156 protein-coding genes, 3 tRNA genes and 7 pseudogenes are annotated in these 167586 nt (G+C 33.9%); 97 read left to right on the top strand and 69 right to left on the bottom strand.

Going from position 1 to position 167586, the window contains the following annotated elements:
• The 3 genes from ACP7AT_RS12765 to ACP7AT_RS12755 form a co-directional block, all read left to right on the top strand.
• The coding region (locus ACP7AT_RS12765) for a thiolase family protein (protein WP_426064707.1) at nucleotides 1–712 on the top strand (712 nt) is incomplete at its 5' end.
• 141 nt (nucleotides 713–853) lie between these two features.
• Nucleotides 854–1018, top strand: a complete 165-nt coding sequence (locus ACP7AT_RS12760) for a four helix bundle protein (RefSeq protein ID WP_426064715.1) — start codon at nucleotides 854–856, stop codon at nucleotides 1016–1018.
• Nucleotides 1019–1140: 122 nt separating this feature from the next.
• The gene (locus ACP7AT_RS12755) at nucleotides 1141–2931 is read left to right on the top strand and encodes an acyl-CoA dehydrogenase family protein (RefSeq protein ID WP_426064706.1); all 1791 of its coding nucleotides are present in this window, start codon (nucleotides 1141–1143) and stop codon (nucleotides 2929–2931) included.
• An 80-nt stretch (nucleotides 2932–3011) separates the two neighbouring features.
• Here the strand turns inward: ACP7AT_RS12755 and ACP7AT_RS12750 are convergent, their stop codons facing one another.
• Together ACP7AT_RS12750 and ACP7AT_RS12745 are read right to left on the bottom strand one after the other, a co-directional pair.
• The gene (locus tag ACP7AT_RS12750) at nucleotides 3012–3440 is read right to left on the bottom strand and encodes an META domain-containing protein (RefSeq protein ID WP_426064705.1); all 429 of its coding nucleotides are present in this window, start codon (nucleotides 3438–3440) and stop codon (nucleotides 3012–3014) included.
• Nucleotides 3441–3494: 54 nt separating this feature from the next.
• Nucleotides 3495–4442: a YihY/virulence factor BrkB family protein gene (locus tag ACP7AT_RS12745; RefSeq protein ID WP_426064704.1), complete on the bottom strand. Its 948-nt coding sequence runs from the start codon at nucleotides 4440–4442 to the stop codon at nucleotides 3495–3497.
• A 461-nt stretch (nucleotides 4443–4903) separates the two neighbouring features.
• Between ACP7AT_RS12745 and ACP7AT_RS12740 the strand changes: the two genes are divergently transcribed.
• Both ACP7AT_RS12740 and ACP7AT_RS12735 read left to right on the top strand, forming a co-directional pair.
• Nucleotides 4904–5518 (top strand): superoxide dismutase, encoded by a 615-nt coding sequence (locus ACP7AT_RS12740; RefSeq protein ID WP_426064713.1) that lies wholly within the window; start codon nucleotides 4904–4906, stop codon nucleotides 5516–5518.
• Nucleotides 5519–5798: 280 nt separating this feature from the next.
• A complete protein-coding gene (locus tag ACP7AT_RS12735; protein WP_426064703.1) occupies nucleotides 5799–6998 on the top strand; it encodes an LETM1-related biofilm-associated protein in 1200 nt (399 codons plus the stop codon).
• A gap of 412 nt (nucleotides 6999–7410) precedes the next feature.
• Here ACP7AT_RS12735 and rho read toward each other — a convergent pair whose 3' ends face one another.
• Nucleotides 7411–9177: a transcription termination factor Rho gene (gene rho / locus ACP7AT_RS12730; RefSeq protein ID WP_426064702.1), complete on the bottom strand. Its 1767-nt coding sequence runs from the start codon at nucleotides 9175–9177 to the stop codon at nucleotides 7411–7413.
• Between the two features lie 182 nt (nucleotides 9178–9359).
• Between rho and ACP7AT_RS12725 the strand changes: the two genes are divergently transcribed.
• From ACP7AT_RS12725 to ACP7AT_RS12715, 3 genes are all read left to right on the top strand, one after another.
• Entirely contained in the window at nucleotides 9360–9773 is a 414-nt protein-coding gene (locus tag ACP7AT_RS12725) for a DUF4293 family protein (protein ID WP_426064701.1), read from the top strand.
• Between the two features lie 252 nt (nucleotides 9774–10025).
• Complete coding sequence (locus ACP7AT_RS12720; RefSeq protein ID WP_426064700.1) at nucleotides 10026–10688, top strand: response regulator; 663 nt, start codon at nucleotides 10026–10028, stop codon at nucleotides 10686–10688.
• A gap of 78 nt (nucleotides 10689–10766) precedes the next feature.
• On the top strand, nucleotides 10767–12494 hold the full coding sequence (locus tag ACP7AT_RS12715) for a tetratricopeptide repeat-containing sensor histidine kinase (protein WP_426064699.1): 1728 nt from the start codon (nucleotides 10767–10769) through the stop codon (nucleotides 12492–12494).
• Here ACP7AT_RS12715 and ACP7AT_RS12710 read toward each other — a convergent pair.
• The gene (locus ACP7AT_RS12710) at nucleotides 12469–12966 is read right to left on the bottom strand and encodes a metallophosphoesterase family protein (protein ID WP_426064697.1); all 498 of its coding nucleotides are present in this window, start codon (nucleotides 12964–12966) and stop codon (nucleotides 12469–12471) included. The genes ACP7AT_RS12715 and ACP7AT_RS12710 overlap by 26 nt on opposite strands.
• A 300-nt stretch (nucleotides 12967–13266) precedes the next feature.
• Between ACP7AT_RS12710 and truA the strand changes: the two genes are divergently transcribed.
• The 12 genes from truA to ACP7AT_RS12650 all read left to right on the top strand — a co-directional run bounded on the left by truA (nucleotide 13267) and on the right by ACP7AT_RS12650 (nucleotide 25551).
• The gene (truA, locus tag ACP7AT_RS12705; protein WP_426064696.1) at nucleotides 13267–14037 is read left to right on the top strand and encodes a tRNA pseudouridine(38-40) synthase TruA; all 771 of its coding nucleotides are present in this window, start codon (nucleotides 13267–13269) and stop codon (nucleotides 14035–14037) included.
• Nucleotides 14038–14122: 85 nt separating this feature from the next.
• Entirely contained in the window at nucleotides 14123–15877 is a 1755-nt protein-coding gene (locus ACP7AT_RS12700) for an ABC transporter ATP-binding protein (RefSeq protein WP_426064712.1), read from the top strand.
• A 410-nt stretch (nucleotides 15878–16287) separates the two neighbouring features.
• On the top strand, nucleotides 16288–17676 hold the full coding sequence (lpdA, locus tag ACP7AT_RS12695; protein ID WP_426064695.1) for a dihydrolipoyl dehydrogenase: 1389 nt from the start codon (nucleotides 16288–16290) through the stop codon (nucleotides 17674–17676).
• A 269-nt stretch (nucleotides 17677–17945) separates the two neighbouring features.
• Nucleotides 17946–18731, top strand: coding sequence for a hypothetical protein (locus ACP7AT_RS12690; RefSeq protein ID WP_426064694.1), 786 nt, complete (start codon nucleotides 17946–17948; stop codon nucleotides 18729–18731).
• Nucleotides 18732–19011: 280 nt separating this feature from the next.
• Entirely contained in the window at nucleotides 19012–19848 is an 837-nt protein-coding gene (locus tag ACP7AT_RS12685; RefSeq protein ID WP_426064693.1) for a serine O-acetyltransferase, read from the top strand.
• A 5-nt stretch (nucleotides 19849–19853) separates the two neighbouring features.
• Nucleotides 19854–20768, top strand: a complete 915-nt coding sequence (gene cysK, locus ACP7AT_RS12680; protein ID WP_426064692.1) for a cysteine synthase A — start codon at nucleotides 19854–19856, stop codon at nucleotides 20766–20768.
• A gap of 419 nt (nucleotides 20769–21187) precedes the next feature.
• A complete protein-coding gene (locus tag ACP7AT_RS12675) occupies nucleotides 21188–21448 on the top strand; it encodes a hypothetical protein (protein WP_426064691.1) in 261 nt (86 codons plus the stop codon).
• Nucleotides 21449–21590: 142 nt separating this feature from the next.
• The gene (locus ACP7AT_RS12670) at nucleotides 21591–21998 is read left to right on the top strand and encodes a hypothetical protein (protein WP_426064690.1); all 408 of its coding nucleotides are present in this window, start codon (nucleotides 21591–21593) and stop codon (nucleotides 21996–21998) included.
• Between the two features lie 104 nt (nucleotides 21999–22102).
• Entirely contained in the window at nucleotides 22103–23026 is a 924-nt protein-coding gene (locus ACP7AT_RS12665) for a hypothetical protein (protein ID WP_426064688.1), read from the top strand.
• Nucleotides 23027–23326: 300 nt separating this feature from the next.
• On the top strand, nucleotides 23327–23911 hold the full coding sequence (locus ACP7AT_RS12660; protein WP_426064687.1) for a fasciclin domain-containing protein: 585 nt from the start codon (nucleotides 23327–23329) through the stop codon (nucleotides 23909–23911).
• Between the two features lie 347 nt (nucleotides 23912–24258).
• Complete coding sequence (locus ACP7AT_RS12655; protein WP_426064686.1) at nucleotides 24259–24933, top strand: hypothetical protein; 675 nt, start codon at nucleotides 24259–24261, stop codon at nucleotides 24931–24933.
• 171 nt (nucleotides 24934–25104) lie between these two features.
• Entirely contained in the window at nucleotides 25105–25551 is a 447-nt protein-coding gene (locus ACP7AT_RS12650; RefSeq protein ID WP_426064685.1) for an endo-arabinase, read from the top strand.
• A 233-nt stretch (nucleotides 25552–25784) separates the two neighbouring features.
• Here the strand turns inward: ACP7AT_RS12650 and ACP7AT_RS12645 are convergent, their stop codons facing one another.
• From ACP7AT_RS12645 to ACP7AT_RS12620, 6 genes are all read right to left on the bottom strand, one after another.
• Nucleotides 25785–26150 (bottom strand): response regulator transcription factor, encoded by a 366-nt coding sequence (locus ACP7AT_RS12645; protein WP_426064684.1) that lies wholly within the window; start codon nucleotides 26148–26150, stop codon nucleotides 25785–25787.
• 145 nt (nucleotides 26151–26295) lie between these two features.
• On the bottom strand, nucleotides 26296–28647 hold the full coding sequence (locus ACP7AT_RS12640) for a response regulator (protein WP_426064683.1): 2352 nt from the start codon (nucleotides 28645–28647) through the stop codon (nucleotides 26296–26298).
• Between the two features lie 9 nt (nucleotides 28648–28656).
• Nucleotides 28657–29079 (bottom strand): response regulator, encoded by a 423-nt coding sequence (locus tag ACP7AT_RS12635; RefSeq protein ID WP_426064682.1) that lies wholly within the window; start codon nucleotides 29077–29079, stop codon nucleotides 28657–28659.
• Between the two features lie 21 nt (nucleotides 29080–29100).
• Entirely contained in the window at nucleotides 29101–29511 is a 411-nt protein-coding gene (locus tag ACP7AT_RS12630; RefSeq protein WP_426064681.1) for a response regulator, read from the bottom strand.
• 4 nt (nucleotides 29512–29515) lie between these two features.
• The gene (locus ACP7AT_RS12625; RefSeq protein ID WP_426064680.1) at nucleotides 29516–30244 is read right to left on the bottom strand and encodes a sensor histidine kinase; all 729 of its coding nucleotides are present in this window, start codon (nucleotides 30242–30244) and stop codon (nucleotides 29516–29518) included.
• 6 nt (nucleotides 30245–30250) lie between these two features.
• Complete coding sequence (locus ACP7AT_RS12620) at nucleotides 30251–32569, bottom strand: PAS domain-containing protein (RefSeq protein WP_426064679.1); 2319 nt, start codon at nucleotides 32567–32569, stop codon at nucleotides 30251–30253.
• Nucleotides 32570–33211: 642 nt separating this feature from the next.
• Between ACP7AT_RS12620 and ppsA the strand changes: the two genes are divergently transcribed.
• The 3 genes from ppsA to ACP7AT_RS12605 are packed head-to-tail and all read left to right on the top strand — an operon-like array spanning nucleotide 33212 to nucleotide 36158.
• The gene (gene ppsA / locus ACP7AT_RS12615) at nucleotides 33212–35632 is read left to right on the top strand and encodes a phosphoenolpyruvate synthase (RefSeq protein ID WP_426064678.1); all 2421 of its coding nucleotides are present in this window, start codon (nucleotides 33212–33214) and stop codon (nucleotides 35630–35632) included.
• Nucleotides 35633–35644: 12 nt separating this feature from the next.
• Nucleotides 35645–35770 carry a hypothetical protein gene (locus tag ACP7AT_RS12610; RefSeq protein ID WP_426064677.1) on the top strand — a complete coding sequence of 42 codons (126 nt, stop codon included), beginning with the start codon at nucleotides 35645–35647 and terminating at the stop codon, nucleotides 35768–35770.
• A 4-nt stretch (nucleotides 35771–35774) separates the two neighbouring features.
• Nucleotides 35775–36158: an SDR family oxidoreductase gene (locus ACP7AT_RS12605; protein WP_426064676.1), complete on the top strand. Its 384-nt coding sequence runs from the start codon at nucleotides 35775–35777 to the stop codon at nucleotides 36156–36158.
• Nucleotides 36159–36262: 104 nt separating this feature from the next.
• Here the strand turns inward: ACP7AT_RS12605 and ACP7AT_RS12600 are convergent, their stop codons facing one another.
• Entirely contained in the window at nucleotides 36263–36415 is a 153-nt protein-coding gene (locus tag ACP7AT_RS12600; protein ID WP_426064675.1) for a hypothetical protein, read from the bottom strand.
• 198 nt (nucleotides 36416–36613) lie between these two features.
• On the opposite strand from ACP7AT_RS12600, the gene ACP7AT_RS12595 reads away from it, so the two are divergent.
• From ACP7AT_RS12595 to ACP7AT_RS12495, 21 genes are all read left to right on the top strand, one after another.
• Complete coding sequence (locus ACP7AT_RS12595; RefSeq protein WP_426064674.1) at nucleotides 36614–36889, top strand: zinc ribbon domain-containing protein; 276 nt, start codon at nucleotides 36614–36616, stop codon at nucleotides 36887–36889.
• Nucleotides 36890–37219: 330 nt separating this feature from the next.
• The gene (locus ACP7AT_RS12590) at nucleotides 37220–37480 is read left to right on the top strand and encodes a hypothetical protein (RefSeq protein ID WP_426064672.1); all 261 of its coding nucleotides are present in this window, start codon (nucleotides 37220–37222) and stop codon (nucleotides 37478–37480) included.
• A gap of 75 nt (nucleotides 37481–37555) precedes the next feature.
• Complete coding sequence (locus ACP7AT_RS12585) at nucleotides 37556–37948, top strand: NAD(P)-dependent oxidoreductase (RefSeq protein WP_426064711.1); 393 nt, start codon at nucleotides 37556–37558, stop codon at nucleotides 37946–37948.
• Between the two features lie 129 nt (nucleotides 37949–38077).
• Nucleotides 38078–38464 (top strand): site-2 protease family protein, encoded by a 387-nt coding sequence (locus tag ACP7AT_RS12580; RefSeq protein WP_426064671.1) that lies wholly within the window; start codon nucleotides 38078–38080, stop codon nucleotides 38462–38464.
• On the top strand, nucleotides 38410–39180 hold the full coding sequence (locus tag ACP7AT_RS12575; protein ID WP_426064670.1) for a CBS domain-containing protein: 771 nt from the start codon (nucleotides 38410–38412) through the stop codon (nucleotides 39178–39180). The genes ACP7AT_RS12580 and ACP7AT_RS12575 overlap by 55 nt, the downstream gene beginning before the upstream one ends.
• Nucleotides 39167–40321, top strand: coding sequence for a phospholipase D-like domain-containing protein (locus ACP7AT_RS12570; protein WP_426064668.1), 1155 nt, complete (start codon nucleotides 39167–39169; stop codon nucleotides 40319–40321). The genes ACP7AT_RS12575 and ACP7AT_RS12570 overlap by 14 nt, the downstream gene beginning before the upstream one ends.
• 494 nt (nucleotides 40322–40815) lie before the next feature.
• Nucleotides 40816–41877, top strand: coding sequence for a reverse transcriptase domain-containing protein (locus tag ACP7AT_RS12565; protein WP_426064667.1), 1062 nt, complete (start codon nucleotides 40816–40818; stop codon nucleotides 41875–41877).
• A gap of 212 nt (nucleotides 41878–42089) precedes the next feature.
• A complete protein-coding gene (locus ACP7AT_RS12560; protein WP_426064666.1) occupies nucleotides 42090–42662 on the top strand; it encodes a YceI family protein in 573 nt (190 codons plus the stop codon).
• Nucleotides 42663–42737: 75 nt separating this feature from the next.
• Nucleotides 42738–43640, top strand: coding sequence for a DnaJ C-terminal domain-containing protein (locus ACP7AT_RS12555; protein ID WP_426064665.1), 903 nt, complete (start codon nucleotides 42738–42740; stop codon nucleotides 43638–43640).
• Between the two features lie 2 nt (nucleotides 43641–43642).
• Nucleotides 43643–43930, top strand: coding sequence for a chaperone modulator CbpM (locus ACP7AT_RS12550; RefSeq protein WP_426064664.1), 288 nt, complete (start codon nucleotides 43643–43645; stop codon nucleotides 43928–43930).
• A gap of 185 nt (nucleotides 43931–44115) precedes the next feature.
• On the top strand, nucleotides 44116–44949 hold the full coding sequence (locus ACP7AT_RS12545) for a universal stress protein (RefSeq protein ID WP_426064663.1): 834 nt from the start codon (nucleotides 44116–44118) through the stop codon (nucleotides 44947–44949).
• Nucleotides 44950–45600: 651 nt separating this feature from the next.
• Nucleotides 45601–45897, top strand: coding sequence for a hypothetical protein (locus tag ACP7AT_RS12540; protein ID WP_426064662.1), 297 nt, complete (start codon nucleotides 45601–45603; stop codon nucleotides 45895–45897).
• Between the two features lie 232 nt (nucleotides 45898–46129).
• On the top strand, nucleotides 46130–46339 hold the full coding sequence (locus ACP7AT_RS12535) for a cation-transporting P-type ATPase (RefSeq protein ID WP_426064661.1): 210 nt from the start codon (nucleotides 46130–46132) through the stop codon (nucleotides 46337–46339).
• A 65-nt stretch (nucleotides 46340–46404) separates the two neighbouring features.
• Nucleotides 46405–46638, top strand: a complete 234-nt coding sequence (locus tag ACP7AT_RS12530; RefSeq protein WP_426064660.1) for a hypothetical protein — start codon at nucleotides 46405–46407, stop codon at nucleotides 46636–46638.
• Nucleotides 46639–46819: 181 nt separating this feature from the next.
• Nucleotides 46820–47059, top strand: a complete 240-nt coding sequence (locus ACP7AT_RS12525; protein ID WP_426064659.1) for a hypothetical protein — start codon at nucleotides 46820–46822, stop codon at nucleotides 47057–47059.
• Between the two features lie 4 nt (nucleotides 47060–47063).
• Nucleotides 47064–47372 (top strand): cation transporting ATPase C-terminal domain-containing protein, encoded by a 309-nt coding sequence (locus ACP7AT_RS12520; protein ID WP_426064658.1) that lies wholly within the window; start codon nucleotides 47064–47066, stop codon nucleotides 47370–47372.
• Between the two features lie 464 nt (nucleotides 47373–47836).
• Nucleotides 47837–48619 (top strand): MlaE family ABC transporter permease, encoded by a 783-nt coding sequence (locus ACP7AT_RS12515; RefSeq protein WP_426064657.1) that lies wholly within the window; start codon nucleotides 47837–47839, stop codon nucleotides 48617–48619.
• Between the two features lie 5 nt (nucleotides 48620–48624).
• Nucleotides 48625–49377, top strand: coding sequence for an ABC transporter ATP-binding protein (locus tag ACP7AT_RS12510; protein ID WP_426064656.1), 753 nt, complete (start codon nucleotides 48625–48627; stop codon nucleotides 49375–49377).
• A gap of 7 nt (nucleotides 49378–49384) precedes the next feature.
• The gene (locus tag ACP7AT_RS12505) at nucleotides 49385–50377 is read left to right on the top strand and encodes an MlaD family protein (protein ID WP_426064655.1); all 993 of its coding nucleotides are present in this window, start codon (nucleotides 49385–49387) and stop codon (nucleotides 50375–50377) included.
• 48 nt (nucleotides 50378–50425) lie between these two features.
• On the top strand, nucleotides 50426–51463 hold the full coding sequence (locus tag ACP7AT_RS12500; RefSeq protein WP_426064653.1) for a pesticidal protein Cry7Aa: 1038 nt from the start codon (nucleotides 50426–50428) through the stop codon (nucleotides 51461–51463).
• An 11-nt stretch (nucleotides 51464–51474) separates the two neighbouring features.
• Complete coding sequence (locus ACP7AT_RS12495) at nucleotides 51475–53691, top strand: glycosyltransferase (protein WP_426064652.1); 2217 nt, start codon at nucleotides 51475–51477, stop codon at nucleotides 53689–53691.
• Between the two features lie 85 nt (nucleotides 53692–53776).
• Here ACP7AT_RS12495 and ACP7AT_RS12490 read toward each other — a convergent pair whose 3' ends face one another.
• Together ACP7AT_RS12490 and ACP7AT_RS12485 are read right to left on the bottom strand one after the other, a co-directional pair.
• Nucleotides 53777–54901 carry a cysteine desulfurase family protein gene (locus tag ACP7AT_RS12490; protein WP_426064651.1) on the bottom strand — a complete coding sequence of 375 codons (1125 nt, stop codon included), beginning with the start codon at nucleotides 54899–54901 and terminating at the stop codon, nucleotides 53777–53779.
• A 17-nt stretch (nucleotides 54902–54918) separates the two neighbouring features.
• Nucleotides 54919–55839 carry an EamA family transporter gene (locus ACP7AT_RS12485; protein ID WP_426064650.1) on the bottom strand — a complete coding sequence of 307 codons (921 nt, stop codon included), beginning with the start codon at nucleotides 55837–55839 and terminating at the stop codon, nucleotides 54919–54921.
• A 204-nt stretch (nucleotides 55840–56043) separates the two neighbouring features.
• Between ACP7AT_RS12485 and ACP7AT_RS12480 the strand changes: the two genes are divergently transcribed.
• On the top strand, nucleotides 56044–56988 hold the full coding sequence (locus ACP7AT_RS12480; RefSeq protein ID WP_426064649.1) for a hypothetical protein: 945 nt from the start codon (nucleotides 56044–56046) through the stop codon (nucleotides 56986–56988).
• 139 nt (nucleotides 56989–57127) lie between these two features.
• Here ACP7AT_RS12480 and ACP7AT_RS12475 read toward each other — a convergent pair whose 3' ends face one another.
• Nucleotides 57128–57679, bottom strand: coding sequence for a Smr/MutS family protein (locus tag ACP7AT_RS12475; RefSeq protein ID WP_426064648.1), 552 nt, complete (start codon nucleotides 57677–57679; stop codon nucleotides 57128–57130).
• On the bottom strand, nucleotides 57672–57854 hold the full coding sequence (locus tag ACP7AT_RS12470; RefSeq protein ID WP_426064647.1) for a hypothetical protein: 183 nt from the start codon (nucleotides 57852–57854) through the stop codon (nucleotides 57672–57674). The genes ACP7AT_RS12475 and ACP7AT_RS12470 overlap by 8 nt, the downstream gene beginning before the upstream one ends.
• 101 nt (nucleotides 57855–57955) lie before the next feature.
• Here ACP7AT_RS12470 and ACP7AT_RS12465 point away from each other — a divergent pair, with 101 nt between their 5' ends.
• Complete coding sequence (locus ACP7AT_RS12465) at nucleotides 57956–58234, top strand: DUF2752 domain-containing protein (RefSeq protein WP_426064646.1); 279 nt, start codon at nucleotides 57956–57958, stop codon at nucleotides 58232–58234.
• A gap of 83 nt (nucleotides 58235–58317) precedes the next feature.
• Here the strand turns inward: ACP7AT_RS12465 and ACP7AT_RS12460 are convergent.
• Nucleotides 58318–58617, bottom strand: a pseudogene (locus ACP7AT_RS12460) (DUF1003 domain-containing protein); the annotation flags it as partial.
• A 488-nt stretch (nucleotides 58618–59105) separates the two neighbouring features.
• On the opposite strand from ACP7AT_RS12460, the gene cysM reads away from it, so the two are divergent.
• Both cysM and ACP7AT_RS12450 read left to right on the top strand, forming a co-directional pair.
• Nucleotides 59106–59993 carry a cysteine synthase CysM gene (gene cysM, locus ACP7AT_RS12455; RefSeq protein WP_426064644.1) on the top strand — a complete coding sequence of 296 codons (888 nt, stop codon included), beginning with the start codon at nucleotides 59106–59108 and terminating at the stop codon, nucleotides 59991–59993.
• A gap of 123 nt (nucleotides 59994–60116) precedes the next feature.
• Complete coding sequence (locus ACP7AT_RS12450) at nucleotides 60117–60809, top strand: SGNH/GDSL hydrolase family protein (protein ID WP_426064642.1); 693 nt, start codon at nucleotides 60117–60119, stop codon at nucleotides 60807–60809.
• Between the two features lie 84 nt (nucleotides 60810–60893).
• Here the strand turns inward: ACP7AT_RS12450 and ACP7AT_RS12445 are convergent, their stop codons facing one another.
• Nucleotides 60894–61304: an OsmC family peroxiredoxin gene (locus tag ACP7AT_RS12445; protein WP_426064641.1), complete on the bottom strand. Its 411-nt coding sequence runs from the start codon at nucleotides 61302–61304 to the stop codon at nucleotides 60894–60896.
• Nucleotides 61305–61436: 132 nt separating this feature from the next.
• On the opposite strand from ACP7AT_RS12445, the gene ACP7AT_RS12440 reads away from it, so the two are divergent.
• Nucleotides 61437–65924, top strand: a complete 4488-nt coding sequence (locus tag ACP7AT_RS12440) for a T9SS type B sorting domain-containing protein (protein WP_426064639.1) — start codon at nucleotides 61437–61439, stop codon at nucleotides 65922–65924.
• 191 nt (nucleotides 65925–66115) lie between these two features.
• Here ACP7AT_RS12440 and typA read toward each other — a convergent pair whose 3' ends face one another.
• Complete coding sequence (typA, locus tag ACP7AT_RS12435) at nucleotides 66116–67912, bottom strand: translational GTPase TypA (protein WP_426064638.1); 1797 nt, start codon at nucleotides 67910–67912, stop codon at nucleotides 66116–66118.
• A 172-nt stretch (nucleotides 67913–68084) separates the two neighbouring features.
• On the opposite strand from typA, the gene ACP7AT_RS12430 reads away from it, so the two are divergent.
• Both ACP7AT_RS12430 and ACP7AT_RS12425 read left to right on the top strand, forming a co-directional pair.
• A complete protein-coding gene (locus ACP7AT_RS12430) occupies nucleotides 68085–69800 on the top strand; it encodes a PAS domain-containing sensor histidine kinase (RefSeq protein WP_426064636.1) in 1716 nt (571 codons plus the stop codon).
• Nucleotides 69800–70210 (top strand): response regulator, encoded by a 411-nt coding sequence (locus ACP7AT_RS12425; RefSeq protein WP_426064635.1) that lies wholly within the window; start codon nucleotides 69800–69802, stop codon nucleotides 70208–70210. The genes ACP7AT_RS12430 and ACP7AT_RS12425 overlap by 1 nt, the downstream gene beginning before the upstream one ends.
• A gap of 69 nt (nucleotides 70211–70279) precedes the next feature.
• Here ACP7AT_RS12425 and rpsT read toward each other — a convergent pair whose 3' ends face one another.
• The 5 genes from rpsT to proS form a co-directional block, all read right to left on the bottom strand.
• Nucleotides 70280–70531: a 30S ribosomal protein S20 gene (gene rpsT / locus ACP7AT_RS12420; protein ID WP_091205143.1), complete on the bottom strand. Its 252-nt coding sequence runs from the start codon at nucleotides 70529–70531 to the stop codon at nucleotides 70280–70282.
• Nucleotides 70532–70565: 34 nt separating this feature from the next.
• Nucleotides 70566–70637, bottom strand: a tRNA-Glu gene (locus ACP7AT_RS12415).
• 41 nt (nucleotides 70638–70678) lie between these two features.
• Nucleotides 70679–70750: transfer RNA gene (locus tag ACP7AT_RS12410), tRNA-Glu, on the bottom strand.
• Between the two features lie 47 nt (nucleotides 70751–70797).
• A tRNA-Glu gene (locus tag ACP7AT_RS12405) sits at nucleotides 70798–70869 on the bottom strand.
• A gap of 78 nt (nucleotides 70870–70947) precedes the next feature.
• Nucleotides 70948–72426: a proline--tRNA ligase gene (gene proS, locus ACP7AT_RS12400; protein WP_426064633.1), complete on the bottom strand. Its 1479-nt coding sequence runs from the start codon at nucleotides 72424–72426 to the stop codon at nucleotides 70948–70950.
• 100 nt (nucleotides 72427–72526) lie between these two features.
• On the opposite strand from proS, the gene ACP7AT_RS12395 reads away from it, so the two are divergent.
• The 5 genes from ACP7AT_RS12395 (at nucleotide 72527) to ACP7AT_RS12375 (ending at nucleotide 78150) form a co-directional block, all read left to right on the top strand.
• Nucleotides 72527–73543, top strand: a complete 1017-nt coding sequence (locus ACP7AT_RS12395) for a hypothetical protein (RefSeq protein WP_426064631.1) — start codon at nucleotides 72527–72529, stop codon at nucleotides 73541–73543.
• A 47-nt stretch (nucleotides 73544–73590) separates the two neighbouring features.
• Nucleotides 73591–75171, top strand: a complete 1581-nt coding sequence (locus ACP7AT_RS12390; protein ID WP_426064630.1) for an OmpP1/FadL family transporter — start codon at nucleotides 73591–73593, stop codon at nucleotides 75169–75171.
• Nucleotides 75172–75386: 215 nt separating this feature from the next.
• The gene (gene rimO / locus ACP7AT_RS12385; protein WP_426064628.1) at nucleotides 75387–76700 is read left to right on the top strand and encodes a 30S ribosomal protein S12 methylthiotransferase RimO; all 1314 of its coding nucleotides are present in this window, start codon (nucleotides 75387–75389) and stop codon (nucleotides 76698–76700) included.
• Nucleotides 76701–76737: 37 nt separating this feature from the next.
• Nucleotides 76738–77214, top strand: coding sequence for a hypothetical protein (locus ACP7AT_RS12380; RefSeq protein ID WP_426064627.1), 477 nt, complete (start codon nucleotides 76738–76740; stop codon nucleotides 77212–77214).
• A 33-nt stretch (nucleotides 77215–77247) separates the two neighbouring features.
• Complete coding sequence (locus ACP7AT_RS12375; protein ID WP_426064625.1) at nucleotides 77248–78150, top strand: N-acetylmuramoyl-L-alanine amidase; 903 nt, start codon at nucleotides 77248–77250, stop codon at nucleotides 78148–78150.
• Nucleotides 78151–78379: 229 nt separating this feature from the next.
• Here the strand turns inward: ACP7AT_RS12375 and ACP7AT_RS12370 are convergent, their stop codons facing one another.
• Complete coding sequence (locus tag ACP7AT_RS12370; RefSeq protein ID WP_426064710.1) at nucleotides 78380–78439, bottom strand: hypothetical protein; 60 nt, start codon at nucleotides 78437–78439, stop codon at nucleotides 78380–78382.
• A 386-nt stretch (nucleotides 78440–78825) separates the two neighbouring features.
• Nucleotides 78826–78948, bottom strand: a complete 123-nt coding sequence (locus tag ACP7AT_RS12365) for a hypothetical protein (RefSeq protein WP_426064624.1) — start codon at nucleotides 78946–78948, stop codon at nucleotides 78826–78828.
• On the opposite strand from ACP7AT_RS12365, the gene ACP7AT_RS12360 reads away from it, so the two are divergent.
• From ACP7AT_RS12360 to ACP7AT_RS12345, 4 genes are all read left to right on the top strand, one after another.
• Nucleotides 78919–79110 carry a hypothetical protein gene (locus tag ACP7AT_RS12360; RefSeq protein WP_426064716.1) on the top strand — a complete coding sequence of 64 codons (192 nt, stop codon included), beginning with the start codon at nucleotides 78919–78921 and terminating at the stop codon, nucleotides 79108–79110. The two genes, ACP7AT_RS12365 and ACP7AT_RS12360, sit on opposite strands and share 30 nt — an antisense overlap.
• A 192-nt stretch (nucleotides 79111–79302) precedes the next feature.
• Nucleotides 79303–80694: an alpha/beta hydrolase family protein gene (locus ACP7AT_RS12355; RefSeq protein WP_426064623.1), complete on the top strand. Its 1392-nt coding sequence runs from the start codon at nucleotides 79303–79305 to the stop codon at nucleotides 80692–80694.
• A 30-nt stretch (nucleotides 80695–80724) separates the two neighbouring features.
• Nucleotides 80725–81231: an RNA polymerase sigma factor gene (locus tag ACP7AT_RS12350; protein WP_426064622.1), complete on the top strand. Its 507-nt coding sequence runs from the start codon at nucleotides 80725–80727 to the stop codon at nucleotides 81229–81231.
• Nucleotides 81218–81802, top strand: a complete 585-nt coding sequence (locus tag ACP7AT_RS12345; RefSeq protein WP_426064621.1) for a hypothetical protein — start codon at nucleotides 81218–81220, stop codon at nucleotides 81800–81802. The genes ACP7AT_RS12350 and ACP7AT_RS12345 overlap by 14 nt, the downstream gene beginning before the upstream one ends.
• Before the next feature lie 490 nt (nucleotides 81803–82292).
• On the opposite strand, the pseudogene ACP7AT_RS12340 reads toward ACP7AT_RS12345, so the two are convergent.
• Nucleotides 82293–82814: pseudogene (locus ACP7AT_RS12340) on the bottom strand (IS1595 family transposase); the annotation flags it as partial.
• A gap of 483 nt (nucleotides 82815–83297) precedes the next feature.
• Here ACP7AT_RS12340 and ACP7AT_RS12335 point away from each other — a divergent pair.
• Nucleotides 83298–84401: a hypothetical protein gene (locus ACP7AT_RS12335; protein WP_426064620.1), complete on the top strand. Its 1104-nt coding sequence runs from the start codon at nucleotides 83298–83300 to the stop codon at nucleotides 84399–84401.
• Nucleotides 84402–85300: 899 nt separating this feature from the next.
• Nucleotides 85301–88129 (top strand): M16 family metallopeptidase, encoded by a 2829-nt coding sequence (locus ACP7AT_RS12330; RefSeq protein WP_426064619.1) that lies wholly within the window; start codon nucleotides 85301–85303, stop codon nucleotides 88127–88129.
• A 189-nt stretch (nucleotides 88130–88318) separates the two neighbouring features.
• Here ACP7AT_RS12330 and ACP7AT_RS12325 read toward each other — a convergent pair whose 3' ends face one another.
• The 10 genes from ACP7AT_RS12325 to ACP7AT_RS12280 all read right to left on the bottom strand — a co-directional run bounded on the left by ACP7AT_RS12325 (nucleotide 88319) and on the right by ACP7AT_RS12280 (nucleotide 98550).
• Nucleotides 88319–88678: a hypothetical protein gene (locus ACP7AT_RS12325; protein ID WP_426064618.1), complete on the bottom strand. Its 360-nt coding sequence runs from the start codon at nucleotides 88676–88678 to the stop codon at nucleotides 88319–88321.
• Nucleotides 88679–88740: 62 nt separating this feature from the next.
• A complete protein-coding gene (locus tag ACP7AT_RS12320; RefSeq protein ID WP_426064617.1) occupies nucleotides 88741–89919 on the bottom strand; it encodes an AIR synthase related protein in 1179 nt (392 codons plus the stop codon).
• Nucleotides 89920–90154: 235 nt separating this feature from the next.
• Nucleotides 90155–91681, bottom strand: coding sequence for a carboxypeptidase regulatory-like domain-containing protein (locus ACP7AT_RS12315; RefSeq protein WP_426064616.1), 1527 nt, complete (start codon nucleotides 91679–91681; stop codon nucleotides 90155–90157).
• A 42-nt stretch (nucleotides 91682–91723) separates the two neighbouring features.
• Nucleotides 91724–93082 (bottom strand): CsgG/HfaB family protein, encoded by a 1359-nt coding sequence (locus ACP7AT_RS12310; protein ID WP_426064615.1) that lies wholly within the window; start codon nucleotides 93080–93082, stop codon nucleotides 91724–91726.
• A 1-nt stretch (nucleotide 93083) separates the two neighbouring features.
• Nucleotides 93084–93485, bottom strand: a complete 402-nt coding sequence (locus tag ACP7AT_RS12305; RefSeq protein ID WP_426064614.1) for a curli assembly protein CsgF — start codon at nucleotides 93483–93485, stop codon at nucleotides 93084–93086.
• A gap of 16 nt (nucleotides 93486–93501) precedes the next feature.
• Nucleotides 93502–93792 carry a CsgE family curli-type amyloid fiber assembly protein gene (locus ACP7AT_RS12300; protein WP_426064709.1) on the bottom strand — a complete coding sequence of 97 codons (291 nt, stop codon included), beginning with the start codon at nucleotides 93790–93792 and terminating at the stop codon, nucleotides 93502–93504.
• Nucleotides 93793–93827: 35 nt separating this feature from the next.
• Entirely contained in the window at nucleotides 93828–94232 is a 405-nt protein-coding gene (locus ACP7AT_RS12295) for a hypothetical protein (protein ID WP_426064613.1), read from the bottom strand.
• Nucleotides 94233–94236: 4 nt separating this feature from the next.
• On the bottom strand, nucleotides 94237–94761 hold the full coding sequence (locus ACP7AT_RS12290; protein WP_426064612.1) for a hypothetical protein: 525 nt from the start codon (nucleotides 94759–94761) through the stop codon (nucleotides 94237–94239).
• Nucleotides 94762–94828: 67 nt separating this feature from the next.
• Nucleotides 94829–95689, bottom strand: a complete 861-nt coding sequence (locus tag ACP7AT_RS12285; protein WP_426064610.1) for a hypothetical protein — start codon at nucleotides 95687–95689, stop codon at nucleotides 94829–94831.
• Between the two features lie 671 nt (nucleotides 95690–96360).
• Complete coding sequence (locus tag ACP7AT_RS12280; protein ID WP_426064609.1) at nucleotides 96361–98550, bottom strand: glutamine synthetase III; 2190 nt, start codon at nucleotides 98548–98550, stop codon at nucleotides 96361–96363.
• Nucleotides 98551–98839: 289 nt separating this feature from the next.
• On the opposite strand from ACP7AT_RS12280, the gene ACP7AT_RS12275 reads away from it, so the two are divergent.
• Nucleotides 98840–99787 carry a TerC family protein gene (locus ACP7AT_RS12275; RefSeq protein ID WP_426064608.1) on the top strand — a complete coding sequence of 316 codons (948 nt, stop codon included), beginning with the start codon at nucleotides 98840–98842 and terminating at the stop codon, nucleotides 99785–99787.
• An 80-nt stretch (nucleotides 99788–99867) separates the two neighbouring features.
• Here ACP7AT_RS12275 and ACP7AT_RS12270 read toward each other — a convergent pair whose 3' ends face one another.
• Nucleotides 99868–100368: a hypothetical protein gene (locus tag ACP7AT_RS12270; protein ID WP_426064606.1), complete on the bottom strand. Its 501-nt coding sequence runs from the start codon at nucleotides 100366–100368 to the stop codon at nucleotides 99868–99870.
• An 87-nt stretch (nucleotides 100369–100455) separates the two neighbouring features.
• On the opposite strand from ACP7AT_RS12270, the gene ACP7AT_RS12265 reads away from it, so the two are divergent.
• Nucleotides 100456–101028: a DUF1543 domain-containing protein gene (locus tag ACP7AT_RS12265; RefSeq protein WP_426064604.1), complete on the top strand. Its 573-nt coding sequence runs from the start codon at nucleotides 100456–100458 to the stop codon at nucleotides 101026–101028.
• Nucleotides 101029–101126: 98 nt separating this feature from the next.
• Here ACP7AT_RS12265 and ACP7AT_RS12260 read toward each other — a convergent pair whose 3' ends face one another.
• Complete coding sequence (locus ACP7AT_RS12260) at nucleotides 101127–101993, bottom strand: alpha/beta hydrolase (protein WP_426064602.1); 867 nt, start codon at nucleotides 101991–101993, stop codon at nucleotides 101127–101129.
• Between the two features lie 408 nt (nucleotides 101994–102401).
• Nucleotides 102402–105854 carry a methylmalonyl-CoA mutase family protein gene (locus tag ACP7AT_RS12255; RefSeq protein WP_426064601.1) on the bottom strand — a complete coding sequence of 1151 codons (3453 nt, stop codon included), beginning with the start codon at nucleotides 105852–105854 and terminating at the stop codon, nucleotides 102402–102404.
• A 285-nt stretch (nucleotides 105855–106139) separates the two neighbouring features.
• Here ACP7AT_RS12255 and ACP7AT_RS12250 point away from each other — a divergent pair, with 285 nt between their 5' ends.
• Nucleotides 106140–106847 (top strand): DUF4197 domain-containing protein, encoded by a 708-nt coding sequence (locus tag ACP7AT_RS12250; protein WP_426064600.1) that lies wholly within the window; start codon nucleotides 106140–106142, stop codon nucleotides 106845–106847.
• A gap of 120 nt (nucleotides 106848–106967) precedes the next feature.
• Nucleotides 106968–107822, top strand: coding sequence for a formyltetrahydrofolate deformylase (gene purU / locus ACP7AT_RS12245; RefSeq protein WP_426064599.1), 855 nt, complete (start codon nucleotides 106968–106970; stop codon nucleotides 107820–107822).
• A 363-nt stretch (nucleotides 107823–108185) separates the two neighbouring features.
• On the opposite strand, the pseudogene ACP7AT_RS12240 reads toward purU, so the two are convergent.
• The 5 genes and pseudogenes from ACP7AT_RS12240 to ACP7AT_RS12220 all read right to left on the bottom strand — a co-directional run bounded on the left by ACP7AT_RS12240 (nucleotide 108186) and on the right by ACP7AT_RS12220 (nucleotide 110023).
• Nucleotides 108186–108548, bottom strand: a pseudogene (locus tag ACP7AT_RS12240) (catalase).
• Between the two features lie 82 nt (nucleotides 108549–108630).
• Nucleotides 108631–108825, bottom strand: a complete 195-nt coding sequence (locus ACP7AT_RS12235; RefSeq protein WP_426064598.1) for a catalase — start codon at nucleotides 108823–108825, stop codon at nucleotides 108631–108633.
• A 167-nt stretch (nucleotides 108826–108992) separates the two neighbouring features.
• Nucleotides 108993–109067, bottom strand: a pseudogene (locus ACP7AT_RS12230) (hypothetical protein); the annotation flags it as partial.
• Nucleotides 109068–109305: 238 nt separating this feature from the next.
• A complete protein-coding gene (locus tag ACP7AT_RS12225; protein ID WP_426064596.1) occupies nucleotides 109306–109602 on the bottom strand; it encodes a DUF721 domain-containing protein in 297 nt (98 codons plus the stop codon).
• Nucleotides 109583–110023, bottom strand: a complete 441-nt coding sequence (locus tag ACP7AT_RS12220) for a lipocalin family protein (protein WP_426064595.1) — start codon at nucleotides 110021–110023, stop codon at nucleotides 109583–109585. The genes ACP7AT_RS12225 and ACP7AT_RS12220 overlap by 20 nt, the downstream gene beginning before the upstream one ends.
• Before the next feature lie 241 nt (nucleotides 110024–110264).
• On the opposite strand from ACP7AT_RS12220, the gene ACP7AT_RS12215 reads away from it, so the two are divergent.
• Nucleotides 110265–111341, top strand: coding sequence for a serine hydrolase domain-containing protein (locus ACP7AT_RS12215; RefSeq protein ID WP_426064594.1), 1077 nt, complete (start codon nucleotides 110265–110267; stop codon nucleotides 111339–111341).
• Between the two features lie 187 nt (nucleotides 111342–111528).
• On the opposite strand, the gene ftsY is transcribed toward ACP7AT_RS12215, so the two are convergent.
• The 11 genes from ftsY to ACP7AT_RS12160 form a co-directional block, all read right to left on the bottom strand.
• Complete coding sequence (ftsY, locus tag ACP7AT_RS12210) at nucleotides 111529–112509, bottom strand: signal recognition particle-docking protein FtsY (RefSeq protein WP_426064592.1); 981 nt, start codon at nucleotides 112507–112509, stop codon at nucleotides 111529–111531.
• Between the two features lie 127 nt (nucleotides 112510–112636).
• On the bottom strand, nucleotides 112637–112789 hold the full coding sequence (locus tag ACP7AT_RS12205; protein WP_091205215.1) for a DUF4295 domain-containing protein: 153 nt from the start codon (nucleotides 112787–112789) through the stop codon (nucleotides 112637–112639).
• Nucleotides 112790–112865: 76 nt separating this feature from the next.
• Complete coding sequence (gene rpmG, locus ACP7AT_RS12200; protein WP_017495179.1) at nucleotides 112866–113048, bottom strand: 50S ribosomal protein L33; 183 nt, start codon at nucleotides 113046–113048, stop codon at nucleotides 112866–112868.
• A 27-nt stretch (nucleotides 113049–113075) separates the two neighbouring features.
• Complete coding sequence (gene rpmB / locus ACP7AT_RS12195; RefSeq protein WP_024980263.1) at nucleotides 113076–113312, bottom strand: 50S ribosomal protein L28; 237 nt, start codon at nucleotides 113310–113312, stop codon at nucleotides 113076–113078.
• Between the two features lie 72 nt (nucleotides 113313–113384).
• Entirely contained in the window at nucleotides 113385–114638 is a 1254-nt protein-coding gene (locus tag ACP7AT_RS12190; RefSeq protein ID WP_426064590.1) for a CinA family nicotinamide mononucleotide deamidase-related protein, read from the bottom strand.
• Nucleotides 114639–114685: 47 nt separating this feature from the next.
• Nucleotides 114686–115381 (bottom strand): hypothetical protein, encoded by a 696-nt coding sequence (locus ACP7AT_RS12185; protein WP_426064589.1) that lies wholly within the window; start codon nucleotides 115379–115381, stop codon nucleotides 114686–114688.
• Between the two features lie 175 nt (nucleotides 115382–115556).
• Nucleotides 115557–115901, bottom strand: a complete 345-nt coding sequence (locus tag ACP7AT_RS12180) for an Hpt domain-containing protein (protein WP_426064588.1) — start codon at nucleotides 115899–115901, stop codon at nucleotides 115557–115559.
• Nucleotides 115901–116512: a fumarylacetoacetate hydrolase family protein gene (locus tag ACP7AT_RS12175; RefSeq protein ID WP_426064587.1), complete on the bottom strand. Its 612-nt coding sequence runs from the start codon at nucleotides 116510–116512 to the stop codon at nucleotides 115901–115903. Before ACP7AT_RS12175 ends, ACP7AT_RS12180 begins: the two co-directional genes overlap by 1 nt.
• A 44-nt stretch (nucleotides 116513–116556) precedes the next feature.
• The gene (locus tag ACP7AT_RS12170; RefSeq protein ID WP_426064585.1) at nucleotides 116557–117333 is read right to left on the bottom strand and encodes an exonuclease domain-containing protein; all 777 of its coding nucleotides are present in this window, start codon (nucleotides 117331–117333) and stop codon (nucleotides 116557–116559) included.
• Nucleotides 117334–117478: 145 nt separating this feature from the next.
• Nucleotides 117479–118777 (bottom strand): dihydrolipoamide acetyltransferase family protein, encoded by a 1299-nt coding sequence (locus ACP7AT_RS12165; RefSeq protein WP_426064583.1) that lies wholly within the window; start codon nucleotides 118775–118777, stop codon nucleotides 117479–117481.
• An 84-nt stretch (nucleotides 118778–118861) separates the two neighbouring features.
• The gene (locus ACP7AT_RS12160; RefSeq protein WP_426064581.1) at nucleotides 118862–120061 is read right to left on the bottom strand and encodes a glycosyltransferase family 2 protein; all 1200 of its coding nucleotides are present in this window, start codon (nucleotides 120059–120061) and stop codon (nucleotides 118862–118864) included.
• 248 nt (nucleotides 120062–120309) lie between these two features.
• Between ACP7AT_RS12160 and ACP7AT_RS12155 the strand changes: the two genes are divergently transcribed.
• The 6 genes from ACP7AT_RS12155 to ACP7AT_RS12130 all read left to right on the top strand — a co-directional run bounded on the left by ACP7AT_RS12155 (nucleotide 120310) and on the right by ACP7AT_RS12130 (nucleotide 126281).
• Entirely contained in the window at nucleotides 120310–121278 is a 969-nt protein-coding gene (locus ACP7AT_RS12155; protein WP_426064579.1) for a T9SS C-terminal target domain-containing protein, read from the top strand.
• An 80-nt stretch (nucleotides 121279–121358) separates the two neighbouring features.
• Entirely contained in the window at nucleotides 121359–123221 is a 1863-nt protein-coding gene (locus tag ACP7AT_RS12150; RefSeq protein WP_426064578.1) for an ABC-F family ATP-binding cassette domain-containing protein, read from the top strand.
• Between the two features lie 183 nt (nucleotides 123222–123404).
• Nucleotides 123405–124976, top strand: coding sequence for a carboxypeptidase-like regulatory domain-containing protein (locus ACP7AT_RS12145; RefSeq protein WP_426064577.1), 1572 nt, complete (start codon nucleotides 123405–123407; stop codon nucleotides 124974–124976).
• Between the two features lie 80 nt (nucleotides 124977–125056).
• The gene (locus ACP7AT_RS12140; protein WP_426064576.1) at nucleotides 125057–125509 is read left to right on the top strand and encodes a Gmad2 immunoglobulin-like domain-containing protein; all 453 of its coding nucleotides are present in this window, start codon (nucleotides 125057–125059) and stop codon (nucleotides 125507–125509) included.
• Nucleotides 125510–125674: 165 nt separating this feature from the next.
• On the top strand, nucleotides 125675–125977 hold the full coding sequence (locus ACP7AT_RS12135) for a nucleotidyltransferase family protein (protein WP_426064575.1): 303 nt from the start codon (nucleotides 125675–125677) through the stop codon (nucleotides 125975–125977).
• Nucleotides 125967–126281, top strand: coding sequence for a DUF86 domain-containing protein (locus ACP7AT_RS12130; RefSeq protein ID WP_426064574.1), 315 nt, complete (start codon nucleotides 125967–125969; stop codon nucleotides 126279–126281). The genes ACP7AT_RS12135 and ACP7AT_RS12130 overlap by 11 nt, the downstream gene beginning before the upstream one ends.
• A gap of 107 nt (nucleotides 126282–126388) precedes the next feature.
• Here the strand turns inward: ACP7AT_RS12130 and ACP7AT_RS12125 are convergent, their stop codons facing one another.
• Complete coding sequence (locus ACP7AT_RS12125) at nucleotides 126389–127936, bottom strand: SDR family NAD(P)-dependent oxidoreductase (RefSeq protein WP_426064573.1); 1548 nt, start codon at nucleotides 127934–127936, stop codon at nucleotides 126389–126391.
• Between the two features lie 174 nt (nucleotides 127937–128110).
• Between ACP7AT_RS12125 and ACP7AT_RS12120 the strand changes: the two genes are divergently transcribed.
• Nucleotides 128111–128935 carry an O-methyltransferase gene (locus ACP7AT_RS12120; protein WP_426064572.1) on the top strand — a complete coding sequence of 275 codons (825 nt, stop codon included), beginning with the start codon at nucleotides 128111–128113 and terminating at the stop codon, nucleotides 128933–128935.
• Between the two features lie 58 nt (nucleotides 128936–128993).
• Here the strand turns inward: ACP7AT_RS12120 and ACP7AT_RS12115 are convergent, their stop codons facing one another.
• Nucleotides 128994–129674, bottom strand: a complete 681-nt coding sequence (locus ACP7AT_RS12115) for a hypothetical protein (protein WP_426064571.1) — start codon at nucleotides 129672–129674, stop codon at nucleotides 128994–128996.
• A gap of 371 nt (nucleotides 129675–130045) precedes the next feature.
• Between ACP7AT_RS12115 and ACP7AT_RS12110 the strand changes: the two genes are divergently transcribed.
• From ACP7AT_RS12110 to ACP7AT_RS12075, 8 genes are all read left to right on the top strand, one after another.
• Nucleotides 130046–130732 carry an ABC transporter ATP-binding protein gene (locus ACP7AT_RS12110; RefSeq protein ID WP_426064570.1) on the top strand — a complete coding sequence of 229 codons (687 nt, stop codon included), beginning with the start codon at nucleotides 130046–130048 and terminating at the stop codon, nucleotides 130730–130732.
• Between the two features lie 154 nt (nucleotides 130733–130886).
• A complete protein-coding gene (locus tag ACP7AT_RS12105; protein ID WP_426064569.1) occupies nucleotides 130887–131744 on the top strand; it encodes an ATP-grasp domain-containing protein in 858 nt (285 codons plus the stop codon).
• A 37-nt stretch (nucleotides 131745–131781) separates the two neighbouring features.
• Nucleotides 131782–132351: a cob(I)yrinic acid a,c-diamide adenosyltransferase gene (locus ACP7AT_RS12100; protein ID WP_426064568.1), complete on the top strand. Its 570-nt coding sequence runs from the start codon at nucleotides 131782–131784 to the stop codon at nucleotides 132349–132351.
• A 175-nt stretch (nucleotides 132352–132526) separates the two neighbouring features.
• Complete coding sequence (locus ACP7AT_RS12095) at nucleotides 132527–132748, top strand: DUF2795 domain-containing protein (RefSeq protein WP_007138072.1); 222 nt, start codon at nucleotides 132527–132529, stop codon at nucleotides 132746–132748.
• An 85-nt stretch (nucleotides 132749–132833) separates the two neighbouring features.
• Nucleotides 132834–136175 (top strand): preprotein translocase subunit SecA, encoded by a 3342-nt coding sequence (gene secA, locus ACP7AT_RS12090; protein ID WP_426064567.1) that lies wholly within the window; start codon nucleotides 132834–132836, stop codon nucleotides 136173–136175.
• 483 nt (nucleotides 136176–136658) lie between these two features.
• Entirely contained in the window at nucleotides 136659–138536 is a 1878-nt protein-coding gene (locus ACP7AT_RS12085; protein WP_426064566.1) for an ATP-binding protein, read from the top strand.
• 214 nt (nucleotides 138537–138750) lie between these two features.
• A complete protein-coding gene (locus ACP7AT_RS12080) occupies nucleotides 138751–139386 on the top strand; it encodes a hypothetical protein (protein ID WP_426064565.1) in 636 nt (211 codons plus the stop codon).
• Between the two features lie 173 nt (nucleotides 139387–139559).
• A complete protein-coding gene (locus ACP7AT_RS12075) occupies nucleotides 139560–140264 on the top strand; it encodes a DUF2225 domain-containing protein (protein WP_426064564.1) in 705 nt (234 codons plus the stop codon).
• Nucleotides 140265–140628: 364 nt separating this feature from the next.
• Here the strand turns inward: ACP7AT_RS12075 and ACP7AT_RS12070 are convergent, their stop codons facing one another.
• On the bottom strand, nucleotides 140629–141450 hold the full coding sequence (locus ACP7AT_RS12070; protein WP_426064563.1) for a haloacid dehalogenase type II: 822 nt from the start codon (nucleotides 141448–141450) through the stop codon (nucleotides 140629–140631).
• Nucleotides 141451–142000: 550 nt separating this feature from the next.
• Here ACP7AT_RS12070 and ACP7AT_RS12065 point away from each other — a divergent pair.
• From ACP7AT_RS12065 to ACP7AT_RS12045, 5 genes are all read left to right on the top strand, one after another.
• On the top strand, nucleotides 142001–142201 hold the full coding sequence (locus tag ACP7AT_RS12065) for a DUF4177 domain-containing protein (RefSeq protein WP_066077981.1): 201 nt from the start codon (nucleotides 142001–142003) through the stop codon (nucleotides 142199–142201).
• A 762-nt stretch (nucleotides 142202–142963) separates the two neighbouring features.
• Nucleotides 142964–143764, top strand: a complete 801-nt coding sequence (locus tag ACP7AT_RS12060; RefSeq protein ID WP_426064562.1) for a DUF3667 domain-containing protein — start codon at nucleotides 142964–142966, stop codon at nucleotides 143762–143764.
• Between the two features lie 212 nt (nucleotides 143765–143976).
• Nucleotides 143977–144387 (top strand): hypothetical protein, encoded by a 411-nt coding sequence (locus ACP7AT_RS12055; RefSeq protein WP_426064561.1) that lies wholly within the window; start codon nucleotides 143977–143979, stop codon nucleotides 144385–144387.
• A gap of 144 nt (nucleotides 144388–144531) precedes the next feature.
• On the top strand, nucleotides 144532–145023 hold the full coding sequence (locus tag ACP7AT_RS12050) for a hypothetical protein (protein ID WP_426064560.1): 492 nt from the start codon (nucleotides 144532–144534) through the stop codon (nucleotides 145021–145023).
• Nucleotides 145024–145026: 3 nt separating this feature from the next.
• Nucleotides 145027–145755 carry a hypothetical protein gene (locus ACP7AT_RS12045; RefSeq protein WP_426064559.1) on the top strand — a complete coding sequence of 243 codons (729 nt, stop codon included), beginning with the start codon at nucleotides 145027–145029 and terminating at the stop codon, nucleotides 145753–145755.
• A gap of 255 nt (nucleotides 145756–146010) precedes the next feature.
• Here ACP7AT_RS12045 and ACP7AT_RS12040 read toward each other — a convergent pair whose 3' ends face one another.
• Nucleotides 146011–146688 carry a TrmH family RNA methyltransferase gene (locus ACP7AT_RS12040; protein ID WP_426064558.1) on the bottom strand — a complete coding sequence of 226 codons (678 nt, stop codon included), beginning with the start codon at nucleotides 146686–146688 and terminating at the stop codon, nucleotides 146011–146013.
• 217 nt (nucleotides 146689–146905) lie between these two features.
• Between ACP7AT_RS12040 and ACP7AT_RS12035 the strand changes: the two are divergent.
• The 4 genes and pseudogenes from ACP7AT_RS12035 to ACP7AT_RS12020 all read left to right on the top strand — a co-directional run bounded on the left by ACP7AT_RS12035 (nucleotide 146906) and on the right by ACP7AT_RS12020 (nucleotide 151912).
• Nucleotides 146906–147601, top strand: a pseudogene (locus tag ACP7AT_RS12035) (SIR2 family NAD-dependent protein deacylase).
• Between the two features lie 115 nt (nucleotides 147602–147716).
• Nucleotides 147717–149063 (top strand): adenylosuccinate lyase, encoded by a 1347-nt coding sequence (purB, locus tag ACP7AT_RS12030; protein ID WP_426064557.1) that lies wholly within the window; start codon nucleotides 147717–147719, stop codon nucleotides 149061–149063.
• A 352-nt stretch (nucleotides 149064–149415) separates the two neighbouring features.
• On the top strand, nucleotides 149416–150021 hold the full coding sequence (locus tag ACP7AT_RS12025; protein WP_426064556.1) for an NAD(P)H-dependent oxidoreductase: 606 nt from the start codon (nucleotides 149416–149418) through the stop codon (nucleotides 150019–150021).
• A gap of 1 nt (nucleotide 150022) precedes the next feature.
• Nucleotides 150023–151912 carry a monovalent cation:proton antiporter-2 (CPA2) family protein gene (locus ACP7AT_RS12020; RefSeq protein WP_426064555.1) on the top strand — a complete coding sequence of 630 codons (1890 nt, stop codon included), beginning with the start codon at nucleotides 150023–150025 and terminating at the stop codon, nucleotides 151910–151912.
• An 85-nt stretch (nucleotides 151913–151997) separates the two neighbouring features.
• Here ACP7AT_RS12020 and guaB read toward each other — a convergent pair whose 3' ends face one another.
• Nucleotides 151998–153470, bottom strand: coding sequence for an IMP dehydrogenase (guaB, locus tag ACP7AT_RS12015; protein WP_426064554.1), 1473 nt, complete (start codon nucleotides 153468–153470; stop codon nucleotides 151998–152000).
• Between the two features lie 164 nt (nucleotides 153471–153634).
• Between guaB and ACP7AT_RS12010 the strand changes: the two genes are divergently transcribed.
• Complete coding sequence (locus ACP7AT_RS12010; protein ID WP_426064553.1) at nucleotides 153635–156160, top strand: cation-translocating P-type ATPase; 2526 nt, start codon at nucleotides 153635–153637, stop codon at nucleotides 156158–156160.
• An 8-nt stretch (nucleotides 156161–156168) separates the two neighbouring features.
• Here the strand turns inward: ACP7AT_RS12010 and ACP7AT_RS12005 are convergent, their stop codons facing one another.
• From ACP7AT_RS12005 to ACP7AT_RS11990, 4 genes are all read right to left on the bottom strand, one after another.
• Complete coding sequence (locus tag ACP7AT_RS12005) at nucleotides 156169–157563, bottom strand: DUF5723 family protein (RefSeq protein ID WP_426064552.1); 1395 nt, start codon at nucleotides 157561–157563, stop codon at nucleotides 156169–156171.
• Entirely contained in the window at nucleotides 157560–158111 is a 552-nt protein-coding gene (locus ACP7AT_RS12000) for a hypothetical protein (protein ID WP_426064551.1), read from the bottom strand. Before ACP7AT_RS12000 ends, ACP7AT_RS12005 begins: the two co-directional genes overlap by 4 nt.
• Nucleotides 158112–158218: 107 nt before the next feature.
• Nucleotides 158219–159082: a hydroxymethylglutaryl-CoA lyase gene (locus ACP7AT_RS11995; RefSeq protein ID WP_426064550.1), complete on the bottom strand. Its 864-nt coding sequence runs from the start codon at nucleotides 159080–159082 to the stop codon at nucleotides 158219–158221.
• A gap of 97 nt (nucleotides 159083–159179) precedes the next feature.
• Nucleotides 159180–160199, bottom strand: coding sequence for a quinone-dependent dihydroorotate dehydrogenase (locus ACP7AT_RS11990; RefSeq protein ID WP_426064549.1), 1020 nt, complete (start codon nucleotides 160197–160199; stop codon nucleotides 159180–159182).
• 261 nt (nucleotides 160200–160460) lie between these two features.
• On the opposite strand from ACP7AT_RS11990, the gene ACP7AT_RS11985 reads away from it, so the two are divergent.
• From ACP7AT_RS11985 to ACP7AT_RS11970, 4 genes are all read left to right on the top strand, one after another.
• Complete coding sequence (locus tag ACP7AT_RS11985) at nucleotides 160461–160658, top strand: hypothetical protein (RefSeq protein ID WP_426064548.1); 198 nt, start codon at nucleotides 160461–160463, stop codon at nucleotides 160656–160658.
• A gap of 510 nt (nucleotides 160659–161168) precedes the next feature.
• Nucleotides 161169–162422 carry a peptidase T gene (gene pepT / locus ACP7AT_RS11980; RefSeq protein ID WP_426064547.1) on the top strand — a complete coding sequence of 418 codons (1254 nt, stop codon included), beginning with the start codon at nucleotides 161169–161171 and terminating at the stop codon, nucleotides 162420–162422.
• A gap of 265 nt (nucleotides 162423–162687) precedes the next feature.
• Nucleotides 162688–162894, top strand: coding sequence for a hypothetical protein (locus ACP7AT_RS11975; RefSeq protein ID WP_426064546.1), 207 nt, complete (start codon nucleotides 162688–162690; stop codon nucleotides 162892–162894).
• Nucleotides 162895–163338: 444 nt separating this feature from the next.
• A complete protein-coding gene (locus ACP7AT_RS11970) occupies nucleotides 163339–163785 on the top strand; it encodes a hypothetical protein (RefSeq protein ID WP_426064545.1) in 447 nt (148 codons plus the stop codon).
• Nucleotides 163786–163796: 11 nt separating this feature from the next.
• On the opposite strand, the gene ACP7AT_RS11965 is transcribed toward ACP7AT_RS11970, so the two are convergent.
• From ACP7AT_RS11965 to ACP7AT_RS11955, 3 genes and pseudogenes are all read right to left on the bottom strand, one after another.
• Nucleotides 163797–163997 carry an IS3 family transposase gene (locus ACP7AT_RS11965; protein WP_426064708.1) on the bottom strand — a complete coding sequence of 67 codons (201 nt, stop codon included), beginning with the start codon at nucleotides 163995–163997 and terminating at the stop codon, nucleotides 163797–163799.
• An 844-nt stretch (nucleotides 163998–164841) separates the two neighbouring features.
• Nucleotides 164842–165168 (bottom strand): alpha/beta fold hydrolase, encoded by a 327-nt coding sequence (locus ACP7AT_RS11960; RefSeq protein WP_426064544.1) that lies wholly within the window; start codon nucleotides 165166–165168, stop codon nucleotides 164842–164844.
• Nucleotides 165165–165701: pseudogene (locus tag ACP7AT_RS11955) on the bottom strand (alpha/beta fold hydrolase). The gene ACP7AT_RS11960 and the pseudogene ACP7AT_RS11955 overlap by 4 nt, the downstream one beginning before the upstream one ends.
• 165 nt (nucleotides 165702–165866) lie before the next feature.
• On the opposite strand from ACP7AT_RS11955, the gene ACP7AT_RS11950 reads away from it, so the two are divergent.
• Nucleotides 165867–166205, top strand: a complete 339-nt coding sequence (locus tag ACP7AT_RS11950) for a tRNA-binding protein (protein WP_426064543.1) — start codon at nucleotides 165867–165869, stop codon at nucleotides 166203–166205.
• A gap of 1 nt (nucleotide 166206) precedes the next feature.
• Here ACP7AT_RS11950 and ACP7AT_RS11945 read toward each other — a convergent pair whose 3' ends face one another.
• Entirely contained in the window at nucleotides 166207–167127 is a 921-nt protein-coding gene (locus ACP7AT_RS11945) for a hypothetical protein (RefSeq protein WP_426064542.1), read from the bottom strand.
• Between the two features lie 349 nt (nucleotides 167128–167476).
• Nucleotides 167477–167586: pseudogene (locus ACP7AT_RS11940) on the bottom strand (IS30 family transposase); the annotation flags it as partial.

Here is a 167586-nt window from a genome sequence, read left to right as displayed (position 1 = left end):
CAAACAATATAATGTATCTCGTGCCGACCAAGATGAGTTTGCTTATAACTCGCACATGAAAGCCCTGAAAGCGCAAGCCGACGGTAAATTTGACAAACAAATTGTTCCTATTACGGTAGAACAAACATTTATCAACGAGAACGGTAAAAAAGAAACAAAATCCTATATAGTAAATAAAGACGAAGGTCCCAGAGCAGGGACTTCTGTAGAAGCTTTGGCAGGTTTAAAACCAGTTTTTGAAGCTAATGGAAGTGTAACTGCTGGAAACTCTTCTCAAATGAGTGATGGAGCAGCATTTGTTCTAATCATGAGCGAAGAAATGGTGAAAGAATTGAACCTTACTCCTATCGCCCGTTTGGTAAACTTCGCTTCGGCTGGAGTGGAACCAAGAATCATGGGAATTGGACCTGTAAAAGCAATTCCAAAAGCATTGAAACAAGCCGGATTAACATTGAATGATATTGATTTAATCGAATTGAATGAAGCTTTTGCATCACAAGCATTGGCCGTAACGAGAGAACTAAACCTAAACCCGGATATTATCAATGTCAATGGTGGCGCGATCGCATTAGGACATCCACTAGGTTGTACAGGAGCAAAATTGTCTGTTCAATTATTTGATGAGATGCAACGCAGAGGCAGCAAATACGGAATTGTGAGTATGTGCGTTGGAACTGGACAAGGAAGTGCGGGGATTTATGAGCTGCTGTAATTTTATTTTAAATGATGAATTTTAAATTTTAAAGTAAAAAAAGAAAATATAATTGCTAGCAAAACATTTGATTTTGCATTGTCTATTGTAAATCTTTTCACTCAGCTTAAAAAAGAAAATGAATTCATTATTTAAAAACAAATATTAAGATCTGTAACAAGTATTGGAGCTAATGTGGAAGAAGCTACAGCAGCCCAGTCAAGAAAAGATTTTATTCATAAAATAGCAATAGTTGCTAAAGAAGCGAGAGAAACTGAATATTGGTTGCGTTACTTAGACAAATTTACCATGACAACAATTTCGTAATCAAATTATTTAATTGAAATTAAACACATATTAAATATAATCACAAAAATTATTAAAACTTCTCAGGAAGACACTATAAAATAATTTAAAATTTAAAATTCAAAATTTAAAATAACAAAGTCATGAGCGACAAAACAAGAGGAGGTCAATTCCTAGTTAAAGAAACAAAGTGCGAAGATATCTTCACTCCAGAGGATTTTTCAGAAGAGCAATTAATGATGCGTGACTCTGTAACAGAGTTTGTAGACAAAGAATTGTGGGCGCACAAAGATCGTTTTGAGAAAAAGGATTATGCGTACACACAAGAAACCATGAAAAAAGCAGGGGATTTAGGACTTTTAGGAGTTGCTGTTCCTGAAGCGTATGGTGGATTAGGAATGGGTTTTGTGTCGACGATGTTGGTTTGTGATTATATTTCGGGAGCAACGGGTTCATTCTCAACTGCTTTTGGAGCACATACAGGAATTGGGACTATGCCAATCACTTTATACGGAACAGAAGAACAAAAACAAAAATACGTTCCTAAATTAGCTTCTGGTGAATGGTTTGGAGCGTATTGCTTGACAGAACCAGGCGCAGGATCTGATGCTAATTCCGGAAAAACAAAAGCCGTTTTATCTGAAGATGGAACACATTACAAAATTACAGGACAAAAAATGTGGATTTCGAACGCTGGATTTTGTTCTTTATTTATTGTTTTTGCCCGTATTGGTGATGATAAAAATATTACTGGTTTTATCCTTGAAAATACTCCTGATAACGGAATTTCAATGGGTGAAGAAGAGCATAAATTAGGAATTCGTGCTTCTTCTACGCGTCAGGTTTTCTTTAATGAAACAAAAGTTCCTGTTGAAAACATGTTGTCAGAAAGAGGAAACGGTTTCAAAATTGCAATGAATGCTTTGAATGTGGGTCGTATCAAATTGGCAGCAGCTTGTTTGGACGCACAAAGAAGAGTGATTACAAGTTCGGTACAGTATGCTAATGAAAGAATTCAGTTTAATACAGCTATTTCTCAGTTTGGTGCGATTCGTTCAAAATTAGCAGAAATGGCTACCAGTTGTTATGCTGGAGAAAGTGCTTCTTATCGTGCTGCCAAAGATATTGAAGATCGAATCGCAGCGCGTGAAGCTGAAGGTGTTTCACATCAAGAAGCGGAATTGAAAGGTGTTGAAGAATATGCAATTGAATGCTCAATCCTTAAAGTGGCTGTTTCTGAAGATATTCAAAACTGTGCTGATGAAGGAATCCAAATCTTTGGTGGAATGGGATTCTCTGAGGACACTCCGATGGAAAGCGCTTGGAGAGATGCACGTATTGCACGTATTTACGAAGGAACTAACGAAATCAACAGAATGCTTTCTGTAGGGATGCTAATCAAAAAAGCCATGAAAGGTCATGTTGATTTACTTGGACCCGCATCAAAAGTACAAGAAGAATTAATGGGAATTCCATCTTTCGATACTCCTGATTATTCTGAATTATTTGCAGAAGAAAAAGAAATGATTGGGAAATTGAAGAAAGCATTCTTAATGGTTGCAGGCGGAGCGGTTCAAAAATACGGTCCGGATTTAGATGCACACCAACAGTTATTGATGGCAGCTTCAGATATTTTAATCGAAATCTACATGGCTGAAAGTACTATTCTTAGAACGGAGAAATTAGCCAAAAAAGAGGGAGAAGCCAAAGTACAAGAGCAAATTGCAATGGCAAAATTATACTTATATAAAGCGGTGGATATCGTTACTCAAAAAGGAAAAGAAAGTGTTATTTCCTTTGCTGAAGGCGATGAACAACGTATGATGTTAATGGGATTACGTCGTTTTACTAAATACGCGAATATGCCAAATGTTGTAGGATTAAGAGAAACAATAACCACAAAATTAGTAGAAGAAAATAAATATTGTTTCTAATAAAATTAGTTTTTAGTTTTTTTTTAACCGCCTCGTTCCTGAAAACAAGGCGGTTTTTTATTTCCTTAAAATACTACTATTTATTTTTTTTTAAAACGCATCGTTATTACATCTCCCCCAATAAAATTTAAAGTTTTACCATCTTCTGAAATAAAGTAAGAATCTATCTTTTCCAGTGTATTCATGTAAATATTCTCGCCTTCGCCTGGACAAAACATTTTAGTAACTGTCATAGGCCCTTTGAAACTAATTTTATTTTTATCAACATTCAATGTTCCAGAATAACTGTTGCAGCTGTTTTTTCCAAAAACCCTATTTTCTTTCAAATCGAAAGTAATAGTTGGCTTATCATTTGGATACAATTTAGAAAAGTCTCTCCGTGGTCCTGATATGTAATATAATTCCCAAGCACCCTGCAATACAGCTTTTTCAGTACTAGCAGTTTTTACGGAATTACAAGCAACAAGCATAGAACAAAAAATGATAAGTAACAAAATTATTTTTTTCATTAGTTTTACTTGATATTTATATAGAACTCGTTGTACATACTAGAAATATATTTATTATTTTTCTCCGTCAGGAATGACGTCAGTCTTTTTCTTCTTAATTTCTGTAACCTCTACTTTTATTCCAACAGCATAAGCATTTGGAATAATTTTTTTGCCATGGGCATTCGCATACACTTTGGTGAATTCGGCTCCAAAATATAAGATTATAGCTGAATAGTAAACCCAAATCAAAATAATGATTACTGAGCCCGCTGCACCATAAACAGTGGCAACGGTTGAGCTTCCTAAATAAAAACCAATGGCAAATTTACCTATCATAAAGAAAAAAGAAGTAAAACTGGAGCCTATTAGGGCATCTTTCCAAGCAATATGGCCATCAGGCAAGGTTTTGAAAATAATAGCAAACAAAATAGTCGTTGTTACAAATAATATTAAAATATTAAAAACATAAAATATGTAAACCGTTGTATCTGGAAAATAAATCAGCAATCGCGTATTGACTATATCCATTACGGTATTAACCATTAAACTCACCATTAATAAAAACCCAACTGAAGCAATCATAGAAAACGACATTAGTCTGTTTTGGACAAATTTCACAATTCCTTTGTTCGGTTTTGCTTTTAATCCCCAAATAGAATTAATCGAGCTTTGTATTTCGGCAAATACACCAGAAGCTCCTACCAATAGCATAATTCCTCCAATTATTGTTGCAAATGTAACGCTATCAGACAATTCAATATTTTTGATGGTTTCCTGAATTTGGATAGCGGCTTCGTTTCCAACCATTCCATTAATTTGTCCAAAAAATCTTCCGGTAACGGCTTCTCTTCCAAAGAAAAAACTAAAAATCGACAAGATAATAATTAATAACGGAGGTAATGAAAAGATGGTATAATAGGATAGTGACGCACTTAACTTAAACCCGTTATCATCATCAAATTCATTGTAAGTTCGCTTTAGTAAACCCCAACTTAAAACTGCTATTTCTTTGTGTTTCATTTTTGTAACTATTTTATTATTTTTTTTAATCAAAAAACTACATCTAATCCTTCTTTTTATTGATTAAAAGTATTGTCGACACATGGTATTATCTTCTATGCGATTGCTTTCAAAATTACAAAGATATTATTTACCAAATAGAAATAGATTTTATAAAATTCCTATACCATTTGTCTCTCTTTACAAGATTGCAAACAAAAAACTAAGCAAATTTTAAGTCTTTATTAACCCATATCTATCATTTAATGTTTAAATTTATGTTCTATTTTAATAACCTTTGTAGGATAAATTTTAAACCGATGGAAAATAATAATACACGAAGAAATTTTTTAAAACAAACAGCAATACTTTCAACAGGAACAATTATAGGTTCTAGCCTATTTAATTCAGTATTAGCAGCTGAAAACACGTGGAAAACTGATAATCAAGTCATAGAATCAGAAACTGACAGCTTTCAAGCAATATACAGCCTTCCAAAATTACCGTATGCTTATGATGCTTTAGAGCCACATATTGATAAAGCCACAATGGAAATTCATCATGGTAAACATCATCAAGCCTATGTCACGAATTTGAATAAAGCCATAGAAACCTTGGACAAAAACTTGGTGGAACATTCTAAATCATTGGAAAGTATCTTTGAAAAAATGTCAAAATTTCCTGAAGCGATTCGTAATAATGGTGGCGGGCATTACAATCACAGTTTATTTTGGAGTTTAATGACGCCAAATGGTGGTGGTGCTCCAAAAGGGAAATTAGGAGATGCGATAGTGACTGATTTTGGTTCTTTTGATGAATTCAAAAAGCAATTTAGTGATGCTTCAATGAAACGATTTGGTTCCGGTTGGGCTTGGTTAGTGGTTCAAGATGGAAAATTAGTTATAGGTTCAACAGCAAACCAAGACAATCCTTTGATGCGATTGCGAGGAAAAGGACTGAAAGGGAAACCGGTTTTAGCGTTAGATGTATGGGAACATGCTTATTATCTTAAAAATCAAAATCGAAGAGCGGATTATATTGCTTCTTTTTGGAATGTAGTCAATTGGGAAGCCGCTGAAACTTTATTCAATTCTTAAATACTTATCAAAGCCCTGTTTATTCATAATTCAGGGCTTTGTCCTTTATTGCACCTTTTAGATGTCAAGATATCATTTTTACAATAAGAAATTTTCATTACTTACTCTAAAATATAGTAACCGACTGCAAGTGTTTTTAATCAAAAATGATAACAATTTAATTTATCCAGTATAAAACCAGAAAAACAATGCTAATTAATTGTAGTATCTGTGTTAAACAAGAATACTCCAGTTAAAACTACCATAAAAAAACATAGCTTTGTAACTTCAAATTAAAGCAATGATTAACCCTTCGGCACCAGGTTGGATAGACAAATTTTTTAGTGAACAAAAATTTTCAAAAGAAACAGTTTCTAAAACTGCCGATACATTTTATCAAAAGGTAAGAAATACTGGTTTTATCTACGGTCATATCATAGCATTTGATACTGTAGCGACCATAGAAACGAAAGGTTGGTTCAAAGAAGAGATTTCAAAAGTCGCACTTTTAAATACTTTATACCAAGTTTTTTGTTTGACTAACGAAGATATCAATCCTGAGAATTTCATCAAACAAGCAAATACTTTTTACAATCAAATGAATCCTCAGGGATTTAATTTATTTAAAAAAATTCTTCCAAAATATTCCCCTGCTTTAAATTTAGAAAAAATAATTGATGAACGTGTTCAAACCAATGACAGCATCATAAGCAAAAGTTTCTCCCATCTGGTGACTAACGCATTATTATTCATTGACGTGCTTGCTTTTCGCCAATATTTGGTACATGGAATAATTCCGGAAAAATATCTGAAAAAAATTGAAGAAACGGTTGTCAATATTGTGACACTTGCGTTAAAAATCAAGTTAGAAAAATCACAATACGATGATTTGTTAATTAAACTTTTTGAAGCCTCGATACGCTACAGCAAATTCTCCAAAGTTTCTGTTCAGAGTCTAGAAACGTTACAATTGGCTTACTTTACAAATGAATTAGAACAATATTATTTGATAGATATTGCTGGAATGGCTTTGTGGAGCGATGGAAAAATAGAAAACGACGAGAAATATTTTTTGCATTCGTTAGCTGAGATTTTATCTGTCCCAGATTCTTTTGTTGGCGAAAGTATTTTCACTACCAACGAATTCATTTCTAAACATAAAAAAGAAATACCGTATTTTAATTATTCAAATCCTGTAAAACATTTTTACGACCAAACCACTCAAAGCGTTGTTACACTAATAAGCCGAAATAAAAAACGACTAATCAAGGAAATTGAGCAAAGCAAGGAATTAATGGTGTTACTAGCCTACTCTACCAGACGAGATTTGGACGAAAAAGAAAAGAAAAAAGTCAAAAAACAACTATTGGAAATTTGCAAAACCATCCCTTCTTTGACTATATTTTTACTTCCCGGCGGTAGTTTATTATTGCCTATTTTAATCAAATTCATCCCTACGCTACTTCCATCCGCTTTTAATGAAAATCTGGATAATGAATGAAAAAAGTAGATAACAAAAAGGAAAGAATAAATACATCATTTCATAATAAACTTATAACGAGACGTTCAAAAGCGTACTAGTAAAAGAATTTAAACTGGTCTTTTACAAAACTGAATTTTATTGACGTCGTAATATTCATGGAAATAGTTGTTTGGATCATTGGCTAAAAAGACGCGAACTTGACTTACATGATAAACTAAAAATCTGATGATTTAGGAAAGATTCTTACTATCAAAGCATTCAAAAATTAGGACAAGAGATCAAAATGTACTACTTCATTATTAAGCAACTTAGAACAAAGCACATCAATAAAATTAAACTCAAAATAGTAAAAAAAATAAATCGGAACAGAATTAATTCTGTTCCGATTTATTTTTTATCCCGTTAAATCTTTGGCAACTTTACTCTTTTATTAATCATTCATCGAGATTAAAAACTCTTCATTATTCTTCGTCTTTTTAAAACGATCATTAATGAAATCCATAGCTTCCACCGGATTCATATCCGAAAGGTATTTTCTCATAATCCACATTCTTTGCAATGTTTTTTGATCCAATAACATATCGTCACGTCGTGTACTTGAAGAAGTCAAATCGATTGCTGGGAAAATACGTTTGTTGGCAATTTTTCTATCCAATTGTAATTCCATGTTACCGGTTCCTTTAAATTCTTCGAAAATAACTTCGTCCATTTTTGAACCCGTTTCAGTTAATGCAGTAGCAATAATACTTAATGAACCACCATTTTCAACATTACGGGCAGCTCCAAAGAAACGTTTTGGTTTTTGCAATGCATTGGCATCCACACCACCACTCAATACTTTACCTGAAGCAGGCTGAACTGTATTATATGCTCTGGCCAAACGTGTGATAGAATCTAAAAGAATTACTACATCGTGACCACATTCTACCAATCGTTTTGCTTTTTCCAGAACGATATTTGCAATTTTTACATGCTCTTGCGGTTCTCTGTCAAAAGTGGACGCGATTACTTCTCCACGCACACTTCGTTGCATGTCCGTAACCTCTTCCGGGCGCTCGTCTATCAATAAAACAATCAAATATACTTCAGGGTGATTTGCCGCAATCGCATTGGCAATTTCCTTAAGCAACATCGTTTTACCGGTTTTGGGTTGTGCCACAATCATTCCACGTTGTCCTTTTCCTATTGGTGAAAACAAATCGATTATTCGTGTTGAAATCGTGCTTTGTTTTTCTGCCAACTTGAATTTTTCTGATGGAAAAACGGGCGTTAAATGTTCGAATGAAACTCTGTCACGAACTACTTGAGGATCATGTCCGTTTATTTTTAAAACGCGTACTAATGGGAAAAATTTCTCTCCTTCTTTTGGTGGACGAACCACCCCTTTTACAGTATCTCCGGTTTTAAGACCAAACAATCTGATTTGAGAAGTTGATAAATAAATATCATCTGGCGAAGCCAAATAATTGTAATCTGAAGAACGCAGGAAACCATATCCATCAGGCATCATTTCCAAAACGCCTTCACTTTCTATAATGCCGTCAAATTCAAAATCGGAAGCAGCAAAATTACTTTTCTTATTTTTAAAATTCGGATTTTGATTCCCATTCCCATTTCCGTTTGGATTTGCGATGGTATTTTGTTTGTGTAATTGATTTGGGTTTATCTTCTTTGCAGGAGCAGAAGCAGCTTCTTCTTTATCTTCAATTGCTGTTTCTGATACTAACTCATTCACTGTGTTTGCGTCTTTTACCTCTTCTTTATCCTTTTTTAAAGCAATTTTTTTCTCGTAAGCTGATTTATTGAACTTAATTACCTTACCTACTTTTTTCTCATTTCCTTCAGATTCTTGTTTTGCATCCTGTTCTTCTGTTAAAACAACTTCGGTCGGAAGATTATTTTCATCATTGGCACTCGTTTCTGCAATTTCTTCCGTTTCAAAAAGAGAATTCTTTACCGTTTTTTGAATGGCTGTTTTTTTAACAGGAACGATTCTAACTCTTTTAGGTTTGTCGTCTTCAAGATCGCCTTCCATTTTAGTATCTGGTAAAGCGTCAACATCAGCAACTTGAGAATCCAAAATCTGACTGATTAAAGTATCTTTTTTTACGCCGTTAAATTTTATGGTTTTAGCTGCTTTAGCTATTTCTTGAAGCTCAGAAAGCTTCATTTCTTTTAATGCAGAAATATCAAACATGAATGTTCTATGAGTTTAATTAATTTTTGGAAATAATGTAAAAGATAGGTAGTAAACTTTAAATTGAATCAACCGCAGTATGAAGTGCTTACGGAATTATGATGCAATAATACGAATAAAATTTAATCAGACAATAGTATTTTTAAAAAAGAAAATATATTTTTGTAAAACATATTTAACAAATGATACAGCGAATTCAGACTATTTATTTACTACTTGCTTTTGTAGTTACAGGCATCTTACTATTTTTTATTCCGTTATGGACAATGAGTGATAGTAAGGAGTATTATTTCATGCAAAGCCAAGTATATACGATACTATTAGGATTGAGTACTACTCTGTCTTTGTTAAGTATTGTTTCGTATAAAAAAAGACAAAATCAGTTTGTCATAGGCAGATTGAATATCATATTAAATTTGATTTTATTAGGATTGTTTGTATATCGTTCACTAAATCTATCTGGAGAAACACCTGCTGTTTCGGAGAAAGGTATTGGGATGTTTCTACCTGTAGTTGCTGTCGTGTTATTAGTCTTGGCTAATAAGGCCATCAAAAAGGATGAAGATCTTGTAAAATCTGTGGACAGATTGAGGTAAACCTATAAACTTTAGTTTATTAGTGCGAAGGAAACCCGAATGTAACAGTTCGGGTTTTTTTGTACCGCTATTTTTTATACTTTTTAAATATTTTCTTGACATTTAAAGAAGAATTCGTACATCATCCAACGAAATTGGTTTTAGATACGATATTGCTTATTCATAGAAATAAATAATAATATTAACAACAAAGGTCTAAAAAATAAAGAATCTGTTGTTTTTTTTTATAAATTTGGCAATAACAACTACGATATGTTAAACAAAATACGAATTCATCTTGCTGATGACCATCAAATTCTTATTGATGGAATCAAAACTTTACTACATACCAATCCTAGATTTGAAGTAGTTGGGTTTTCAGTCAACGGAAATAGTGTATATGAAGAAGTAATCCAAAACAAATCAGACATCCTTATTTTAGACATTAATATGCCCGAAAAAGATGGAATTGAAGTCATAAAAGAATTTGCTTTAAAAGGTTTTCCCTGTAAGATTATTATTTTATCCAGTCACGACGATTTAAGACTAATCAAAGAAGTAATGAAACTAGGCAGTAGCGGTTACTTGACAAAAAAATGTGCCGGAGAAAATATTGTTGAAGCGATTCAGTCTGTTTATAATGGGGAGGAATATTTTTGTAAAGCTGTTCGAGAGAAAATATTCAACACTGCTACTAAAGATAATCCAAAATTAAACAAATCTTATCTACCAGGAAACTTATCATTGACCGAAAGAGAGTTGGAAATCATCACTTTGATATCACTTGAATTCAGTGGTAAAGAAATTAGCGACCAATTATTTATAAGCGTAAATACGGTGGAAACTCATCGAAAAAATATTATGAAAAAATTGGATGCCAAAAACTCAATAAGTTTGGTAAAATATGCAATCAAACACCAATTGATTAAATCCTAAGTTGGCAATCCAAAATAACATTCACTTCTACACGATTCCCTCAACAAAGTAACATATCCAAAAAAAATCAAAGTATCTATGTCATACCGACAAATAATTATAGTATTGTTTTTATTACTTAATTTTTCAAGAAATACCCTTTTTGCACAAAAAAATATACCTACAAAAAAAGAAGTTACTTTGGTTTCCAATGAAGCCATACTGCTGATGAAAGAAGGCAATTACGAAAAGTCATTCGTACTTTCAAGACTGGCATTAGGCAAAGCAATCCAACTCAAAGATAACAATTTAATTGCGGGTGCTTACAACACTATTGCTGCAAATTTTGATCAGTTATCTGAATATGACAAAGCTTTTTTCTATTACCATAAAAGCTTAACGTATGCCAACAAAACCGATAACGATGTTTTAAAAAACTGGATCAACAATAATTTAGGTAACATTTATTGTTTTGATAAGAAGCAATATGAAAAAGGAATTTATTACTATAAAAAATCGTTACAATACAGCACCAGAATAAAAGACTCAGCCCAAATAGTGTTTACGAAACTCAATTTGACATGGGCTTATTTTGACATTGGCCGTTATAATGAAGGACTACCTTATCTAAAGTATATCAACAAACACCATAAAAAACATGGCGACATCTCTACTGTTGTTGCACTAAACATGCTTAACGGGATGTATTATAATTATAAAAATGACACTGAAAAAGCACAATTTTTTTTCAAAAATGCGATAGAATTAGGAAATAAAGGAAATGAAAAATCAGACTTATCTTATTCACATCATGAGTATTCTAAGTTTTTATTAAAAAATGGTGATTATAAAAACGCCTACGAAAATCTGTCTCTTTTCAATGATATTACCGAAGAATTAAACAATCAAGAACGACTAAATAAAGCCAATGTTGCCGGAATAAATCTTGAAATTGACGAATATAAAAGAGAAATTGATAAAATAGAAAGCGAGTTTAAAACCAAGGAATATGTTTTATTACAAAAGCAATCCAGAAATAAAAAAATTGTAATTTTAGTAATTCTAATTTTACTATTCGTATTCATCGTTTTTTACATTTCATCAGAAAACGCTAAACTAAAGCAAAAAAACAAACTAAAAGACCTACGAAGTAAAGCTCAGGAAAACATGATCAATGCGTCCATAAACGGGCAGGAATTAGAACGAAAAAAAATAGCTTCTTTTCTGCACGATAACATTAGCGCATTGCTTTCCTCGGCAGGATTACATCTTCATGCTCATACGTCTCAAAATCAATCTTCATCGGAAGAAATTATAAAAACCAAAGCCATTCTCGAGGAAGCGCACAATCAAGTTCGGGATTTATCGCACGAATTGATGCCTTCACTTTTGGCAAGATTTGGCTTATTTGATGCATTGGACGATTTATGCGAAAAAAATTCCAATTCGATTCTTCTTTTTAATTACTCCAGTTCTGTAGACAGAAAAACGCGTTATGATGAAGATTTCGAAATGAAAATTTATTTCATCATCATGGAACTTCTTAATAACACCTTAAAACACAGCCATGCGCATCAGGCAAAATTAAACATTCATGAAAACAACGATTTTCTGGATATCGATATTATGGATGACGGAAAGGGATTTGAATCCAGTAAATTTGATGTTCTGGAAGGTTTTGGCCTCAACCAAATCAGAGCGCGAATTAATAATCTCAAAGGGACTATTACTATAGATTCCAAATTAGATTCTGGCACAGGCATAAAAATAATGGTACCTATTACGTATCAGAAAAAAATAATCAGACCCGTTTTTCAATCTCAATAATTTCCATCTCCTTGATTTTGTCTCCTTCAATCACAAAACGTAACATCGTGCGTATTTGATGAAAACCACTTTTTCCGGCAGCTCCGGGATTCATGTGCAATAGATTATGCTTTTTATCAAATATGACTTTTAGAATATGCGAATGTCCACAAATAAACAATTTTGGAGGATTCGATTCCATTTCTGCTTTTATATTTGGATTGTACTTCCCAGGATAACCGCCAATATGCGTCATCCAAACATCGACTTCTTCACACATAAATCGGTTGTGCAACGGAAATTCCAGTCTGGCTGTGGCATCGTCAATATTACCATACACACAACGCAATGGTTTTAGCTTTTTAATCGCATCCGTTACAGCCAAATTGCCTATATCGCCGGCATGCCAAACCTCGTCAGCCTGTGCGACATATTTCAAAATCGTATCATCAATGTGACTGTGCGTATCAGAAAGCAGGAGTATTTTTTTCAAAGTAATTTTTTTAAGAGCAATTTGCTTCGCCAGTTCGCTTCGCTCGTGTCCCGCTATCCGTTTCAATCTTTATTATTTTTAAAGAAAAAATAATAAAGGATTTCCACTGCAAATGTTTACATTCACTGAACTCCTATGAAAATAAAAGTTTAGTGAAGTAATCTGGGCTAGGATTTTGTCGTAAAAATAAACATTCGAATTCTAAATAAAAAATCAAATCGAAACTTAACAAACTTTGCGACGTAGCGACTTCGTGGCAAAAAAATTAATAAGTATCTTTGTAGCTTCAAAAAAATTCACTTGAGATATTTCATCAAATTAGCATACAACGGAACCCATTATCACGGCTGGCAATGCCAACCGAATGCTGCTTCTGTTCAGGAGACGCTAAACAAAGCGTTTTCGGTGTTATTAAACACACCTGTTAATCTTATGGGAGCCGGACGAACGGACACCGGTGTTCATGCTAAAGAGATGTATGCTCATTTTGATTTTGAAAACCTCTTTGACATTCCGAGTTTAGTACACAAACTCAACTCTTACTTGCCAAAAGACATTGTTATTTATGAAATTATTCCGGTTCATAATGAGGCGCATAGTCGTTTTGACGCGACTAAAAGAACCTACGAATACCATATCAATACGTTTAAAGATGTTTTTTCGCAGGAACAAAGTTGGTATTTCTATCAAAAATTAGATATTGATTTGATGAATGAAGCGGCGCAATTACTATTAAATCATATTGATTTTCAATGTTTTTCAAAAGTAAATACGGATGTGAATACGTTTGACTGCACTGTTTTTGAGGCCTATTGGACTCGGGGCACAGCCGAACAGGGCATAGAAAAACAAAAAAACGGTACCTTAATTTTTACCATTTCGGCCAACCGTTTTTTACGGAATATGGTGCGTGCCATAGTGGGAACATTAGTAAACATAGGATTACACAAAATTACGTTGGCTGATTTTACTGCCATTATAGAAAGTAAAAACCGAGATAAAGCGGGTTTTTCGGTTCCGGCACACGGTTTATATTTAACCAAAATAGAATACGATTACATTACGCAATAGCCCTGATAGCAGTGAAAATCCTTTTATGTTTTTTCTTTAAAAACATAAAAGATTGCAACGAATAGCAGGAACAGCTCCTAAAGATATGAAAGCAAAAGCATTTGATACCCGATTATTCACACGAATATTAAAATTTACCAAACCCTATCAATGGCGTTTTAATGGTGTGATTATTTTTGCCATTTCGCTATCGGTATTTGCGGCATTGCGTCCGTATTTATTGAAACAAACCGTTGATGGTTACATTTCGACCCAAGACCAACAAGGATTATTGATGTATGTAATCCTGATGGGAATCGTACTTTTACTAGAGGTGTTTTCTCAATTTTACTTTGTGTATTGGGCGAACTGGCTAGGCCAGGACATTGTAAAAGACATTCGAACAAAATTATTTCGCCATATTTTGAGTTTCCGAATGAAATATTTTGATCACGTTCCTGTGGGCCAACTCGTGACGCGTTCGGTTTCGGATATTGAATCGATTGCCCGAATTTTTAGTCAAGGATTATTTATGATTATCAGTGACTTGATGAAAATGGTTGTGGTACTGGCTTTTATGTTCTACATGAACTGGAAACTGACTTGGATTGTGATTGTGGCGATGCCAATTCTGGTTTTCTTCACGCGAATATTCCAAAAGAAAATGCAAGTCGCTTTCGAGGAAGTGCGTACCCAAATTGCCAATATGAATTCCTTCGTGCAGGAACGCGTAACGGGAATGAAGATTGTCCAACTTTTTAATCGTGAAAAAATTGAGTACGGCAAATTCAAAAGCATCAATGACAAACACAAAAAAGCTTGGATAAAAACCATTCTTTACAACTCCATCTTCTTCCCCATTGCGGATATTATTTCGTCTTTAACACTTGGTTTTATTGTATTGTATGGCGGAATCAAAATATTAAATGGAGATAACTTTACCACTTTTGGCGATTTATTTTCGTACACAATGTTCATCGGAATGTTATTCAATCCGTTGCGTCAAATAGCGGATAAATTCAACGAGATGCAACTGGGAATGATTGCGGCGAATCGTGTTTTTGACATTTTGGATACTGAAGACCAAATTCAGGATACTGGAGTTATTGAAGCGCCTATCTTTAAGGGAGACATTGAATTTAAAAAAGTTCATTTCGGGTATATTCCAGATGAAGAAGTGATTAAAGGAATTAATTTACAGGTCAATGCCGGACAAACGATTGCTATTGTAGGATCTACAGGTGCCGGAAAATCAACGATAATTAACTTACTGAATCGTTTTTACGAAATCAACAGCGGTTCCATTTATATTGACAATCATAATATTGAAAATTACTCATTGAGTTCCCTGCGAAAACAAATTGCGGTTGTATTGCAGGATGTTTTCCTTTTTGCCGATACTATTTTCAATAATATCACCTTAAACAATCCTGAGATTAGTCGTGAACAAGTTTTGGCCGCAGCCAAAAAAATTGGCGTACATGACTTCATTATGAGCTTACCGGATAATTATGATTTTGATGTGAAGGAACGCGGCGTTATGTTATCGTCAGGACAACGCCAATTGATTGCTTTTTTGAGAGCGTACGTGAGCAATCCAAGTATTTTAATTTTGGACGAAGCCACGTCATCGATAGACACGTATTCTGAAGAATTGATTCAGCGTGCTACTGAAACAATTACAAAAGGCAGAACCTCTATTGTGATTGCGCATCGCTTGGCAACGATTGTCAATGCTGATAAAATTGTGGTCATGGATAAAGGACTGATTGTAGAACAAGGAACGCATCAGGAATTAATCAACCGCGAAAGTGGGTATTACAAGAATTTGTATGATTCACAGTTTTCGGTAGCAAATTAGTTTTTGCTGCAAAGAAAATAGAAGGAACAGAGAAACAAAGGTACCGATAAGCAAAGCTTTCAAGTTTAAAATCAGTGTTAATCCGAGTCATCCGCATCCCCTTTTTCAACAATGAAACTAAGAAAGTTAACAGTGAAATCTGTTGAATCTATGTCCATAAATTTCACTTTACTTTTTTACAAAGATGCAGCAGTTAAATAAACAAATCTGGATTTACACTTTTGCAATTTGTTTAAAACAAAAGTATTTTTCTGAAAATTTGTTTGTTTCTTACTTTATTACTTTGAAACTTTCTCAAAACAGAATAAATCCTTAAATTCGCCCAATCAATTAAATAAGAAAAACACACAAATTGAAATGAGTTTTTACGAATTCATTTCACCAATAAAAAACAAATAAAAAACTTTGAAATGAAATACGATATTATAGTTTTAGGAAGTGGTCCAGGTGGTTATGTTACGGCTATTAGAGCATCACAATTAGGCTTTAAAGTAGCCATAATAGAAAAAGAAAACTTAGGCGGAGTATGCTTGAACTGGGGTTGCATCCCTACAAAAGCATTACTAAAATCAGCTCAGATTTTTGATTATCTAAAACACGCTTCTGATTATGGATTGACTGTTTCATCATTTGACAAAGATTTCCCTGCTGTTGTGCAACGCAGTCGTACTGTAGCTGACGGTATGAGCAAAGGGGTTCAATTCTTGATGAAAAAAAATAAGATTGACGTGATTGATGGTTTTGGAAAACTTAAACCAGGAAAAAAAGTTGATGTTACTGACAAAGAAAATAAAGTTACGGAATACAGTGCGGATCATATCATTGTGGCCACTGGAGCACGTTCTCGTGAGTTACCAAACTTGCCTCAAGATGGTGTAAAAGTAATTGGTTACAGACAAGCAATGACATTAGCAACACAACCAAAATCAATGATTATTGTTGGTTCCGGCGCTATTGGAGTTGAATTTGCACATTTCTACAACTCTATGGGAACTGAAGTTACCATCGTAGAATTTATGCCAAATGTAGTTCCTGTTGAAGACGAAGACATTTCGAAACAAATGGAGCGTTCTTTGAAAAAAGCAGGTATTAAAATCATGACGAACTCATCAGTAGAAAGAATTGATACTACCGGAGCTGGTGTTAAAGCATTTGTAAAAACAGCAAAAGGAGAAGAAGTTGTGGAAGCGGAGATTTTACTTTCGGCTGTTGGAATTAAAACCAACATTGAAAATATCGGATTAGAAGAAGTGGGGATTGCTACTGACAAAGATAAAATTTTGGTAAATGCTTATAACCAAACGAACATACCAGGTTATTACGCCATTGGTGATGTTACGCCAGGACAAGCGTTAGCGCACGTAGCTTCGGCTGAAGGAATCAATTGTGTGGAAAAAATTGCAGGACTTCATGTAGAGCCTATCGATTACGGAAACGTACCGGGTTGTACTTATGCAACTCCAGAAATTGCTTCTGTAGGTTTGACTGAAAAACAAGCTAAAGAAAAAGGTTACGAACTGAAAATTGGAAAATTCCCATTCTCAGCTTCAGGAAAAGCGAAAGCTTCCGGAACTCCGGATGGTTTTGTAAAAGTAATTTTTGATGCCAAATATGGCGAATGGTTAGGATGTCACATGATTGGAGCAGGAGTTACTGATATGATTGCTGAGGCGGTTGTTGCGCGTAAACTTGAAACTACAGGACACGAAATCCTAAAATCAATTCACCCACACCCAACAATGAGCGAAGCGGTTATGGAAGCGGTTGCTGATGCGTATGGCGAAGTAATCCATTTGTAAATAAATAAAACAACGCAGAGACGCACTGCAATGCACCGCTACATGATGTTTTGAAAAATGAATATAAAATCCGATTTGTGCAAGCAAATCGGATTTTTTTATAGGATTGATACATTGTAAAAATGCAACGCCAAACACAAGAATTATGAAAGTTTTAAACAGAATTACGTAACTAAAATTGCAACGCTTATTCCGTAATTTGGATACGTTAAAATAGTTAATTAATCGAAATCCATTTTCTTTTTTATAATTATTTAAATAGATGTCTAATGAAAAATATATATCTGAATACCGGTACAATAAATGAAGTTTTTTATGACTTGCAAACTTCTTGTGATGGCGTTTTAAATTCAAACAACAACGAATTTAAATTAGTATTAGATACAGATTTGATTAAGGGAAATATTGATGCGATAACCTTTATAAATGGTATTACTTCTATCATGGTTAACTTAACATTTTCTGATGATGTCACGCTAAGTATGGAATCATTAAGCTCATCTTCCATTGTATTTGCCTATTGCACGGAGGGAACTTTCAAACACAGCTTTGGTATATCGGGCCACCAATCAACGCTTAGAAAACATCATTCAGCTGTTGTAACCAGCAAGAGAAGTATAAATACTCTATTACATTTTAAAAAAAATACAGCTGTTCAATTTTCGATTATAAAAGTGGAAACCGCTGGCTTAGCAAATACCACCAATGATTCTTTAATTTTGAATTTGAAGAAAACCTTTTTAGACAAACAACAAAATTATAGTTATCAAGGCATTCAAAATTTGAGAATTGCAGAAAAGTTCCATCAGCTTAATGCTGTAACAGAGCAAGGAATGGTGGGGCATATCATGAAAAAAGACATTGTTCTATCCATAGTGGCGATGGAGATTGATGACAATACCGACACCATAATTAAAATGTCGCACGTCATCAAACGCTCGACTTTGCATCAAATCAATGAATTAAAAAAGATATCCGATTTCATTAAACATCACACTTTTGATGCCGTGTACAATAAAGTTATTAGTTCAAAAAACAGAATTTTTATCAAGTAACTTTTAGCGAAATCTCATTAGAGAACTACCACTGTCTTAAAACTTTTTATTATTTCAAAAAGCCACATAATTTATTTTTGATGTTAAAAACATAAAACCGATTGGCAAAAGTCAATCGGTTTTTTTTACGGTAGCATTCTTAACACAAAGCATCCATTTTGTGGGAATTTAACATATTAACATTTATTTAAACAGCAAGGTTATGAACCTATTCAATTCTGCTATATATTTGTATTTCGAGTCTTTTTTCTCGTTTAATTCTGATTTTATTCTATTATAAATGAGTACTGAAACCAACCGTTTTTCGAATACACTGCATGAAAACCAAAATAAAAATTGGGTAAGAGCCATCGATTCATCTAAAATTATCAATTGGATTGATGATTTATTCAAAATATTATTTCCGGAGAAAGCCTTGGAAACCATCCAAATCGAAATGCTTTTAGACCAAAACAAAGCTAATTTTATTGCTATTTTATCTGAAATTGTAAAAGATAAAACGGCCAATGAAATTCTTGATGATGCCGAAGCTTTTTACACCGGACTCCCGGAATTGTATCATTCGATGCAAAAAGACGCACAAGCTATTCTGGATACGGATCCCGCTGCCGATTGTATTCAGGAAATAATCAATTCTTATCCCGGATTTTTTGCCATAGAGGTCTATCGCATTGCTAATGCAATTGCTTCCCGAACTTCTTGCCTGCTTCCGCGAATTCTTACCGAATATGCGCACAGCAAAACGGGAATCGATATTCATCCCAGTGCTACTATAGACGTTCCTTTTATGATTGATCATGGAACCGGAATCGTCATTGGCGAGACCACAATAATAGGGAAATATGTCAGCATTTATCAAGGAGTAACTTTAGGAGCGTTGCAAGTCGAGAAAAGCATGCAAGAAAAAAAACGCCATCCAACCGTAGAAGATCATGTAATTATTTATGCTAATGCCACTATTTTGGGTGGAAGTACCATTATAGGAAACCATAGTATCGTGGGAGGAAACACGTTTATTACCAAGAGTGTAAATCCGTATTCGTTTGTCATGCAATCCAATAAAAATACTATTTTGAATCAACAGGAAATAAAAGATATTAATTTTTTCTCCATATAAATATTATGAAATACAACAATATACTCGAAACAATAGGCAACACGCCACACGTAAAAATCAATCGTTTGTTCGGCGCTAACCACAACGTCTGGATCAAATTAGAGCGTGCAAATCCCGGAGCCAGCATCAAGGACAGAATCGCTCTTGCTATGATTGAAGATGCAGAAGCTAAAGGATTATTAAAAACGGGAGGAACCATAATTGAAGCCACTTCCGGAAATACAGGAATTGGACTTGCGATGGTTGCAGCCGTAAAAGGCTATAAATTAGTGTTAGTCATGCCAGAATCGATGTCTATAGAAAGACGCCGACTCATGAGTCTTTATGGTTCCGAATTTGTATTGACGCCTCGTGAAAAAGGAATGAAAGGAGCACTGGAAAAAGCAAAGGAATTAGTATCCGAAATACCTAATTCTTGGTCACCGCTTCAATTTGATAATCCTGCCAATATTGAAATTCATAAAACAACCACCGCTCAGGAAATTATAAAAGCATTCCCTGACGGACTGGATTACTTGATAACTGGTGTAGGAACCGGAGGTCACATCACGGGTTGTGCCGAAATACTAAAACAACATTTTCCCAACCTGAAAGTATATGCCGTAGAACCGGAAGCTTCACCTGTTATCAGCGGAGGCGCAGCTGCTCCACACCCTATTCAAGGAATTGGAGCAGGATTTATCCCCACAAATTTACATACCGATTTACTGAACGGAACCATACAAGTAAGCAAAGATGAAGCATTTGCCTATACCCAAAGAGCGGCAAAAGAAGAAGGAATGTTCGTAGGAATTTCATCGGGAGCATCATTGGCGGCAGTAGCCAAAAAGCTTCTCGAAATTCCCGAAAACGCAACAGTGCTAACTTTTTGTTACGACACCGGCGAACATTATTTAAGCATCGAAGGCTTATTTGTATAAACAAAAATATACTTTAAATACGAACCGATTTGTGAAAACAAGTCGGTTTTTTTATGACGTTTATTTTTTTGTGGCGTGTCCTTGTTGCAGTGCTATTGTATAAATTACTTTATTTGTCTGGCAACAGGGTCAGGCTGTATGTTGCAATCTTTTATTGCGCTACGCTTTATAAAAGGATTTTCACTGCCATCCTTCACGCAATACCGACTAATCAAAAGCTCACACACTTATAAGAACCATCCCACAAATACCAAAGCTCTTTCAATAATTTGTAAATAATTATTTATATATTTGGGAAACATAAAACGAAACAAAACTTTACCATTCACTTTTTAATAGATTGACTGCAGTTTTTTTTGGAGTAAATCGGCATTACTTGTAAATAATAAGAAAACCAAATAACAAAAAAAAATTTAACAATGAAGAGTGAATGGATTGCAAAATACGAAGAAACCGTCATTAAGATAACTAATAATTGGTTCAGTGGGGAAAACCTTTATGTAAATAATGAACTGCAAGATGAACAACTAAATTTTATTACCCCCAGTAATTTATCAGGTAATCTAATAAACAAAGAGGGACAAAAGTTAGATATTAAAACAAATATTTCAGGTTTTTTTACAGTAAGCTGCAGATTATTTATTGACAATAAAAAAGTAGAATTAAAACAAACTAAATAGATCATGAACAACTGAATCAAAAGTTGATTGAAATAAACATCTAAGTAAAGTGTTCTTCTGGAGAATAATTCTGCTCTTGAGAGCACTAATAATTCACGATCGTTAGCGCAACTCATATTGTAAAACTTAAAACTAACTAAACATGAAAAAATTCAAATTCTTCCTCCCTATTTTTTTGATGGTTTTTGTTTCTTGCTCAACAGATAACTCAACAACAAATATTAATGAAAAAATTATCGGTTTCTGGAATTTAACAAATATCACGCAGAAGAAAAATAATGAACTAAAAGTTTTACAAAATGGAAATTCTACATTTGAGTTTAAATCAAATAGTGTCAATATTAATGGAAATACCTATTTAAACAAAACTGGTAACTATTCATATATAATTAGTATTGAAAATTATTTTAACCCTGATTTATTAGAACCAAAAAACAATGTTTTAAAAATCGGAAATAATAAGTTCGTTGTAGAGATAGATTATGACGGTCAAAATATGATTTTAACTAATTATTCAGACGGACGAATTATCTATTATTTATCCAAATAAAAATTTGACAATAGCCAGAGTTTCGTTAAATACTGTAAACGAACAATGCAACCTTTATTTAACGAACAATAATCGCATTGCAAAAATTACCACACTAATAAAATATGAAAAACTCACTAGTATTATTTACAATCTTCTTTTTAAGTTGCTCACCAAATAAGGAAGAAGAAATTCTGATTTTGGAGCAAAAACCTGCCAATAAAGTAGAATTAAAAATTAATGGAGAGAAAATTACTGATGAAATAATCGATGTTAGTTCTTTTTATATCTGCGATGAAAAAATAAATGTAAGTGTAAAGTCAAAAAAAGGTACTGTTACCTCTGAATTATTCACCATTGAAATATTACGAAATGGAGAATTATCTTATGCGAAATTTGTTAACAAAAAATCTTTTTCTAATGAGGAATTTTCAACGCCTGATTATATACCATCTTCAACTATTCTTATTGAAGAATTTGAATTCGTTGCGAATAAGAAGCTGAAAATTAAATTTGGTGGCACTTTATTAAAAAGAATTTACAATTTAAAAAGCAATTCCGAATCCATAGAAATAAATGGTATTATTGAAATTAATGAATTTGGAACGAGCACTTGTAATACTTTTAATGATTACATAAAATTAAATGATCAAATCAAATTTTCTGATATAACTAGAACTGAACAAGAATCTTCGGCAAATTTATCAGTTAGGTATGAATCAAATTCTTTAAATGGATACAACATTCAATTCAAAAACTTCACAAAATTCCTGACCAAGATGCCACTTGGCACTTATTATTTCGACGATTTAAGTAACACCGAAAAACTAGAATTTAGAAAATACATTGGAACTCCAAAATGTTTTGGCACGCACACTATCATAGCTGAAGACTGGAAATTATATTCAACAAATGGAAGTTTTACAATTGTTGAAAAAACAATGATTGATGGCCGTTTAGTCGTAAAACTTAAGTTAAATTTCACAGCAACTTACAACGGAATTGAAGAATATAATTTCACAAATGCAGCATTTGAAACAACATTGTAAAAAAATATCTGCAAAAATAAAAGTGTAACAACTTAATTAGCAACGATAAATAAATTCTTGTTGAACGGAACAGATTTTAAGTACTTTAATAATATGGCACTTTTGCGATGTTTTTCAACTTAGATTTTTCATGTTTTTTTTCACATCTGAACTTTTTTCATCCATTCTATATTGTTAAAATTACTGCAAGCATTACTTCAAAAGAACCGGTACTTTTTTTATTTGTTAAATTTATTAAAAAAATAATAAAAATGTGTATATTTGAGTATCTTAATTTAATTTAAACTTAAAACATTGATTATGAAATTAGTAACAACAATTAGTGCATTTGTATTAATAGGAGTAATCGCTACTTCTTGTGGAAAGAAAAAACAAGCTGATACAACAGAAATGGCTGATACAACAGTCGTGGCAGTAGACACAATGGCCGTTGCTGAAACACCAAACATTGTAGGTGTAGCTTCAGGAAATACTGAGTTCTCAACGCTTGTTACAGCAGTAAAAGCAGCGGGATTAGTAGAAACATTAAGTGGGGATGGTCCTTTTACCGTTTTTGCACCAAATAATGCAGCATTTAATAAGCTTCCTGCAGGAACTTTAGATAGTTTATTGAAACCAGAAAGTCTTGATAAACTGAAAGCAATTTTAACGTATCATGTTGTTTCTGGAAAATTTGATGCTGCAACAGTAACTGATGCAATCAACAAAAATAACGGAAAATATACCGTTACAACTGTTCAAGGTGGCACAATAGTTTTAAGCTTGAAAGACGGAAAAGTGATGTTGACAGATGCTAAAGGCGGAACTGCAACAGTCGTCCTTGCTGATGTAGCTGCATCTAACGGTATCATTCATGCAATTGATACTGTAGTTATGCCTAAATAAGGTTCTCAACTTATTCTTTTACAAACCGTTGCAACAATGCAGCGGTTTTTTTATGCGATTTCACAAACAAATAATAGTCCTTTTTTTGTTACAAACTAATGCTTTGACTAACTTAGAAACGGAAACATATTTAACTATAATTTCAAACATCAATCATTTGTTGCGAATGTGCGTTTTAAAACAAAAGTTACTGTACCCGAATGCCAGAAAAAGTCAAGCACAAATTATACTGTTTTTTTAAAAATAAAATAAGAATTCGTGGCTGCAATAATAAATTGGTAATCCGCTAGATTCTTATAATTTAAAAAATTATTTCGAAAATTAAAGAATTAAGCTAAATACATATTATGAAATACTTTACTATTTTACTTCTTCTTTCCGAGATCCTAATCGGTTGCAAAAACAGAGACAATAATTCATCACTGAGTCCAGTAACCAATGATACGCAAACCACAGTTACCATTGTTAAAGAAAGCAAGGAAAAGATTCCAGATAATGCAGCAACTGTTGAAACTAAAAGCACTCACGGATTGATTCTGACCTCTAATGCGTTGCAAGTTGTAAATAAAAATACTGGTTCAACCTCTGAAATTCCTTTTGGCAAACCATTGGACCAAATGATTGAAGTCGTAAATAACGTTCTCAAATCCAAACCAAAATCTATGGGAGTAAATAGTGAATGCGGAGCCGGACCTTTAAATATGGCAACATGGAATAATGGCTTAACAATAGTATTTGTGAAAAAAGAATCTAAATCAAAAACAGCAGAAACCGAATGGTACTTTGCGGGTTGGTTCCTGAGCGGTAATTCAGCGAATATTCCAAAGATTGCTACAATGGCAGGAATTAGCATTGGATCAACTAGGGCTGAAATGGAAAGTGCGTATGTGATCAAGGTTTCCAAAACCAGTTTAGGACACGAATTTTCGACTTCATCGGGATTATTTGGTATTTTTGATGGGCCAGATAAACAAGCAAAGATTACAAATTTATGGAGTGGTGTTAGTTGTAATTTTAGATAAGTTAAATACGGTTCAACAGATGAATTTAGAAACTTAAAATTATAAATAATAGTAGTCTAAAATAAAATTTATTTACAATAAAATAAAATTTACATTAACAGTGACTATTTTTTTTACGTAAAGTCCTTTTAAAAAATAATATAATCTATAACCATTAACCACATTAATACTATGGAACGAAAATTATCCTTTTTTCTGCTTTTGATGATACCATTTTTAGCATACAGCCAAAAAACTGACGAATCGGCCAAAATTATCAGCCTTTTAGAAAAAGAATCTGCAACATGGCGCGCCGGAGACGGGAAAGGACATGCCGAATGCTGGCACATTCAACCGTACAGCCGCATCTTGATTTCAACGGCAACCGGAACAACAATCGATGTCCCTCCCGCCTTAATGAAAAATACTGACACAAAAAACATGGGCAACGGCGGCTCTTCCGTAAATACAAATTACAAAATGAGCATCAACAAAAATAATGCATGGGTAAGCCATAACGAGGTATCAACGGCTAAAGACGGTACAAAAAGCTACTCTTATGAAATTAGAATATTAGAGAAAATTAAAGGAAAGTGGAAATTAGTAGGACAGTCCATTCATGTTTACAAATCAGAATAATTTATTTTTAACTAATTGAGTAAAGTTACTCATCATTAAGAATTTCAGAAAAAAACATAAAAACAAACGCATTTTGACGTCGCTCAGTGCAAACTCCGCAAACGGAAAAAGGATTAAAAAAGCCTAATTTTTGAGTTTACGAAGCTTCGATTTACGATAATAAAACGAAATGTCTCAATAGAAATATACAAAACTGTGTCATTATGTAGAAAAAAAAAAAACTACTCCAAGTCTCATTTTTGTAGCAAAAGTCGTTTTACTCTCACCGACAATTCATTCGGACTGAAAGGCTTTGTTATAAAATCATCTGCTCCCAATTTAAAAGCCTGCAGAACTGTTTTTTCCAATCCCACAGCCGAAAGTATAATGATTGGGATATTTAGTTTGAGTTCTATTTTTACTTTATTTACGATATCCAATCCCGATATGAATGGCATCATAATGTCGGAAATGATTAAATCAGGATTTTCTGCAACTATTTTGTCTAAAGCAACTTGTCCGTTTGGACATAAAATCACATGATATCCTTCTTTTACCAATCTGAATTCCATGGTTTTCAACATCATTTCATCATCCTCGGCAATTAATATTTTCTTCATACAAAATTTTTCTACGTTTATAGTTTAAACGATTTTAGTTATTATTTAATTCTCCATTATTAGCAAATATTTCTAATTAAGCTTTTGGTACTACCTAATAAAAATACACTTTTTACAATAATAATATAAAGTTCACTTAAGAAATTTAATATTCCTCCACCAACTCTAGTTCTTTGATGGCTAATTGACAAATTTCATTTAAATGAATAACTTCCTCTTTTCTTTTTAGTCCCAAAGGATTTATTTCAAGTTCTTTTTCAATACTATTTACACTTTCAGAAGCCTTGATTATACCCAATAAACTGATGGAAGATTTTAGTTTATGAATTTCTTCTTTTAAAGTTTTGATATCATCATTTTTGTTCGATTCAAGGATTAAAGCCATAGTTTGAGGCGTTTTTTCTAAAAAAATGGAAACCATATCTTTTATGAAAGTGTCATCTCCATCTGCGAAATCCTTTAAATAATTGAAATTAACGAGTTTTTCTATTGTCATTTCATGTGTTGTTAAATCGGGAGGTAGTATCAAATTCCCTTTATTTTCAATCAAATTCAGATGTAATTTCTCCAATAACACATTAAAATCATACGGTTTCGACAAGTAATCGTTCATTCCGTTATGCAAACATCTTTTCTCTTCTTCTACTGTAGCGTGGGCAGTCAAGGCGATAATAGGAATCATAGATTTATCCCCCATTTTGGTTCGAATGAAACGTGTCAGCTCATTTCCATCCATTTCCGGCATTTGGATGTCCATCAAAATAATATCATAATCATTATTCGTTATCTTTTCAATCGCAATTTTTCCATTAGCGGCGATATCAATTTCTTTGTTCCATTTTCCAAAAACTTTCATTGCAAGAAGCTGATTCAATTCATTATCCTCCACTAAAAGTATTTTTTTGTCTTTTAAAAAATCGGGAGCGATTACTGTATTTTTTAATTTAGTGTTGCTGGCAGTTCCTTTCTGAGTCTTTTTAAATTTTAATGAAAAAGAGAATTCACTTCCTTTAGAAACAACACTTATAACAGTAATCTTTCCGCCCTGCAACTCAACTAGTTTTCGAGTAATAGTAAGACCAAGTCCGGTTCCTCCATATTTTCTGGTTGTTTCGTTTGAAGCCTGGTTAAAACTTTCAAATATAGAATCGATTTTATCTTCTGGAATACCAATTCCGGTGTCGATTACTGAAAATTTGATTAGAGAATCTGATTCGGTTTCCAGCATTTCAGTAACTACCATTTCCACATATCCTTTTTCGGTAAATTTTAATGCATTCCCAACCAGATTCATTAGAATTTGAGACAGTTTTGTAGGATCTCCAATTAAATCATCGTTTATATTCGGATCAATATTGGATAACAATTTTATTTTTTTCTCTTTTGCATTTAAAAATAGCAACTCAATCACATAATTGACTGTTTTTGACAAAGAAAAATTTACGGCTTCAAAAGTCATTTTATTAGCTTCAATTTTCGAGAAGTCAAGAATATCATTGATAATAAACATCAAATTATGACTGGCTTTTTTTATCGCTTCCACACTCTGTTTCTGGTCATTGTCTAAATTTGTACTTTCGAGAATTCTGGCAAATCCTATGATTCCATTCATCGGGGTCCGAATTTCATGACTCATATTGGTAAGAAACTGTTCTTTTATAACGACCGCATTTTCCGCTAATTCTTTTGCTTTTATTAATTCTGCTTCCGTACGTTTTTGTTCACTGATATCTTGAATGGTTCCCAAAATTTTACAAGGTTTACCATTTCCGTCATTCAAACACTTGATGAATACATTGATATATTTTAACGTCCCTTTTTTACTGGTGATGCTGTGCTGGAACTGTACCTCTGCATTTGTATTTTTGACATGATCAAGATTATTTTCATAAAGAGCTAGATCTTTGGCATCAGTAAAAAATGATTTAAAAAAATCAACAGAAGCAATCGCCTGATTTTCTACTTCAAAAATAGTAAAGAATTCATCTGAAAAATAGGCTTCATTGTTGATTAAATTGATTTCCCAACTTCCTATTTTAGCCAGCTTTTGTGCTTCCAATAATCGGTTAGCATTTACCTTTAAAGCTAATTCTGTATCTTTTCGGAGTTTTATACTGTCATGTAAATTAATGGCATTTCTGATACTTTGGGAAATTCCATCAGGAGTCAATAAGGTTTTCGGAATATAATCCGAAGCACCGCTTAATATCGCCTGGCTGGCAATTTTTTCGTCTCCCTGTGAGGTTACAAAAATGATCGGGGTTTCAATTCCGGACTCTCTTACTTTTTTCAAAAAAGAAATTCCATCCGTATCCGGCATCATATAATCTAAAAAAATTAAGTCATACTTCAATGATTGAATCTTTTCTATACCTTCATCTGCTGAAAACACACTGTCTACCTCAGCAATAATTCCGGATTTAGATATGGAACGGCTGATGGTAATGGAATCGATTTTGTCATCATCGATTATTAATATTTTTAATACGACGGCCATAGGGTGCTATTATTTTTGATTGGAAAATTCAATGATATTCCAATAGTCATTCAATACCGAGAAAAAATGATTTAATTGTTCCCTTTCGAATGAGAGCGGAATGTATCCGGCAATATTTAAGTCTAAAGCTGCTGTTTTATTTTTACCGTGCTCTGAGTCCGTAATTACGAACACCAAAATCGATTTTAAATGCGGATGATTCCGTATTGCATTTAATAAATTTATTCCTTTGTTCTTTGTTCTATTCACATCAATCAGTAAAATTTTAGGAACAGGAGTCAGTTTATGGGTGCCATTTAACATTAACCATGCCTCATTTTCGTTTTTTGCTGAAAATAAAGTATGTTTGATATTGACCTCTGAAAAAGACTTTTTAATATTTTCAATAGTGGTTTTCCTATTATCAACCAGCAAGATGTTTGTGTGTCCCAAAATCAAAACAAATTAAATAAATTACATTTCACATAACTGCCAGAAATTTTTTAGCGTTGCGACTGAGGTCAGAAATTTTTCAAAAGAAAGCGGTTTAAGAATGTAACCGGCAACGTTCAAATTATACGCATTGATCTTGTCACTATCTTCGTTTGAAGTGGTCAAAACAAAAACCGAAATATTTTTAAGCTTCTCATTTTCCCTTATAATTTTAAGAAACTCGATTCCATTCATTTTTGGCATATTAATATCCAAAATAATGATTTTAGGCAAAGGAATAATTTTGTCATCCAGCATTTCGAGTGCTTCCACTCCATTTCCGGCTACAAAAAGCGGATTCATAATCTTGTTTTTAGAAAATGCTCTTTTTACATTCATTACATCTACCTCATCGTCTTCGACTAATAAAATATTTACCAATTTTTGGTTCATAATTTTAATTTTTTAATGTTATTATTTTGGGCCAATTTATTGTAAAAACCGAACCGCTCTCTACACTAGGAGAATATTCTATTTTCCCTCCCACTAATTTCATGATTTTATAACTGATAGCTAATCCTGCTCCAGTTGTGTCCACAATATCTTTAGAATTAACGGTGTAGAAAATAGAGAAAATTTTATGAATGACCTGTTCTGGTATTCCGGGTCCGTTATCGCTTATTTTTATTTCGTAATCATTGTCATTTTCTACGATGCCAATGAATACCTTCCTATTTTTTTCATGATGAAAGCGAACGGCATTATCAAGGACACTCATTACTACTTTTTGCATTTTCACACCTAAAGTAACACAATTTTCATTAACGATATTAGCCTTATAATGAAAGTCGACATTTAATTCGCGGTCAAATAAATCAATACAATTCGCAATCATTTTAGGAATATTTAATTCGTAAAATTCTAATTCTGTTCTGTCAACACGGGAAAGTTCCAGCAATGCATTCATCATATTTTCAAGACGGTATACTCTGTTTTTCAACAATCCTAAGTTAGTCAAAACGTCTTGATTTACAACACTTCCTAAATCTTCCTCAATCCAGGTTGTTATATTTGTTATTGCTCTCATTGGCGACTTAATATCGTGTGAGACGATATAAATAAACTCTTCAAATTCTTTTTTAAGAGCTACCAATTCTTCTTGGCACTTCTTTTCATATTCCTCCATTTGTATTTATTTTGGTACGGTGAAAATGAAACTACACCCTTTATTTTGTTCGGATTCAATATAAATTGTTCCTCCTTTTTCTTCAATAATTTTCTTGACAATAGATAATCCTATTCCGGTGCTCTCTTTAACATCGCGTGCCTCAATAGTTTGAAAAACTTTAAATACTTTTTTATGATATTCTTCCGCAATTCCGGGACCATTATCTTTGATACTAAATTGGTGAAAACCAGATACCGATTGATAATGACATTCAATTTTCCCCAAAGCTTTATTATTGTGTTTTACTGCATTGCTAATCAAGTTACTAAACACCTGTTGCAGCAATATTCGTTCAGATATAATAATCGGAAAGTTGTCGTCAACTGCGATTTCGAAACCTTCAGCCGGAACTATCGAATCAATCACCTGGCTTAGCATCAGTTTCAAATCAATGGTTTCTTTCTCAATTTCAACCCGACCAATACGGGAATATTCTAAAACTCCGTTAATCAAGTTTTCCATTCGTAACACACGGCCGCGCAATAAATCAAAGTTTGCGCTTGCCTCTTTTGGCATATCCGGCATATCTTCAACAATCCATTCAGAAAGATTATTTATTGCCCTGAGCGGAGCTTTCAAATCATGAGAAACTACGTAAGCAAACTGATCGAGTTCTTTATTCTTCTTTTCAAGATTCAGCAACGCATAATTTAAATTTTCCTCTGCGTTTTTTTGATCCGTTATATCCGTACTTATTGAAATATATTGATAGGGTTTATTTTTTTCATCCAAAAAAGGAACGATTGTGGCTTTCTCCCAGTAGTACGAACCGTCTTTGGCTAAATTGCGTATTTCCCCTTTCCAAATAGTATCCTTAACAATGGTTCGCAATGTGGTTTTAGTCGATTCTTTAGGAAAATGCCCAGTTATACTGCGCTGATCTTTGCCTATAAGTTCGTTCTTATAATATTTAGAAATAGTACAGAAATTATCGTTCACGTAAGTAAGCAGTCCTGATTGATCTGAAATAGATACAATTGCGGATTCATCAAGAGCCGATCGGATGTCTTGTATTTCTTTCGATTTTTGAATGATTTTTTGTTCGGCGATCGTTATCGCGGTGATGTCCTGAACAATACCTTTTAATACAGTCGCCTCGCCATTTTCATTTTTAAAAGGCTGACCAATCTCTAATATATGTTTAACTCGTTGATCCGGAAATACTATTCGGTATTTGATTTTGAAATCTTTTCCAGTTTTGTTCACATTTTCACTGACTTTATCCAGCTTTGCTAAATCATCCTTATGAATTCTGCTTCTGTATGCTTTATACAATTGATCCGTAGGCAACTTGTCAATTTCAAAAATACGATAATGACCTTCCGACCAAATTAGGTCATTAGTAACCAAATCAAATTTCCAGCTGCCAATTTTTGCAATACTTTGCGATTCATCCAGTAATCTGTTCCCATCAATTAAGCTTTGTTCTGCTTCTTTCTCTTTTGTCATATTTCGGGCAATACAATATAGATTTCCAGTAGCAGGATCTGGAGAAGTATTCCAGCTCAAGACAACATATTTCCCGTTTTTACATCTATACCTGTTCTCAAAGCTAATGGTCAATTCCCCTTTAGAAAGTTTTTCAACTTCGTGGTACGTGGAAGCCAAATCATCGGGATGAATAAAGTTGACAAAAGGACTTCCTTCCAGTTCTTCTTTGGAATACCCTAAAACAGCTGTAAATGCTGGATTTACTTTATAAAATAATCCATCGACATTTGCAATACAAACCAAATCTTTAGAGAGGTTTATAAAATTTTGCAACTCTCTCTGCGATTTATTAAGGTCTATATTTTTCTTCCGCGAATTTAGTAGCAAAACAACCTGATCGGCCAATAATTGCAATGCGTTTTTTTGTTCTTCAGTAAGCATTTTGGGTTTTGTATCCATAACACAAAGTGATCCTAAATTAAAACCATTTGCATCCTGAAGAGGTGCTCCAGCATAAAATCGGATATTGGGAGCTCCCGTTACGAAAGGATTATCAGCAAATATTTCATTTTCCAAAGCGTCACTTACCTCGAAAACACCATCACCCATGATGGTATATTGGCAAAAAGAATCGTCTCTGGAACTTTCGATAACATCTATTCCAACGGTAGATTTAAGCCACTGCCGTTGATTATCAATTAAACTTACAAGTGCGATGGGAGTTTCACAAATGTAGGAAGCAAGCTGGGTGATGGAATTATATTCTTTTTCTGGTAATGAATCTAGTACCGAATATTCTTTCAGAGCTTTCAGTCTTTCTAATTCATTCTCCGGTTTTGGATGTATTTTCATCAATATGAGACTTTTCTTTAATGGTACTAATAAAAATTAATAATTTCTGCCGGTTGCATTATTGTTTTTTTTAATGTTCACAAACAACCTTTCCATACTTTTATCACAGTAGTAATATGTTTCATTACAAAAATAAAATTAATTTTGAATTAAACAGAAAATTCACAACATAAAATTACGTCCTATCGTAAAGATTAAACTACGGTTTAAAATCCAAATGATAAAGCATCACAAGTACTGGAATGGCACTTTAAAAACCAATTGAAATAAAAATTATCCGTTCTTTATACAAACTTCTTATTAAAAAAACGTCCCTGAATCACCGCCTCTTGCCAAAAATAATAATATTTGAAAAGTACCTGGTAAAAGACACATTGTTATGATTTACAACAACTTAAACACAAAATAAATACCATTTTTAAAGATTAGAAAAAATATTTTATTAAATTTACAGTATTAATTTTAGCAAGAAGAATATCCTACTTCTTGTTTCTTTCAACGTAGAAATGTCCTGTGAAATTTAAACCTAGCGCCAAATTTCAAAATTTATAATCGGATTAATTTAGAGCCCCTTCCTATTTTTTAATACTATTATTTTAATAGCCGCCAAAGAAAGCTTGTTTTTATTTAAAAAAAAATGAAATGGAAAAGTACAAACACATCCTGTTTTTCAATCAAATTGGTATTGAATCCCTTAGCAAAGTTGGAGGCAAAAACGCTTCTCTTGGCGAAATGTACAATCAGCTAAATCCAATTGGCATTGCCATTCCAAACGGATTTGCAGTTACCGCCGAAGCATACCGATTATTCCGCAAAGAAAACAATCTGGAACAGCCGCTTCAAGAGTTGTTGATGTCACTGGATACTAAAGACTATTCAAATCTTTCTTCCATTGGAGAAAAAGCCAGAAATCTTATTTTATCAGCCACCATTCCGGAGGAAACTCGTGCTGAAATTGAGGTCGCTTACCAATCGCTTGGCGAACAATGCGGCACAAGAAATCTAGATGTGGCGGTTCGAAGCAGCGCTACTTCGGAGGATTTACCGACCGCCAGTTTTGCTGGAAGAATGGAGTCATTTTTGAATATTAACGGAACACAACAATTGCTCGAAGCCATTCGCCGGTGCTATGCATCTTTATTTACAGACCGCGCCATAAAATACCGTTATGATATGGATTTTGCCAAATTAGACATTGCAATTTCCGTTGGTGTACAACAAATGGTGCGGAGTGATAAAGCATCTTCAGGAGTTGCCTTTACCATAGATCCAGACAGTGGATTCCAAAATACTGTTATTATAAATGGATGCTGGGGATTGGGTGAAAATATTGTTCAGGGAACCGTCACGCCAGATGAATGGATGATTTTTAAGCCTACTTTAGAAAACCCGGATTTAAATCCAATGCTGAAAAAACAATGTGGCAGAAAAGAGTTCACGATGATTTATTCCGATACATCAAAAAGTAGCTCAGCAGAAAACACAATTGTAAATACCGAAACGACTTTGGAAAAACAAAACCAATTTTCCTTAATCGATGAAGAAGTCATCCAACTATCCCGATGGTGCGTTAAAATTGAAAAACATTATCAGAAACCAATGGATATTGAATGGGCGAAAGACGGTTTGAATAACCAATTGTTCATTGTTCAGGCACGCCCGGAAACCGTTCACGGAAAAAAAAATAAGCAGGTTCGGGAGATATACACATTGAAAGAAAAAAGCACGCTTCTGACTAAAGGAATAGCTCTTGGCGATAAGATTGCTTCGGGTAAAGCCCGAATTCTGAACAATCCGCAAGAAGGTGCTTTGTTGCAAAACGGAGAGATCATAGTCACTGATTTGACTAATCCGGACTGGGATCCCATTATGAAAAGAGCTTCGGCGATTATCACCAACAAAGGCGGACGCACCAGCCATGCCGCCATTGTCGCCCGCGAATTGGGAACGGTTGCGGTGGTGGGTTGTGGAGATGCAACCGCAACAATACAAAACGGGCAGGAAATCACAGTGTCCTGTTCCGAGGGCAAAGTAGGCAATATTTATGACGGGAAATTGAAATGGGAAATAACAGAACAGGATTTCAGTAAACTTGAAATGCCTAAAACAGATCCGATGCTAATTCTTGCTGATCCGGAAAGAGCCTTTGAATTAAGCTATTATCCCAATCAGGGTGTGGGTTTAATGCGGATGGAATTTGCGATTTCGAATACTATCAAAATTCATCCCCTGGCGTTGTGCGAACCTGAAAAAATACAGGATGAGAATGTAAAATTGGAAATAGCGGCATTGACAATCGGCTATGAAGATCCTAAAAAATATTTCGTTGACAAACTCGCCGAAGCAGTAGCTATTGTGGCCGCTGCTTTCTATCCAAAAGAGGTTATTGTGCGAATGAGTGATTTTAAAAGCAACGAATACGCCAACCTCATCGGAGGGAAATATTTTGAGCCTGATGAAGAAAATCCAATGATTGGCTTTCGGGGCGCATCGCGTTATTATAGTGATTTCTATCGAAAAGGTTTTGCCTTGGAGTGCGAGGCGATGAAAAAAGTACGTAACGAAATGGGACTTCACAATGTAAAACTGATGATTCCATTTTGCCGCACGGTCGAAGAAGGTGAACGTGTATTGGCCGAAATGGCTAAAAATGGTTTGATACAAGGCATCAACGGATTGCAAGTTTATGTTATGATTGAAATCCCAAGCAATGTATTGATGGCGGATGATTTTGCAAAACTCTTTGATGGTTTTTCTATTGGTTCCAATGATTTAACCCAACTCACTCTCGGGCTAGATCGCGATTCGGCATTAGTGAGTTACTTGTTCAGCGAAGAAAATTCTGCTGTCAAAGCGTTAATAAAAGAGACCATAAGAGTGGCGAAGCGTTATGAAATAAAAGTGGGGCTATGCGGACAAGCACCCAGCGACAGCCCTGAATTCGCCACGTTTTTAGTAAATGAAGGCATTGACAGTATCTCTTTTAACCCAGATGCTTTGATAAAAGGAATCGAAAATATTTTGGAAGCAGAACAAAAAACAAAAAGAAAAATCATAGTCTAAAAAAACCAAATCATGGAAACAATATTTAAGAACAAAGTAGCATTAGTGACAGGTGGTTGCTCGGGAATTGGTAGAGGCACTGCACTTGCTTTCGCCAAAAAAAGCCAAAGTAGCCGTAGCAGACTGGAAAGAAAATGATAAAATGGTAGACCTTATCAAAGAATTAGTTAGTGAAGCCATTTTTCTTGAATGGGACGTCTCAAAAACCGATGAAAGGAAAGCAATGGTTGCACAAACGATTGCCGCATTTGGCCTATTGGATTATGCGTTCAACAATTCCGGAATCGAGGATGCGTCTGCTTCTACCCAAGATTGTTCTGAGGAAAATTTAGATAAAACTATTAGCATAAATCTAAAAAAAAAATGCCTCTGCATTAAATATCAAATTCCCGAAATACGCTTACAAGGCAAAAGAGCCATTATCAACTGTGCCTCTGTAGTCGGAACGATTTGTTTTGCAGAAATACTGGCTTCTGTGGCTTATAAACATGGCATTGCAAGACTTACAAAAACGACTGCTTTATAATGTGTTATTCAAAGAATCTGAGTAAATGTAATGTGTCCTGGCGTTATTCAAAGACCAATAATTGATTGACTGACCAGAAACACAAAAGAAAGAATTGAGCGATTTTAAGGTTTTAAACCCATTGGGCGTTTTGGTCTTCCGGAAGAAATAGCCAATGCAGTGGTCTGGATGTGCTCGGATAAAGCGTCTGTTGTAACGGGACATGTGCTGGTAACAGACAGCGCATTTACATAACAGTAATTTATAATGGTATCCAAAAACATTCCAAAATGAAAAGTATAAGTCTTTGTTATTACTGCTTATCCTTTTCTAATAAATAAATTAAAAACCAAAACTGAGTCCCTTTTGCGATAACAAGAATTTAGTTCTTATAAGCTCATCGACAATCTAATGTACACCCAAAATAAATTAGACACTACCTAAAGAAAAAAAGCTAACTATTTAAATCAACCCACGTGGAAAATACACCTTTTTATTGTCAAAGTTGCGGAATGCCACTGACTACAGAAGACACCAAAGGAACCGAAAATAACGGTCAGAAAACGAATGACTATTGTAAATATTGCTATGAAAACAGTCATTTCAAAAACCCGGATATGAACTTGGAACAAATGAAAAATACCGTAAAAATGCACATGAAGAAAAAAAATCTTCCGAATTATATGATACAAAAAGCACTAAATATTTTACCGGTTTTGAAACGCTGGAAAAACATACAATTTTTAATTTAAACTCCAATCGCTATGCATCGCGGACAAAAGTATCAGGCAATTAATGTAAAAACATCGGAAGATTTATTTAAAAAAAAGTTTTGTAAAGCAATGAAAATACTGAAAGCATTATCTCGATGAGCAAAAATTTGAACTAGAAAATGAGAATACCAGATCTAAGAAAAAATGGGTAAATAAGCAGTGGAATACCTTAAAAAAATAAATCAAAATTCCGCAAGAACATTATGGTCCAATCGCCAAATTACCAAAACTGACGGCTCACCTTAAAAATAAAAAACCATAAAACAAAAGTATTAGTTTACAGAATTTTTGGGGTATGATAAGCCATTTATGGAAAAAGTAGAGCATCGAAATCATGAATTGGTTTTTACGGAGCAGCATTTGAATAAAAATACGGTTTTGCAAAAACTCCCTATATGCGGTGTTAAACAAATTGCGCTGCGGGCAATACAGTCAGATTTTATTGATATTCCAAGGGCAAAAGCTATGGCAATGAGGGTAGCAAATGTCTCCATGTATTCACCCTATTCTGCTGCTGAACAAGCTGTTGTTTTCGTATTGGCACTGAACAAGAAATTCATTTTAGGGTAGATATTATTGGATATTGAAGATTACCCAATGGATCATTGAGTCGGTTTTGATTTACATCGAAAAACAGTAGAAAATATTGGAACCGGAAAAATAGGCGCTGCTTTCGCACGGATTATGCATGGCTTTGGTTGTAAAATTATAGCTTATAAAACTGACGAAAATCAGGAGTTACTGCATGAAACCCCTAAATCCTACAAGACTTTGGACGACGTCTTCGCGGTTTCAAGTGTGTTATCGGTACATTCTACCTCAAAAGAATCATCCTATCATTTGTTTGACAAAACTACCTTTTCAATATTTAAAAAAGGCATGATCTTTATTAATACGGCACATAGAAAATTCGTAAATACCGAAGATTTAAAAGACGCGATAGACAACAAAATCATTGTTGCTGTCTTTTTAGACGCTTATCAAAAAGGAAGATTCTATATTTTTCTGGAACTTCACATACAACGATTTTCAATTTAAATGCTTGGGCTTATAATGGCAATTCTGAAAACGAAATTAATTAATGAAATATGTTGTTTGTTTTTCAAAGAGAATACTCGAAACTGATAGTTAATTATTTTTCAAATTATAATCTTAAAAACGCACCAAATGAAAGGCTCCTTTAAACTCGGAAAAATAGCAGACATAGGTATTTTTGTTCACTGGACATTCTCGTTACTTATTCTGTTTATCGTTTACATTAATTATCGATCAGGTCAAAATGCAACTCAAATTGTATGGTCAGTTGTATTTGTTTTGAGTGTTTTCATAACTGTCGTATTGCATGAATTAGGACATGCTTTGGCAGCAAAAAGGTATCATATAATTACAAAAGATATCACACTATTGCCCATTGGTGGTTTAGCCCGACTCGAAAAAATTCCTGAAAAACCAATTGAGGAACTAATCGTGGCTGTCGCAGGCCTTTTGTCAACATCGCTTTGGCATTTATTACCGGACTTTTCATCACCATTCCCAATACTTCAGAACAATTGATGGCAGAATTATCTAATGGTGTCAATGCCAATAATTTTTTTCTGAATTTCTTTTTGGTCAATTTCTGGTTGGCGCTTTTTAACTTAATTCCAGCGTTTCCGATGGATGGCGGCCGCATTTTACGCGCTTTATTATCCTTCCAAATGCAGCGCCATGTAGCTACCAGAATATGGGCACGGATTGGTCAATTTCTAGCTTTGGGATTTATACTTTTTGGTTTTTTTATCTCACCTATTTTAATTTTTATTGGTATTTTTGTAATTATTGGGGCTCAGATGGAAGCGGATTATACCGAATCGAAATTCATGCTAAAAGGATTTAAAGTCCACGTTGTAGTGATGAAAGACTATCCAAAAATTGATGCCAATGCAACCATAAAATCTGCCGTAGCATTATTTTTGGACAGCCAAAACAAGAATTTTTTAATCATGGAAAAAGGGACACCAGTAGGAACACTAAATCGCGATCAAATCATAATGGCACTCTCCAAAAAAAGCGAAGAGGAATTTATTTATAATGTGATGGATCGGAATTTAGTTTTTCTCGATGCAAATTCGCTTCTGGAAAATGTTTTTGAACTGATACAACTCAATAAATCAAGGTTAATGCTCGTTATCGAAAATAATAAAATCGTCGGAACTTTGGACATCGAAAATCTAATGGAATTTATTTTGATAAATGAGATTACAATAAATAAAGTGCATGATAAAAACTAACGATAGCTTTAATGTTCCTAATAATCTGGAGCTGGTGTACAGTGGCGAAGATTATTTTTCCCGTTTAGAAGTTATCATCTTGGAAGCACAATCTCAAATACACCTGCAAATGTATCTTTTTGAAAATGATGCAACGGGAAAAAGAATAGTCAACGCACTAAAAGAAGCCGCGCTCCGGAACGTTGAAATTTACATACTTTTGGACGGTTTGGGCTCATTATCTTTTCCGGCAGAACTGCTGGAGGATCTGAAATATAGCGGCGTTAACATTCGTTTTTTTGCCCCTTTATTTTCAACATATACTTTTTATCTCGGACGAAGATTGCATCGCAAAGTGATTGTTGCTGATGCAAAAGTTGCGCTGGTTGGTGGCATAAATATCGCTGATAAATACCACGGTTCCACCACAGAAAAACCTTGGCTGGACTATGCCGTCCAATTAAACGGAGAAATTGCCCAACCACTGCAACAGCTTTGTCATGATCTTTATTTTAAAAAAAGAAACCTGAGAAACAAAAAAATTAGATCTGCATTTAATATCCAACAACATACTACCGTTCGCATCCTCCAAAATGACTGGTTAAAAGGGAAAAATGAAATTTGTGATGGTTATATCAAATCCATTCGGCATGCTAAAAAGGAAATCATAATTGTAGGCAGTTATTTTCTTCCTGGAATCCGGATTATTCGAGCCTTAAAAAAAGCGTCTAAAAATAAAGTAGTCATCAAATTGATTCTCTCAGGAAAATCAGATCTTCCGCTGACAAGACGGGCAACTTGCTTCTTGTACAGCAAACTTCTGGGTTATAACATTGAATTATTCGAATGGAATGAATCCGTTTTACACGGAAAAGTTGCCGTTGTGGACGGCAACTGGTCGACAATTGGTTCCTTTAACCTGAATAATTTGAGTTCCTACGGAAGTCTGGAAATGAATGTCGAAATCCTTTCGGAATGTTTTTCAGCAATGTTTCAGAAGCACCTCAACGAAATTATTTCGCAATGCCAAAGCATCACTCCGGAATCATTAAAAACCAAAACCACTATAATAACAAAGTTCATTAATTTGATGGCGTATGTCGTCACCAGAATCGTAGAATTAGTTGTTACTTACACTCCCTATAAACGGTTTTATAATTAAAAAAGAACAATCCATTCTTGCTTTTTTAATTTTAAAAACGGGTGTAAAAGGCAATTTAAAATTAAAACTAATTTTTTTGACAAATCACGCGGTCAATTCATTTTTTTTGTAACTTTATATTTGTAATGTATTGTATATTAGAACATTGCGAAAATTAAATGTTGATTTTAATTTTTAAAAAATGAAACCGTACCGATTTAAAACCCAAAAAAAAGAGGATTGGATCCACAAGGATTTTGAAAGACAAATCCCTAAATTGGACTGTAAAAAAATATTTGTCCCCAATCAGGATGAACTGTTTTTTTAATTCATTTTTAAAAAGCAAATTTGTTACCCAAGGTTACCAACGGAGCCGTGAGTCACTGTTCTGTAATTGAATGTTCTTTCAAGCACCAGGTTTAAAAGATTCTCCGCAGAGCTCCGAACTTTTAACCCGGTTTTCTTAATTGGGTATAGGGACATAAATGTCCCTTCCCCATTAATGACCAAACCTTATGGATTTTACACATTACAAAGAAGCTTTTTTAAGGGAATCTCGGAAATTAGGCTTTTCGCTTCCTAACATTCAGCGTTGTCTGGATTATGCCGAAGTTTTATATTCGCATCAGGTTCCGGTGATTTACAATACTACACATCTGTCGGCTCTTGTGGGTTACAAAAAAGAATACCTAAAAAAAGCATCACTGTTTACCAACCATTTTTACAGAGATTTTGAAGTTGCAAAAAAAAATGGAAGCAAACGACTTATATCTGAGCCACTCCCCAGTTTGAAAGAAATTCAAATGTGGATTCTCAGAAACATACTATATAAAGTTCCCATCAGCGCTTTTGCGAAAGCATACAGACCAACCGTATCATTATTGGAGAACCTGAGATTTCATAAAAACCAACCCAAAGTTTTCACGCTAGATTTAGAAAATTTCTTTCCGTCAATACGCGTTGAAGCTGTAGAAAATGAATTTCTGGAATTGGGCTATTCCAGAATAATATCAAAACTTCTGTCCAGATTATGCACCAGAGATGGCAGTTTGCCTCAAGGAGCGCCCACGAGTCCCTATCTTTCAAATATTGTTTTTAAAGTGGCCGATGCTGCAATTGCAGCGTATTGCAAAGAACATAAAATTCGCTATACCCGTTATGCGGACGACATGAGTTTTTCTGGCGATTTTGATGAGAATAAATTACTTCAAATTGTGACAGAAATTTTAGAGAAAATGGGGCTTCGCATCAATTCCAAAAAAACCAAACTGATGACGCCCGATATGCGACAAATAGTTACTGGTGTTGTAGTTAATCAAAAACCGCAGGTGATTTTCCATAAACGCAATCAGTTGCGACAGGCCTTATATTACATTCAGAAGTTTGGTTTTGAGGAACACCGCGAATACAAAGAAATTACTCAGAAGAATTATATGGAACATTTGTTAGGAAAAATAAATTTTGTGCTCCAAATAAATCCAAAAGATGCAGAATTTATAAAGTACAAAGCGCTACTTTTTGACTTGAAACACAAACAAGATTTAAAGACAATAGAAAACGAATTGTTTTCGATATAAAAATAAAAAAATCCATTTTAAAAGCTCCATTTTAGGAGCTCTAAATTTTTATAACTAACTATAATAAAACGCTTTATTGCTATTGTATCATCTAATAAATGATTAAATTTGATAGACAATTTTTTTGGAAATAATGATTTTAGATGTCAAAATAAATTCGATTTGAAATTCCTTAACTGCTTTATAGCATGTCTAAATTAAAAAAATAAGTCATGAAAAAAATAGTAACAATTATCACCACATTATTTTTATGTACTTTTCTTTTTGCCCAAACAACTTGGAAAGCTGATCCAATGCATTCTAAATTAACTTTTAGCACGGTACACAATGGTATCTCTGATATTTCCGGATTGTTCAAAATATTTGATATTACCGCAATTACTAGTAAAACTGATTTTAGTGATGCTGTTTTTGAACTTTCAACAACTGTAGCGTCAATCAATACCGAAGTGGAAATGCGTGACAATCATTTACGAAGTGATGAATTTTTTGATGTTGAAAAATATCCAAAAATGACTTTCAAAAGCACATCAATACAAAAAACAGAGAAAGACAAATACGAACTAACGGGCCAACTCACATTGCACGGAATAACTAAACCGGTAACGATTACTATGTGGTACAGAGGAACTATTGAAAATCCCCAATCTAAAGCGCCAACTGCTGGTTTTAAATTTAGCACTGTCATAAAACGTTCTGATTTTAATATTGGTCCAAAATTCCCTGCGCCAATGATTAGTGATGAAGTAAAAATTAAAGCCGACAGTGAATTTATAAAACAATAAGTATCAAAAAAACATTTTTTTTGTCTCCAAATGCTGCAAACGTAACCCAATTACCACAACATAAAAATAATCGCAATGGCATTCATAGACTATTACAAAATTCTTGAAGTGGACAAAAAAGCAACCGAAGCCGAGATTAAAAAGGCTTACCGCAAACTTGCGCGTAAATATCATCCCGACCTTAATCCCAACGATAAGGAAGCTGAAAAGAAATTCAAGGACATCAATGAAGCGAATGAAGTGTTGAGCCATGCTGAAAATCGTAAGAAATACGATAACTATGGCGAAAACTGGCAGCATGCGGAAGAGTTTGAAAAATCAAAACAGCAACGACAATACCATGGAAATGGACGACAAGGTGGTTTTGAAGGAGGATTTGGCGGAGGTGGTGATTTCTCTGATTTTTTTGAATCTATGTTTGGTGGTCCTGCCTCTGGTGGCGGTGGACGCGGAAGTGCGCAGTTTAAAGGACAGGATTTTAATGCTGAACTGCATCTGGAACTCAAAGACGTGTACACGACGCACAAACGCACGCTGACCATTAATGGCAAAAACATTCGCATTACTATTCCTGCCGGGGTTGAAAACGGGCAGCAAATAAAAATAAGCGGTATGGGTGGCGAAGTTTCCGGTGGTGGTCCCAAAGGCAATTTGTACATTAAGTTCACGGTAAAAAATCACACAAAGTTTAAACGTGATAAAAATAATCTTTATGCAACAGTGAATCTAGATTTGTATACCGCATTATTGGGCGGCGAGATTACCTCAGATACTTTCGACGGAAAAGTAAAACTGACCGTGAAACCCGGAACTCAAAATGGAACTAAGGTCAAATTAAAAGAAAAAGGGTTTCCGCTATATAAAAAAGAAGGAGAATTTGGTGATTTGTACTTAACCTATCAAATACAAATGCCTACTAATCTTTCTGAAAAAGAAAAAGAATTATTTACGGAACTCGCTACATTAAGAACCGCATAAACATGGAAAACCTGATCCCGATACCAGTATTATGTGATTATTACGAAGTAAAACTGTCTTTTTTCACAAACCTCAGCGACATGGGTTTATTGGAAATAAAAACTATAGAAACCAGCCAATATATTGATTCCGATGCAGTTTATGAAATCGAAAAAATGGTTCGCATGCATCAGGAACTGAACGTTAACATAGAAGGAATTGATATTGTTTTTAATTTGCTACAAAAGATTGATGCTTTACAGAATGAATTAACCGCTCTCAAAAACAGATTGCGTTTGTACGAAAGTTGAAATATGTCCCTATTGAATCTAACCTGACTAAATTTGTATTTTACTATTTTAAAAATAGAAAAATTCTAATGCCGTTCATATAAAATAAAATTATATAATAGTCATGTCCATCTATTTAAGCAAGCAACAACCAATAAATAAAAAGTAGCTATTATAAACGACCGCTAAAAATAATTTTTACAGCTATGAAAACAATACTTGTGCCAACAGATTTCTCGATTCCGGCAGATTCCGCTATTCATTATGCTGTAAAATTAGCGGTACTTTGGGACGCTTCACTCATTTTGTATCACAGTTTCATTCCGTATGAAAGCGGTTTTTACCTTCTTGCTCTAAACGAAAAAGAAAATATGGAAGCCCATAAAAAAGTAACAAACAGGCTTACTGCCATGAGTAATTCTATTGTAAAAAAAAATCCTAATCTTTCTATTTCAATTCATGTCGATCAGGGTCCGGAAGGTATAAAGATTATTGATTTTTGCAAAAAAAGCAAAGCCGATTTAATTGTAATGGGGACCAAAGGTGCTAGTGGTTTGAAAGAAAAACTCATAGGAAGTTTTACCGCCGAAGTAATCATCAACGCTCCTTGTCCGGTATTAGCCATCCCAAATAAGTATAAATTTAAAGTGCCCGAAAAAATTACATATGCAACCAATTATTCCAAAAAAGATAGGAAGATGCTTCAATCGTTATTGGAATTTAACCGGACTTTCAATGCTGAAATTAACATTTTACATGTTGATTGGGGAATAACGTTATTTACTGCAGATGAAGATTATGATAGGTATAAAAAAACAATCCAAAATCACTTTAAAGATTTTGAATTTACTTATCATCATACTGTTGGAAAAGACATTTCAAAAACCATTTTAGAGGAAACGCTGATTGATAAAACCGACATGATTGTGATGAATCCTTTGAAAAGAAAAGGAATTTGGAATCGTATTTTTCACAGAAGTGTAACTAAAAAAACGGTTTATCATGTTCCCATTCCGTTGCTGACTATCCCAATTAAATAATTCTGCTTTACACCCGAAACGAAAGTAAAGTTGTCTCTAAAAGCAGCCTCTACTTTAATAAATTAATTTATTTAAACCCTTGTATTATTGTTGACCAAAACAATCATACAACGAAACTAAAGACGCGAAGAAAATAATTACAGCTATACGAATGCTTTATATCTAAATTGTATCGGGTTTCTGCTTGCAGCAACAGTAAGTGTAACAACGGGTTTGCAACTTTCTAAATACGTTAATATGATGGTCGTTATGATGGGTTGTGGAAAAATGTGAAGGGTTATTATTTTGTTGGCGACAGTTACCACCATGCCTAAATTGATCAATCAGATTAGTTCTGTAGTTTTTCTGAATGCTGCGGATCTTGCTATTACTAATATCTTGGAAAGTTGCGCTTTCAATATCCTTATTTTCTCCACGATGGATTTGTTTTACGATCAAAAAAAAACTGACTTCTGTTGCGCAAACCGGTGCTATCATTGTCACATCTTTTGGAGCCATCCTTTACGCATGGTGGCTTTCGCTATTTTAGTGCCTGATTTCTTTGGAACCAAGCTATGGATTGGAGAATTCAGTCTACTATTTTTATAATTTTACCTTGTAACGATTGGGGTTATTTTTCTTTATGATAAGAAAGAAAATAATCATCGGGACGTGAAGAAAAATACCTATTCGCTCATCTTACAACAGGTAGTTGTTCCTAATTCAACGAATGCTATTGTTTTAATGGCAGTTGCCATGCTATTGCCTTATTTTGGAAAACGTCTTGCGGAACCAAGCTATTTGGGACAGAGTTTTTGTGGTACTTTACTCATTGCATCTTCCACTTTACTTTCCGAAATGGTAGTGTCCAAAGCCGCAATCCGGATTAGAACTATCGATCCCGTAATTGAAACTATTTTTAGAAGTACTTTTATAATATTGCAATTCTGGCTCTTGACAATATGTTAAACACAAAAGGTCATACTTTTCAATTTACAAATCCCAATCATATTGTACCCGTTCTTGACACCATTATCATTACGGCAATGGCATTATCGAAATTGTTTTTACAGAAGAAAAAAAGTAAAAAATTGCCATTGATATTAAATTAATTGCTGCAGCTTATGCAGTCATGATGGGATTCTTGTATCATAAAAAATAAATAAAAGCTATAAACTAGCATATACTCCGACGATCAGAAATGACGAAGTTGTTGATTACAACTCCAAGCGGGCTAGATGAAGTAATGGTATCAAACCACTTTTACAAACATGGGGAAAACCAAAGAGAAGATACAAAAGAGAAGACTGTTTTACAGATGATTCTTTCTCAAGTATTTGATTTCATAATTCTGATTCTGATTGCAGCGGCAATTATAGCGGGTACGGTGATGTTACGGATACGAAAATAATTCTTGCCATTATTATCAGTAATGATACTGCAGGATTTATTCAGAAATATCGAGCCGAAAAAGCAATGAAGGCACTAAAAAATATGGCGGGAAGTCAAGCTCGAATTTTACGTGAAGGAAAAAAGATCGACATTCCAACTTCAAATTTGCTTCCCGGAGATGTTGTGGTTCTGGAGGCCGCCAATGTTATTCCAGCTGAAATTCGGTTTTTTAAAACACATCAAACAAAATTTTACGAAATAACACTTATCGGCGAGTCCAATAATGTAAAAAAAGTACCGAGGAACTTCCAGAGGTAAATTACGTTATTGAAGACCAAAAGAATATGGGTTACAACTGCATTTTGGTTATTAATGACTGAGCGCTAGGATCTGTATTGGCAACTGGAATTCAAACGAAACTGGCCATATTGCCAAAATGATCCAAACGGATGAAACCACAACGCCATTATAAAATAGATTCGCCACTTTTGGCAAACGATTGTTTATCGTAATACTCATTATTTGCACAATCATATTCGTAATCTGGTGGTTGCGGGGAGCATCTGTAATAATAATAATAATGTTGATAACTTCTATTTCCCTTAATGTTGCCGCAATTCCGGAAACATTACCAGCATTAGTAACTATTGAATTGGCTTTTGGTGATAAGAAAATAGCGAAAAACAACGCACTTATTCGCAAATTACCAGCCTTGGAAACACTGGGTTCCGTTACTTAAATTTGTGCAGATAAGACGGGAAGGCTTGTGCTATTTATTTTGCAAAAATGCACTAGCAAACTATGGCTTTTACAATGCTTTATTTTATTTACTTGGGCCGTATAATGATAATTGGTTCCGGACGGGATTCTATTTTAAAATTATTTTTTTCTCTGACAAACTATTGGTTGACGAATTGCTACTTACTGTTACATTGCAGTTAGTGATTATTTACATGCCTTTTTTTAATGAAATTTTTAAGACGCAACCACTCACTTTTAATGAATTACTGCTGACTTTAGCAGTATCAAGCATTATTTTAGGTGCAGGGTAATTAGAAAAATGGATTTAAAACACAAAAGATATAGGCAAGCAGCAATATAAAAAATGAAAATACGATTGATTTGTTACTTGTAATTTAGCCACAGATCATTACAAATTAAACGGATTTCTCCAATTATGATAAATAAGAGTCAATAACTGATAAATATTTTCGATTCATAATCATCTAAATTGTTTTACCGGACATCAGTAAATAATAGTATTATCCGATTAAATCATGGCTTTTTTGACCTTCATTATATCAAAAATCACATCTGTATTTGTAATTTTAAAATTGAAATTATTCGCCCGGATAAAAATAACGATTGCAAAAATGTCTCTCTTTTTTAAAATCGTCATTTTCCCGACAAAACCCTCAATATTATAGGCAAACAACATCCTTAATAAATATGATAATCAGATAAATAACTATATATTTGAGTGGCTAAGTTCTGTTGAAAACTAATTCATTTGCTTATGAATACTATTTCTAAAATAACTGAATTATTCAAAGCTGTTTTACTCGAAATTGGCGAACTCTCCTATTTTTCAGCCCGTTTTTTTCAAGAAACTTTTAAACGTCCTACGGAGTTTAAAGAGTTTTTACGGCAGTGTTTTAATATGGGAAATCGTTCCCTGCTTCTTGTTGCCGTTACGGGATTTATTATTGGTTTGGTGTTCACGCTACAATCGCGTCCCACACTGCAGGAATTTGGCGCCGTTTCCTGGATTCCATCTATGGTTAGCATTTCACTGATCCGAGAAATCGGTCCTATCATAACGGCTCTGATTTGTGCAGGACGCATCGGATCAGGTATTGGCGCTGAATTAGGTTCGATGCGGGTTACAGAACAAATTGACGCCATGGAAGTTTCCGGTACTAATCCGTTCAAATATTTAGTGGTGACTCGTGTACTTGCTACGACTTTTATGTTGCCCGTTTTAGTTTTTTTTGGAGATGCTATCGCAATTTTCGGTTCTTTTCTTGTGGAAAATATCAAAGGAAGAGTTTCCTTTTTATTGTATTATAACCAAGTTTTTAATGCACTAGAATTTGGTGATTTAATTCCTGCAACCATCAAAACGTTCTTTTTTGGTTTTGCGATCGGAATAGTTGGCTGTTTCAAAGGATATTATTGCAAGAAAGGAACGGCCGGTGTGGGTTTAGCAGCTAATTCGGCAGTAGTTTTTACGTCGATGTTGCTGTTTATTATCGACTTTATTGCTGTTTTTGTTACCGGTATATTTTATGATATATGATGATTATGACCACCCCGACACCAAATCTTAACCGAATTATAGAAATCAAAGACTTGCGAAAAAGCTATGGTGACAATCATGTTTTGGATGGTTTTAATATGGTGCTGAATGAAGGCGAAAATCTGGTGATTATGGGGAAATCAGGTTCCGGAAAATCAGTGATGATTAAATGTTTAATTGGGCTGGAACAGCCCGATAGCGGCTCTATCATTGTGATGGGAAAAGACATAACGCAACTCGACCGCGAGGAACTGGACGATTTACGGACTGAGGTTGGATTTCTTTTTCAGGGAAGCGCGCTCTATGATTCGATGACGGTCAGGGAAAATCTGGAATTCCCGTTGCGAAGGCACAAAAAAAAGTTTGGAGTTATCAAAGACACCACACAATTAGTGATGGAAGCTTTGGAAAACGTGGGATTAGCTCACACGATTAATTTAATGCCTGAAGAGTTATCGGGTGGAATGAAACGTCGAATTGCTTTGGCCAGAACATTGATTCTGCAACCCAAAATAATTTTGTATGATGAACCTACGACGGGATTAGATCCCATTACTGCAAAAGAAATTTTGCTGTTGATGATGTCTATCCAACAAAAATACAATACTTCGGCAATTATCATTACCCATGATGTGGATTGCGCCAGAGTAATTTCGAACCGAATGATTTTATTGGTCGATGGCATCAATTATTCCGAAGGCACTTTTGATGAATTATCCCTCTCGAAAGATCAAAAAGTTCAAGCTTTCTTTAAATAAGAATAAAATGGAAAAAACGACATCACAAAAATTGCGTCTTGGACTTTTTGTAATAATCGGGTTATTGCTGTTTATACTCGCCGTATATTTTATTGGCGATAAGCAACAAATGTTTGGTAAAACCAATAAATTATCTGCGGTTTTCAATAATGTCAGTGGCTTACAATTAGGAAACAACGTACGCTATTCCGGAATAAATGTGGGAACGGTTCGCGGTATAGCAATGATTAACGATACGGCGATCAGAGTCGATATGCTGATTGACAAAACCATTTTTCCACACATCAGGAAAAATGCAATTGCCACAATAGGTTCTGATGGTTTGGTAGGCAATATGATTATCAATATTATTCCCGGTAAAGAAATAGCCGCCTCAATAATACCAGGAGATGAGATTCGAACATTAAACCGCATTCGCACTGATGATATGCTGAATACACTTGGTAAAACCAATAAAAATGCAGCACTTTTGACGGCAGATTTACTTAAAATCACAAAAGAAATCAATCAGGGAACGGGCACTGTGGGTTTATTGATTAAAGATTCAATGTTAGCTAAAGATCTCAAATTAACAATGCTCTATCTGAAAATTACAGGAAAAGGAAGTTCGGAATCGATGATAAAACTAAACCGACTTATCTCTTCTTTAGAAAACAAAGACAATGTAATCGGTGTTTTGAAAGATACAGCTGTTGCCAATAATCTTAAAGCAATAGTACGCAATTTGAAGCAAACAGGCATTGAAATAGATAAAATAATAAGCAAAGTAGATACTACAATTATGAATATAAAAGATGGAAAAGGAGCGATAAATTACCTTGCAAATGACCCGAAATTAGTTCATAAAATAGATTCCACTATGACTAATATTAATGATGCGAGTTTCCGTTTAAATGAAAATTTAGAAGCCTTGAAACACAATTTTTTATTTCGTGGCTATTTTAGAAAACAGGAAAAAGCCAAATTGAAAGAACAAAAAAAGGAAGAGCAACAAAAATAACTTTGGATATTACTTTGAATTTAGATTTACATAAAAGACGATTGCAACATGGTTACAATAGAAAAATTAGGAATAATTCTAAGTCCCACCGAGCACCAATTTGAAAATAATGGCGTGCTTAATCCTGGGATTTATCAGGAAGGAAATACAATTCATATTTTATACCGAGCAGTGGAACACGGAAATTATTCAACCATAGGTTATGCCAAGATGGATGGTCCTGTAAAGGTAATTGAACGCCACGAAAAACCCCTAATTACGCGTGATTTTGAATATGAAAAACACGGTGTGGAAGATGCCCGTGTTGTCAAAATTGAAGATACCTATTATATTACTTATACCGCCTATGATGGTGTCAATGCAATGGGAGCACTTGCCACTTCTAAAGATTTAATTCATTTTGAAAAACACGGTATCATAACGCCACATGTCAATTACCAAGAATATGAAAATTTTGTAAACTGTTGTGACCGTAATAAACTCAACCCAAAATACCATAAGTATTACAATCTTTTTGCTCAAATAGGATTGGTTGCAGATGAATTTAGATTGCTCAGGGATAAAGACGTGGTGTTGTTTCCACGGAAAATAAATGGGAAATTTATGTTATTGCATCGAATTTGGCCCGGAATTCAAATTGTAGAATTTGAGGATTTCAAGGATTTAACCGAGTCTTTTTGGAAAGAATATCTTATAAATCTCGTGGATCACATTGTACTGGATCCAAAGGATGCATTTGAAGTGAATTACATTGGCGCAGGCGGTCCGCCCATTGAAACAGAATATGGTTGGTTACTTATTTATCATGGTGTACAAGAAACTGTCAAGGGAAAGATATATCATACCAAAGCCGCTTTATTACAATTGGACAATCCGAAAATTGAAATTGCGAGATTACCATTTCCGTTGTTTTCACCTACAAAACAATGGGAAATAGAAGGCGAAGTAAGCGATGTTGTTTTTCCAACGGGACATGCGTTATTTGGAAACGACTTATACATTTATTACGGCGTGGCCGACAAAAATATTGCTGTTGCAAAAGTAGACCTGAACGAATTACTTCTCGAACTGAGAAAACAACCCTGAAAAATAACGCTATGAAAATCGAGAAAGGAATAAAAATGCTAATTGTAAGCTCGTATCCTCCAAGAGAATGTGGAATAGCAACTTTTACCAATGATATTGTCAATGCCTTGTATGTTGTTTTTGGAGATACCCTTCCCGTGGAAGTGTGCGCTTTGCAAAATAGGGATCAGGAATTCCAGTACACAGAAGAAGTTACCTATATCTTGCCCGTAGATTCTTTAGTACATTACAGGCTTGTTGCTGAAAAAATAAATGAACGTAACGATATTGGACTTGTATGCATTCAACATGAATTTGGTCTTTTTAGAGGGGAATATGGTGATCATATTCTTTCCTTCATATTAGCGCTTAACAAACCTATTGTAACCGTTTTCCATACTGTACTACCTAATCCGGATGAAAAAAGAAAAAAAGTGGTTTATGCCTTAACTGATTTATCCGATAAAGTCGTTGTTCTTACCAAAAAATCAAAGGAAATTTTGAGCGATTATTACAACTGTCCGCATTCTAAAACGGTAGTTATTCCTCACGGCAATCATACCGTGCTTTGGGAACAAAAAAAGGTGCTGAAAAAAAAATATAGTTTTAAAGACAAAGTGGTTTTATCAACCTTTGGATTAATTAGTGAAAATAAAGGAATTGAAACCGTATTGCATGCATTACCGGAAATTGTGACTCAACATCCTGAAGTTATTTATTTAATTATAGGAAAAACACATCCTGAAGTTTTAAAAACAGAAGGAGAAAAATATCGAAATTTACTTACTTCTATTGTAAAGGAACTCGATCTGGAAAACAATGTGATTTTCATTAATGAATATCTTCAATTAGAACAGTTATTGGAATTTTTAACTTTATCCGAAATTTATTTATTTTGCTCAAAAGACCCAAATCAAGCGGTAAGTGGAACCTTTGCGTATGCTATGAGTAGTGGTTGCGCTGTGATTTCCACTCCAATACCACATGCTGTCGAATCGCTAGGCAATGGTAATGGAATCCTGTTAAAAAATTTCGATAATCCAAAAGAATTTGAAAAAGCAATACGCTATCTTATTGAAAATAAAGAGCAACGAATAGCATTGGGAAAAAATGCTTTTTCTATGGCTCGTGCAACAAATTGGGAGAATATTGCGATACAATACCGCCTTTTGTTTGACCAATTAACAAACAGAGAAGATGATTTGAAATTCAATTTTCCAACTATAAAATTAGACCACATAAAAAAAATGACTACCAATTTTGGAATTCTTCAGTTTTCAAAATTCAGCCAGCCTGATCCTAAATCAGGCTATACATTAGACGATAATGCCAGAGCATTAATCAATATGGTGATGTATAACAAAGCTTACCCCAATAATGAGAATTTAAAATTAGCAAATATTTATTTGAACTTTATTGAAGGTATACAACAACATGACGGCTGGTTTTACAATTACAAAGACTTTAACAATCAGCTAACAAAGCAAAACGGAGAAGTAAATCTGGAAGATGCCAATGGAAGAGCGTTATGGAGTCTGGGAACTGTGATTTCTAACAGACAAAACTTACCGCTGGACATGATCTGTCGAGCGGTAAAATGCTGGGACAAAGCGATAAAAAAGATTGATAATTTTAAATCTCCCAGAGCCATAGCCTATGCTTTAAAGGGACTTTACCTCTATCATGAAACGTACAAAGACAGCGAAATCAAAAATCACATTACGACACTTGCCGATAAACTTTTACATCATTATAAAATTAATTCAGCTGAGAATTGGTGCTGGTATGAAGATTACATGACCTACGCTAATAATGTGCTGCCCGAAGCCATGATGTATAGTTATTTAATCACCAAAAATCCAAAATATAAAAAAATTGCACTCATCACATTCGACTTTTTGCTTTCTCATTATTTCATGAAAGGACAACTGAAAGTAATTTCGAACAGAGGTTGGTTTAAAAAACAAAACGAAAGAATATTCTATGGCGAACAGCCAATTGAAGTGGCAACTACCATAATTGCATTGGATTTATTTTATGAAATTACGCAAAATAATAAATATAAAGACCAATTAAAACTCGCTTTTATCTGGTTTTTAGGAAATAATCATTTGAAACAAATCATGTACAATCCGGCAAACGGCGCTTCTTACGATGGATTAGAAGACAAACACATCAATATTAATCAAGGAGCAGAATCGACCTTATGCTTTTTTAAAGCGCGCTTAATTATGGAAAAATACGCCTGAACAGTTATCTAAAAATTAATTAATACCCAAAACGAAGCGAATGAGAACCTAAATACCACTAAAGATTTGCTGTACCGCAGAACTTTTATATGGTTTTTAGTGCAACAATAAGTGCATCAATATCTTCTTTTGTATTGAAATGACTAAAAGAAATTCGTAAACTAGGTTTCTTTAAATCTTCATTCGAAAGCATTTCGGCTAAAACATGCGAAGGTTTGATACTTCCGGATTGGCAAGCACTTCCGCGGGAAACTGCAATCCCTTTCATATCCAAATGAAATAAAATCATTGCTGTTTTATCCGCTGAAAAAGGCAATAAAACATTCAAAACCGTATAAAATCCATCAACATTTCCATTGATTTCAAAAGCTGGAAATTCAAGTTCAAGTTGGCTAATTAAATAATTTCTTAATTCAAAAATATGATTTCGTTCCCTTTCTAAATTACTGTACGACAATTCCAATGCTTTTGCCATTCCGGCAATTTGATGCAAAGCCTCAGTTCCGGCCCGAAGTCCTTTTTCTTGTTCACCTCCAAAAAATAATGGTTGTAACCCGGAGTTTTTTCTAACAAAAGCAAATCCAACTCCTTTTGGTCCATGAAATTTATGCGCACTGGCTACGATAAAATCAACCGATAATTTCTGTAAATCGATTGTTATTTTTCCAACAGACTGCACCGTATCCGAATGAAATAATGCGCTGTGCTCTTGGCAAATGCGGCTTATTCGTTCCAAATCCAGAACGGTTCCTGTTTCGTTATTCACATGCATCAAACTAACTAATGTCTTCTTTTCCTGCGAAAGTAATTCCACCAAATCTGTGATGTCAATTTGCCCATTCGATTTTATTGCAACATAATCTACCTGAATACCATACTCTTTTTCTAATGCTAAAGCCGTATACAAAACCGCATGATGCTCGATTTTACTGGTAATTATTCGTTTTACTTTCAAATCTTTAACGGCAGAACGAAGAATCCAATTGTTGGCTTCCGTACCGCAAGAAGTAAAAATAATTTCCTGAGCCGTAGCATTCAAATTTTTGGCGATTGCTTTTCTGGATAGCTCCAAGATATTTTTTGCGGTACGTCCTAAACTATGTGTTGACGAGGGATTTCCGTAATCCTCCATTAAAACTTTGGTCATTTCCTGAATTACTTCGGGGCGAATCGCAGTGGTGGAGGCGTTATCAAGATATACTTTTTTCATTTTTTAAAATTATAAAATTATTTTAAACCCTCGATTTCTGTTTGAATCATTTTCGATCTTCTGGAAAAGAGTATTCTTTCATTAAAAACAACTATCGATACCAAAATTAGAAAATAAGAGAACAATTGAATGAAACTTACTTGCTCTTTGTAATAAAATATGGCCAATAAAAAATTAATAATAGGGTTGATGTAAATCATAATTCCTACCGCAGAAGAGTTGATTCCTTTTAGCGCATAAAGATTTAAAAACAATGGAATAATGGTGAAAAACACCACAATCATAAACATACAGCTATAAAATAAAGGCTCCATAGGAATTACTCCACTGTATTTTGGATAAAAAGGAAGCAGTACAACTGCTGTAAAAATCAACTGAATCGTCAGCCCCAAAAATTTATCTAAATCGTTATTTTTTCGTTGGCTCACTAAATAGAACGCATATGTCGCCGCGGTAATAAGGCTGTAGAATATATCCTGAAAATGGTTGAATGATAATAATATACAACTAAAAAAACTGATTGAAACAGCGACCCACTGCCATTTACTGAGCGTTTCTTTCAACATAAAAAAGGCAAAAACAGTCGTTACAATTGGACAAATCAAATAGGCTAGTGATGCCGCATTGACACTGACATGATTCATCACATATATGTAAACAAACCAGTTTGAGGAGAGAAACACGCCACCGCCAAGTGTCAATAAAACAACATTTCTCTTCTGTTTAAAAGAGATGTTTTTGAAATGATTCCAATTTTGTCGCATTACTTTTCTGCGGAAAACAACATTGATTAATACCATCGTAATCACGCTAAAAAATACCCGATAAAACAAAATATCCAAAGAAGGATAATTATGCAAGGGTTTTAAAGCAAAACTAAAAAAACCCCATATAAAAAAAGCTATGAAAGCAGCCGAATAATATTTGTTAAGTTTCATGAACAGTATTAAATTGGTGCAAAGATAACGAATCCAATTGGCTTTGAATGACAGCAATCCTCACAATACCGCCAACTAATATTTGATATTTACAGTGTAATTATTCGAATATAATACTTAAAACCCTGTTAAATAATCTATTTTTAAACGGTAATGTAATTGGAACAAATTAAAAATTCTATTTTTGTTATAAATATTATAAAAATGAAAAGAGTCCTTAGCTTGTTGGTTTTTGTCCTGTTCTTAAATGGTTGTGATGATGGCGATTTAATTCAAGAAGACATCAATTTCGAAGATGTTATCGCACAAAAATGTCCCACAAATAGCATTATTTATAAACTAAAAGACAGTGAAGCACTTATTTTTGAAGCAACCGGAATTACTTTCCCAACGGAAACCACTTCACAAGAATTTACGATCAGTGATTCCAATCGCGTTCTTTATCGTTTTTATAATGGTCTAGTAAGCAATTTGACAATCTGCGAATCAATACCGCCAGCAACTCCCATCGTCACGGATCAATGGACCGCTACAGGCGGACAAATAGTGATAAATACAACTGCTGTAAAAACCACAAATCAAACAGATAACAGAACGACAATTACAGGATATAACCATAATATCACCTTTAAAAACATCACCTTTGACAAAGGGAATGGCACTCAAGTATATGAGACATTCGCTTTTGGAGACTATTTGACTGCGGCAACGCCTCTGCCTTTCGCATTCAATAAGACTCTTGAACAATGCAGCGCTTCGAAGCAATTATATGATTACAATAGTAGCGAAGCACTAATTCTTGATGTTGATTCTGCTTTAATTGTTAATGAAGCAACACCGCTAAATGCTCCAAGAACCGGATTGATAAGTGAAACAAAAAACAAACTTACCTACCGATTATTCTCTGGTTTAGTAACTGGCGCTTATTTTTGTAATGCTACTTTTCCGGCAACACCCGTAGTGACTGAAGAATGGATTGGAGTGGCTGGAGTTGCTAATACAAGCGGTATAGTCGAAGTAACTACCACTGTTTTTGGTAACGGCTTCAAACACACCGTTGTCCTTAAAAAAGTAAAAATGAAGAAAGGAAACAGCGATTTTATTTTGGGCGATAATTACATCTACGGTGAATTATTAACTACGAATTAATGCTGAATTCAATCAAAATTCAACGCTAAAAAAAGCTGCTTTTACGGCAAAAAAGATCCCGATTTTAAATGAATTTTAATTAGAAAATTCATTTAAAATCGGGATTCTTTTTTTCTATTTTTAATGTAAACAATACTACCTACATGGCACTTTGTTTAATAAAAACTTCAGTGGCTCCTTGCCCATATTTTTGATAGTTGCCTTCTTGAAAAGCAATGTTATCATAACGCCCTAAAAGGAAATCCAACTCTGCTTTTAAAATTCCTTCACCAACTCCGTGGATAAAAACAATCTTAGGAATACGATTCCGAATGGCAAATTCTATGTGGCGTTTTGCTGTTTCAGTCTGCAAAGTCAAAATATCATAATTAGACATTCCGTGTTTATTTGGAACTAGTTTTTCAATGTGTAAATCAAACTCCGGAGCTGAAATCTCATGTTTTGATTTCTTTTCTTTAACAAAACTTCTTGGTTTTGGGATCTCCTTTTCTTTTGAAACTTCACTTACATTTATTCTTCTTATAGAATCCATTAAATTACTGGAATCTTTTACTTTAATCAATTCATTGACAAAAAATGTCATCGTAAATCCATCCTCTGTCTCTATCGTTACCTGTTGCTCTTTAACAGATAACACTACCCCGTTCATAGCTTCATCCAGCACTGAAACCTTATCTCCCTTGTCAAACATTTTCGTCTTCTTTATCTTGATTCTTACTTGGCGTTTTGGCACTCAATTGCATCATTCCCATCATGAAAATTACAATGGCGATTATCATTACATACACATTTTTTTCGGCACTTACCTGCTCATATAAAGCAACAATAATGGCGATAATCATTATAGGAATTATAAACTTTTTCATCTTTTAAAATATAATATTCCAAAAGTAATGAATTTAAAATTGCTTCATTTAATATTGAAAAAGTTTCTTATTTTTTCGTAGAATTGTAAAAAGAAAAACCATTGGATTTAGAAAAATACATGATGCCGTGTTTGAGCAAAACTCTTTTTGGAGTGGAGTGTTTAAGCTGTGGTTTTCAGAGAGGATTTTTGCTGCTTTTGCAAGGCGATTTCGTAGGTGCTTTTAAGATGTATCCGGCCATTTTTACTACGTTGTTATTTTTAGGAATTCTAGGTCTGAATCTTATCGACAAAAATAGGAGTTACAAAAAAATCATCATTACCTCCGCAATCCTCAATGGTGCTTTTATGATTGCGGGTTATTATTTTAAGCACTATTAACACATTATTTTTTTTTGACTTCAAAACAAAAAAAGCAATTTACTCCTGGTCAAAATATCATTCATCATTTCGATTTGCACTTTCTAAATTTCTATTAATTCTTCTTTTTGATGCATAATCGAATAATCCAGTTTTTCATGAAGTATTTGGATCTCAAGATCTGATTTTAGATTTAGTATATAATCTTTTTTGGGTCTGCCGCGGTCTTTTACTTCCTGTAGATTTTGACTGTTCATAATTACCGTAGTTTATAGTGCGGCAAGACACGACAAAATTAGATTCAATAAAATAAACGGATACTTATCAAAACCGTTATTCATCGGAATATAAATTTTGGCCAATATTCGCAACAAAATAAATACACCAAAGAAAATGATACATTTCCAGCTTCCGCCAAAAGAAGCTACTTTATCCGCAACTGAAAATTACTTTTTTAGAAATATCACTTATAAAAGTCGAAGTACTTTTCAAAGATTTTTATTTATTAGCTAATTTAAAAAAAACGTTGGTATCAAAACTAAATAATGATATGAGGACATTGAAAATAAGTATGTATGAAATAATTCTTTAGTTTCAAAAATCACGAAACAATCGTAAACACCGTCTTCACGGAATATTTATTTAACAAAATTGTCTCAATAAATTCGATAGCTTTAAGTCCATCAAAGTAATATTCCGAAATAGTTCAATATCTTTGTGGTTCGTTTTAAAACCTTTGAAAATGTCACCGAAATACAAAAACATTCTTTTCCGCTGTTGCTGTTGCTGTTTTTAAAATTAGCGCTTTATAAATAGTTTTTACCAATAAATACGTATTGTAATTTAAGGAATAATCAGATTACTACAATTCAAACACAAGACTTTAAACAGCATGAAACCACAAAAAATATTAGATTTAATAGGAAATACACCTTTAGTCGAATCTACCCATTTGATACAAAATAAAAACGTAAAACTTTTACTGAAACTGGAAGGAAATAATCCCGGAGGAAGCTTGAAAGATCGTGCGGCGTACAACATGATAAAATCGGCATTGGAAAGAGGAGATATTAAAAAAGGCGACAAACTTATTGAAGCGACGAGCGGTAACACCGGAATTGCTTTGGCGATGATTGCGCAATTATTTAAAATCGAAATCGAATTGATTTTGCCTGAAGATTCCACCATAGAACGTATGCAAACCATGCGTGCTTATGGCGCAACCGTAATTTTGACACCCGCAGCAACCGGAATAATTGGCTCCAGAGATTATGCCGATAAAAAAGTAGCCGAAGGCGGTTACATCATGCTTAATCAGTTTGCAAACGACGACAACTGGAAAGCGCATTATAAAACGACAGGTCCCGAAATATGGAATGATACGGAAGGAACCGTTACCCATTTCGTTGCGGCAATGGGAACAACAGGAACGATTATAGGAACGTCAACGTATTTAAAAGAGATGAATCCTATGATTCAAATTGTAGGTGCGCAACCCAGCGACGGGTCCCAAATTCCGGGAATCAGAAAATGGCCTCAGGAATATTTACCCAAAATATTTGATGCCAAGAAAGTAGATACGATCATAGAAGTTTCGGAGCAGGAAGCACGTGCCATGACTAAACGTTTGGCACTTGAAGAAGGAGTTTTTGCAGGAATGAGCAGTGGTGGTTCCGTGGCAGTTGCCGTAAAAATAGCTGAGAAATTAGAATCTGGAGTCATTGTCGCTATTATTTGTGACCGAGGCGATAGGTATTTATCTTCCGACTTGTTTGATTAAATTATACTAAAAACTAAATCGCAACCTTCCTTTTCTGTATCTTTCGAATATAAATGGAAGGTTGTTTGGTTTTAATTCGTTAGTACAAAATTTCCTTTTTGTGCATTTTAAATTCGTTTACAAATGAAAAACATCAAATTAATTTACAGCATATTATTTTTATCAATCATTATGGGAGGAAAAGTACGCGCGCAGGATTGGCCGAATTTAAATAAATATCAAAATGAAAATGCGAATTTGAAACCGGTAGCACAAGGAGACAAAAGAATAGTATTTATAGGCGATTCCATAACCGAATTTTGGAGTGTATTAAATCCTGAATATTTCGCCGGAAAACCATACGTTAATCGCGGCATCAGCGGCCAAACCTCTCCACAAATACTTATTCGTTTTAGAGCCGATGTTATAGCATTAAAACCCGCTACGGTAGTTATTTTGGCGGGGATAAATGACATTGCCGGCAATACTGGTCCTTCAACATTAGAGATGATAGCAAATAATATTTTCTCGATGGCCGAATTGGCAAAAGCAAACCAGATAAAAGTGATTTTGTGTTCTGTATTGCCAGCTTACGATTTCTCTTGGAAACCCAATCAAAATCCTGCTGAAAAAGTTTTGGCACTAAATAAAATGATAAAAAAATACGCTGACGCTAATAATATTCTATATCTCGATTACTTTTCGGCTATGGCAGATGAACGGAACGGATTAAAAACTGCTTATTCCGAAGACGGTGTACATCCCAACAACGTAGGTTATCAAATTATGGCTCCGCTTGCTGAAAAAGCAATCACGAAAGTTTTAGCAAGGAAATGAAGAAATAAATAGAAAACTATTTTTATCAAAAACAAAAAGGCTCGATTTAAATAAAATCGAGCCTTTTGTTGTGTAAATTGTCTTTTATACTAAAGTAGCTGTACTTGAAATCGCTGCATTTAACACTTTAGAAACTGGACAGTTTTTCTCAGCTTTTGTCACTAATTGTTGAAAAGCATCCTCTGCTATTTCCTTTACTTTTGCTTGAACCGTTAAGTGTGACGTTACAATTGTTCCGTCCACAAAATCAATGTCGCATTTGGTTTCGATACTTTCAATTTCAAAACCTTCTTCGCTTATGTAAGCCGAAAGTTGCATAGTAAAACAGCCTGCGTGCGCCGCTGCAATCAATTCTTCCGGATTTGTTCCTACTCCTTCTTCAAAACGGGATTTGAACGAATATTGTGTGTCTTTTAATGTGGTAGTTTGCGTGGTTAGTTTCCCAGCTCCTTCTTTTAGTGAACCTTTCCAGACTGCGGTTGCATTTCTTTTCATATTTTTCTGTTTTCTGTTGACTCAAATTTACTTCTTTTATTAAAAAATACTTTTAAACAAATGATAATTTAACTAAAATTTAAAGGTCATTTTTCATTAAAAAGATAATATAAATTTCGCTATTTTTAACACATGAAAAAAACTTTACTTATTTTATGTATTTTTTTATCAATAAGTTGCTTTGCTCAATTTAGCAAAACACATTACATACCGCCATTGACCTGTGCTACAAATTTAGCAGGGGATCATTATTTATATATTTCTACACCAAGCAGCACAAATGTAAATTTTAAAATTATTGCAAATGGAGCAACTATTGTTACGGATGTTGTAAAAAATAACACACCTTATATTTATTTTATAGGACAAGGTCAAGACACACAATTGTTTACTCCAAAGAGTAGTATTGGCATTGTAACAAATAAAGGATTTATAGTTGAAGCTGAAGATTTAATTTATGTAAGTGTTCGTGTTAATGCAGGCCTTACTCAAACAGGTACTTATGTTCATGCGGGAGGACTGGTGTCAAAAGGGAACAGTGCATTAGGTAAAAATTTCAGGTTAGGTGCAATGTTTAATCCACTTTTCGATACTAGTGTATTGAACTTTGCATCGATTTTAGCTACAGAAAATGGTACAAAAGTCACGATCTCGAATATTGAAATCGGAACTAGACTTTCTAATGGCACCTCTATTACTGGACCAATAGAAATTATTTTAAACAAAAATGAAAGTTATGTTATAGCACTTGAAAACTACAACAATTCTGTTTCCAATAGCTTTAAAATGATTGGTGCTTTAGTGGAATCAGACAAACCAGTAGTGGTTAATTCAGGTTCCTTTGGAGGGAGCAATAGCACATTGCTTAATGTTCAAGGCTTTCCTGCAGGAAGAGACGTTGGATTTGACCAAATTGTCCCTTTTGAAAAAACAGGAAAAGAATATATTTTTGTAAAAGGGCTTGGTGCGGGACTGAATATGGAGTTAGAACGTGTTTTGTTGATTGCAAATAAACCACTTACCACTATATATTTGAATGACAATACCACACCTTTTATAACGTTAAATAATCCCGGTGATTATGTGGCTATTGATGGAAACCAATTTGTTAATGGGAATCTTTATGTAAAATCATCAGAAAATATATTTGCGTATCAAAGTATTGCGGGAAGTAATTCTCCCGCCAATCAAAATTTATTTTTTGTTCCACCTTTAAATTGTAGTACACCCAGCATTGTGGATAATATTCCATCCATTGAATCGATTGGCAATGTATTATATAATGGCGGATTGAATATTGTTACTGAAACAGGTGCTACAGTAACCATAAATAACAACCCGATCAATAGCGTTGCTGTTCCAGTAACAGGAAATACGAATTATGTGAGATATACCCTTTTTAATTTGGCAGGAAATATTACAGTTAAATCTACGAGGCAAGTGTATGTTTCTTACTTTGGTACAAATGGCGCTGCAACTTATGGGGGCTATTATTCCGGATTTGACACTAAACCAGAAATTGTTACAGATAAAATTGCTGTAGCGAACTCCGCGTGTATACCCAATGTTATTTTGAAAATTAGTACTTTATCTTCGTATGATACTTTTCAGTGGTATTTCAATGATAATCTAATTAACGACGCAAATTCAAATTCATATAAACCCACACAACCGGGATATTACCAAGTAAAAGGAAGTATTACAAATTGCCCTAATACCGACCCTATATTTTCAGATAAAATTCCGGTTAGCGCTTGCCCATTAGATTCAGACAATGACGGTACCAATAACAACATTGACGTCGACTTGGACAATGATGGAATCATAAATAATTCTGAAGCCAATATTTCGCTGCTAAGCCAGTCGAATACCACCTTAAGCCCAGATTATAATGCTACCATTACGGGAAGCGGAACGATTATCGGAAAACCATTATATGGATTTGTATCTGCAGTTCCAGCTGGAATAATAAATTCTGTATCATATACCTTAAATCTAATAAAAACAGAAAGTATTAGCATTAATTATATATCGCAGGATAATCCAAACCAAACTACTAATATTTCTGAATATTTAAATGCTGAAGGTGATTTTGTATTAAAAGTTCCTGCCGATAAAACAATTACTTTGACAGATCCGCAAAATCAGTTACTAGTGGATACTAACTATGACGGAATTTTTGAAAGCGGTGTAACAGAATATTCATCTTTCGAAATCCGTTTCAGACTAAAAAGCACCACTCCATTAGCTCCTGGCTTAGGAAGCTTTCAATTTTCATCTTATCTCACTAATTCAGTTACTCTGTCTCATACTAATCTTTCTGACGCAACAGTAAACAAAGCTATTTTCATGATTAATCGTACACAAACTTTTGATTCGGATTTAGACACAATTCCAGATATATTGGATATTGACAGTGATAATGACGGAATTCCTGATACCATTGAAGCACAAGGCAAAGGCTTTAAAGTTTTTTCTGGAATTGATGCCAATAAAAATGGTCTGGATAACGCTTTTGAACCTGGATTAATCCGAATTAACACTGACGATGATGTTTTTAATCCTTTTCCAGTTGTGTATGATATATTAGACTTAGACAGTGACAATGACGGAATTTTTGATTTAACTGAATCTGGCGGTATGGTTATCGATGCTAATAACGATGGAATTATTGATGGCTCAACTGCTGCTTTTGGTACGAATGGTTTATTTGACGGACTTGAAACGAGTCTAGATAGCGGCAAACTAAAGTATACCATTTCTGACACCGATTTGGATGGCACTTTAAATTACATCGATTTGGATAGTGATAATGATCTCTGTTTTGATGTTATTGAAGCCGGTTTTAGTGACCCCGATGCTAATGGATTATTAGGCAATAACCCCATAATGGTAGATACTAAAGGGAGAGTTACAAGCGGTGTAGGCTACATGATCCCAAATAACAATTACGTAATTGCTGCGCCAATAGTAATCTCCGCTCAACCTCAGGCAAGTCCAACCTGTGAGTTAGAAAATACCACAATCACAGTCCTTGAGAATGGTGGAAATACGTATCAGTGGCAATTGTCAACTGACGGAACAACTTGGAATAATATTCTGAATAATGCAAAATATCAGAATGCAACAACAAAAACTTTAACATTGATAAAAGTTACCAATGCAATGAATGGTTATAAATACAGAGTGAAACTGGATAAAATTGGAAATTCATGTGGCTTGATTTCTTCCGAAACTACTTTGACAATTTATACTTTACCGGTAGTCAATGCTGTCACAATTGTACAATGTGATGATGACACAGATGGTTTCTCTGATTTTAATTTAACCGTGAAAAATGACGCGATTTCTTCTAATGCACCGTCGGAAACATTCACTTATTACACCTCCCTTGCCGGAGCTGAAAATACAGATTCCACTAAATTAATTACCAATTCATTAGCTTTTAGAAATAAAGTTTCAGGAAGCATGCCAGTTTGGGCAAGAGTAGAAAATAATAATGGCTGCATCAGTGTCGCTCAAATAACATTGGTGGTATCTACTACCCAAATTCCAGCTTCATTCACTCGGTCGTTTTCTACGTGCGACGACTTGGGAGTAGCAAATAATGATACGGATGGCATCGCAACCTTCGATTTTAGTAGTGTAGCCACTGATATTTTAGCTACTCTTCCACCGTCAAATTCTTCTTATTCGATTAAATTTTATAAAAATGAAGCTGATGCTTTATCCGAAAATTATGAGATAACAAATACTTCAAATTACAGAAATGAAGGCTATCCAAATCAACAAAAAATTTGGGTTCGAGTAGAAAGCACTGCTAATAATGCCTGTTACGGTTTGAGTCCAAGAGTTACTTTAATCGTCAATCCAAAACCAAATATTGATACAAATGAAGATTTGAAAGAAAATAAATTAGTTTGCTCTAATCTTCCTACTTTTTTTGTAAAACTCGATGCTGGCATTCAAGACGGTTCACCAACCACCGATTATACCTACATATGGTCAAGGGATAATAACATTCTGCCGAATCAGACAAGTTATACTTTGGATGTAAATCAAGAGGGGAATTATGCTGTAGAAGTCAGAACACTTGCCGGCTGCAGCAGAATAAGAAACATAAAAGTAACCGCTTCAGATGTTGCGAAAATTACAAATATTGCTATCACAGATTTGTCCGAAACCAATACGGTGACAGTTACGGTAAGTGGACAAGGAGAGTATGAATACAGTATTGATGCACCGTTTGGACCTTTTCAAGATTCTAATTTCTTTGATAATATAGCTGCTGGAATACATGAAGTATACATCAATGATAAAAATGGTTGTGGAACAGTGAGCCAAAAAATAGCCTTAATTGGCGTACCTAAATTTTTCACTCCAAATGGAGACGGCCAAAATGATTATTGGAATGTAAAAGGAGTAAATGCTAATTTTAATGCAAATTCTACTATCTATATTTATGACCGGTACGGCAAGTTGCTAAAACAAATTACGGCCAGCAGTCAAGGTTGGGACGGTACGTTTACCGGACAGCCTTTACCCTCTGATGATTATTGGTACGCCATAAAATTAGATGACGGAAGAGAAGCTAAAGGCCATTTTAGTTTAAAGAGATAACAGAATAAAAAAAAATATCTCATAAATTAACCTTCTGAGCATGTTTTTTCCAATAAATTCTGATATTCACCAACATTAATAAAATATCTCTAACGCTTATTTGAGTCAAGAACAGCAAAGTGCGAAATTAGAAACCATAAAAAAAGCCATTCGAATCAACGAATGGCTTTTAAGCTTTATAAAAAATAAAATTAGATTTTAAATCTTTTTCTGTCGGTTTCTGTCAAATATATTTTTCTCAAACGAATAGATTTTGGAGTTACCTCAACATATTCATCTTTTTGAATGTACTCTAATGCTTCCTCAAGAGAGAAAATAACCGGAGGAATAATTCTAGCTTTATCATCATTTCCAGAAGAACGAACATTTGATTGTTTTTTCTCTTTCGTCACGTTCACACACATATCATCGCTACGGGAGTTTTCTCCAATTACCTGACCTTCGTAAATTTCATCATTAGGATTAACGAAGAATCTACCACGATCTTGCAACTTATCGATAGAATAAGGAATCGCTTTTCCTTTTTCCATAGAAATCAATGAACCTTTGTTACGTCCAGAAATTTCTCCTTTGTAAGGCTCATATCCTATAAAACGGTGTGCCATAATTGCCTCACCAGCAGTAGCAGTAAGCAATAGGTTACGCAATCCGATAATTCCACGTGATGGAATATTGAATTTTATAATCATACGCTCACCTTTAGTTTCCATACTCAACATTTCTCCTTTACGGAAAGAAACAAACTCCACCGCTCTTCCTGAAAGATTTTCTGGTAAGTCAATTGTTAATTCCTCAATTGGTTCACATTTTTTACCATCAATTTCTTTAATAATAACTTGTGGTTGACCAATTTGCAATTCATATCCTTCTCTTCTCATTGTTTCAATAAGAACTGACAAGTGAAGTACTCCACGACCAAAAACCATAAACTTATCTGCTGAATCAGTTTCACCCAATTTCATCGCTAAGTTTTTTTCCAATTCCTTATTCAACCTGTCTCTAATATGACGGGAAGTTACAAATTTACCTTCTTTTCCAAAGAAAGGAGAGTCATTGATGGTAAACAACATACTCATTGTTGGCTCATCAATAGTAATTGTTTGTAAGGCTTCCGGATTTTCAAAATCAGCGATTGTATCACCAATTTCAAAACCTTCAACTCCGATAATTGCGCATATATCTCCTGCGATTACTTCTTGAACTTTTTTACGACCAAGTCCTTCAAAAGTGTGTAATTCTTTAATACGTGATTTCATTATAACACCATCTCTTTTGCACAAAGATATTGGCATTCCTTCTCTTAACACACCTCTTTCTAAACGACCAATGGCGATACGACCAGTAAATGCTGAAAAGTCTAATGAAGTGATCAACATTTGAGGAGTTCCTTCAGATACTTTAGGAGCTGGTACATTAGCAATAACCATGTCTAATAACGCTTCCACATTATCAGTTACGTTTTCCCAATGATCAGACATCCAATTATTTTTAGCCGAACCGTAAACCGTTGGAAAATCCAACTGCCACTCTTCTGCTCCTAACTCAAACATTAAGTCAAAAACTTTTTCATGAACTTCTTCAGGCGTACAGTTTTCTTTATCAACTTTATTAATAACAACGCATGGTTTTAAACCAAGGTCTAACGCTTTTTGTAATACAAAACGTGTTTGTGGCATAGGTCCTTCAAAAGCATCTACTAGTAGACAAACGCCATCAGCCATATTCAAAACACGCTCTACCTCACCACCAAAATCGGCGTGACCAGGAGTATCGATAATGTTGATTTTTGTTCCTTTGTATACTACAGAAACATTTTTAGAAGTAATAGTAATACCTCTTTCACGCTCTAAGTCGTTGTTATCAAGGATTAAGTCACCTGTGTTTTCGTTGTCACGAAATAACTGACAGTGATACATAATTTTATCAACCAAAGTTGTTTTACCGTGATCGACGTGGGCAATAATTGCAATGTTTCTAATAGATTCCATCTGTGATTTTTAATGGGTGCAAAGGTACACTTTATTTTGATATAAAAAATATTTATACAATAGTTTACATATTGTTAACCTATTAGACACAAAAACAGAACTTAAAAAAACCGTGAAAAATAAGTTCCCATTGATGTTTAATAATTCGGCAATAATTATTTATATTTGAGTAATGAAAAGCAAAACCAATCAAGTAATCATCATCTACATTCTTATTTCAATTTTTGTAGCTGTTGTTAGTCATAAAATACTACTACAATATATTTCCAATGAAAAACTTCCGCTTTACACCTTTACTACAGACCTATTATTTATACTCTTCACCGGAATAATTTTCAAACTTGTCCTCTCGAAAAACGACAATCGAAACATAGCCACATTTGAAAAAATTAAAAAGTCGAATACCGAAATTAAGGAGTCAAATGAAAAATACGATATTGTAGCAAAAGCAACCAGTGATACGATTTGGGACTGGAAAATACAGGACGACAACTTTTCTTGGAACAAAGGAATCGAAAATGTTTTTGGCTACAAACCAGAAGAAGTTGGCAATAATTCAACATGGTGGTTTAATAAAATTCACCCCGAAGACAGCATCAAAATGTCTATCAAACTGTATTCCTTTATTGAACAAAAAACCGAAAAATGGCAGGATCAATACCGCTTCAAGTGTTCTGACAATTCTTATAAATATGTTTTAGACAGAGGTTTTTTATTGAAAGATGAAAACGGAAAAGCAATCAGAATGATTGGGGCGATACAAGACATCACCAAACAAAAAGAGGAAGAACAAAGACTTAAATTATTAGAGACCGTTATTACTCAATCTAAAGATTCTATAATCATTACCGAGGCCCATTCTTTTGATGCAAAAATCCCCAATATTATTTATGTTAACCCCGCTTTTTCAATCATGTCAGGATACGAATCTGATGAAATCATTGGAAAATCTCCCGATCTTTTCAACTGCCCAAACTCTAATGTCAATGAGCTTGAAAAGCTTTTAAAAGCAATAAAAAATAAAGAAGAATGCTTAATAGAAACAATCAGCTACACTAAAAATAAAGATGAATACTGGGTGCGCCTTTCTATGATACCTATTTACAATTCTGACAACGAGCTTTCCCACTGGATTTCCATTCAAAGAGATATCACTGAAGAAAAAAAGCAAGAAAAGGAAAAAGAACAGCTTATAAGAGAACTGACACAGAACAATAAAGACTTAAAGCAGTTCTCCTACATTACTTCGCACAACCTAAGAGCTCCATTATCAAATTTAACGGGGCTACTAAACTTAATTGAAGATATTCCTATTGAAAACCAAGAATTGAAGGAAATTTTAAGCGGTTTTAATAAATCTACTCATTTATTAAACGACACCATCAACGATCTTGTTAAAGTAATCATTATAAAAGATAATCCTTCCATCAAAAAAGAAGCGGTGTTGATAAAAGAAATATTTGAAAATGTTTTTAGTCAACTTAATTTCCAAATTGAATTGTACAGACCAATCATTAAACTCGATTTTGAAAAAGTTTCAATAATAAATATCAATAAAGCTTACTTAGAAAGCATAGTATTAAACCTTTTAACGAATTCCATCAAATACAAATCGGAAAATAGAAAACTAAAAATAACTATTACCACTGACCAAATTGATGATACTGTTGTTTTAACTTTTAAAGACAATGGGATAGGAATCGACTTAGTTCGAAATAAAGATAAAGTTTTTGGGCTTTACCAGCGTTTTCACAATTACCCAGACAGCAAAGGACTGGGATTGTATTTAGTAAAATCACAGGTCGAAACTATGGATGGAACTATCGATATAGAAAGTGAAGTTAACCAAGGGACTACTTTTACATTAACATTTAAAAACAGACAATAATGTTAGATCAAATTTTATGCGTCGATGATGATCCCATAACACTTATGCTTTGCAAAAAAGTAATTACTAAATCTTCATTTTCCAATGAAATTATCACATCACAAAATGGCGAAGAAGCGCTTAGTTACTTCAATACGATAAAAAACACCAACAATAAAAACAAGCGAATCCCACATCCACAATTAATTTTTTTGGATTTAAACATGCCTGTAATGGGGGGTTGGGAATTTCTGGATCATTTTAATAGCCAAGAATTTTCAGAATTCAGCACTATAAAAGTGGTTGTTCTTTCTTCTACAATTGATCCTGAGGACTTGGAAAAATCGAAACAATATCCAATGGTAATTGACTTTTTATCAAAACCCATCAGTCAGTCCATGCTCGAATATTTAAAGAATAAATTAAAATAAAAAAAATATAACACATAAAAAAAGCCCTCGTAAATGAGAGCTTTTTCTATATATTAAACATTGTATTAATTACAATTTAGCAACAAGTTTCGTTAATTTAGATTTTAAATTAGAAGCTTTATTATCATGAATGATATTCTTCTTCGCTAATTTATCAATCATAGAAATTACACTTGATAATTTAGATGTAGCATCAATTTTATCAGTTGCTATTCTTAGTGCTTTTATGGCATTACGAGTAGTTTTGTGTTGGTATCTGTTTAATACTCTTCTCTTTTCGTTACTTCTGATTCTCTTTAGAGCTGATTTATGATTTGCCATTTTATTGCTTTTTTATCTTTTTACTATTTTTTTGTAGTCCGTAAGGGAATCGAACCCCTGTTACCAAGACGAAATCTTGGCGTCCTAACCCCTAGACGAACGGACCATTATCCCCTAAGTTTTTATCAATCAAAATATTGAAATTTGTAGCCCGTAGCGGAATCGAACCGCTCTTACATGGATGAAAACCATGCGTCCTAACCGATAGACGAACGGGCCAAACTTCCTTCTAAGTTCAGGAATACTTTAACATGCAATAAAAATAGTAGCCCGTAGCGGAATCGAACCGCTCTTACATGGATGAAAACCATGCGTCCTAACCGATAGACGAACGGGCCCTGCTTCTCTAATGCGGATGCAAAAATACAACTATTTTTGAAACGTACAATGGTAGATGCAAAAAAAATTATTTTTTTTTAATACGCCTTCGCAAACAACACTCTTCCAATTGAACTTTCCCCTGTAAAGACACAGCTTCCCGTCTCTTCTACTCTATCCAAAGGAATGCATCTGATAGTAGCTTTAGTCAGGTCTTTAATCTTCTCTTCAGTAGCTGCAGTTCCATCCCAATGTGCTGATACAAAACCTCCTTTAGTGTCTAAAACTTCTTTAAACTCTTCAAAACTATTTACTTCAGTGATGTGCGTATTTCTGTAATTTAATGCCTTTTCAAATAATTCTTTTTGAATTTGCTCTAACAAATCACTGATATAATTCGTAATTCCATCTTTAGAAACCACTTCTTTTGTCAACGTATCTCTTCTTGCCACCTCAAAAGTTCCATTTTCTAAATCTTTTGGACCTACCGCAATTCTAACAGGAACTCCTTTTAATTCCCATTCTGCAAATTTAAAACCTGGTTTTTGAGTTGTTCTATTGTCGTATTTCACAGAAATATTTAATTTCTTAAATGCTTTTACCAAAACCTCTACTTCGGCCGTAATGGCTTCTAGTTGTTCGTCTGTTTTATATATAGGAACAATTATTACTTGAATCGGCGCCAAATTAGGGGGCAATACCAATCCCTGATCATCTGAATGCGTCATTACCAGCGCTCCCATCAAACGAGTTGAAACACCCCAAGATGTTCCCCATACATATTCTTGCTTCCCTTCGGCATTGGCAAATTTCACATCAAACGCTTTCGCAAAATTCTGACCTAAGAAATGTGAAGTTCCCGCTTGCAATGCTTTACCATCTTGCATCAAAGCTTCGATACAATAGGTTTCCTCCGCTCCAGCAAAGCGTTCGGTTTCTGTTTTTATTCCTTTGATAACTGGAATTGCCATGAAATTCTGAGCAAAATCAGCATATACATTCATCATTTTTTCTGATTCTTCAACAGCCTCCACTTTAGTTGCATGAGCGGTATGTCCTTCTTGCCACAAAAACTCTGCTGTTCTCAAGAACAATCGTGTTCTCATTTCCCAGCGCACCACATTTGCCCATTGATTAATCAACAAAGGCAAATCTCTATACGATTGCACCCAACCTTTGTACGTTGACCAGATAATGGCCTCACTTGTAGGACGAACGATTAATTCCTCTTCTAATTTTGCATTTGGATCCACCATTAATTTCCCCGGTCTGTCAGGATCATTTTTTAATCTATAATGAGTAACGATTGCACATTCTTTTGCAAACCCTTCCGCATTTTTTTCTTCGGCTTCAAACATGCTTTTTGGAACAAATAAAGGAAAATAAGCATTTTGATGCCCAGTTTCTTTAAACATTCGATCCAACTCCGCTTGCATTTTTTCCCATATCGCATATCCATACGGTTTAATAACCATACAACCTCTGACTCCTGAATTTTCGGCTAAATCGGCTTTGACAACCAACTCGTTATACCATTTTGAATAATCTTCCGCTCTTGTAGTTAAGTTCTTACTCATATTGAATAGTTTGGCACAAATTTTGCATTATTGATTTAAAATAAATAGTTCAGCAAAACTAACTATTTTTGTAGTGTACAACAATAAAAACTCCACATATATGAAAACTAGTACTCTTTCTTTCCAAAATACATCAATTTACTATATTGTTGGATTTTTGAGCGTCTTATTGGCATCTTGTGGCTCTTACCAAAACAGTTCTTACTATGATTCTGACGGAATTTATGGTAATACCGCAAATAGAGCCATTGTGACTGAGACGCAAAATGCACCAAACAATCATTATAAGGATTACTTTGGGTCATTACAAAACACCAATCAACCTGTTGAAATCTTTACAGATGTTGATAATTATAATGATTACAGTTTAGAGAATGATACGTTACAAAACAACAATCCCAATTATCCCGGTTGGGGCAGTAATCCTCAAACTGTAAATGTCAATATTTACGATACCGGATGGGCAATGAATAATTGGTACGGAAATAACTGGGGATGGAATGGCGGATACGGTTGGGGTATGAACAATTGGTATGGAAATAATTGGGGTTGGAACGGTGGTTTTGGCTGGGGTATGAACGTTGGTTTTGGTTGGAATAACTGGGGATGGAATAATTTCTACGGAAACAATTGGGGTTGGAATAATTGGTATGGAAACAACTGGGGATATTCAAATTATAACAACAACAGCGCTTACTCTCACAATCCAGGTCGTAGAGGATCTTCGTACGCAAATTCAGTAAACAGTAATCGAAATTCTGGGAACTACAACAGAACACAAAGCACTACAATCAATAGAAGAGCTGTAAACTCAGAGTATAGAGGAAATAACGCTACTGATTTTGGAAGAGGTTCTTCCGGTCGATTGAATAGAACAAGTCCGACTTTTTCTAGAAACCAAGTACAATCACAAAATAATTCTAATTACAATCCAGGCAGAAGAGGTACTACTACTAATGCTCGGAACGAAAGTAATGCTCCTTCCAGATCATACACGCCTGCTGCAAGAAATGATAACAATTCGAGATCGTATACTCCAAGCTCGAATAGTAGTTCCAGATCAAGTAATTCTGGCGGTGGCGGAAGATCTTCTGGTGGTCGAGGCGGTAGAGGATAATTTAATTTCTCTACTTTTATAATGTGAAATTAAAAAATTTGAAATACATGAAAAAATATATATTCTTACTAGCATTGGGCTTGACTGCAAGTATTGCACAATCACAAGAAATCTCGGATGCGATGCGTTATTCGCAGGACAATTTGAACGGAACTGCTCGGTTTAGAGCTATGAGTGGTGCTTTTGGAGCACTTGGAGGCGATTTATCTTCTATAACAGTTAATCCTGCAGGTTCCGCAATTTTTTCAAATAACCAAATGGGGATTACGTTGAGTAATAACGACACTAAAAACAACTCGAATTACTTTGGTAATACAACATCCGAAAAAACAAATTCTTTTGATTTGAATCAAGCTGGAGCTGTTTTTGTGTTTAACAACAAAGGTATCAACAGCAATTGGAAAAAAGTTTCATTAGGTGTCAACTATGAAAATACCAATAATTTTGACAATGGATTATATTCTGCAGGAACCAATCCAAACAATTCGATAGCTAATTATTTTTTGAGTTATGCCAACAACGGGAATAATGGAACGCCAGTTCCGCAACAGTTTGTGAATAGAGAATCGGGAGAATCCATATCTGATTTATACTCCTTTTTAGGAAGAAATTTGCCCAACAGCCAATTTCCTAGGTTAAGCGGTTTTGATGCCCAACAGGCATTTTTGGGTTACCAAGCCTTTGTCATAAATGCAGTTGATGAAAATAATGAAAATTCGCCTTATTCATCAAATGTTCCGACCGGAGGAAATTATTATCAAGAAAATTCGGTTTATAGCACTGGCTATAACGGAAAATTATCTTTCAACGCAGCCACTTCTTTTAAAGATAAATTATACATAGGATTAAACTTAAATTCCCATTTTACAGATTATCAAAGATCATCCGGTTTTTACGAAGACAACAACAATCCGTTGGATTCCAATTACAAAGTAAAACGAATACAATTTAACAATGATTTAAAAACTTACGGAACAGGTTTCTCGTTTCAAGCAGGAGTCATAGCAAAATTGACGAATGAGGTGCGTCTGGGATTGGCGTATGAATCTTCAACTTGGTACACCCTGAATGATGAGTTATCACAAAGTCTTGTTGCTGTCAGCAGCAATTCGGGTGGAGAATTACCATCCGATGTTGTAGACCCTCAAATCATTAATGTTTACGAAGCTTACAAATTACAAACCCCCAGCAAGGTAACCGGAAGTTTCGCTTATATTTTTGGAAAAACAGGATTAATTAGTATCGATTATGCAATGAAAGATTACAGGAACACTAAATTCAAACCGAAAAATGATGCGTATTTTAATGGATTAAATAGCGATATGGACTCGATGCTGGACACTACAGGCGAATTAAGAATAGGTGCCGAATATAAAATTGAGGCTTTGAGTTTAAGAGCAGGATATCGTTACGAGCAAAGTCCTTATAAAAATGCCGTAACTATAGGTGATTTGACTGGTTATTCAGCAGGTTTAGGATACAGTTTTGGTTCAACCAAAGTAGATTTAGCCTATTCGTATGCAAAAAGAAATTTTCAACAAGGATTTTTCAACCAAGGATTTACTGACGGAGCAAACATAGACGCCATTAATAACAATGTTTCGTTGTCACTTTTGTTTGAATTGTAATCACATCGAAAAATAAAATTTAGAATCCGTTTCTTGATTATGAAACGGATTTTTTTTAGCCCTGATGGAAGTGAAAATCCTCCCGATTTTTTCGGGAGATTATAGCGTACAGCAGGAATAGCTTCATAAAAATCTGAAAAGGAACTGAAATAAGTTCAATTTGAATAAAAAATTGTAATTTTGCAAAATTCCCAAATTATCGGGATTCTAATGTTATGAGAACTAAGTCTTTAAAAAAGAATAAAATAAACGTAATCACTCTCGGGTGTTCGAAAAATGTGTATGACAGTGAAGTGCTTATGGGTCAGCTACGCGCTAACGGAAAAGACGTTACACATGAAGCGCCAGAAGCCGAAGAGGGAAATATTATTGTAATAAATACTTGTGGATTTATTGATAATGCCAAAGCTGAATCGGTGAATATGATTTTGGAATATGCGGACAAGAAAGAGCGAGGACTGGTTGATAAAGTGTTTGTTACCGGATGTTTGTCAGAACGTTACCGTCCAGATTTAGAAAAAGAAATACCAAATGTTGACCAGTTTTTTGGAACTACTGAATTACCACAATTACTGAAAGCTTTAGGAGCTGATTATAAGCATGAATTATTGGGAGAACGATTGACTACAACTCCAAAAAATTATGCGTATTTAAAAATTTCTGAAGGTTGTGACAGACCGTGCAGCTTTTGTGCGATTCCGTTAATGCGAGGAAAAAACGTTTCGCAAACTATTGAAAAATTAGTAAAAGAAGCTGAAGGTTTAGCCAAAAATGGCGTAAAAGAATTAATCTTGATTGCTCAAGATTTGACCTATTACGGTTTAGATCTTTATAAAAAGAGAGCACTTGGAGAATTACTGGAAGAATTAGTAAAAGTAGAAGGAATCGAGTGGATTCGTTTGCATTACGCTTTCCCTACCGGTTTCCCAATGGAAGTATTAGAAATCATGAAACGCGAACCAAAGATTTGCAATTATATTGATATTCCGTTGCAACATATTGCTGATTCAGTATTAAAATCTATGCGACGTGGAACAACTCAGGAGAAAACAACTAAACTATTAAAAGATTTTAGGGCAGCTGTTCCTGGAATGGCCATACGTACCACTTTGATTGTAGGATATCCAGGAGAAACGCAAGAGGATTTCAACATATTAAAAGATTTTGTCCAACAAATGAAATTTGACAGAATGGGTTGTTTTGCTTATTCTCACGAAGAAAATACCCATGCTTATTTATTGGAAGATGACGTTCCGGATACTGTAAAACAAGAACGTGCTAATGAAATTATGGAATTACAATCTCAAATTTCTTGGGATTTAAACCAAGAAAAAGTAGGACAAACATTCAGATGTATTATTGATCGAAAAGAAGGTGCCCATTTTGTTGGTCGTACTGAATTTGACAGTCCTGATGTAGATAATGAAGTTCTTATTGATGCCTCTAAACACTACGTAAAAACAGGTGAATTTGTGATGATAAAAATCACCGAGGCAACAGAATTTGATTTATACGGAGAACCATCATAACTGTAGATAATTTTTAAATTCATTCAAAAACGCTAATATGAAACCTATTCAATCTATTTTTATTATTGCATTTGTACTGTTCTTTTCCAATGCTGTTTCGGCACAATACGGAAATGGAGGATATGGAAACGGTTACGGGAATGGCTACGGAGGTAATCGCAGAATGAATAGCGGAATGGACCAAACCAGAGCTCAGGAAAAACCTAAAGAAATTCCTGCTGAAGTAACTGTTGGAAAAATCATGGAACGAATAAAACCAGAACTTATTCTTGATGCACTTCAGGAAATTGCCATATCTAATATTCTGGTGGAGAGCATAAAAACACAAGGCATGCTTATAAAAGCAGAAGTTAGTCAAGTGGACAAAATAAAAAACATTCAAGCTCTTTCAGAAACTACTGATAGGAAAATAATGGAATTATTGAACAAAGACCAAAAGGAAAAATATATTGCTATGAATGAAGAAGCAAAAAATCCTAAAAAATCAAAATCTAAAAAGAAAGCAAAACAATAATTTTTTTGTCAAACACAAAAATTAATTCCCAATATGAGAAAAATTTTTTACTATTTAATTTTTGCTGTTGCCATCACTTCTTGTGCGCCAAATCCTTTTAAAAAGAGCGAAAAAATATACGATACTAAATTAAAAACATTAAAAAAAACCATATCCAATAAGGATTCGCAACCTTTACCTGAGATTCCTTATGTGTCCATGAATATTGACACTTTATACACCAAACAATTGCATACGTATAAGGATACAATTTTCAAAATGGGCTCAACACCTCTCGAAAATGGTATTAACACAGAATGGGTAGGAACAGTAAATTTTAACTTACGCAAACCTAATTTAATTGTTATTCACCATACTGCACAAGATTCAGTGCAACAAACTATCAAAACCTTTACAACAATAGAAACTCAGGTTAGTTCCCACTATGTCATTTCAGATGATGGAAAAGTAGTTCAAATGCTGAACGATTACTTACGTGCCTGGCATGCCGGCAATGGTTCATGGGGAAAAAACACCGATATAAATTCAAATTCAATAGGAATCGAACTGGATAATAACGGTTTAGAGGTTTTTTCTGAATTACAGATTAATAGTTTACTTGCTCTTTTGACTAAATTAAAAAAAGAGTACAACATTCCGACGCAAAATATCATAGGTCATGCGGATATTGCACCAACAAGAAAAAAAGATCCAAGTGCATTATTTCCTTGGAAAATATTAGCCGAAAAAGGTTTCGGAGTTTGGCCTGATGAATTTTTAGAAACAGCACCAATTGATTTCAATGCAGAACAAGGATTGCGAATCATAGGATACGACACTAAAAATTTGACTGCAGCAATTATGGCTTTCAAACTTCATTTCATTCAGAACGAAGTGAATGGTCTATTGGACGAAAAAACGATAAATACGATTTATTCTATTTATAAAAAGCAATAATCTATTGTATTCTTACCTAATAAAAACGGTTTTTTATTTATAATTAGCTCTTTTCTTTCCATTTAATTTCTTAATGCTTACTAATTTTATAATTTTAAAATAAAAAAGCTTCTAAAATAAACTGCCCCCAAAAGTTGGGATAAATTTATATTTAATTTTAATAATAGTAAACGCGATATTGTATCGGGCACATTTTGTTCTCATTTGACTTAATTCTTTCACTATTGCACTAGTTTATACATTGTTTGATTTCCCGCTTTAGTTCATCTAAACTTGCAAATTTATGCATGTTGATTAATTCCGATTTTAGTATTCCAAAAAAGTTTTTTTATGATAGCATTATCTAAACAATTTTCTTTTCTGGACATACTTTGTTTAATTCCTTTTTCATATGACTAGTATTGCTATTGTTTCATTTGCTATTTCCAGACTTAGTCTAGTGTTAGCTCAAATTAGTGTGTTAGGTATCTTTTTAAATGTTTTTTCGAGAATCACAACTACTCGATTAAAAACAGGCCGTTCGGTGAGTTCATATCCAATTATTTCTTGATTAAATAAGGCAACAATAGGCGATAACTACAGTTTCTTTCGAGAGATATTAAATTCGGTTATATTGGTTGCCCATTTTTGATTTGGAGCTTTCACTTTAAAATTCCTCTTTTAAAAGGTCTAAAGCTATTTTACCTTGTTCACTTTGTAAAATTTGTATTTTTTTACTCTAATTAAACTTTTTAGCAGTAATAGTTTCATTAATCTTGAAGCGGTTTTATGATTGAAACTTATTCCTCTATGGTTCATTTCATCTGTTGTCCTCCTGTAACCTTAGCGACCTTTATGTTTGTAATAAATGCGTTTTATCAACTCTTTGATCATTTGATAATTATCAATAAAGCAAATCAAGATTGCAATACAAATAAAACATTAACAGGAAAGACAAATGTCAACATGCGTTTTGAATAAAAGTTAGTTCAGTGTTAAATTGAACATTTATGCTTCTAATTCCGCTTCTTCGGTAAGCCCCAAAACTTGCAGGCAATTGTACTTTAAATAAAAAAAATGCTTTATACTGTGATTTTTCTAACGTTTGCTACACTAATAGAATAGTGACTTCACAATGAAGGCAATTCTTTAATATAAATTAAATTTAGAAAAATGAAAAAAATTATCATCCCTTTAATTTTGTTTTTTTTTGTTGCTTCTTATGCTCAAGACCTTTCAGGTAAATGGAGCGGTATCATTGAAAGTGGAAAAAGTGAACCCGTTGTTTTCAATTTCACTATTGAAAAAAGTGGCGAAAATTACTCAACAACGATAGACATTCCTGCTCTAAGAGCTGCAAATCTAAAACCAAAGAAAACTGTTTTTTCAAATGAAAAATTAGTTGTCGATGGGTCGAATTTGGGTTTTAAATACCAAGGCACCTTCAAAAAAGATTTGCAACAAATAGATGGAATTTTTACTGAAGGTTTAAATGCTTTGCCATTGGTTCTAAAAAAAGTACAAATTGAAACTCACAATGCTTTTAAAAGACCTCAAGAACCAGCAAAACCATATCCATATAAAGAAGAAGAAATAACATTCCGCAATAACGACGCAAATATAACTTTATCAGGAACACTTACACTTCCTGACAGAACTGGGAAATATCCAATTGCTATATTAATTAGCGGTAGTGGACCACAAGATCGGGATGAAACTTTTTATGAACACAAGCCGTTTCTTGTGCTTTCGGATTACCTGACGAGACAAGGAATTGGGGTGTTCCGTTATGATGACAGAGGTGTGGGAAAATCTACCGGCGACCATAGTGCTGCAACATCAAAAGATTTGGCTACCGATGTCCTGAGTGCTATTAAATATTTAAAATCGAGGAAAGATAGCAAGCAAATTGGATTGATTGGCCACAGCGAAGGGGCTATTATTGCACCAATGGTTGCCAATCTCAATAAAAATGTTTCCTTTATAGTTATGCTTGGAGGAACAGGAATCTCTGGAAGTGAAGTTTCACTCTATCTTTCAAAAAAAATAAGAGGTTTTCCTGTGCAAGATGAAGCTGCGTATGAGTCCGCAATCAAAAAAGCTATTCAAATAGCCGCTACAGATAAAGAATTAGTTGACATCAAAAAAGATTTAAAAATACACTATCATGAAGCTATAGTTCCCATGTTGAAACCAATAATTAATTCTGCCGCAAAAATTGAAGAAATTATTGCCAACCTAATCGAAATAAGAACCTCTCCTTGGAACAGATACTTTTATAATTATAATCCAGCAAATGAGCTCGAAAAAGTAACTTGTCCTGTCCTTGCTTTAAATGGCAGTAAAGACATGCAGGTTCAGCCAAAAATTAATCAAGAGGGAATTACAAAGGCTTTAAATAAAGGACGTAATAAAGATTTTTCAATCTTTGAAATTCCAAATCTCAATCATTTATTTCAAGAATGTGAATCCGGTGAAATGAACGAATACAGTTCTATAACGCAAACGATAGCACCATTTGTGCTAAAGCAAATTTCCGATTGGATATTGGTTCATAGTAAGTAATTTTGATAGTAACTATTTTATTAAATCTTAATGGATAAAAAAGAAAAATTTACAACTGCCATAAAAGCTAATCAAGGTACAATCTACAAAATTGCATCAATTTACACCGACACGATTGATGATAGAAAGGATTTATTACAGGAAATCATTTATAACCTTTGGAAATCATTTGACAGTTTCAATCAAAAATCAAGTTTTAACACTTGGATGTATAGAGTTGCTATGAATGTTGCCATTTATAATTTAAAAACTGCAAAAAGAAATATAACCACTGTTCCAATAGCGGATCAATATTTAGATGTAAATGAGGATGAAAACAACCATTTTGAAGAAAAAGTAACCCTGTTGAAACAACATCTCGATAATCTTAATTTACTAGATAAAGGAATTGTAATGCTATATTTAGAAAACAAAAGCTACCAGGAAATTGCCGAAATTACAGGGCTGTCTGAAAGCAATGTGGGAACAAAAATGGCACGTATTAAAGAAAAGTTGAAAAAACAAATAAATAACAAAACTGATTATGGAACTAGATGATTTAAAAAACTCTTGGAGTGAAGTATCCGGCCAGGAAAAAATAGATATAAAAATGATTGACCAAATAACAACATTTAAATACAAATCAAATTTTAAAAAAATTATTTATCCTGAAATAATCGGCATTCTGATTTGCATTCTTGGCGTTATTTACATTGGGTTACATTTTGATAAATTAAACACCAATTTATTGAAAGGAACGGGCATTCTAACCATTGTTCTTTTACTACTAATCCCAGTAATTAGTTTAATCAGTCTTCTGCAATTCAATAATGGCGTTGATACAAATAAAACATATTCAGAAACATTAAAAGATTTTGCAACCCAAAAAATTCGATTTTATACACTTCATAAAATAAGTACCACGTTATCTTATTTATTATTAGTAGGTATTATTATTTTACTTTCTAAACTTTTTGGAGAAACTGACATTTCTAAAAGCAAGTATTTTTGGATTTTTTCTTTTTCATTTGGTTATATATTTTTGTTATTCTATTCGAAATGGGTTTCAAAAAAATACAAGAACACATTACAACAAGCAGAATTTTTGTTAAAAGAATTAGATCATTAAACAAAAACAATAGCTTACAAAAATCAGAGTTTCGTTGCTTGATCAGCACGAACAATGAATTAAAATCATTGAACACCAAAATAAATTTACCTATAGCGAAGTAAACTCGTGTTGAATGTGTCCGGTTATAAGTCCACTTATAAAATAAGGTTACCTAAAGCTTTGAGAGGGATTTTCAAGAGGATTTTTTATCTTATTTTTATGAGCTTTGTAATTGGTATTTTCGTGTTTTATTTTATAAATCTGCAAATGACTTTTCCCCAGAAAGAATTTTAATTGTAGTTTAAATCAAATCCATTTATCTATCAATTAACACTAATTATTTCGTTTAGAGGCTTTTAGATTAAATTACGCAAGCTGCAAGTCCACATCACCACTTACTACAATGAAAAAACACAGTGTAAAATGCAAAACATAAAGGAATTTACAACATTTGCGTGGATAAATTTTTGCCAACCCGACAGAACGACTCTTGATAAAATTTCCGAGCAACCATTACCAATACTTTTGCTTGTCTTTCACTTCCACAACCTCGCTTATTAAGAGTAGATTCTTGACTATTTTCATTTACTTTGATAATATATTTGTTGTGTACCCTTTAAAAAAATCCTTTGTCAAATTCAACACAGTATTTTAATTAATATCTCTCACCACTCTTACTCATCGCGTTGCGTATCTTATGCATCATAAACCAAATGGGTTAACAACACTTGTGTCCCAACATACGCCGCATTTCTAATGCCGACAAACTCTTTTTTGACAGAGTCATAAGTTCAATACAGAGCATCCAATTTTGAAAAGGCAAATTAGTATTCTCCATAATAGTATCTGATCGAAGACTGACACCACTATTGAATTTTTTGCATTGAAATTTTAAATCTATCCGACGAAATTAATGTTCGGTGTGTTCACACTTTTTACATACAACTCCAATTTCAAGCCGTTTAGCTTTGAATCCCTAAATACATGAGGCTTCATCAGGATATTTCTCGAAAAATTCAGGCAGGATCATAGCTTTCGTTTATTAGTTTGATGACTCAAATATAAAATCTTTTTAGCATTGGTACAAGTGGCGGACAGTCATATAAATTAAACAATATTACAGTATACCACTCAATCAATTTCTTTTACTTATAGACTACGTTAGTATTTAATAATGATAAATTAAATCCATGTTTACCTATTAGCTTACTTGTATTGTAGTTACCATCTACAGTGACAACTGTTCCTAAAATTAAAAATAGCTTACATCATCAGTTGATTTTTCTTTTTTAACAGAATTCTCACTAACAATCTCTTCGAAGTTTTGATTATTTGCTACAATTGTTTGTTACTCTTCTTTGCTTTCGTTAAACCTTTCTAGAATGTGTTTTAAAAGAGTTTTCACGGTATATTTGTTTAAAAATTTTAGTTTACATATAATCAAACAAATATCACGGTAATACTGGAAAAAATTCAAACAGGTATTCTGGGTATATCATTATCAAAAATTATTATGAAATTATTGTTTTTAATATTTATCGGATGGAGTTCTTCTTGTTACTCTCAGGAAAAAAATAATTTTTTTTTAAATTATACTTTAAAAAAAAATAATTCAACTGCTGTCTTGGATAAATTTTATGAGTTTATTAACCTCCCTTTAAATAATAGTGACAATTCTACTTTATGGTTTGAAAGTAAATTCTTTAATCATCCAGAAACTGATATTTTGGATGTCATTAAGAATGCAAAAAATCATAAAATTACAATTCTAGCTATTAATAGTATTGATGATAAAAGAAGTTTAGTTAAAATTGCTTGGATTAAAAGCAGTTCTGATTACGGTAATCTTTATGCCATTTATAACTTCATAGCAATTAAAAATAATAATAAAATACTATTTGAGAATGTTTTAGATTTTAATGTTAAAGATTTTAAAATTTTTAATGTTAACGAAATCAAGTATGTAACATATGATGGATATGTGTTCAATCATAATAATGCAAAAAAAATGGTCAATTTTAATGAAAAAATGAGTTTGTTTTTTGAAAGAGAGACTATAAATTTTACTTATTTTTTATGTAGAGATATGAATCATTTTAAAAGCATAAGGGGTTTTGATTTTGATAACATGGTGGTTGACCAAAATCAAATTGGTGGGGAAACTTTCCCTGCGGATAATATAATTTTCGCAGGAAACAATTCGGAATTTTATCCACATGAAGTAGTTCATTTATATACCTTTAAATACTTTTCCAAAATACATAAAATAATAGATGAAGGAATAGCAACTTATTTTGGAGGTTCTAAAGGAGTTGAATTTAAAGATCATATTAAAAAATTAAAAAATCACTTAAATGATAATGAATTAAATGTGTACGAAAAACTATTTAATGAATCAGAACAATATGTTTTAGATGATACATCTTCATTATGGTACACAATAGGCACTTTGTTGTGTGATCTTTCATTAAAAAAATATGGGAAAGAAGCACTGTTAGAATTAATGAATTCAGGTAAAACAGAAGAAGAGTTGTTACTGTCCATTGAGAAAATTTTTAAAATTAAAAGAGAAAATTTTGATGGTTTTATAAAAAATGAATTAAAAAATTATGAATAATACTATTTTTTTTAAATACAGAATTAAATCAAATCGAAATTAGTACTACCTCAAAATCTGCAGCTGGCGCGAGCGTCCCGCTCGGATACACAAACAAAATCAATAAAAAAGTTACTTCACAACGGAGTGGCTTTTGGTTTATATAGGGTTTCTACATTTTTAACAAAAAAATCTTTGAATTTTTTATTGGTCAGTATTTTATCAATGAGCTTAAAGATGGTTTGTTTATTATTAAAATCCGCTCTAAATCCAACGCGTCACATTGCTAAAGTTTTCAAGGCAAATTGAAACAATAAAAATTTACAATGCTTATTAAATCATGTTTCACGAAACTGTTTTCCATACCAATTGTAGTCTAATTACCGTTTTTGAAATTGAATATTAATATCATAAAAACGAGTGCTTCCCGCCTATTTTCCTGAATTTTTATCGAAAACTACAAAGGGAAATTCTTTTCGCTTTTCTCTGGATTTTAACGCAATTTAAATGTGTTTTCTCCAGATTTTCTCTACTAATGGTGTGCACCAAATAATATTCCCAAGTCTCGGGATTATTAATGGAAATTTCCAACAAATTTTTGAAATCTGGCACCGTTAAGAGCTTTAAAACATTTTCACTCTCCAAAACTATAGAATGAAAAAAGTTAAAATCCATGTTTGTATTTAACTTAAAGTTGAATATTAAGGACAACCAAATATAAATTATAAAGAATGGTTTTAAAATTTTTTTTGCTGTTACATTTTTAATTTTCCAAATATGTTGCGTTGCGTATAATCAGCTAAAAGCCAAAATCCAACTTAACAGCTGATAATGCTTTATTATTTTATTTTTTCTTACTTTTAGTGTCCGAAGTAAAATATTCTTTGCTGTAAAAATAACGTTCAACCTAAATTAAAAAAATGAAACCAATCCAGTTAGCTATGTGTTTTTTGGTGCTTTTTAGTACTTTTTCATCTCATGCCCAAAATCAAAAATCAAAAGAGTTCAAAGTAACATTTGAAAAATTCACTTTAGAAAACGGATTGCAAGTCATCTTGCATATTGACCGCTCAGATCCTGTGGTTGCAGTTGCTTTGACCAGCCATGTAGGTTCTGCCAGAGAAAAAGCGGGTCGCACCGGATTTGCGCATTTATTTGAGCATTTACTTTTCTTGGAATCGGAAAACTTAGGAAAAGGAGGTTTGGATAAAATGAGCGCACGTATTGGTGGTGAAGGTGCTAATGGTTCGACCAGCAGAGATCGCACTAATTATTTTCAAACTGTTCCAAAAGATGCTTTAGAAAAAATGATTTGGGCCGAAGCCGATAAACTAGGTTATTTCATCAATACGGTAACAGAACCGGTTTTAGCCAAAGAAAAACAGGTCGTTAAAAATGAAAAAAGACAAAGTTATGACAACAGACCTTACGGACATAATTTTTCAGTAATCTCTAAAAACTTATACCCGGCAACGCATCCTTACAATTGGGACGTTATTGGTTCTTTGGAAGATTTACAAAATGCGACACTTGAAGATGTAAAAAGTTTTTACAATCTCTGGTATGTGCCAAATAATGTTACGCTATCTATTGCCGGAGATTTTGATGTTAAACAAACGAAAGCTTGGGTCGAAAAATATTTTGGAGAAATAAAACGTGGTGAAGCAATTCCTAAAATGGAAAAGCAGTCGGTAACATTGTCCGAAACTAAAAAACTGTATTATGAAGATAATTTTGCCAAGTTACCGCAACTCACACTGACATGGCCTTCCGTTTATGAATACCATCCGGACAGTTATGCATTGGAAGTTTTGGCAAGTTATCTTTCAAAAGGTAAAAAAGCTCCTTTGTACAAAACTTTAGTTGAAGATAAAAAATTAACAGATGCCGCTGATGTTTTCCAATACAATTCAGAAATAGCGGGTCAGTATATGTTGAGCGTAACGGCATTTGAAAAAACAAATTTGAATGACGTAATGAAAGGCGTGAACGAAGCTTTTAAAAACTTTGAAACTGAAGGAATTTCTCAACAGGATTTAAATCGAATTAAAGCCGGCCAAGAAACGGCTTTTTACACGAATTTATCTAGTGTATCAGGAAAAGGATTCCAACTGGCGCAATATGAAATTTTTGCAGGAACTCCGGATTACATCAACCAAGATGTTAAAAATATTCTTGCGGTAACCACCGAAGATGTGATGCTTGTGTATAAAAAATACATCAAAGGAAAGCATTTTGTTGCCACTAGTTTTGTTCCAAAAGGAAAGGTAAATTTAATTTTGGATGGTTCAACATTAGCAGCGGTTGTCGAAGAAAAAATCATTGAAGGTAAAGAAGATTCCTTTGACGCCAGTATTGCTGCAACTTATGAAAAAACACCTTCTAAATTTGACCGAAGCAAAGAACCAGCTTATGGACAAAGTCCTGATGTAAAATTACCATCGGTATGGAAAAATAAGTTATCATCGGGGATAAATGTTTTAGGAATCGAAAACCATGAAGTACCGCTTGTTCAATTTCAACTGCAAATAAAAGGCGGAATGTTGCTTGAAAATACGGATAAAATAGGCGTTTCGAATATGTTAGCGGAACAGATGACAAAAGGAACCAAAAACAAAACTCCGGAACAACTGGAATATGCTATCGAAAGTCTGGGCGCAACCATTAAAGCGTATGCAACTGATGAATCCATTTTTATTTCAGGAAATACCTTAGCTAAGAATTACAATGCAACTATGGCATTAGTTCAGGAAATAATTTTACAACCGCGCTGGGATAATAAAGAATTTGAATTGATTAAACAAAGTACTTTAAGCCAAATTTTACAACAAAAAGCAGATCCAAATAGTATTGCCAGAAATGAATTCAAAAAATTAATTTATGGCGAAGAATCAATTTTATCCAACAACCGCATCGGTACCGAAAACTCTGTAAACAATATTACAATTGATGATTTAAAAAATTATTACACTAAAAACACAGCTCCATCAGTTACTAATTTTCAAATTGTTGGTGCTGTTTCAAAAACGGATGTTATCAATTCATTAGCGACTTTAGATAAAAACTGGGAGGTTAAAGATATTACGTTTCCTAAAAAGATAACTGCAAATACAGTAGGTTCCTCAAAAATTTATTTTTATAATGTTCCGGGTGCAAAACAATCTGTAATTAGAATAGGATATCCTGCACTTGCAGCCACTGATGCTGATTTTTATCCTGTTCAAATCATGAATTACCGTTTAGGTGGTGGTGGTTTTGCCTCACAATTGACTCAACAATTGCGTGAAGGAAAAGGATATACGTATGGCATCAATTCTTCGTTTAATGGTTCTGTCAACAAAGGTCCATTTACAGTTTCGAGCGGTGTACGTTCCAATGTTACCTTTGAATCCGTTAGTTTGATCAAAGAAATACTTTCACAATATGGTAAAAACTTTACCGAGAATGATCTTGAGGTGACTAAAGGATATCTAATTAAAAGTAATGCCCGAGCATTTGAGACCCTGTCTTCTAAACTGCAAATGCTCTATGAAATTAGCAACTACAATTACGCTGATGATTATGCCAAACAACAGGAAAAAATTGTAAAAAACAGCACTATTGAAGCCATAAAAAAGCTTTCAGAAAAGTATTTGAATGCTGATAAAATGATTTATTTAGTGGTGGGCGATGCTGAAACGCAGTTGATAAAACTAGAGCAAATTGGTTTTGGATCACCAATTCTTCTGAATAAACCAAAGGTAAAATAAGCTGATTTTAAACTAATTTGGGTTACACATTACTGATTGTCTTAGCCCAGATCGAAGTGAAAATCCCTACCGCAAAAAAATAATTTTTCTTGTCCTGAAAGAGCGACCAACGGAAGCTCCTTTCAGGATTTAGAAAAATATTTTATTTAAGGGAGGATTGTAACGGAGCGCTGGATTAGCTCCTCAATTTTATTCATTCATTTCGTCATGACGCTCCGGAACTTGCGGATCGTACAGCGGGCATTTGAATTCTGCCATTATATTCACTAAAGTATCCATTGTTTTGCCTTCAGTGCCATAACAATCAATTTTTATACTTTGGGGCGTCGTTCTGATGTGAAAAGCACCTGCACCATTTTTATTTTTCCAACTACTATCGTCCACTTTATCCCATTTTGAAAATACAGAAGCGATTCTATTTAAGATAACTGTAACAGGTAACTCTTCCAGTCCTTCAATTTCAGCTTGCTCCTCTGTAATAGTTTCATAAACTAAGTGATGGTTGAGATAAATTCCCTCAAGATATTTCCAAAAAACCAATTCGTACATAGCTAAAAAATTAAAAGATTAAAGAATTGAAAGATTGAAAATTGAAGTTAAATTGAAGCTTTTTAATATATAAAAGTTCCGTATTCACTGGTTATAGTCAGTTTTTTTGAAGTAGCAGCTTCTACTCTACCTACTATTTGTGCATCGACATTGAATGATTTTGAAATCGCAATAATATCTTCGGCAACTGCTTCCGGCACATAAATTTCCATACGGTGACCACAATTAAACACTTGGTACATTTCTTTCCAATCCGTTTTAGATTGCGCTTGAATCAACTGAAATAATGGTGGAACAGAAAATAAATTGTCTTTTATAATGTGTAAATTTTCTACGAAGTGTAAAATTTTAGTTTGCGCTCCTCCACTGCAATGCACCATTCCGTGAATTTCATTGGAAGAATATTGATCTAAAATTTTCTTGATGATTGGTGCATAGGTTCTGGTTGGGGACAGCACTAATTGTCCGGCATCGATTGGTGAATTTTCAACGGCGTCCGTCAATTTTACTTGTCCGGAATAGATTAATTCTTCAGGAACTAAAGCATCGAAACTCTCCGGATATTTGGTTGCCAAATATTTCCCGAAAACATCATGACGCGCCGATGTTAACCCGTTACTTCCCATTCCGCCATTATAGCTTTTCTCGTAAGTGGCCTGACCAAAAGAAGCCAATCCTACAATTACGTCACCAGCTTTAATATTTGCATTATCAATAACTTTAGAACGTTTCATTCGAGCTGTAACTGTTGAATCTACAATTATCGTTCGAACTATATCGCCTACATCTGCCGTTTCTCCTCCAGTTGAATGTATGGTTACGCCAAAAGACTCCAGTTCTTTGATTAATTCTTCAGTTCCGTTGATAATTGCTGAAATTACTTCGGCAGTAATTAAGTTTTTATTTCTTCCAATGGTGGACGAAAGCAAAATATTATCCGTTGCACCCACGCACAATAAATCGTCAATATTCATGATTAAAGCATCTTGAGCAATACCTTTCCAAACGGAAATATCTCCTGTTTCTTTCCAATACATATACGCCAAAGAGGATTTAGTTCCGGCTCCGTCCGCATGCATGATCAAACAGTATTCTTCGTTTTGCGTTAAATAATCAGGGACAATTTTGCAGAAAGCTTGTGGAAATAACCCTTTATCAATGTTTTTTATGGCATTATGAACATCTTCTTTGGATGCCGAAACACCGCGAAGTGCATATCTTTTTGAAGTATCTGAACTCATGTAATATAGTTGTGAAGCCAGCTTTTAAGCAGGTAGTTGTGCGGCAAAGGTAATTATTTTTTTTGGGTTTTGCCTATTGAGTCACAATAAGTGTTTCTTGATAAAATGGTCTAGCAAAATTTATTTATACCCTAAGTTTAGCATCTTAGAGACAAATATTTTAAAAAAATCTTTCAATAAAAATGTCCACCTAATACAGATAGACATTTTTATTAAATTTCAATGGCACAATAAATCACTCCCAGTCAGGCATGTATGCATCAGAAAATAATATTACTCTAGATGCACCTAAATTATTTATCGCAGGAGTAAATCGAACAATATTTTTTACAGATAGCCCATCATTAGAAGTATTGACAATAATTATTTCGGCTTCGTTTGGAGAATATCGAGCATCTAAATCTAAAGTCCCTACCTGCTTATCAATACCTACCTCAGAAGTGACACTAGCACTAAAAACATGTTGAAAAACCCTAGTATCTAATTGTCTATAGTTTGCATCTTCAAATCCGGAAATATCTCTTGAAAAAATTATTTTTTGGCCTGTTACCGAAAAATTCAATCCCCCAATTGCGCCGGTAAATCCAGATATTACCTGATTTATAATGACACCCGAATTATTAATAACAAATATTTCTGCGTTATAACCATTAGCATTATTAACCTTCAATGCTATTTTTGTATTATCAAAACTCCAATCACATTCTGAAATAAACTTACCATCTGCAGTTTGATATATTTTAGTCAATCCGCTGCCATCACTATTTATCCTGTATAATTTATCAAAATAGGGATAAATTATCTGGCTACCTGAAGTATTCCAAGAAAAATTAATAAATTCACTATTAAATCCTGCAATAGGAATCGAATTTGTCACTTTAAAAACTCCTGAACCATCTTCATTCATGGTATAAATATGATTTTGAGCCCCACTAGCCCTTATAAATGCAATCTTATTAGATTGCTTATTTTTTCTAGGTCTCCAACTGTTCATATTTGAACTTGTTAATTGTATTATATTCCCCCCATCATTGCCTGAGTAAATAACATTATTGTCGTTTACTTTTTTTACAAATGTAAAACGAGCGTTTGGAAATGAAGTTGTCGTAAAAGAGCGTACCTCACTCAAAACAGGTACATTTACCCCATCAGATACAGAAACCTGCCAATAATATTTACTACTGTAGGTAAGGTTTTTTAAAATAAAACTTGGTTTAGTTATTTTTGAATAAACTACAATGTCACTACTACTATCCTTTCGTAAAGTAATTTCATAAGTGAGACTATCTTTTTCAGGGTCAGAAGCAGTCCAAATTAAATTTAATTCCAAATTTTGATTCTGGGCATTATCTTTTGGAGTAACTAATATTGGAGCTGTTGGCGGTTTATTATTAGTAGTCGACAATTTAAGTTCGAATACAATATTTGTTGCGTTATTTATATTAACAGTTGCAGGTTCAAATTTTGTGACATAACCCTCTTTTTGAGCTTCAAAGGAATACTGTCCGATTTTCACTCCTGAAATAGAAAATTTTCCTTCTTTATCTGTAAAAACTATGCTTGAACTTGGATTTGAAAATACCTTTACATTTGCTAAAGGCAAAAACGTTACTGAACTTACAACTTTTCCTTCAACGGTCCCATAGTCTTCTCCGGTAATCTTTTCCTCACTACAAGAAAAAAGCATTACTAAAAGTACCAAACTAGATTTTAGATAAATATTTTTCATTATTACAGAATTAAGATTTTTTAAAATAACCATTTTTTAAAAGCGTTTTACTATTATCTTGATTTTTTATATTTTCTATCTTTTTTGTAAAAAATAATAGGTCATCCCTAAGCCAAAGCGATAATAGTAATCATCCCTTACTCCTCTTTGTAAATAGTCAATATTATCACTAAAATTTAAGTTATGCTCACCATATAATTTTATCCCAATTTTGTCTGAAATCATATATTCCAATCCTAAACCATACTGAACTTTAATATGCGCATTATCATAGATCCTATTTGAACCAAAACCTCCACCAGCAAATATAAAGGGACTCAATTTGTCTTTTGGCAATATGACAAGCTCCCCATTGAGATCGAATGTTACATAACCGACATCTAAACGATTTTTATTTGCAAGATTTATAACATTAGTTGATGCACTGAGATTAAAACTTGGCGTAATAAAATATTTTACTGCCCCTCGTACCATTGGTCGTAATAATGGACTTCCGTAATCGCCATCCATCAATGTAGCTCCGCTTGTAATCTCTATGGCTAACTTGGATCTTCTTTCTTGAAGGTGTCTTCCGTAAATTGCGGCTACATCTGCTTCCTGATTTTCCTCATTATATTTCAACATTACAGCATCGATTTCAGGTTTAGGGGCATCTGTTTCCCAAATACTGTCTTTGATACCCTCTATGACAAGCGAAGAAACCGCTTTCTCAATTGCCTCTGTTACTGCCATTTGGATAGGTTCGTTCGTTGTGTAACCTGTTTCTACTTCCAAAAGTCTTTTAAAATTTACATATTTAAAGAGACTCTGATCAATTGCTTGAGAAAGTATTGTTTTAGAAACATAAACTGATTTCATTATTTTTCCATTTGAAGTAGAAATCATGCGGAGGTAAACGGTTACCCTGTCTTGTCTATATTTTACCGAGCCTCCAGTACCAAAATATCTTGCACCAAATCCTCCGGTAATTATATTAGAGTCATAAGAAATAATCCCACCTTCAAGCAATACGCCAGCGTATAGCAAAGGCGTTATTTGAATTTCATTAGGATCTGTTTTTTTTGAATATTCCTGCCTGGTGGAGCGTATCAGATTTCTTTCTTGAAGTAAATTTCCAATATTTTCACGCTCAATGGGGATAAACCACTTTGAATCTTCAAGTGCTTTAATTAATATCGAAGTTGCCCCTTGAGTCACAGCAGTGCTAAAGTTACTTCCGTTTTCAGAAGCTTTATATTGACCTGTTTGATCTCTAAATTTATAGAGCCCAACCACAATTTGTTCTTTTGGTTTTGGGAGTGATTTTAATAAAGAACTGGCTGGAGTACTTTCTCCAATAACTGCTTTTTCAACACCTGTTGGCTGATTGTAATAAGCACCACAACTTAAGAATAAAAAAACAAATAGGATCGCTGAGTAGGTTTGTAATCGCATATTACTGATTTGGGATGATTACTTGAGTTCGCTCGCCTGTTTTTGTATCGAGAATATCAACTGTAAGTCCTCCAGATGACGGGTATACCTCAACTGCCAAACTACCAAAAGTATAGGTCCCTACAGTTATGCCATTTGTCCCAAATTGTTGTCTAAAAAGAGAACTAGATAATTGACTTAATAATTGTGCGTTCAAATTCGCGGTAAACCGTTCCAACTCTGTTTGCTGAGTTTGAGAAGAAGAAACTTCCCTAAATTTATTTTGAGATTCCGCAGAACTTGCCAACCATTGGTAATTAAATGTATCACCTCCAAAAGCAGGATTTTTAGGTTTATAAACTAAATCCTGAGCGTTTACTGTTAGTGCCAGTAAGACGGTTGTTACTGAAAATAGAAATTTCATAAGATAAAAAATAAGGTTAATATTGAGTGAAATATTTGCTTTGCTTTTCTACATTTTTTAAATACAGATAAGTTGCATAAATAGATTGTTGAGCCATTTCATTCAGATACTCTTCATCTGGTTTAGCTAAAAATTCATACACTACTTCATTATCAATGCTAATAATTATTTTCGTGTTTCTGGCGAAACTAAATTCTTCGTTTAACGTAACTATTTTTCCTGCATTGATTTTATAATCGTTATATAAGTAATAATACAAATCATAAAAATCTTTACCAACTTTAGTTTTTGTATCATCGGTTACAATACCGATTAATTCAAATCCATCGGATGGAAGAACTATTATTTCATCTTTTTTTTTTTGTCACCAACTACTACCCTATCTTTTCCTATTAATTCTTTATTTTCATTATAAAAGAGTAATAAAATTATAATCTCATCCCCACTCCCTATATTAGCTTGAGTGGTAGATAAATTTTTATTTTCACTTCTATTAAGAGTAAAAAATCCCTCTTGTTTATTATTGGATTGGTTTCCACTCTCGTTGTTGTTTTTTATAACTGATAATTGATAAGACAAACTTTGAACTATATCAGATAAATTTTCCGCAGTACCAGTTATTTTTATATTTCCTTCAACTTCTTCAATTTCGATTTTTGCCTTAACAATTGTATTAGTTATCTGAGAATAAGACAAAAATGGAATTATTAGCAAAAACAAAAATTTATATTGAAAGGAAATATTCATGTCTTTATTTATTTATTATAATTACAGAAGCACCATTGCCAGATTGTATTATTTTCATATTTTTTGATAGGGAATTTGTACCATAATTTTGAATATTTTGATTATTTCCCTTTTGAATAATTTCCATATTTATATCGTAATTAACATATAATGAAAAATCTTTGACATAATTACTTTGCCCTTCTTGCACAATTTTTTGAACAATTGAATTGGCATTTTTATCCATAAAAATTTCATTATCACTACCGTTTTGCACTAAAGCTACATTAATGTCTTTCGCCTTTAGATTTGCATTTACGTAATTGAAAGATCCTATTTGTTGAATCATCACATCTCTTTGCATCTTTTTATATCCCAATAAATCTTCTTGGTTTTTTATCGTGTTAGAAACTAAATGCAAATTTTCCTTCGAAAATAAAAGAAATGAACTTTTTTGACTGTAATCAGTATTAACCGCTGTTCCTTGTGCAAAAGACACAGATGCAAAAGAAACGCACATTATAACAATATTTGAAAATGAGGATTTCATCTTTTTTTTTTTAAATTTAAAAAAACAGGATAGCTTTTTTTGAGCTATCCTGTCCTTAATAATTGTATTAATTGCTTTGAATAACAGTTGATGTATGATTGTTGCCTTGTTGAGATACAGAACTATTATTTCCTGTTCCAATAACTGAAGTAGATTGAGTTGTAAATGACTTATGACCATTTCCTTCTTGCAGAATATTTTCTAAATTTCTGTATCCTGTTTGAGTAGACATGGCATAATTATCATCTCCATATTGATAATGGTTAGACACATTTCTTGCAGAAGCACTTGTCGAACGACCATTGCTATCTTGGTTTTGAATGGATCTATTTCTCATACCTCCTTGACTAGCATATGCTTCATTAAAATTCCCTTTTTGGGTTTGCGTAGCATCGTTTTTTCCATGAGGTGCCAAGGGTATTGCAGAAGTAAGTGAAGTCATAAGTGGAAAAACTGACATAGTTGGAATTGGCGCATTACCAGAAGTACCTTGATCAATAGTAGCTTTGTTTTTGTTACCTGTTTGAGTTTGAGTAGCAGTATCATCACCGACTAATGATGATAAAGGCACTACAATTTCATCTTGATAAATTATCGCATCGTTCTCGTTTCCAACTTGTAATTGAGTAGCATTGTTATCCCAATTATTTTGAGAAATAAACGCATTGTTATCAATCCCTGCTTGATCAACATCAGCTGTGTTACTTGCAGATCTGTTTGGGGATCCTATTGAACCCGGTTTTACCCCTTGATAAACATCAGATTCGTTACTTTGAATTGTTTGTTTAATTTTTGATTTTTGATTTGTTCCCATTTGGTGAACAAATGCATCTTGGGATAATCCAAATTGAGCGACAACACTTCCATTTGCTCCAGCAACTGGACCGGCACCTGTCTGAGCGAATGCTACTGATCCTACAAATAGCATCGCGGAGATGCTTAAAACTACTTTTTTCATAATAAATATATTTAATTGGTTATTAATACAAATTATCATGTAGGTTTTAAAAAAACAATTGGGCAATTACTTTTTTAGGTAATAAATAACAAGATATAATGTATTAAATTATCTCTTGTTGAACTATCACATTTCAAAGATAGAAAAGATTTATAATAAAATAATACGGCATATATACTTGTTTTTCAATTAATTATTGTTTTTCGATGAAAGGTAAATCTATATCGATGAACGGCTAAAACAACATATAAATAAATAAGAAAAATACTCCCAAATAGAAAATAGAAAAAACCAATATTAAAACACAAATACACATCTAACTAAACGACAGTTAATTAAAAAATATAGTTTTGTAAATTAATTTTCGAATTGTTATTCGAATTGTGAAAAACTTCAATTCATATAAGTGTGTAATAAATGCATTTAAAATTTTTTATAAAATCGCCATTTTTCACGGAATTTTAACCATATACTGGATAATTTTTAACAAGAAATGTTTTTTGAATATGAAAGAATAACAAGTGAATAACCATTAGCGCTAAATAATTCTTATAAAAATAAAATTGTCAACATTCAGGTAAAAACATAAAAAAATGCCTATCCAAAATGGATAGGCATTCTTATTAAAATGATGCTTGTTATTACTTAGTAAATAACAACTCTCTGTATTTAGTTAAAGTCCAGATTTCATTGTCTACCAACAACTCTAATTTGTCACAGTGATTTCTGATGATTTCAAAATATGGTTTTACTTTATTACAATAAGCTTCTGCCGTTTCCTGAGCGTCGGTCAAGCTATTTGCAATCTTTCTCTCATTTGTCATTTCCTCAACTTTAGAATTGATTCCTTCGATATGACCTGATATTTCTTTAATCAAAACGATTTGCTCTTTCGCTATAGTTTCAAAATCATCTCCAAAAATATCTTTCAATCCTTTTACATTTGCAATTAAAGTATTTTGGTAACGGATTGCTGTTGGTATTACGTGATTTTTTGAAATATCACCTAGAACTCTACCTTCGATTTGAATTTTCTTGGTATACTCTTCTAATTCAATTTCGTATCGTGCTTCAACCTCAATATGGTTCATGATATTCAATTCAGAAAACAGATCCAAAGATTGTTTAGAAACCCTTGCTTTTAATGCTTCAGGAGTTGTTTTAAAATTACTCAAGCCTCTTTTCTTGGCCTCAATTTCCCATTCTTCGCTATATCCGTCTCCTTCAAAAAGAATTTTTTTAGATTGTTTGATGTATTCTCTTAAAACATTGAAGATTGCATCGTCTTTCTTCATGTCTTTTGAATCAATCAAAGCATCAACCTCCACTTTAAAGTCTCTTAATTGTTTCGCCACAATTGCATTCAAAGTCGTCATTGCATTAGAACAATTAGCCGTAGAACCTACTGCTCTAAATTCAAATTTATTTCCTGTAAAAGCAAATGGCGAAGTTCTGTTTCTATCCGTATTATCCAAAAGGACATCTGGAATTTTCCCTACCACGTTTAATTTTAAATCGGTTTTTTCTTCTGGCGATAATTTCCCTGTAGTTACGCCTTCTAACTCCGCTAAAACTTTAGTCAATTGTCCACCAATGAACACTGATATAATTGCTGGTGGCGCTTCATTTGCACCTAATCTATGATCATTACTTGCAGAAGCTATCGCTGCTCTTAATAATGATTCATTATCATTTACCGCTTTGATCGTATTAATAAAGAAAGTCAAAAACTGTAAATTACTCATTGGCGTTTTGCTTGGGCTCAACAAGTTTACACCAGTATCAGTAGCTAATGACCAGTTATTGTGTTTCCCTGAACCATTCACTCCTTTGAAAGGTTTTTCATGGAACAACACTTTCAATTCGTGACGTTCAGCCACTTTTTGCATCACGTCCATCAACAAACAGTTATGATCTACTGCCAAGTTTGTTTCTTCAAAAATAGGTGCCAACTCAAACTGGTTTGGCGCTACTTCATTATGACGTGTTTTTACAGGAATACCTAACAGCATACATTCTTGCTCTAAATCTCTCATGTACGTTAGAGCACGTGTTGGAATTGATCCAAAATAATGGTCATCTAATTGCTGTCCTTTTGCAGAAGTATGTCCTAGTAAAGTTCTTCCTGTCATAATAAGATCAGGACGAGAATTTGCTAACGCTCTGTCTACTAAGAAATATTCTTGTTCCCATCCAAGGGTTGCAGTAACTTTTTTTACATTTTTATCAAAATATTTACATACTTCGGTAGCTGCTTCGTCCATAACCGTTAAAGCACGCAATAAAGGTGTTTTATAATCTAGAGCTTCTCCCGTGTACGAAATAAAAACGGTAGGTATACATAATGTAGTTCCAAAAATAAATGCTGGAGATGTAGGATCCCAGGCGGTATATCCTCTTGCTTCAAAGGTGTTTCTAATTCCACCATTCGGGAAACTAGAAGCATCAGGTTCTTGTTGTACTAATTGCGCTCCACCAAATTTCTCTACCGCATCGCTACCATCATAAGATGTCTCAAAAAAAGCATCATGTTTCTCAGCAGTCGTTCCTGTAAGTGGTTGAAACCAATGTGTATAATGAGTAACTCCCTTAGCCAAGGCCCACTCTTTCATACCCATAGCAATATAATCTGCTAATTTTCTGTCTATTTTAGTTCCATGCTGTACTGCATCGCGCACGCCTTTAAAAGCATCTGAAGTTAAATATTGCTTCATTGCTTTGTCATTAAAGACATTTGCACCAAAAATAGTTGATTTCCTATCAGATTCTTCAAATTTAACTGGCTTTCTAGTCGATGCTTCTCTCAAAGCTTGAAAACGTAATGTTGACATAAAAATTGATTTTAATTAATTAGACCCCTATTATTTTGATGCAAATATAAATTAATTATTACTTTTATAAAATTTTACCTCTAATTTTTATGGGCTAATTCCCAAAATTTATCAAATTCATAAAAAAAAGTATCAAAAATCAGAACTTGGTAATTTTAATGGATCATATTTTTTTAGTAATAAATCCTAAAAAAAACCAAAAGAACATCAGTTATCCATTTTTCCTTGAAATATCTATTAAGTTAAAAAATCAAAAAGTATCTTTACGCAAAATATAAATACCAACTTTATGATTGTCTGGATTTCTTTTTTAACCGCGGTTTTGATTTTTTTAGCCCTTGATTTAGGAGTTTTTAATAAAACGCCACATATTATAAGTTCCAAAGAAGCAGGAAAATGGACGGCAATATGGGTCGTATTATCATTTATGTTCTCCGGAGTAGTTTATTGGCTCTACACTACAGATTATCTTGCTAATCCAGATAATCTGAAACCTACAACGGCCGCAATAAAATTCATCACTGGTTACTTGATTGAATTATCATTAAGTATTGACAACATATTTGTGATTGCAATCATCTTTGCTGCTTTTAAAATTCCACAGAAATACCAACATCGTGTATTGTTTTGGGGAATATTAGGTGCCATAATCTTCAGAGGATTAATGATATTCTTTGGGGTTATGCTAATCAATAAGTTTTCTTGGACGACCTACGTTTTTGGTGCTTTCCTGATCTATACTGCGATGAAAATGTTATTTAGTGGCGAGGATGAGCAGTTCCAACCTAAAAAATCATTTGTATATAAAACACTCAAAAAAATAATGCCAATTTCTAATCATATCGATGAGGAGCATTTTTTTGTAAAAAGAAGACATATCACTGCTGCAACGCCACTGTTTGTTGCATTAGTAGTAATTGAAGTTATGGATGTAGTATTTGCTATTGACAGCGTTCCCGCAATCTTAGCCATCACAAACGATCCTTTTTTAGTTTTTAGTTCTAATATATTTGCCATTTTAGGATTGCGATCCATGTATTTCTTCCTCGCTAATATGTTAGCTAAATTCAGTTATTTAGAATACAGTTTAATTGCAATTCTAAGTTTTGTGGGCCTTAAGATGTTACTTCATGATTTCATTGAAATTCCGGAATGGGGATCATTAGCATTTATAGCAATTGCCCTTATTTTAGGAATTGTTGTTTCGTTACGAAAAAGCAGTAAAGAATTCGTCTAAAACTCAAGAAACTACACCATAAAAAAAGGGAAATCATATTGCGATTTCCCTTTTCTGTTTTAATATCAAACAATCAATTATTACAAATTCACTTTCTTAATTGCACTGTTATTAACATTTAACGCTGACATTACAGAATCAATATTGTTCTTATTTACCGTTTTAGCAAAACTACCTGGTATGATTACGATTCTAAAAGTTTGATTTTGTGTCCAACTCGACGGTACAGTATTAAGACTAAAATTAGCCGAAAGAAAGATATTTACGTTAAATCTAGAATAATCAAAATTGAAATCTAACTCACCACCATCATTAAAATAATACGTTTGAGGCATTAGCTTCCATATATCTTGTCCATTTACCGTATCATACAAATGATATACTAAAACAGAATCAGAGGAATAAATTGGTGGATCAAATACGACCAACCTACTGTAATTATTATTATAATTAAATGAAGTAGTAACTTCAAACACTTCAGTTCTTGGTCCATTATCAACATCATCATATACTTCGGTTACTTCACAACTTTGTAGTGCCATCATCCCGATGAAAACTAAAAATAAGGTAATTTTTTTCATTCTTTATCGTTTTTATAATTTATCTTAAAAAACTCTATCCACTAATTGTGCCAAACTTTATTTTATAAAATAATGTACTTTTGAATTATGGAAAAAGAATTTAAATTATACATGATAATGCTAGGCTGTATTCCAGAAGGACGGTTTACAGAACAGCATGATATTTTTTTTGGAATTGGCACATCCTTAAAAGAATTGATTCCGCAAATAAATCTTTTTTGGCCAGAAGCTAAAGGTAAAATTCATATCGATGCCTGGCGAGAAGTTTCTGTAGTTGATGACTTCTCTATTGAAATTGTTCCAAAAAATACTGAAACGCAAGTTACACCAGAACAATTATTCTTCATCAATTTAGGAGGTTACAAAGAAAATGAATTTGAAGAGTACCATTATAAAATGATCACAGTTGCTGCTAGTTTAGCATTGGCATCAAAAAAATCAAAAAAAACTGCATTTTATAAACATTGTGGTTTCAAAGACGCACCTTCACATATTGACGATCAATATGGAATTGATGTAGACGATATTTATAATGTTGCAGACATGCTGCCATCGCAATTCAAAGCTTTATATTCGTTAAAAATTACAAAGTCTGAAATGCAATTAGAACAAAATACGCTGCATGTAGGTTATTTAAAATTGAAAAAAATTATAGATTAAACTAATCGCCATTCGAAATTTTTTCAATTGATTACAACAGGAAGGCCTTTCAATATTATCATATGAAAAGCCTTTTAAATTTTTAAAGTATACAAAGTTTATTTTACCGCTTCAGCATTATTTTTTAAAATTTTACTAAAAAACAGTACATGAGCGGGTAAAGCATTTTCCCAATACTCCCAAGTGTGCGCACCTGGACGTTCTGTATAATCATGAGAAACTTTATTGTAAACAAGTCTTCTGTGTAGTTCGCGATTGGATTCAATCAAGAAATCATCCACACCACAATCAATAATCAATTCTAGTTTGTTGCTTTTTATTTTGTCCACCATATTCAAAACGGCATTCGAGGCATATACTTCCTGGGGCGCACCTTCAATTCCAAAAACTGGCTCCATCAATTTAGTAACTCTTTCCTTAGATTCTGGATTGATCATGCTGCCCATATCTACTGCTCCGCTCATACTTCCTGCGGCACAAAAAAGTTCCGGGTGTTTTGTCGAAAGATACAATGCCCCGTGACCTCCCATAGAAAGTCCCGTAATTACACGTCCTTTTCTATCATTTATTGTTCGATAGGTATTATCTATTTTCTGAATTACTTCTTTTGTAATATATGTTTCAAACTGACTGCCTTTATTCACGGGACTATCCAGATAAAAACTGAATGTTTCTCCTTCCGGCATTACGATTATGATATTATACTGATCGGCTAAATTGTGTAATAAATTCTTATCCGGAGTTTTAGACAGCCAATCATTAAAATGACCATAAGCACCATGCAACAGATAAAGAACTGGGTAATTTATTTTGCTTTTAGCATAAGAACTTGGTAAAACAACCGCAGCTTTATATGTTTTATTCATTACCATACTAGGGATTTGCAACGTATCGGCTTTTGCTGCATAAGAAACTACAACATGACCAAGAAGAAAAAATAAGAATACAATTTGAAGTTTTTTCATACTATTCGGTTTTAAGGTAAAATGTAAATATACTACTTTAACTCGTTGGGTGTAATTAATGAAAATTTCAATTAATCTTAACTAAAAAAATTGAACCACATAGAAAATAGAAAAAAAGAGTTGGACAGCCCAATTTTTGGCTTCACATAGCTATGATTTTCTCCAAAAAAGTGAAACGACTTACATAATTTTAAAATCTATGTTTCTATGTGGTTAAAAAATTAAACGCATTGAATTACATCCAACAGCTACTTTAGAATAAATGTAATAAAGTCGCAATAATTACATAAACAAAAAAAGACCTCTCATTACTGTAAGGTCTTTTAAAAAAAAAAATTAGATCACGCCCGCCCGAAAGCGGGATAAGCGATTCACACACTTTTTGCTATCCAAAAAGTGGTTCTCCATTTACATATTACGTCTATATTGGCCACCAACCTCAAATAAAGCAGAAGTAATTTGTCCTAAAGAACAAACCTTAGTTGCTTCCATTAGGTGTTCAAATAAGTTTTCATTTTTAATGGCTGCTTCCTGAAGCGTATTTAAATGCTCATTCACTAAATCCTGATTAGACTGGTGTAAAAGATTCAACATATCAATTTGGTATTGTTTTTCTTCTTCGGTGGCACGAATTACTTCTGCTGGAATCACCGTAGGAGAACCTTTAGAACTCAAAAATGTATTTACCCCAATAATTGGAAATTCACCTGTATGTTTCAAAGTCTCATAGTACAAACTTTCTTCCTGAATTTTAGAACGTTGGTACATCGTTTCCATGGCGCCAAGAACGCCGCCACGTTCTGTAAGTCGGTCAAATTCCTGTAAAACCGCAGCTTCCACTAAATCAGTTAGCTCTTCGATAATGAAAGCACCTTGAATTGGGTTTTCGTTTTTGGCAAGACCTAATTCTTTATTAATAATCAACTGAATTGCCATCGCACGACGTACAGATTCTTCAGTAGGCGTTGTGATTGCTTCGTCATACGCATTGGTATGCAATGAATTACAGTTGTCATAAATAGCATACAAAGCTTGCAAAGTCGTACGAATATCATTGAAATCAATTTCTTGTGCGTGAAGTGAACGTCCCGAAGTTTGAATGTGGTATTTCAACATTTGCGCACGTTCGTTAGCTCCGTATTTATTTTTCATGGCTTTCGCCCAAATTTTGCGCGCTACTCGACCAATAACTGCATATTCCGGATCTACTCCATTCGAGAAAAAGAAGGATAAATTGGGTCCAAAATCATTAATATTCATGCCACGACTCAAATAATATTCCACATAGGTGAAACCATTTGAAAGTGTGAAAGCCAATTGCGTGATAGGATTTGCTCCAGCTTCAGCAATATGATATCCTGAAATAGAAACCGAATAAAAGTTTCTAACATTCTTAGTAATGAAATATTCCTGCACGTCACCCATTAATCGAAGTGCAAATTCAGTAGAAAAAATACAAGTGTTTTGTGCCTGATCTTCTTTCAAAATATCAGCCTGAACAGTTCCACGGACTTGAGATAACGTTCTTGCTTTAATTTCGTTATACACCTCCAACGGTAAAACCTGATCTCCGGTTACGCCCAAAAGCATCAACCCTAAACCGTTATTTCCTTCTGGTAAATCACCTTGGTAATGTGGTCTTTCAATTCCTTTTGCTGCATATATTTTGTTGATTTCTAGCTCAACTTCTTTTTCAAGACTATTTTCTTTGATGTAAAACTCACATTGTTGGTCAATCGCAGCATTCATGAAAAAGCCTAATAACATCGGCGCCGGTCCATTAATAGTCATACTCACCGAAGTCATGGCATGAACCAAATCAAAACCAGAATATAATTTTTTGGCATCGTCCAAACAGCAAATAGAAACTCCGGCATTACCTATTTTTCCATAAATATCAGGACGTACGTGTGGGTCGTTTCCGTATAAAGTCACGCTGTCAAAAGCCGTAGACAATCGTTTTGCCGGCAATCCCGCGCTTACATAATGAAAACGTTTGTTGGTTCTTTCCGGTCCTCCTTCTCCCGCAAACATACGAGAAGGATCTTCTCCTTCGCGTTTGAAAGGATACAATCCTGCCGTAAAAGGAAATTCTCCAGGAACATTTTCCTGCAAACACCAACGTAAAATATCACCCCATGCTTTGTACTTTGGTAACGCGATTTTCGGAATTTGGGAATGTGAAAGTGACTCCGTATGAGTAGCCATTTTTATTTCCCTGTCACGAACTTTAAAGGTATAAACTGGATTCTTGTACTTGTTTACTTTCTCGTCCCAAGTCAAAATGATTTCCCAATTGTGAGGATCCAAATCCATTTTTACTTTATCGAATTGATTTAGTAAAAGGTTCAAAAAGATTTTGTCCTCAGCCGCACCAACTTTTTCAGATTCTAAAACCGTCGGCAAAACCGAATCGTCATTAATTCCTGCTTTGTTTATTTCAGGAATTTTCTTGGCAACCGTTTCAATCGTTTTATAAATCCCATATAATTTTTGAGCCACTTGTTCCTGACTAACTGCCGTATCATCGTATTTACGGTTGCTTTCAGCAATTTCAGACAAGTAACGTGTTCTGTGTGGTGGAATAACAAAAATCTTTTCGCTCATTTCACGAGTGATTTGGAACGTTGATTTCAAATCAGAATTTGTTTTTTCATGAACTTTGTCCATAATCGCTTTGTACAGCGTATTCATTCCCGGATCGTTAAATTGTGAAGCAATGGTTCCAAAAACAGGAAGTGTATCTAAATTAGCATCCCATAAGTTATGGTTGCGTTGGTATTGTTTTTTCACGTCTCTCAATGCATCAAGAGAACCACGTTTGTCAAATTTATTTATTGCTACCAAGTCAGCAAAATCAAGCATGTCGATTTTTTCCAATTGCGTTGCAGCACCAAATTCAGGAGTCATTACATATAAGGAAACATCGGAATGGTCCATAATTTCCGTATCGGATTGCCCGATTCCCGAAGTCTCCAGGATTATAATGTCATAATTTGCTGCTTTTATTACTTGAATTGCATCAGCAACATATTTAGACAAAGCCAGATTCGATTGGCGTGTAGCCAAAGAACGCATGTAAACACGGGGATTATTGATGGCATTCATGCGGATTCTATCGCCTAGAAGAGCTCCACCCGTTTTACGTTTAGATGGATCAACCGATATTAATCCGATAGTTTTTTCTGGGAAATCAATTAGAAAACGACGCACTAATTCATCTACCAAAGAAGATTTTCCTGCTCCGCCCGTTCCTGTAATTCCAAGAACTGGAGTTTTACAATCGATATTCTTTTTTTGTATGGCCTCCAATGTATTGGCCGCAACATCCGGAAAATTTTCTGCTGACGAGATGATTCTGGCAATTGCTTTTGGATTCTTTTCGTCTAAATGATTGATTTCATCAGTCAGTTTATCTCCAACCGGATAATCAGATTTTTGTACCAAATCGTTTATCATTCCCTGCAAGCCCATCGCACGTCCGTCATCCGGAGCATAAATTCTCGTAATTCCGTACGCTTGCAATTCGGCTATTTCAGAAGGCAGAATTACGCCTCCACCACCACCAAATATCTTGATTTGCCCTGCTCCTTTTTCTTGAAGCAAGTCATACATATATTTAAAATATTCGTTATGTCCTCCTTGGTAAGAAGTTATTGCAATTGCATTGGCGTCTTCTTGGATAGCTGTGTTGACAACTTCTTCAACACTGCGGTCGTGACCTAAATGGATCACCTCAACACCTGTTGACTGAATAATTCTTCGCATGATGTTAATTGCTGCATCGTGACCATCAAAAAGGGCCGCAGCGGTTACAATTCTTACTTTATTAATAGGGATATACGGTTTTACGAGTTCCATTTTATGAATATGATAATTTAAGTCGGCAATTTACGATTTTATTTTAAAAATTATTTGTCGTTGCTGCTTGTTGTTAATAAATAAGGTAGAATTTTGTTATTTAGCCCCGATTGAAGCGGCATCCCTCGCTTTTTCAGCGAGGATACAGCGGAAAGCGGGACCAATTACGATTAATAAAACCAAAATTTGTGCTCTTAAAGAATAGTTGGCTTTGTTTTTGAATAAACAGTATTTTTACAAATGCCAAATGGCAAACACAGAAAGTAAACTAATAAAATAATTACGATGAAGAAAATTTTAATTTTAGCGGTAGCAATTTCGCTTTCGAGTTGTGCCGAAATGCAACAAGTTTTGAATCAATTCCCCCAAACACAAGGAATTGGTGGTGTTGATATTGCTGGCGGTTTAAAAGAAGCCCTTAATAATGGGATTTCGAAACAAGTCACCAAATTGACTACCACCGATGGTTTTTACAGAAATGAAGCCGTGAAAATTTTATTGCCGGAAGAATTGAGAAAAGTAGACGCGGGTTTGAGAAGAATTGGATTGAGCTCTCTGGCTGATGAAGGTTTGAAAGTATTGAATCGTGCTGCTGAAGATGCGGTGAAGGAAGCGACTCCAATATTTGTAGACGCCGTAAGAAACATGACTTTTATGGATGCCAGATCAATTTTGATGGGAAATGAAAGTTCGGCCACCTATTATTTACAAAACAGCACTTCGACTGCTTTGTACGGAAAATTTAATCCCGTGATTAAAAATTCGTTCACTAAAGTAGGTGCCGATAAAGTTTGGACCAACATTATTACAAAATACAACAGCATTCCTTTAGTGAATAAAGTGAATCCTGACTTGACGGATTATGTGACCAATCAAGCATTGAATGGTGTTTTTAAGATGGTTGCCGTTGAGGAGAAAAACATAAGAACCAATATAGTGTCAAGAACATCTGTTTTATTGCAGAAAGTTTTTGCAATGCAGGACAACAAATAGATTGAAATTTGGTTGTTTTCATAACATAAAACAGCCAAATCAAACTTTTTTACAAAACAAATACGTTTAATTTTGAAAAGCGCTACTTATTACTAAGAACTAAGCTGAAAAAGACGTCTTATGCAGAAAATTACTATCCTAATTCATTGCGAAGATCAAAAAGCAATTATTGCCTCCATTACAAATTATATTTCCGCTATTGATGGAAATATTACGTATTTAGATCAACATGTTGATGCCGATGAAAATGTATTTTTCATGCGCTTAGAATGCGAATTCAACGCCAAAAATTGGAATATTGAAGCTATTAAAACTGATTTTCAAGTTAAGTTAGCTTCTCCTTTCAATATGTCGTGGGAAATGTATACTCAAGAAGAAAAACCAAAAATGGCTTTGTTTGTTTCCAAATACGAGCATTGTCTGTATGATATTTTAGGACGCTACAGTGCTGGTGAACTGGCTCTTGAAATTCCTTTGATCATCGGCAACCATGAAGATTTAAGATCAGTGGCGGAACGTTTTTCAATTCCGTTTCATTATGTTCCTTTCACTAAAGAGATAAAAGCCGAAGGGGAACAAAAACAGCTGGATTTACTGAAGCAGTATAATGTTGACTTCATTGTTTTGGCACGCTACATGCAAATTATAACGCCCAATTTGATTGCGCAATACAAGAATCAAATTATCAATATTCATCATTCTTTTCTCCCTGCATTTCCGGGAGCAAAACCCTATCATTCGGCTTTTAAACGCGGTGTAAAAATCATTGGCGCTACCAGTCATTATGTAACCGAAGGATTGGATGAAGGTCCAATTATCGAGCAAGATATTTCCCGAGTTTCACACAGTCATTCTATAGAAGATTTTATTATGAAAGGGCGCGATCTGGAACGCATGGTTTTAGCGCGGGCTATAAAACTGCATGCTGAGAGAAAAACAATGGTTTATAATAATAAAACGGTGGTATTTTTATAAATCTTCTTCCTTGCCGAAACTTTATGACTCTCCAAAGGAGAGAGAGCCATAATCGATGACTAAAACTAAAAAAATGCTCAGTTTGCTGCGCATTTTTTATTTAAATTCGACAACATTTTTATCTTTCTAGCAAGTCAACATCAACGTCTATCCGGTAGCTATACGAGCACCAAAACGTCTGTCTACTCGACACCGATGACTCAATTGACAGTTTACTATTTTGTCTTTTTTAAAACCATCAATGCCAGACATGTGAGCAATACTATTGTGTATCGTATTTTGTTGTTAATCCGGAGTCATGATTTTAAATAAATTTCCACGTTGCGTTCAATGATCATTCTCTCCTTCGCAATTTCTGTCGTACTAACCCGCAAAATCACTAAAAATTTCCATTGGCGGTTCTTTATATGCGAGGTCAATTTCCATAGCATCAAAACTTTTTGGAAAATAATTCGGATTACTGCCGCCATTCTCATCCACTCTCATTTGTCGATCCAGCTGGTAATTATGGCTGGCAACTGGACAACGATTTACCGCAATTTGCTCATAATTAGTTGCCAAACGATGGCGTTGCGAATCAGGATATTACAACAATTTACCCTGCAACATTTTATCATCTGGGTATCCACTTCCGTCAACCACCTGCGCCATTGCAAATGCAACGTGCTCAATATCCTCAAAATAATAGGGTGGATTTTGATTTAACTCTAAAAAACCAACGTTAATCTAATGAAAATCGTCTTGAGGCCACATTATCGTTGCATCAAATGGATTTAAATAATAGTTTGGGAATTCGTCCGTTCTTCGGTCAGGATTTGAATCTGCAAGTTTCCTTTTGGAAAATTTCTCGCCACAATATTCTCAAAAAAAAATCGCGCTGTACTAAATTCATATCATGCGATTTCATTTTGGCCGTTTCTTCAATGATAAAATTCCTAATTCCTTTTGCGCTAATAAAATGAAATTTAGAGTAAGTTCGATTATCCACTGCATTAATTATCATAAAAGTATTAACCTACAAGCCGTTCATGTCACTGTATCCATAAGGTGTTCTTATGTCCTAAATTGAAATTAACACCCGACGCTAACTCTCCTGATTTAACAACCAGCAATCTCACAGTATCGTTAACGATTTTATACTAGTATGCGGATCTTGTTTTTAGTTATAAATTAAATCGCAAAATTTTTAAGATTTTTGACAAAGAAAACCCGTATACTATTGCCTACGCAATCCCAATTGCCATCTTCTGTGTAAAACTATATGGCGAAATCCCATAAACCTCTTTTCGTTTCCGGTAAATCTCTTTTGCGTCACAGCAGAAATACTTCACCAAAAATTTAAATAATTTTCACAAATTAAACATTTAATAATATTTTAAACCTGCTTCGTTATTTATGCTAAGTAATAAATTATACTGGCAGTATCTTTTTTACTTACTAATGAACACTGAACACCAAAAACTAAAAACGGAACACTTATACACTATCTCAAAACCACATCTTTCACCACATCACGTCCTAATTCCTCATTAATCATAGCGACAATTTTGGACTTTCCGTGGCTTAATTCTTCCCTTAAAACAGACGAGGTTAACTCGACATACAAAGTACTTCCTTTCAAAACTACATTATTAGTATAACTATTGACACCATTGCCCATTAGGTTTTTCCAGGCGTCTTTGACATCAATTTGATCCATTCCGGGTTGCAGTTTATTGACTTGAATAATTTGTTTCAAAACATCCCCTATCGTACTCTGATTATTTAATCGTTTTGCCATCGCCCAGTAAATTTATCGGTGTTGCTTTTTTGTAATGATACTCTATTTTTTCCTTATTCAACAGCACTAATTCTTCCGCTGACAAAGCAATCAATTCTTCACTCCATTTCATGTACGGTGTCGAATAATCCAAGAATACTTTTCCTCCATCAAATCGCACCGTTACGTTTTCATAAGCATCATTCACTAAAAAAGTCCCGTCCAATTGCGGCATTACTTTCTTCCGAATCCCTTTATTTTTATCTATTTCAAAATAATCATATACTTCATTCATCTTGTATTCCTTATCCTTTATGGAATCAAAAACAACCTTTTCAACCTCCCAATATCCGTTTATTTTTGAAATGTCTTCTGGTTTTATCTTTTGCTGACAAGCCACAAAAAGAAATGCTATCAAAAGAATGCTGTAAGTTTTGTTCATATAATTATTATTTTTTAGGAGCTGTTTCCTGCTTTCCGCTTCAATCTTTGTATCCGCAAAAAAAGCGGCTAAAAAGAATTTCCGCTTCAATCAGGGCTAGATAATTTGAGGAAACAACAACTTTATTTTATACTACAAAGTTACTCTTATTAAATTCAAAGAAAACAAAATTAGCAGAAACACATTAAACTATTTTCTATATTTTTGGTCTTAACCAAATTAGAAATAAATCAGCAGCAAGATGTCAAAAATAATTTACAGTTTCCTCATCGTACTATTTTGTAGTAGCTGCAGTTCCGATACTGCTGTACCAAATCCAACACCTACACCTGCAGAAACGCTCTATTTCCCACCTTTAACAAACACAACTTGGGAAACAAAATCAATAGCGAGTTTAGGTTGGAAACAAATTGCCGTGAAACCGTTATTGGATTATTTAGAACTCAAAAATTCAAAATCTTTCATCATTCTTGTCAACGGTAGAATCGTAATGGAACAGTATTTCAACGGTCATGATGCCAATGCTTTTTGGTATTGGGCTAGCGCTGGAAAAACGCTGACAGCAACTGTAACAGGAATTGCTCAACAAGAAAACCTGATCAATATCAATACTAAAGTTTCGCAATATATAGGAACTGGTTGGACGAGTTTGCCTTTAGCCAAAGAAAATTTGATTACAAACAGACATTTACTCACTATGACTTCCGGATTAGATGACAGCACGGATGACGTTAATCCAGCAAACCTAAAATATAAAGCCGATGCAGGAACACGTTGGGCGTATCATAATGTATATGTAAAATTACAGGATGTGATTGCTCAAGCCAGCGGTCAAACTTGGAATACCTATTTCAATACCAAATTAAAAGATAAAATAGGAATGGAAGGCGCATGGTTTCAAGTCGGGAATAATTCCGTTTATGGAAGTAATACTCGATCCATGGCACGCTTCGGCTTGTTAATCTGTAACAAAGGGAAATGGGAAAGCAATAAGATATTGAATGAGAATTATATCAATGAAGCTATAAACACTTCACAAACGATAAATCTGGGATACGGCTATTTATGGTGGCTGAATGGAAAAACAAGTTATTATTTACCGCAAAGCCAACTGCAATTCAATGGCAGTTTAATACCAACAGCTCCAGCAGATATGTTTATGGCACTGGGGAAATACGATCAAAAAATCTATATTATTCCAAGCAAAAAAATGGTCGTTATCAGAATGGGAGATGTTGCAAATCCAAATAATCCAACTTTTGCTTTATCCGATTTTGATGAAATTTTGTGGCAAAAAATTAGTGCTTTATACCAATAAACTTACTTAGTTTTCAAACGTTTCATAAAACCTAAAACAAAGAAAATCAAACCAATTATTAGTAAAAAATAATAGAAACCAACACTTTTGTCTCGAATAAGGTTGGCCAAAATAAAAGAAACAATACTTATAAAATAAAAATAAATTAGGTTACTATTTTTGACAGAAGAAAAATTCATTCCTATTATTATTTAAAAAAACTATCTACAAACTCGTATTTATTGAAAACCTGAAGATCCTCAACTCCTTCTCCTACACCAATATACTTTACAGGAATTTGAAACTGATCCGAAATTCCAATTACCACGCCACCTTTTGCGGTTCCGTCTAATTTAGTAACTGCTAAACAAGTAACTTCTGTAGCAGCTGTAAATTGTTTTGCTTGTTCAAAAGCATTCTGACCGGTTGATCCATCCAAAACTAATAATACATCATGTGGCGCATCACCAACAATTTTTTGCATCACTCGTTTTACTTTGGTCAATTCGTTCATTAAATTAATTTTATTGTGTAAACGTCCCGCAGTATCGATAATTACGATATCCGCATTTTGTGCCACTGCTGATTGTAAGGTATCAAAAGCTACCGAAGCCGGATCACTTCCCATATCTTGACGAACAATAGGAACGCCTACTCGATCCGCCCAAATCTGCAATTGATCGATGGCAGCGGCCCGAAAAGTATCGGCAGCACCAAGAACCACATTATAACCTGCTTTTTTAAATTGATAGGCTAATTTACCAATGGTAGTTGTTTTTCCAACACCATTAACACCAACTACCATTAAAACATAAGGCTTAGTCTGAATTGGAATTACAAATTCCGTTGCTTCGCCAGAATTGGTTTCGGATAACAAAGCCGCAATCTCTTCCCTAAGAATTTGATTAAGTTCTTCTATACCAAGATATTTATCCGAAGCGACGCGACTTTCAATTCTAGTGATTATTTTCAATGTAGTATTTACGCCAACATCTGAGGCCACAAGGATTTCCTCTAAATTATCTAAGACTTCATCATCTACTTTTGACTTTCCGGCAACCGCTTTAGTTAACTTCGAAAAGAAATTTGTTTTTGATTTTTCAAGACCTTTGTCTAATGTTTGCTTCGCCTGTTCGCTTAGGCTCGGGTCTTTTTTCTCTGATGAAAATATTCTTTTGAAAAAACTCATTGTATAAATAGTATTAAGAATAAAGTATTTAAGTCCAAAGAACTTATACGCTTTCTGCCAGTAAATATAGAAAATAAAAAAGCTACTTTCGAATGAAAGTAGCTTTTCTATATAATATGAATGTTGATTATTTCTTTTTCAAGAATTCATCCACTGATTCAGGAGTCATAATAGATTCTACGAATGTATATGCACCTGTTTTTGGAGATTTCACCATTTTGATGGCTTTAGATAATCTCTTAGAAGATGTTTGTAACGATGCTACGGTTTTCTTTGCCATGATTCAAATGTTATTTAAATTTAAATAAAATCTTCAAATGCTGATCATTTGAGACTTTTATTAAAATCTCTAATTATTACTTAATTTCTTTGTGAACAGTTACACGTTTCAAGATTGGATTAAATTTTTTAATCTCTAATCTGTCCGGAGTATTCTTTTTGTTCTTCGTTGTTATGTATCTTGAAGTTCCTGCAACACCTGAAGTCTTGTGCTCAGTACATTCTAAAATTACCTGGATTCTATTACCTTTCTTTGCCATCTTGCTATTTTTTTATTTTGGAAGGGATTATTTGATAAATCCTTCTGACTGTGCTTTTTTCAAAACCGCAGCGATTCCATTTTTATTAATTGTTTTTATCGTAGATGCAGCTACTCTTAGAGTAATCCATCTATCTTCTTCTGGAAGATAAAAACGCTTTTTAACTAAGTTTACAGAAAATTTTCTCTTAGTTTTGTTCATAGCGTGAGAAACGTTATTTCCTACCATCGCTCTTTTACCTGTAAGGTCACAAACTCTTGACATTATACTTATCTTTTATCGTTATTCAAAATCAGGGTGCAAAGAAAAGAAAAATAAACCTATTAACCAACAATATTATCGTACATTTTTTAAAATTTCTTTCTGTAAAAGTTCCAAACTTTTATTTACCGCTCTATCTATCACTTTTTCACGGGGTTGACCAAAATTAAATTCTTCAACAATTATTTCATTTGGAGTAGCCAATGCAATAAAAACTGTTCCAATTTCTGCATTTGATTCCCCTTTTGATGGTCCGGCATTTCCTGTTGTCGCAATTGCATAATCTGTTTTCATCATCGTTTTCACATTCAAAGCCATCGCTGAAACTACTTCTCGGCTCACGACAGAATATTCTGTTATCAAGCTTTCATCAATACCCAAAACATCAATTTTTACCTCTGTTGCATAGGAAATCACACTTCCTTTAAAATATTTTGAAGAACCTGAAACTGATGTTAAAACTTCCGCAATCTTACCTCCCGTACAACTTTCTGCAGTAGAAATAGTTTTGTTTTGTTTTCCCAGCAACCTTCCTACAACCACTTCGATAGTTTCATCTTCATCAAAACCCACAATGATATCATGTATGATTGCATCCAGTAATTTTACATTTTCTTCAATCGAAGCTTCTAGTTTTTCTTTATCGATGCCTCGCGCGGAAAGCCTTAAACGAACTCTCCCTGGTGCGGGCAAGTAAGCCAATTTAATGAATTCAGGAAGGTTATTTTCCCATTCCTCTATACGTTCCGCCACCAAACTTTCGCCCTGTCCGTATGTGAGAATTGTTTTATGGATAATATAAGGACGTTTGTATTCCCGAATTACTTTTGGGATGATTTCATTTTCTACTAAATATTTCATTTCATAAGGAACTCCGGGAAGCGAAATAAAAACGGTATTTTCCTTTTTCATCCACATTCCTGGCGCGGTACCCACCTGATTGTGAAGAACTGTACATTTTGACGGAACTAATGCCTGATCTCTATTGATTTGCGATGCTGTTCTGTTCATCACACGCTCAATAAGCTCAATTACATGATTTTCGACCGCTTTATCAATGATTAATTCGTCTTCAAAATAATCACAGAAAGTTTTCTTAGTCACATCATCTTTTGTTGGTCCTAAACCGCCCGTAATAATCACTAAATCTACTTTGTTTTGAAGCGAGGCAAACGTATCTAAAATGTGTTTTTTATCATCACTGATCGAAATCATTTCGTTGATTTCAACACCAATTTTATCCAACGACTTGGCAATAAAACCAGAATTCGTATCGACAATTTGACCTATTAAAATTTCGTCACCTATGGTAACTATAGTTGCTTTCATTTTTAAATTAGAATTTGAAATTTAATTTTTACCTAAAAAATTAACACTTAATACTTGCTAACTTTAGGATTTGTATAATCACATTCTGTAGGGATTTGTAAAAATTTTTTAATTTTCACAAATTGCAATAGTTTATAAATAAACTCATAATGTTTTTCATCATAAGTTAAGGAGAAAATTTCTTTTGCAATCCCATTGGGTCTATTTTTACTGGTTACAGCAAAATCGAAAATACTTGAAAACATCATTAGAGGCGGATGAAATTCTGTATTATTCTCTACTATATAATGTAAAATTCCACGATTATACTTTCTCGCTTCTTTAATTTTATTATACTTCATCGCATAATTTTTATAAGAAACACCATCAATTAGTGTATCCTTTTCATTCACAAAATCAAACCTAGTAGAATCGTACTTATTTTTCTCTTTTTGATAAGAAACACTTTCACAAGTCAACGATATAGTTTCTGCTTTAAAAAAATCACTTTTACCAATTCTCGAAATACTACGAATGCCTTTTTCATCTTTAAAATCCATTCTGAAATTTAAATTATCCTCTTCGTTGACATATACACTATAACTTTCGTCTTGAGAATTAGTTAAAAGGTATAGTTTCTCAATTTTTGAGGTTTCATTTTTCTGGAAATTATATTCAATCATGAAATCAAAAGAATACGTTTTTTGAGCGTAGCTATTATAAAAACATAATAACAAAAGCAGTAGTATTATTTTGTATTTCATATTTGTCTTTTATACCAAAAAACAATTCTATGGTAGTTTTTAAAAATACGCAATAGTTAAATGAACGTATTCATTTGTAGTTTGCGTGAGGGATAGTAGTGAAAATCCTCCCGTTTTTCCGGGAGATTGCAATGGATAGCCCGACCCGCTTTTTTCAGCGGGTCACGCACAAATTTTACAAATTAAAGTCTTTTTTAATTTCTTTGATAGCGTCGTTGACTTGATTTTTTACGCTCTTAAAAGTTTCTTTTATATCTTTCTTTTTACCTTCGGCTTTGGTCCAGGCTTCGACTTGAAGGATCTCTTCAAAAGCCACGTTTAAGCCCATCAAATCTAAGGTTGGTTTTATCTTGTGCGCAAAAGCATAAGCATGGTTGTAGTCTTTCTTTTTAATTCCCTCTTTTATTTGTTGTAAATCATCCGGAACTTCGGTAACAAATAAAGTCAAAATTTCATTTACAAATTCAGGATCGTTGTCTGAAAGTGCGTACACTTTTGACAGGTTGTAATTTATAGCCATTATTTTACTTGTATTCTAAATAGTTGTTGTCCTTCTAAAAATCCTTCTAAAACGTCATCTGGCTTAACAGCAGCGACTCCTTCCGGGGTTCCTGTAAAAATAATATCGCCAATTTTTAACGTAAAAAACTGAGAAACATATGAAATCAGTTCGTCAATTTTCCACAGCATAAAACTAGAATTGCTTATTTGTACTGTCTTATTATTGTTGGTTAATTCAAAAGTAATATTTTCTAATGAACTAAATTGATTTTTTGGCAAAAATTCACCTAGGACCGCAGAGCCGTCAAACGCTTTTGCTTTTTCCCAAGGCAACCCTTTTGCTTTTAATTTATCCTGTAAATCGCGAGCGGTAAAATCAATTCCCACACTGATTTCGTCATAATATTTATGAGCAAATTTAGGTTCGATGTATTTCCCCACTTTACTTATCTTGACAATAATTTCAATTTCATGGTGTACATCTTCCGAAAATTCCGGAATTACAAATGGGTGTTGTTTCAATAAAACCGCCGAATCTGGCTTCATGAAAACTACTGGTTCCGTTGGTCTTTCGTTATGCAATTCCTCTATGTGATTGGTATAATTTCTACCGATGCAGATTATTTTCATTTCTTATTAATTAAAAAAAATTTAATGATTGAAAGATTCAAAAATTAGCTTAATTTATTATTTAATTTTCGAAGTTTGATTGCCGTTAAAACTTTTTTGGTGTACAAAGGAAAATCAGCATTTTGTATCCAACTGAAATAACCGGGTTCTGTTTCCAAAATTTTATCCACTTTTACTCCTTTGTGTTTTCCAAAAGTGAAGATTTCTTGATTGTCTTTGTCAAAAGCTATCATTCCAGCGAAATCAGCGATTTTCTTTCTTGTTGTAAACTCGGATAATGCTTTCATGTCATTTTCCAGTTCCGGATAACGATCCAATTGTGCTTTCAAAATTTCATAAGTGGCCATGGTATCCGCTTCTGCTGAATGTGCATTTTCAAGCGTTTTTCCGCAATAAAACTTGTGTGCTGCGCCCAATGTTCGTTCTTCCATTTTATGAAAAACAGTCTGAACATCAACTGAAACTCTGTTTTTCATGTCAAAATCTACTCCGGCACGTAACATTTCCTCTGCCAATAACGGAATATCAAAACGATCCGAATTAAATCCAGCTAAATCACTGTCTTTAATCATGTTGTAAACTTGCGCCGCCAATTCATTGAAAGTAGGCTCATTCGCTACTTTTTCATCGGTGATTCCATGAACCGCTGTTGTTTGCGGCGGAATTGGAATCGTTGGATTTACCAACCATGTTTTGCTTTCTTTGTTTCCATTTGGAAAAACTTTGAATATTGAGATTTCTACAATTCTATCTTTTCCGATGTCAATTCCTGTGGTTTCAAGGTCGAAAAAGCAAATTGGTTTATTGAGTTTAAGTTCCATTTTTAAATTTTGTGTGGCTACAAATATAGAAATTTGGGTTTAATTTTATTTAAAGTTCAACGTTTAAAGTTGCAAAAAACCTCAAAAAAAGAAAACCCGATTGATTTTTGAAAATCAATCGGGTTTTTATAGTAATTATAAACTTTTAAACATCTCTGTTAACATCAAAAGCTTCTAAGTATTCCGCTACTCTTTTCACAAAACTACCTCCTAAAGCTCCATCGACCACTCTATGATCATAGCTGTGCGATAAGAACATTTTCTGGCGAATCCCGATAAAATCTCCTTCAGGGGTTTCAATTACTGCCGGCATTTTACGAATTGCTCCAAGGGCTAAAATACCCACTTGCGGCTGATTCAAAATTGGCGTACCAAAAACACTTCCAAAAGTTCCCACATTGGTAACCGTATAAGTTCCGCCTTGAGTATCGTCCGGTTTTAGTTTTCCAGCTTTTGCACGACCTCCTAAATCGTTTACCGCTTTGGCCATTCCAACCAAATTCAGCTGATCGGCATTTTTAATAACAGGAACAATTAAGTTTCCGTTTGGTAACGAAGCCGCCATTCCTAGATTAATATTTTTCTTCTTGATAATGTAATCACCATCCACAGAAATATTCATTCCAGGATAATCTTTCAGCGCTTTCGCAACTGCTTCCATGAAAATTGGCGTATAGGTCAACTTCTCCCCTTCTCTTTTTTCGAACGCATTTTTATTTTTCTCTCTCCATTTCACAATATTCGTCACATCGACTTCGATAAACGACTGAACGTGAGCTGAAGTTTGTACCGAAGCGATCATGTAACCCGCAATAAGCTTGCGCATTCTGTCCATTTCTATAATTTCATCACCACCACTTACAGATACCGGAGCTGCTTTTTGAGCGACTGGAGCTGCAATTGGTTTTTGAACTGCAACGGGAGCCGAAACTACAGGTTGGCTCGTTCTATTTTTCACGTAATCTAAAATATCATTTTTAGTAACTCTTCCCTCTTTTCCTGTTCCAGAAATTGCTGCTAATTCTGCAACAGAAACCCCTTCTTCTTTGGCAATGTTTTTCACTAATGGCGATAAGAATTTTTCAGAATCAGAGAAATCTACCGGCGCTGCAACACTTTCTTTGCCGTCATCCACTGTTTTTGTCACTTCAGCAATAACGTCGGGAGCAACCGCTTCTTTTACAATAGATACTAATTCTCCACCTTCAATTTCAATAATTGCGATAGTCTGACCCACTTGAACCAAATCGTCTTTTCCGAACAATTGTTCTACCAAAATTCCCGAAACTTCGCTTGGCACTTCACTGTCCACTTTATCAGTAGCAATTTCAAGTACTGCTTCGTCAGCTTCAACTCTGTCTCCAACTTCTTTTAACCAGTTTGTAATAGTTGCTTCTGCAACGCTTTCTCCCATTTTTGGAAGTTTTAATTCAAATCTTGCCATATTGTTAACCTCAAAGGTGATATTGATTTTCAGTTTGCGAAATTACTAAATATTTCAAATATAAATTACATTAAATGCAATTTTTTACTCTATTTCTGTAATCTCACCTCTCTCGTTACTATTGTTACTTCCTATTAAAAAATTAGCGTTTTTTGGTATAATTTTAAATGTAAATCCTTTATTCCTTGAATATTCGAGAATTTCTATACACTTTTTGAAGGTTATATATTCGTTGTCCAAAATAACTTCTGCACCTACTTTGCTTTTAACAAAAGACGAAATTACCATTTTTTCTGTTTTTAAATCATGAAACTGGACTTTATTTTGTAAAACCCAACGCAGTTTTTCTACTAATTTTTCGTTCGCCGAATACAACAGATATGATTTTGGATTTGTTTTTATTCCGAAGTTTTGGAAAAGTTTTCCTTGAAACATCTTTACAAAAGAGAAAAATACAATTCCCGTCTTCATGAAAATTGAGAAAAACACCGATCCCGTCCCAAAACTTCGGGATCGAGAATTAAAATGCTTTTTGTAAAAGAAATTCATCGCTTCTTGGAAACGCTTCATGTACTTTTCGTCTTTTACCGTACTTTCTCCTTTGTAATGGATTACGGTCGTTTCATGAAAATAATAGTTTGACTTTCCTTTTTGCAAAATTCGATATGACAAATCAATATCGTCAGAATACATAAAACAGTCTTCATCAAATCCGCCCACGTCAAGATACAAATCTCTTTTCAAGAACATAAAAGCACCCACTAGAATGTCTGTTTTTCCTGTTTGGTTTTCGTTTAAATGTTTCGCATAATATTTTCCAAATGCTCCTGACTTTGTAAATAATTTATACAAACCCGTGATTTTAGTAAAAGCAACCCAAGGAGTAGGAACGCCACGCTTGCTTTCGGGCAGAAATTTTCCGGCTCCATCTATGAGTTTACAACCCACAATTCCTAAATCCGATTGTTGTTGGGCAAAAGCCAATACTTTCGTAAAGGTATCTTCAGCGACAACGGTATCCGGATTGAGAATGCAAATGTATTCGCCTTTAGCATGGGCTACGCCAATGTTATTTCCTTTCGGAAAACCTAGATTTTCTTTGTTTTGAATGAGTTTTACATTTGGAAAACGCTTTTCCATCATCGCACAACTATCATCGGAAGAATAATTATCGATTACAATAATTTCACCCTCAATGGTTTCTAAAGCACTTTGCACGCTTAATACGCATAGTTCGAGAAAATACCGAACATTGTAATTGAGGATGATGACGGATAGTTGCATTTTTCAAAGATATATTTTACGAGGCAAAGACACAGGTTAAAAGTTTAAAAAACATTAAAAAATATTTCTCCCTAGCCCCAACTGAAGTGAAAATTTTTAAAAAGAATTAACAAAGATTGCAACGAAAAGTGGAAACAATACCTGTGAATAAATCCAATCCCAATTCTTCGGGACAATCTAACCTTCTTTTATTCCTTAGAATCGATTACTTTTGGTGAATAGTAACGATTCGGTAATATTTTAATGCATTGAAAAAGATCTTCTTCATATTATTTCTGATTTCTATTATTCCCATAAAGGCTCAAATTTCGGGCTGCACGGATCCAATTTCCAAAAACTTTAATCCAGCTGCCATCGTTAATGATGGAAGTTGTGACTATGCTTCGGCAAGAATTAAACCAATATATTCGGTAAAATTAAATGCCATTCTCAAAGAAACTTCCAGTTTGACACAAAGTGATTCTCTTTTTTTAACCAATATCGATGACACCAACACGGCTCTTTATGCTATTAACATACAAGGTGTTATTAAAAATAAAATTGAATTAAAAAACGTAACCAATACCGACTGGGAAGAAATTACGCAAGACGCAAACTATTTTTACATTGGCGACTTTGGCAATAATGTCTCTGGAAACAGAAAGAATCTTCATATATTACGAGTTGAAAAACAGTCGCTTTTGCAGAACAATCAGAAAATCGACACGCTTTCGTTTTCATATTCCAATCAAATGGATTTTACCAAAACCAAGTCCAATACAACTAATTTTGATTGCGAAGCTTTTATTGTTTCCGGTGACAGTATTTACTTGTTTTCCAAAGAATGGAAACAAAAAAGAACTAGTGTTTATGTGATTCCAAAGCTTCCCGGTCAACATATTGCACAACTGAAAGAATCCTATAATGTAAAAGGATTAATTACCGCAGCAACCTATGTAGCTGAAAAAAAGCTGCTGGTGCTTACCGGCTACAGCAAGTCTTTATCGCCTTTTATCTATTTGTTTTACGATTACAATAATTCCAATTTCTTTTCAGGAAACAAGAGAAAAATCAAAATTGCGCTTCCGTTTCATCAGATGGAAGGCATCAGCACGCTAGATGGATTTAATTACTTTTTAACCAATGAAAATTTCGCCAGAAAACGAATCATTAATGTCCCTCAGCAGTTACATCAATTTGATTTAAGTGCTTTTTTAGCCAATTATCTACAACAATAATTGTTAATGAAAACTTAGATTCAACTAAACTATTGGCAAATCGGTATTTAATAGCTTACTTTTGCAAAAAATTTAGCCCTGTGAATTACCTTTCTGTAGAAAATATCTCGAAATCTTTTGGCGAACGTACGTTGTTTAAAGACATCTCGTTTGGAATTAACAAAGATCAAAAAATTGCTTTCATAGCCAAAAATGGTTCTGGAAAAACGACTATCATGAGTATTATTAATGGTCTTGAAGAATCAGATACCGGACAAGTTGTTTTAAGAAAAGGCATAAAAATGGCCTTCCTTTCGCAAAATAATAATTTGCAAGAAGAATTGACGATTGAAGAAAGCATTTTTGCTTCGGATAATGAGACTTTGAAAGTGATTGAAGCGTATGAAAAAGCATTAGAAAATCCAGAAGATGAAGAAGCTTACCAAAAAGCTTTTGACGGAATGGATCAGCATAACGCTTGGGATTTTGAAACGCAGTACAAGCAAATTTTGTTCAAACTGAAGTTGGAAAATTTTAAACTGAAAGTAAAAAATCTTTCAGGTGGACAGAAAAAAAGATTGTCACTGGCTATTATTTTGATCAATCGTCCTGACTTATTAATTTTGGATGAACCTACGAATCACTTGGATTTAGAGATGATCGAATGGTTGGAAAGTTATTTTACCAAAGAAAATATTACGTTGTTTATGGTGACGCACGACCGTTTCTTTCTGGAGCGTGTTTGTAATGAAATCATCGAACTGGACAACGGAAAATTATACCAATACAAAGGAAACTACTCCTATTACCTAGAGAAAAAAGAGGAACGCATTGCCTCCGAAAACTCGAGTGTGGATAAAGCGCAGAATCTTTTTGTGAAAGAACTGGAATGGATGCGCCGTCAGCCAAAAGCGAGAACAACCAAGTCAAAATCGCGTCAAGATGATTTTTATGACATTAAGGAAAAAGCACAAAGTCGCCGTCGTGAAAATAAAGTAGAACTGGAAATCAACATGGAACGCATGGGAAGCAAGATTATCGAGCTTCACAAAATTTCCAAAAAATTCAAGGATCATGTGATCATGGATAATTTCAGTTTTGATTTTCAACGTGGCGAACGCATCGGAATCATTGGGAAAAACGGAACAGGAAAATCGACTTTTTTAAATTTATTGACTGGAACTATTCCGCTTGATGGTGGAAAAGTGGTGATTGGCGAAACAATAAAAGTGGGGTACTACACACAAAGCGGAATCAACCCGAAACCCGGTCAGCGTGTGATTGATGTTATTAAGGAATATGGAGAATTTATTCCGTTGATGAAAGGGAAATTAATTTCTGCTTCGCAATTGTTAGAGCGTTTCTTATTTGATGCTAAAAAACAATATGATTTTGTCGATAGATTGAGCGGTGGAGAATTGAAACGTTTGTACTTGTGTACGGTTTTGATTCAGAATCCAAACTTCTTAATTCTGGATGAGCCTACGAATGATTTGGATATTGTGACGCTGAATGTTTTGGAAAGCTTCCTTTTGGATTTTCCAGGTTGTCTTTTAGTGGTTTCTCACGACCGCTATTTTATGGATAAAATTGTGGATCACTTATTCATTTTTAGAGGTGATGGTGTAGTGGAAAATTTTCCCGGCAACTATTCTGACTTCAGAGCCTACGAAGACAGTACTGATGTAGCTCAAAAAGAGGAAAACAAAGCCGAAAAGAAAGACTGGAAACAAAACAATCCAACTGGAAACCTGACGTTCAATGAGCAAAAAGAATTCCAGAAAACCGAGAAAGAAATCAAGGATTTAGAGCTTCAGAAAATAGCTATCGAACAATTATTCTCGGAAGGGAAAATTGGGGAAAGCGATATTGAGAAAAAAGGAAATGAATTGCAAAACCTAATCCAAAAGATGGAACTTAAAGAAGAGCGTTGGTTTGAATTAAGTGCCAAAATGGAAGGATAAAAAACTTATAATTGTATTCAATTATTGTAAAAACCCCATCCCAATTTACGTAATCGTAGCTTGTGGTGGGGTTTTTCGCATGAATATATTAACAGAAAATTAGCACAATTACACTACTTGAGTATTGAAATAACATATACATTTGACTATCAATTTCAATCAGCAAACTCATAATCAACTCAAATGAAAGTAAAATCTACAAACATACCCATTAAAAAAAAATCTAAATTCATACCATACCTGCTCTTGTTGAGTACGATTTTATTTTTTCATTATTCTTGGTCACAAAATATTTCAGTAAAAATAATTGATGCAACTACTAAAGAGCCCATACCCTACGCCACCATCAACATTGATAAAAAAGAACATTTGATCTCAAATGCCGAAGGTTTTTTTAACCTTGCTGAAACTGCAATTCAAGACGAAAATACACTAACCATTACCTATCTAGGCTACAAAAATCTTGAAGTTAAGGTAAGTCAATTATCAAAACTAGATTACATTATAGCACTCACTCCTACTATTTTTGAATTGGATGATGTACCAGTAAATGGTGAAAAACCTAATCCTTACGTTATCATGGCTGCGGTAAAGGCTAATCTTTCTATAAATTATAGCAATACCGATAATCCTACTAAAGACATGTTATTTGTGAGAAAATCAAATGCTACGTCTCCTAAAGAAGTTGTAGTTGATGTTAATCAGTCGACAGGTTTTTCAAAACAAGCGCTTAAGCAAGTCAATAGTGATGTTCAAAATTTTACCAATGCCTTGATTAAATCACCTCCTAAAGAGTACAAGGACATGTTGTGTAATTTGTATACTCATACCGTAAAAAAAGATAATAAATCATTTGAATCGCATAAAATTAACGTTCTAAAAGCAACTGTTCTCAAAAATGAAGGAAGTGCAACCTCATCAGAAGAGTTGAAAGAAATTGGTATAAAAACAATGTTAAAGCACTTAGATTCTACAAAGTATTACCGCATTAAAAGTGGACTCATCGGTTCTCGAGATACCATTTCTTTAAGAAAAGATTTCAATAAAAAGAAAACAAAATCTAAAACAGCAGATAAAAGCACTCTGTTAATATCCACCAAATACAATTTAACAGAATTCATACAAAAAAATAATTTAATCAATTCTTCCGAGCATGATTTTATAAACAATCCAGATTTGTACCGCTACAAATTTGAAGGAACTACTTTTACTGAGGATAACGATTATGCATTTGTACTTTCATTTTCACCAAAAAAAAGCAGAGCAAAATATACCGGTAAACTCTTTATCAATGAGTCTGATTATGCCGTTCTTAGAGCTGAATTCCAACTTGATGAAGGAGAAAAGCTAAACAATGTTAATTTAAAATGGCTCTTAGGCATTAAAGTAGCCCAAAATAACAACAAAGGAATTTTAATGTACCGAAAAAAATCAGACGAAAAGAACTATTACCTGCACTATGCCTCTGAAGAATTAGGTCAATATTTTTATGTAAACCGTCCTTTGAAATTTATTGAAATCACAAAAGAAGACAAAGATATTCTATCATTAGACATAAAATTTGAAGGAAACTCTACGACTAAAACCGAATTTTTAAATCTATCACATTCCCTTGTAACAGATACTGATGTTACGAAAGTTGTTGAAAATGAATTCAAACTGGTAGCCATAAAATCATACGATCCTAAAATATGGAAAGGATACCATGCTATTGAACCAGTAGCAGAATTAAAACGTTTTAAAGCTAAAGAATAATTCCTCTGCCCAATGTTTCTATACCAAATCTTCTTAAAACTAATTATTTAATTAAAAAAAAACATTATTCAATATAATTTATGAGATGGGCAATTTTAGTATCGACACTTTTTTTATTCGCATGCAATAACAAGGAAACTCAAGGCACCACAACTGCTAAGGATACCACAATGGAAATTCCTGAAACCACTACAGTAATAAAGGCTAAAAAGCCAGAAATTCTTTTGCCTAAGCAATATTCTAATGTACGCTTCAAAGAGGTAACTGTGGAACGGATAGACGAAAACAAATTCCGAGTACGCGGAAAAGGACAAATATTTGAGGCAAGCTTCAACTGGATTATTGAAGACGGACACGACGAGTTAGAGACGGGATTTCAGACGACTGATGCGGGAGCTCCCGAGTGGGGCAACTTTGATTTTACAATTGCTGTTCAGAAAAAACGAGAGAATTCTAAATTGACGCTGGTTTTGTTTGAATCAAGTGCTAAAGATGGTAGCCGTCAACATGAATTGCCGATTGCTCTTTTTTAAGTTGAGTTAGCGAAATACACAATATTTCTTGATTATGCTGCGCAAATGTCTCTGACTTTGCGCTCACAACATTGAACCATATAATAAATCAAATAGGAATTCACCTTTACAACAATTCCCGTAAATGAATTATTTTGCGTATTTTTGAATTAAACTATCTACACCATGAATCCAATAGAAAGCCATAACGCTGATATAACAAAATTATGCAAAACGCATAATGTTAAGTCATTGTATGCATTTGGTTCTGTTTTAACTGAAAAATTCAATCCGGATAGTGACATTGACTTAATCGTTGAATTTCAACCGCTAGATGTCTTAGATTATGCAGATAATTATTATGATTTGAAATTTTCATTAGAGACAATATTAAAAAGAGAAATTGATTTGCTTGAAGAAAAAGCAATAAAAAATCCTTATTTTAGAAAAACCATAAATCAAAATAAACAACTGATTTATGGACAATAATATTAAAACTTGGCTTTATGATATTTTAAGTTCCATTAATGAAATTGAAAGTTATTTTATTGACAGATCTAAAGAATTTAAAGTCTTTGAAAATGACATAAGAACAAAAAGAGCTGTCGAAAGGAATATTGAAATCATTGGTGAAGCAATGAACCGAATTTTAAAAGAAGATAGTGAAATAATTATTTCGAACTCCCGAAAAATAGTAGATGTTAGAAATAGAATAATTCACGGTTATGATTCGGTTTCGGATGACGTGATTTGGGGAATTGTAATCCGCCATTTACCCATTCTACAAAAATAGGTCGAAAAAATGCTGCGAGAATAGTAAAAAATGCTGACATTAACACATAAAAAAACCACAACAAATTTAATTCTGTTGTGGTTTTGTATTTTATAAACTTATCGCTTTTACCAAGGAATCGGATTGTAATCTTTCAAAAACTTCCCACACCAATGTTTTCCTGTGTTGATACCGTCAAACAACGGATCCATCACTCGTGCTGCTCCATCCACAATATCTAATGGCGGTTGAAAATCCTCTTCTTCCTGTTTTCTTTTGGCCAATTCTGCAGGATCTTCGTCGGTTACCCAACCGGTATCGACCGCATTCATAAAAATCCCGTCTTTTGCTAAAGTTCCCGAAGAAGTGTGGGTCAGCATATTCAAAGCTGCTTTTGCCATATTGGTATGCGGATGACGGTCTTCCTTGAAAAAGCGATGAAACTTCCCTTCCATTGCCGACACATTGATGATGTGTTTTTTTCCGGTGTTCTCTTTCTTCATTACTTCCGAAAGGCGGTTACATAATACAAAAGGCGCTACAGAATTTACCAGTTGCACTTCGATCATTTCAGTGGTTTCTATTTGTCCCAAACGTAAACGCCAGCTATTGGTTTTTCTCAAATCCACTTGTTGCAAATCGGCATCGAGTTCTCCTTCCGGAAAAACTTCATTCGCCACCAAGACATTATCAAACGAATACGGAATCTGGGATAATTTGGCGGAAGCCCGCAACCCAATTCCGGGTTCTGGTCCGTGCCAAGTCACGGGCATATTTTGATTGGAGGAAGCTCCTGAAGTCAATACTTTTAATTCATCCAGACAATTGGTATGATCTAGTAATAATTCTTGCGCCTGTTGCGGCAGAGAAGCAATGGAACGATCCTCGTTTTCCATTAAATGCGTATAAAATCCGGCGGGACGCCGCACGGTTTGCGCCGCATTATTAATTAAAATATCCAAACGCTCGTACTTTTGCTCTATAAAATTGCAAAAAATCTCCACACTGGGAATGTGTCGCAAATCCAATCCGTGAATTTTCAATCGATGTCCCCAATCGATAAAATCAGCTTCCCTAGAAAAACGCAAAGCGGAATCCACCGGAAAACGAGTCGTTGCAATAACTGTGGCTCCACCACGCAACAACATCAACGTAATGTGGTACCCAATTTTCAGACGAGAGCCTGTAATAACGGCGACCTGCCCTTTTACATCTGCGGTTTGAAAACGTTTGGCATAATTAAAATCACCACAATCTATACACATCGTATCGTAAAAATGGTGCATTTTAGTAAACTCCGTTTTACACACGTAACAGTTTCGTGACGTTTCCAGTTCCAATTGTTCTTTGTTTACAAGATCATTGTAAGCCAAAAGTTTTGGCGCCATAAAAACGCTTGCTTCACGGGCATACCGAATTCCGGTTTCCTTTCGGGCAGTTCGGTCTCGCTTTTCCATTTTGCGTTTGGCAGCCACTTTTCCGTCTTTTTTTCTCCGGGAAAGCTCGTCACGATCGGGTCTGGAAAACATTCCCGCCGCTTTGATTAAAGCGGTACGTTGTTCTTTTGGAATATCAAATATTTGGTCAGTATCGGTATTCAATTGTGCCAAAATAGCGATGCAACGGTCGATTTCTTCTATGCTTATGGCACTTTTATGCTCTATCTGTTCATTCATTATTATAAAAAATGGGTCTTATTTTTGTGCAAATTCAAGGGCGCAAATATATACCTTTTAAAGTCGTAAAGTTCTAAACTTATAAACTTGCAAATCCAAGCATTAAGATGTTGTTTCGTTTTTGACTTTCGACTATTATCTTACTATCTTCGCGCCTACTTTGCAGCTATCTTTATGTTATTCCAAATAAAATCGTATTTACAATTCCTTTGGCACTCAAAAAATGAGCATGCTGTACATTCTCCGTTCGTCTTTAATTTATTGACGAAATGTTTCTATGACAAAAAGACAAAACCGGAATATGCTGTTTTAAAAAAGTACCGAAACTCGCTTTTAGCAAACAACAATACGATTGAAGTCACTGATTTTGGGGCGGGTTCGAAAGTTTTCAAATCGAATATTAGAGTTATTTCCAAGATTGCCAAAACAGCAGGAATTTCTTCGAAGCGAGCCGAATTATTATTCAAAATCACCAATTATTTTCAGCCTTCAACTATTTTAGAAATTGGAACTTCATTAGGATTGGCTACTTCGGCGCTTTCTTTTGCGTCCCGAAGCGTTGTAAGAAAAGCAACAATAATCACTTTAGAAGGTTGTCCAGAAACTGCAAAAATTGCTCAATTACAATTCCAAAAATTCAATTGCAACAATGTAGAATCTATTGTAACTACGTTTAATTCTTATTTAGAGAAACGAAATTCATCACCAGAAACTACAACTGAACACTTCAAACTAAACACTGAACACTTTTCCTTAATTTATTTCGACGGAAATCACTCCAAGAAAGCGACTTTAGATTATTTCGAAGAATTACTTCCGACAATTACAAACGAAACTGTTTGGATATTCGATGATATTCATTGGTCGTCACAAATGGAAGAGGCGTGGGAAATCATAAAAAAACATCCCAAAGTGACGGTAACTATTGATACGTTTCAGTGGGGACTAGTGTTTTTTAGAAGAGAACAACCTAAGGAACATTTTATAATAAGAATTTAACGTAAAAAAAATGACAGCCATTGCTGACTGTCATTTTTAATATTGAATTTATTATTCGCTATTCTTTAGCTCTTTTCATTTCTCCTGATTTAGCTCCCATTCTGTTCAATGTATACATTGGGCCGAATTTTGCTTTCAAACCAGCAATTTTTCTATTATCTTCAGAAGAAAGTCCTTCTTTTTCAACAGTATTTTTTCTGCTATCCAATGCTTCATACATTACTTTAATTTCATCCCAGTCTTCACGAGAATATCTGTCTTTATTATCCTCAGCAGTATGTACAAATTGTTGGTAAACATTATGAATATTCGTTGCATTTACCCAATTAAAATTCATATCCTCACCCATTTTTCCTTCACCAAACAATGCATTTCGTAGTTGTTGTTTTGGGTTAGGTGCCGCCGCTGCTACAGCTACTTCAGCCTCCGCTTTTTGAACTTCATATTTGGCTCTCAAAGCTTCATATTTGGCTCTACTTGCGTCAAGACGTGCTTGCGCCTCCACATTATCTTTCATGTTTGCGATAGCTGCTTCAGCTTCTCCGCTTCTTATTAAGTAAGCAGCTTCTATTCCTTCCCAATTGCTTTTAGCGTCTTCAGCAGTAACATTACCTAATGAATCTACATACATTACATACGTGTCCACTTTTTTCTCTGCTTGTTCAGTTTTTTCATCTTTGCAAGATGTAAATCCAATAGCGATTACCGCTAATCCTAAAACTAATTTCGTATTTTTCATAATATCGGTTTGATTAATTATTATTAAACAAATGTAAGTAACGTTGTGTTATATTCAACAGATACCCAATAATTATGTAAGTTATTTAATTAATTGTGAAATAAAAATTATAAAAGTGTGAATTCTATAAATTTAGATTAAAATTATATAAAATATCAAACCCAAATTTTATGTAAACGTGAACTTAAAAAGACCACTACCACGGCAGCAGGTCAAAAAAAATAAAAGTAAAGTCTGAAATTTCAGCAGTTAGTATGTGTAACAAATTTTAAAAAACAACTACTTATTAATAATTCAAAAGTTTTTGTACTTTTAAAATCTAATTTAATAGCAGCCTACGCGCAGTAGGAGGTCAAAAATCATATATTCTAATGGCAAACCCGCTAATCAAAATAACCAATATCAAACGAGATTTTGTACTTGGAAATGAAATCGTTTATGTTCTAAAAGGCATTGATTTAGAAATAAATAAAGGCGAATATGTTGCATTAATGGGACCTTCAGGATCTGGAAAATCAACTTTAATGAATTTATTAGGCTGTTTAGACACGCCAACTTCCGGGACTTATATTCTGAACGGAAAGGACGTCAGCCAGATGAAAGATGATGAGTTAGCTGAAATTCGAAACAAAGAAATCGGATTCGTTTTCCAGACTTTCAACCTTTTACCCCGAACAACCGCCTTAGACAACGTGGCTTTACCGATGATTTACGCCGGTTATTCTAAATCAGAAAGAAACAAACGCGCCACTGAAGTTCTTGAACAGGTAAATCTTGCCGACAGAATGGACCACCAGCCCAATCAACTGTCAGGAGGACAACGCCAGCGTGTAGCCATTGCCCGCGCTTTGGTCAACAAACCCTCTATCATCCTTGCCGATGAACCAACCGGAAATCTGGACAGCAAAACATCGCTCGAAATCATGAAACTTTTTGGAGACATCCACGCCAATGGCAACACCGTGATTCTGGTAACACACGAGGAGGAAATTGCTGAATATGCTCACAGAGTCATTCGTTTGCGTGACGGACTTATTGAAAGCGATACAACCAAATAGTTTTTTTTCGGGAGCTTTTTCCGGCTATCCGCTCTATCTCTTTCTTGCCATTCTTCCTTCGTCTGAATGTCAAGAAAGAGGATGCCGCTTTTATCCGGGCTAGGAAATCCCAAACACGATACCATTTAATTTTCCAAATAACACCTACTCAAAAATGAAAATCGCTATACTAACCTGCGAAAAACTTCCAGATTTAAATCCCGAAGATCGAAAAATAATTCCGGCTTTAGCCAAACATAATATAGAAGCCACCGCCGCTATTTGGGATGACAAAACCATCAATTGGAATGATTTTGATTATTTAATTTTTCGCAATACTTGGGACTATTTCGAAAAAGAAACCGAGTTTAAAATTTGGCTTGACCAAATAGCGCAACTGGAAATAAAAACGCTGAACCCAATTAAAATAATCACGCAAAACATTCATAAGTTCTATTTGCGTGAAATGGAACAGCAAGGAATCACCATTTTGCCTACCGTTTTCATTGACAAGACAGAACATCTCAATCTTGTTGAACTGATTCCTCCACACTGGAAAAAAGCCGTAATAAAACCGGCATTTTCGGCAGGATCTTATCTTACCGAAGTTTTCGAAATTTCCGAAATTCAAGCCATTAGCGAGAAATACAAAACTATTGCGGCTGACAAAGAATTGCTTTTGCAGGAATTCATGCCGGAAATTCAAACATTGGGTGAAACTTCTTTTATCTTTTTCAATAAAAAATTCTCTCACGCGGTAAATAAAAAACCCGTTGAAGGCGATTTTAGAGTACAATCCCTCTTTGGAGGAAAATATACTTTGGTTCAACCTAATAAGGAAGTAATTGAAAAAGCACAAAAAATTGTTGATTCGTTACCAAAGGATCTACTGTATGCAAGAGTTGACGGAATCCTTATTGAAAACGAACTCTATTTAATGGAAATTGAATGTATAGAACCCGATTTATATTTTGATCTAAGTGAAAATTCACTGGAACGATTTGTTGCGGCAATAATAAAATTAATAGCCTAAATTTGTTTTTTTTTAAAATCAAATAAACCTTCGATGGATGAAAGTATATACAAAAACTGGAGATAAAGGAACAACAGCACTCTTTGGAGGAACCAGAGTTCCAAAAGACCATGCCCGAATAGAAAGTTACGGAACCGTTGACGAATTAAATTCTCATATTGGTTTGATTCGCGATCAAGAAATGAATGCGCATTACAAAGAAATTCTTATTGAAATTCAGGATCGTTTGTTTACTGTTGGTGCTATTTTAGCAACGCCTGCGGAAAAAGTAGTAATGAAAAATGGAGAACTTCGTTTGAAAAACCTGGGAATTATCGAATCTGATATTGAATTATTGGAAAATGAAATTGACACTATGGAAGAAGCATTACCTCCAATGACTCATTTTGTACTTCCTGGCGGACACACTACCGTGTCATATTGTCATATTGCACGCTGTGTTTGTCGAAGAGCAGAGCGTTTAGCGGTCCATTTAAGCCACAATGAACCCGTTGCTGAAATCGCAATCAAGTACTTGAACCGACTTTCTGACTACCTTTTTGTGTTGGCACGAAAGTTGTCTCATGACTTGAAAGCTGCCGAAGTTCAATGGATTCCGAGGAAGTAGTTGGGAGTTTAAAGTTGTAAGTTTGCAGTTTAAAGCTGAACAATAATTCTGAAGCGTCGGGACCAAACACTGAATACTAATTAAAACGTTCTTAACTTTAACTAAAAATAAATCATTTTTTACTTGTATTTTTCAGTAAAAAATTTATTTTTGCACAAAACTAAATCGACAACAGATGTATTGGACATTAGAATTAGCATCCTATCTTAGTGATGCACCGTGGCCTGCTAACAAAGACGAACTTATTGACTACGCTATTAGAGCAGGGGCTCCATTAGAGGTAGTAGAAAACCTTCAATCTATCGAGGATGAAGGCGAAATATATGAATCAATGGAAGAAATATGGCCAGATTATCCGACGGACGAAGATTATCTTTGGAATGAGGATGAATATTAAAAGGTAAACCAATAAAAAAGTCTCAAAAGAGGCTTTTTTTTGGTTTAAATTTACAGAATTACACAATTAGAAATAAAAACATATCATGAGTTTTATAAATAGTATTATTAAAGTCTTTGTTGGGGATAAATCTCAAAAAGATGTCAAAGCCTTACAACCTTATCTCAACAAAATAAAAACTTTCGAAGAACCTCTAAAAACATTATCACATGATGAACTTAGAGAGAGAACGATCTTTTTTAAAGACAAAATAAAACAAGCTCGTTCGGAAAAAGACACGAAAATTGAAGCTCTGAAACAAGAAGTTGAAAACATTGTAGATATTGATAAAAGAGAAGATATCTACGTAGCTATTGACGCACTTGAAAAAGAAGCCTACGATATTTCGGAAAAAACATTGATGGAAATTCTTCCGGAAGCTTTTGCAGTGGTAAAAGAAACAGCAAGACGTTTTAAAGACAACACGCAAATAGTGGTAACGGCAACTCCAAAAGACCGTGAACTTTCAGCAACAAAAAGTTACATTACCTTAGATGGTGATACTTCTATTTGGGCAAATTCATGGAGTGCTGCAGGGAAAGAAATTACTTGGGACATGATTCACTATGATGTTCAATTGATTGGCGGAATGGTTTTGCATGAGGGAAAAGTTGCTGAAATGCAAACAGGTGAAGGAAAAACATTAGTGGCAACTTTACCGCTTTACTTGAATGCATTGACTGGAAACGGTGTGCATTTAGTAACCGTAAATGATTATTTGGCAAAAAGAGATAGTACCTGGAAAGCGCCATTATTCGAATTCCATGGTATGTCTGTAGAGTGTATTGACAATTACCAACCAAGTTCAGAAGGAAGAAAAAAAGCTTACGACGCTGATATCACATACGGAACCAATAATGAATTTGGTTTTGACTATTTAAGAGATAACATGGCACATTCGCCAGAGGATTTAGTGCAACGAAAACACAATTTCGCGATTGTCGATGAGGTCGATTCAGTTTTAATTGATGATGCCAGAACTCCATTAATTATTTCAGGTCCGGTTCCGCAAGGAGATCGTCACGAATTCATGGAAATGAAACCGAAAATTGAAAACTTAGTAAGCATACAGAGACAGTTGGCAAACGGTTTTTTATCTGAAGCAAAAAAGTTAATCAAGGAGGCGAAAACTAAAGAAGGTGGAGTTCAATTACTTAGAGCTTACAGAGCGTTGCCAAAAAATAAAGCATTAATCAAGTTTTTGAGTGAAGAAGGAATTAAACAATTGCTTCAAAAAACTGAAAATCAATACATGCAGGATAACAAAAGAGAAATGCACAAGATTGATGAGGCATTGTATTTTGTTATAGAAGAAAAAAACAATCAAGTTGAATTGACAGATAACGGAATTCAATACCTTTCTGGAGATACTGATGCTGACTTTTTTGTACTTCCGGACATTGGAACTGAAATTGCCGCTATCGAAAAGAAAAAATTAGATAAAGACACGGAAGCTGAAGAAAAAGAAAAATTGTTTCAGGATTTCGGTGTAAAAAGCGAACGTATTCACACTTTGACACAACTTTTGAAAGCCTACGCTTTATTCGAAAAAGATGTAGAATATGTAATCATGGATAATAAAATCATGATTGTTGATGAGCAAACCGGTCGTATCATGGATGGTCGTCGTTATTCTGACGGATTGCACCAAGCGATTGAAGCCAAAGAAAATGTAAAAATCGAAGCAGCTACTCAAACATTTGCAACCGTTACGTTACAGAATTACTTCAGAATGTACAACAAACTGGGAGGAATGACTGGAACTGCAGTAACTGAAGCGGGTGAGTTGTGGCAAATATATAAATTAGACGTTGTAGAAATTCCTACGAACAGAGGAATGGCAAGAAAAGATAAAGAGGATTTTATTTATAAAACGACTCGTGAAAAATTTAATGCCGTTATTGAAGACGTAACCGAATTATCTAAAGCAGGAAGACCGGTTTTAATTGGTACGACTTCTGTAGAGATTTCAGAATTATTAAGCCGAATGTTGAAAATGCGTGGTGTTGCACACAACGTATTGAATGCAAAAATGCACAAACAAGAAGCGCAAATTGTTGAAGAAGCCGGAAAACCAGGAGTGGTAACTATTGCAACAAACATGGCGGGACGTGGTACCGATATTAAATTATCTGCCGAAGTAAAAGCCGCTGGGGGATTAGCAATTGTAGGAACAGAGCGTCATGATTCACGTCGTGTTGACCGTCAGTTGCGTGGTCGTGCAGGACGTCAAGGTGATCCTGGAAGTTCTCAGTTTTATGTTTCTCTTGAAGATAACCTAATGCGTTTGTTTGGTTCTGAAAGAGTCGCTAAAGTAATGGACCGAATGGGATTACAGGAAGGTGAAGTGATTCAACATTCGATGATGACAAAATCGATTGAACGGGCTCAGAAAAAAGTAGAAGAAAACAACTTTGGCGTTCGTAAACGTTTATTGGAATACGATGATGTTATGAATGCACAACGTGAGGTAGTTTACAAACGTCGTCGTCATGCTTTGTTTGGAGAGCGATTGAAATTGGATATTGCCAACATGCTTTATGATACCTGCGAACTAATCATTGATGATAATAAAGCAACTAATAATTTCAAAAACTTTGAATTTGAATTGATTCGTTATTTCTCAATCACGTCACCGGTTACCGAAAGTGAGTTCACTAAGTTGAGCGAAATGGAGTTAACAGGAAAAGTGTATAAAGCAACATTAGAATATTATACAGAGAAAACGGAAAGAAGTGCCAGAGAAGCTTTCCCAATCATAAAAAGCGTTTACGAAGATAAAAACAACCAATTTGAGCGCATCGTTGTTCCGTTTACGGATGGAATAAAATCGTTGAATGTGGTTACTGATTTGAAAATAGCTTATGACACAAAAGGTGCGCAACTAGTGGCTGATTTCGAGAAAAACATCACTCTGGCAATTGTAGATGAAGCTTGGAAAAAACACTTGCGTAAAATGGACGAATTAAAACAATCGGTTCAACTTGCAGTTCACGAACAAAAAGATCCGTTGCTAATTTACAAACTGGAAGCCTTCAATTTGTTCAGAGCCATGATTGACAATGTCAACAAAGAGGTAATTTCATTCTTGTTCAAAGGAGATTTACCGGCTCAGGAAAACCAACAAATTCAAGAAGCGAAAGAAGTTGCTCCGGTAGAAGATTACACTACTTCGAAAGATGAAATCATCAGTAGTGAAGCTTCAAATCGTGAAGCTGGTCAAACGCAACAACGACAAGTTACCGAAACTATCGTGAGAGATATGCCAAAAATCAATCGCAATGACAACGTAACGATTCAAAACGTGGCTAACGGACAAACGCAGGAAATGAAATATAAAAAAGCCGAGAGCTTAATCGCTTCTGGACAATGGGTTATTGTAAACTAATAATCGTTTCGATACCTTAAATTAAATTCCCCAATTACGAAAGTAGTTGGGGAATTTTTTTTTATCCTGAATTTTTATCCTGAATTTATTTCAGGAGCAATTCCAGCCTTACGCTGCAAGCTATTTGGTTTCAAACCCTTTTTCTAGCCGTTGTCAGGAGCTTCCTTTGGTCGCTCTACCACCACCAGAAAAAAGCAGTTTTCAACCAGCATAGGCTTTCCACTGCTGTCGGGGCTAGGGATTTTGCGGTACATAACTCCGTTTACGGTTTCCCATACTAATCCTGTGAGCAAAGAATATATATTTGAAGGTAAATTAATTACTGTTTTGTTTTATAAGTATTTTCAGCGATTTATTTATATATTTGAAAATAAATAAAGTCTGAAGTTTATCAGACCTATCTATACTATTTTGGGGTGATAGGTCTTGTAGCGTCATACCCATATACTAATTAGCAGACATTTTGACCCAAAAATCAAATAAATGAAGTTATCAGAAATAAAATTAAAGAATTTTAGAAATTACCAAACAGAAACTTCATTCAAAATGAATGATTTGGCTTGTATTATTGGAAAAAATGATATTGGAAAATCAACAATATTAGAATCATTGAGTTGTTTTTTTAATGATGAAATTGATAAAAATGATTTGTCGGTTAATTCAGATTCAGACATAATAGAAATAACCTGTATTTTTGATGATTTACCAGAAACTTTAATTTTAGATGCAACCGTAGAAACTTCGCTAGAAGAAGAATCATTGCTAAATGAAAATAATAAGTTAGAAATTAAAAAGTGTTTTAAAATTGGAAATACTACTTCAAAATCAACTTCTATTGTTGCAAATCATCATTCTGACGATAGATTAAAAAACATTTTGTGTCTGAAAAACTCACCTCTAAAAGCTCTAGCAATTGAAGTAGAAGCCAATTTAGAAGGAATTAATAAAACCAAAAATCCATTATTAAGAAAAGCCATAAGGGAAGTTATTGATAGTGAAAAAATATTGATGGAAATTAAAGTTGATGGTAGTTTAGACACGGAAAACAATTTAAAAACTTTGTGGCCTAAATTAAATGGATATTTACCAATATACTCATTATTCAAAGTTGATAAATCTATTGACGATAAAGATAAAGATGTCCAGGATCCAATGAAACAGGCAATAAAAGAAACTTTAGCTATTCCTGAAATAAAAGCTCTATTACAGCAAATTGAAATCCAAATAAAGGAAAAATCTACCGAAGTAGCCGATAGAACAATTGAAAAATTAAAAGAGATTGATGCTAGTTTAGCAGAGACAATGAAATCGGATTTTAATAAATTACCAAGTTGGGATAAAATTTTTGATTTAACTTTACTAAACGAACAAAACATTCCATTAAATAAAAGAGGTAGCGGTGTAAAAAGATTGGTTTTATTGAGTTTTTTTCAAGCACAAGCTGAAAAGAAGAAAATAGAAAAAAATTCTCCATCAATTATTTATGGTATAGAAGAACCCGAAACTGCTCAGCATCCAAACCATCAAAAAATATTAATAAAATCACTTTGTGAATTAAGTGAAAGAAATAATGTGCAAGTTCTTTTTACAACTCATAGTTCTAATTTAGTGAAAGAGATTCCAATGGAATCACTTATTTATATCTCCAAAAATGAAAACAATGATAATATAATTGAATACGGAATTGATTTCGATACAGAACAAGTAAACGAAAATACAATAGATAAAATCATTGAAGCTTTGGGTGTATTGCCTAATCCAAGCGATAAAATAAATAAGCTTTTATTCGTCGAAGGGAATCACGATATTAATGCTTTAATTAGATACAGTAAAATACTAAATACTCACGATAATCAATTTAAAGATCTAGAATTACGAAACGATATTGGAATAATAATTTCAGGTGGTTCTTGCTTAAAGTTTTATATAGATAATAAGTATTTAGATGGTCTAAACAAATCTGAAGTACATATTTATGACAATGACATTCCTAACTATAAACTATATGTTGATAAAATAAATTTAGAACCTAATAAAACTGCATTTAATACAACTAAACTTGAACTTGAAAGCTATTTAACAAAAGAGGCAATTGAAGAAGCTTATGCAGTTAATGGAACAATAGTCGAATTACCACAAATTACAGATCTAATGGATGTTCCAAATATTGTTGCAAGAAGATTGTACGAAACAACGCCGGAAAAACTTTGGGATAATTTAGATGAAATACAAAAAAAGAAAAGAGAATCAAAAGTAAAAAAGTTATTAAACACTCAAGCTGTAGAGAAAATGACTATTGAAAGATTAATAGAACGAAATGCTCTTGATGAATTTAAAACTTGGTTTAATAGTCTAAACTAAATAAAAAAACGTCTGCCAACACATCCCACTGGCGCTCGTTTGCAACGAGTGCCAACTTAAATTATAAAAACAAATCATAGCGTTTGCAAAGCGGCTAACTAGTATAGAATTATTTTTAAAAAAGATACTTCCCCGCTTCTTTGACAAGTTATAAACCGTTAACCAAAACCGTAAAAAACAAGAATAAATATTAAACCTTAAAATAAATTACAAAATGAAAAAAATGATTAAAATTAGTTCGCTTTTAGTTTTTGCAATGCTTTTGAATAGTTGCGCTTCTGGGTATAAAAAAATAAATCCTGAAACAATAAATTACGCTTCAAAAAGTATTGAAAACAATATTTTACTAGAATACAAATATGATTTGTTAGGAAAAAAATATAAAAAGAAAGAAACTAAAAATAACATTAAGCTAATTGCAGTTAAGATTACAAATAATACCGAAAAAGAAATAGTTTTGGGAAGAGATTTTAAACTTTCTTATGAAAACGGTAATGAAGTTAGTTTAATTGAAACTGAAAAATTATTTAAAACTATCAAACAAAGTCCAGCTTCCTATTTATGGTACTTACTTTTAGCTCCAGTTCAATTACAATCAGGAACTACAACCACATCAAATGGATTTTATACTGAAACTAAACCTGCAAACACATTTCCAATTGGATTGATAGCAGGCCCAGGATTAGCTGCTGGTAATATGATTGCTGCAAGTTCAGCAAATAAGAATTTTAAAAATGAATTAATACAATTTGATCTTAATGGAAAAACAATCAAACAAGGCGAAACCGTTTATGGATTGATTGGTTCAAATTCGAATAGCTATGATTCACTTAAAGTAAAGGTGCAATAACAGTCCTAAAAATAAATAATTTTTTCGTAAATGGTGCGCAAATGTCTCTGACTTTGCGCAATTTTTATAACTTGAAAGTATTATAAAGTGGCTGACTTTCATAAACCTGTTTTAGTATCGGAACGTTAGCAAATATCTTAAAAAATAAAGAAGTTAAATAATTAGAAATAACTATGAAAAAAATAATTTTAATTACAATAATCCTTTTAATGGGGCAAAATTTTGCAAATGCGCATACTTGTGAAAATGAAACTGTAAAATGCCCAATAGATGGACAAAACGTAACATTTTGTGTAACGATGAGTATGACAACTTTTGGTTCTTTTAAAGATTTTCAACAGCAAGGTGCAATTGGAGAACATTACGAAGGACTAATAAACACTTGTCCAAAATGTCATTTTTCCGGTTATATTGATGACTTCAAAACAGAACTGAATGGAGAAGAAAAAATTAAAATTAAAGAATATCTAACAAAATTTGATGACACGAAAATTGACGATGCGAAACAATGTTTGATTGCAGGCGAAATCAAGGAATTACAAAAAAAATCAAATAAAGAAATTGCCTTTTGTTATGTCACAGGTTCGTATTTATTACGCAATAATAATAAACAAGTTGAATTTAGAAAAGAATTCCAATCAAAAGCTAAAGATAATTTGATTTCAGCTTTAGATAAAAATGAATATGAAGACAAATCAGTAATTGCAAACATTAATTATTTAATTGCTGAAATGGAAAGAAGAATTGGAAATTTTGATGAAGCAATTAAACATTATGATTTAGCAATCAGCGATTCAAATAAAAAAGATTGGGTCGAAAAAATTGCGAAAGAACAAAAAGAATTAGCAATAAAGCAAGACGAAAATAATAAAATATAAAAAACCATCTGCCAAAAGATACTAAAACGGAGTTGGCAATTGGCTCCATAAATACAATACAGCTCAAAGCTAATGTCCCCGATATCGCGGATTTGCAATCCGTGCCCACAACGACAAGCGTTAATCAATAGAAAATGAAAGATATGTTTGCTTCGTTCCTCGCAATAACTCAGCAAACCTCTAAAATCTAATTTAAGCGTCCGTTTACAACACCTTGAATTCTCTTCAAAATACCGTTCTTCCATTCTTTTATTAACTTTTATGGAATTTTTGGCCCAAGCTAATCTTTTTACTAAAATTTCATCTTCGGATAAATGCCACTCAATAGTTGAATTCCAAAATCGGTACGTTAATTTTTCAATGATTAGAACTGCTGAAACGGTATTGAAATTAGCTTCTGAGCAACTAATAAAATATTCTCTTCATTAATTTCAGGTAAATTTGCAAGCGGAAACAATTGCTGTCCCGGACGGCTGACAAAAGCCGTTTGCCAACCTGCCCAATTTGCACCGGCAACATCCCAACCATGTGCCGCTATCAACATACATTCATTCGGTTTTAATCCCATTTTTTTGGCAGCCCAATTATAAGTATCAACATGTGGCTTGAATTTACCTACATCTTCAATACTTAACACATCATCAAATAGATCATGAATTCCCGCATATTTAAGTTGCGTTTCTACCGCTTTATTGGATGAGTTAGTGAAGGCAACCAATTTAAAACCTTCTTTTTTTAACAGCAAGAGTGCTTCTTTCACTTCTGGATGTGCAGGCAATGATAAAATTTGGGCAACAGCATCTTTAGCTTGTTGATCAGTTATAGCAATTCCATTTTTGTGGGCAACCATCTGAAGTGCAGCGGCTCCAATTGTTCCAAAATCATGATATTGGTTTGCAACTGTGGTAACCAATGAATACTGAAGCATTGTAGTGAACCATAACGACATCAATTCAGGATGATCACCAAGCGCTGCGCCAATACTTTTTTTCATCATATTAAGATCGAGCAAAGTTTCATTTACATCAAAAAACAAAACGTTAGGTCTCTTAAAATAACCAACGCTATATTCCTCACTATTGTTTTTCTCCTCTTTTACAATTAAACTAGGCGCACCAACTCCTTCCCCTCCAACTGGCAATGTGGTATTTATTAAATTTTGATTGCTATTTTTATATTCATTCATTATTTTTCTTTTTAAATCATGCGTTAAATAAAGTGTACGACAAAGTATCTTGTTTTGCGGAAACAGTACAAGTTACATGATATTTTTTAAAATAAAGAAAATAAGCGTAACATTATTTAGAAGAACTATTTTGCGTTTTCAGCAAAGTATCGATCTTCAATTCGGTAGTATCCGATAACGAGGGTTCGCAATCCGTGCCCACAATAATAAGCACTTAATCAAAAGAAAATACTAAATGTGATTGCTTCGTTCCTTGCAATGGTCAAGAAGTGCTCAGTTATTATTTTTAAGCAACGATAGCAGATTAGTAATTTTTTTACTCATTGTACAGCGACAAATAAAATCTGCAATTTGAAAATTTCAAACAGGAATTATAAAATATAATATAATTGATTATCGTAACGGGCACGGATTGCAAATCCGCACTGTCGGATTGTATATCTTGTTTGATTTATTCATGAAAAATAAGAAAAAATAACTTTTTTTGTAATCAAAACCAGTTATATTTACACGGAATGTTAAAACACTATTTAATTATTAAAAAACTATTATGAAAGAATACAAAGTAGAAAGTTTAATTTATTACTCTAAATTGACTTTAGATTCAAAGCACATTGCAAATGACTCAAAAAAAGAAATTCAGGAAAAATTAGATGAATATGCCGCAAAAGGATATAGGTTCACTACATCAACATCAACAAATTTTGGTGCCGCAATTTATATTCATTTGTATTTTGAAAAAGATATTTAATCAAAATCAGATAGCAATACTCTTACATAATCAAAAAATCCAGACTTAAAAATAGACCATTTCATTGTATGCTTACTTTGAAATGGTTTTTTTATATCCAAGTATTCGTTGTCTATATTTTAAACTGTCCGCTCTTCCAAGCACTTTTGTTTAGCAGCAACAAACCAATGTTTTTACTCTATGCCGCTAGTTTATAAAATAGGATTCTTTGTTCATCAAACAACACAGTCTTACAGCTTATTTACAATGAATAGACTTAAAATACTAAGGGAATCGAAATTCTAATATTAACATTTAAGCCATTTTAATTTAGAAGATAGACTTTTGCCATTTTACCAAAAAAACTACAATATCTATAGAAATTTAACATACAATAAAAGTCAAAAACACTAGTTTTATAAACTTATTCATATAAATTTATATATTAGCACTGATTTTTAAAAACGACTAATAAAATGTATAAATTTTATCCTACTATTTTTTGTGAAAATAATTAACTTAAACCATAAAAAAAACACTTTATTACAAATGAATAATTCTGATTTGATAAAAAGAAAAAATGCAATAAAAGAAGTAATTATTAGTTTTGGCATTCTATTTATTATCGCCTTAGTAACAATGTTGAGTATTTGTGCTACAACACCATTTAATACTCTTTTATTCGTCCCTTGCTTAGTAATATCTATTGCTTTACTTCCAACTTTTGTGGTATATAATTCCATAAATAATGAAACTAAAGGCAGAAATATTTAATTTAAAGATATGGAAATGTCCTGCTCAAACTGTAACCAAATTATTAGCGCTCACTTTTGTGAAAACTGTGGTCAAAAAAAATACAAACGTATTGACAAAAAATATATTTGGGACGAGATTCAATATACTTTTTTACACACAAATAAAGGATTTCTTTATTCCGTAAAAAAGATAATTCTTAATCCTGGAAAAACTGCTAAAAAATTTATTGACGGTAATCGTGTAAACCACTACAAACCTATTTTACTTTTGTTTGTTTTAAGCGGTATTTCAGCATTTATTACCTTCAAAGTAATGGGATTCAATGAAATTGCAGCAAATGCGTATGCTGATGAAAATTTAAGCAAATCATTTATGAGTAGCTATATGTCAATTCTATCTAGTTACTCTGCTTTTTTTATGCTTTTAACAGTACCTTTTTATGCTTTTTTTACCAAGATAGCATTCCTAAAATGGGGACACAATTATTATGAACATATTCTAATTAATACCTATTTAATGTGCTTTTATACTTTAGCAAATATAATAGTCATTTATCCAATATTGTATTTTTTTAAAAATGACGGTTCCTTTATTTTAAAATCTTCCAGTGTAACTTTATTGTTTGTACCTGTAATTTTAATTTGGATGTGCCGCAACTTGTATCCAGAAAAATCACTTAAATCTATACTAAGTCGAGTAGCATTGGTTATTTTACTGTTATTAATAAGTCTGGTATTATTATTAATTTTTGCTATTCTCATTGGATTTATTTATGCTATGGTTGCAAACCCAGAATCATTAAAACAAATGGCTCAGCCCAAATCTTAACACCAATCTACATTTTTTAGACGTAATTTTAGGCAGAAAATCCCGATTCATAATCTATAATAAAAAACACATAAGTTTTTCCTAAATGCTGCGCAAATGTCTCTGACTTTGCGCAATTTTCAGGACCTGATAATATGTTAAAACGTTACAAAATAGCTGACTTTCATTAATCCACTATAATAGTGGAGCGTTAACAACAACAACCGAAAAAAATGAAAAAAATACACTTCAATCACTTAACATTTAAAAACTGGACATCACTTTTAATGATAATCTCATTGGTTCTTATTCTTGTTGGTAGTTTTGAAATTATTGACTTTGAATATAAAAGAACGAATAAAATTTTGGCTTCAATTGGCTTTTTTACCCAAGCACTATATTTTAGTAAAATGTTTTGGTATAAAAATTATGTTGAATGGAATAAACTGGGAATGAATATTAAAATAAATAGAATAATCAGCAAGTCTATAAAATTTGACAATGTTAAAAAATTAGAAGTAGACAATTATAATTTTAAAATAATTCAGAAATGCGGACGTGAAAAAATATTCGAAATCCATAACATTGAAAGTAATGATTTGGAAAAACTACTAAAAATAATTAAACAAAATAGTGGAATTTAAAATGCGGAGTTCTCTATAAATTATAAGATAAAATAAATTACGGTTGCTAACGGCTAAAATTTTATTGTAAGCGCAACACAAACAATAACAGTGTCATAGCGCAACCAAATACTCTTTTTACTATCTTTATAAAAAGATTTTCAAATGAAAAAAATAGTACTTCTCCTGCTGGTTTCATTTCTACTTGTTTCTTGTTGGCCAACTACAGATAATGGTGAATTTCCACAACAAGAATACAAACCTGTGATTATAGCCCGTGCCGCTTTGGAAAGCTCCATAGCCTTTCAAAATTCGCAACCCATTATCAAAGCTGGAAAAATTTATATCAAGGACGATTTAATGTTTATCAATGATGTGAATAAAGGTTTTCACGTTTATGATTACACCGATCCCAATAAACCTGTACGATTGCATTTTATAAAAGCTCCCGGTGCTACAGACCTAGCCATCAAAGGCAATACCTTGTATATCAATCAAGCAGTAGATCTGGTCACTGCCACTTTCAATCCTGCCACTAAAAAATTTACTGTTACCAACAGAAATAGATATGTGTTTCCGCAAAAGCAAGCTCCAAACGGCTCAAATGCCTACACTAAAGAAAATGAAATAATAATCGATTGGACTTTAATCAAGTAACACATGAAAAAAATTATATCCTTTGTATTACTACTATTTATAATCGGCTGCTCTGATAGTGATAGCGCGCAAAACAGCGACATAGGGCAAGGCGGTTCACTTGCTGTTTTTGCTATAAAAGGCAATTATTTATACGGCGTAGACCAAATGAAATTGAATGTATTCTCGTTAATCGATACCGAAAAGCCCGTAAAAGTCAATGAAATTCCGATCGGTTTTAACATTGAAACACTATTTTCTTACGGAGATAATTTGTTTATTGGATCTCGAAATGGAATGTTTATCTATTCTATTACAAATCCTGAAAACCCAACTAAATTGTCAAGCGTACAACATTTCACTGCTTGTGATCCAGTCATCGCTAATAGTACGCACTCCTACGTAACATTAAACTCAAACACAACCTGCGGCAACAACACTAACGTCTTGCAAGTCTATGACACAAAAGATCTTACGAAACCAAAATTAATTCATAGCAGAACACTCTCTCAACCTAAAGGCATCAGTTTTTACACCGCTGATTATTTACTGGTTTGTGATGATGTTATCAAAATATTTAACATTCAAAATCCTGCTGAACCTGTTTTGGTGCATGCCATTGACAAAAATTGTTTTGATTTAATTGTACGGGAGAATACCTTATTTGCCATTGGGAACAACGGAGTATATCGCTATAAAATGAACCCAAATAATATAAAAGACATATTATTAGAGAGTGAAACAAAGTTTTAATGCTCATTTTTTGAACTTGTAGGTATGTAAATCTAAAAAAAGATACCAACGAGGTTTTGGAAACCATGCAGGATTTTGAACTTCAATGTAAATCAATACTTTAATAACTAAACACGATTTTTCGGATTTGAACACGAGTGAAGTGAACTGACAAACTTATCCGTATCTACAACAATATGCAATTAATCAAAAGAAAATAGTAATTGTAATTGCTTTGTTTCTGGAGATGACTCAGCAAACGATAAAAATTTAGTTTTAGCGTTCGTTTAACAATCTTGGGGTTTCCTCAAAATACCGTGCTTCAATTCTTTTAATGTCTTTTATGGAATTTTTGGCCCAAGCCAAACGCTTTTCTAAAATTTCGTTTTCAGATAAATGCCAATTAATTTCGGAGTTGCGCAATCGATTCGTCAGGTTTTGAATGATGATTGCCGCCGAAACCGAGATATTTAAACTCTCAGTAAAACCTACCATCGGAATTTTAAGAAAACCATCGGCACGTTGCAATATTTCTTCGGACAGTCCATCTCTTTCAGTTCCAAAAAATAAAGCGCTGGGTTTCGAAATATCAAAATCTTCCATCAAACAATCATTCTCGTGAGGCGTGGTTGCAATGATTTGGTAACCTTTACTTTTTAACGTATCCACACAATTTGTAATGCTGTCGAACGTATTAATGTCAACCCATTTTTGGGCACCCATAGCAATTTCCTTATCGATACTTTTTCCGTAACGCTGCTCGATAACGTTCAATTCCTGAATTCCAAAAATCTCGCAACTTCGCATTACTGCGCTCGTATTGTGCATTTGAAAAATATCTTCAACAGCAATCGTAAAATGCTTGGTTCTGTTTTCCAATACTTTCAAGAATTTTTCTTTGCGATTATCAGTCAGGATATTTTCAAGAAAAGCGAGGTAATCGATGTCAACCATTAGAATATTTATTTTTGCAAAAATAGTAAAAAAGACTAGCTTTATACCTTCAAAAGTAGATTCTGATTGCTGCTTTTAGGATTGTTTAATAAAAGCAGAATTAGGAATGTTTACGGAATTCGCGTGAGGGATAGAGGCGGTATCCTTTTTGGGCTTTTTAGCCAAAAAGATAAAGCTGAAAGCCCGACCCTTGTGGTCACGCCCAAATTGATATAAAATGAAAAAGAAATTAGTGGTTTTGACAGGAGCAGGAATTAGTGCCGAAAGTGGCATCAAAACCTTTCGCGATAGTGATGGGCTTTGGGAAGGCCATAATGTCAATGATGTAGCAACTCCAGAAGGCTGGCATAAAAACCCTGCTTTGGTTCTTGATTTTTACAATCAAAGACGAAAACAACTCAAAGAAGTACAACCTAATTTGGGGCATATAATTTTGGCTGAATTAGAAAATGAATTCGATGTTTTCATTATCACACAAAATGTAGATGATTTACACTAACGCGCCGGAAGCACTAATGTGCTGCATTTACACGGCGAATTATTGAAAGTAAGAAGTACCAAAAACCCAGAATACATTTTAGATTGGCACAACGATTTGAATTTTGGCGATTTCGATGAAAATAAAAATCAATTGAGACCGCATATAGTTTGGTTTGGAGAGGAAGTTCCAGCGCTTGAAGAGGCATTAACACTTACTCAAAGTGCTGATTATTTTGCGGTAATTGGGACGTCGTTGCAAGTATATCCTGCTGCGGGACTAATCGATTTCACAAGCAGAGAAACGCCCATCTTTTACATTGATCCAAAACCTATAAAAATCCCGAACCTTCGAAATCCGTTGGAAGTAATTCCTATGCGTGCCACAGAAGGAGTTGCTTTTATGAAAGAAAAATTACTCAATCAAATGCAATGATAACAACAATTTCAATGGCAAAAAATCAATTACAATTGCAATAAAAATCTAAACTTATAACCCATAACTTATAACTTATAACTATTTTTGTGCCTTTCGAACAAACAATTAAACAATGACTACTTTAAACGAATTGAATGCTATATCGCCAATCGACGGAAGATATAGAAACAAGACTATTTCGCTGGCTCCATTTTTCTCTGAAGAAGCCTTAATCAAATACCGCGTATTAGTTGAAATTGAATATTTCATTGCTTTGTGCGAAGTGCCTTTGCCACAACTAAAAAACGTAAACCCAGATTTATTTGAAGGTTTACGCAACATTTATAAAAATTTCTCTACCGAAGATGCGCTTTGGATCAAAGAAACAGAAAAAGTAACCAACCACGATGTAAAAGCGGTGGAATACTTTATCAAAGATGCTTTTGAAAAGTTAGGTTTAACTGAATATAAAGAGTTCATTCACTTTGGATTGACTTCTCAAGATATTAATAATACGGCGATTCCGCTTTCTACAAAAGAAGCTTTCGAGAAAGTATACATGCCTTCTTTAATTACTTTGACATCAAAATTGAAAGATTTAAGTGTGGAATGGCGTGATATTCCAATGCTTGCCCGTACGCATGGACAACCGGCTTCACCCACCCGTTTAGGTAAAGAAATTGGTGTTTTTGTAGAACGTTTAGAAGAGCAAATGCGTTTGTTGTTTAATATTCCTTTTGCAGCTAAATTTGGCGGAGCAACCGGAAATTATAACGCGCATCACGTAGCTTATCCTCAAATTGACTGGAGAAAATTTGGAGCGAAATTTGTGGAGGACAACCTTGGTTTACACCACTCCTTCCCGACTACACAAATTGAACATTACGATCATTTTGCTGCATTTTTTGATGCTTTGAAAAGAATAAATACCATCATCATTGATTTAGACCGAGATATTTGGACGTACGTTTCAATGGAATATTTTAAACAAAAAATTAAAGCGGGAGAAATTGGTTCTTCGGCGATGCCACATAAAGTTAATCCTATTGATTTTGAAAATTCAGAAGGAAATTTAGGAATTGCTAATGCAATTTTCGAACATTTATCGGCTAAATTACCATTGTCCAGGTTACAACGTGATTTGACTGATAGTACTGTTTTAAGAAATATAGGTGTACCAATGGGACACACGCTAATTGCTTTTGAAGCTACTTTGAAAGGACTGAACAAATTGTTATTAAACGAACCTAAATTCCACGAAGATTTAGAGAAAAACTGGGCTGTTGTTGCGGAAGCGATTCAAACAATTTTGCGTCGTGAAGGATATCCTAATCCTTACGAAGCATTGAAAGGATTGACCAGAACCAATGAAGCGATTGATAAAAAGGCAATTCACGGCTTTATAGCAACATTAGACGTTTCGGATGAGATTAAAGCGGAATTAATGCAAATTACTCCAAGTAATTTCTTGGGAATATAAACATATTTTAGGATGGTGAAAATCAAAAAACTGTTAATGACTTTTTTCAAAAATTAAGCTCAAAAGGACAAACTATAAATATGATTTGATAAATAATCCCTTTTTACCGCATTTCTGCTGACCAAAATAGTCAAGACCAAATCCCGTCAAAATAAAATCGCTGATTTTATTTTGACGGGATTTTAATTTTTTTCTTATTAAAATCAAAAAAAGCTTTTTGAATCTTTTTATATCTTCAAAAATTGAGCAATATTTTATATCTTTCAACACATATTAAAAACAGTTAAGACTACTGTAAATCAACGATATAACCTAATTAAACCTCCTAAATTAAAAAACAAAAATAAATTTCATGTCGAAAAATAAAATCTTAATCCTATTTTCCCATCCGCTATTCGAAAAATCACATGCGAATAAAGCTTTGGTGAAAAATATTCCAAAATCGGAAAACATTACTTTTCATGATTTATATGAGGAATATCCTGATTTTGATATTGATGTAAAAAAGGAACAAGTATTGTTAAGTCAACATGACATTATTATTTGGCATCATCCTTTTTATTGGTACAGTTGCCCGCCTTTGATGAAACAATGGATTGATATGGTCTTAGAACACAATTGGGCGTATGGAAAAAAAGGGAATGCATTGCAGGATAAGATTATTTTTCAGGTGATTACAACCGGTGGAAATAAAGAAAACTATAGTGAAACCGGAATTGACCGCTATACTGTTCTTGATTTGTTAGAACCCTTTAACCAAACTGCAAAAGTGTGTAATATGATTTACTTGCCCCCATTTGTAGTGCATGGAACCCACAATATGACTAATGAAGATTATGAAAAAAATGGGATCATTTACGGTTATTTTCTAGATTATTTAGAAAATAATAATTTGGATAACGATGAAATTTTGCAATACCATTATTTGAATGAATGGTTTGCTACAATAAAAATATAAGATGGATACCAATTTTTTATTACAAGCAATTATTTATTTGTCAGCAGCTGTAATCTGCGTTCCTATTGCTAAAAAATTAGGGCTAAGTTCAATTTTAGGCTATTTACTAGCGGGAATTGTAATTGGTCCTTACGTACTTGGTTTTATTGGTAAGGAAGGCCAAGATATTATGCATTTTGCTGAATTTGGTGTAGTGATGATGCTTTTTCTAATTGGATTAGAACTGGAGCCCAGCAAGTTTTGGAAAATGCGAAAATTCATTCTTGGGATGGGTTCTGCACAATTAATAGGGACTACTCTACTTCTATTTGTGGGATGTTTTTTCTATATGGACTGGAAATGGGAAACCACGTTGGCCATTTCACTGGCACTGGCATTATCTTCCACAGCTATTGTATTGCAAACCTTAAAAGAAAAGGGATTGTCAAATACCTCTGTGGGACGTTCCTCATTTGCAGTTTTACTTTTTCAGGATATTGCGGTTATCCCAATTTTAGCTTTTCTGCCGCTTCTGTCAACAGTAAATCTTGAGGCAGCAAATGATGCACCACAATCCCTGATTAATGGTTTTTCTAGTTGGTTACAAACGTTAATTGTACTAGGAAGTATTTCGACAATTTATTTTGCAGGACGTTTTCTATTTGTTCCCCTATTACACATCATTGCAAAAACCCGATTGCAGGAATTGTTTACAGCTTCAGCATTGTTACTGGTTGTTGGTGTTTCTTATTCGATGCAATTAGTAGGTTTAAGTCCTGCTCTTGGTGCTTTTATGGCGGGAGTCGTATTGGCAAACTCTGAGTTTCGTCACGAATTAGAAGGCGATATCGCACCTTTCAAAGGATTGCTGTTAGGCCTGTTTTTTCTTGGGGTTGGCGCTTCAATAAACTTCAAATTAATTATCGAAAATCCACTTTTCATTTTTGCTTTTGGAGCCATCCTAACCTTTGTAAAATTTGTTGTTTTATTTGTAATCAGTAGGTTTCATAAAAAAAATACCGATCAAAATTTGTTATTCGCTTTTGGCTTAAGTCAGGCAGGAGAATTTGGTTTTGTGATTATGAGTTTTTGCATGCAACTGTATATTATTCCAAATGTTTTGGCGAACCAAATCATGGCTGTCATCGCGATGAGTATGGTTGCAACTCCTTTTTTGTTATTAATAAATGAGCGATTAATTTATCCCAATTCAAGAACTAAAGAAAAAGCAAATGAAATTAAGAAAGATAACGATTTTATTGACGAAGACAATCCCGTAATTATTGCTGGTTTTGGTCATTTTGGAAGTACAGTTGGGCGTTTATTAAAAGCGAATAAGGTAAAATCAACTATTCTGGATTATGATTCCGATCGAATTGATGTACTGCGAAAATTGGGATTCAAAGTGTATTATGGAGATGCTACACGATTAGAATTACTGAAAGCCGCCGGTTGTGAGAACGCAAAGTTATTTATTGCTGCCATCGATAATCCTTCGGTAAATTTAAAAGTGATTGAAACTTTAAAAAAACATTTTCCACATTTAAAAATCTTAACCCGTGCCCGAAACCGAAATGACGCTTATGAATTAATTGATCATAAAGTCGAAAATATTTATCGGGAAACGTTATATAGCGCGGTAAATATGGGGGTTGATGCGTTAGTAGAATTGGGCCATCGAAAATATACCGCGACCAGACAAGGACAGCAATTTATAAAATATGATGAAATTACCACCCGAAAATTAGCTGAAAAACGTCATGATAAAATGGCCTACATGATAACCGTAAAAGAAGAAATCGAACTGCAGGAACAACTGCTAAAGAGCGATATTTATTCTCAAGTGGCTGCAACTAATCACAGTTGGGACAGCGAGCATCTGAAGAAAAACTTATCTGAATCTGCAGATTAAAAGTTTTAAATAAAGAGAAAAGGCATATTTAAAACCGTTAGCGGAATTAAAAATGCCTTTTTTTATTGTTTTAAAAAACTAAAAATTATCTTGAATAATTTGGAGCTTCTTTCGTAATCGTAACGTTATGCGGATGACTTTCGTTAATTCCGCTGGCAGTTATGCGAACAAAACGTCCTGTTTCCTGTAAAGTTGGAACATCTTTTGAACCACAATATCCCATTCCGGCACGAAGACCACCGATGAATTGTTGCATGCTTTCGTTCAATTCTCCTTTGTAAGGAACACGTCCGACAATTCCTTCCGGAACCAGTTTTTTTACATCATCTTCAACATCTTGAAAATAACGGTCTTTTGAACCTTCCTGCATCGCTTCAACAGAACCCATTCCACGGTAAGACTTGAATTTTCTTCCTTCAAAAATAATAGTTTCACCCGGAGATTCCATAGTTCCGGCTAATAATGAACCTAACATCACACAATCAGCACCTGCAGCGATCGCTTTAGGAATATCACCCGTATAGCGAATTCCACCATCAGCAATTACGGGAACTCCACTTCCTTTGATAGCCGCAGCCACTTCAAGAACAGCAGAAAACTGAGGAAAACCAACGCCGGCAACAATACGAGTAGTGCAAATAGAACCTGGACCTATACCTACTTTCACACCATCTGCTCCATTTTCAACTAAAAATTTAGCTGCTTCAGGAGTCGCAATATTTCCTACAATAACATCAATTTGAGGGAATTTACTTTTTACTTCTTTCAATACATTGACAACACCTTGCGTATGACCGTGAGCAGTATCAATAATAATTGCATCAACACCAGCGTTCACCAATGCCTCGGCTCTTTGAACCGCGTCACCTGTTACACCAATCGCCGCAGCAACTCGCAAACGACCGTAAACATCTTTGTTGGCAATCGGTTTTTGGGTTAATTTAGTGATATCTCTAAAGGTAATTAATCCAACCAACTCATATTTCTCGTTTACAACAGGTAATTTTTCTATTTTATGCCCTTGCAAAACTACTTCTGCTTGTTCCAGAGAAGTTCCTTCCGCAACGGTAACTAAGTTTTCAGTAGTCATGACCTCAACGATAGGTCTGGCACTATTTTTTTCGAAACGCAAATCACGGTTGGTAACAATTCCTTTTAGAATTTTATTTTCATCCACAATTGGAATACCGCCAATACCATATTCTTTCATTGCATTTTTGGCATCGGCAACTGTCGAAGTTAATGGCAAAGTAACCGGATCGATAATCATTCCGGATTCTGCACGTTTTACTTTTCTAACTTTCGCAGCTTGTTGCTCGATAGTCATATTTTTATGCAAAACGCCTATTCCTCCTTCTTGAGCCATAGCAATTGCCATAGCACTTTCGGTAACGGTATCCATAGCAGCGGATACAATAGGAACATTTAGCGTTATATTTCTTGAAAATTTGGACTGAATACTCACTTCGCGAGGAAGCACATTTGAGTAATTGGGAACTAATAGAACATCATCGTAAGTTAATCCTTCACCGATAATCTTAGAGTTGTGTGCGATCATTGCAATTGTAGTTGGAGTTTAATTGCGTGCAAATATAGATAATCTTAAGCAAAAAATCGCTATAATTTTACAATAATTAATTAAATTGCAGTATGAAGTCAATTCTTTTATTCCAAAATACGCCTTAGTTTCCAATCCAGAAAATCCAATTAATTTATTTTGCTATGACAAAAACTCAACAAGAATTAAAAGGACTTTCAAATGAGGCCGTTTTGCTTTCGAGAACGAAATTTGGTCCGAATTCAATAGTGAATCAGGAAAAAAATCAGTTTTTAAAATCCCTATCCGAAATGGTATTGGAACCTATGTTCCTATTATTGCTAACTGCAACTGGTATTTATTTTATTACCGGCGATTATGGAAACGGAATTTTCATGATTGTAGCAATTGTTTTGGTTTCTACTATTTCACTCTATCAAGAATCCAAAAGCAGAACAGCAATTGAAGCGTTAAAAAAACTATCGCAACCCAAAAGTAAAGTCATTCGCAATGGAGAAATTATTGAAATTTTAAGCGAGGAAATTGTTGTTGGTGACCTCATTCAAACAGAAGAAGGCACCTTTATTCCTGCCGATGGTATCATTCTTCAATGCAATGATTTTTCCGTAAATGAGTCTATTCTTACAGGGGAATCGATGGCAGTTTTTAAAAATGAGACTGCCGAAAACAATACTGTTTTTCTTGGGACTATTGTAACTGGTGGTTTGGCAATTTGCGAAGTAACCGCTATTGGAAACGAAACAAAATTGGGAAAAATAGGCAAAAGCCTGGAGACAATTGTTGAAGAAAAAACACCGTTGCAAATCCAAATGGGGAATTTTGTCAAAAAAATGTCGCTTGTTGGTTTAGTGATTTTTGTTTTTGTATGGGTTATCAATTATTACAATTCAAATAATGTTTTAGACAGTCTGCTGAAAGCGCTGACCTTGGCCATGAGCATCATTCCTGAGGAAATTCCGGTGGCTTTTACCACGTTCATGGCGTTGGGTTCTTGGCGATTAATGAAAATGGGAATTATCGTAAAACAGACAAAAACGGTCGAAACCTTAGGAAGCGCAAACGTAATTTGTACGGACAAAACGGGAACAATCACGGAGAACAAAATGAGTCTGGCGCAATGGTACACGTTGTCTGATGATAGTACTAAAGGAAGTAACACTGATGAAACTAATAATAATAATAATAATAATGAGCACGATCTCGAATTACTGAGTCTTGCCATGTGGGCCAGCGAGCCAATACCGTTTGACGCAATGGAAATTGCATTGCACGAAGCGTATGCGAAGTTAGAAATAGCTGATGAACGCCCTAATTTCAAATTGGTTCACGAATATCCATTGGATGGAAAACCTCCAATGATGACCCATGTTTTTGAAAATCAAAATGGATCGAGAATTATTGCTGCCAAAGGGGCTCCAGAAGCATTGATTGCGACTTCAAAAGTATCCGAAAACGAAAAACAACAAATTTTATCCGCGATGACCAAAATGGCTTTGCAAGGATATCGGGTATTGGGTGTAGGTCTTGCTGAATTTTCAGGCACTGATTATCCTAAAAAACAACAGGATTTTTCTTTTGCGTTTAAAGGATTAGTTGCGTTTTATGATCCCCCAAAAGCAAATATAAAAGCAGTATTCGAAGCCTTTTACAAAGCCGGTATTCAAGTCAAGATAGTAACGGGCGACAATGCTGAAACAACCGCAACAATTGCCAAACAAATTGGTTTCAAAAATGCAGATAAATCGCTAAATGGAGACGACTTAATGGCTATGGACGATGCGACACTTCGAAAAAAAGTAATGGAGACGTCCATTTTTACGAGGATGTTTCCGGAAGCCAAACTTAAGATTATAGCAGCATTAAAAGACAACAATCAAATCGTAGCCATGACGGGCGACGGAGTCAATGACGGACCCGCGTTAAAATCAGCCCACATTGGAATTGCCATGGGAAAAAAGGGGACCGAAATTGCCAAAGATGCTGCTAATCTAATTCTCATTGACGATGATTTTGCTAAAATGATTGACGCTATTGCCATGGGCAGAAAAATATATAGTAATCTGAAAAAAGCCATACAATACATTATTTCCATCCACATTCCAATCATTATGATTGTGTTTATTCCTTTGGCATTGGGCTGGATTTACCCCAATATTTTTTCCCCAGTTCATGTCATCTTTTTGGAGATTATCATGGGACCAACCTGTTCCATAATTTATGAAAATGAACCTATGGAACGCAACCTAATGCTGTTACAACCCAGACCTTTTACCAATACTTTTTTCAAACTTAAAGAAATCACCATCAGTATCGTTCAGGGACTTGTAATCACTTTGGGACTCTTGTTTATCTACCAATATTGTGTGGCTACAAATTGTTCGGAAAGCGCAACGAGAACAGTAGTTTTTCTGACGTTAATTTCATCTAATATTTTTCTGACGCTAATCAATCGTTCCTTTTATTACTCGATATTTACAACATTAAAATACAAAAACAATTTGGTACTGATGATCATTAGCGTAACCATTCTTATTACAGCTTCATTATTGTTTGTACCTTTATTTGCAAGTTTTTTTGAATTCGAAAGAGTTTCAGGACTCCAAATAGGGTTAAGTATTTTAGTAGGTATTGTTTCGGTACTTTGGATAGAAATTTACAAAATATTTAAACGAAGAAAAGTCCAATTTTAAAACCAAATTTATTTTTTACTGTTCTTAAAAACAACATTCAGCCCGAGTTGAAAAGAAAGACTATTTGCTTTGGTAACATCTCTATATTCTAAAAGATTATCGGCAAGAACATAGAAATTCATAGGTCCAAAAGCACTGGATAATCCCAACCCTATGTTCTTATACGAATATGAATCTAGCGTGTAAGTGGCTTTCATTTGCAATGCCTTGAATATTTTTCTTTGGTAATATGTGGTAAAAGCGACTAATGGCGTTCGTGGCGTAGACATCACAAATAACTGTGCACCAACCGCACTTTTATAAGTAGTTTCAGGATCATAATTGAGGCAATTGCAATCTTCAGAGCGTTCTTCATCAAATGAATACTGAACCGAAGTATTGAACTTTGCCGAGCGAAAAGTCGTGTAATCTGCATACAACGTATCCAAAGGAATAGCATCATTGAATTCCTGGTATCCGTTTCCTGCTGAATTACCGGAACTGAAATTTGGAATTACACCTTCATATCTGTAAGTGCCTTTGTAGGTTAAGCTTTCAACTTCTTTGCTGTGTTTAATGAAACCTACGTCGATAACACTGGCGGTAAGTTGTATGTTTTTCTTTGGATAATAGGTAAAACCGGCATCAAATCCCAAACCTAAATTACCTCCTAAGAGAGCTCTTTTAGTAATGTCTTTGACCACATTTGGATTATAATCTTTATCATCATATTGAGCAATTCCAGATGTATTGAGCTGTAATTGCGAATAAATCATCTGCTCATAAATTCCTGTATCTGAAGGAATAGTGTAGATGTAACCGGAGTTATTCGTAGAATTAGCATTGTAAATACTGGAGTAAATTTTTCCGCGTACTCCTAAAATAAGCTTTTCGTTGATATTTTTATGAAATCCGAGGTGAAATACGGATAGCATTTCTGCTTTGACACTCAAATCGCCTAAATTAAAAACTTTACCCAGATAGTCTTTGTTTCCGTCTAAAGCTAAAACGGCAATATCTTTAGGGACATAACTCAACAGATCAAATTCCTGATACATTCCAAACGAAATATAAGAATCGCTTTGTTCTCCGGTAATTTTAAAACCTCCATTAAAAATTTCTATTTGTTCGTTGATCGCTACTCTGTCTTTCCGGGTTGTGGAGAATACTGCGTTGCGTAATTTCACATTAAAATCGACTCCATTATCCGCAAATAAATCATAGGCCGAAAACCCGCTTGAACCTACATTTGCCGAAATTCCAGACAATAAAGGAACTCCAAAATACCAATTGTATTTGAAATCCGAACCAGGGTTAGTCAACAAAGACTGTGGTACCGAAGTAAAATTATATAAAATTTGTTTGTTTTGTGAAAAGCAATTTATTGTCAGCAATAGAACAAAAATCAAAATTATTTTTCTCATTCTACTACTAAATAAGCGGTTACACTTGAACGCAATATTAATCTACCTGAACTATTCTCATTCAATGGAGCACCCGGCAACATTCGTAATGTGAAAGCAATTTTTGTCGTTCTTTTTAATAAGTCAAGTTGGGTATTTTCGAATATTTCAGTCTTGGTCACTTTATTCTTTGCACCCGTGTAAGCCGGAAAAGTAAAATTGGTAGTATGAACGACTTGATTAGTTCTGTCCAAAAATACCAAGTTTACAACATAGGTTCTATTTATGGTATTTTCCATTTCGAAGAAAAATTCCACTTTTTTTAAACTTTTCCTAAAAAATCCATCATTGAAAATATCCACAGTTGGCACGTCAAAAATCACTGATTGTTCCACTCCATTCGTGACAAATTCATTTGCAGGAACATCAAAATAGGCCAAATTAGCTATAAAAATAGGCTCCAGTTTTATATTATTTGCCTGATCGTAGTCTAAATCACTCGTGCATGAAAAAGAAAGTAACAGCAGTAAGAATAGGCAAAAAACGCTATTTGAAACAGGTAATTTCATCAATTTATAAGTTAAAGGCAGTTTTCGTGAATCTTATACTCAACGCATCAATACTAAACTTATTATTTAAAAAGTGAGGAGTTCAACAATAATTTTTTAATTTATTTCTAGTGAAACTCCCCAAATAACGTAGACGTATCATTATAAGCACTTTCAAAACTCATCGGACTCATATTTGTAGATTCTTTTTGTGCTGTAAAATACGACAATAATTTCTCCGTAGGCATGTTACCCGTTAAATTATCAGTTGCCATTGGACAGCCTCCAAAACCTTGAATGGCACCATCAAAACGGCGACAACCCGCTTTGTAAGCGGAATCAATTTTCTCAAACCATTTATCAGGTGTCGTGTGAAGGTGCGCACCAAATTCTATTTTGGGATATTTTGGAATTAAATTCGAAAACAAATATGAGATTACATCAGGAGTAGAACTTCCAACCGTATCAGAAAGTGATAAAATTTTCACTCCCATTAAAGCTAATTTTTCAGTCCACTCACCTACTATTTCAACGCTCCAAGGATCGCCGTATGGATTTCCAAAACCCATTGATAAATATGCCACTACTTCTTTATTGCTTTTATCGGCAATTTCAAGAATTTCCTGTAGAGTAATTAATGATTCGGCTATGGTTTTGTGGGTATTCCGCATTTGGAAATTCTCAGAAATAGAAAATGGAAAACCTAAATAACGTATTTCAGGATGAACAGCTGCCATTGTAGCGCCTTGTGTATTTGCAATAATAGCCAGAAGTTTGCTTCGGGTTTGAGACAAATCAAGTCGTGCCAAAACTTCGACTGTATCCTGCATTTGCGGAATTGCTTTGGGGGAAACAAAACTTCCAAAATCAATACTGTCAAAACCTACACGCAATAATGATTGAATGTAAGCTACTTTTCTTTCCGTAGGAATAAATGGTTTGATACCTTGCATGGCATCGCGTGGACATTCTATAATTTTTATTGGTTCCATAGGTAGCCAAAGATAGAAAAACTATTATAAATTTTAAATTCTGATTATAAATTTCAAAAAAATGATACCATTTATGAGTTTCACTAATGTTTAAAAGCTACAATCTTTCTAAAATCTTTTTGTTTATAGCTTTCACCAATGCTGGTCCTTCATAAATAAAACCGGTATACAATTGCACTAAACTTGCCCCGGCATCGAGTTTTTCTATCGCATCTTCTGCAGAATGAATTCCTCCTACTCCAATAATGGGAAAGGCTTTATTACTTTTTTGAGACAAAAACCGAATTACTTCTGTTGAACGTTTTTCCAATGGTTTCCCTGATAATCCGCCCATTTCAGTTTTGTTTTCAGATTGTAAACCTTCACGCAAAATCGTGGTATTGGTAGCAATAACTCCCGCAATTTTAGTTTCTTTTACGATATCAATAATATCCAGCAATTGCTCATCTGTTAAATCAGGAGCGATTTTTAATAAAATTGGCTTTTGTTTTGGCCTAGCTAAATTCTTATTTTGTAGCGTTTGCAAAAGTTGCGTCAATGGCTCTTTATCTTGCAAAGCACGCAGGTTTGGCGTGTTTGGTGAACTTACATTGACCACAAAATAATCGACGTAATCATACAAAGCGTCAAAACATATTTCATAATCAGAAGTCGCTTCTTCGTTTGGTGTCAATTTGTTTTTTCCGATATTTCCGCCAATCAGGACATCTTTATTCTCTTTTAATCGTTCCACCGCTTCATGTACACCGCCGTTATTGAACCCCATTCTGTTGATGATGGCGCTATCCTCTTTCAAACGAAACAATCGTTTTTTAGGATTTCCTTCCTGACCTTTTGGCGTAAGCGTACCTATTTCGATAAAACCGAAACCAAAATTGGACAATTCTTTAAACAACTTGGCGTCTTTATCAAAACCGGCGGCAAGTCCTACCGGATTTTTAAACTTCAATCCAAAGACTTCGGTTTCTAATCTGGGATCATTGACTTCGTAAAGAACTTTAAAAAGAGAAGAAAATCCCGGAATTTTAGACAAAAACCTAATCAATGAAAAAGTGAAATAATGAACTTCTTCAGGATCAAACAAAAAAAGTATGGGACGCAAGAGTAATTTGTACATATATATATTGTTGTGTTGTGCAAAAATAGAATTATCTTACCGATAAATAAATATTTGGAAAATAATTTACCAAATCATTTTGACTACTAAAAAAGTGGATATCATTAAATTTCATTTAGCTGTAGCCAAAAAATAGAAAGTTATAGAAGAACCTTTTTCATCTGTTTACATAAAAAGGGCACAATTACTACGAAAATGACTTAAATTTCCATAAAAATACATTTATAAAACATTCGATTTTATAATTAAATATTTAGTCCGATGAAAATGAAAATAACAATTTTCTTTTTTTTTATAGTTCAACTTTTTTTTGAACAAACTGCAAAAAATGACATTATAAAAGTCGCGACAAAAACTACTGTCTCTGCAGCAACAACTATAAATGACACTGTAAAAGTTGCTGCAACACCAAGTGTAGGCAATCCTAAACTTAAAAAAGAAGCAAAATCTTTTAAATAATCAACTCAAATCGGAGAAAAAAGCACTAGAAGAAGACAAGAAAAAAAAAAGAAAAAAAAGAGTTTGAAAAAGAAAAAAGCAACTTCGACAAACAACAAAGTAAAATTATATCCAGCGAAAAATCAGCCCGAATAATAAAAGATAATGTAGCTGATACTGAAAAAGACTAAATTCGAAATAAGGAAAAATTAGAAAATAAAAAATCAAAATGAATACTACGTTATACTCAAAATGAAAAGGAAAATATATCAATCAGTAGGCAACAAATCAAAATCAACAAACTGGAAAAAAATCTTGAAAAGTTGAAATGAATTAAATAAAGCCAGAGACTAAATTTGAACTACCTATGGATATATTTTTTTTTGATAAAAAATAATAATTTTAAAAATAATGAACTTCTTAAAATCTTGATTCGATACATCTAAAAAATTGAGATAAACAAAATTTAGTTGTGGATTTACTTTAAAATGCTCCTGAAAAAATGATTATATTTGCATAAAACAAAGAAATATGCAACATATTATAGATCGTTTCATCAGCTATGTAATTATAGACACGGAATCTGATCCGAACTCAGAAACTACTCCAAGCACACAAAAACAATGGGTTTTAGCCAATAAACTGGTTGAAGAATTAAAAACTATTGGTATGCAAGATGTAACAATAGATGACAAATCATATATCATGGCGACCTTGCCTAGTAACGTGGATTATGATGTACCAACTATTGGATTTATTTCTCACTTTGACACTTCACCAGATTTTTGTGGTGCGAATGTAAAACCTCAAATTATCACAGATTATGATGGAAAAGACATTGTATTAAATGTGGCTAAAAACATTATATTATCGCCTAACTATTTTAAAGATTTATTGCAATATAAAGGCCAAACTTTAATCACCACTGATGGGACAACCTTATTAGGAGCCGATGATAAAGCCGGAATCACGGAGATTGTTACAGCAATGGAATTGCTAATAAATACTCCTGAAATCAAACATGGAAAAATCAGAGTTGGTTTTACACCAGACGAAGAAATTGGCCGTGGTGCCCACCATTTCGATGTGGAGAAATTTGGAGCAGACTATGCGTATACGATGGATGGAAGCCAAGTAGGAGAATTGGAGTATGAAAATTTCAATGCGGCTGGCGCCAAAATTACTTTCAAAGGTAAAAGCGTGCATCCAGGTTATGCTAAAGGCAAAATGATCAATTCGATGTTGATTGCCAATGATTTCATCAATGAACTGCCTTCGGGAGAAACTCCTGAGGAAACAAAAGGGTATGAAGGCTTTTTCCATGTGCATCATTTAACTGGAAGTATAGAAGAAACCGTTTTGGAACTTATTATTCGCGATCACAACAAGAAAAAGTTTGAAAAGCGTAAAGAACTAATCGAGAAAATTGCTCGAAAAATCAATAAGAAATTTGCCAAACAATTTGGCGAGGACATTGTTGTTACTGAAATTAAAGATCAGTATTACAATATGAAAGAAAAGGTACTACCTGTAAAACATATTGTGGATATTGCAGAAAAAGCAATGAAAGAGTTGGATATAAAACCACTTATTAAACCTATTCGCGGAGGAACTGACGGTTCTCAATTGTCCTATAAAGGGTTGCCTTGCCCCAATATATTTGCCGGTGGACATAATTTTCACGGAAAATACGAATATGTTCCTGCTGAAAGCATGGAAAAAGCAGTAAAAGTCATCGTGAAAATTGCCGAACTGACTGCGCTGCAAGAATCTGCTAAAAAATAAGATATCGAAATCGTCAACAGCAACTCATACTTGGGACAAAAACACCCGTTGGTCAAAAGAATCAAGATTTCTAAATTCAATTATTGTTAAAACTAAATTGGTGTAAACTACCAAACAGGGCGGAATAGTTACTGTCTTGAATTGAAAAAATGTAATTGGAATTGGAAAATTCCAATTACATTTTACAATTTGGTTTTTCAATGGTGTTTTGCTTTAGAACAAAAAACAGTTTTTAGCAAACTTCTAAGAAGGAGTTAATAAATCATTGCTAAAATGGCGTTTTACATCCAAAGAAGAAATCGATGAAGGAGAAGAACTGTATTATATAAACGTAGCGATTGAAAATGAAAAGCAAGGAAAAACCAGTAAACATAAAAAGAAAGCACCAATTTTATTCTATGTTTTTCAAAAAGAATTAGATTCCATTTCAGACTTAGCAAAAGCTTTTCAAAAATTTTCAGCATCCAAATAAAATGAATTCTTGACGCATATTGTAGGTGCAAAACTAAAAGAAATCAAGTGTTTCGGAATTGAAAAGATAACACCAATGGTATTAGAAAACTTCGGCTTTATTGACAAATACCGATAAGATTGAATTTTCATCCTAAAATAATTGCCCCAAATAGTCCATTGCTAGTTGGGGCTTTTTTTTATTTAAAACCTATTAGAATCTTACATGTACTTTTTCAATGATTTATAAATACTGCATTAGAATTCCTTTTCCTGACAAACTTCAAATCTGTTTCATTGGTTGCAAATTTGTTGGTTGCCATACACTTCGTTCAATTTACAGAAAACCTTAACATTGATCAATAAAATAAATCACTATATTTACTTACAATAAAATAACAATTTAATAACGTGCGAAGAATTATTGTTTAAAGTAAAATAAAAACTGACATAAATAACATCAACTATGATACAAAAAAAAGAAGAGGATACAACACAACCGTCTCCAATAAAACCTGAAAGTCAAAAGCCGGTCAGAGCTAAAAGAACGAAAGTAATTAACCCCGTAGAAGAGCATGCTGAAATTATTAAACCCGAAAATGATGCTATTGTAACTAAAATCATTGAAGAAACAACAACCATTTCGGTTGAAGGCGAGGATGAAACTACCACTGTTGTTCCAGATAAAAAAAACACTAAAAAAAACACTAAAAAGACGGTAAAGATGAAAGATAAAGACAAGAAAAAGGCTAAAAAAGCTGATGCGAAAGAAAAAGCAAAAGTGAAAGCAAAAAAGGCTAAAAAAGCTAAAAAAGACAAAGCTAAAAAAGCCAAAGTCAAAGCTAAGATTAAAGCTAAAAAAGCCAAAGCAAAATCTAAAAAAGTTAAGAAGAATAAAAAGAATAAAAAATAATCCGATTATTTTTATCCAAAAAAAAGTCCCAATATAATTGGACTGCCCTCAAAATTTTGATAATAGTGAGCTCGATATTGTATCGGGCTCATTTTGTTTACATTTGACTTAATTCTTGCGCGATTGTAATAGTTTAGATACTGTTTAATTTCCCGCTTTAATTTATTTGAACTTGCAAATTTTTGAATGTGAAACAGTTCTGATTTTAGTATTCCAAAAAAGTTTTAATTAACATCTTGGTTTGATTTAAAAGTAAATTCAAATCAAATTTATCCCTTAATTGCATCAAGGCTTGCGTTTTCTGGCTTTCTCTTTTGCTTGAATTAAGGCTCGCAACTTTTTTACCAATTAGTTCTCACAACGCAATGCTTTAATCTCTAAAAGAAGTTCATGTTCGCTTGTAAGTGGTTTGTCCGATTTTCGTTTATTTCGTTTATTAATATCGATCGGTTTTGGTTTGCGCCTAGTTTTTGGTCATAAAGCTACTAAACCAAAATTGCAAAATCTTTACTCCATTTAACAATAATATTAGTATCAACCCGCTGGATGTAATTCAAGTTTCTTTTTTTTTAACGCATAGAAACATAGTTTTTATGTATTTGTATTGAGACGTTTCACTCTATTATAGCAAAACACAGCTTTGCTAGCAAAGAATTGGGCTATCCCGCTCTTTTTTTCTATAAATCTTTCTGTTTATTTTTAAATTCTTTTCAGAGTTGTTAATTTTAAATAATTCTACCCACCGGGTTAGTAACAGGTATATTAAACCTAACACTGGCTGCTCTCAGGGACAATCAGTATTTTTAAATGGCTTTTAGTTCTTACAATTTAAAATCTAACGAATAACTTTGGTTTTTCTTGGGAGCAAAGAAATACCGCTATAATGTTTCTAAAATTTAATATAATTACAAATGTAAAATTCATTTGAACTTTTTTGATTAGAAACATAATTACCAGAATAATATCTAACTTTTTGGGAGCAATCCAGTAAATCTTGGAATTTTTTATAACCTTAAGTGACGAGATGCTAATCTATAAATTCAATTCGTTTCAAACTTAAGAATTTAAAAATTCAATCAAATTCTTGGTTAGTTTATCTTTTTCGATATAAAAAAGACCGTGTGGGGCTCCTTCAGAAACAATAAATTTATTATCAGGAACTAATTTTGCAGTTATTTCGGAGGCAATTTCGATAGGCACAGTTTTATCCTCTTCACCATGAATAATTAAAGTAGTAACATTTACAGCTGACATTTCCGATCGAAAATCAGTAGATGAAAATGATATGGCCCATTTTAAAGTAGCACGAGGAGAAGAAAAGAAGAACAACATTCTATAATAATCTAATAAAGGAATGCTTATTGTTTTACTCAAAACGCTCACTCCAAAAAACTTTTTCCCAAAATCATCCAGAAAACCAATTCGGTCGTCTTTAATTTGATCCGCATTTTTATAGTATTCTTTTTACAAAACCCCAAATGGGTTCGAGTCTGTTTGCAGTTGAAGGAGGTTACTGAAGCTATAAGTACCGCTTTTAAAATTCCTTTTCCGCCATGTCGGCTGAAATATCGAACCACTTTGCCACCACCCATTGAAAATCCAACAAGAGCCGCTTCTTTTATATCTAATTGCTTAATAATAGCCTTCAAATCATCTGTCAAAGTCTAATAATCGTGTCCATCCCAAGGTTGTGAGGATTTGCCAAAACCACGGCGGTCATACACGATTACTCTAAAATTATTTTGAGCCAAAGTATCAATTTGGAATTCCCACATTTCATTAGATAGTGGCCATCCGTGAATAAGAATTACTGGCTTTCGTTTCCCATAATCTTTAACATATAATTTTACATTTGGTGCTGTTTCAATATAAAGGTCTATGCCACTATTACTTTTTTTTGTGAAATTCGCGATCATTTATTTAACTCATTTCCATACTATTTACTATTTAAAAGATAAATTCTAGATTCCTCTTTTGTTTAATTAGAACTATTAAGCAAAAAAAATTTATACAATTAGTTTAATTAGTTACATAATTTTCTACGTTTGTAATTTAGTATTTTATTTGAATAAATGCAAAATATGGACAATCTTAGCTGGAATGAATTCGAAAGAGTAGAAATGCGTGTGGGGACAATCTTGGAAGTAGATGATTTTCCCGAAGCCAGAAAGCCCGCATATCAATTGACAATAGACTTTGGTTCTGAAATAGGAATCCGAAAAACATCCGCACAAATAACGAAACGGTATCAAAAAGACGATTTGCTCAACCGGCAAATTGTAGCAGTAGTCAATTTTCCTAAAAAACAAATCGGGAAATTCATGAGCGAATGTCTTATTTTAGGAGCCGTTGGAGCAGACGGTGATGTAATTTTACTGGCTCCCGATTGTAAAATTCAAAATGGACTGCGAATTGGCTAATTTAAGACTGTAAATTACTGATACTTTTTACTTCTAATGTGTCATATTTATTGTGGATTGCTAAGATTATGACACCAAACAATACTGCTGCGACAATAAGTATGGTATTCAAAACTCCTTCTGTACCAAAAGAAAGTTTTATTAATATTGTTGAAATGATAAAGCCTGAATTGCGAATGACTTTATTGAATTTATCCGAAAGGAAGAAGGAAAACAAAAGCAAAAGCACTTCAATTAAAATTAGAATTGTAAAAAAATCGGCAAAGAATATTTTATTAATATCTTTAATTTTATCAACGATTTGCGTTAGTGAAAAGAAACTTTCATAAATCCAATGGGCTAAACTGTATATTGAAAGTACCAAAAATACGGGGATCAGCCCGATAGCGAAAACATTTTTTAATCTAATGAATGAATTGATATCATTTGTTTTCTGCAATTTAGACTGATTAATTTCATTTTTTTTGTTGAGATTGTAAAAGATAAATATTAAAAAAAACAGTACGATTGTTGCCACAATGTCAAGTGTAAAATTTACATTGGCTTTAAAATCAAACCAATTAGAGTTAAATTCTAATTTGGTTAAGTCTTTAAATATTCTTCGAATAATAATTAACGTAATAATTTCATATTGTTTGCCTATGTAGATAGTTGTTGATTTAGGTAAATAATAGACTAACAGGTAAACTTCATAAATCAAAATAAATGAGAATGGTGTATAAATTGCAGATATTGGATTACTTAATAATTTGGAATAATCATTAATCAAAATAATTTTAAGATAAACTAAGGCGATAATAGCCAAATGCAATAAAAAACTTATTATTGCCAGCGACACAAAGAAAATTTCAGCTCTTTTTTTAGTTTTTTCAGATAAAAGTGCGGCGTATAAAAAACTAAATAATGAATTGGCTTCTTTCATGTGTCGTCAGTATATTTAAATGCTATTCGTTAAACGTTATTGCTATTTTTAGTTAATTTTTCAGAGGTTCAAATGATTTTCAGATAATGTCTAAAAAAAAAGTAAAGAAAAAAAAATTCTATTATAAAAAGTTCTCATTATTTTTTGGCTCTGCGTTAGATCACAAAAAATATTTTAACTGAGGATTTAAAATTTATTTATACTGGGATAAACTTAATAAAATAACATTTAAAATCATATGGAAACCAATCTTTTAACTTCCGTTTAAAGATTGAGATTACATAATTTTCGATAAGATTTGAGCACTGATTTGATAATAAAATTTGTAAGTAGTTTAATTAAGCAGGATTCAAGTTATAAATGCAACTTTTTGATTAAACATAAAATTAGGTGTTTCAAAATTAAATCTTTTTCTTGGTCTATTGTTTAATTTCTCTTGTATTTCTATAATTCTCTCTG

Source organism: Flavobacterium sp. DSP2-3-1 (assembly GCF_049896865.1).
GTDB lineage: Bacteria > Bacteroidota > Bacteroidia > Flavobacteriales > Flavobacteriaceae > Flavobacterium.
This window is presented reverse-complemented; position numbering and strand designations above follow the sequence as displayed.

Bases quoted from the DNA above. Each gene is read 5' to 3' on its own strand.
- ACP7AT_RS12755 (WP_426064706.1), top strand. From the start codon at position 1,141: ATGAGCGACAAAACAAGAGGAGGTCAATTCCTAGTTAAAGAAACAAAG.
- ACP7AT_RS12750 (WP_426064705.1), bottom strand. From the start codon at position 3,440: ATGAAAAAAATAATTTTGTTACTTATCATTTTTTGTTCTATGCTTGTT.
- ACP7AT_RS12745 (WP_426064704.1), bottom strand. From the start codon at position 4,442: ATGAAACACAAAGAAATAGCAGTTTTAAGTTGGGGTTTACTAAAGCGA.
- ACP7AT_RS12735 (WP_426064703.1), top strand. From the start codon at position 5,799: ATGATTAACCCTTCGGCACCAGGTTGGATAGACAAATTTTTTAGTGAA.
- rho (WP_426064702.1), bottom strand. From the start codon at position 9,177: ATGTTTGATATTTCTGCATTAAAAGAAATGAAGCTTTCTGAGCTTCAA.
- ACP7AT_RS12725 (WP_426064701.1), top strand. From the start codon at position 9,360: ATGATACAGCGAATTCAGACTATTTATTTACTACTTGCTTTTGTAGTT.
- ACP7AT_RS12720 (WP_426064700.1), top strand. From the start codon at position 10,026: ATGTTAAACAAAATACGAATTCATCTTGCTGATGACCATCAAATTCTT.
- ACP7AT_RS12715 (WP_426064699.1), top strand. From the start codon at position 10,767: ATGTCATACCGACAAATAATTATAGTATTGTTTTTATTACTTAATTTT.
- ACP7AT_RS12700 (WP_426064712.1), top strand. From the start codon at position 14,123: ATGAAAGCAAAAGCATTTGATACCCGATTATTCACACGAATATTAAAA.
- lpdA (WP_426064695.1), top strand. From the start codon at position 16,288: ATGAAATACGATATTATAGTTTTAGGAAGTGGTCCAGGTGGTTATGTT.
- ACP7AT_RS12690 (WP_426064694.1), top strand. From the start codon at position 17,946: ATGAAAAATATATATCTGAATACCGGTACAATAAATGAAGTTTTTTAT.
- ACP7AT_RS12685 (WP_426064693.1), top strand. From the start codon at position 19,012: ATGAGTACTGAAACCAACCGTTTTTCGAATACACTGCATGAAAACCAA.
- cysK (WP_426064692.1), top strand. From the start codon at position 19,854: ATGAAATACAACAATATACTCGAAACAATAGGCAACACGCCACACGTA.
- ACP7AT_RS12675 (WP_426064691.1), top strand. From the start codon at position 21,188: ATGAAGAGTGAATGGATTGCAAAATACGAAGAAACCGTCATTAAGATA.
- ACP7AT_RS12670 (WP_426064690.1), top strand. From the start codon at position 21,591: ATGAAAAAATTCAAATTCTTCCTCCCTATTTTTTTGATGGTTTTTGTT.
- ACP7AT_RS12665 (WP_426064688.1), top strand. From the start codon at position 22,103: ATGAAAAACTCACTAGTATTATTTACAATCTTCTTTTTAAGTTGCTCA.
- ACP7AT_RS12660 (WP_426064687.1), top strand. From the start codon at position 23,327: ATGAAATTAGTAACAACAATTAGTGCATTTGTATTAATAGGAGTAATC.
- ACP7AT_RS12655 (WP_426064686.1), top strand. From the start codon at position 24,259: ATGAAATACTTTACTATTTTACTTCTTCTTTCCGAGATCCTAATCGGT.
- ACP7AT_RS12650 (WP_426064685.1), top strand. From the start codon at position 25,105: ATGGAACGAAAATTATCCTTTTTTCTGCTTTTGATGATACCATTTTTA.
- ACP7AT_RS12645 (WP_426064684.1), bottom strand. From the start codon at position 26,150: ATGAAGAAAATATTAATTGCCGAGGATGATGAAATGATGTTGAAAACC.
- ACP7AT_RS12640 (WP_426064683.1), bottom strand. From the start codon at position 28,647: ATGGCCGTCGTATTAAAAATATTAATAATCGATGATGACAAAATCGAT.
- ACP7AT_RS12630 (WP_426064681.1), bottom strand. From the start codon at position 29,511: ATGAACCAAAAATTGGTAAATATTTTATTAGTCGAAGACGATGAGGTA.
- ACP7AT_RS12625 (WP_426064680.1), bottom strand. From the start codon at position 30,244: ATGGAGGAATATGAAAAGAAGTGCCAAGAAGAATTGGTAGCTCTTAAA.
- ACP7AT_RS12620 (WP_426064679.1), bottom strand. From the start codon at position 32,569: ATGAAAATACATCCAAAACCGGAGAATGAATTAGAAAGACTGAAAGCT.
- ppsA (WP_426064678.1), top strand. From the start codon at position 33,212: ATGGAAAAGTACAAACACATCCTGTTTTTCAATCAAATTGGTATTGAA.
- ACP7AT_RS12610 (WP_426064677.1), top strand. From the start codon at position 35,645: ATGGAAACAATATTTAAGAACAAAGTAGCATTAGTGACAGGTGGTTGC.
- ACP7AT_RS12605 (WP_426064676.1), top strand. From the start codon at position 35,775: ATGGTAGACCTTATCAAAGAATTAGTTAGTGAAGCCATTTTTCTTGAA.
- ACP7AT_RS12590 (WP_426064672.1), top strand. From the start codon at position 37,220: ATGGAAAAAGTAGAGCATCGAAATCATGAATTGGTTTTTACGGAGCAG.
- ACP7AT_RS12580 (WP_426064671.1), top strand. From the start codon at position 38,078: ATGAAAGGCTCCTTTAAACTCGGAAAAATAGCAGACATAGGTATTTTT.
- ACP7AT_RS12570 (WP_426064668.1), top strand. From the start codon at position 39,167: ATGATAAAAACTAACGATAGCTTTAATGTTCCTAATAATCTGGAGCTG.
- ACP7AT_RS12565 (WP_426064667.1), top strand. From the start codon at position 40,816: ATGGATTTTACACATTACAAAGAAGCTTTTTTAAGGGAATCTCGGAAA.
- ACP7AT_RS12560 (WP_426064666.1), top strand. From the start codon at position 42,090: ATGAAAAAAATAGTAACAATTATCACCACATTATTTTTATGTACTTTT.
- ACP7AT_RS12555 (WP_426064665.1), top strand. From the start codon at position 42,738: ATGGCATTCATAGACTATTACAAAATTCTTGAAGTGGACAAAAAAGCA.
- ACP7AT_RS12550 (WP_426064664.1), top strand. From the start codon at position 43,643: ATGGAAAACCTGATCCCGATACCAGTATTATGTGATTATTACGAAGTA.
- ACP7AT_RS12545 (WP_426064663.1), top strand. From the start codon at position 44,116: ATGAAAACAATACTTGTGCCAACAGATTTCTCGATTCCGGCAGATTCC.
- ACP7AT_RS12535 (WP_426064661.1), top strand. From the start codon at position 46,130: ATGACGAAGTTGTTGATTACAACTCCAAGCGGGCTAGATGAAGTAATG.
- ACP7AT_RS12530 (WP_426064660.1), top strand. From the start codon at position 46,405: ATGAAGGCACTAAAAAATATGGCGGGAAGTCAAGCTCGAATTTTACGT.
- ACP7AT_RS12515 (WP_426064657.1), top strand. From the start codon at position 47,837: ATGAATACTATTTCTAAAATAACTGAATTATTCAAAGCTGTTTTACTC.
- ACP7AT_RS12510 (WP_426064656.1), top strand. From the start codon at position 48,625: ATGACCACCCCGACACCAAATCTTAACCGAATTATAGAAATCAAAGAC.
- ACP7AT_RS12505 (WP_426064655.1), top strand. From the start codon at position 49,385: ATGGAAAAAACGACATCACAAAAATTGCGTCTTGGACTTTTTGTAATA.
- ACP7AT_RS12500 (WP_426064653.1), top strand. From the start codon at position 50,426: ATGGTTACAATAGAAAAATTAGGAATAATTCTAAGTCCCACCGAGCAC.
- ACP7AT_RS12495 (WP_426064652.1), top strand. From the start codon at position 51,475: ATGAAAATCGAGAAAGGAATAAAAATGCTAATTGTAAGCTCGTATCCT.
- ACP7AT_RS12490 (WP_426064651.1), bottom strand. From the start codon at position 54,901: ATGAAAAAAGTATATCTTGATAACGCCTCCACCACTGCGATTCGCCCC.
- ACP7AT_RS12485 (WP_426064650.1), bottom strand. From the start codon at position 55,839: ATGAAACTTAACAAATATTATTCGGCTGCTTTCATAGCTTTTTTTATA.
- ACP7AT_RS12480 (WP_426064649.1), top strand. From the start codon at position 56,044: ATGAAAAGAGTCCTTAGCTTGTTGGTTTTTGTCCTGTTCTTAAATGGT.
- ACP7AT_RS12475 (WP_426064648.1), bottom strand. From the start codon at position 57,679: ATGTTTGACAAGGGAGATAAGGTTTCAGTGCTGGATGAAGCTATGAAC.
- ACP7AT_RS12470 (WP_426064647.1), bottom strand. From the start codon at position 57,854: ATGAAAAAGTTTATAATTCCTATAATGATTATCGCCATTATTGTTGCT.
- cysM (WP_426064644.1), top strand. From the start codon at position 59,106: ATGAAACCACAAAAAATATTAGATTTAATAGGAAATACACCTTTAGTC.
- ACP7AT_RS12450 (WP_426064642.1), top strand. From the start codon at position 60,117: ATGAAAAACATCAAATTAATTTACAGCATATTATTTTTATCAATCATT.
- ACP7AT_RS12445 (WP_426064641.1), bottom strand. From the start codon at position 61,304: ATGAAAAGAAATGCAACCGCAGTCTGGAAAGGTTCACTAAAAGAAGGA.
- ACP7AT_RS12440 (WP_426064639.1), top strand. From the start codon at position 61,437: ATGAAAAAAACTTTACTTATTTTATGTATTTTTTTATCAATAAGTTGC.
- typA (WP_426064638.1), bottom strand. From the start codon at position 67,912: ATGGAATCTATTAGAAACATTGCAATTATTGCCCACGTCGATCACGGT.
- ACP7AT_RS12430 (WP_426064636.1), top strand. From the start codon at position 68,085: ATGAAAAGCAAAACCAATCAAGTAATCATCATCTACATTCTTATTTCA.
- ACP7AT_RS12425 (WP_426064635.1), top strand. From the start codon at position 69,800: ATGTTAGATCAAATTTTATGCGTCGATGATGATCCCATAACACTTATG.
- rpsT (WP_091205143.1), bottom strand. From the start codon at position 70,531: ATGGCAAATCATAAATCAGCTCTAAAGAGAATCAGAAGTAACGAAAAG.
- proS (WP_426064633.1), bottom strand. From the start codon at position 72,426: ATGAGTAAGAACTTAACTACAAGAGCGGAAGATTATTCAAAATGGTAT.
- ACP7AT_RS12395 (WP_426064631.1), top strand. From the start codon at position 72,527: ATGAAAACTAGTACTCTTTCTTTCCAAAATACATCAATTTACTATATT.
- ACP7AT_RS12390 (WP_426064630.1), top strand. From the start codon at position 73,591: ATGAAAAAATATATATTCTTACTAGCATTGGGCTTGACTGCAAGTATT.
- rimO (WP_426064628.1), top strand. From the start codon at position 75,387: ATGAGAACTAAGTCTTTAAAAAAGAATAAAATAAACGTAATCACTCTC.
- ACP7AT_RS12380 (WP_426064627.1), top strand. From the start codon at position 76,738: ATGAAACCTATTCAATCTATTTTTATTATTGCATTTGTACTGTTCTTT.
- ACP7AT_RS12375 (WP_426064625.1), top strand. From the start codon at position 77,248: ATGAGAAAAATTTTTTACTATTTAATTTTTGCTGTTGCCATCACTTCT.
- ACP7AT_RS12360 (WP_426064716.1), top strand. From the start codon at position 78,919: ATGATTGAAACTTATTCCTCTATGGTTCATTTCATCTGTTGTCCTCCT.
- ACP7AT_RS12365 (WP_426064624.1), bottom strand. From the start codon at position 78,948: ATGAACCATAGAGGAATAAGTTTCAATCATAAAACCGCTTCAAGATTA.
- ACP7AT_RS12355 (WP_426064623.1), top strand. From the start codon at position 79,303: ATGAAAAAAATTATCATCCCTTTAATTTTGTTTTTTTTTGTTGCTTCT.
- ACP7AT_RS12350 (WP_426064622.1), top strand. From the start codon at position 80,725: ATGGATAAAAAAGAAAAATTTACAACTGCCATAAAAGCTAATCAAGGT.
- ACP7AT_RS12345 (WP_426064621.1), top strand. From the start codon at position 81,218: ATGGAACTAGATGATTTAAAAAACTCTTGGAGTGAAGTATCCGGCCAG.
- ACP7AT_RS12335 (WP_426064620.1), top strand. From the start codon at position 83,298: ATGAAATTATTGTTTTTAATATTTATCGGATGGAGTTCTTCTTGTTAC.
- ACP7AT_RS12330 (WP_426064619.1), top strand. From the start codon at position 85,301: ATGAAACCAATCCAGTTAGCTATGTGTTTTTTGGTGCTTTTTAGTACT.
- ACP7AT_RS12325 (WP_426064618.1), bottom strand. From the start codon at position 88,678: ATGTACGAATTGGTTTTTTGGAAATATCTTGAGGGAATTTATCTCAAC.
- ACP7AT_RS12320 (WP_426064617.1), bottom strand. From the start codon at position 89,919: ATGAGTTCAGATACTTCAAAAAGATATGCACTTCGCGGTGTTTCGGCA.
- ACP7AT_RS12315 (WP_426064616.1), bottom strand. From the start codon at position 91,681: ATGGTTATTTTAAAAAATCTTAATTCTGTAATAATGAAAAATATTTAT.
- ACP7AT_RS12310 (WP_426064615.1), bottom strand. From the start codon at position 93,082: ATGCGATTACAAACCTACTCAGCGATCCTATTTGTTTTTTTATTCTTA.
- ACP7AT_RS12305 (WP_426064614.1), bottom strand. From the start codon at position 93,485: ATGAAATTTCTATTTTCAGTAACAACCGTCTTACTGGCACTAACAGTA.
- ACP7AT_RS12295 (WP_426064613.1), bottom strand. From the start codon at position 94,232: ATGAATATTTCCTTTCAATATAAATTTTTGTTTTTGCTAATAATTCCA.
- ACP7AT_RS12290 (WP_426064612.1), bottom strand. From the start codon at position 94,761: ATGAAATCCTCATTTTCAAATATTGTTATAATGTGCGTTTCTTTTGCA.
- ACP7AT_RS12285 (WP_426064610.1), bottom strand. From the start codon at position 95,689: ATGCTATTTGTAGGATCAGTAGCATTCGCTCAGACAGGTGCCGGTCCA.
- ACP7AT_RS12280 (WP_426064609.1), bottom strand. From the start codon at position 98,550: ATGTCAACATTACGTTTTCAAGCTTTGAGAGAAGCATCGACTAGAAAG.
- ACP7AT_RS12275 (WP_426064608.1), top strand. From the start codon at position 98,840: ATGATTGTCTGGATTTCTTTTTTAACCGCGGTTTTGATTTTTTTAGCC.
- ACP7AT_RS12270 (WP_426064606.1), bottom strand. From the start codon at position 100,368: ATGAAAAAAATTACCTTATTTTTAGTTTTCATCGGGATGATGGCACTA.
- ACP7AT_RS12265 (WP_426064604.1), top strand. From the start codon at position 100,456: ATGGAAAAAGAATTTAAATTATACATGATAATGCTAGGCTGTATTCCA.
- ACP7AT_RS12260 (WP_426064602.1), bottom strand. From the start codon at position 101,993: ATGAAAAAACTTCAAATTGTATTCTTATTTTTTCTTCTTGGTCATGTT.
- ACP7AT_RS12255 (WP_426064601.1), bottom strand. From the start codon at position 105,854: ATGGAACTCGTAAAACCGTATATCCCTATTAATAAAGTAAGAATTGTA.
- ACP7AT_RS12250 (WP_426064600.1), top strand. From the start codon at position 106,140: ATGAAGAAAATTTTAATTTTAGCGGTAGCAATTTCGCTTTCGAGTTGT.
- purU (WP_426064599.1), top strand. From the start codon at position 106,968: ATGCAGAAAATTACTATCCTAATTCATTGCGAAGATCAAAAAGCAATT.
- ACP7AT_RS12235 (WP_426064598.1), bottom strand. From the start codon at position 108,825: ATGATAATTAATGCAGTGGATAATCGAACTTACTCTAAATTTCATTTT.
- ACP7AT_RS12225 (WP_426064596.1), bottom strand. From the start codon at position 109,602: ATGGCAAAACGATTAAATAATCAGAGTACGATAGGGGATGTTTTGAAA.
- ACP7AT_RS12220 (WP_426064595.1), bottom strand. From the start codon at position 110,023: ATGAACAAAACTTACAGCATTCTTTTGATAGCATTTCTTTTTGTGGCT.
- ACP7AT_RS12215 (WP_426064594.1), top strand. From the start codon at position 110,265: ATGTCAAAAATAATTTACAGTTTCCTCATCGTACTATTTTGTAGTAGC.
- ftsY (WP_426064592.1), bottom strand. From the start codon at position 112,509: ATGAGTTTTTTCAAAAGAATATTTTCATCAGAGAAAAAAGACCCGAGC.
- ACP7AT_RS12205 (WP_091205215.1), bottom strand. From the start codon at position 112,789: ATGGCAAAGAAAACCGTAGCATCGTTACAAACATCTTCTAAGAGATTA.
- rpmG (WP_017495179.1), bottom strand. From the start codon at position 113,048: ATGGCAAAGAAAGGTAATAGAATCCAGGTAATTTTAGAATGTACTGAG.
- rpmB (WP_024980263.1), bottom strand. From the start codon at position 113,312: ATGTCAAGAGTTTGTGACCTTACAGGTAAAAGAGCGATGGTAGGAAAT.
- ACP7AT_RS12190 (WP_426064590.1), bottom strand. From the start codon at position 114,638: ATGAAAGCAACTATAGTTACCATAGGTGACGAAATTTTAATAGGTCAA.
- ACP7AT_RS12185 (WP_426064589.1), bottom strand. From the start codon at position 115,381: ATGAAATACAAAATAATACTACTGCTTTTGTTATTATGTTTTTATAAT.
- ACP7AT_RS12180 (WP_426064588.1), bottom strand. From the start codon at position 115,901: ATGGCTATAAATTACAACCTGTCAAAAGTGTACGCACTTTCAGACAAC.
- ACP7AT_RS12175 (WP_426064587.1), bottom strand. From the start codon at position 116,512: ATGAAAATAATCTGCATCGGTAGAAATTATACCAATCACATAGAGGAA.
- ACP7AT_RS12170 (WP_426064585.1), bottom strand. From the start codon at position 117,333: ATGGAACTTAAACTCAATAAACCAATTTGCTTTTTCGACCTTGAAACC.
- ACP7AT_RS12165 (WP_426064583.1), bottom strand. From the start codon at position 118,777: ATGGCAAGATTTGAATTAAAACTTCCAAAAATGGGAGAAAGCGTTGCA.
- ACP7AT_RS12160 (WP_426064581.1), bottom strand. From the start codon at position 120,061: ATGCAACTATCCGTCATCATCCTCAATTACAATGTTCGGTATTTTCTC.
- ACP7AT_RS12145 (WP_426064577.1), top strand. From the start codon at position 123,405: ATGAAAGTAAAATCTACAAACATACCCATTAAAAAAAAATCTAAATTC.
- ACP7AT_RS12140 (WP_426064576.1), top strand. From the start codon at position 125,057: ATGAGATGGGCAATTTTAGTATCGACACTTTTTTTATTCGCATGCAAT.
- ACP7AT_RS12135 (WP_426064575.1), top strand. From the start codon at position 125,675: ATGAATCCAATAGAAAGCCATAACGCTGATATAACAAAATTATGCAAA.
- ACP7AT_RS12130 (WP_426064574.1), top strand. From the start codon at position 125,967: ATGGACAATAATATTAAAACTTGGCTTTATGATATTTTAAGTTCCATT.
- ACP7AT_RS12125 (WP_426064573.1), bottom strand. From the start codon at position 127,936: ATGAATGAACAGATAGAGCATAAAAGTGCCATAAGCATAGAAGAAATC.
- ACP7AT_RS12120 (WP_426064572.1), top strand. From the start codon at position 128,111: ATGTTATTCCAAATAAAATCGTATTTACAATTCCTTTGGCACTCAAAA.
- ACP7AT_RS12115 (WP_426064571.1), bottom strand. From the start codon at position 129,674: ATGAAAAATACGAAATTAGTTTTAGGATTAGCGGTAATCGCTATTGGA.
- ACP7AT_RS12110 (WP_426064570.1), top strand. From the start codon at position 130,046: ATGGCAAACCCGCTAATCAAAATAACCAATATCAAACGAGATTTTGTA.
- ACP7AT_RS12105 (WP_426064569.1), top strand. From the start codon at position 130,887: ATGAAAATCGCTATACTAACCTGCGAAAAACTTCCAGATTTAAATCCC.
- ACP7AT_RS12100 (WP_426064568.1), top strand. From the start codon at position 131,782: ATGAAAGTATATACAAAAACTGGAGATAAAGGAACAACAGCACTCTTT.
- ACP7AT_RS12095 (WP_007138072.1), top strand. From the start codon at position 132,527: ATGTATTGGACATTAGAATTAGCATCCTATCTTAGTGATGCACCGTGG.
- secA (WP_426064567.1), top strand. From the start codon at position 132,834: ATGAGTTTTATAAATAGTATTATTAAAGTCTTTGTTGGGGATAAATCT.
- ACP7AT_RS12085 (WP_426064566.1), top strand. From the start codon at position 136,659: ATGAAGTTATCAGAAATAAAATTAAAGAATTTTAGAAATTACCAAACA.
- ACP7AT_RS12080 (WP_426064565.1), top strand. From the start codon at position 138,751: ATGAAAAAAATGATTAAAATTAGTTCGCTTTTAGTTTTTGCAATGCTT.
- ACP7AT_RS12075 (WP_426064564.1), top strand. From the start codon at position 139,560: ATGAAAAAAATAATTTTAATTACAATAATCCTTTTAATGGGGCAAAAT.
- ACP7AT_RS12070 (WP_426064563.1), bottom strand. From the start codon at position 141,450: ATGAATGAATATAAAAATAGCAATCAAAATTTAATAAATACCACATTG.
- ACP7AT_RS12065 (WP_066077981.1), top strand. From the start codon at position 142,001: ATGAAAGAATACAAAGTAGAAAGTTTAATTTATTACTCTAAATTGACT.
- ACP7AT_RS12060 (WP_426064562.1), top strand. From the start codon at position 142,964: ATGGAAATGTCCTGCTCAAACTGTAACCAAATTATTAGCGCTCACTTT.
- ACP7AT_RS12055 (WP_426064561.1), top strand. From the start codon at position 143,977: ATGAAAAAAATACACTTCAATCACTTAACATTTAAAAACTGGACATCA.
- ACP7AT_RS12050 (WP_426064560.1), top strand. From the start codon at position 144,532: ATGAAAAAAATAGTACTTCTCCTGCTGGTTTCATTTCTACTTGTTTCT.
- ACP7AT_RS12045 (WP_426064559.1), top strand. From the start codon at position 145,027: ATGAAAAAAATTATATCCTTTGTATTACTACTATTTATAATCGGCTGC.
- ACP7AT_RS12040 (WP_426064558.1), bottom strand. From the start codon at position 146,688: ATGGTTGACATCGATTACCTCGCTTTTCTTGAAAATATCCTGACTGAT.
- purB (WP_426064557.1), top strand. From the start codon at position 147,717: ATGACTACTTTAAACGAATTGAATGCTATATCGCCAATCGACGGAAGA.
- ACP7AT_RS12025 (WP_426064556.1), top strand. From the start codon at position 149,416: ATGTCGAAAAATAAAATCTTAATCCTATTTTCCCATCCGCTATTCGAA.
- ACP7AT_RS12020 (WP_426064555.1), top strand. From the start codon at position 150,023: ATGGATACCAATTTTTTATTACAAGCAATTATTTATTTGTCAGCAGCT.
- guaB (WP_426064554.1), bottom strand. From the start codon at position 153,470: ATGATCGCACACAACTCTAAGATTATCGGTGAAGGATTAACTTACGAT.
- ACP7AT_RS12010 (WP_426064553.1), top strand. From the start codon at position 153,635: ATGACAAAAACTCAACAAGAATTAAAAGGACTTTCAAATGAGGCCGTT.
- ACP7AT_RS12005 (WP_426064552.1), bottom strand. From the start codon at position 157,563: ATGAGAAAAATAATTTTGATTTTTGTTCTATTGCTGACAATAAATTGC.
- ACP7AT_RS12000 (WP_426064551.1), bottom strand. From the start codon at position 158,111: ATGAAATTACCTGTTTCAAATAGCGTTTTTTGCCTATTCTTACTGCTG.
- ACP7AT_RS11995 (WP_426064550.1), bottom strand. From the start codon at position 159,082: ATGGAACCAATAAAAATTATAGAATGTCCACGCGATGCCATGCAAGGT.
- ACP7AT_RS11990 (WP_426064549.1), bottom strand. From the start codon at position 160,199: ATGTACAAATTACTCTTGCGTCCCATACTTTTTTTGTTTGATCCTGAA.
- ACP7AT_RS11985 (WP_426064548.1), top strand. From the start codon at position 160,461: ATGAAAATGAAAATAACAATTTTCTTTTTTTTTATAGTTCAACTTTTT.
- pepT (WP_426064547.1), top strand. From the start codon at position 161,169: ATGCAACATATTATAGATCGTTTCATCAGCTATGTAATTATAGACACG.
- ACP7AT_RS11970 (WP_426064545.1), top strand. From the start codon at position 163,339: ATGATACAAAAAAAAGAAGAGGATACAACACAACCGTCTCCAATAAAA.
- ACP7AT_RS11950 (WP_426064543.1), top strand. From the start codon at position 165,867: ATGGACAATCTTAGCTGGAATGAATTCGAAAGAGTAGAAATGCGTGTG.
- ACP7AT_RS11945 (WP_426064542.1), bottom strand. From the start codon at position 167,127: ATGAAAGAAGCCAATTCATTATTTAGTTTTTTATACGCCGCACTTTTA.